At 63.3% G+C, this 224,665-nt stretch carries 222 protein-coding genes, 4 tRNA genes and 1 pseudogene (1 of these 227 cut by a window edge); 92 read left to right on the forward strand and 135 right to left on the reverse strand.

The window, feature by feature from the left end; all coding sequences use genetic code 11:
- The first annotated feature begins 365 nt into the window (after positions 1-365).
- A complete protein-coding gene (locus ABIB00_RS14210) occupies positions 366-1,694 on the forward strand; it encodes an MFS transporter (protein WP_354104780.1) in 1,329 nt (442 codons plus the stop codon).
- Positions 1,695-1,758: 64 nt separating this feature from the next.
- On the opposite strand, the gene ABIB00_RS14215 is transcribed toward ABIB00_RS14210, so the two are convergent.
- Positions 1,759-2,121, reverse strand: a complete 363-nt coding sequence (locus ABIB00_RS14215; RefSeq protein ID WP_354104781.1) for an SPW repeat protein — start codon at positions 2,119-2,121, stop codon at positions 1,759-1,761.
- Positions 2,122-2,364: 243 nt separating this feature from the next.
- On the opposite strand from ABIB00_RS14215, the gene ABIB00_RS14220 reads away from it, so the two are divergent.
- Positions 2,365-2,547 carry a hypothetical protein gene (locus tag ABIB00_RS14220; RefSeq protein ID WP_354104969.1) on the forward strand — a complete coding sequence of 61 codons (183 nt, stop codon included), beginning with the start codon at positions 2,365-2,367 and terminating at the stop codon, positions 2,545-2,547.
- 126 nt (positions 2,548-2,673) lie between these two features.
- Positions 2,674-4,104, forward strand: coding sequence for a type I glutamate--ammonia ligase (gene glnA / locus ABIB00_RS14225; protein WP_354104782.1), 1,431 nt, complete (start codon positions 2,674-2,676; stop codon positions 4,102-4,104).
- Between the two features lie 258 nt (positions 4,105-4,362).
- Here the strand turns inward: glnA (ABIB00_RS14225) and ABIB00_RS14230 are convergent, their stop codons facing one another.
- The gene (locus tag ABIB00_RS14230) at positions 4,363-4,755 is read right to left on the reverse strand and encodes a nuclear transport factor 2 family protein (protein ID WP_354104783.1); all 393 of its coding nucleotides are present in this window, start codon (positions 4,753-4,755) and stop codon (positions 4,363-4,365) included.
- 19 nt (positions 4,756-4,774) lie between these two features.
- Complete coding sequence (locus ABIB00_RS14235) at positions 4,775-6,451, reverse strand: glutamine--tRNA ligase/YqeY domain fusion protein (RefSeq protein WP_354104784.1); 1,677 nt, start codon at positions 6,449-6,451, stop codon at positions 4,775-4,777.
- A gap of 145 nt (positions 6,452-6,596) precedes the next feature.
- On the opposite strand from ABIB00_RS14235, the gene gltX reads away from it, so the two are divergent.
- The 9 genes from gltX to ABIB00_RS14280 all read left to right on the forward strand — a co-directional run bounded on the left by gltX (position 6,597) and on the right by ABIB00_RS14280 (position 18,760).
- Entirely contained in the window at positions 6,597-8,024 is a 1,428-nt protein-coding gene (gene gltX, locus ABIB00_RS14240; RefSeq protein ID WP_354104785.1) for a glutamate--tRNA ligase, read from the forward strand.
- A gap of 158 nt (positions 8,025-8,182) precedes the next feature.
- The gene (gene gltA / locus ABIB00_RS14245; protein WP_354104786.1) at positions 8,183-9,487 is read left to right on the forward strand and encodes a citrate synthase; all 1,305 of its coding nucleotides are present in this window, start codon (positions 8,183-8,185) and stop codon (positions 9,485-9,487) included.
- Positions 9,488-9,771: 284 nt separating this feature from the next.
- On the forward strand, positions 9,772-10,950 hold the full coding sequence (locus tag ABIB00_RS14250; RefSeq protein ID WP_354104787.1) for an ROK family transcriptional regulator: 1,179 nt from the start codon (positions 9,772-9,774) through the stop codon (positions 10,948-10,950).
- 57 nt (positions 10,951-11,007) lie between these two features.
- Positions 11,008-12,294, forward strand: coding sequence for an ABC transporter substrate-binding protein (locus tag ABIB00_RS14255; protein ID WP_247447383.1), 1,287 nt, complete (start codon positions 11,008-11,010; stop codon positions 12,292-12,294).
- Positions 12,295-12,371: 77 nt separating this feature from the next.
- Complete coding sequence (locus ABIB00_RS14260; protein WP_456652016.1) at positions 12,372-13,220, forward strand: carbohydrate ABC transporter permease; 849 nt, start codon at positions 12,372-12,374, stop codon at positions 13,218-13,220.
- Positions 13,213-14,070, forward strand: a complete 858-nt coding sequence (locus ABIB00_RS14265) for a carbohydrate ABC transporter permease (RefSeq protein ID WP_354049660.1) — start codon at positions 13,213-13,215, stop codon at positions 14,068-14,070. Before ABIB00_RS14260 ends, ABIB00_RS14265 begins: the two co-directional genes overlap by 8 nt.
- A 10-nt stretch (positions 14,071-14,080) precedes the next feature.
- Positions 14,081-15,190, forward strand: coding sequence for an ABC transporter ATP-binding protein (locus ABIB00_RS14270; RefSeq protein WP_354104788.1), 1,110 nt, complete (start codon positions 14,081-14,083; stop codon positions 15,188-15,190).
- A complete protein-coding gene (locus tag ABIB00_RS14275; protein WP_354104789.1) occupies positions 15,187-15,954 on the forward strand; it encodes an SDR family NAD(P)-dependent oxidoreductase in 768 nt (255 codons plus the stop codon). Before ABIB00_RS14270 ends, ABIB00_RS14275 begins: the two co-directional genes overlap by 4 nt.
- A 520-nt stretch (positions 15,955-16,474) precedes the next feature.
- Positions 16,475-18,760 (forward strand): tetratricopeptide repeat protein, encoded by a 2,286-nt coding sequence (locus ABIB00_RS14280; RefSeq protein WP_354104790.1) that lies wholly within the window; start codon positions 16,475-16,477, stop codon positions 18,758-18,760.
- Here ABIB00_RS14280 and lpxB read toward each other — a convergent pair.
- From lpxB to lpxA, 3 genes are read right to left on the reverse strand one after another with little or no spacing between them, the layout of a single operon-like run.
- The gene (lpxB, locus tag ABIB00_RS14285; protein WP_354104791.1) at positions 18,757-19,941 is read right to left on the reverse strand and encodes a lipid-A-disaccharide synthase; all 1,185 of its coding nucleotides are present in this window, start codon (positions 19,939-19,941) and stop codon (positions 18,757-18,759) included. The genes ABIB00_RS14280 and lpxB overlap by 4 nt on opposite strands.
- Entirely contained in the window at positions 19,938-20,795 is an 858-nt protein-coding gene (locus ABIB00_RS14290; protein ID WP_247349474.1) for an LpxI family protein, read from the reverse strand. Before ABIB00_RS14290 ends, lpxB begins: the two co-directional genes overlap by 4 nt.
- A 19-nt stretch (positions 20,796-20,814) precedes the next feature.
- Entirely contained in the window at positions 20,815-21,609 is a 795-nt protein-coding gene (lpxA, locus tag ABIB00_RS14295) for an acyl-ACP--UDP-N-acetylglucosamine O-acyltransferase (RefSeq protein WP_247349245.1), read from the reverse strand.
- A 175-nt stretch (positions 21,610-21,784) separates the two neighbouring features.
- Between lpxA and ABIB00_RS14300 the strand changes: the two genes are divergently transcribed.
- The gene (locus tag ABIB00_RS14300) at positions 21,785-22,108 is read left to right on the forward strand and encodes a KTSC domain-containing protein (RefSeq protein WP_354104792.1); all 324 of its coding nucleotides are present in this window, start codon (positions 21,785-21,787) and stop codon (positions 22,106-22,108) included.
- A gap of 10 nt (positions 22,109-22,118) precedes the next feature.
- On the opposite strand, the gene fabZ is transcribed toward ABIB00_RS14300, so the two are convergent.
- The 16 genes from fabZ to ABIB00_RS14380 form a co-directional block, all read right to left on the reverse strand.
- A complete protein-coding gene (gene fabZ, locus ABIB00_RS14305) occupies positions 22,119-22,535 on the reverse strand; it encodes a 3-hydroxyacyl-ACP dehydratase FabZ (protein WP_502917823.1) in 417 nt (138 codons plus the stop codon).
- 41 nt (positions 22,536-22,576) lie between these two features.
- Positions 22,577-23,644 (reverse strand): UDP-3-O-(3-hydroxymyristoyl)glucosamine N-acyltransferase, encoded by a 1,068-nt coding sequence (gene lpxD, locus ABIB00_RS14310; protein ID WP_247349248.1) that lies wholly within the window; start codon positions 23,642-23,644, stop codon positions 22,577-22,579.
- A gap of 125 nt (positions 23,645-23,769) precedes the next feature.
- Positions 23,770-26,322, reverse strand: coding sequence for an outer membrane protein assembly factor BamA (gene bamA / locus ABIB00_RS14315; protein WP_354104794.1), 2,553 nt, complete (start codon positions 26,320-26,322; stop codon positions 23,770-23,772).
- Between the two features lie 185 nt (positions 26,323-26,507).
- Positions 26,508-27,659 carry an RIP metalloprotease RseP gene (gene rseP / locus ABIB00_RS14320; protein WP_247349250.1) on the reverse strand — a complete coding sequence of 384 codons (1,152 nt, stop codon included), beginning with the start codon at positions 27,657-27,659 and terminating at the stop codon, positions 26,508-26,510.
- Between the two features lie 44 nt (positions 27,660-27,703).
- Complete coding sequence (gene dxr / locus ABIB00_RS14325) at positions 27,704-28,927, reverse strand: 1-deoxy-D-xylulose-5-phosphate reductoisomerase (RefSeq protein ID WP_354104795.1); 1,224 nt, start codon at positions 28,925-28,927, stop codon at positions 27,704-27,706.
- Positions 28,928-28,931: 4 nt separating this feature from the next.
- Positions 28,932-29,774 (reverse strand): phosphatidate cytidylyltransferase, encoded by an 843-nt coding sequence (locus tag ABIB00_RS14330; protein ID WP_354104796.1) that lies wholly within the window; start codon positions 29,772-29,774, stop codon positions 28,932-28,934.
- Positions 29,771-30,529 (reverse strand): isoprenyl transferase, encoded by a 759-nt coding sequence (locus tag ABIB00_RS14335; RefSeq protein ID WP_247349253.1) that lies wholly within the window; start codon positions 30,527-30,529, stop codon positions 29,771-29,773. The genes ABIB00_RS14330 and ABIB00_RS14335 overlap by 4 nt, the downstream gene beginning before the upstream one ends.
- A 93-nt stretch (positions 30,530-30,622) precedes the next feature.
- On the reverse strand, positions 30,623-31,186 hold the full coding sequence (gene frr, locus ABIB00_RS14340; protein ID WP_247349255.1) for a ribosome recycling factor: 564 nt from the start codon (positions 31,184-31,186) through the stop codon (positions 30,623-30,625).
- Between the two features lie 66 nt (positions 31,187-31,252).
- On the reverse strand, positions 31,253-31,969 hold the full coding sequence (pyrH, locus tag ABIB00_RS14345) for a UMP kinase (protein ID WP_247349256.1): 717 nt from the start codon (positions 31,967-31,969) through the stop codon (positions 31,253-31,255).
- 60 nt (positions 31,970-32,029) lie between these two features.
- Positions 32,030-32,953, reverse strand: coding sequence for a translation elongation factor Ts (tsf, locus tag ABIB00_RS14350; RefSeq protein WP_354104797.1), 924 nt, complete (start codon positions 32,951-32,953; stop codon positions 32,030-32,032).
- Between the two features lie 132 nt (positions 32,954-33,085).
- Complete coding sequence (locus ABIB00_RS14355; RefSeq protein WP_247349258.1) at positions 33,086-34,075, reverse strand: 30S ribosomal protein S2; 990 nt, start codon at positions 34,073-34,075, stop codon at positions 33,086-33,088.
- Positions 34,076-34,297: 222 nt separating this feature from the next.
- Complete coding sequence (locus ABIB00_RS14360) at positions 34,298-36,793, reverse strand: caspase family protein (protein WP_354104798.1); 2,496 nt, start codon at positions 36,791-36,793, stop codon at positions 34,298-34,300.
- 200 nt (positions 36,794-36,993) lie between these two features.
- Positions 36,994-37,734, reverse strand: a complete 741-nt coding sequence (locus tag ABIB00_RS14365; protein ID WP_354104799.1) for a carbonic anhydrase — start codon at positions 37,732-37,734, stop codon at positions 36,994-36,996.
- A 112-nt stretch (positions 37,735-37,846) separates the two neighbouring features.
- Complete coding sequence (locus ABIB00_RS14370) at positions 37,847-38,365, reverse strand: hypothetical protein (protein WP_354104970.1); 519 nt, start codon at positions 38,363-38,365, stop codon at positions 37,847-37,849.
- 114 nt (positions 38,366-38,479) lie between these two features.
- A complete protein-coding gene (dnaE, locus tag ABIB00_RS14375) occupies positions 38,480-41,983 on the reverse strand; it encodes a DNA polymerase III subunit alpha (RefSeq protein WP_354104800.1) in 3,504 nt (1,167 codons plus the stop codon).
- Positions 41,984-42,452: 469 nt separating this feature from the next.
- Positions 42,453-43,178 (reverse strand): outer membrane protein, encoded by a 726-nt coding sequence (locus tag ABIB00_RS14380; protein ID WP_247349262.1) that lies wholly within the window; start codon positions 43,176-43,178, stop codon positions 42,453-42,455.
- Positions 43,179-43,432: 254 nt separating this feature from the next.
- Here ABIB00_RS14380 and ABIB00_RS14385 point away from each other — a divergent pair, with 254 nt between their 5' ends.
- The 3 genes from ABIB00_RS14385 (at position 43,433) to ABIB00_RS14395 (ending at position 45,381) form a co-directional block, all read left to right on the forward strand.
- Positions 43,433-43,750, forward strand: coding sequence for a DUF3551 domain-containing protein (locus ABIB00_RS14385; protein WP_354104801.1), 318 nt, complete (start codon positions 43,433-43,435; stop codon positions 43,748-43,750).
- 1 nt (position 43,751) lies between these two features.
- Positions 43,752-43,901, forward strand: a complete 150-nt coding sequence (locus ABIB00_RS14390) for a DUF3551 domain-containing protein (RefSeq protein ID WP_354104802.1) — start codon at positions 43,752-43,754, stop codon at positions 43,899-43,901.
- Positions 43,902-44,046: 145 nt separating this feature from the next.
- Complete coding sequence (locus tag ABIB00_RS14395) at positions 44,047-45,381, forward strand: MFS transporter (RefSeq protein ID WP_354104803.1); 1,335 nt, start codon at positions 44,047-44,049, stop codon at positions 45,379-45,381.
- A 10-nt stretch (positions 45,382-45,391) separates the two neighbouring features.
- On the opposite strand, the gene map is transcribed toward ABIB00_RS14395, so the two are convergent.
- Positions 45,392-46,141, reverse strand: a complete 750-nt coding sequence (map, locus tag ABIB00_RS14400) for a type I methionyl aminopeptidase (RefSeq protein ID WP_247349267.1) — start codon at positions 46,139-46,141, stop codon at positions 45,392-45,394.
- Positions 46,142-46,368: 227 nt separating this feature from the next.
- On the opposite strand from map, the gene ABIB00_RS14405 reads away from it, so the two are divergent.
- Complete coding sequence (locus ABIB00_RS14405; RefSeq protein ID WP_354104804.1) at positions 46,369-47,688, forward strand: epoxide hydrolase family protein; 1,320 nt, start codon at positions 46,369-46,371, stop codon at positions 47,686-47,688.
- Between the two features lie 431 nt (positions 47,689-48,119).
- Here the strand turns inward: ABIB00_RS14405 and ABIB00_RS14410 are convergent, their stop codons facing one another.
- From ABIB00_RS14410 to ABIB00_RS14420, 3 genes are all read right to left on the reverse strand, one after another.
- Entirely contained in the window at positions 48,120-48,635 is a 516-nt protein-coding gene (locus ABIB00_RS14410) for a hypothetical protein (RefSeq protein ID WP_354104805.1), read from the reverse strand.
- Positions 48,636-48,701: 66 nt separating this feature from the next.
- On the reverse strand, positions 48,702-49,163 hold the full coding sequence (locus ABIB00_RS14415; protein ID WP_247447363.1) for a YybH family protein: 462 nt from the start codon (positions 49,161-49,163) through the stop codon (positions 48,702-48,704).
- Between the two features lie 85 nt (positions 49,164-49,248).
- A complete protein-coding gene (locus ABIB00_RS14420; protein WP_354104806.1) occupies positions 49,249-49,998 on the reverse strand; it encodes a hypothetical protein in 750 nt (249 codons plus the stop codon).
- 577 nt (positions 49,999-50,575) lie between these two features.
- Here ABIB00_RS14420 and ABIB00_RS14425 point away from each other — a divergent pair.
- Positions 50,576-50,875 carry a hypothetical protein gene (locus ABIB00_RS14425; protein ID WP_247447361.1) on the forward strand — a complete coding sequence of 100 codons (300 nt, stop codon included), beginning with the start codon at positions 50,576-50,578 and terminating at the stop codon, positions 50,873-50,875.
- Positions 50,876-51,217: 342 nt separating this feature from the next.
- Here the strand turns inward: ABIB00_RS14425 and ABIB00_RS14430 are convergent, their stop codons facing one another.
- On the reverse strand, positions 51,218-52,012 hold the full coding sequence (locus ABIB00_RS14430) for a helix-turn-helix transcriptional regulator (RefSeq protein WP_354104807.1): 795 nt from the start codon (positions 52,010-52,012) through the stop codon (positions 51,218-51,220).
- Between the two features lie 107 nt (positions 52,013-52,119).
- On the opposite strand from ABIB00_RS14430, the gene ABIB00_RS14435 reads away from it, so the two are divergent.
- A complete protein-coding gene (locus tag ABIB00_RS14435) occupies positions 52,120-53,199 on the forward strand; it encodes an alcohol dehydrogenase catalytic domain-containing protein (protein ID WP_354104808.1) in 1,080 nt (359 codons plus the stop codon).
- Positions 53,200-53,345: 146 nt separating this feature from the next.
- Here ABIB00_RS14435 and ABIB00_RS14440 read toward each other — a convergent pair whose 3' ends face one another.
- From ABIB00_RS14440 to ABIB00_RS14485, 10 genes are all read right to left on the reverse strand, one after another.
- Positions 53,346-54,047, reverse strand: coding sequence for an ABC transporter ATP-binding protein (locus tag ABIB00_RS14440; protein WP_211398118.1), 702 nt, complete (start codon positions 54,045-54,047; stop codon positions 53,346-53,348).
- Positions 54,048-54,054: 7 nt separating this feature from the next.
- Positions 54,055-55,323 carry a lipoprotein-releasing ABC transporter permease subunit gene (locus tag ABIB00_RS14445; protein ID WP_456649699.1) on the reverse strand — a complete coding sequence of 423 codons (1,269 nt, stop codon included), beginning with the start codon at positions 55,321-55,323 and terminating at the stop codon, positions 54,055-54,057.
- A gap of 84 nt (positions 55,324-55,407) precedes the next feature.
- Positions 55,408-56,727 carry a proline--tRNA ligase gene (gene proS / locus ABIB00_RS14450; protein WP_354104809.1) on the reverse strand — a complete coding sequence of 440 codons (1,320 nt, stop codon included), beginning with the start codon at positions 56,725-56,727 and terminating at the stop codon, positions 55,408-55,410.
- A 153-nt stretch (positions 56,728-56,880) separates the two neighbouring features.
- Entirely contained in the window at positions 56,881-58,434 is a 1,554-nt protein-coding gene (locus ABIB00_RS14455) for a copper resistance CopC/CopD family protein (protein WP_354104810.1), read from the reverse strand.
- Positions 58,434-58,952 carry a YcnI family copper-binding membrane protein gene (locus ABIB00_RS14460; protein ID WP_354104811.1) on the reverse strand — a complete coding sequence of 173 codons (519 nt, stop codon included), beginning with the start codon at positions 58,950-58,952 and terminating at the stop codon, positions 58,434-58,436. The genes ABIB00_RS14455 and ABIB00_RS14460 overlap by 1 nt, the downstream gene beginning before the upstream one ends.
- Before the next feature lie 32 nt (positions 58,953-58,984).
- Positions 58,985-59,506: a copper chaperone PCu(A)C gene (locus ABIB00_RS14465; protein WP_354104812.1), complete on the reverse strand. Its 522-nt coding sequence runs from the start codon at positions 59,504-59,506 to the stop codon at positions 58,985-58,987.
- Positions 59,507-59,534: 28 nt separating this feature from the next.
- The gene (locus tag ABIB00_RS14470) at positions 59,535-60,032 is read right to left on the reverse strand and encodes a TlpA family protein disulfide reductase (RefSeq protein ID WP_354104813.1); all 498 of its coding nucleotides are present in this window, start codon (positions 60,030-60,032) and stop codon (positions 59,535-59,537) included.
- Positions 60,029-61,240 (reverse strand): sialidase family protein, encoded by a 1,212-nt coding sequence (locus ABIB00_RS14475; protein ID WP_354104814.1) that lies wholly within the window; start codon positions 61,238-61,240, stop codon positions 60,029-60,031. The genes ABIB00_RS14470 and ABIB00_RS14475 overlap by 4 nt, the downstream gene beginning before the upstream one ends.
- A gap of 26 nt (positions 61,241-61,266) precedes the next feature.
- On the reverse strand, positions 61,267-63,696 hold the full coding sequence (locus ABIB00_RS14480; RefSeq protein ID WP_354104971.1) for a TonB-dependent receptor family protein: 2,430 nt from the start codon (positions 63,694-63,696) through the stop codon (positions 61,267-61,269).
- Between the two features lie 84 nt (positions 63,697-63,780).
- Entirely contained in the window at positions 63,781-64,155 is a 375-nt protein-coding gene (locus ABIB00_RS14485) for a DUF2946 family protein (RefSeq protein WP_354104815.1), read from the reverse strand.
- Between the two features lie 478 nt (positions 64,156-64,633).
- Between ABIB00_RS14485 and ABIB00_RS14490 the strand changes: the two genes are divergently transcribed.
- The 4 genes from ABIB00_RS14490 (at position 64,634) to ABIB00_RS14505 (ending at position 68,746) form a co-directional block, all read left to right on the forward strand.
- Positions 64,634-65,038 carry a globin gene (locus ABIB00_RS14490; protein ID WP_354104816.1) on the forward strand — a complete coding sequence of 135 codons (405 nt, stop codon included), beginning with the start codon at positions 64,634-64,636 and terminating at the stop codon, positions 65,036-65,038.
- 135 nt (positions 65,039-65,173) lie between these two features.
- Positions 65,174-66,196: a sugar ABC transporter substrate-binding protein gene (locus ABIB00_RS14495; RefSeq protein ID WP_247349284.1), complete on the forward strand. Its 1,023-nt coding sequence runs from the start codon at positions 65,174-65,176 to the stop codon at positions 66,194-66,196.
- Between the two features lie 6 nt (positions 66,197-66,202).
- Positions 66,203-67,705: a sugar ABC transporter ATP-binding protein gene (locus ABIB00_RS14500; protein ID WP_354104817.1), complete on the forward strand. Its 1,503-nt coding sequence runs from the start codon at positions 66,203-66,205 to the stop codon at positions 67,703-67,705.
- Positions 67,706-67,717: 12 nt separating this feature from the next.
- A complete protein-coding gene (locus ABIB00_RS14505) occupies positions 67,718-68,746 on the forward strand; it encodes an ABC transporter permease (protein ID WP_354104818.1) in 1,029 nt (342 codons plus the stop codon).
- Positions 68,747-69,068: 322 nt separating this feature from the next.
- Here ABIB00_RS14505 and ABIB00_RS14510 read toward each other — a convergent pair whose 3' ends face one another.
- Both ABIB00_RS14510 and ABIB00_RS14515 read right to left on the reverse strand, forming a co-directional pair.
- Positions 69,069-69,773, reverse strand: coding sequence for an L-2-amino-thiazoline-4-carboxylic acid hydrolase (locus ABIB00_RS14510; protein WP_354104819.1), 705 nt, complete (start codon positions 69,771-69,773; stop codon positions 69,069-69,071).
- A gap of 39 nt (positions 69,774-69,812) precedes the next feature.
- On the reverse strand, positions 69,813-70,205 hold the full coding sequence (locus ABIB00_RS14515; RefSeq protein WP_354104820.1) for a RidA family protein: 393 nt from the start codon (positions 70,203-70,205) through the stop codon (positions 69,813-69,815).
- Between the two features lie 128 nt (positions 70,206-70,333).
- Between ABIB00_RS14515 and ABIB00_RS14520 the strand changes: the two genes are divergently transcribed.
- The 3 genes from ABIB00_RS14520 to ABIB00_RS14530 all read left to right on the forward strand — a co-directional run bounded on the left by ABIB00_RS14520 (position 70,334) and on the right by ABIB00_RS14530 (position 73,651).
- A complete protein-coding gene (locus ABIB00_RS14520) occupies positions 70,334-70,957 on the forward strand; it encodes a LysR family transcriptional regulator (RefSeq protein WP_354104821.1) in 624 nt (207 codons plus the stop codon).
- Between the two features lie 581 nt (positions 70,958-71,538).
- Entirely contained in the window at positions 71,539-72,996 is a 1,458-nt protein-coding gene (locus tag ABIB00_RS14525) for an amidase family protein (protein WP_354104822.1), read from the forward strand.
- A 73-nt stretch (positions 72,997-73,069) separates the two neighbouring features.
- Entirely contained in the window at positions 73,070-73,651 is a 582-nt protein-coding gene (locus tag ABIB00_RS14530) for a TetR/AcrR family transcriptional regulator (protein ID WP_247447343.1), read from the forward strand.
- A 111-nt stretch (positions 73,652-73,762) separates the two neighbouring features.
- On the opposite strand, the gene ABIB00_RS14535 is transcribed toward ABIB00_RS14530, so the two are convergent.
- The 32 genes from ABIB00_RS14535 to ABIB00_RS14690 form a co-directional block, all read right to left on the reverse strand.
- Positions 73,763-73,981, reverse strand: a complete 219-nt coding sequence (locus ABIB00_RS14535) for a hypothetical protein (protein WP_247349293.1) — start codon at positions 73,979-73,981, stop codon at positions 73,763-73,765.
- 205 nt (positions 73,982-74,186) lie between these two features.
- Positions 74,187-75,224: an ABC transporter ATP-binding protein gene (locus ABIB00_RS14540; RefSeq protein ID WP_354049576.1), complete on the reverse strand. Its 1,038-nt coding sequence runs from the start codon at positions 75,222-75,224 to the stop codon at positions 74,187-74,189.
- Positions 75,217-76,197, reverse strand: a complete 981-nt coding sequence (locus ABIB00_RS14545) for an ABC transporter ATP-binding protein (protein WP_354104823.1) — start codon at positions 76,195-76,197, stop codon at positions 75,217-75,219. The genes ABIB00_RS14540 and ABIB00_RS14545 overlap by 8 nt, the downstream gene beginning before the upstream one ends.
- Positions 76,194-77,015 (reverse strand): ABC transporter permease, encoded by an 822-nt coding sequence (locus ABIB00_RS14550; RefSeq protein WP_151649942.1) that lies wholly within the window; start codon positions 77,013-77,015, stop codon positions 76,194-76,196. The genes ABIB00_RS14545 and ABIB00_RS14550 overlap by 4 nt, the downstream gene beginning before the upstream one ends.
- Positions 77,012-77,935, reverse strand: a complete 924-nt coding sequence (locus ABIB00_RS14555) for an ABC transporter permease (RefSeq protein WP_354104972.1) — start codon at positions 77,933-77,935, stop codon at positions 77,012-77,014. The genes ABIB00_RS14550 and ABIB00_RS14555 overlap by 4 nt, the downstream gene beginning before the upstream one ends.
- Positions 77,936-77,995: 60 nt before the next feature.
- Positions 77,996-79,585: an ABC transporter substrate-binding protein gene (locus tag ABIB00_RS14560; protein WP_354104824.1), complete on the reverse strand. Its 1,590-nt coding sequence runs from the start codon at positions 79,583-79,585 to the stop codon at positions 77,996-77,998.
- A 132-nt stretch (positions 79,586-79,717) separates the two neighbouring features.
- Positions 79,718-81,004 carry an S-methyl-5-thioribose kinase gene (mtnK, locus tag ABIB00_RS14565; RefSeq protein WP_354104825.1) on the reverse strand — a complete coding sequence of 429 codons (1,287 nt, stop codon included), beginning with the start codon at positions 81,002-81,004 and terminating at the stop codon, positions 79,718-79,720.
- A 35-nt stretch (positions 81,005-81,039) separates the two neighbouring features.
- A complete protein-coding gene (locus ABIB00_RS14570; protein WP_247349301.1) occupies positions 81,040-81,387 on the reverse strand; it encodes a hypothetical protein in 348 nt (115 codons plus the stop codon).
- A gap of 32 nt (positions 81,388-81,419) precedes the next feature.
- The gene (locus tag ABIB00_RS14575; protein WP_247349302.1) at positions 81,420-81,695 is read right to left on the reverse strand and encodes a DUF1467 family protein; all 276 of its coding nucleotides are present in this window, start codon (positions 81,693-81,695) and stop codon (positions 81,420-81,422) included.
- A 10-nt stretch (positions 81,696-81,705) separates the two neighbouring features.
- Positions 81,706-82,110 carry a methylmalonyl-CoA epimerase gene (mce, locus tag ABIB00_RS14580; protein WP_354104826.1) on the reverse strand — a complete coding sequence of 135 codons (405 nt, stop codon included), beginning with the start codon at positions 82,108-82,110 and terminating at the stop codon, positions 81,706-81,708.
- Between the two features lie 69 nt (positions 82,111-82,179).
- The gene (locus tag ABIB00_RS14585; protein ID WP_354104827.1) at positions 82,180-83,850 is read right to left on the reverse strand and encodes a ribonuclease J; all 1,671 of its coding nucleotides are present in this window, start codon (positions 83,848-83,850) and stop codon (positions 82,180-82,182) included.
- The gene (locus ABIB00_RS14590; protein ID WP_354104828.1) at positions 83,850-84,656 is read right to left on the reverse strand and encodes a biotin--[acetyl-CoA-carboxylase] ligase; all 807 of its coding nucleotides are present in this window, start codon (positions 84,654-84,656) and stop codon (positions 83,850-83,852) included. Before ABIB00_RS14590 ends, ABIB00_RS14585 begins: the two co-directional genes overlap by 1 nt.
- 1 nt (position 84,657) lies before the next feature.
- Entirely contained in the window at positions 84,658-86,094 is a 1,437-nt protein-coding gene (gene nuoN / locus ABIB00_RS14595; protein ID WP_354104829.1) for an NADH-quinone oxidoreductase subunit NuoN, read from the reverse strand.
- A 22-nt stretch (positions 86,095-86,116) separates the two neighbouring features.
- Entirely contained in the window at positions 86,117-87,625 is a 1,509-nt protein-coding gene (locus ABIB00_RS14600) for an NADH-quinone oxidoreductase subunit M (RefSeq protein ID WP_354104830.1), read from the reverse strand.
- Positions 87,626-89,725, reverse strand: a complete 2,100-nt coding sequence (nuoL, locus tag ABIB00_RS14605) for an NADH-quinone oxidoreductase subunit L (protein WP_354104831.1) — start codon at positions 89,723-89,725, stop codon at positions 87,626-87,628.
- 65 nt (positions 89,726-89,790) lie between these two features.
- Positions 89,791-90,099, reverse strand: coding sequence for an NADH-quinone oxidoreductase subunit NuoK (gene nuoK, locus ABIB00_RS14610; protein ID WP_015685769.1), 309 nt, complete (start codon positions 90,097-90,099; stop codon positions 89,791-89,793).
- Positions 90,096-90,734 (reverse strand): NADH-quinone oxidoreductase subunit J, encoded by a 639-nt coding sequence (locus ABIB00_RS14615; protein WP_007610978.1) that lies wholly within the window; start codon positions 90,732-90,734, stop codon positions 90,096-90,098. The genes nuoK and ABIB00_RS14615 overlap by 4 nt, the downstream gene beginning before the upstream one ends.
- Before the next feature lie 9 nt (positions 90,735-90,743).
- Positions 90,744-91,232, reverse strand: a complete 489-nt coding sequence (gene nuoI, locus ABIB00_RS14620) for an NADH-quinone oxidoreductase subunit NuoI (RefSeq protein ID WP_247349480.1) — start codon at positions 91,230-91,232, stop codon at positions 90,744-90,746.
- A gap of 14 nt (positions 91,233-91,246) precedes the next feature.
- Entirely contained in the window at positions 91,247-92,314 is a 1,068-nt protein-coding gene (gene nuoH, locus ABIB00_RS14625) for an NADH-quinone oxidoreductase subunit NuoH (RefSeq protein ID WP_007603555.1), read from the reverse strand.
- A gap of 4 nt (positions 92,315-92,318) precedes the next feature.
- The gene (gene nuoG / locus ABIB00_RS14630) at positions 92,319-94,394 is read right to left on the reverse strand and encodes an NADH-quinone oxidoreductase subunit NuoG (protein ID WP_354104832.1); all 2,076 of its coding nucleotides are present in this window, start codon (positions 94,392-94,394) and stop codon (positions 92,319-92,321) included.
- 5 nt (positions 94,395-94,399) lie between these two features.
- Entirely contained in the window at positions 94,400-95,725 is a 1,326-nt protein-coding gene (nuoF, locus tag ABIB00_RS14635) for an NADH-quinone oxidoreductase subunit NuoF (RefSeq protein WP_354104833.1), read from the reverse strand.
- 15 nt (positions 95,726-95,740) lie between these two features.
- On the reverse strand, positions 95,741-95,947 hold the full coding sequence (locus tag ABIB00_RS14640) for a hypothetical protein (RefSeq protein WP_247349314.1): 207 nt from the start codon (positions 95,945-95,947) through the stop codon (positions 95,741-95,743).
- Positions 95,947-96,558, reverse strand: a complete 612-nt coding sequence (nuoE, locus tag ABIB00_RS14645) for an NADH-quinone oxidoreductase subunit NuoE (RefSeq protein ID WP_247349315.1) — start codon at positions 96,556-96,558, stop codon at positions 95,947-95,949. The genes ABIB00_RS14640 and nuoE overlap by 1 nt, the downstream gene beginning before the upstream one ends.
- A gap of 12 nt (positions 96,559-96,570) precedes the next feature.
- Positions 96,571-97,533, reverse strand: a complete 963-nt coding sequence (locus tag ABIB00_RS14650) for an FkbM family methyltransferase (protein WP_354104834.1) — start codon at positions 97,531-97,533, stop codon at positions 96,571-96,573.
- Positions 97,533-98,729, reverse strand: a complete 1,197-nt coding sequence (locus ABIB00_RS14655; RefSeq protein WP_247349318.1) for an NADH-quinone oxidoreductase subunit D — start codon at positions 98,727-98,729, stop codon at positions 97,533-97,535. Before ABIB00_RS14655 ends, ABIB00_RS14650 begins: the two co-directional genes overlap by 1 nt.
- A gap of 2 nt (positions 98,730-98,731) precedes the next feature.
- Complete coding sequence (locus ABIB00_RS14660) at positions 98,732-99,346, reverse strand: NADH-quinone oxidoreductase subunit C (RefSeq protein WP_354104835.1); 615 nt, start codon at positions 99,344-99,346, stop codon at positions 98,732-98,734.
- Between the two features lie 11 nt (positions 99,347-99,357).
- Positions 99,358-99,939, reverse strand: a complete 582-nt coding sequence (locus ABIB00_RS14665) for a NuoB/complex I 20 kDa subunit family protein (protein WP_247349482.1) — start codon at positions 99,937-99,939, stop codon at positions 99,358-99,360.
- On the reverse strand, positions 99,936-100,301 hold the full coding sequence (locus ABIB00_RS14670; protein WP_007603535.1) for an NADH-quinone oxidoreductase subunit A: 366 nt from the start codon (positions 100,299-100,301) through the stop codon (positions 99,936-99,938). The genes ABIB00_RS14665 and ABIB00_RS14670 overlap by 4 nt, the downstream gene beginning before the upstream one ends.
- Positions 100,302-100,558: 257 nt before the next feature.
- Entirely contained in the window at positions 100,559-100,792 is a 234-nt protein-coding gene (locus tag ABIB00_RS14675) for a hypothetical protein (protein ID WP_354104836.1), read from the reverse strand.
- Entirely contained in the window at positions 100,789-101,925 is a 1,137-nt protein-coding gene (locus ABIB00_RS14680; RefSeq protein ID WP_354104837.1) for a PepSY-associated TM helix domain-containing protein, read from the reverse strand. Before ABIB00_RS14680 ends, ABIB00_RS14675 begins: the two co-directional genes overlap by 4 nt.
- Positions 101,926-101,947: 22 nt before the next feature.
- Positions 101,948-104,197 (reverse strand): TonB-dependent siderophore receptor, encoded by a 2,250-nt coding sequence (locus ABIB00_RS14685; RefSeq protein WP_354104973.1) that lies wholly within the window; start codon positions 104,195-104,197, stop codon positions 101,948-101,950.
- A gap of 196 nt (positions 104,198-104,393) precedes the next feature.
- Entirely contained in the window at positions 104,394-104,909 is a 516-nt protein-coding gene (locus ABIB00_RS14690) for a MarR family winged helix-turn-helix transcriptional regulator (protein ID WP_354104838.1), read from the reverse strand.
- Positions 104,910-105,089: 180 nt separating this feature from the next.
- Between ABIB00_RS14690 and ABIB00_RS14695 the strand changes: the two genes are divergently transcribed.
- The 3 genes from ABIB00_RS14695 to ABIB00_RS14705 all read left to right on the forward strand — a co-directional run bounded on the left by ABIB00_RS14695 (position 105,090) and on the right by ABIB00_RS14705 (position 107,984).
- On the forward strand, positions 105,090-106,280 hold the full coding sequence (locus tag ABIB00_RS14695) for a Rieske 2Fe-2S domain-containing protein (protein ID WP_354104839.1): 1,191 nt from the start codon (positions 105,090-105,092) through the stop codon (positions 106,278-106,280).
- Positions 106,281-106,341: 61 nt separating this feature from the next.
- A complete protein-coding gene (locus ABIB00_RS14700) occupies positions 106,342-107,637 on the forward strand; it encodes a spinster family MFS transporter (RefSeq protein WP_354104840.1) in 1,296 nt (431 codons plus the stop codon).
- A 143-nt stretch (positions 107,638-107,780) separates the two neighbouring features.
- Entirely contained in the window at positions 107,781-107,984 is a 204-nt protein-coding gene (locus ABIB00_RS14705; RefSeq protein ID WP_247447324.1) for a hypothetical protein, read from the forward strand.
- Positions 107,985-108,249: 265 nt separating this feature from the next.
- Here ABIB00_RS14705 and ABIB00_RS14710 read toward each other — a convergent pair.
- Positions 108,250-108,326 (reverse strand) — tRNA-Asp (locus tag ABIB00_RS14710).
- Positions 108,327-108,577: 251 nt separating this feature from the next.
- On the opposite strand from ABIB00_RS14710, the gene ABIB00_RS14715 reads away from it, so the two are divergent.
- Both ABIB00_RS14715 and pepT read left to right on the forward strand, forming a co-directional pair.
- Positions 108,578-108,892 (forward strand): HU family DNA-binding protein, encoded by a 315-nt coding sequence (locus tag ABIB00_RS14715; RefSeq protein WP_354104841.1) that lies wholly within the window; start codon positions 108,578-108,580, stop codon positions 108,890-108,892.
- Between the two features lie 102 nt (positions 108,893-108,994).
- Positions 108,995-110,245, forward strand: a complete 1,251-nt coding sequence (pepT, locus tag ABIB00_RS14720) for a peptidase T (protein WP_354104842.1) — start codon at positions 108,995-108,997, stop codon at positions 110,243-110,245.
- Positions 110,246-110,302: 57 nt separating this feature from the next.
- Here pepT and ABIB00_RS14725 read toward each other — a convergent pair whose 3' ends face one another.
- Positions 110,303-111,190: a hypothetical protein gene (locus ABIB00_RS14725; protein WP_354104843.1), complete on the reverse strand. Its 888-nt coding sequence runs from the start codon at positions 111,188-111,190 to the stop codon at positions 110,303-110,305.
- Between the two features lie 184 nt (positions 111,191-111,374).
- Between ABIB00_RS14725 and ABIB00_RS14730 the strand changes: the two genes are divergently transcribed.
- The 6 genes from ABIB00_RS14730 (at position 111,375) to ABIB00_RS14755 (ending at position 118,745) form a co-directional block, all read left to right on the forward strand.
- Positions 111,375-111,776, forward strand: coding sequence for a hypothetical protein (locus tag ABIB00_RS14730; RefSeq protein ID WP_354104844.1), 402 nt, complete (start codon positions 111,375-111,377; stop codon positions 111,774-111,776).
- Positions 111,777-111,896: 120 nt separating this feature from the next.
- Complete coding sequence (locus tag ABIB00_RS14735) at positions 111,897-112,259, forward strand: hypothetical protein (protein ID WP_354104845.1); 363 nt, start codon at positions 111,897-111,899, stop codon at positions 112,257-112,259.
- Positions 112,260-112,314: 55 nt separating this feature from the next.
- A complete protein-coding gene (ihpA, locus tag ABIB00_RS14740; protein WP_354104846.1) occupies positions 112,315-113,589 on the forward strand; it encodes a divalent metal ion exporter subunit IhpA in 1,275 nt (424 codons plus the stop codon).
- Positions 113,586-114,563, forward strand: coding sequence for a divalent metal ion exporter adaptor subunit IhpB (gene ihpB, locus ABIB00_RS14745; RefSeq protein WP_354104847.1), 978 nt, complete (start codon positions 113,586-113,588; stop codon positions 114,561-114,563). Before ihpA ends, ihpB begins: the two co-directional genes overlap by 4 nt.
- Positions 114,556-117,774 (forward strand): efflux RND transporter permease subunit, encoded by a 3,219-nt coding sequence (locus ABIB00_RS14750; protein ID WP_354104848.1) that lies wholly within the window; start codon positions 114,556-114,558, stop codon positions 117,772-117,774. The genes ihpB and ABIB00_RS14750 overlap by 8 nt, the downstream gene beginning before the upstream one ends.
- Before the next feature lie 2 nt (positions 117,775-117,776).
- Positions 117,777-118,745, forward strand: a complete 969-nt coding sequence (locus tag ABIB00_RS14755; protein ID WP_354104849.1) for a cation diffusion facilitator family transporter — start codon at positions 117,777-117,779, stop codon at positions 118,743-118,745.
- Between the two features lie 37 nt (positions 118,746-118,782).
- On the opposite strand, the gene ABIB00_RS14760 is transcribed toward ABIB00_RS14755, so the two are convergent.
- The 8 genes from ABIB00_RS14760 to ABIB00_RS14795 all read right to left on the reverse strand — a co-directional run bounded on the left by ABIB00_RS14760 (position 118,783) and on the right by ABIB00_RS14795 (position 127,349).
- A complete protein-coding gene (locus tag ABIB00_RS14760; protein WP_354049623.1) occupies positions 118,783-119,643 on the reverse strand; it encodes a class I SAM-dependent methyltransferase in 861 nt (286 codons plus the stop codon).
- Positions 119,644-119,710: 67 nt separating this feature from the next.
- Positions 119,711-119,786: transfer RNA gene (locus ABIB00_RS14765), tRNA-Val, on the reverse strand.
- 63 nt (positions 119,787-119,849) lie between these two features.
- Positions 119,850-120,254, reverse strand: coding sequence for a GFA family protein (locus tag ABIB00_RS14770; protein ID WP_354049666.1), 405 nt, complete (start codon positions 120,252-120,254; stop codon positions 119,850-119,852).
- Between the two features lie 72 nt (positions 120,255-120,326).
- A complete protein-coding gene (gene lon / locus ABIB00_RS14775; protein WP_247349356.1) occupies positions 120,327-122,750 on the reverse strand; it encodes an endopeptidase La in 2,424 nt (807 codons plus the stop codon).
- Positions 122,751-123,075: 325 nt separating this feature from the next.
- Entirely contained in the window at positions 123,076-124,347 is a 1,272-nt protein-coding gene (gene clpX / locus ABIB00_RS14780) for an ATP-dependent Clp protease ATP-binding subunit ClpX (protein WP_045003136.1), read from the reverse strand.
- 444 nt (positions 124,348-124,791) lie between these two features.
- Complete coding sequence (locus tag ABIB00_RS14785) at positions 124,792-125,424, reverse strand: ATP-dependent Clp protease proteolytic subunit (RefSeq protein WP_247349357.1); 633 nt, start codon at positions 125,422-125,424, stop codon at positions 124,792-124,794.
- A gap of 305 nt (positions 125,425-125,729) precedes the next feature.
- A complete protein-coding gene (gene tig / locus ABIB00_RS14790) occupies positions 125,730-127,091 on the reverse strand; it encodes a trigger factor (protein WP_354049625.1) in 1,362 nt (453 codons plus the stop codon).
- A gap of 173 nt (positions 127,092-127,264) precedes the next feature.
- Positions 127,265-127,349: transfer RNA gene (locus ABIB00_RS14795), tRNA-Leu, on the reverse strand.
- Between the two features lie 153 nt (positions 127,350-127,502).
- Here ABIB00_RS14795 and ABIB00_RS14800 point away from each other — a divergent pair.
- Positions 127,503-128,807 carry a multicopper oxidase family protein gene (locus ABIB00_RS14800; protein WP_354104974.1) on the forward strand — a complete coding sequence of 435 codons (1,305 nt, stop codon included), beginning with the start codon at positions 127,503-127,505 and terminating at the stop codon, positions 128,805-128,807.
- A gap of 4 nt (positions 128,808-128,811) precedes the next feature.
- Here ABIB00_RS14800 and ABIB00_RS14805 read toward each other — a convergent pair whose 3' ends face one another.
- Positions 128,812-130,311, reverse strand: a complete 1,500-nt coding sequence (locus tag ABIB00_RS14805) for an NAD(P)H-hydrate dehydratase (protein ID WP_354104850.1) — start codon at positions 130,309-130,311, stop codon at positions 128,812-128,814.
- Between the two features lie 382 nt (positions 130,312-130,693).
- Here ABIB00_RS14805 and ABIB00_RS14810 point away from each other — a divergent pair, with 382 nt between their 5' ends.
- Positions 130,694-131,032 carry a P-II family nitrogen regulator gene (locus ABIB00_RS14810; protein ID WP_007603495.1) on the forward strand — a complete coding sequence of 113 codons (339 nt, stop codon included), beginning with the start codon at positions 130,694-130,696 and terminating at the stop codon, positions 131,030-131,032.
- A gap of 150 nt (positions 131,033-131,182) precedes the next feature.
- A complete protein-coding gene (gene glnA, locus ABIB00_RS14815; protein ID WP_247349362.1) occupies positions 131,183-132,592 on the forward strand; it encodes a type I glutamate--ammonia ligase in 1,410 nt (469 codons plus the stop codon).
- 77 nt (positions 132,593-132,669) lie between these two features.
- On the opposite strand, the gene ABIB00_RS14820 is transcribed toward glnA (ABIB00_RS14815), so the two are convergent.
- The 4 genes from ABIB00_RS14820 to ABIB00_RS14835 form a co-directional block, all read right to left on the reverse strand.
- Positions 132,670-133,428 carry a slipin family protein gene (locus ABIB00_RS14820; protein WP_502917821.1) on the reverse strand — a complete coding sequence of 253 codons (759 nt, stop codon included), beginning with the start codon at positions 133,426-133,428 and terminating at the stop codon, positions 132,670-132,672.
- Positions 133,428-134,807: an NfeD family protein gene (locus ABIB00_RS14825; RefSeq protein ID WP_354104851.1), complete on the reverse strand. Its 1,380-nt coding sequence runs from the start codon at positions 134,805-134,807 to the stop codon at positions 133,428-133,430. Before ABIB00_RS14825 ends, ABIB00_RS14820 begins: the two co-directional genes overlap by 1 nt.
- A 243-nt stretch (positions 134,808-135,050) precedes the next feature.
- Entirely contained in the window at positions 135,051-135,824 is a 774-nt protein-coding gene (locus ABIB00_RS14830; RefSeq protein ID WP_354049629.1) for a gamma-glutamyl-gamma-aminobutyrate hydrolase family protein, read from the reverse strand.
- 90 nt (positions 135,825-135,914) lie between these two features.
- Positions 135,915-136,619: a hypothetical protein gene (locus ABIB00_RS14835; protein WP_354104852.1), complete on the reverse strand. Its 705-nt coding sequence runs from the start codon at positions 136,617-136,619 to the stop codon at positions 135,915-135,917.
- A gap of 137 nt (positions 136,620-136,756) precedes the next feature.
- Between ABIB00_RS14835 and ABIB00_RS14840 the strand changes: the two genes are divergently transcribed.
- Positions 136,757-137,890, forward strand: a complete 1,134-nt coding sequence (locus ABIB00_RS14840) for an AI-2E family transporter (RefSeq protein WP_354104853.1) — start codon at positions 136,757-136,759, stop codon at positions 137,888-137,890.
- A gap of 6 nt (positions 137,891-137,896) precedes the next feature.
- Here the strand turns inward: ABIB00_RS14840 and ABIB00_RS14845 are convergent, their stop codons facing one another.
- The 6 genes from ABIB00_RS14845 to ABIB00_RS14870 all read right to left on the reverse strand — a co-directional run bounded on the left by ABIB00_RS14845 (position 137,897) and on the right by ABIB00_RS14870 (position 141,584).
- Positions 137,897-138,193: an antibiotic biosynthesis monooxygenase family protein gene (locus ABIB00_RS14845; RefSeq protein ID WP_354104854.1), complete on the reverse strand. Its 297-nt coding sequence runs from the start codon at positions 138,191-138,193 to the stop codon at positions 137,897-137,899.
- Between the two features lie 102 nt (positions 138,194-138,295).
- On the reverse strand, positions 138,296-138,532 hold the full coding sequence (locus ABIB00_RS14850; RefSeq protein ID WP_354049633.1) for a hypothetical protein: 237 nt from the start codon (positions 138,530-138,532) through the stop codon (positions 138,296-138,298).
- A 57-nt stretch (positions 138,533-138,589) separates the two neighbouring features.
- The gene (locus ABIB00_RS14855) at positions 138,590-139,822 is read right to left on the reverse strand and encodes a GGDEF domain-containing protein (protein WP_354104855.1); all 1,233 of its coding nucleotides are present in this window, start codon (positions 139,820-139,822) and stop codon (positions 138,590-138,592) included.
- Between the two features lie 229 nt (positions 139,823-140,051).
- Positions 140,052-140,531, reverse strand: coding sequence for a 30S ribosomal protein S9 (rpsI, locus tag ABIB00_RS14860; RefSeq protein WP_247443245.1), 480 nt, complete (start codon positions 140,529-140,531; stop codon positions 140,052-140,054).
- Position 140,532: 1 nt separating this feature from the next.
- The gene (gene rplM, locus ABIB00_RS14865) at positions 140,533-140,997 is read right to left on the reverse strand and encodes a 50S ribosomal protein L13 (protein WP_092028874.1); all 465 of its coding nucleotides are present in this window, start codon (positions 140,995-140,997) and stop codon (positions 140,533-140,535) included.
- A 158-nt stretch (positions 140,998-141,155) separates the two neighbouring features.
- Positions 141,156-141,584: a PaaI family thioesterase gene (locus ABIB00_RS14870; protein WP_247349374.1), complete on the reverse strand. Its 429-nt coding sequence runs from the start codon at positions 141,582-141,584 to the stop codon at positions 141,156-141,158.
- An 86-nt stretch (positions 141,585-141,670) separates the two neighbouring features.
- On the opposite strand from ABIB00_RS14870, the gene ABIB00_RS14875 reads away from it, so the two are divergent.
- From ABIB00_RS14875 to ABIB00_RS14890, 4 genes are all read left to right on the forward strand, one after another.
- Positions 141,671-142,495, forward strand: coding sequence for an enoyl-CoA hydratase (locus ABIB00_RS14875; protein ID WP_247349376.1), 825 nt, complete (start codon positions 141,671-141,673; stop codon positions 142,493-142,495).
- Between the two features lie 105 nt (positions 142,496-142,600).
- Entirely contained in the window at positions 142,601-143,185 is a 585-nt protein-coding gene (locus ABIB00_RS14880; RefSeq protein ID WP_354104856.1) for a CoA-binding protein, read from the forward strand.
- A gap of 138 nt (positions 143,186-143,323) precedes the next feature.
- Positions 143,324-144,604 (forward strand): O-acetylhomoserine aminocarboxypropyltransferase, encoded by a 1,281-nt coding sequence (locus ABIB00_RS14885; RefSeq protein ID WP_247349379.1) that lies wholly within the window; start codon positions 143,324-143,326, stop codon positions 144,602-144,604.
- Positions 144,605-144,723: 119 nt separating this feature from the next.
- A complete protein-coding gene (locus ABIB00_RS14890) occupies positions 144,724-145,068 on the forward strand; it encodes a hypothetical protein (protein ID WP_354104857.1) in 345 nt (114 codons plus the stop codon).
- A gap of 19 nt (positions 145,069-145,087) precedes the next feature.
- Here ABIB00_RS14890 and ABIB00_RS14895 read toward each other — a convergent pair whose 3' ends face one another.
- Positions 145,088-146,170, reverse strand: coding sequence for a COX15/CtaA family protein (locus tag ABIB00_RS14895; protein WP_354104858.1), 1,083 nt, complete (start codon positions 146,168-146,170; stop codon positions 145,088-145,090).
- Positions 146,171-146,264: 94 nt separating this feature from the next.
- Between ABIB00_RS14895 and ABIB00_RS14900 the strand changes: the two genes are divergently transcribed.
- Complete coding sequence (locus tag ABIB00_RS14900; RefSeq protein ID WP_354104859.1) at positions 146,265-146,486, forward strand: DUF2842 domain-containing protein; 222 nt, start codon at positions 146,265-146,267, stop codon at positions 146,484-146,486.
- A 5-nt stretch (positions 146,487-146,491) separates the two neighbouring features.
- Here ABIB00_RS14900 and ABIB00_RS14905 read toward each other — a convergent pair whose 3' ends face one another.
- The gene (locus tag ABIB00_RS14905; protein WP_354104860.1) at positions 146,492-147,535 is read right to left on the reverse strand and encodes a polysaccharide deacetylase family protein; all 1,044 of its coding nucleotides are present in this window, start codon (positions 147,533-147,535) and stop codon (positions 146,492-146,494) included.
- A 129-nt stretch (positions 147,536-147,664) separates the two neighbouring features.
- On the opposite strand from ABIB00_RS14905, the gene ABIB00_RS14910 reads away from it, so the two are divergent.
- Positions 147,665-148,846, forward strand: coding sequence for a GNAT family N-acetyltransferase (locus ABIB00_RS14910; RefSeq protein WP_247349384.1), 1,182 nt, complete (start codon positions 147,665-147,667; stop codon positions 148,844-148,846).
- Positions 148,847-148,857: 11 nt separating this feature from the next.
- Here ABIB00_RS14910 and ABIB00_RS14915 read toward each other — a convergent pair whose 3' ends face one another.
- Positions 148,858-151,143, reverse strand: coding sequence for a GumC family protein (locus tag ABIB00_RS14915; RefSeq protein WP_354104861.1), 2,286 nt, complete (start codon positions 151,141-151,143; stop codon positions 148,858-148,860).
- Between the two features lie 205 nt (positions 151,144-151,348).
- On the opposite strand from ABIB00_RS14915, the gene ABIB00_RS14920 reads away from it, so the two are divergent.
- The 3 genes from ABIB00_RS14920 to ABIB00_RS14930 all read left to right on the forward strand — a co-directional run bounded on the left by ABIB00_RS14920 (position 151,349) and on the right by ABIB00_RS14930 (position 155,579).
- On the forward strand, positions 151,349-152,482 hold the full coding sequence (locus ABIB00_RS14920) for a glycosyltransferase family 4 protein (RefSeq protein ID WP_354104862.1): 1,134 nt from the start codon (positions 151,349-151,351) through the stop codon (positions 152,480-152,482).
- A gap of 120 nt (positions 152,483-152,602) precedes the next feature.
- Positions 152,603-154,153 (forward strand): undecaprenyl-phosphate glucose phosphotransferase, encoded by a 1,551-nt coding sequence (locus tag ABIB00_RS14925; RefSeq protein WP_354104863.1) that lies wholly within the window; start codon positions 152,603-152,605, stop codon positions 154,151-154,153.
- A gap of 169 nt (positions 154,154-154,322) precedes the next feature.
- Positions 154,323-155,579, forward strand: a complete 1,257-nt coding sequence (locus ABIB00_RS14930; protein ID WP_354104864.1) for an O-antigen ligase family protein — start codon at positions 154,323-154,325, stop codon at positions 155,577-155,579.
- Here the strand turns inward: ABIB00_RS14930 and ABIB00_RS14935 are convergent.
- The gene (locus tag ABIB00_RS14935) at positions 155,548-156,024 is read right to left on the reverse strand and encodes a MarR family transcriptional regulator (protein WP_354104976.1); all 477 of its coding nucleotides are present in this window, start codon (positions 156,022-156,024) and stop codon (positions 155,548-155,550) included. The genes ABIB00_RS14930 and ABIB00_RS14935 overlap by 32 nt on opposite strands.
- Before the next feature lie 146 nt (positions 156,025-156,170).
- Between ABIB00_RS14935 and ABIB00_RS14940 the strand changes: the two genes are divergently transcribed.
- Positions 156,171-157,367, forward strand: a complete 1,197-nt coding sequence (locus ABIB00_RS14940; protein ID WP_354104865.1) for an FAD-dependent monooxygenase — start codon at positions 156,171-156,173, stop codon at positions 157,365-157,367.
- Positions 157,368-157,504: 137 nt separating this feature from the next.
- Here ABIB00_RS14940 and ABIB00_RS14945 read toward each other — a convergent pair whose 3' ends face one another.
- Genes ABIB00_RS14945 through ABIB00_RS14955 form a run of 3 tightly spaced genes read right to left on the reverse strand, consistent with a single transcriptional unit; the run spans position 157,505 to position 160,300 of the window.
- A complete protein-coding gene (locus tag ABIB00_RS14945; RefSeq protein ID WP_354104866.1) occupies positions 157,505-158,683 on the reverse strand; it encodes a saccharopine dehydrogenase family protein in 1,179 nt (392 codons plus the stop codon).
- Positions 158,684-158,692: 9 nt separating this feature from the next.
- Entirely contained in the window at positions 158,693-159,475 is a 783-nt protein-coding gene (locus tag ABIB00_RS14950; RefSeq protein WP_247349396.1) for a DUF169 domain-containing protein, read from the reverse strand.
- Between the two features lie 57 nt (positions 159,476-159,532).
- Positions 159,533-160,300, reverse strand: coding sequence for a YdcF family protein (locus ABIB00_RS14955; RefSeq protein ID WP_354104977.1), 768 nt, complete (start codon positions 160,298-160,300; stop codon positions 159,533-159,535).
- 164 nt (positions 160,301-160,464) lie between these two features.
- Between ABIB00_RS14955 and ABIB00_RS14960 the strand changes: the two are divergent.
- The 3 genes and pseudogenes from ABIB00_RS14960 (at position 160,465) to ABIB00_RS14970 (ending at position 162,366) form a co-directional block, all read left to right on the forward strand.
- A pseudogene (locus ABIB00_RS14960) lies at positions 160,465-161,405 on the forward strand (acetamidase/formamidase family protein).
- A 199-nt stretch (positions 161,406-161,604) separates the two neighbouring features.
- On the forward strand, positions 161,605-161,802 hold the full coding sequence (locus tag ABIB00_RS14965; RefSeq protein ID WP_007603456.1) for a hypothetical protein: 198 nt from the start codon (positions 161,605-161,607) through the stop codon (positions 161,800-161,802).
- Between the two features lie 72 nt (positions 161,803-161,874).
- Complete coding sequence (locus ABIB00_RS14970; RefSeq protein WP_354104867.1) at positions 161,875-162,366, forward strand: GcrA family cell cycle regulator; 492 nt, start codon at positions 161,875-161,877, stop codon at positions 162,364-162,366.
- Positions 162,367-162,629: 263 nt separating this feature from the next.
- On the opposite strand, the gene ABIB00_RS14975 is transcribed toward ABIB00_RS14970, so the two are convergent.
- Positions 162,630-164,159, reverse strand: a complete 1,530-nt coding sequence (locus tag ABIB00_RS14975; RefSeq protein ID WP_247349399.1) for a porin — start codon at positions 164,157-164,159, stop codon at positions 162,630-162,632.
- Positions 164,160-164,564: 405 nt separating this feature from the next.
- On the opposite strand from ABIB00_RS14975, the gene ABIB00_RS14980 reads away from it, so the two are divergent.
- Positions 164,565-165,071, forward strand: coding sequence for a MarR family winged helix-turn-helix transcriptional regulator (locus ABIB00_RS14980; RefSeq protein WP_354104868.1), 507 nt, complete (start codon positions 164,565-164,567; stop codon positions 165,069-165,071).
- 10 nt (positions 165,072-165,081) lie between these two features.
- On the opposite strand, the gene ABIB00_RS14985 is transcribed toward ABIB00_RS14980, so the two are convergent.
- The 3 genes from ABIB00_RS14985 to ABIB00_RS14995 form a co-directional block, all read right to left on the reverse strand.
- Entirely contained in the window at positions 165,082-166,194 is a 1,113-nt protein-coding gene (locus ABIB00_RS14985; protein WP_354104869.1) for an alpha/beta hydrolase family protein, read from the reverse strand.
- A gap of 264 nt (positions 166,195-166,458) precedes the next feature.
- Entirely contained in the window at positions 166,459-167,430 is a 972-nt protein-coding gene (locus tag ABIB00_RS14990; RefSeq protein WP_354104870.1) for an SDR family NAD(P)-dependent oxidoreductase, read from the reverse strand.
- A 146-nt stretch (positions 167,431-167,576) separates the two neighbouring features.
- The gene (locus ABIB00_RS14995; RefSeq protein ID WP_354104871.1) at positions 167,577-168,485 is read right to left on the reverse strand and encodes a dihydrodipicolinate synthase family protein; all 909 of its coding nucleotides are present in this window, start codon (positions 168,483-168,485) and stop codon (positions 167,577-167,579) included.
- A gap of 377 nt (positions 168,486-168,862) precedes the next feature.
- On the opposite strand from ABIB00_RS14995, the gene ABIB00_RS15000 reads away from it, so the two are divergent.
- Together ABIB00_RS15000 and ABIB00_RS15005 are read left to right on the forward strand one after the other, a co-directional pair.
- Positions 168,863-169,030: a hypothetical protein gene (locus ABIB00_RS15000; RefSeq protein ID WP_354104872.1), complete on the forward strand. Its 168-nt coding sequence runs from the start codon at positions 168,863-168,865 to the stop codon at positions 169,028-169,030.
- A 368-nt stretch (positions 169,031-169,398) separates the two neighbouring features.
- Positions 169,399-171,102 (forward strand): P-loop NTPase fold protein, encoded by a 1,704-nt coding sequence (locus ABIB00_RS15005; RefSeq protein ID WP_354104873.1) that lies wholly within the window; start codon positions 169,399-169,401, stop codon positions 171,100-171,102.
- 291 nt (positions 171,103-171,393) lie between these two features.
- Here ABIB00_RS15005 and ABIB00_RS15010 read toward each other — a convergent pair whose 3' ends face one another.
- Positions 171,394-171,933 carry a hypothetical protein gene (locus tag ABIB00_RS15010; RefSeq protein ID WP_354104874.1) on the reverse strand — a complete coding sequence of 180 codons (540 nt, stop codon included), beginning with the start codon at positions 171,931-171,933 and terminating at the stop codon, positions 171,394-171,396.
- A 282-nt stretch (positions 171,934-172,215) separates the two neighbouring features.
- Here ABIB00_RS15010 and ABIB00_RS15015 point away from each other — a divergent pair, with 282 nt between their 5' ends.
- The 11 genes from ABIB00_RS15015 (at position 172,216) to ABIB00_RS15065 (ending at position 178,431) form a co-directional block, all read left to right on the forward strand.
- Positions 172,216-173,385 (forward strand): phage portal protein, encoded by a 1,170-nt coding sequence (locus ABIB00_RS15015; protein ID WP_354104875.1) that lies wholly within the window; start codon positions 172,216-172,218, stop codon positions 173,383-173,385.
- Positions 173,385-173,861, forward strand: coding sequence for a tail assembly protein (locus ABIB00_RS15020; RefSeq protein ID WP_354104876.1), 477 nt, complete (start codon positions 173,385-173,387; stop codon positions 173,859-173,861). Before ABIB00_RS15015 ends, ABIB00_RS15020 begins: the two co-directional genes overlap by 1 nt.
- A complete protein-coding gene (locus tag ABIB00_RS15025; protein WP_354104877.1) occupies positions 173,861-174,187 on the forward strand; it encodes a gene transfer agent family protein in 327 nt (108 codons plus the stop codon). The genes ABIB00_RS15020 and ABIB00_RS15025 overlap by 1 nt, the downstream gene beginning before the upstream one ends.
- A 123-nt stretch (positions 174,188-174,310) precedes the next feature.
- Positions 174,311-174,946: an HK97 family phage prohead protease gene (locus ABIB00_RS15030; RefSeq protein WP_354104878.1), complete on the forward strand. Its 636-nt coding sequence runs from the start codon at positions 174,311-174,313 to the stop codon at positions 174,944-174,946.
- Between the two features lie 32 nt (positions 174,947-174,978).
- Positions 174,979-176,103, forward strand: a complete 1,125-nt coding sequence (locus tag ABIB00_RS15035; protein WP_354104879.1) for a phage major capsid protein — start codon at positions 174,979-174,981, stop codon at positions 176,101-176,103.
- A 12-nt stretch (positions 176,104-176,115) separates the two neighbouring features.
- Positions 176,116-176,688, forward strand: a complete 573-nt coding sequence (locus ABIB00_RS15040; RefSeq protein ID WP_354104880.1) for a phage tail assembly chaperone — start codon at positions 176,116-176,118, stop codon at positions 176,686-176,688.
- On the forward strand, positions 176,688-177,029 hold the full coding sequence (locus ABIB00_RS15045) for an HNH endonuclease (RefSeq protein WP_354104881.1): 342 nt from the start codon (positions 176,688-176,690) through the stop codon (positions 177,027-177,029). The genes ABIB00_RS15040 and ABIB00_RS15045 overlap by 1 nt, the downstream gene beginning before the upstream one ends.
- A complete protein-coding gene (locus tag ABIB00_RS15050; protein WP_354104882.1) occupies positions 177,026-177,397 on the forward strand; it encodes a hypothetical protein in 372 nt (123 codons plus the stop codon). Before ABIB00_RS15045 ends, ABIB00_RS15050 begins: the two co-directional genes overlap by 4 nt.
- Before the next feature lie 2 nt (positions 177,398-177,399).
- On the forward strand, positions 177,400-177,687 hold the full coding sequence (locus tag ABIB00_RS15055; RefSeq protein WP_354104883.1) for a head-tail connector protein: 288 nt from the start codon (positions 177,400-177,402) through the stop codon (positions 177,685-177,687).
- Between the two features lies 1 nt (position 177,688).
- Positions 177,689-178,111: a DUF3168 domain-containing protein gene (locus ABIB00_RS15060; protein WP_354104884.1), complete on the forward strand. Its 423-nt coding sequence runs from the start codon at positions 177,689-177,691 to the stop codon at positions 178,109-178,111.
- Positions 178,108-178,431 carry a phage head closure protein gene (locus tag ABIB00_RS15065; protein ID WP_354104885.1) on the forward strand — a complete coding sequence of 108 codons (324 nt, stop codon included), beginning with the start codon at positions 178,108-178,110 and terminating at the stop codon, positions 178,429-178,431. The genes ABIB00_RS15060 and ABIB00_RS15065 overlap by 4 nt, the downstream gene beginning before the upstream one ends.
- 20 nt (positions 178,432-178,451) lie before the next feature.
- On the opposite strand, the gene ABIB00_RS15070 is transcribed toward ABIB00_RS15065, so the two are convergent.
- The gene (locus tag ABIB00_RS15070) at positions 178,452-179,183 is read right to left on the reverse strand and encodes a hypothetical protein (protein WP_354104886.1); all 732 of its coding nucleotides are present in this window, start codon (positions 179,181-179,183) and stop codon (positions 178,452-178,454) included.
- Positions 179,184-179,230: 47 nt separating this feature from the next.
- On the opposite strand from ABIB00_RS15070, the gene ABIB00_RS15075 reads away from it, so the two are divergent.
- Genes ABIB00_RS15075 through ABIB00_RS15100 form a run of 6 tightly spaced genes read left to right on the forward strand, consistent with a single transcriptional unit; the run spans position 179,231 to position 185,048 of the window.
- Positions 179,231-179,605, forward strand: coding sequence for a phage terminase small subunit P27 family (locus tag ABIB00_RS15075; RefSeq protein ID WP_354104887.1), 375 nt, complete (start codon positions 179,231-179,233; stop codon positions 179,603-179,605).
- Positions 179,583-181,208, forward strand: a complete 1,626-nt coding sequence (locus ABIB00_RS15080) for a terminase large subunit (protein WP_354104888.1) — start codon at positions 179,583-179,585, stop codon at positions 181,206-181,208. The genes ABIB00_RS15075 and ABIB00_RS15080 overlap by 23 nt, the downstream gene beginning before the upstream one ends.
- Positions 181,208-181,600: an HK97-gp10 family putative phage morphogenesis protein gene (locus ABIB00_RS15085; protein WP_354104889.1), complete on the forward strand. Its 393-nt coding sequence runs from the start codon at positions 181,208-181,210 to the stop codon at positions 181,598-181,600. The genes ABIB00_RS15080 and ABIB00_RS15085 overlap by 1 nt, the downstream gene beginning before the upstream one ends.
- The gene (locus ABIB00_RS15090) at positions 181,597-181,938 is read left to right on the forward strand and encodes a GTA-gp10 family protein (RefSeq protein ID WP_354104890.1); all 342 of its coding nucleotides are present in this window, start codon (positions 181,597-181,599) and stop codon (positions 181,936-181,938) included. Before ABIB00_RS15085 ends, ABIB00_RS15090 begins: the two co-directional genes overlap by 4 nt.
- Complete coding sequence (locus ABIB00_RS15095) at positions 181,922-184,144, forward strand: phage tail tape measure protein (protein ID WP_354104891.1); 2,223 nt, start codon at positions 181,922-181,924, stop codon at positions 184,142-184,144. Before ABIB00_RS15090 ends, ABIB00_RS15095 begins: the two co-directional genes overlap by 17 nt.
- Before the next feature lie 37 nt (positions 184,145-184,181).
- Complete coding sequence (locus ABIB00_RS15100; protein WP_354104892.1) at positions 184,182-185,048, forward strand: hypothetical protein; 867 nt, start codon at positions 184,182-184,184, stop codon at positions 185,046-185,048.
- Positions 185,049-185,072: 24 nt separating this feature from the next.
- Here the strand turns inward: ABIB00_RS15100 and ABIB00_RS15105 are convergent, their stop codons facing one another.
- Complete coding sequence (locus ABIB00_RS15105) at positions 185,073-185,429, reverse strand: hypothetical protein (protein ID WP_354104893.1); 357 nt, start codon at positions 185,427-185,429, stop codon at positions 185,073-185,075.
- 420 nt (positions 185,430-185,849) lie between these two features.
- Between ABIB00_RS15105 and ABIB00_RS15110 the strand changes: the two genes are divergently transcribed.
- The 5 genes from ABIB00_RS15110 to ABIB00_RS15130 all read left to right on the forward strand — a co-directional run bounded on the left by ABIB00_RS15110 (position 185,850) and on the right by ABIB00_RS15130 (position 188,053).
- Positions 185,850-186,083 (forward strand): hypothetical protein, encoded by a 234-nt coding sequence (locus ABIB00_RS15110; RefSeq protein WP_354104894.1) that lies wholly within the window; start codon positions 185,850-185,852, stop codon positions 186,081-186,083.
- Positions 186,084-186,255: 172 nt separating this feature from the next.
- On the forward strand, positions 186,256-186,465 hold the full coding sequence (locus ABIB00_RS15115) for a hypothetical protein (protein ID WP_354104895.1): 210 nt from the start codon (positions 186,256-186,258) through the stop codon (positions 186,463-186,465).
- Positions 186,455-186,628 (forward strand): hypothetical protein, encoded by a 174-nt coding sequence (locus ABIB00_RS15120; RefSeq protein ID WP_354104896.1) that lies wholly within the window; start codon positions 186,455-186,457, stop codon positions 186,626-186,628. The genes ABIB00_RS15115 and ABIB00_RS15120 overlap by 11 nt, the downstream gene beginning before the upstream one ends.
- Before the next feature lie 119 nt (positions 186,629-186,747).
- On the forward strand, positions 186,748-187,020 hold the full coding sequence (locus ABIB00_RS15125) for a hypothetical protein (protein WP_354104897.1): 273 nt from the start codon (positions 186,748-186,750) through the stop codon (positions 187,018-187,020).
- Positions 186,995-188,053: a tyrosine-type recombinase/integrase gene (locus ABIB00_RS15130; RefSeq protein WP_354104898.1), complete on the forward strand. Its 1,059-nt coding sequence runs from the start codon at positions 186,995-186,997 to the stop codon at positions 188,051-188,053. Before ABIB00_RS15125 ends, ABIB00_RS15130 begins: the two co-directional genes overlap by 26 nt.
- Here the strand turns inward: ABIB00_RS15130 and ABIB00_RS15135 are convergent.
- The 8 genes from ABIB00_RS15135 to ABIB00_RS15170 all read right to left on the reverse strand — a co-directional run bounded on the left by ABIB00_RS15135 (position 188,017) and on the right by ABIB00_RS15170 (position 193,908).
- Positions 188,017-188,988 carry a hypothetical protein gene (locus ABIB00_RS15135; protein ID WP_354104899.1) on the reverse strand — a complete coding sequence of 324 codons (972 nt, stop codon included), beginning with the start codon at positions 188,986-188,988 and terminating at the stop codon, positions 188,017-188,019. The two genes, ABIB00_RS15130 and ABIB00_RS15135, sit on opposite strands and share 37 nt — an antisense overlap.
- A 185-nt stretch (positions 188,989-189,173) precedes the next feature.
- Positions 189,174-189,251, reverse strand: a tRNA-Pro gene (locus tag ABIB00_RS15140).
- A 110-nt stretch (positions 189,252-189,361) separates the two neighbouring features.
- Positions 189,362-189,940, reverse strand: a complete 579-nt coding sequence (locus ABIB00_RS15145; protein WP_354104900.1) for a MerR family transcriptional regulator — start codon at positions 189,938-189,940, stop codon at positions 189,362-189,364.
- 27 nt (positions 189,941-189,967) lie between these two features.
- Entirely contained in the window at positions 189,968-190,309 is a 342-nt protein-coding gene (locus ABIB00_RS15150) for an integration host factor subunit alpha (RefSeq protein ID WP_026311906.1), read from the reverse strand.
- A gap of 131 nt (positions 190,310-190,440) precedes the next feature.
- Positions 190,441-191,421, reverse strand: a complete 981-nt coding sequence (locus tag ABIB00_RS15155) for a beta-ketoacyl-ACP synthase III (protein ID WP_354104901.1) — start codon at positions 191,419-191,421, stop codon at positions 190,441-190,443.
- Positions 191,418-192,479: a phosphate acyltransferase PlsX gene (gene plsX / locus ABIB00_RS15160; protein ID WP_354104902.1), complete on the reverse strand. Its 1,062-nt coding sequence runs from the start codon at positions 192,477-192,479 to the stop codon at positions 191,418-191,420. Before plsX ends, ABIB00_RS15155 begins: the two co-directional genes overlap by 4 nt.
- Positions 192,480-192,781: 302 nt before the next feature.
- Complete coding sequence (locus tag ABIB00_RS15165) at positions 192,782-193,345, reverse strand: YceD family protein (protein ID WP_354104903.1); 564 nt, start codon at positions 193,343-193,345, stop codon at positions 192,782-192,784.
- On the reverse strand, positions 193,342-193,908 hold the full coding sequence (locus ABIB00_RS15170; RefSeq protein WP_354104904.1) for a ubiquinol-cytochrome C chaperone family protein: 567 nt from the start codon (positions 193,906-193,908) through the stop codon (positions 193,342-193,344). The genes ABIB00_RS15165 and ABIB00_RS15170 overlap by 4 nt, the downstream gene beginning before the upstream one ends.
- 98 nt (positions 193,909-194,006) lie before the next feature.
- Between ABIB00_RS15170 and ABIB00_RS15175 the strand changes: the two genes are divergently transcribed.
- Together ABIB00_RS15175 and ABIB00_RS15180 are read left to right on the forward strand one after the other, a co-directional pair.
- Positions 194,007-194,492, forward strand: coding sequence for an outer membrane protein assembly factor BamE (locus tag ABIB00_RS15175; RefSeq protein WP_247445482.1), 486 nt, complete (start codon positions 194,007-194,009; stop codon positions 194,490-194,492).
- A gap of 96 nt (positions 194,493-194,588) precedes the next feature.
- Positions 194,589-195,590 carry a Bug family tripartite tricarboxylate transporter substrate binding protein gene (locus ABIB00_RS15180; protein WP_354104905.1) on the forward strand — a complete coding sequence of 334 codons (1,002 nt, stop codon included), beginning with the start codon at positions 194,589-194,591 and terminating at the stop codon, positions 195,588-195,590.
- A 175-nt stretch (positions 195,591-195,765) separates the two neighbouring features.
- On the opposite strand, the gene ABIB00_RS15185 is transcribed toward ABIB00_RS15180, so the two are convergent.
- From ABIB00_RS15185 to ABIB00_RS15250, 14 genes are all read right to left on the reverse strand, one after another.
- Positions 195,766-197,886, reverse strand: coding sequence for a sodium-translocating pyrophosphatase (locus ABIB00_RS15185; RefSeq protein WP_354104906.1), 2,121 nt, complete (start codon positions 197,884-197,886; stop codon positions 195,766-195,768).
- Positions 197,887-198,122: 236 nt separating this feature from the next.
- On the reverse strand, positions 198,123-199,124 hold the full coding sequence (gene thiL / locus ABIB00_RS15190) for a thiamine-phosphate kinase (RefSeq protein ID WP_354104907.1): 1,002 nt from the start codon (positions 199,122-199,124) through the stop codon (positions 198,123-198,125).
- A gap of 152 nt (positions 199,125-199,276) precedes the next feature.
- Positions 199,277-199,774 (reverse strand): transcription antitermination factor NusB, encoded by a 498-nt coding sequence (gene nusB, locus ABIB00_RS15195; RefSeq protein ID WP_354104908.1) that lies wholly within the window; start codon positions 199,772-199,774, stop codon positions 199,277-199,279.
- Positions 199,775-199,776: 2 nt separating this feature from the next.
- Positions 199,777-200,268, reverse strand: a complete 492-nt coding sequence (gene ribH / locus ABIB00_RS15200) for a 6,7-dimethyl-8-ribityllumazine synthase (RefSeq protein WP_247349421.1) — start codon at positions 200,266-200,268, stop codon at positions 199,777-199,779.
- A gap of 71 nt (positions 200,269-200,339) precedes the next feature.
- Positions 200,340-200,948: a riboflavin synthase gene (locus tag ABIB00_RS15205; RefSeq protein ID WP_354104909.1), complete on the reverse strand. Its 609-nt coding sequence runs from the start codon at positions 200,946-200,948 to the stop codon at positions 200,340-200,342.
- A 1-nt stretch (position 200,949) separates the two neighbouring features.
- The gene (gene ribD / locus ABIB00_RS15210; protein WP_354104910.1) at positions 200,950-202,098 is read right to left on the reverse strand and encodes a bifunctional diaminohydroxyphosphoribosylaminopyrimidine deaminase/5-amino-6-(5-phosphoribosylamino)uracil reductase RibD; all 1,149 of its coding nucleotides are present in this window, start codon (positions 202,096-202,098) and stop codon (positions 200,950-200,952) included.
- Positions 202,095-202,577 carry a transcriptional regulator NrdR gene (gene nrdR / locus ABIB00_RS15215; RefSeq protein WP_247349424.1) on the reverse strand — a complete coding sequence of 161 codons (483 nt, stop codon included), beginning with the start codon at positions 202,575-202,577 and terminating at the stop codon, positions 202,095-202,097. The genes ribD and nrdR overlap by 4 nt, the downstream gene beginning before the upstream one ends.
- A 15-nt stretch (positions 202,578-202,592) precedes the next feature.
- The gene (gene glyA / locus ABIB00_RS15220; RefSeq protein WP_247349425.1) at positions 202,593-203,891 is read right to left on the reverse strand and encodes a serine hydroxymethyltransferase; all 1,299 of its coding nucleotides are present in this window, start codon (positions 203,889-203,891) and stop codon (positions 202,593-202,595) included.
- Between the two features lie 201 nt (positions 203,892-204,092).
- Complete coding sequence (locus tag ABIB00_RS15225) at positions 204,093-205,565, reverse strand: AAA family ATPase (RefSeq protein WP_354104911.1); 1,473 nt, start codon at positions 205,563-205,565, stop codon at positions 204,093-204,095.
- Positions 205,562-205,903 (reverse strand): AAA family ATPase, encoded by a 342-nt coding sequence (locus ABIB00_RS15230; protein ID WP_354104912.1) that lies wholly within the window; start codon positions 205,901-205,903, stop codon positions 205,562-205,564. The genes ABIB00_RS15225 and ABIB00_RS15230 overlap by 4 nt, the downstream gene beginning before the upstream one ends.
- Positions 205,904-206,185: 282 nt before the next feature.
- A complete protein-coding gene (locus ABIB00_RS15235) occupies positions 206,186-206,407 on the reverse strand; it encodes a hypothetical protein (RefSeq protein ID WP_247349426.1) in 222 nt (73 codons plus the stop codon).
- Positions 206,408-206,444: 37 nt separating this feature from the next.
- The gene (locus ABIB00_RS15240) at positions 206,445-206,678 is read right to left on the reverse strand and encodes a hypothetical protein (RefSeq protein WP_354051695.1); all 234 of its coding nucleotides are present in this window, start codon (positions 206,676-206,678) and stop codon (positions 206,445-206,447) included.
- 204 nt (positions 206,679-206,882) lie between these two features.
- Positions 206,883-207,401, reverse strand: a complete 519-nt coding sequence (gene ldtR, locus ABIB00_RS15245; protein WP_007603420.1) for a transcriptional regulator LdtR — start codon at positions 207,399-207,401, stop codon at positions 206,883-206,885.
- Positions 207,402-207,909: 508 nt separating this feature from the next.
- Complete coding sequence (locus ABIB00_RS15250; protein WP_247349428.1) at positions 207,910-208,407, reverse strand: DUF6163 family protein; 498 nt, start codon at positions 208,405-208,407, stop codon at positions 207,910-207,912.
- A gap of 135 nt (positions 208,408-208,542) precedes the next feature.
- Here ABIB00_RS15250 and hemB point away from each other — a divergent pair, with 135 nt between their 5' ends.
- The 4 genes from hemB to ABIB00_RS15270 all read left to right on the forward strand — a co-directional run bounded on the left by hemB (position 208,543) and on the right by ABIB00_RS15270 (position 211,634).
- The gene (gene hemB / locus ABIB00_RS15255; RefSeq protein ID WP_247444352.1) at positions 208,543-209,604 is read left to right on the forward strand and encodes a porphobilinogen synthase; all 1,062 of its coding nucleotides are present in this window, start codon (positions 208,543-208,545) and stop codon (positions 209,602-209,604) included.
- 156 nt (positions 209,605-209,760) lie between these two features.
- Positions 209,761-210,315, forward strand: a complete 555-nt coding sequence (locus ABIB00_RS15260) for an RDD family protein (protein ID WP_354104913.1) — start codon at positions 209,761-209,763, stop codon at positions 210,313-210,315.
- Positions 210,316-210,449: 134 nt separating this feature from the next.
- Positions 210,450-211,226, forward strand: a complete 777-nt coding sequence (locus ABIB00_RS15265; RefSeq protein WP_247349430.1) for an arginyltransferase — start codon at positions 210,450-210,452, stop codon at positions 211,224-211,226.
- 69 nt (positions 211,227-211,295) lie between these two features.
- A complete protein-coding gene (locus ABIB00_RS15270; protein ID WP_247444270.1) occupies positions 211,296-211,634 on the forward strand; it encodes a hypothetical protein in 339 nt (112 codons plus the stop codon).
- Positions 211,635-211,711: 77 nt separating this feature from the next.
- On the opposite strand, the gene ABIB00_RS15275 is transcribed toward ABIB00_RS15270, so the two are convergent.
- The gene (locus ABIB00_RS15275) at positions 211,712-213,067 is read right to left on the reverse strand and encodes an Nramp family divalent metal transporter (protein WP_247349433.1); all 1,356 of its coding nucleotides are present in this window, start codon (positions 213,065-213,067) and stop codon (positions 211,712-211,714) included.
- Positions 213,068-213,235: 168 nt separating this feature from the next.
- On the opposite strand from ABIB00_RS15275, the gene ABIB00_RS15280 reads away from it, so the two are divergent.
- Positions 213,236-214,480, forward strand: a complete 1,245-nt coding sequence (locus ABIB00_RS15280; protein WP_354104914.1) for an MFS transporter — start codon at positions 213,236-213,238, stop codon at positions 214,478-214,480.
- A gap of 28 nt (positions 214,481-214,508) precedes the next feature.
- Here ABIB00_RS15280 and ABIB00_RS15285 read toward each other — a convergent pair whose 3' ends face one another.
- Positions 214,509-215,768 carry an adenylate/guanylate cyclase domain-containing protein gene (locus ABIB00_RS15285; protein WP_354104915.1) on the reverse strand — a complete coding sequence of 420 codons (1,260 nt, stop codon included), beginning with the start codon at positions 215,766-215,768 and terminating at the stop codon, positions 214,509-214,511.
- 163 nt (positions 215,769-215,931) lie between these two features.
- On the opposite strand from ABIB00_RS15285, the gene ABIB00_RS15290 reads away from it, so the two are divergent.
- Positions 215,932-217,089, forward strand: a complete 1,158-nt coding sequence (locus ABIB00_RS15290) for an MFS transporter (RefSeq protein WP_354104916.1) — start codon at positions 215,932-215,934, stop codon at positions 217,087-217,089.
- A 31-nt stretch (positions 217,090-217,120) separates the two neighbouring features.
- On the forward strand, positions 217,121-217,312 hold the full coding sequence (locus ABIB00_RS15295) for a hypothetical protein (protein WP_354104917.1): 192 nt from the start codon (positions 217,121-217,123) through the stop codon (positions 217,310-217,312).
- On the opposite strand, the gene ABIB00_RS15300 is transcribed toward ABIB00_RS15295, so the two are convergent.
- From ABIB00_RS15300 to dmeF, 3 genes are all read right to left on the reverse strand, one after another.
- Positions 217,309-218,187 carry a DMT family transporter gene (locus ABIB00_RS15300; protein ID WP_354104918.1) on the reverse strand — a complete coding sequence of 293 codons (879 nt, stop codon included), beginning with the start codon at positions 218,185-218,187 and terminating at the stop codon, positions 217,309-217,311. The two genes, ABIB00_RS15295 and ABIB00_RS15300, sit on opposite strands and share 4 nt — an antisense overlap.
- 82 nt (positions 218,188-218,269) lie before the next feature.
- Positions 218,270-219,100: an N-acyl homoserine lactonase family protein gene (locus ABIB00_RS15305; RefSeq protein WP_354104919.1), complete on the reverse strand. Its 831-nt coding sequence runs from the start codon at positions 219,098-219,100 to the stop codon at positions 218,270-218,272.
- A 79-nt stretch (positions 219,101-219,179) separates the two neighbouring features.
- Positions 219,180-220,148 (reverse strand): CDF family Co(II)/Ni(II) efflux transporter DmeF, encoded by a 969-nt coding sequence (dmeF, locus tag ABIB00_RS15310; protein ID WP_354104920.1) that lies wholly within the window; start codon positions 220,146-220,148, stop codon positions 219,180-219,182.
- A gap of 197 nt (positions 220,149-220,345) precedes the next feature.
- Here dmeF and ABIB00_RS15315 point away from each other — a divergent pair, with 197 nt between their 5' ends.
- From ABIB00_RS15315 to ABIB00_RS15325, 3 genes are all read left to right on the forward strand, one after another.
- Positions 220,346-221,164 (forward strand): chromate resistance protein ChrB domain-containing protein, encoded by an 819-nt coding sequence (locus ABIB00_RS15315; protein ID WP_247349442.1) that lies wholly within the window; start codon positions 220,346-220,348, stop codon positions 221,162-221,164.
- A complete protein-coding gene (gene chrA, locus ABIB00_RS15320; RefSeq protein ID WP_354104921.1) occupies positions 221,164-222,549 on the forward strand; it encodes a chromate efflux transporter in 1,386 nt (461 codons plus the stop codon). Before ABIB00_RS15315 ends, chrA begins: the two co-directional genes overlap by 1 nt.
- 374 nt (positions 222,550-222,923) lie before the next feature.
- Positions 222,924-223,367 (forward strand): DoxX family protein, encoded by a 444-nt coding sequence (locus ABIB00_RS15325; protein WP_354104922.1) that lies wholly within the window; start codon positions 222,924-222,926, stop codon positions 223,365-223,367.
- Between the two features lie 5 nt (positions 223,368-223,372).
- Here ABIB00_RS15325 and ABIB00_RS15330 read toward each other — a convergent pair whose 3' ends face one another.
- Both ABIB00_RS15330 and ABIB00_RS15335 read right to left on the reverse strand, forming a co-directional pair.
- A complete protein-coding gene (locus ABIB00_RS15330; RefSeq protein ID WP_247349445.1) occupies positions 223,373-223,522 on the reverse strand; it encodes a hypothetical protein in 150 nt (49 codons plus the stop codon).
- A 109-nt stretch (positions 223,523-223,631) separates the two neighbouring features.
- Positions 223,632-223,955, reverse strand: a complete 324-nt coding sequence (locus tag ABIB00_RS15335) for a GYD domain-containing protein (protein ID WP_354104923.1) — start codon at positions 223,953-223,955, stop codon at positions 223,632-223,634.
- Positions 223,956-224,584: 629 nt separating this feature from the next.
- On the opposite strand from ABIB00_RS15335, the gene ABIB00_RS15340 reads away from it, so the two are divergent.
- On the forward strand, positions 224,585-224,665 hold the start of the coding sequence (locus ABIB00_RS15340) for a hypothetical protein (protein ID WP_354104924.1). Its footprint extends 276 nt past the window's final position; 81 of the gene's 357 nt are visible here — the first part of the coding sequence; its start codon is at positions 224,585-224,587; its stop codon lies beyond the right edge, outside the window.

The raw sequence follows: 224,665 nt of genomic DNA on the forward strand, positions 1-224,665 counted from the left end.
CGCCCATTGGGCGTCAGTCAAAACGAATCGGTCCATCCCAAGCTTGAATCACAACCAAGCCCCGATGAGAATCCTGAATCCCAACAGACCCTAGGTCGATTGAGCCGAAAGTCTCATAAGACGCCAGCCCCGGCGGGATTACACTGCTTCTATGCCTCCCCGGCAGACGGGCAGGTCGTGATAGCTCGCGGTACCGAAGAGACCGCTGGAGCTCTTTCTCAGGTGGCTCAAGCGTCCCTGAGACCAGGCGGTGCGGACGCAACTCGCAATTCTCGCCTGTAGCGTCACGCACCAAGCGTACTCCGCGAGCAAATGGGTGCTGAAAGGCGCCAGGAGTAGCGTTTTGAATTTGATAGGAGCAGCACATGGCAGTTCAAGTACCGAGCGATTTTCGCCGCGTGATTGTTGCTGCGTCGGTGGGAAACGTTATCGAATGGTATGATTTCTATATCTTTGGCAGCCTGGCCGCAGTTCTGTCGGTCAAGTTCTTCGAGCAGTCCCACCCGGTTGCAGCCCTCCTCAGCACGATCGCGCTGTTCACTGCGGGCTTCCTGATCCGCCCGCTGGGAGCCTTCCTCTTTGGATGGATGGGCGACAGGGTCGGACGAAAGTATACGTTCCTCATCACGCTGAGTGGAATGGGACTGGGTACGGGGGCAATCGGGTTGATACCAACCTACCAGTCCATCGGTCTGACGGCGGCGTTCGTTCTGTTCGGCTTGCGCATGATCCAGGGTCTGTGCCTGGGCGGCGAATATGGGGGCGCCATCACCTATGTCGCGGAGCATGTGCCGGACGACAAGCGCGGCTACTACACCGGCTGGCTACAGACCTCACCGACTCTCGGCATCGTGGTGTCACTGGCCGTGATCGTCCTGACACGGACCTGGTTCGGCAATCAGGTCTTCGACGAATGGGCCTGGCGCGTTCCGTTCCTGGTGTCATTCCTGCTGGTGGCCATCGCGATCTACATTCGGCTCCAGCTCCAGGAGACGCCTATCTTCCAGGAGATCAGGGCGCGCGGGCAAATGACGACGAATCCGTGGAAGGAGGCCTTCCTCAGCTCCAACATCAAATACATCGGGATCGCGATCGTGGTCCTGATCGGACAGGGCGTGGTCTGGTACAGCGGCCAGTTCTGGGCGCTGTACTTCCTGCAGCAGGTCTCCAAGGTGGATGCGGTGACCTCGGCCTACATCGTGGGCGCCGCGCTGTTGATCGCAACACCGAGCCTGATCTTCTTCGGCTGGCTGTCGGATCAAATCGGCCGCAAGCCGGTGATCCTAGGCGGCATGCTGCTCGCCGCGATCACGTACTATCCGCTGTATCTGTGGCTGGGAACGGTCACGCAGCCCGGCAACATCAACTACCCGATCGCGATCTTCATCATCTTCATCCTCGTTTGCTACGTCGGGATGGTCTACGGGCCGGTTGGCGCATTCCTGGCGGAATACTTTCCGGCTAGGATCAGGTACACGTCGGTATCGGTGCCGTACCACATCGGCAACGGCTGGGGTGGCGGATTGGTGCCTTTCATCACGTCGGCAGCGTTCGCGGCGACCGGCAGCGTCGGCTACGCGCTGATCTACCCGATTGCGGTGCCAGCGGTGTGTTTCGTGCTCGCGCTCTTCCTGATGCCGGAGACGCGCAAGATCAGCATCTGGCAACCGATCGAGCCCAGAACCGCATCGTAACGTGATCACCTCTCCTCCGGCCGCCAGCCGATGGCGGTCGGAGAAGAGCCGGCAACCTCTCGTCTCAGCCGGCGCGGTGAGGCCAATGATCGTGCCACCAGGTACTGAAGTTGCGATCGGTCATCAATTCCCAGACAGCAAACAAGATCACCAATAGGCCCGACACTACGCTGCTGATCGTGGCCGATACGGGCTCATAGCCGACGGACCAAGGCGCCACCACCAGAGCCAGGCCCAGCAGCATTTCGCCCCATTCTTCCAGGTAGGACGGGATGACAAAGGCTTCCATGGCAAACAGCATGACGCCGAGCCCGAGTGCGATGGTGAACCAGACGGCTGCCCCGGATAAACCCAGGACAAAGGACGACAGGACCAGCCATACGCCCACCAACAGGCTGGCTGCGTCTTGCCAATGTTGGATGCGCATGATGCTCACCTCCCTTCTGGTACTTATGTGGGGACGCACCGATGAAAATCATCCGTCCGGCCTGCGTTGTGTTGCCGCGACTGCCGGTCAAGAACCGGCGTTCAATCCTGGCCGCCCGTGCCCTGGAAAGGGCCCTTGCGAGTGCGGCGCACCAGGATGCAGACTGTCGGAGCTTGACAGGTGTCAATGTCTACCGTTCTCGGCCCACCCAATTCGCGCCCGGAACAAGAGGGAGATGACGCCATGCGAGAAATGGAAATCCACGACTATGCGCGGCAGTTGCTGGAAGCCCATGGCCCCAAGGCCATCGCGGAGGCCGCTCAAAACGCCATCGACCTCGAGCAGAAGGGCGAGCTCGAATTGGCAAAAACCTGGCGGCACATCGAAGACGCGATGAAGCTGATGCGCGGGCCACTCCAAAGCTGACTGCCCGCGCGCGAAGCTTGCCTGACTGCGGCGACAAGGCCGAACGTGGACCACAGTCCGTCGCGAGCCGCTCGGTTGCGGCCGAACGGCAACGCGATCTCAGGACGCTGATCTGGGAGCGAAGCCATGGTTGCGAAATGTGCGACAGCCGAGGATCTCGTGAAGGCGATCAAGGACGACAACTTCCAGATGATCGATTTGCGGTTCACAGACCTGCCGGGGGCGTGGCAACATTTTTCCGTCCCGCCGAGCGCGGTGAGTGCCGATGCGCTCAATGAGGGCATTGGATTCGATGGCTCATCGATCCGCGGCTTCCAGGAGATCCAGGAAAGCGACATGCTGGTGGTCGCGGATCCGGCGACGGCCTTCGTCGACCCCTATAGTCAGGCAAAGACGCTGGTCCTCATCTGCAACATCAGAGACCCGGTGACCGGCCAATCCTATAGCCGGGATGCCCGCTACATCGCCCAGAAAGCCGAAACCTACCTCAAGGGCACCGGGCGCGCCGATACGAGCTATTTCGGCCCGGAAGCGGAGTTCTTCGTATTCGACGACGTGCGCTACGGACAGGGCATCAACTACGCGATGCACGAAATCAACTCCAGCGAAGGCAGCTGGAACACCGGCGCAGAGGAAGCGCCGAATCTAGGCCACAAACCGCGCCCGAAGGAGGGATACTTTCCCGTTCCTCCGACCGACAGCATGCAGGCGCTACGCACCGAAATGGTGCTGACGATGGAATCTCTGGGGATCCAGATCGAAGCCCATCACCATGAGGTCGCAACCGGCGGCCAAAACGAGATCGACATGCGCTTCACCACCCTCACCCGCATGGCCGACAACCTGATGATCTACAAATACGTGGTGAAGAACACCGCGCATCAGCACGGCAAGACCGCGACATTCATGCCGAAGCCGCTGTTCGAGGACAACGCTTCGGGCATGCACGTTCACCAATCGCTGTGGAACGGTGAGACCAATCTGTTCTACGACAAAGGTGACTACGCCGAGTTGAGCCAGCTCGGCCGCTACTACATCGGCGGGCTATTGGGCCACGCCTGGGCGTTGTGCGGGCTTTGCGCCCCCACCACGAACTCCTATCGGCGTCTGGTTCCGGGCTATGAAGCTCCGATCAACCTGGTCTATTCCCAGCGCAATCGCTCAGCCTGCTGCCGGATTCCGATGTATTCGCCAAATCCACGCGCAAAGCGCGTCGAGTTTCGTTCGCCAGATCCATCCTGCAATCCCTATCTGGCCTTTGCCGCGATGCTGATGGCTGGCCTTGACGGCATCGACAACCGGATCGACCCGGGCAGCCCGATCGACAAGAACCTGTACGACCTCCCGCCTGCGGAGGCGAAGGAGGTGAAGTCGACGCCGGGATCGCTGGATCAGGCACTTGACGCGCTCGAGCGCGATCACGCATTCCTGCTACGCGGCGATGTCTTCACCGCCGACGTGATCGAAACCTGGCTCGACTACAAGCGAAAGAAAGAGGTCGATCCTGTCCGGCTGCGCCCGCATCCCTACGAGTTCCATCTCTACTACGACATCTAGCCGACGGTGGCCGCGCAGTCGCAAAGCCCGCGGCGACCGCAGCGATCATCACGGCAAACGCGAACAGCTGGCTTCGCCGCAGCAGCAGGGCGCAAGCGAAGAAAGTAGATATTCATCGTCATTTCGGGGCGCGACGAAGTCGCGAGCTGTTATGCGCAATTGCGCATCTGAGAATCCATAGCCACCGATCGGGGTTATGGATTCCGGGCCTGGCCCTTCGGGCCATCCCGGAATGACGCAGCGAGCGGGCACAGCGGCCTATTGCTCGATCAGCGCGGTCTTTGAAGACACGTGATGGCTCGCGATCTTCCAGTCGCTGTCCTCGCGGACGATCACCCAGGTGATCTTGACCGAGAGCGGCGCGGCCTCCTCGCCGAAGTCAAACGAGGCGATACCTGCCATACTGATCACGTCAGGGACGACCGGCGCCGCCACCACCTCGGAGAAGCCGACGCGCGGTTTACGCCATCGCGGCAGGCCGTTGAAATAGTCCGCGACGCCGTCTCTGCCCCGGTAGAGTTTCGGGTTGGAGCCGAAGAAGAACGCGTTCTTCGCATAAAGCGATGACAGCGCCGCCGCATCGAGTGTGGCGAAGCCGGCGCGCCATTTCGCGATGATGGCGGATACGATGGCGTCGGCTTCGTTGCTCATTGTCGTCCCTCAACCCTCGTCATCCCTTGGCGACTTCCTTCGCGAACGTGTCGCGCAAACCGATGGTCCTGGAAAATACCGGCTTGCCGGGCGTCGAGTCCTTGTCGCGGATGAAATAGCCCTGGCGCTCGAACTGCATTGGCTCGGTGGAATTGCTCTCGGCAACCGATGCCTCGACTCGCGCATCAGCGAGAATCTCCAGCGACTGCGGATTGAGATCGGTAGCAAAATTCGAGGCGTCCGGGCTCGGGTTCGCAAAGAGCTGGTTGTAGATGCGGATTTCGGCCGGCTTCGACGCTGCCGCCGACAGCCAGTGCATGGTGGCCTTGACCTTGCGGCCGTCGGGCGCGTTGCCGCCCTTGGTCGCGGGATCGTAGGTGCAGCGCAGCTCCACCACCTCGCCGTTATCGTTCTTGATCACGCCGGTGCACTTGACGAAATAGGCGTAGCGCAGCCGCACCTCGTTGCCCGGCGACAGCCGAAAGAACTTTTTCGGCGGGTTCTCCATGAAATCGTCCTGCTCGATATAGAGCTCACGGCCGAACGTGATCTTGCGCGTGCCGGCGCTGGGATCATCGGGATGGTTGATCGCCTCGAGCTCCTCGACCTGCCCTTCCGGATAGTTCTCGATCACCACTTTCAGCGGCCGCAGCACCCCCATGCGCCGCTGCGACGTGCGGTTCAGCTCCTCGCGGATGCAAAACTCGAGCATGCCGACGTCGACGACGCTGTTGGCTTTGGCCACGCCGATGCGCTTGACGAATTCACGAAGGGCCGCCGGGGGCACGCCGCGGCGGCGCATCCCGGCCATGGTCGGCATGCGCGGATCGTCCCAGCCCGCGACATGGCCCTCGCGGACGAGCTGGGTCAGCACGCGCTTGGACAGCAGCGTGTAGGTCAGGTTCAGCCGCGCGAACTCGTACTGGTGCGGCTTCGACGGCACCGGCAGCTTCTCGATGAACCAGTCGTAGAGCGGCCGGTGATCTTCGAACTCCAGCGTGCAGATCGAGTGCGTGATGCCTTCGATGGCGTCCGACTGACCGTGGGCATAATCGTAGCTCGGATAGATGCTCCACTTGGTGCCGGTGCGCGGATGATGGGCATGCAGGATGCGGTACAGCACGGGGTCGCGCAGGTTGATGTTGCCCGCACCCATGTCGATCTTGGCCCGCAGCACGCGTGCGCCGTTCGGAAATTCGCCCGCCTTCATGCGGCGGAACAGGTCGAGGTTTTCATCCACGCTGCGATCGCGGAACGGCGAATTCTTGCCGGGCTCGGTCAGCGTGCCGCGCGCAAGGCGAATTTCCTCCTGGGTCTGGTCGTCGACATAGGCCAGCCCGTCGCGGATCAGCTGCTCCGCCCATTCATAAAGGCGCTCGAAATAGTCCGAGGCGAAGAACAGGTTCTTGCCCCAGTCGAAGCCGAGCCAGCGCACGTCGGCTTGGATGGAATCGATATATTCCTGCTCTTCCTTGACCGGATTGGTGTCGTCGAAGCGCAGATGGCAGCGGCCCGGAAACTCCTGGGCGATGCCAAAATTGAGCGCGATCGACTTGGCGTGGCCGATATGGAGATAACCGTTCGGCTCCGGCGGGAACCGGGTCACAATCTCCTTGTATTTGGCCTGATCGAGGTCGGCCTGGATGATGTCACGAATGAAATCGCGCCCAACCTCAGTCGCCACCGGTTCTGTCATTACGAAAATCCTGTAGGGAAATCAGCGGCCCTTCTGCCAAATTCGGGACGCTGAGCCAAGGCCTTAAGCGGTCCGCTGCCGGGCTTTAGTTATGCCCCGGTCCTGCTATATACCACCGCCTCCCAATGCATAGGCCCTGCCAAGAATGACCGATTCCGTCGTCACCCGCTTCGCTCCCTCGCCGACCGGCTTCCTCCATATCGGGGGCGCCCGCACGGCGTTGTTCAACTGGCTCTATGCGAAGAAGCACGGCGGCAAGATGTTGCTCCGGATCGAGGACACCGACCGGGAGCGCTCCACGGAGGCCGCGATCGGCGCCATCCTCGACGGCTTGAAATGGCTGGAGCTCGGCTGGGATGGCGACGTCATCTATCAGTTCAGCCGCGCCGCCCGCCACCGCGAGGTGGCCGAGCAGCTGCTCGCCGGCGGCAAGGCCTATCGCTGCTACGCCACCGCCGAGGAGCTCACCGCGATGCGCGAGAAGGCGCGCGCCGAAGGCCGCACCCGCCTCTATGACGGCCTGTGGCGCGACCGCGATCCGGCGACGGCTCCAAGCAACGTAAAGCCGACGATCCGGCTGCGCGCGCCGCAGACCGGCGAGACCGTGATCGAGGACCAGGTCCAGGGCCGCGTGGTTTGGCAGAACGAGAACCTCGACGACCTCGTGCTTTTGCGCGGCGACGGCAATCCGACCTACATGCTCGCGGTGGTGGTCGACGACCACGACATGGGCGTCACCCATGTCATCCGCGGCGACGACCATCTGATCAACGCGGCCCGCCAGAAGCAGATCTACGATGCGATGGGCTGGACGCTGCCGAGCATGTCCCACATCCCGCTGATCCACGGCCCGGACGGCTCAAAACTGTCGAAGCGCCATGGCGCGCTTGGCGTCGATGCCTACCGCGCCATGGGATATCTCCCGGCCGCACTCCGCAACTACCTCGTCCGGCTCGGCTGGAGCCATGGCGACCAGGAGATTTTCTCGACCGAGGAGATGGTCGCCGCGTTCGACCTCGCCAGCGTCGGCCGCGCCGCGGCGCGCTTCGATTTCGCCAAGCTGGAAAACCTCAACGGGCATTACATCCGCAATGCCGACGATCAATCACTCGTGAAGATGTTCGAGGACGTGCTCGACCACATCGTGCCCAACCGCGACGAGCTTAAGGCCAAGTTAAATGACACCACGCGCGCGCAGCTCTTGAAGGCCATGCCGGCCCTGAAGGAGCGCGCCAAGACGCTGATCGAGCTGATCGACAGCGCCTATTTCATCTTCGCCGACCGGCCGCTGGAGCTCGATCCGAAGGCGGCGGCGCTGCTGGCGCCGGAAAACCGCAAGCTGATCGGCCAGCTTCATTCCGCGCTGGAGAAAGTCGAGACGTGGAGCGGCGCCGCCACGGAAGCCGCGCTGCGTGCTTTTGCCGAGGAAAATAGTCTCAAGCTCGGCGCGGTCGCCCAGCCGCTGCGGGCGGCGCTGACCGGACGAACGACGTCGCCTGGTATATTCGAGGTTTTGGACGTCCTGGGACGCCAGGAGAGCCTGGGCCGGCTCAAGGACCAAGCGAAGGACTAGTCTACGACGTAAGTCGACCATGCGTGGCGCCATCTTGCAGCGCACACAGCAATAATATACCCATCTCACCCGTACCTTCTGGAACATCCGGCCTGCCCCAACATCTGCTTAGGGGCCTTCCGGGTCCGGCCCGTTTCACCATACATCGGGGACCTCTGATGGACGCAAAACCAAGCAATAAGACCGCCACACTGACGGTCGGAAACAAGAATTTCGATCTTCCGATCCACAGCGGCAGCGTCGGGCCTGATGTCATCGATATCGGCAAGCTCTATGGACAGTCCGGCCTGTTCACCTACGACCCGGGCTTCACCTCGACCGCGAGCTGCCAGTCCAAGATCACCTACATCGACGGCGACGCGGGCGTGCTGGAATACCGCGGCTATCCGATCGAGCAGCTCGCCGAGAACGGCGACTTCCTCGAGACCTGCTACCTCTTGCTCTTCGGGGAGCTGCCGACCGCCGCACAGAAGAAAGATTTCGACGACCGCGTGATCCATCACACGATGGTCCACGAGCAGATGGCCCGCTTCTTCCAGGGCTTCCGCCGCGACGCCCATCCGATGGCGATCATGGTGGCCGCGGTCGGCGCGCTCGCCGCGTTCTATCACGACTCAACCGACATCAACGATCCGAAGCAGCGCATGATCGCCTCCATGCGCATGATCGCCAAGATCCCGACGCTGGCTGCGATGGCCTACAAGTACACGGTCGGCCAGCCCTTCGTGTACCCGAAGAACTCGCTGAAGTTCGCCGAGAACTTCCTGCACATGTGTTTCGCCGTGCCTTGCGAGGACTACAAGATCAACCCGGTGCTGGCTGACGCGCTGGACAAGATCTTCATCCTGCACGCCGACCACGAGCAGAACGCTTCGACCTCGACGGTGCGTATCGCCGGCTCCTCCGGCGCCAACCCGTTCGCGTGCATCGCCGCCGGCATCGCCTGCCTGTGGGGCCCGGCGCATGGAGGCGCCAACGAAGCCGCGCTCGCGATGCTCGCCGAGATCGGCTCGGTCGACAACATTCCCGAGTTCATCGCCAAGGTGAAGGACAAGAACTCTGAAGTCCGCCTGATGGGCTTCGGTCACCGCGTCTACAAAAACTACGATCCGCGCGCCAAGATCATGCAGAAGATGTGTCACGCCGTGCTCAAGGAGACCGGCCATGGTGACGATCCGATGCTCAAGGTGGCGCTGGAACTGGAGCGGATCGCGCTCAGCGACCAGTACTTCATCGACCGCAAGCTCTACCCGAACGTCGATTTCTATTCGGGCATCACACTGAAGGCGATGGGCTTTCCGGTCTCGATGTTCACCGTGCTGTTCGCGGTCGCCCGCACCGTCGGCTGGATCAGCCAGTGGAGCGAGATGATCGAGGATCCGCAGCAGAAGATCGGCCGTCCGCGCCAGCTCTACACCGGCGTCACCAAGCGCGACTATGTCGCGATCAAGGATCGGAAGTAAGTCTTAGCCTCACGACGTTTGAAACGGCGCCATCGTCTGCGATGGCGCCGTTTTTGTTTGGCGCTCATCTTGGGGTGGGCAAAGCGGAGCGTGCCCACCATCTTTCCGCGACCGGCATAGAAAGCGTGGGCACCCTTCGCCTTGCCCACGCTACGAAACGGGTTGGACCGCTCCCCATCTTGCTGCCGCGCACAACAACAAGTCCATGCATCGAGCCGCAAGTGCCTTGACAGTTGAAGCGCTCCGCGCGCAAATCCTTACCCTAAGTAAGAATAACGACAGGGATGGAAATGCCGGAGCAGCCGAGAAGTCGGCGGCAGACGCGTGCTGCCATTTTGACTCATCTGCTTCAGTCGGGCGGCTCGTTTCGCCCGCCGCTGGCCAGGGCCGTGCGCCTGTCGGAAGCGAGCCTGTCGCGCATTCTGTTTGATCTCAAGGCCGAAGGCCTGATCGAGGAGGTGCGGCGCCCTGCCCCTTATGTCGGCGGCCCGACGGGCCTCGTGTCGCTCGACGGCTCGGTCGCGCTCGCGGCCTTCGAGCTGAGCACCCAGCGTCTCAGCGTCGGTGTTGGGGGCCTGTCGGGTGAGCTGCACTACACCGGACACGTGCCGCTACCGAAGACGCCGACCGTCGCGACCGTCGGCCGGGCGTTTGGCGAGGCGATGACATTGCTGCGCGACTGGACGCGGCGCCGGCGCATCCCCCTCGCGCAGATCGGCGTCTCCATTCCGGGCCTTGGCCGGTTGGGCGCATCGAGCAATCCGATCATTCCCTGCGACGTCGGGCGTATCAGCGAGATGCTCGGCGAGACGTTTGCCGGCGTGCCGGTCGAGTTCACCAATTCGGTGGTCGCGCACGCCATTTTTCACCGTTGCCGTACGGAGAATTATCCATTCAGCGGCGCGCATCTCTTCGTCTTCGTCGGCCAGGGCGTCGCGGGGACCTGGATGGACGATCCGGTCGAGGACGATGCGCTCCAGCCGGTCGAGCTCGGCCACATGGTGTTCGAGCCCGACGGACCGCGTTGCCGCTGTGGTCATCATGGCTGCGTCGAGGCCTATACGTCGCTTCCAGCCTTGGCCGAGCTTCTTGGCGTCGCGGAGGCCGAGTTGCTTCAACTCGGCAGCGAATGGGTGACCGCAATGCCGCTTTCGTCGCGCGTGCGGCAGGAGTTGCGCCGGCGGCTGTTCCGGCTTGGCCTCGCGATCGGCAACACGCTGAACGTGAAGCTATGCAACGGCGTCGCGATCAGCGGCTGGCCGTCGCTTCTCATCGAGGACGATCGCAACGCTCTCGTCGACGGGATCGACGCCTGCCTGTTGGGCGGTCGCAAGCATGCGCAAGTGTCGCTTGCTTTCGTGCCGCCGTCGAATGGCAATGATCCGCGGGCGGCGCTGGCATTCGCGGCGTTCTGCCTCGCTTGCCGCGGCGGCATGCCGGCCGCATCGACCGAGGCCGCCTGAGATACCTGATACCGCGCGGCTCTCGCGCGAAAGAGTTCACACCGGGAGGAACTTGCCATGCCGATCACGACAACAAGGCGCCGTCTGCTCGCTGGATCTGCTGCCGCGCTTGCGCTCCCGGCATTTGCCCGCGCGCAAGGCGCGGTCAAGCCGCGCCTGACTGCGATCTCACAATGGTCCGCAGGTAGCGACGGGGCGGCCATCACGGCGCTCGGCAAGAAATTCGAGGAGAAGGGCGGGATTTGGCAGCACTCGCCGGTCCCCGGATTCACCACCGAGATGATGAACAAGCTGCGCGCTCAGATCATGGCCGGCGATCCACCGGCCTGTTCGCAGCTCAAAGGTCCCGAGATTGCAGCCTGGTCGAAGATTGCCCCAACCGTCAATCTCGACGCCCTTGTTGCCGCCGCCGGCTACGAAAAGGTCGTCGCTCCAGACCTTGCACGATTGCATAAGCCGGGGGGCAAATGGATCGCACTGCCGCTGCAGATCTACAGCACCAACATGCTGTTTCTCTCCAAGCGCGCGATGGACAAAGCCAAGGCCGACAAGATCCCCGTCACATGGGCTGACTTCAACGACCTTGCCGAGAAGATGAAGGCGGGCGGTGTCGCCTATCCCATCGCCAACGGTGGTACGCGCCCGGACGATGGACAGAAATTCGAGGCCGCTCTGGCCGGCATCAGTCCCGCCTCATACCGCGCAGCCATCATGAATCTCGACAAGAAGGCCTTGGAGGGTCCCGAGATAAAGGCTGCCTTCGCACAGGTGCGCAAGATCGCCGACTGGATGGACCCGAACGTCGGCGCCCAGCACTTTTCGACCAACCTGAAGCGCTTTATCGACGGCGACATGGGCATGATGATCATGGGCGGCTGGGCGCAGGGCGTATTGCGCAATGCCGGTTTCAAGTTCGACGACTTCATCATCGCCCCGGGCCCGAGCGACAATTCCAAGCCGGTTTTCCTGTTGAATGCCGATGCCTTCATATTCTGGCAGCGCAAGGAGCCAGATCTGCAGGCGGGTCAGGCGCTGATGGCCCAACTCGTCATGGATCCAGCAATCCAGACGATGTATTCACAGATCACGGGATCGATACCCGTGCGCACAGATGTCGATCTTTCCGGTGAAGGCTGGTCGGACGGTCAACGGCGGACCGCAGCAGCCCTGAAAGACGCTATCGCCAGCAATCAAGCGGTCCTCAGTCTCGCGCACAACATGGCGCAGGAAAACGGCATGACCGCAGCGATGATCGACGTGATCACGGAGTATGTGAAGAACAAGACGGTTACACCGGAGCAGGCGGTCACCCGTCTTGCAGAGGCCGTCGAGGGCGCGCGTTGACCGACACCGTCTCTCCAGCGACGCGGCCGGGCCGGCCGGCGACCTCTGACCTGGTGCGCCGGCTGCCCGAATACCTGATGATCTGGGTGCCGCTGCTGCTGGCGGCGGGGCATCTCGTCTCGTTCTCGCTGTGGACGATCTGGGTATCGTTCACGCCCTCCACCCTTGTCCCAGTTTCGGGCTGGGTGGGTTTGCGCAACTACACGGCGGTCTTGTCGTCGCGGAACTGGCAGATCGCGTTCGACAACTTGCTGTTGTTTGGCTGCGCTTTCGTGGTGCTGAGCTTGATCACCGGCCTCATGCTCGCGATCCTTCTCGATCAGCGCATTCGCGGCGAGAACGTGCTGCGATCCATCTTCCTGTATCCCCTGGCGGTGTCGTTCGTCGTCACCGGCACGGTCTGGAGCTGGCTGCTCAATCCCGGCCTTGGTATCCAGAAGCTCGCTCACGACCTCGGCTGGACCTCGTTCCGGTTCGACTGGCTGCTAGACCGCGACATGGCGATCTGGACCATTGTCATCGCTGCGATCTGGCAATCTTCGGGCTTCGCCATGGCACTGTTTCTTGCCGGCCTTCGCTCCGTCGACGCGGACATCATCAAGGCCGCGCAGATCGATGGCGCCGGACCTATCCGAATCTATCGGCGGGTCATCTTGCCGACGCTATGGCCGATAACCATCACCGTCGCCGTGATCCAGCTGCAGTTCGCGATTTCGGCCTTCGACCTCGTCCGCGCTCTCACGAACGGCGGGCCCGGAATCGCGACCCAGCTGCCGGCACTCGTCGTCTACGATCTGATGTTCCAACGTGGCCAGCTCGGCCGGGGTGCGGCGGCGGCGGTGCTCATGTTGCTTATTCTTCTCGCGGTGCTGCTGCCGTATGCAGCGTGGCGTTATTTTGAGCGACGGCGGACGACCCATGCGTGATCGAGCCTTCGCACCAAGCCGAATGTTGATCTATCTGCTCGTTTTGGCGATCGCTGCAGCATGGCTCGCGCCATTGGCTGTTGTCGTGCTGAATTCGCTCCGTAGCAACGAGGAGATCGCACAGGCCTCGATGATCGGCTGGCCGAAACACTGGGCCTGGAGCAACTACGCCGTTGCCTGGGGAGGTTTCTGCGTCGCCGAGACCTGCGCCGGCCTCCGGCCGTACATGTTGAACTCCGCGCTCGTCACGATTCCCGCGACGATTTTCTCTACCCTGCTCGGTGCTATAGCCGGTTACGCCGTGTCGCTCTGGCGATTTCGCGGCGATAGCTGGATCTACGGCATCGTGACCCTTGGCCTCTTCCTTCCCCAGCAGATGCGCTTGCTTCCCTGGACCATCGTCTTGCGGGATATCGGTCTCATCAACACGCTGACGGGTCTCGTGCTGATTCACACGATCCAGGGGCTCTCCTTCACCACGCTGTTCTGCCGGAACTACTACGTCGCCATCCCACATGAACTGATCAGCGCCGCGCGCATCGATGGCGCCGGCTTCTTCCGCATTTTCTGGCGCATCATTCTGCCGCTCTCGTCTCCGATTCTGATCGTCACCGTGATCTGGCAGTTCACGCACATCTGGAACGAGTTCCTCTACGGCGTGACATTCACGACCGGCCAGCAACAGCCGGTCACGGCCGCTCTCATTGCGCTATCCGCCGCGATCGCGGACATCCCGCAGCATGGCGTACAGAGCGCGGCGGTGATCATCGCGGCGCTGCCCACTTTGTTGATCTATCTCCTCGGCGGCCGGTACTTCGTGCGCGGCCTGACCGCCGGGGCCGTGAAATGATGGGATTGTCATGGCAGCACTAAGCATTCGCTCCCTGTCGAAGCGCTACGCCAATCTGGAAGTGCTGAAGGGGATCGACCTCGACATCGAGAGCGGCGAGTTCACCGTGCTGGTCGGCCCGTCCGGTTGCGGCAAGTCGACGCTGCTCAACATCGTCGCCGGGCTCGACCGCCCGAGCGCAGGCACCGTGGAAATCGGCGGACGTGTCGTCAACGACATCCCGCCAAAAGACCGCGACATCGCCATGGTGTTCCAGTCCTATGCGCTCTATCCGTCGATGACGGTGCGCCAGAACATCACCTTCGGCATGGAATGCCGCCACGTACCGAAGGCTGAACAGGAGAAGGCACTGGCGAACGTAGCCCGCCTGCTCCAGATCGAGCCGCTGCTCGGCCGCAAGCCGTCGCAGCTCTCCGGCGGCCAACGCCAGCGCGTGGCGATGGGTCGGGCTCTGGTCCGCGATCCCCTGCTCTTCCTGTTCGACGAGCCGCTCTCCAATCTCGACGCCAAGCTGCGCGTCGAGATGCGGATGGAGATCAAGCGGCTGCATCAGCGCATCGGCGCCACCATCATCTATGTCACCCACGACCAGATCGAGGCGATGACGATGGCGACGCGCATCGCCGTGATGCACCGGGGCGTGGTGCAGCAGTTTGCCGACCCCGATACCGTGTATCGCTATCCCGCTAATCTGTTCGTGGCCCGTTTCATGGGCTCACCGCCGATGAACACGATGCCGGCTCGGCTCGAGGCCGATGCCGGCGGGCCTGTGGTCGTGATCGGCGCAGGAAGGCCGGACGAGGTCCGCCTCCGCCTTGGCCAATACGACGCGGCGGCACGCTTTGTCGGCCGTGACGTGGTGGTCGGAATCAGGCCGGAATGCATCGCCGAGGGCAATCGCGTGTTTTCCGGCGATGCGCCCGTCGTCGTCGACGCGCCGGTGGAAATGGTCGAGCCGACCGGAGCCGAAACGATAGTGCTGCTGCGGCTTGGCGGCGAGCCTGCGCTGGCGCGCATCACGCCGGATATCCGGCCCACGCCCGGGGCGACTGCCTCCTTCGCGCTCGACACGCGGCGCATTTGCCTGTTCGACCCCGAAACGGAGCGGCTGATCGCATGACCAGGACCACCTATTCCAGCCTTGCCGGCCGCGTGGTGTTGATCACCGGTGGCGCCAGCGGCATCGGTGCCGCCTTCGTGCGTGCCTTCGCAGCCCAGAAGGCACGCGTTGCCTTCTTCGACCTCGATGCGAGCGCCGGCGAAGCACTGGTCGCGGAAGTGGCGGCGGCGTCCGGCACCGCACCATTGTTCGTGCCGTGCGATCTCCTCGACATTGATGCCCTGCGCGGCGCCATGGCGCAGGTCCACGGATCGCTCGGCGATGCCGCGGTCCTCGTCAACAACGCCGCCAATGATAAGCGCCAGGTACTGGCCGAGGTGACGCCCGCCGAATTCGACTGGACGATCGGCGTCAACCTCAAGCACGTCTTCTTTGCGGCTCAAGCGGTGGTGCCGCAGATGCAGGCGCGCGGCGGCGGCTCGATCATCAACATGTCGTCGATTGCCTGGATGCGCGGCGCACCGGCGCTGCCGGTCTACGCTGCGGCAAAAGCCGCGATCGTCGGCTTCACCAACTCTCTGGCCCGGTCCGTCGGTCCCGACCGCATCCGCGTCAACGCAATAGCACCGGGAATGGTGATCACCGAGCGTCAGCGCCGACTGTGGTATCCGGACGACAAGGTGATCGCCGAGCTGCGCACGCGCCAGGCCATTCCCGACGCGGTGACGCCCGACGACATCGCCAATATGGCGCTATTCCTCGCCTCCGACGAGAGCCAGCGCATCACGCGCCAGTGTTTTCAGGTCGACGGCGGGATTGGCTAGCCGCTCCAGGCGAACTGTTCGTTGCAGCTCCTGCGACGCTTCATACCATCCTGCTAGGATCGAAACTGCTCATTGAAAATGCCATAAACCACATCTAAACTGTAGATAGAGTGCGACTAATCATTAGAACGACAGATTGAAACACAGCAGAATTTGCGCGGCATGAAAACCGTGGACTGACCAATACCATTGAAGCTGGATAAGCGCCGCCGGCGCGTGAGCCGGATGGGGAGCTGGATCGAGAACCAACCACGGGGATGCTCCATGGATACGCTTTGGCGGTTCTTTCTAGTCAAGAAGAATCGGGACGTCCTAGCTTGGCTCGGCGGGGGAGCCGTGGTCGCCATAGCGGGCCTATGGACAGCCTACGTCCAACTGCAACCCAAACAAGCCGCCCACGATGTTGCGCCTGTCTCCGCGAACTGCGGCAGCGTAGCGGCGGGCGGAAACATCAGCGGCGCCACCATCGTGATGAACGGACCGAAAGACTCAGATTGCAGCAGTAAGCAATGAGGCAGCAATGTTTCGTGGCACATTCGTCGTTGTAGCCATCACGCTTCTGATCGCGAACACCGTCCAAGCTCAGGTTCAGGCCAACTTTGGAAGTGTGGCGGCCGGCCGCGACATTGTAAATTCCGTGATCAACATCGGCGTCGATGATCTCGTCAAGAAATACAAGGAAGATGCCCAGGATCTGAAACAGAATAATGCAGACCTGAGGCAGAACAATGCAGACCTAAGGCAGTTCAACGCAGAACAAATCACCCGGCTCGCTGAACTTCAGAAGAAGCTCGATCTGAACGAACGACAAATTCGCTCGGCTCTCTTCATTTTGGGCGAAACAAACCTGTCACCGGACCAGCTCGCACCCACATTGGTGCAGATCGCCAGCCAATACAAACTGCTGAGAGACCAGGCCCTCACCAGGCCGACGGACTCTTCAGAGACCTCCACCCTGAAGAACGATGCCCGGAAGGCCATCGACGCCGGGGACCTAGCTGGGGCCGAGGCCCTGCTCGCCAAGGTCGAGGACCTCCAACGGGCAGCGTTGCTCAATGCGACCCGCAATCTCGCCGCCGATGTTGCTGAAACGGCTGCAAGCCGAGGCGAGGTCGCCATGACGCGGTTACGTTACGTCGAAGCCGCGACGCATTTTGCCTCCGCAGGCAACATGTATGCACCCGCATTCGACAGTCCCAAGGCGCTCGACTATCTCGAGCGCGAGGCCGATGCGCTCTATCTGCAGGGCGAAGAGTTCGGCGACGACAAGGCGCTGCACCAATCCATAGAGCGGCGCAGAGAGCTGCTGGAACGGCTGCCTCGCGACAAGATGGCTCGGGACTGGGCCCGCAACCAGCACAATCTTGGCCTGTCTCTTGACACGATTGCGCAACGCAGCAGTGGCGCCGAGCCCATCCTTCTCCAAAGCATTGAAGCTTACCGCGATGCCCTTCAGGTGATTACGCGAGACAAGTCTCCTCTCGACTGGGCCAACATACAAAGCAACCTGGGAAGCGCGCTCGCCCAACTCGGAGAGCGCTCTCCCGGGTCCGGGCGAATGGAGGAGGCGATCGCCGCCTACCAGGAAGCACTCAAGGAGTGCTCGCGAGAGAAGGCTCCGCTGCAGTGGGGCGGCATTCAGACAAATCTTGCGGCCGCCTATCTGAGGAATGCCGAAACCGAGAGCGGCACCGAGAGCTTCGAATTGGCCTTGAAGTCTTTCGATCTCGCTCTGCAGGAGGTTACCCGGGAGCGCGATCCGGCGGCCTGGGGGACGATCCAGAATGACCTAGGTTCGGCGCTGTCCAAATTGGCAACCCGGAATGGCGACCAGAAAATGCTCGCTTCCGCAATCGACGCGTATCGGGCTTCGCTAGCGGTCAAGACGAGGGAGCGATATCCTTACGACTGGGCGACGACGACCTATAATCTTGCTGGCACGCTGTCCGACCTTGCGAAGGACGACTCCGGGGTAAAGCTGCTCGACGAGGCGGCGATCTCCTATCGCGCAGCTCTCCAGGAGATCACGCAGGAACGATCCGGACTGGTCTGGGCAAGAGCCCAGACGAACCTGGGCAACGTACGGCTACGCCTGGGACGCTTGCGCCCAGGTACAGCCGACCTGGAAGCCGCGCTTGCGGCCTACACGGAGGCAACAAAGGAATGGACAATTGATAGTTCGCCTCTCGACTGGGCCATGGAACAGGACCACATCGGCGACGTCCTCTTCCTGCTTGCGATACGGACTTCGCAATCCCAGCGCTTCCAGGAAGCGGCCGATTCGTATCGACAGGCAATGGCAGTTAATCAGCGTGCCAACCGCATCTTCGACGCAGCCAGGAATCAAGCGGATTACTGTGTGGTGCTCTGGCTGGCGGGCGACCGAACCAGCGACGAGTCCAAGAAGTCGGAAGCACAGCAATCATGTCAGCGGGTGGTGCGTTTAGCGATGGCGGTTGCGAACGCGGGAGATCGGATGCCGGCAGCAACGAGATTTCAAGCGGCCAAGATTCTCGGTGACCTGACCTACAAATTCGTTTTCGTTCGTGACTACGACGAAGCTGTTCGCATAGCAGATTTTGTCATTCCTTCATTTCCCGAACTGAGCTGGGTGCAAATAAACAAGGCGCATGCCTTGATGCTGTCCGGGAAGACGCAGCAATCTCTTGAAATCTATCAGGGTCTCATCTCAGGTCCCGATGCAGCCGACTTCAAGCAATCGATCCGTACCGACTTTCAACAACTGCGCAGTCTTGGACTCAATGCTCCGCTCATGGAAACTGTCGAAAAGAACATCAAAGACTAGCCTGCCCGCCTGCCCTTGCGCATCGTCGCCAGCACGATGTCGGCGGCGAGCACGCTCGGCGGCTTGTTGCCGGTCGCCATGATCTGATCGAGCTGGACGAACGCTTCGACCTGCTGCTTGCGCAGCGGCGAATCCGTCAACAGCTCCGACAGCGCAGGCGCCAGCTTCTCCGGCGTGCACTCCTCCTGCAGAAACTCCGGGATGACATCCTTGCCGATCACGAGATTGGCGAGGATCACCGAGGAGACGCGGATCGCGCGGCGCAGGATGAAGGCTTCGATCACGCTGACGCGATAGGCCGTCACCATCGGAATGCCCGACAGCGCCAGCTCCAGCGTCACCGTGCCGGATTTCGCGAGCGCTGCATGCGCGATCCGGAAGGCGGCGCGCTTCTCGTTTTCACCAACCACGATCTGCGGCTTGACCGGCCAGTTCGCGATGCCTTCGCGGACGGTCGCTTCGAGATGCGGCGTGGTCGGCAGCATCAGTTCGAACGCGCGGCCTTCCGTCTGCAATCGGCCGAGCGTCGCGCCGAACACGTCAAGATGGTGCCGGATCTCGCTGCGGCGGCTGCCGGGCAGCACCAGCAAAACCGCCGGCTCGCCGTCGCGGCGCTTCTGCTCCTCCGCGTTCGGCCGCAGCGACGGCAGTTGCTCGATCAGGGGATGGCCGACATAGCTGCATGGCGGCCCGCCGAGCTTGCGATATTCCTCCGGCTCGAACGGCAACAGGCCGAGCACATGGTCGACATAGCCGAGCATGGTCCGCGCCCGTCCCGGCCGCCAGGCCCAGAGCTGCGGCGAGACGTAGTCGACGATCGGGATCGCCGGATTGCGCGCCCGCACGCGGCGGGCGACACGGTGGGTGAAATCGGGACTGTCGATGATGACGAGCGCGTCCGGCGCAGACTCGGTCACGGCCCCCACGGTCTCGCGGATCAGCCGCAGGATCTTTGGCAATTGCTGCACGACCGCGGCGAAACCGACGATCGAGAGCTGCTCGATCGGAAACAGCGTCTCGAGCCCCTCGCGGGCCATGGTGCGGCCGCCGACGCCTACGAACTGCACACCGTCGCCGAGCCGCTGGCGCAGCACCTTCATCAGGGCGCTGCCGAGCCGGTCGCCGGATTCCTCCGTGGCGATCAGGAAGATCTTGCGCGTGGGATCGCGGCCTTGCATCACGCCGGCAGGCCGATGACGAAGAGATATTTTGTGTCGGCGAACGCGATCATCGCCTGCGGCTCGGCGGCGATAGTATTGCCGGCGACGACGGCAATGCCGGCGAGCCCCGCGACGGCGACGCCCTCGAGGGTGCGCGGGCCGATCGTCGGCAGGTCGAAGCGCAAATCCTGCCCGCTCTTTGGGACCTTCACCAGCACGCCGCGCCCGGTGGCGGCGCGGATGCGGCCCTCTTCGCGCAGGCGCGCCACGCGCGCGAGCAGCGCATCGGTGCCCTCGATATCCTCGACCGCCACCACATGGCCGTCGATCACGACCGCGGCCTGGCCGATGTCGAACGGACCGAGCGCGGTCAGCACCGCGCGTCCGCGCTCGATGTCGGTCTTGCCGGTGTCGCTCGGCCAGGCGCGGCTGATGCAGCCCTCGGGCATCAGCAGGTCGGGCGCGACATCCCGAATCCCGACCATGCGAAAGCCGCCCTGCTCGAGAATGCGCCCGACGCCGGACAACAAATGATCGTCGCCGCCGCGGAAGGCGCGGATGACATTGCCGAGCAGCCGGAGCGTTGTGAAGTCGACCCGGACCTCCGAGAGCGAAGGCCGTACCAGCGTGCCGATGAAGATCAGGTCCCGGCAGCCTTCTTCGCGAAACAGCCGCATGGCGCGGCCAAGCTGGCCAACCGAAATCCAGCGGTGACGGAATTTCTCCACTCGCGCCGGATCGCAGGCCCCCCGAAGGGGAAACAGCACCGGTGTGATGCCGCGGGCGGCGAGCGAGTCGGCAACCGCGAACGGCATCGCGCCGCCGCCTGCGATCACGCCGACCGGCGATGAAATCTCCGAAGCCGCCGATGTCATGCCCGCGGCCATTCCATCATCACTTCGCGATGGCGGGAAGACAGAGCGGGCGATGCTTGCCCTTGCCGATGAAGTCGAGGATTTCGGCGATCGCCGGATCTTCACCGGCGAGCGGCCGCGCCGTCTCCAAGCGTTCGGCAAAGGTGCCGGGCCCATGGAAGAGTTTCTGGTAAAACGCGCGCACGGTCGCAAGCCGCTGCTTGGTAAACTTGCGCCGCTTCATGCCGATCAGGTTGAGGCCTTCCAGCGCCGCATACTGGCCGTTGACCAGCCCGAACGGAATGACGTCGTCGCGCACGCCGCACACGCCGCCGACCATCACCTGCGGGCCGATGCGCGTGAACTGATGCACCGCGGACAGACCGCCGATGAAGACGAAATCACCAATCTCGCAATGACCGCCGAGCGTCGCCGAGGTGGCGAAGATCACGTCGTTGCCGACATGGCAGTCGTGGCCGACATGGCTGCAATTCATGAAATAGTTGCGGTCGCCGACCTCTGTGATTCCGCCGCCTGTGACGGTGCCGGCGTTCATGGTCACGGATTCGCGGATGGTGCAGCCCGAGCCAATCTTGAGCTTCGTCAATTCGCCGCGATAGCTGAGCGATTGCGGCGGCGTGCCGAGCGAGGCGAAGGGATAGATGGTGCAATCGTCGCCGATCGTGGTTTGCGCGGTGATATGCACATGTCCGATCAGCTTGCAGTTCGCGCCGATCACGACATTGGCGCCGATGATGCAATAAGGTCCGATCTCGGTGCCCTCGCCGATCACGGCGCCGTCCTCGACCCGTGCGGTGGGATCAATCTTGCTCATCAAGCAATCAAACTCGTCAAGAAGGGCTGGTTATGCGTTGAAGTCATTCGATTTTCCGGTGGTTAGCGCGACTATGCCCGATCTGTCTAGTGACGTATCATCTCGCCGTGTTTCAAGTGCCGGATGAGGCAACCTTCCCGGCTCATCAACAAGTTCACACGGAGCTTCAGCTGTCGTGGTCAGGGCCCTGACACTTCTGCTCGCACAGCTCGCGGCCGCACCGATCGTCTCCGAGACCGTCGAGACCGGCGAACTTCGCCCCATCGACCTCGCGACGTTCGAATGCCGCGACATCAGCCGCAGCACCGTGCTTCAGCGCGTCTGCTACGACCGGGCGCAGCAGAACCTCGTAGTCGCGGTCGACGGCAGGTATGACCGCTATTGCGCCGTCGCGGCCGAGACGGTCGACAGCCTCCTGGGCGCTCCGTCCATGGGACAGTTCTTCAACCGGAATATCAAGCGCGAGGCAGCCGGCAGCCGCTACGACTGCCGCGCATGAACCGGACCGTTCAGTCGGTCAGCATGGCGCCGACGTCGGCTTCCGCGACCACCTGGCCGTTGACCTTGGCATCGCCGTGAAACCACCACATCGCCTTGCGGCGTCCGACCGAGCGCATGTGATACTCGATGGTGTCGCCGGGCAGCACGGGCTTGCGAAACTTGCACTTATCGATGGTGAGGAAATAAACCGCCCGCGGCTTCTCGGTGCCCTTGACCGACTTGATGCCGATCACGCCCGCGGTCTGCGCCATCGCCTCGATCATCATCACGCCGGGATAGACCGGACGATCCGGGAAATGGCCCTGGAACTGCGGCTCGTTGAAGGTGACGTTCTTGATGCCGATGCCGCTGTAATCGGTGCGGATGTTGATCACGCGGTCGATCAGCAGCATGGGAAAGCGATGCGGGAGCGTTTGCAGAATCATATTGATGTCCACAAGCTCGAACCTGACCGGTGCTTCGTCCGTCACTCCCGTTCCTCCTGCTTCGGCTCGGCCTTGCCGTCGCGCGCCAAGCGCTCCACCGCCAAGATTTCCTTGAACCACTGCCTGGTCGGCTTGGCAAAAAAACCACCCCAACGTCCGTTGGGAGGAACGTCGTCCTTGACGCCACTCATGGCAGTCACCTGAGCTCCATCCCCGATCTTGACGTGATTGTTGATACCCACCTTCGCGCCCAGCGCCACGTTGTCGCCGAGGGTCAGACTGCCGGCGAGGCCGATCTGGGCTGCCAGCAGGCAGTGCCGGCCGATGGTCACATTGTGGCCGATCTGGACCTGATTGTCGATTTTGGTGCCTTCCCCGATCACGGTGTCGCGCAAGGACCCGCGATCAATGGTGGTGCCGGCGCCGACCTCCACATTGTTCTGGATCAGCACGCGGCCGGTCTGGGGCACCTTCAGATGGCCCTCGGGACCGAAGAAGATGAAGCCGTAGCCGTCCTGGCCGATCGAGCAGCCGGGGTGGATCAGCACGTCGTTGCCGATCAGGGCGCACTGGATGGCGGTGCGCGCGCCGACATTGCAGTCCCGGCCGATCTTGACGCCGGGGCCAATGACGGCCCCTACACCGACCACCGTGCCACTGCCGATTTCCACGTCCGGGCCGATCACGGCCAGGGGATCGACGATCACGCCGTCCTCGAGCCGGGCCGTGGGGTCGATGATCGCCGACGGCGCGATGCCGTCGTTGCCGGTCCAGGACTGCGGCCGGAGCGCGTCACCATGCCACTCCCGCGCGATCCTGACGAAGGCGCGGAACGGCTGCGTCGCCCGCAGCACGGCCACATGCGCGGGCACCTTGGCCTCGAAACGCGGACTCACCAGGCAAGCTCCGGCCTTGGTCGCCTTGAGCTCGTCGGCATATTTGAGATTGTCGAAGAACGTCAGGTGCATCGGGCCGGCTTCGTCGAGCGAAGCCAGACCCGTGATGATTTGGCCGCCCTTGGCGGGATCGACCAGCTCCGCCTTGGTCAGCGTGGCAATGTCAGCCAACGCTGAGGCAGGCGGTTTTGTGAAGAAGGTCGGCTGCGCCATTCCACCCCATCGCGGTCCGGCTTCGGCATGAAGCGGCAAGACCGCATCATGCCTCATCTCTTAAATCGGCACGATCCCTTTCGGAAACCGGCTCCAGTGATCCGGATCGTGCCGTGCTGATCGAATTAGAACGAGGTGCCGCCGCCGAACCGGAACTCCTGCGTACGGTCGTACTTGCCCTTGCTGAGCGGCAAGGCGTAGTCGAAGCGCAGCGGACCGAACGGCGACTGCCAGATCAGGCCGACACCGACCGACGATCGGATCACCTTGCTGTCGTCGTAGATCAGGCCGGTACAGGTACCTGGCGTCGCCGGATTGGTGGTCGAAGCCGTGCAGCCGGAGTTAAACGGCGTGGTCGTTTCGCCAGTCACTCCCCACGTCGTCGGCCCCTTATAGTCATACAGGCCGCCGGCATCGGCATAGACCGCGCCCTTCAGACCAACTTCCTTCGGCAGGAACCAGAACGGCATCTGCAATTCGACCGAAGCGCCCCAATACTTGGTGCCGCCAAGGGCGTCCTGCGTGTCGTATGGGTTGATGTCGCGCGGGCCGATGCCGTTCGGGGCGAAACCGCGGACGAGGTTCGGGCCCATCTGGAAATGATCGAGCATGCGCAGGTCGTTGGAGCCGATCTTGTTCAGCATGCCGCTCTGCAAATGGACGAGGCCGACGACGTCAGACACCAGCGGAGCGTAGTACTTAGCGTCGATGACGGACTTCAGGTAGGAGACGTCGCCGCCGACGCCGGCGAAATCCTGCCGGAAATCGACGAGCAGACCGTCGGTGGGGTTCTTGTTGTTGTCCAGCGTGTTGTAGGTCAGCGTGTAACCGAGCGCCGAGGTCAGGGTCTTGCCGCCCGCAAGCTCCTTGCGCACCGGCAGCGAAGCTTCACCGTCGCTGTAGCAGCCGAGGCCGTTGGTCGAGGCAAGGCTCATGCCAATGGAGTTGGCAAAGGCCGGACTCGGATTGAAGGCAGGATTAGGAGTGCCATCAGGCAGCGTCTGCACGTTGTTACAGTTCGCGAGGTAGGACGGCAACGTGATTTCCTGCTGGTAGATCGAGTAGCGCAGCTGCAGCGACAGATCTTCACGCAAGGCGAAACCGAGGCGCGGCGAGAAGCCCAGCGTCTTGGTGCCGTAGGAGATGTAGCTGTTGGACAGCTGCTGGCGCTGATAGAAGTCGAGACCCAGCGCAACACGATAGTCGAGCAGATAGGGCTCGACGAACGACAGCGAGTAACCGCGGGCGTACTGGCCATAGGTCACCGACGCCTTGGCGAACAGGCCGCGGCCGAGCAAATTGCGTTCGGAAACCGAGACTTCGGCCAGCGCGCCGTCGGTGGTGGAATAACCGCCCGAGACCGAGAAGTCGCCGGTCGATTTCTCTTCCATGTCGACGAGCAGGATCACGCGGTCGCTCGACGAACCGGGCTCCGTCGTGATCTTCACGCTCTTGAAATAGTCGAGGTTCTTCAAGCGCCGCTCGGCACGGTCGACCAGCGCGCGGTTGTAGGCATCACCTTCAGAGACGTCGAACTCACGACGGATCACGTAGTCGCGCGTGCGGGTGTTGCCGCGAAGGTTGATGCGCTCGATATAGGTGCGCGGGCCCTCGTCGATGTTGAACACGACCGACACGGTGTGCGCCTCGAAGTTGCGGTCGCCGCCGGGACGGACCACGGCGAAGGCATAACCGCGGCGTGAGGCCTCGATCTGCATCTCCTCGACCGACTTCTCGACCGATTCGACGTTGTAGAGCGAGCCGACATTGATGCGCGAATAGTTGCGCATCGAGGTGGGATCGAAGTTCGGAATGCTGGAGCGGAAGTCGATCGCGCCGACGCGGTATTGCGAGCCTTCCTCGATCTTGAAGGTGACGTTGAAGCCCTTCTTCTCCGGATCGTATTCGGTGAGCGCGGCCACGACCTGGACGTCGGCGAAGCCGTTCTTGAGATAGAAGCGGCGGATCAGGTCGCGGTCGGCTTCGACGCGATCGGGATCGTAGATGTCGCTGCTGGCGAGGAAGCTCAACAGGTTCGATTCATGCGTCTTGATGACGTCGCGCAGGCGGTAGGACGAGAACGCGCTGTTGCCGACGAATTCGATCGACTTGACGCCGGTCTTGGAGCCCTCCTCGACCGTGAAGATGAGGTCGACGCGGTTGTTGGGCTGCTCGATGATCTCAGGGGTGACGCGAACGTCGTAGCGGCCGGAGCGGCGATAGATTTCAGCGATTCGCAGCGTGTCGGACTGCACCATGGCCCGGGAAAAGGTGCCGCGGGCCTTGGACTGGACTTCGGCAGTGAGCTGCTCGTCCTTGATCTTCTTGTTGCCCTCGAAGGCAATGCGGCCAATCACCGGGTTTTCCACCACGGAGACGACGATCTGGCCACCGGCACCGCGGTTGATCCTGACGTCCTGGAACAGACCGGTCTCGATCAACGCCTTGAGGCCGTCGTCGATGGCACCTTGATCCAGGCGACCGCCGGGACCCGCCTTGAAATAGGAGCGGATCGTCTCCACCTCGACACGGCGATTTCCTTCAACGGAAATCGACTGCACGGTCTGAGCGAGCGCAGACGAAGACACAAAAGCAGCCCCAACCGGGGTAAGCACCGGCGCGCCGAACATGATCAGGGTTGCGAGCAAGCCCCCCCGGAGTCGCAGTCCAAACTTCATTGCGCAGCGCGCCCTTATCATTCCGCACCAGACCCAACCCCAACGCCGGTCTGGAGATTCCCCAAGTTCAAGCCGCTTGTAGCCAATTTAAACGACGCCGCAAACGGCCGAGCGCGCCGTAATTTCATTTTCATTCCAAGACGTTGCCCAAGAGCAACGCCCAGCAACGCCACAAAAAAGCCCTATCAGGATGCGGCCATCCGCAGGATGTCGTTGTAGGTGGCAAACACCATCAGCATCAGCACCAAACCCAGCCCGATTCGGAATCCCATCTCCTGAGTCCGCTCGGACAGGGGCCGCCCACGGGCCACCTCCGCCGCATAGAACATGAGGTGACCGCCATCGAGCAGCGGGATCGGGAACAGATTCAACAGGCCGATCGACACCGACAGCACCGCGCACAGGTTGATCACGAACTGGAACCCGGCGCTGGCCGCCTGCCCCGACATCTTCGCAATGCCGAGCACACCGCTGACCTCGTTCGGATTGCCGTTTCCGACGAACAGCGCGCCCAGGAACTTGAAGGTGCTGGTGATGATGAACCAGACCTGCTCAACCCCGATCTTGAGCGCTTCGCCGACGCCGACCGGCGAGGTCGAGGCTTCGCCCGCCTGAGACTTGTGCTCGATGCCGAGCACGCCCAGGCGATGGCTGTTGCCGAAGGGATCCTTGCGCTCCAGCAGTGCCGGGGTCGCGGTCAGCGACACGATGCTGCCGTCCCGCTTGACCTCGAAGGCAAGCGCCGAACCGGCGTTCATCGCAACGATTCGCTGCATGTCGGCAAAGCTCTCGATCGGCTTGCCGTCGATCTGGACGACGACGTCGCCGATCTTGAAGCCGGCTGTCGCCGCAGCGCCGTCGGCGACGACACCGTCGACACGCGCGATCGTGCTCGGCTTGCCGTAATACAACGCCATGCCGGCGAAGATCAGCGCGCCCAGAATGAAATTGGCGATCGGTCCGGCGGCAACGATGGCGGAGCGCGGGCCGACCTTCTTGTGATGGAAGCTGCCGGCGCGCTCCTCGGCCGTCATGGCCGCTAGCTTCTCGGATGACGGCGTCGAAGCCTCGCTCTCGTCCCCGAAGAACTTGACATAGCCGCCGAGCGGGATCGCCGAGATCTTCCAGCGGGTGCCGTGACGGTCGTTGAAACCGACCAGCTCAGGTCCGAAGCCGAGCGAAAAAGTTAACACGCGAACGCCCGCCCAGCGCGCGACCAGAAAATGGCCGAGTTCATGGAAGAACACGACGATGGTCAGGACGAACAGGAAGGGAACCGCATAGCCAAGGAGTCCATGGCTCAACGTATTGAAACTATGGACGAAAAAGTCGATCATCGAATTCCCTCATCCAGCGCCGCAAGGCCCCGGCCGCGAACCATCTAGGATGCCTTTAAGGCAATTTGAGGCAATAGGGCGGCAGCTCTATTTCGCGCAACATGGTCAACAGAGATTGCATCGTCGGCTGACGTCAGCGGGGCCTGGTTCCCGCTCCGGATCCAGTCGTCCAGCGTCGCTTCCACCAGCCTGGCAATCGCGCCGAACCGGATCTTACCGGCGATGAAGGCGGCGACCGCGACCTCGTTGGCGGCGTTGTAGACGGTGGTGGCGCCCTTCCCGGTCCGAAGCGAATCGAAGGCCAGGCGCAGCCCGGGGAAGCGCTCGAAATCCGGCGCCTCGAAGGTCAGCTGGCCGATCTTGGCCAGATCGAGCTTGGCAGCTGGCCCCTTGATGCGGTCGGGCCAGCCGAGACAATGCGCGATCGGCGTGCGCATATCGGGTGCACCGAGCTGGGCCACGACCGAGCGATCGGAAAACTCGACCATGCCGTGGATGATCGACTGCGGATGCACGAGGACGTCGATCTCGTCCGGACTCAGCGCGAACAGATAGGAGGCCTCGATCACCTCGAGCCCCTTGTTCATCATCGAGGCGGAATCGATCGTGATCTTCTGGCCCATGCTCCAGTTCGGATGCTTCAGGGCTTGCTCGAGGGTTGCCTGCTCGATGTCGGCCGGCTTCCAGGTCCGGAACGGGCCGCCGGAGGCCGTGATGATGACACGGACGAGCTCGTCGCGATTACCTGAGCCGAGCGCCTGGAACAGCGCGTTATGCTCGGAATCGGCCGGCAGGATGCAGGCGCCCGCTTTCGCCGCGCGCTGCATGAAGAAATCGCCGGCGCAGACGAGACATTCCTTGTTGGCGAGCGCGACATGCGCGCCGCGATCGACCGCCGCCAGTGCCGGCTTCAATCCGGCGGCGCCGCTCACGGCGGCCATCACCCAATCGGCCGGACGCGCGCCGGCCTCGATCACAGCGCTTTCGCCGGCGCCGCATTCGGTGCCGGTGCCCGCGAGCGCATCCTTGAGCTCGGCAAACTTCGAGGTGTCGGCGATCGCGACGAAGCGCGCGGAAAACTCCTTCGCGAGTTTTGCCAGCGCTGCGACATTGCTGTTCGCCGTCAGCGCCTCGACCCGGTAGCGCTCGGGAGAGGCGCGCAGCAGATCCATCGTGCTGTCGCCGATCGAACCGGTGGCGCCGAGAACCGTGACGCTGCGGACGGTCGATGCCGCAGCCTTGTTGTTACGCAATGGAACCGCGCTCATGTCCTCACCAAACCATAAGACCGCTTCCGGCGCTATGCACACCATGGCGGAGGAAACCAATAATCCATGCCACCAGGATGGCAGCGACAAAACCGTCCAGACGGTCCAATAGCCCGCCATGGCCGGGAATTAAGTGACTGGAATCCTTGACATCGAAGCGCCGCTTCACCGCGGATTCGAAGAGGTCCCCAGAGGCCGACACGACCGACAGGATGGCGCTGACGAGCAGTAATGGAACCATCTTTCCGACCCCGCAAGCGGCAAAGCCGGCCGCAACCAGAAGGCTCGCGGCAAAGCCGCCGAGCGCCCCTGACCAGGTCTTCTTCGGGCTCACCCGCGGCCACAGCTTCGGTCCGCCGATGCTTCGGCCGGCGAAATAGCCGCCGATATCGGTCGCCCACACCACCAGCAGCACGAACATCAGCGCGGCGAAGCCGTTCACGAGATCCTGCCGCAGCAGGATCGAGGCCAGCAGCGCCGCCGATGCATAGGCGAATCCGGAGGCCGCCCAGACGAACTTGCCCCGCGCGATCGCCGTGACGATCGCACCGCCAATGAGGCCGGTGATGATTGCGGTCTTCAGCGCGCCGAAGGCGACGCAGGATCCCATCAAGGCGATGACGATGGTCCCTGCGGCGGTCAACGCGACCGATCCCGCGCCCACCACCATCAGCCATTCCGCGAACAGTCCGATCGATACCAGGGTGACGAGAAGCGCCCACAGCCAACCGCCGGCATAAGCGAGTGCAATGGCGAGCGGCGCCAGCACCAGTGCTGCGAGGACTCGCATCACGAGATTGCTCTGGGCAGGCTGAGAGCCGGCCGGGGCGGCGTCGGGTTCGCTCACGAGGCGGTTTTCGCGACCAGGCCGCCGAAACGGCGTTCGCGCCTGGCAAATTCGGCGATGGCGCCTTCCAGCGTCGCCTTGTCGAAATCGGGCCAGTGAATCGGCACGAAGACAAGCTCGCTATAGGCGGCCTGCCACATCAGGAAGTTGGACAGCCGCTGCTCGCCGCTGGTGCGGATGATGAGATCGGGATCGGGAATGTCGGGCGCGTCGAGATGCGCCCCCAGGGTCTCGGCATCGATCGTGTCGGGATCGCGCCGCCCCTCTGCGACTTCGCGCGCGAGCTTCTGTGCCGCCTTCGCGATCTCCTGCCGCGAGCCGTAGTTGAAGGCGACGACGAGCGTGAGGCGCGTGTTGTCGCGCGTCAGTTCCTCGGCCTCGTTGAGGAGTGCGCATATGTCGCCCTCCAGCCCGTCCCGCTCGCCGATGATGCGGACCTTGACGCCGTCGCGATGCAGGCTCGCCAGATCGTTGCGGATGAAGCGGCGCAACAAGCCGAAGAGATCGCCGATCTCGCTCGCCGGACGGGACCAGTTTTCCGAGCTGAAGGAGAAGATGGTGAGATAGCGGATGCCGAGCTCATGCGACGCGCGAACCACGCGGCGCAGGGCCTCCACGCCGCGGCGATGGCCTTCCGCCCTCGGCAAGCCGCGCGCGGCCGCCCAACGCCCGTTGCCATCCATGATGATGGCGACATGCGCAGGCGCCTCGGACCGATCGGGTCCTTCCGTTGCTGGCGCGGCGGCGTTGGACATGAGGATGCCTTAAAGCATGATCCGGAAAAGTGCGAAGCGGTTTTCCGAAAAGATCATGCGCGAACAATAACCTAAAGCGCGATCCATCGCGCTTTAGACGGTGAGGATTTCTTTTTCCTTGGCAGCCAGCAACTGGTCGATCTCGGAGATCGTGCCGTCGGTCGCCTTCTGCACCTCGTCGGAGTGACGCTTCTGATCGTCCTCGGACATCTCGTGATTCTTTTCGAGCTTCTTGAGAACGTCGAGCCCGTCGCGGCGGACATGGCGGGCGGCGACCTTGGCGGCTTCCGCGTATTTGTGCGCGACCTTGACGAGCTCCTTGCGGCGCTCCTCGTTAAGCTCGGGAATGCGCAGGCGCAGCACCTGGCCTTCGGTCGCGGGCGACAGGCCGAGATTGGAATCGACAATCGCCTTCTCTACCGCCTTGACCATCGACTTGTCCCAGACCTGCACCGAGATCAGGCGCGGCTCCGGCACGCTGACGGTGGCGAGCTGGTTCAGCGGCATGTGGGTGCCATAGGCGTCGACCTGCACCGGGTCGAGCATCGAGGCGGAGGCGCGGCCGGTGCGCAGGCCGCCAAGTTCGTGCTTGAGCGACTGGACGGCACCCTGCATGCGGCGCTTCACTTCGTTGAGGTCGAAATTATCCGTGGCCATCACGTTTCTCCTTCAAAATCCCGGCGACCTCTCCGCACCCTTCTCTCAGGGCGCAACGACGAGCCGTCAGCCGGCGACAATGGTTCCGTGGCCGCCGCCACGCAGTATAGCGCCGATCGAACCCGGCTCCGCGATCGAGAACACAATGATAGGCAGCGACGTCTCGCGGGCAAGCGCGAAGGCGGTCGCATCCATCACCTTGTAGCCGCCCTCGATCGCCTGCGAATGCGTCAGACGGTCGAATCGCGTCGCCGTCGGATCCTTCTTCGGGTCGGCCGAGTAGACGCCGTCGACATTGGTTGCCTTCAGCACCGCCTCGGCGCCGATTTCGGCGGCGCGCAGCACTGCGGTCGTGTCGGTGGTGAAGAACGGATTGCCGGTTCCGCCGCCGAGCAGCACGATCCGGCCCTCGGCGAGGTATTTGTGCGCCACGGTGCGGGTGAAAAGCTCGGAAATCTCGGGCATGACGAAGGCCGACAGCGTGCGCGCCGGCGTTCCCTTGCGCTCGATCGTCGCCTCCAGCGCGAGGCAGTTCATCATGGTGGCGAGCATGCCCATGGTGTCGCCTGTCGGGCGCGACACGCCGCGCGAGGACACCTCGACGCCGCGAAAGATGTTGCCGCCGCCGATCACGACCGCAACCTCGGTGCCCAGTTGGCGGGCGGCGATCAGATCGTCCGCGACCCGGTCGATGGTCGGCTGGTCGATGCCAAAACCCTGCTGTCCCGCGAGATACTCGCCGGACAGCTTGATCACGACGCGACGATAGACCGGATCAGTCATGAGCACTTTCCTTGTCCGGGCGCCGCTTCCGGCGGCACGCCGGAAGGAACGTTCCGGCGCTTACTTCTTGCCGCTGACCGCGGCGACCTCGGCCGCGAAGTCGCTTTCCTGCTTCTCGATTCCCTCACCGAGAGCATAGCGCACAAAGCCCGCGATCTTCACCGCGCCACCGACCTTGCCTTCGGCTTCCTTCAGCGCCTGCGCCACCGACTTGCCGGTGTCGTGGATGAAGGCCTGCTCGAGCAGGCAGACTTCCTTGTAGTAGGTCTTGAGACCGGACTCGACGATCTTCTCGATCACGTTCTCGGGCTTGCCCTGCTGGCGATATTTGTCGGCGAGTACGTCCTTCTCGCGCTTGACGACCGCCGGATCGAGACCGGACGGTTCGAGCGCCAGCGGATTGGCGGCCGCGACATGCATCGCGATCTGGCGACCGAGCGTTGCGAGCTCATCGGCCTTGCCCGGCGATTCCAGCGCCACGATCACGCCCATCTTGCCGGCGCCCTCGACGACCGCGCCGTGGACGTAGCTCGACACCACGCCCTGGCTCACTTCGAGCGAAGCTGCGCGGCGCAGCGTCATGTTCTCGCCGATGGTGGCAATCGCGTCATTGATCGCGGCTTCGATCGTGACGTCGCCGACCTTGGCGGCCTTGATCTTCTCGACATCGGCGCCGACGTCGAATGCGACCTGGGCGATCATCTTGACGAGGCCCTGGAACTGGCCGTTGCGCGCGACGAAGTCGGTCTCGGAGTTGACCTCGACCACGACGCCCTTGGTGCCCTTGGTGAGCGCGCCGATCAGCCCCTCGGCGGCGACGCGGCCCGACTTCTTGGCGGCCTTCGACAGACCCTTCTTGCGCAGCCAATCCTGCGCCGCTTCCATGTTGCCGTCGTTTTCGGTCAGCGCGGCCTTGCAGTCCATCATGCCCGCGCCGGTCGACTCGCGCAGCTCCTTGACCATCGCAGCTGTGATCGTTGCCATCGTTGAGAATCCTTTTTGCCTGCCGGTTCGCCGCGGCGTGGCATTCAATTGCCCCGCCGCGGTCCATCTCAGGAATTCGCGTCAACTGAAATGGTGGCCGGAGCTTATCCGGCCAACCCATCGCTCTTTTGACTATTCCGCTTCCGCGGTCAGCGCCTTGGCCTTGGCCACCCAGGCATCGGCCCGGCTCGGCAGACCGACTTCTTCGCCGATCTTGTGCGCGGTGTCGTGATCGAGCTCGGCGAGCTGCCAGAAATGGAAGATGCCGAGGTCGTTGAACTTCTTCTCGATCGCACCCGACACGCCCGGGAGCTTCTTGAGGTCGTCGGAGGTGCCGCGCGGACCGGCGAGGCCCTGGAAGCCGCTCGTGACCGGCAGCTCTTCGGCGGCCGGCCGAACCGAAGCGCCGACGTCGACGCCGGAATCGCCCTGGGCACGCGAGATGCCGTCAATCGCCGCACGCGCGATCAGATCGCAATAAAGCGCGATGGCGCGGCCGGCGTCGTCATTGCCCGGCACCACATAGGTGATGCCCTTCGGGTCCGAATTGGTATCGACAATCGCGGCGACCGGGATGTTGAGCCGCTGGGCTTCCTGGATCGCGATGTCTTCCTTGTTGGTGTCGATCACAAAGATCAGGTCGGGCAGACCGCCCATGTCCTTGATGCCGCCGAGCGAACGGTCGAGCTTGTCGCGCTCGCGCTGAAGCGTCAGGCGCTCCTTCTTGGTGTAGGAGGAGGCATCGCCACCGGCGAGCACGTCGTCGAGATGACGCAGGCGCTTGATCGAGCCCGAGATCGTCTTCCAGTTGGTCAGCGTGCCGCCGAGCCAGCGCGAATTGACGAAGTACTGCGCGCAGCGCTTGGCAGCGTCGGCGACGCCGTCCTGCGCCTGGCGCTTGGTGCCGACGAACAGGATGCGGCCGCCCTTGGCGACAGTGTCGCTGACCGCCTGCAAGGCGTTGTGCAGCAACGGCACGGTCTGCGCGAGGTCGACGATGTGGATGTTGTTGCGAGCGCCGAAAATGAAAGGGGCCATTTTCGGATTCCAGCGGTGAGACTGGTGACCAAAGTGCACGCCGGCTTCGAGGAGCTGACGCATAGTGAAATCGGGTAGTGCCATGGTTCTAATTCTCCGGTTGGTTCCTCCGGAAGCGTGTGAGCAAAACGGAGCGTTGTCGCCCCGGCTGCCACCGGACGGCCTTGTGAGCCATGCTTCCGTGTGAGATGGCGCGCTGTATAGCGCGATTCCGGCCAGAAGCAAGGAAATAAGGGCCATTCTGCGGCGGTTTTCGCCCGCGAGAGGCCCTCTTCCGGAAAGACCCTGCTGCGCCCTGGCCCGCGACTAGCATCTGGGCTGGTTCGGCGGGCATTTCTTTGCCGCCGGCGGCGGGGCCGCGGGACGCGGCGGAGGTGCTGCCGGGCGCGGCGGTGGCGCGACGGCCATCCGGGGCGGCGGCGGTGGCGCCGGCCGGGCTACCGGCGGCGGCGGCGCGGGTCGGGCCATTGGCGGCGGCGCTGGCCGAGCGGCCGCGACGGGGGGAGCCACCCGGGCCGGCGGCGGCGATGCAACACGCGGCGGAGGCGGCGGGGCCGGACGCGCCACGGCTGGCGGAGGCGTCGGCCTCGCCACGGCCTGAGGCCGCGGTGGTGATGCCGACGGCCGGGCGGCCTGCGCGGGAGTAGCCGACGGCTGATTCTGAGGCCTGATCGGCTCGCGCGCGGCAGAGGGCGGCGGGGTGACCGGTCGTCCAGCTGCGCCGGGAGGCGTGCGGGCAGCAGGCGGCGTGCCAGCCGGGTTGCGGGTCGCGGACTTGCCATGCTCCCCGGGCCCGGTCCCGGGCTGGGCCACCGGCGGCTTCGGCGATTGGCCGGCCGCAGCGGCCGGATTTGCAGTGATGGGCTTAGCCGTCGGCGGCGCCGCGGCGGTTGGCGCACCGGGATGAGCCGGCAGAGCGGTACCGGGACCAGCAGTCGTCGGCGCCCCCGGATGCGTCGGCAGCGGCGCGCCGGGTGCAGTCGCCGTCGGAGGTACAGGTCTGCCGCCCGGCAGAGGCCCTGCCCCCGCTGGTGGCGTCGGCGGCCCGCCATGGCTCCCTGGAACCGGCAGTGTATTGGCCTGGGGCAGCTTGGCCGATGGAGCAGCGGTTGGCGCTCCGATCGGTGCCGCGGTCGGCGCGACATTGGCCGGCGTCGCCGGAGCTAGCCCTCGCCTTGCTGTCGGCTGCATCGTCGCGCTCGGCGGCATCGGCGCCTTGCCCTGCTGAATCAGGGCGGCGCGCTGCGCGACCGCCTGCGGCACGGCGGGACCGGCCGGGCTGGCCCGGCCGGCAACGGCTGGTGCGAGATTGCCCGGTCCGGGCCCCGGCCCCGCACCCGCCGGCAATGCCTGCGGCCGGTTGATGACGGTGTTGATGACCGTGGTGTTGTGAATGTTCTGGTAGATGATGTTGTTCGGCGGCGGCGCGACATAGATCGGCGGTCTGACGAACACCGGGATCGGCACGAAAACCGGCTGCGGCAGCACGAACAGGCCGAGCACCGGCATTGGCGGCGACAGCACGACGAAATCCGGCGGCGGCGGCGGCAGATAGTAGATCGGCGGCGGCGGCGGCGGCGCGAAGCCAAAATCGGGATCGCTGAAATACAGCACCGGACGGTCGACATAGACGATCTCCTCCGGCGGCGGAGGCGGTACGTCATAGTCGATCATCGCAAAGCTCGGCGGCGGCTCGACCGGCGCGGTCAGGATCGCCAGGCGACGGCGCGCGTCGGCCGCATGCGGCCCTCGCGAATAGCGACGCAGATACGACCAATAGGCTTCCGGCGTATCGGTCCGATAGGTCCGCCGCCAGGTGATCGCCTCGCGGCGCGCCGCGACGATCGCCATCACGCGCTTGGACATCGGATCATTCGGATAGGCGCCGAGAAACTCCTCATAGGCCGGCAGTGTGTCGCGCGCGAGCGCGGCGGCGTAGGCATCCTGGACGCCGAGGTCGCGGATCGGCTTGTTACGCATCGCGGCGACCTGGTCGGGCGCGGCCTCCTGCGGCGGTGCGTCGGGGCCGCGCTCGAAGAACGAGAACTGCGCCGATATCTTCTGCTCGTTCCAGGGTACCTGCGCGCCCTTGCTGGCCTCGTTGACGCGCAGGCGAACGCGATCGAACACATCAGGCAGTGGCAGGCCGCCGGTGCGGATCATCTCCGCCAGCGATTGCGCGTAGATGCCGTATGGCCCCGGCTCCTCCGGCGCCACCGTGCCGGGCGCGGCATTGAAGGCGATCAGCATGTTCGGATCGGGCTCGACCAACGCAAGCCCGCTCGCGATCGGCTGGCCGCCCTCGACGAAGGGCTGCGCCCGCGCTGCATCGAGCACGACGATGTTGGCCTTGAGCGGAACGGAAGCGAGCTGCCGCGCATAGTCGCTGATGCGCAGGCCTTCGGTCGGAATGTCGGTGTCACGGGTGATGTTGGAATCGACCGGGATGAAATAGTTCTCACCCGCAAGCTGCACGCCGTAGCCGGCGAGATAGATCATCGCGACGGTGCCGGGGCCGGAGGCCTGCGCCTTCTGGATGAAGTCGCGAAAACTCTTGCGCAGCGTGTCGCCGTCGAGATCGCGGGCGCCGACAACGTCGAAGCCCGCCGCTTGCAGCGTCTGCGCGATCAGGCCGGCATCGTTCGCGGTCGTCGCCAGCGGCGACTTGGCATAGGCGCCGTTGCCGACCACGAGCGCGATGCGCTTTTCCTGCTGCTGAGCGCGCGCCGGATCCGGCGCGCCCGCGGCAAAAACCGCGATCGGCAGGAGAAGGCAGATGAAGGCTCTGAGCGTCCCATGCATCGCTTGCTTGCCCGCTTTTTGTTGTTGAGGTGCCGCCACGCATCAAACGCGTGGCCAGCTGAATGGCACTTGAACGAAAGGCCCAAATAACGAAGGGCTTGGATTGAGGCGGAGGCATGGCGCCCGTTGCCGGCGCCAAGCTCCTGCGTCAGACTCGCATCAGCCTCGCGACGGTGGACCGGCGCGAGGCGATCGGCGCGTCAGCCCTGCGCGATCAGTTCGACCGTTCCCGTCGTGAGCCGGTAGATGCCGCCCACGACCTTGAGCTTGCCCTGCTCCACGGCCGCATTGAGGATCGGCGCCGCCGATTTCAGCTTCGCAACGTTGTCGATCACGTTCTGCCGGATCGCATTGTCGAGGACGTTCCCGCCTTGCTGCATCGCAACCTTGGCGGCAGGCGCGATCGCATCGACCAGCGAGGGGATGTGGCCCGGCGGCGGCTTGTTGTCCTTGATCGCCTTCAGCGTCGCATCGACGGCGCCGCAAGCGTCATGGCCGAGAACGAGGATCAGCGGCGCGTTGAGCACGGCGACCGCATATTCCATGCTGGCGATGGTCTCGGTGCCGGCAAAATTTCCGGCGACGCGGCAGACGAACAGATCGCCGCGGCCGGTGTCGAAGGCATATTCCGGCGCGATGCGCGAATCGGCACAGCTCAGCACGGCCGCGAACGGGTTCTGCCCGCCGGCCAGCGCCTCGCGCTCGTGCTTGAAATCATGACGCCGCGCCACGCCGTCGACATAGCGCGCATTGCCTTCCATCAAGCGTTTCAATGATGCGTCGGGCGACAGCACGTTCTGCGGCTTGGGCGGCGTTTTCGTCTCCTTGGCGAAGGTCCTGCCGGTCAAGGCGAGGCCGAGGGCCGAGGCACCAAACAACATCGCGGACCGCCGCGATGGTACGATCTTCTCCTGTAGGGATTCATTGCATTTGTCGCACATGTTACGTTTCCTCCCGGCGCGATGGACCAACGGCATCGGTGCAATCATAGCCGCAACGATGTGACGAAACCACAAATGACGGTGCGGGCCGGCGCCCGAGTTTCGCGCGGGCCTATTCCGCCAAGCGAAGCTCTGCGATTGTCGTCATGGCGGCCGGTTCATCCAGGGGCAGGAAATCCAGCGGTCCCTGATTTTTATAGCCGGACGTCATCGCAAGTGTGAGACCCCAGCCCAGCAGCCCAGTGCTCGCGTTCGCGATCATGGCGCTCTTGCGCTGACTGAAGCGCGCAACGAAGAACACGGTCTGGCCGGACTGAGCCGAGAAGTCCACGCGCGTCACGCCGAGCGCCGCCTCCTCTGCTACGAACTGGTGTTGGCCCGCCGGGCGATCGACATAGACATATGTCCCGGTCTTCAGGCCCTTGATCGGCGTACCGTCGAGGGAAAATGCCCAGTCCGGATCGCCGATGCCGCCGAAGCCCTTCTCGCGAAACACGACGACGCGTGCCTGCCCGGCTTTCGGCGGACCCAGCTTTCGTACCGCCTCCGAATACCCGAGCCCACTTCTCGCCGTCTCACAGCCGCACAGCAATGCCGCAGCCACAAGCAACACCAGCCCACGCAATAGCATCACTCCCCCAGATTTTCCCCCGGGGCATGCTAACCGGAATCAGCGACAGGTTGCAACGGGACCACAGCATCACCCGCGCAAAACATGCAACCGGCTGCAACTTCGTGCGTGTTGCTAAAGCTGCTGCACGTCCACGACACCCGCCACCGCCTTGATGGCGCCGGCGATCTGCGGCGAGACCTTGAAACGGCCGGGCAGCTTCATCTCGACCTCGGTCTCGAGGTCGAGCATCATCACCAGCGAGACCTCGCCGTCGCCGTTGGAGCGCGGCGCGGTGCCGGGACTGCCGACTTTCGGTGCCGCGACGCTCGACGCCGCCATGTCGGGTCCGGCGAGACGCTTGGCGATCGAGTCCAGCGGCTTGGTGTCGCGCACGAAAATGCGCAGGCCCTTCTGGGTCTTGGCCGCGGCGTCGTCCAGCGGCTCGGCATGCAGCACGCGGGCGCGCACGTCCTCGCCCTGGAGCTCGGCACCGAGCTGGAGCAGCACGGCAGCGCCCGGCTCCAGCACGTCGCGATATTGCGCGAGGCCTTCCGAGAACAGCACCGCCTCGAAATGTCCGGTCGGATCGGACAGGCCCATAATGCCCATCTTGTTGCCGGTCTTGGTGCGCCGCTCCATGCGCGACACCACGGTGGCCGCGACCTTGCCGGCGGTGGCGCCGGTCTTCACCGCGCGCGAGAACTCGGCCCAGGACTGTACGCGCAGCCGCTTCAGCACGGTGGCGTAATCGTCGAGCGGATGTCCCGACAGGAAGAAGCCGATCGCGTCATATTCGCGGCGCAGCCGCTCGGCCGGCAACCATGGCTCGATCTGCGGCAGCATGACGGTCGGCGCATCGGCCGAGCTGCCGAACATGTCGTTCTGGCCGATCGTCTCGGCCTGATGCGCGCGCTGGCAGGCGGCGAGGATCGCGTCCGCACCGGCGAAGACGCGCGCCCGGCCCGGCTCCAGCATGTCGAAGGCGCCGGCCGCGGCAAGACTTTCGATGACGCGCTTGTTGATCGCGCGCGGATTGACCCGCGCGGCGAAATCGGCGAGCGAGGTGAACAGTCCCTTCTTCGTCCGCTCCTCGATGATCTGCTCGACAGCGGCAATGCCGACGCCCTTCAGCGCAGCGAGCGCGTAGTAGATCGTCTTGTCGCCGACCTCGAAGGTCGCGCCTGAGCGATTGATGTTCGGCGGCTCGACCTTGATGCCGAGGCGCTGCGCCTCCGAGCGGAATTCGGAAAGCTTGTCGGTGTTGTTGAGATCGAGCGTCATCGACGCCGCGATGAACTCCACCGGGTAATGCGCCTTCATGTAGGCGGTGTGGTAGGACACCAGCGCATAGGCCGCCGCGTGGCTCTTGTTGAAGCCGTAGTCGGCGAATTTCGCCAGGAGCTCGAAGATGGTGTCGGCCTGCGCCTTCGGCACGCCGTTCTTCACCGCACCGGCGACGAAGATCTCGCGCTGCTTCTCCATTTCGGCGCGGATCTTCTTGCCCATGGCGCGGCGCAGCAGGTCGGCGTCGCCGAGCGAATAGCCCGACATCACCTGCGCGATCTGCATCACCTGTTCCTGGTAGATGATGACGCCGAACGTCTCTTTGAGAATCGGCTCCAGCACGGGGTGCAGATATTCCGGCTCCTCGTCGCCGTGCTTGCGCAAACAATAGGTCGGGATGTTCGCCATCGGACCCGGGCGGTAGAGCGCGACCAGCGCGATGATGTCCTCGAACCGGTCGGGGCGCATGTCGACCAGCGCGCGCCGCATGCCCTGGCTTTCAACCTGGAACACGCCGACCACCTCGCCGCGCGCCAGCATCTGGTAGCTTTCGGCATCGTCGATCGGCAGCGTGGCGAGATCGACATGGATGTCGCGCGGCTTGAGCAGCTTGATCGCGACGTCGAGCACGGTCAGCGTCTTCAGGCCGAGGAAGTCGAACTTCACGAGGCCCGCGGGCTCGACCCATTTCATGTTGAACTGGGTGACCGGCATGTCCGACTTGGGGTCGCGGTACATCGGCACCAGCTCGCTCAACGGGCGATCGCCGATCACGATGCCGGCGGCATGCGTCGAGGCGTGGCGGGTCAGGCCTTCGAGACGCTGGGCGATGTCGAAGGCGCGCGCCACCACCGGGTCTTCGTCGCGGAACGCCTGGAGTTTTGGTTCGCTCTCGATGGCGGCAGCCAGCGTGACGGGCGCGGCCGGATTCTGCGGCACGAGTTTTGTGAGTTTGTCGACCTGACCGTAAGGCATCTGCAGAACGCGGCCGACGTCGCGCAGCACGCCGCGCGCCTGCAGCGTTCCGAAGGTGATGATCTGCGCGACCTGGTCGCGACCATAGCGCTCCTGGACGTACTTGATCACCTCGCCGCGGCGGTCCTGGCAGAAGTCGATGTCGAAATCCGGCATCGAGACGCGTTCGGGATTGAGGAAGCGCTCGAACAGCAGGCCGAACTTGATCGGGTCGAGGTCGGTGATGGTCAGCGCCCAGGCGACCAGCGAGCCTGCGCCGGAGCCGCGGCCCGGCCCGACCGGAATGCCCTGGCCCTTTGCCCATTTGATAAAGTCGGCCACGATCAGGAAGTAGCCCGCGTATTTCATGCGCATGATGACGTCGAGCTCGAACGCCAGGCGCTTTTTGTAGTCCTCGTCAGTGGTGCCCGGCGACAGGCCGTGCACTTGCAAACGGTTGCCGAGCCCCTCCTCGGCCTGCCGCTTCAATTCGGCCGCCTCGACCGCGGCGGCATCGGAGCTTGCGGCAGCGCCGACCGTGAAGAACGGCAGGATCGGCTTGCGCGTCATCGGGCGGAACGAGCAGCGCTCGGCGATCTCCACCGTCGAGGCCAGCGCCTCCGGAATATCGGCGAACAGCACCGCCATCTCGGCGCGGGTCTTGAAGCGGTGGTCGGGCGTGAGCTGCTCGCGCTCGGTCTCTGCGATCAGCCGCCCGCCGGCGATGCAGAGCAGCGCGTCATGCGCTTCGTAATCGTCGGTCGCGGCGAAATACGGCTCGTTGGTCGCAACCAGCGGCAGGCCCTTGGCGTAAGCGATGTCGATCAGGCTGCTTTCGACTCTCCGCTCCTTCTCGGTGTTGTGGCGCTGCAGCTCGACGTAGAGGCGGTCGCCAAACAGGCTGGCCAGACGCTCGCAGCGCGAGGCGGCAATTTCGGCCTGCCCCGCGGCAAGCGCCAGCGAGATCGGCCCGTCCGGACCGCCCGTCAGCACAATCAGGCCTTCGGTCTCGCCCTCCAGCCAGTCAAACTTGATGTGGGAGGCGTGGGTGTCGGGCGTCTCCAGGAACGCGCGCGAGTTCAGCCGCATCAGGCTGCGGTAGCCGCGCTCCTGCGCGGCCAGCAGTACCACGCGCGAGGGCAGAAGCGCGTTGCGCGCACTGGGATCCTGGTCGCCGAAATCGATCGCGATCTCGCAGCCGACGATCGGCTGGATGCCGGAGCCCGCCATCTTGTCGGAGAACTCCAGCGCACCGAACATGTTGTCGGTATCGGTCAGCGCCAAGGCCGGCTGATGGTCTTTCTTCGCAAGCTCGGCGAGCTTGGCGATCTTGATCGAGCCCTTGAGCAGCGAATAGGCCGAGTGAACGTGAAGGTGGACAAATCCGGCGCTCGGCATGGTCGCGTGACGGCCTCTTGCAGATGGATGGAGCGGTCGCCGGCACCGGAGGCATCATGCATTCGCCAAGCCGACTCGCCTCACAATGGTGGGGTCTCACCGCTTCAGAGTCCACGCCGGAGCGGCCGATCGGTCGCGTCGTCCCGCTTTTCCCCAAGGGGCACCCGTGAGCCGAGCACCGGTTTACAAAACCGCGGGTCTAGAGCTGCGGAATCACCTGCGCCCAGATTGCGATCATCCCGACGAACAGCGCGATCGAGGCGAGTGCGGCGGCTTCTTCGACGAAAATCCTGAACATGGCTTGCTCCATCACCAGAACGTATGAAGAACATTGTTCTCATTTTGTTCCTAGGAGTCAAGCCGTCTGCGCCATCTTGAAAAGCGATGGTTAACTCGCTGAATTCAAACAATAAAAAAGCCCCGGCACAAGGCCGGGGCTTTCATCAACCGCTCGATGGAGCGATCAAGCTCAGTAACGGCCGAGCATCTGGCCGGGGCCGAACTTGTAGTTCAGGCGGACGAGGCCCATGTCGACGTCCTGCTTGACGTGGACCGGCAGAACACCGATGCCGCCGGTCAGGTTCTGATCGTTGCCACCCAGGAAGATGTGGTTGTATTCGGCGCCAACCGACCAGTTCGGAGCGAACCCGAACTCGAGGCCCGCGCCGACCGTGCCGCCCCAACGAGTGTCGTTGGCCGATGCAAGCGACACGCCGCCGAAAGAGGCGTCGTACTTGGTGCCAACCACCGCCGCACCACCCTTTACGTAGAGCAGCACGTTGTTCCAAGCGTAGCCGACCTGACCGGTGATCAGACCGAACGAGTCGATCTTTGCGTTGTTGGTGAAGCCGGAGATCGCTCCAACGTGGCTGCCGGAGAAGTCAGCCCAGTTGCCCTGGCCTTCCACGCCGAACACCCACTGGCCCGACTGCATGCGGTAGCCGATCTGGCCACCAACCGTGCCCCCGGTCGCGTCATGCGAACCATCGCGGCCGAAGCCCACCAGATCCCACGTCGCGTGCGAGGAACCGCCGCCGCCGTTGACGCCGATGTAGAAGCCGCTCCAGTCGTAGATCGCGGCAACCATCGCGGGCGCCTTGGTGTAAGGCCGCGCAGCGAGGTCAGCAGCCACCGCCGGCGCAGCCGCGCCGAGCGCGATAAGGCTCACAGCAGCAAGCAACAGATTCTTGTTCATTTGATTCCCGTTCCAGTTTTGTCGTGAGGCCCCCGGGCCGTGTCGTCGTTCATACCAGCGCTCGACGGAATTGCTGTAACCTCGACGCCACAGTCCGCCCCAAAGGGCTGCGCTTCATTAATGAAGATTTATCAGGGCGCGCTGGAAACCCTTTGAAACAAGAGTTTTCACGAGTTCCAATGTCGGTTACACGACATATACGGCATGCACGCGTAACAATATCGCGCGCACATTCGCGTGATTGGAGAATTGAAATGCGCAGACGAATTGCTTTCCCCATTTCTGCCATATTTTCGCTCGCGCTCGCCACATTTGCGTTTGCGCCCGGCGGAAGCACGCCGGCGCATGCGTTCGGAACTCACCATGCCTTCTGTCTCACCGGCGATGAATGGCCGGGGCTCAGCAATTGCACGTTCGACAGTTACGCGCAGTGCCAGGCGAGTTCGTCGGGCCGCGCCCTCAGCTGTATCGCGAACCCGTATTTCGCAGGCCAGAGCGATGATCCCTACGCCTACCAGAACAGGCCGCGCGCGCAGACGCCAGGTTATCCGTCGGGCTATTTCCTGCGCTAAGATGCGTCGCGCTCGCTTCGCGCTCCTTGATTGCCGCTACGCCCCGCTCGAGCAGTGCAGGTATTTGGCCGTGGGTCGGTCGGCGACGCGCATTGCGAACCCGTATTTTGCGCAGAAGATGCCCCCTCGCCGCGCAAGGCGCCTCAATTAAATCGGGACGCTGATATGCGGCCTGCCCAGCATTGAGCTTCCAGTGTTGACGCCGACTGATCCGGGTTTAAGTACGACAGAGAAATCTTGCAGGGGTGGCGACGTTCGCTGGGCTGGTTCCCATTGACGCCACCATTGCAGGACACATGACGACATCGCACCGAGCGACCTCGCCCCGCGCGACCGCGGCCTCAGCACCCCCTCATCTCGCCATCGTCCTGTTCTCGCTCGCGATGGGCGGCTTTGCGATCGGAACCAACGAATTCGCATCGATGAGCCTGCTGCCGTTTTTCGCCGCCGACCTCGGGATCGACGAGCCGACCGCGGGACACGCAATCAGCGCCTACGCACTCGGCGTCGTGCTCGGCGCGCCACTGATCGCCGTGCTCGGCGCGCGATTGGCGCGGCGCGCGCAGCTATTGGTCCTGATGGCCGTGTTCGCGCTCGGCAATGCCCTCACCGCGCTGGCGCCAGGCTTTGGCTGGATGATCGCAGCGCGTTTCCTCTCGGGATTGCCCCACGGGGCCTATTTCGGCATCGGCTCGCTGGTCGCGGCCTCCCTCGTTCCGCAACATCGCCGCTCGCAGGCGATCGGCCAGGTGATGCTCGGCCTGACCACTGCCACCATCATCGGCGTGCCGCTGGCCAATCTGATTGGGCAGGCCGTCGGCTGGCGCGCGAGCTTCGGTCTCGTGTCGGTGCTGGCGTTGCTCACGGTCCTGCTGTGCGCCCTGTTCGCGCCACGCGACCAGGCAGGCCGGTCCGATCCGCTGCGAGAGCTGGGAGCGCTGCGAAGCGGCCGCGTCTGGATCACGCTGGCAATCGGCGCCATAGGCTTCGGCGGCATGTTCGCCGTCTACACTTACCTGGCGACCACGCTGATCGAGGTGACCAAGGTCAGCCCCGCGGTCATTCCGCTTTTTCTGGCCGTGTTCGGCATCGGCGCCACGCTCGGCAATCTGTTCGTGCCGCGCTTTGCCGACCGCGCGCTGATGCCGACCGCGGGCGTCATCCTGTTATTCTCGGCAGTTGCGCTGCTGGTGTTTCCGCTTGCCGCCGGCAATCCCTGGCTGCTGGCGGCAGACGTCTTCGCGATCGGCGCCAGCGTCTCGCTCGGCGCCATTCTCCAGACGCGGCTGATGGACGTCGCCGGAGACGCGCAGGCGCTTGCGGCCGCCCTCAACCATTCGGCATTCAACACCGCCAATGCGCTCGGCCCGTTCCTCGGCGGCATCGCCATTCGCGAGGGGCTGGGCTGGACCTCCACCGGCCCAGTCGGCGCCGCGCTGGCGGTTCTGGGTTTCCTGATCTGGATCGTCGCCTATCGCGACGCCAGATCTGCTGAAGCCGAATCTGCTCCGGTCGATGTCAGCTCGGGAAGCAACGCGGCCGCACCGGAGAATCCTCCGGCGAAACTGGCGCCACCGTTGGCGCCGGATGATCGAAGCCGTTCGGATGCCGCCAGTGATCCGGTGGCTTGAGGACGCCTCCTCAACCAGCCATCGTAACGATCAAAGGTCCGCTTCGGGTGGCGATCACGGTGTGCTCGTATTGAACAGTCGCCGCTTCGGGGCTGCTGTAGAGCGTCCACGGATCATCGCCATCCTGTGCCCACTCGGCGCCCAGGGACAGGAATGGCTCGACCGTGAACACCAGGCCGTCGCTCATGATACGGCGTTCGGAGCGGTCGGGCCATGTCGCGATCTCCGTCGGCTCCTCGTGGAGCGACAGGCCGACACCGTGGCTAGCAAGGTTCCTGACCAGGCTATAACCGTTCTTCCGCGCGAAGGTCCCGATGGCCTGACCGATGCCGGCAATCGGTTTGCCGGCCCCAACCTGCCGCAGGCCCGTCCACATCGCGCGCCTTCCATCCCTGCAAAGACGTTCGACCACGCGGGTTACGGGCGGAACGGCGAATGACGCTCCCGTATCCGCAAAGAAGCCGTTCTTCGCGGCAGACACGTCGATGTTCACAAGGTCGCCGCGCGCGATCCGTCGCTCACCCGGAATGCCGTGAGCGATCTCCTCGTTCACGCTGATGCAGGTCGCCCCGGGAAAGTCGTAGGCCAGCTCCGGAGCCGAACGTGCGCCGGCAGCCTCCAGCAGTGTTCGTCCGATCTGGTCGAGCTCGGAGGTGGTCATGCCCGGCTCGAGCGCCTTGCCCATCGCCTCGAGAGTGTTGGCGACGATGCGTCCGATCTCTTTCAGGCTGGTGAGGTCGTTGTCATCCGAGATTGTCATATCAGGCTCTTCCGAAAGCCGGGGCATAGCGCTTGTGAAGCCGGCTTGCAAACGGAAGGACCCATGCCAAATCGCGTCGGCGCAAATGCTTCTTGCCGGACGGCCCGGTCTTTCGAAAACGCACGACGTGACGCACCGGACCTCGCAATCGCCGTTCATATGACATTTCAGCGATGCTATCCCCCTGTCGCTCTCGACAACACAGACGAGAGAACTGGAGAATGTTCATGTCTGTCACGAACAACGGAATCGGCCGGCGAGACTTCGTTGCATCGTCGCTGGTCGGTACCATTGGCCTTACCTTTCCGCTCACTTCGATCGCGTCATCCGCTCAGGCCGCAGAAAGCACCGCAAGCCCCGCCGGCGACGCCAGCATCCGCAAATTCAATATCAACATCCCCGACTCGACGCTCGATGACCTGCGCCGGCGCATCGGAGCAACGCGCTGGCCCGACCGGGAGACGGTGCCCGACATCTCGCAAGGCGTGCAACTCGCGCGGCTGCAATCTCTTTGCGGCTACTGGGCCAAGTCCTATGACTGGCGCAAGATCGAAAAGCAGCTCAACGCGCTGCCGCAGTTCATCACCGAGATCGATGGCCTCGACATCCATTTCATCCATGTCCGGTCACGCAATCCCGACGCGCTGCCCATCATCATCACGCACGGCTGGCCGGGTTCGATCCTCGAAATGCTCAAGACCATCGGACCGCTGACCGATCCCGTAGCGCACGGTGGGCGCGCCGAGGACGCCTTCCACGTCGTCATCCCCTCGATTCCCGGTTACGGCTTCTCGGCGAAACCACGCGAACTCGGATGGGGCCCGGACCGCGTAGCGCGCGCCTGGGACGTGCTCATGAAGCGGCTGGGATATGTCAGATACGTCTCCCAAGGCGGCGACCATGGATCGGTGATCTCCGACGCGCTCGCCCGTCAGAAACCTGCTGGCCTTCTGGGTATCCACGTCAACATGCCGCCGACTGTGCCTGCCGAATACGTCAGGGGCATCAATGCCGGCGATCCGCCGCCTGCAGGCCTTCCTGAGCCGGAACGCGTGGCCTTCGAGACCCTGAGCAAGTTCTTCGCGCGAAGCGCGGCCTACGGCGCGATGATGGTGACGCGCCCGCAGACGATCGGTTACGGGCTTTGCGACTCGCCCGCGACACTCGCTGCCTTCATGTACGAGAAGATTGCCGAGTGGACGGACAGCGGCGGCGAGCCCGAGCGCGTGCTGACCAAGGACGAAATCCTGGATGCCATCTCGCTCTATTGGCTCACCGATACCGGCGCGTCGGCCAGCCGGTTCTACTGGGAAAACAACAACAACAACTTCAGCTCCGCCGCGCAGAAGACCACGGAGATCACGGTGCCGGTCGCGGTGACCGTATTCCCTGCCGAGATCTATCGCGCGCCGAAGACATGGACCCAGCGCGCCTATCCGACGCTCCATTATTTCAACGAGGTCGACAAGGGCGGCCACTTCGCGGCGTGGGAGCAGCCGCAGCTCTTCGCCGCCGAGATGCGGGCAGCGTTCAGATCGCTGCGCTAGGCAGTTCAATCCATGAACCGGGACATGAACCGGGGCGGCGGCACGTTGACAATGCTCTCGATGCGCCCGGTCGAGCGATGGCCAACGGTCTCGGATCGATCGCCAAAAGTTGCTCCAGGCGCTGCGCGACGGGCAAGGTGGCGCGGCTTTGACCGGAAAAGGCAGGTGGGTCCAACCGCACCTGCTCAATTGACAAGAGCATCGTACGCGCGACACACGCGAAATTGTAGGCATGTTAGCTGCGCGTAAGCAAAGCGGAGGAGACCGCAGGGTTTCCGCTGCAGGCCGGCAAGTACGGGGTCTGGCGCGGCCGCATCGCCCCTGACATGGTTATGGCGATGCTGGCGCCCCGCTCCGTGCATGTCCGCGAAATCACACCGATGCCGGACGGAAAGCCAGACACAACAAGGTTCGGCATCGACATGGCGGGCTTAGTTCGTCTTGACGAACTTGTACGTCCCCTTCTTGTGGCCAATGACCTGACTGATGCCATCGAAGTTGCTCTTGAGAGGGTCGATGGTGACGACGAGCGCGGCTTGAAGACCTTCGAATTTGCCGGTCCCCCCGGTTATGTTGCAATTGTTGGGCGATGCGGGCATCCAGTCGCATTGCTCGAACACTTGATCGCCGTCCTTGTCGACGTAAGTACAGAACCCATGAATTTCGGCGGTCTTCGCCGATGGATCCGTTAGGCGGCTGAGCTGACAACGTCCACCCATGTTGTTGAGTACAGGATTTCCCGCCTCGTTTGAGGCTGCCATGGCTTGGTTCATGAGAACAAACTCTCTGCCGCCGCCGATCGGCATCGGCTTGGGAGCAGGAATCGGCGTGGCGGTAAATATGACCGAGACGGCGCCTTCCGGCGGCATACTCTGAGCCTGGACACCCGTAGTTATCAGAACGACCGCGACTGAAAGCAATGCGACGTTTGCGTGTAAAATGACCATCGTTAGCTCCCTTTAAGTTAAGGTGGTGCAGAGAACTATTGCGAGCAAAGCAGGCTATGTCTTGAGTTACTTTGCTGCCTGCTGCGGCTGGGGCGGCGGCGGCTTGGGAATCGACGTGAGCATGCGAATCTTCCATTGCCCGTCCTCACGAACATCGAGAGCGGTCCAAATAACGGTGAAGTCTATGGGAGCACCTGTCTCGCTCTTGCCAGTAACGCGAGATTCGCCGGTTACCAGAGCCGTGCTTTCTGACAATGACTCAACCTCGGTCATCTTTACCTCGAGACGACTAACTCCCGCTCTGAACGCGTTCTCATAGTACTTGGTATTATCCACGACTCCGTCTTCAGTAACACGCATATAGCTCTTCGTATAAAGTGAAGTAATCCCGGCGGCGTCCTTGTTGTTGAAGTACTGCTCGTAGGCAGAACCTATCTTTCCAATTTCTTCTTTGAGATTTTGATCTGACGCAGTCGCAGGAATTGCTGATAGTAACAGCGAGATAAATACAGATCCAAATCTGCGCATGATGCTACTCCCTACTGTTGATGCCTCTCTAGACGCGAGGCAGTTGCGGACACCCGTTGTTTGCTCGAATTTTGTTGGTTCGTCCTCATGGTGGCAGGAGAGCGGCCGCTGTATCGAGCCCGCCGCTGAGTTCGGGCGACCGCATGAAAAGAAAACGAGAGGTCGCCGGTATTTCAGCGTCGTCCTTGCCGTCCTGGCCGATCAGGATCAATCCGGCTCCGCCATTTGCCACGTTAAGAACCACCGGCTCTCCACTCCACGTCTTGATTGGCTGCATTCCCACGATGAGAAATTCGCCCATTGGCTGATCAAAATATTGAAGGCGCAATTGCGGACCGATCTCCGCTGCCGCAAGTTCAAAGCCAAGTTGCCGGGCCCGCGCGTAAATGACGGCCAGCGGCACGCTATCGGTTTTGAAGCCAAGCTCGATCGCAGACACCACTACAAGCTCCACGCCTGTCTTGTTGGAACTGACGGTGAAGGCCGGCCGAGCGAGAACTTCCGCGGCCAACCCGCCAATACTGCAACCTACGGAATCCAATGCATTGCGCAACGCAATGGAATTGGCAAAGGTGCCGACCGCTATCGTCTTCCATGTCGGAACATCGCGGGCGGCCCCGATGAGTTTTTGCGGCAGATCAACTGCACGAACTTTGCCGAGCTTCAGTTGATTCTGTAAGACGTCGCGCGCCGAGCATTGTCCCCATGCCTGCAGCGTGGACTGAAACAAGGGAGCGGCACAGAGAAATGCAACAATCAGGCAATGCCTGCTCCGCCCCGCGTTCGGATGATGATCTAGTGCGGCGCGATCCGCGTGGCTTATCGGAATGCACATGTCGAAGATCGACTTTGTTACAAAGTTCGACTGAAAGAACCCGCCTCCGAGTCAATGGGAAGAACGGAGGCCAATGAAAAAACATTGTCCGACCGCACTCAAAAGGGGGGCCGGAGGCGGGGCGCTATTGGCTCAAGTATTCCAATTTCAAATGAACGGGCGGCAGTCCGTAAGCCCGATAGCCCGTCGCATCAAACCGAAAACGGAATGACGTGGCTGAAACGTAGCACCACGGGTCCGACGGTTCAATCTGCAACTCCGCCCACCAGCGTGCATAACGCGCTTCGCCGCGATCGCGACGTTCGAACAGCCCCTCTGGCACTCGAAGGCGTTACGTCGATTAAACTCGGCAATTCTCAGGTTCGCCGCGAACACCACTCCGCGCGAAAAATTGCCTGCCAGTGACGATCCGAGTCCATCCACCGAGAAAGGGCAGAGTTGCTTCCGCTTACGAGGCCTGAACCAGAATCAAGCCGCTGAAGACGAACCTTTATCGAGATTGAACTGGAGGTTCACTCCTCACACGTTGCTCGATACATGCCTCTTGGAAATTTTACACAACTATGGAGGTAGCCCCATGCCGATCGTTCAATTTACTCGCTTCAAGACCGACAAGGCCGAGGAAATGGTCCAGATTATCAGGCGGGCGAAGAAAATCTTTGAAAAACATGGTGCCGAATTTCTTCGGCTCTCCCGTTTCCACACTGGTGCCTGGACAGGAGAGTTGCTGGTTGCGACGCGCTACTCCAGTTGGGAGGTTTACGGCAAAGTGCAGGAGGCCGTGGCAAAGGACCCGGAGTTTGCGCAGGTGCAAGCTGACGGAATGAAGATTGCCGAACTACAGAGCCGTAACATTGCCGTTAGCATCGATCTCTAGTCGGGGCGCCGCCCCGCAAACTACATTAAGCGCGGAGGCCGCTGGACATATGCCGGCGGCCTCCCCAATCTGCTGCCCGGTGGCGCAGGCCGGCTGATTCAGGCTCTCGATCATCCGCCGAATGGACGGCGGTACGATCTCGGGTGTGAACGCGCGCCTGTCGCCGCCGCGCGCCAGTGCCTTCAGATGCCTATGCTGGGTCTTGCTGAGACGCAGCGCGCGAGCCTGCGCGTCGAAGGTCTTGGCCTTTGCGTTCTACGCCCTGGAGCATGATCCGGAAAAGTGTGCAGCGGTTTTCCGGAAAGATCATGTTCAAACAATAACCTAAAGCGCGATGACGATTCATCCCAATCTCATCGCGCTTTGGACTGGCGTGTAGATCACCAGCTTCAGCGCGGGATCATCGTTGGCCTGAAAGCTCGTGTGTTCGAACTGGAGCACGCCCCTGGTCGGGTGGTTCATGGTCTTGAGGCCCGCGGCGGTGCTGCGGATGTCGTGCGCTTCCCACCATTTGACGAATTCCGGACTGCCCTCGCGCAGCCGCGTGAGCAACTCCGTGAAGGCGGGATCGCCCGCCCAGACGTCGTGGGTGGCGCGAAACATCGCGACCATGCTCTTGGCGACGTCGTTCCAGCGGGCACCATAGAACTTTCGCGTCTGCTTGTTCGTCATCACCAGCAGCAGCGTGTTGCGGTCCTGCTCGGGCAATTGTCCGAACCCGAAGACCTCCTCGGCCGCCTCGTTCCAGGCCAGCACGTCCCAGCGCCGTCCCGTGACATAGGCGGGCTGCGTCAGGCTCTCGATCATCCGCCGAACGGGCGCCGGCACGATCTCGCGCGTGAACGCGCGCTTGTCACCGTCGCGCGCCAGCGCCTTGAGATGGGCATGCTCGGTCTTGCTGAGGCGCAGCGCGCGGGCAAGCGCGTCGACGGTGGTCACCGACGGACTGACGGTGCGGCCCTGCTCGAGGCGGATGTACCAGTCGACGCCGATGCCGGCGAGCTGCGCGACCTCTTCGCGACGGAGCCCTGCGGTGCGGCGCCGCCGGCCAGCGGGAAGCCCGACGGTCTTCGGCGACAGCTTTTCGCGGCGGGACCTGAGGAAGTCGCCGAATTCGACGCGGCGTGGATCGGCCATGATGACATGCCTCGATGGAGGGCCTGGACAATACTAGGATAATACCAGGCCTTCCTGCGCCTGGAAAGGCGGCGCATATCGGCTTCACCCTGCTTTGAGGTGAGATCATGAAAGCTGCCGTACTGAAATCCTTTGGATCCCCGCTTGCGATCGAGAAAGCCCCGGACCCTGTGCTCGGGACCGGCGAGGTGATCGTCGACGTCGTCGCCACGCGCGTGCTGTCCTACATGAACGAGGTCTTCAGCGGGATGCGCAACTATGCGCTCGACCTGCCGATCATCCCGGGTCCTGGCGGCATCGGACGGGTGCGTGCGATCGGCCCGGACGCGACGAAGCTCAGCGTTGGGGACTGGGTCTTCTGCGACCCGACGGTGCGCTCGCGCGACGAAATCGTTGCACCCGACATCGCCCTGCAGGGACTGACTGCCGCAGGTCCCGGCGGCATGCTCCTGCAAAAGCACTTTCGCCACGGCTCGTTTGCCGAGCAGATGCGCGTGCCGACGGAGAACGTGAAGCGCCTTGGCCAAATCACGTCCGACGAAGCCACGCAATGGTGCGCGCTGGGGACGCTGCTGGTGCCCTATGGCGGCTTCCTTGCCGCCAACCTTCAGCCCGGCGAGACCGTGCTGGTGAGCGGGGCCACAGGAAATTTCGGCAGCGCAGCGGTCTCGGTCGCGCTCGCGATGGGCGCGGACTGCGTGGTCGCCCCCGGCCGCAACGACAAGATTTTGGCCGATCTCGTCGGGCGCTTTGGCGACCGCGTGAGGCCGGTCAAACTCACCGGCAACGAGGACGACGACTGCGAGAACATGAAGCGTGCGGCTCCCGGGCCGATCGATTGCGTGTTCGACATCATGCCGCCCTCGGTGAGCACGACCGTCGTGCGCGCGGCGATCATGACGGTGCGCGCTTACGGCCGCGTCGTGCTGATGGGCGGCGTCGGCATGGCGGGCGGCGCGGGCCTCGAGCTGCCCTACCCCTGGATCATGCGCAACTGCATCAGCATCCACGGCGTCTGGATGTACCCGCCGGATGCAGCAAGCCGCCTGATCGCGCTGGTGCGCGCCGGACTGCTGCGGCTCGACGAATACGAGACCACGGCCTTCGATCTCGACCATGCCAACGAGGCGGTCGAACACGCCGCAGCCAATGGCGGTCCGTTCAAATTAACAGTGATCCGGCCGTAAATCGCCTTCCGCGGCGGCGATGCGCCGCCGCGGCTGATATGCCCGACATGTCAAATGGCTGGAGGAAGTCACCTCTGACGTAGCTGGCCACGCCCGGCTACTGTGCATGGGGTTGTTTTCGCCTTTTTCGTTCGAGCTCGATGACGTTACTCGAGCTCGATGACCTGGCCGTTCGACAGCGACACGCGCCGGTCCATGCGGCCGGCCAGCTCCATGTTGTGGGTCGCGATCAGCATGGAAACCTTGGTCGCCTTGACGAGCTGCATCAGGGCCTGGAAGACGTGGTCCGCGGTGTGCGGATCGAGATTGCCGGTCGGCTCGTCCGCGAACAGCACCCGCGGCGCGTTGGCCACCGCGCGCGCGATCGCAACGCGCTGCTGCTCGCCGCCCGACAGCTCGGAGGGACGGTGCGTGATGCGCTCGCCGAGGCCGAGATAGCCAAGAATCTCCTTGGCGCGCTTGACGCTCTCGGACTTCTTCAGGCCGCGGATCATCTGCGGCATCATGACGTTCTCTAGCGCGGAAAACTCCGGCAGCAGCCGGTGGGACTGGTAGACGAAGCCGATATCGGTGCGGCGGAGCTGGGTGCGCTCGATGTCGGGCAGTTGTGAGGTCGGCGCGCCATTGACATAGACCTCGCCGGAATCGGGAGCTTCCAACAGCCCCGCAATGTGCAGCAACGTCGACTTGCCCGAGCCCGACGGCGCCACCAGCGCGACGGATTGACCCGCCCACAGCGCGAGCTTGGCGCCGTCCAGGATCGTCAGCGGCACCTCGCCCTGCAAGTACTGCCGCTTTATCTCGTGGAGATAAATGACCGGTACATCTTCCGCCCCCTGCTGCTCCATCAGCCCCTCACTCGTACCGCAGCGCTTCGACGGGATCGAGGCGTGCGGCCCGCCAGGACGGATACAGCGTCGCCAGGAACGACAGCGTCAGCGCCATGATGACGACGGCCGAGGTCTCGCCGATGTCGATCTCGGCGGGCAGCTTCGACAGGAAATAGAGCTCTGGCGAAAACAGCTCGGTGCTGGTCAGCCAGGACAGGAATTGCCTGATCGACTCGATGTTGAGGCAGATCACCAGCCCGACGAAGAAGCCGACCATCGTACCGACCACGCCGATCGAGGCGCCCGTGATCAGGAAGATGCGCATGATCGAGCCTTGCGAGGCTCCCATCGTGCGCAGGATCGCGATGTCGCTGCCCTTGTCCTTCACCAGCATGATCAGGCCGGAGACGATGTTGAGCGCCGCGACCAGCACGATCATGGTAAGGATCAGGAACATCACGTTGCGCTCGACCTGGAGCGCGTTGAAGAAGGTCGAGTTGCGCTGGCGCCAGTCGACCAGGAACACCGGCCGGCCCGCCGCCTCCGTCACGGCCTGGCGAAACGCTACGATCTGATCTGGATTGGTGGTGAAGACCTCGATCGAGGTGACGTCGTTGCTGCGGTTGAAATAGGCCTGCGCCTCCGCGAGCGGCATGAACACGAAGCCGAGATCATACTCGGACATGCCGATCTCGAACACCGCGGCGATCTTGTACGGTTTTATGCGCGGTGTCGTGCCCATCGGGGTGACCGCGCCCTTCGGCGCCACCAGCGTGATGCTGTCGCCGGCGTGCAGCGACAACTGGTCAGCGAGGCGCCGGCCGATCGCGACCCCCTGCCCGTCGTCAAAACCCTCGAGCGAGCCCTGCTTGATGTTCTTGGCGATCGAGGTGAGGTTGTTGAGGTCGTCGGAGCGGATGCCGCGCACCAGGACGCCCGAGGCGTTCCACGGCGATGACGCCAGCGCCTGGCCGTCCACCACGGGCGCGGCGAGCCGGATGCCCTGGACCTGGCTGAGACGGTCGGCGACGTCCTTCCAGTCGGTCAGCGGCGATTCCAGCGGCTGGACCAGGATGTGGCCGTTGAGCCCCAGGATCTTGTCGAGCAGTTCCTTGCGGAAGCCGTTCATGACGGCCATGACGATGATCAGCGTCGCCACCCCCAGCATGATGCCGAGAAAGGAGAACCCGGCAATGACCGAGATGAATCCCTCCTTGCGGCGCGCCCGCAAATAGCGCGCCGACAGCATCCACTCGAATGGCGCAAAAGGCGCGGTCTGTACAGTCTTGGTCATGGGTTCATCCATCGGTTGATAATCCCATGATTCGGGGTCAATTGTGGCCGGATTGCCGGCCCATTACCGCGCGGTGAACACTATTCAGCCGGCCAGGCGCGCAACCACGTCCGCAGGCGACATATTCTCGCGCGAGCCGTCGGCACGCCGCTTCAACTCGATCTTGCCGTCGGCGAGCCCCTTCGGCCCGATCATGATCTGCCAGGGGATCCCGATCAGGTCGGCGGCGGCGAATTTGGCCCCGGCGCGCTGGTCGGTGTCGTCGTAGAGCACGTCGACGCCTTTGGCGGAAAGCTCCGCATAGAGCTTCTCGCAGGCTGCATCGACCGCGGCGTCGCCCTGCTTGAGGTTGAGAATCGACACCCGGAACGGGGCCACGGCCTCGGGCCATTTGATGCCGGCATCGTCATGGCAGGCCTCGATGATGGCGCCGAGCAGGCGCGAGACGCCGACGCCGTAGGAGCCGCCGTGGATCGGCACGTCGACACCATCGGGGCCCGCAACCAGCGCCTTCATCGCGTCGGAATACTTTGTACCGAAATAGAATATCTGCCCGACCTCGATACCGCGGGTGTTCACCCGCTTGTCCGCGGGCACTTCCTGCTCGAAGCGCGCGGCGTCGTGAACGTCTTCCGTGGCCGCATAGACCGAGGTCCATTGCTTGATGATCGGCGTCAAATCGCTCTCATAGTCGACGTCCTCGCCCGGCACCGGCAGGTCAAGCACGTCGCGATTGATGAAAACGCCGGATTCGCCGGTCTCGGCCAGCACGATGAACTCGTGGCTGAGATCGCCGCCGATCGGGCCGGTCTCGGCGCGCATCGGGATTGCCTTCAGCCCCATCCGCGCGAAGGTGCGCAGATACGCCACGAACATCTTGTTGTAGGAGACCCGCGCCGCGGCCTCGTTAAGGTCGAACGAATAAGCGTCCTTCATCAGGAACTCGCGGCCGCGCATCACGCCGAAGCGTGGGCGCTGCTCGTCGCGGAATTTCCATTGGATATGGTAGAGATTGAGCGGCAGGCTCTTATAGGACTTCACATAGGCACGGAAGATCTCGGTGATCATTTCCTCGTTGGTCGGCCCGTACAGCAGCTCACGCTTGTGGCGGTCGGCGATGCGCAGCATCTCCGGACCGTAAGCATCGTAGCGGCCGCTCTCGCGCCAGAGGTCGGCGAGCTGGAGCGTCGGCATCAACAGTTCCAGCGCACCGGAGCGGTCCTGCTCCTCGCGCACGATCTGCTCGATCTTCTTCAGCACACGAAAGCCGAGCGGCAGCCAGGCATAGATGCCGGCGGCCTCCTGTCGGATCATGCCGGCGCGCAGCATCAGCCGATGCGAGACAATTTCCGCCTCTTTCGGATTTTCCTTCAGGATCGGCAGAAAGAACCGCGACAACCGCATGGCAATACTCGAGGAATCAGTGACGGCTTGCAGTGAAACCGGATTGAGAGCCAAAACACAAGACCATGAATGAGGAAAAGCCGCTAAGGCAACGGAATTCCTGTCATTTTTCCGTCGACTTGAGGTTCAGCCTGAGCTGCCGAAGAGCCGGATTCAGGGCGCCCCCACCTCGAGTTCGTCCTCCAGCGTGATCATCTCGAAATCGGTCACCAGCGCGTCGATCCGCATATGCCAGCGGCCGGCAAAGGGAAGCTCGACTTTGCGCACGTGCCAGTAGCCATCGGGTCCTAGCGAAGCGTTCCGCTCCATCGGCTCGATGCCCCGTTCAGGCAGGCTCAGGGTCAGCGTCGCTTCCTTGGCGGTCAGCGGCGTCGCGTCGCCGGTCATGAGCTGGAGCACGAAATCGTCGAGCCCGGCCTTACCCGGCGAGACCAGGACTTGGAACATCGCCTTGTCGGTGTGAATGTGGATGGCGAGCGGCGTCTCCGGAACGATCGTCCGCGGCGGCGGCGTGAAGCGCCAGCCCGCGACGACGGCAAAGATGCCGAGCGTGATGGCGCATTCGAACAGGATCGAGCGCTTGAGGGCTGGCGCGGCCTTGTGATCCCCGGGGAGCGCCGGGGTCAGGCGAAAGCGGTTGAGCGCGGCAAGCGCCAGCAGCACCACGACCAGCGCCAGCTTGATCGAGAGGATCAGGCCGTAGCGGGTCTCGACCAATGCAGACAGCTTTTCAAGCTGGACGAAGGCGAGCGCGAGGCCGGTCAATGCGAGAACGCCAACGACCGGGACGGCGATGTGGGAAAAGCGGTTCACGACAGGCAATGCCGCGGCTGGCGACTTCGACACAAGTGCAGCGAGCGGGACCAGCGCGCCAATCCAAAAGGCAACGGCGAGGCCATGCAGGAAGATAGCAGGCCGCGTGAGCGCCTCGGGCGGTGCCGTAGCAGCGTGCCCGGTCATGGCGAGCGACAGACCGACGCCGACGAAGGCGATGAGAGCAAGAGCGCGTGCATACCCCGTACCGCGCAGCGCCATTAACGCGAACAGCATCGCAGCGATGGCAACAAGCAGCGCGGGGCCGGCGCTAGTCTCAAATGCGACTTTCCAGGGAGCAATCGTCGCGAGAGCCGCCAGCGGCAGCCCAAGAAGATCGAGACCCAGCGCACCAAGGGACGCAACCGCGCTCGGAAGGCCGATCGCGAGCGCTATGCGCGGCACGGCCATGCCGGTCATCGACCACGCAACGCAGCGCGCAAAGAACACGCCGCCGGCGCCGACGAACAGGCCAAGATAGAGACCGACCCGCGTCAGCCAGATCAGCACGTTCAATCCGCTATCCGCGTTTGCCGGAGGTTGCGTCCCCGTCGGCCGGCCGATCGAGAAGATCACCGATCCCGCGACGGGATGGCCATCCTGCGAGATCACGCGATAGCTGACGACCGCCGTGCCCTGCGGCAGGTCCGCCGGCATCGCAATCGAGATCGTCTCGCCCGATGCGCTGACGCGCACATCACCCCGCGCCCTGCCCGCGCCGTCGATCAGTTGGATCGCGCCCGGCGTCACCGCCTCGTTGAAGCGCAGCTCCACCGTCTTCGGCGCGCTCGCGAGCATGCTGCCGCTCGGCGGCTCGACCGCGACGAGGGCCGCGTGCGCCGAGGCGCCGGTCGCGAAGCCGACAAAGAGGAGCAGCGCGGCGAGCAGGCGCATCAGGGTTTTGGCAGGAGTTTTACGCCCGGCGCCGGTGACTTGCCCTCGCGCGAATGCCCCGCTCCCTCCGCTGGAATCTCGATCCAGCGGCTGACGCCGGTCTCGCATTCCTGGACGACGGGGAAGTACAGAATCGTGTTCGGCTTGAGCATGTCGGTCAGGGCCGTGTGCATGACGAACTCGTCATAGTTCTTGTCCGGCAGCTTGCCGCCGGACCAAGTCACCTCCTTGACGCCGGAGGAGAGCTTGGTGCCGTGATAGTCGTATTCGCCGGCATATTTGCCCTCGACGACATCGACGTTCCAGCCGGCCTTCGGCATCGGCTTCACCGCGATCACGCCCTCGGGGATCTGCACCCGGATCTTCACCGTCGGCGAGCCCGCGCAACCGTGCGGCACGGCGAAGACGGCTTTGTACGATCCCCCCACAGTCGCCTGCTTGGCTTCGAGGAAGACGTGCGCGGTCGCCGGCGTTGCCGCAAATGCACTCAGAAAAATCAGCCAGATTCGCGTCGACATGTTCGGTCTCCCGAAGGTTCGGATCATGCTCGTCACATCTTCATTCCCGAATGATCAGGCATTTTCTTCATCATCTGCCCGCTATCGCCGGGCGCCTGGGCGCCGACGCCCTGGACGTCGAGGGAGACGGCAACTTTGCCGGCCTTCTCGAACTGAAGCGTCACCGGCACCTTGTCGCCCTGCTTGAAGGGGCCCTTCAGCTCCTGAAGCATGAGGTGGTAGCCGCCGGGGGCGAACTTCACCGTCTTGCCGGGATCAATCACGAGGCCCTTGTCGAGCAGGCGCATCTTCATCACGCCGTTATCCATCGCCATTTCATGAACCTCAGCCTTCCCCGCGATATCGGCGGAAATGCTGACCAGCTTGTCGGCGGTCATGCCCTTGTTCTCGATGGTCAGATAACCGCCGGCGACCTTGGCGCCGCCCGGTGTCGCCCGGCTCCACGCCTGCGAGATGACGAGATCGCCCGCCTTGACGTCGTCGGCCAGCGCTGGCGCCGCGCAGAGCGCGAGAGCGAACGCCGAGAACAGCACATCTTTCAACATGGTCTTCATATCGGTCTTCCCGTTTGCAGATTGACTTTCAGTGTGTGGAGAGTTGTTGCGCCGACCATTTTTCGAGGTCGGCTATCTCGGCCGAGCCTTCGACCGTCGTAATGGCTCCATCGCGAGATATGAGCATTGTCCGGGGAATGTCGCCCTGCCAGCCGGGGTCGATCTCGAACCGCAAACGTTCGACAAAGCCGTCGTTGAAGATGAAATTTTCGGTCGAGGACAGCCCCGCTCTGTCGAGCATCGATTGCGTCGCCGCCGGCAAGTTCGGCACGAGATCCGCGCTGATCGTGACGACGTCGATCCCAGGATGATCCTTCGCAAACTGCCCGAGCAGCGGCAGCTCGACCTTGCAGGGCCCGCAGGTTACGCCCCAGAAATGCACGAGCGCAGGGCGGCCCGCATGCCCCTTAAGCACGCTTTGCCACGTGCCGCGCTCGAACGGTTTCAGAGCGGATGCCGCCTCTAGCGCAGACGCTGAGGCGATCAGGAGACCCAGGCCCAGCAGGCCGGCAAATCGACGTCTCATGGCTGGTCCTCGATTGCTGCAATCCGATAGCCATCCGCCTTCGTCATCCATGACAGGTAGGTCTGCCGGCCGTTGGAAACGAGCAAGGGGTGGTCGGAGGTGTCGGTGGTGCTCGATATCGTTTTCGGTGCCGACCACGTCTCGCCATCGTCGTGCGAGATCGTCATCTGCACCGAGGTCTTCTCGCCATCGAACTCTTTCCAGACCATCACCGTTCCCGCCGGGCCCGCAAGCACGAACGGGCGCGTCGGACTGCGATCCGGCCGTCCCAGCGCCATGGGCGCAGAGAAACTGCGGCCTTCGTCGCGCGAGTGGGCATAGAACAATCCCTTCCGCGCCTTCCCGTTCGTGTACCAGGCGACGTGATAGGTCCCGTTCGGCGCAACGGTGAGGCTCGGCCCGTGATGCGGACAGGCGTTGATCTGCCAATCGTCGTTGCTGACCCGATGGATTTCACCTGGCGTCGAGACGTCGGTGAAGGTCATGACCGCGTGGTCGCGCACGCCACCCTCGAAGATGTTCCTGAAGATCACGGCCGGCCGCCCCGGCGTTGCGAACGTCAACCCCAATCGGCAGCATTCGCAGGTGTTGTCACGGGCGAGACTGGCCTCGGCGTAGGTGACACCGCCATCGCGCGACGAGGCAAAGAACAGCCCTGCTCCCTCGTACTTCCGTCCCGTCTCCTTCGCCGGGACGCGATTGCGCTTGTCGAGCCAGGCCGCGAAGACAGTGCCATCCTGATCGAGCGCCAGCGCCTCAAAACGCTGGCTCTCGTTGTTTGCGGTGATCGGCTTCAGCTCCGCAAAGCTCTTCCCGCCATCGGCCGAACGCGTGTAGAGCACCTGGCCGTTGAATGCTTCATCCCTGAAGATCGAGAACGCCAGCGCGATGCCGCCCTTGCGATCGACCACGATCTTCGGCCGGGCATCCGGCCCCCAATCAAGGTTCAACCGCTTCGTCGTGACCTGGATAGGGGGCGAGAAACTGCGTCCCGCATCCTGCGAACTCGCAACAGAGACCTGCCCTCCCGCCATCCAGACGAGCCACAGCGTTCCATCCGGACCGAATGCAGGCGTCGCCTTGGTCGCACAACGCAGCGCGGGCTCCTCACAGGCCGCTTCGGATGCATGCTGAGCGTGCATTTGTCCGAGTGCCGTATTCTGCAAGAATGCAAGAGCGACTATCCCGAAGAAGCCACTTCGGATCATGCCCCTACTCCCTTCGAGGGCCCGGATCATTTAAACGCCACCTTCATACCCGCAACGAACGTGCGCGGCGAGCCCGCATAGATCGATCCCGTTGTGTTTGCGAGCACGCTCGCAGGATTTTGAAGGCCGGCCGTCGTCACCGTATTGGTGATGTTGTTTGCCGAGGCCACATAGGTACGGTCGAGTACGTTTCGGACTTCGAGAAACAGGTTGAGAGATCTGAAGGTGTCGGACACAAGATCGGTCTTGTAGTGAACGTTCACATTGACCAGTTCATAGCCCGGCGCCTTGAGCAGATTTGCATTGTCCATATAGAACGAATCCTTCCACTGGACTTCGACGAAGCCCCCGAGACCTGCCAGCGGCCCGGCGAACTCATCGTAGCCAACCCGTGCCGTCAGTTCGTTGGGCGAGATGCCGGGGATCTTGTTGCCGGCCCGGTTGAAGCTGAATATGGCGACATTGGTGATGTTCTCGACATACTCGGTGTAGACCTCGTCGAGATAGGTGTACGCCGCCACGAACCGCCAGCCCGGATAGAACTTCCAGTCGGCCGCAAGCTCGATGCCCCGATGCTCCGATCGCGGTGCGTTGAACATGTAGGTCGCGTTGCTCGCACTGGGATTGCTGACGGCCTGACTTACCAATTCATTTCGGAAAAATTCGTAAAATGCCGTCGCACTCAGCTTGACCGCATTGCCCGGCGTCCAGTCGAAGCCAAGATCGTAGCCGACATTGGTTTGCGTCTGGAGCTGCGTGTTGTTGCCAAAATCACCGTTCGGAAGAACGAACAGATTCGACACCTGCGGCGTCCCGTATCCGGTGGCCACTCGCCCGCGAAACTGCCATTCCTGATTGAGCCTGTATAGCAACGCCAACTCAGGAGCTGTGTTCTCGATCTTGCGATCAGCACGGGTTGCCGGAGGAATCGTCGCGACTGGAACATTGAACGTGTTGTATTTGTATACGGTATTGATGCCTTTCAGGACCGTGGTTTCCCAGCCAATTCCGGCTATCGCGGTCAAATCAGGAGTGAGCTTCAACTCCTCCCTCGCCCGTACCCCATAGTTGGACGTATCGCTGAAAGTATTCGCCTGGAGCAGCCCCAACGTGGCGTTTCCGCCCGGCATGACGTTGCGCGTGTCGCTTGAGGCTACGAGTGTATTGTACCACGCGCCGACAAGTGTGGTGGAATCCATGCCCAGGATTTCGCCGCGCTTTGTAATGTCGCTCATGTAGTTGTACGACGGGAAATCGCCGATGGCGGTGGTCGTGCCGGTCGGCTGGCTAATATTCCTGTCATCGAAGACGAACTGGTTTCGCCAAGTCGTCGAGTTATCGAAGTCGTGCTCCCATCGTCCACCGACAATGGTTCGCCGATCGTTTCGTCCGAGCCCCGCTTGCGTTGCCGTCTCGGTGTCCTTGTCGTCTACGACGCCGATTCTTGCGTTGAAGCCGTTTTTGAAAAGAGACACAGCGGGACATCCGGCGGCTGCCGCTGCGCCCGTCGTACAGCCCTGCTGGAAGGGATTGGTGTAGAACTGGTTCAGCGACTGTCGGATTGGCAGCCGCGCGCTGAGGTCGTTGTTGATGATCTTGACCGTGAAGCGATCATCCGGCGTCGCCTTCAGCGTTCCGAGGAAATTGACGGTCTGCGTGTTGAACCAGCTATTGCCGATGTAGCCGTCGCCCCGCGTGTCGCTTGCAAACAGCGAGCCCTCGAAATTCCCGACCTTCTTGCCGGCTGCCAGGTAGTTGTTGAGATAGCCGTAGCTGCCGCCGTCGACACCATACTCGACGCCGTCGATCGTGCCGCCCGGCCGGGTTCGGAAATTGAGCGCGCCGCCGGTCGCGTAATTGCCGTAGAGCGCCGACGAAGGGCCGCGGATCACGTCGATCGCAGCATAGGCATGGGGATCGATGAGGTCGCTCCGCGACAGGCCGTCCGGCTGCGTCACCGGAAAACCGTCGTCGAAGATCACGAGATTGCGGATGCCAAAGCCGTTCCGGGCGTTGGAGCCGCGAATCGAGATGCCGAAATCGCGGGGGCCATTCCCCTGCTTGATCGAGATGCCCGGACTATCCCGCAAGACGTCGCTGACCGAAAACGACGGGCGATTGTCGAACTGGCTGCGATCGATGGTCGTCGCGGTCTGTCCGGCAGGCGACTGATTGAGACCATCTCGGGCTGCACGGGCAGTCACTGTCCTGCCTTGGGTCGGTGCGCTGACGTTCGCGTTTGGCGTAACACGCCTCACGGCGCGGCCCGCCGAAGCGGAGCGTAGTCGCGATGGCCGGGTTACCGCTGGTTTGGGCCGGGCGGCCTGCGGCGCCTCAACGGTCACCGCGGGAAGCACGGTATTGCTGTTTTGAGCAAAGACTCCACTCGACGACGCAAGCAGCGCGGCCTGAACGGCAACGAGGCTCACGCCACGGCGGGCATGATAACGTAACATGGGGCATTCCTGACGCCGGCAGCTATCGCCGGCCAATGACAACATCAATCGCCAGCGGACGGGCCGCGGCGTTACCTTGGGTCGTCAGGAAAACTGAGGCGGCGCGCGTGCCTGGGCGTTTGAGTCCCTATAGACGGCGACGGCGGATACATCCGCCACGTGCCACACCACGCGCTCGGCGTGGCGGAAGGGAATGGAGAGCGCGGCGTGCGGCGGCGAATCGGATGACGCGCCCACCTGCGCCAGACAACACAGCGCGCAGGCGCCACCATGCGCGGCCGGTGCACCGTTCTGGTCGCTCAGGCCGCCCTGCTCGCTCGGGCTGTGGCAGATGACGGCTGCAGAAAGCGGATTGGCCATGGCCTGGCCGGCCGCCAAACAGGCGGCGATCGGCGCCAGCACCTGCATCGCCAAAGCGAGCAAGACCAGGGGTAAGAATTTTTGCAACCGTGCGCGCATCCGCCGAACCATTCGTTCGTCTACCAACTAAACACCGCGCGGAGAGCCGAGTCGAGGCCGGTTCCGCGGCCTTCCTGGTCCAGCGCAAATTTCTGGAGAACTGTGGTCGGGCCACCCCACGAGAGAGGATCTGCGGCATTCGAGGCAGTCCCGCAACCCTGTCCCTCCGCAGATTTCTTATATTTGTCATAAGCTTACAAGACCGGAAGCCCGATCATTTCGTCAATTGCTCGAATTTTGAACATTCGTTGCCGAAAATGATGACAAGTGAGAAAAGTTGATCTAGCATCCCTCTTGCTCAGGCTGGCCGTGAGGTCGAAGTCTGGTGGTCCAAGTCTCGGGAGGAGCCCCTGACGCGCAAAACGCAGCGTCGCCCCGCCAATCAAGATCAAATCTTAGAATCGGGGATAATAGGGTCGACACAATTTTCGAGCGGGGCTAGGGCCCCGCTCTTTTTTTGTCTGCATGGCCACAGGCGGTGAATAATTCTCCCAATCCGATCGAACGGGGCTTTGAACTCGCGGCCTTGCGCTGCGCGGATCTCACGCCGCTCGTCTATCAACGTCTGTTCGAAGAGCATCCCGAAACGCGGGCGATGTTCCGCACGCAAGGCAGCGAGCTCGTGATGGGATCGATGCTCGCGCTGACGATCGAGGCGATTCTCGACTTCGCCGGTGATCGTCGCGGGCATTTCCGGCTGATCGCGTGCGAGGTCGCCTCGCACGATGGCTACGGCACGCCGCGCGAGCTGTTCATCGCCTTCTTTGCCGTGATCAGGGATACGCTGCGCGGGTTGCTCGGCGATGAATGGTCGCCGGATATCGCGCAGGCCTGGGACCGACTGCTCATCGAGATCGACGCATTTGCCGCCGTTCAGGCCTGACGCTTGCGCTGCACCAACACCGGTTGCGGCGATCTCGCGTGATTGCAGATTGAGTGGCATCAACTCTTGTGAGACACTTTCCGTATCGGTCGCGCAATCAATGACGCGCCGACGATAAATATATGGGAGCGAGCGATGTCCGGGACGAAAGATTTCTCGACGACGAGGCGCGATCTTCTTCAAGCGGCGGCAACCGCCGGCGCCGGGGCCGCCATCCTCGGCGGCATGGGCATAAACCCCGCCCTTGCAGCCGAAGTCGGACGAAGCGAGAAGCCGCTGAAGGCGGCGTTCTCCAATGCGGGCCTCCAGGCGACCTGGTGCGCGCAGGGCAAGCAGGCCGCGGAGTTCTGGGGCAAGCTGTTCAATGTCGAGGTCACCTGGTTCGACGGCCAGCTCGATGCGGTGAAGCAGCGCGCGGCAATCGACAACATGGCCTCGCAGAAATGGGATTTCGTCGCCATCCAGGCTTTTGGCATCGGCACCCTCACCCAGCCCGTGCAGAAGATGATCGACGCCGGCACGCCCGTGATCGACATGGACACGCTGATTGCCCCTCTCGACCAGATCAACGTCCACTCTTTCCTCGCCCCCGACAACGAGTTCATGGGCGCGTCCGTGACGCAGGCGCTGTGCAACGCCATGGGCGGCAAGGGCAAGATCATCATGACCCAGGGCGCGCTCGGCCATACCGGCGCGCAGGGCCGTGCCAAAGGCTTCAACAATGTCGTGAAGCAATTCCCTGGCATCGAGGTGCTCGACACCCAGCCGGCCGACTGGGATGTGTCGAAGACCGCACGTCTCTGGGAAACCTATTTGACCAAGTACCCGCAGATCGACGCAGCGTTCTTCCACAATGACGACATGGCGCTCGCCGCCGCCAACATCATGAAAGCGCGGGGCCGCACCAACATCCTGATCGGCGGCGTGGATGCGATGCCGCCGGCGATCCAGGCGGTCAGCGAAGGCCGCATGTTCGCCACCGTGCGCAATCCGTCCTGCCGCATCCATGGCGGCGCGATCGTCGCGGGCGTCTCCGCCGTGGTCGGCGGGGAGAAGAGCGGACAGGGCATTCCCAAGAACGTCGTCACCGACGGTCCGGTCGTGACCAAGGCCAACGCACCCGGTATGCAGTGGATGGAGGATCACTTCCTGATCTGACCCTCCATGCCTGAGGGACGTCAGCCCATCCTGGAATTGCAGGGCATCACGAAGAGCTTCGGCGGCGTCGAAGCGCTTCGTGGTGTCGATTTTGCGCTCTCACCCGGCGAGATCCACGGTCTCGTCGGCGAGAACGGCGCGGGAAAAAGCACGCTGATGAAGATCATCGCCGGCGTGCACACTGAATTCTCCGGCCGCTTCCTGATCGACGGACGGGAGACGCATTTCCGCTCGGCCCGCGATGCGCACTCCGCCGGCATCGCCATGGTGCACCAGGAGCTATCTGTCGCCCCCGACCTCACGGTCGCCGAGAACGTGTTTTTGGGCAACCAGCCGACCAACCGGCTCGGCCTCGTACAATGGCGGCGCATGGCGCGCGAGGCCGGCGAGCAGCTCGCCCGCTTCGGCATCGACGTCGATCCGATGAGCAGGCTCGGCGACCTCCCGATCGGGCTTCAGCAATTGATCGAGATCGCGCGCGTGCTGTTTTCCGGCGCGCGCATCGTCATCCTGGACGAGCCGACCTCCGCTCTTTCCCCGCCCGAGGTCGAACGGCTGTTCGCAACGCTGCGGCGCCTGCGCGCGGAAGGCACGGCAATCGTCTTCATCTCGCATTTCATCGAGGACATCTTGCGCGTGTCAGACACGGTGACCGTGTTCCGCAACGGGCGAAAGGTCGCGGAGACGGCAAGCGCTGTGACCAGCAAGGGCGCGCTGATCGAGGCCATGATCGGCCGCGGCGGCGAAGCACTCGAGCACAGCTATAGCGACGATCTGATGCTGCCGCGGCCGAGCGACAGCTCGGTGGTCCTGAAGGTCGATCAGCTGTCGCTGGCCCGCAGCTTGAAGGACATCTCCTTCGAGGCGCGTGCCGGCGAAGTGCTCGGCATCTACGGCTTCATGGGCTGCGGCCAGCAGGAGCTGTCGCGCATATTGTTCGGCAAGCTGAAGCCGGATGCCGGCACGCTCGCCGTCGAGGGCAAGCCAAAAACCTTCGCCAGCACGGCAGCGGCGCGGCGCGCGGGCGTGGCGCTGGTGCCGGAGAGCCGGCGCGCGATGCTGTTCCATCAGGAGCCGGTCTACAAGAACATCTCGATCAGCATTCTCGATCGCATCTCGGCGCTGCTGCTCAAGCCGGCGCAGGAGCGCGATATCGCCCAGCGTCAGGTCGAGCAACTGCAGATCAGGCCGCCGGTGGTCGGCCTCGATCTCGGCATGCTCTCCGGCGGCAACCAGCAGAAGGTCGCGCTGGCGAAATGGCTGACCTATCCGCCAAAACTGCTGGTGCTGTGCGAGCCGACCCGCGGCATGGATGTCGGCGCCAAGAACGACGTCATCAACATCGTCCGCGACCTCCGCGCCAAAGGGCTCGCGATCATCGTGCTGTCGACCGAGCCGGAAACGGTGCTGTCGCTGGCCGACCGCATCCTCGTGCTCAAGCGCGGCGCACTGGTGCGGGAATTCAGGAACGAGCCGGTCAGCAAGGACCGCCTGCTGGAAGCGGCGTGACGGAGAAACACCATGGCGAGCAGTGAGACGGCACCGGCGGCGGGGCGAAGAACGCGCGGGTTAGCGCCCTTCCTGCGCTCGCAGATGCGCAACATCGCACCGTTCCTGACGCTGATTTTCCTGTCCGGGTTCTTCGCCCTCGCCAGCCCCTCCTTCGCGACGCTGGACAATCTCGGCAACATCCTGACGCAGGTGTCGGTCACGGGCGTCATCGCCGTCGGCCTCACCTTCGTGATCCTCTGCGCGGAGATCGACCTCTCGATCGCCAGCATCGCCAACGTCACTGGCATCGCGGTCGCCTACTTCACGCTCCAGGAATCCTACGTCAACATTCCCAACATTCCCCTCCCCGGCATCGCGGCGATCCTGCTGGCGATTCTGCTCTGCGCGGCTCTCGGCCTCGTCAATGCGCTGGGCCTGACCGTGATCGGCATCCCCTCCTTCATCATGACTTTGGCGATGATGCAGATCGCGGCCGGCATCTCCGCGCTGCTGGTGCGCGGCCAGATCGCCTACAAGGTGCCTGACGTGATCACCACGCTCGGCTCCGGATCGATCGGCGGCATTCCCTGGATCGTCATCGTCGCCGCGATCATGCTGCTCGGCGGCCATCTGGTGCTGACCTACACGCGCTTCGGCCGCTACGTCTACATGGTCGGCGGCAACCGCGAGGCGGCCGAATATTCCGGCCTCAACGTCAAGCTCATCCTCGGCGCCGTCATGGTGATCTCGGCGGTCTGCTCCGGCATCGGCGGCATGCTCGGTGTCGCCCATTTCGGCAGCGCGCAGCAGAACGAGTTCGACACTTACCTGCTCGACTCGATCGCCGCCGTCGTCGTCGGCGGCACGAGCCTGTTCGGCGGCCGCGGCGGCATCGGCAACACCATCGTCGGGCTGTTCGTGCTTGGCGTGCTCAACAACGGCCTCGACCACGTCAACATCGACAGCTTTTTGAAGATCCTGATCCGCGGCCTGATCCTGCTCTTGGCCCTGATCATCAACGTCTACGCGCAGCGGCTGAGGGAAAAGGTGGCGGAGTAGAAGCGCCCAAAACAAAAAACCGCGAAAACAACCCCATGCACAGTAGAAACTGTGAGGAAGTTCAGCCGCTTACAAAATTCGCAATTGCGTGATTGCGACCGCGCCGACGTTCGACTCGTCGGGCAAAACAGCCGCACGATGTCATTGTGGCGCTTGGCTTCGGTGGGCTCAGAGTCACGCCCAAGTTCCGTCATTGCGAGCGCAGCGAAGCAATCCAGACTGCCGCCACGGAAAGATTCTGGATTGCTTCGCTACGCTCGCAATGACGATGTGACAGCAGGGCAATCCAGCCTCCCCTCGATCGCAGAGCATGAGAGGCGGCTTAACTGTCCGACTTCTCTTCCAACGCGAGCCGCGAGAATCGGAAATTGCAGTGGCTCGCACCGCCCGCTAACGTCTGTGTCCTTTCCAGCCGGATGCCTCGCGCTGCGTAGGCGACGAAATCGAGGCCGCAGATGTTCGGCAGAATGTCCTTGTCGCCATGGCGCGCCGCGAATTTGCAGAAGCCGCAGGTCTTGTAGTTGATCCCGAACTCGAAATTGTCTTCCGGACCCGGCTCGACGAAATCGTAGGCGAAATCTTCCGGAAACTCGTTCTGATGGCTGTCAATCATGCTTGTGGCCGCCTGCTCGCGCAGCAAAGCCTGGTGCTCCGGCGACATGAATTGACGTCCCGAGGCGAGACGCTCCGCTTCAGGCGCGGTCAGCAATTGCGCCTGGTAGGTTTCCCGCTCGATCTCGCCGATCACAGGCAGCGGCACGCCGTGCCGCCGCAGTACCCGACTGATGGCCATGAAGCCCATAAGGCGCATGAAGAAATCGCTCATGCGACTGGCCGCGCCGCCGACATAGGGCATCTGTGTGAGCACGATCTCGAATTCGTCCATCACCTCCTGCCTGATCCCGTCGATCTCGGTGAGATGCGCGCGCTCGCGCAACATCGCATCGGCAAGGTCGAGCCGCTGGCGCATGGCCGCTTCCATAGCGCTCCGATACGCCTCGTAGTAGGGATGCATGTTTTCAGCCATTGGACACCCGACATGATTGGCTCGTTCGCGAAGTCGGTTTCATTCCGCGGCGATCGCCTCGATCTCCAGCAGCCATTTGCTGTCGACGGTATCGACGATCACGACCGTCAACGCGGGCTGGTGTTCCCCGAGCATCGCGCAACGAATGGTGCGGTTGGTCACGAGATGATTGCGGTCAGTCAGGAACGTGGTCACCTTCACCAGATGCTCAACGCCAAGGCCTGCGGCGGCGAGCACCTCCATCACGTTGCGCCAGGCCTGCTCGCATTGCGCCTCGAAACCATCGGGCACGGTGCCGTCGGTTCTCTCGGGCACCTGGCCGCTGACGAACAACAGGCGGCGATGCTGCGTCAATTCAAGTCCCAAGCTGTAACCACCGGCGGGAGCATGGACCGTTGCGGGATTGTGGCTGACGACGTGAATTGGCGGCATAGAGTTTCTCCGGATTGCGGGCCGACCCTATGCGGCGACATCGCCGCCGCGCAAAGCATTGTTGCTGCGGTTCAACGCAAGAAAATCTATTGCAAAGCCGCGGCCCATCAGTGTCAAAGTGGAGCACGATGACCTACATCCTACCACCCCTCAACGCGCTCCGCGCCTTCGAAGCCGCTGCCCGCCATCTCAGCTTCAAGCTGGCCGCGCACGAGCTGCACGTGACGCCCGCCGCCGTGGGGCAGCAGGTGAAAGCCCTGGAGGCGCGCCTCGGCGTGCAGCTATTCGAGCGGCTGCATAAGCAGCTCATCCTCACCGCGGCCGGTCAGGCCTATCTGCCCGGGGTCTCTGAAGGCTTTCGCCACATCGCGGAGGCGACCTCGCAATTGAAACCGGCGGGTGCGGTACTGCTGCAGTTGGGCGTTCATGGCAGCTTCGACCTGCGCCGCCTCGAATTGGCGGAGTTTCGCGGCGCGCATGCGGAGATCGGTTTGCGGGTGCTCCAGCCCGCCGGCCTGCACGAATTGGTCGAGGGCAAGGTCGACCTGCTGATCGCCCGGGGTCTCAGCCGCCATCCGGGCTATCGCTGCGACCGGGTCGATGCGGGATCCGGCTTGGGCGATTGGCTGATTGCGCCTGAAGGCACTGCGGATTGCCCCGAGATCGTCAGTTTTCGCGCGTGGCTGCGCGGCCTGCCGGCCGAGAATCCGCTCGCAAACCGCCGCCCTCGTCTGGTCGGCATCAGACGATAGGCTCGACTGGCAATCCATAGTCTCGCCGCGACGACGTTGGACAGGTCGGGCAAAACAGGATCAGAACATCATCACGCGGCGATCGCATGTCTGGCGAGCGCTAAGCTCAAGCCCAGCTCGGTCGTTCGAGCCGCACTCGCCTCCTCATCGGGAGCTTGAATGACGGCTCGGCGGTCAGGATCAACCCAGCCTGCTACCGAGCGGATTGGTGGCAATTTGCCCGAAAGCAGACCTATGGTGCTCAGTTCGAGCTTTGTCGTTCATGACCCAAAGCAGAAGTCATGTGCTTGACTAGACGCCGCCGATTGCGGCGGCACTAGGCGGGCAGTCGCGCGCGCCGGATTGCTCGAGATAGCGTGTCGGAGCCCTGCGCTCGCTAACGGTCCCTCGTCGAAACGGTGTTTGCTGGCTTCATCGGTCGCGCATTAACGCCTCACGCTTATGTGTTCGGTGACGCGGCATTGCCGCGAGAATGGCCATTGAAGTACGATCGTAATGTTATATTATGATCGTAATGGCATCCATCTGCGCCTCCCTCGGCGGGAGTGAGATGCTGCTTCTCAGCTCCTCGCGAGGATTTCATGGACGACACCGTTGCCACTTCACGCCACATCGCATCGCAAGCAACCCCAGATCTCACCTTTCTTGGGCTCGCAGCCGCCGCAGCAGCGGTTCGTAACGGCGAGATCACGTCGGAGGCCTATACCGCGGCGCTTCTGCAGCGCGCCCAGTTGCTTGCCGATCTCAACGCCTTCATCACCATCGACCAGGCCGCCGTGCTGGCGGCCGCGAGGGATGCGGACAAAGCGCGTGCGGCCGGATCGGCGGCCTCGCTGCTTGGCGTGCCGCTCGGGGTGAAGGATAGCTATTTGACGAAAGGGCTGCCTACTAGCCTAGGTCTCGATAGCCTCGCTCACTTCGTACCGCGCGAAGATGCGGACGCTGTACGAGCCATTAAGGGTGCGGGCGCCTTGATCTTCGGCAAGAATAACCTCGTCGAAATGTCTTACGGTTTGACCGGTCACAACGCACGTTACGGCCAGGTGAATAATCCGCACGCACGAGATCGCGTGTCCGGCGGCTCCTCGAGCGGCTCTGCCGCATCGGTGGCCGCCGGCCTCGTTCCCGCGTCCTTGGGCGGTGACACCGTTGGGTCAATTCGGGTGCCCGCATCGTTCTGTGGCGTCGTGGGATTCAAGCCAACCACCGGGCGTTGGCCGCGCTACGGCGTTGCGCCGATCTCCCATACGCTCGACACGACGGGGGTATTCACCCGAAGCGTTGAGGACTGCATTCTGGTGGATCAGGTCGTGACTGGTGACGAGTCCTCCGACGGCGGCTATGGCCTGAAGGGAGTCCGGCTGGCCTTCGCGCCGCGACAGTTCCTGGATCTGGTGGATTCGGAAGTCGAGACCCGCTTCCGCGAGGTGGTTCGGCAACTGCAGGACGCCGGCGCCGAGGTCATTGAAGTAGACCTTGGCGACGATTTCAACTCCCTCGTCCAAACCACGACATGGGGCATCTTCGCTCATGAGACGATGGGCGCAATTTCGCAGTTTCTTCGCCGCCATGACATTCCGACCACGTTCGAGGCCATTTACGACGGCCTTAAGCCCCAACTTCGGCAGGCGTGGGGGCACATCGTACTGCCGGGTGGTGCAGGTTCTACCTCGGCAGAGGCCTATCGGACGGCGCTCGACGTGAGCCGGCCGGAAATCCAGCGCCGCCTCAACACGGCGTTCGTCTCTCACGGGGCGCTGGTCATTTTGCAACCGACCACGCCCTGCACGGCGCCTTTGATCGAGGAGCAGTCGACCGTCCATATCGCGGGGCAGGAAGTCAGCTACCTCGCTTTGGCGAACCACACCGTGTCGGCGAGCAGCGTGGGGCTACCGGGTATCAGCCTTCCCGTCGGCTTGTCTCGCGCTGGGCTACCGATTGGTCTTGAACTGGACGCTCCCTTGGGGAGCGACCGGGCGCTTCTGAACCTTGCCCGCGGCATCGAAGGCGTCTTGGGCGCCAAGTCGACTGCGATCTGACGCCGTGGCCTTGGCCCCTCGCTTGGCGAAGCTGCTGCCTAACGGTTGCGGGATATAGTGGAGTGGAGAGAAGATGCGTTTCGAGAAAGGTCATAAGGCAGCGACGCGACGGCACATCGTCGATGTGGCGTCGAAGTGTGTGCGCCGAGACGGCATCTCCGCCGCCGGGATCGCCGGGATCATGGGCGAAGCCGCCCTGACCAAAGGGGCATTCTCTCCTCACTTCGAATCCAAAGACGCGCTCGTTCGCGAGGCGCTGGGGAGCGCGCTCGCCGACCAGCAACATCGCCTCGATGAGGATCAGCGGAATGGCCTGGACCTTGAGGGCGCGATCCGGAGGTACCTGAACCGCGCTCACCTCGATGACCCGGCGGGTGGGTGCCCCTCAGCGGCGTTGCTCCCCGAAATCTCCCGCCAGCCCCTGTCCACGCGGCGAGACTACGAGAAAGGACTGCGAAGCTACGTTTCGACTCTCGCGGCACTGCTTCCTGACGCCGGTTCTGCAGCGAGTGGCCGCCGCGCGACGGCCATCTTCGGCCTCATGGTCGGCACCCTCCAGTTCGCGCGGGCCGTGCCCGATGGTGCCCGGGCGGAGCAGATCCTGGAAGGCGGCGTTGAGGCCGCGTTGCACTTGGCACGAACTCCGTCTTCATAAATTAGAAGGCCGGAACGGCTTAGCTTTTCCATTGTTATCCCTCAAATCCCCGAGGTCCGCTCCTGACCCAACTGAGACATTGGCGCGAGGCTTCTGTCCCGCGTTTTGTGTTTAGGACCATGGCGGCTCTTCGCTCTTCCCGACCGCCTCGTGGTGGGTCGTGACACCCGCCGAGCGCAAGCCGGTCAGCAATACGGTTCTCACAGAGGCCGGATCGAATCCAATATCCTTGGCGTTTGGTGGATGTGCTTCGCTGCCCTTCAATCGGAACGCCAAGTGCAATTGCTCGCAAAGGTGCTGAACGACGAGATTGACCTGATCATCAGTCATGATCTGCCTTTCCTGCTACATTTTGCTATCCAATCTGGTAGCACACATGAAAATAGGGCGATATGCGATTGGACCGCCCCAAGAATCAACCCCACGCGATTGCCCATGGGCGGGCCCCAAATCGTCAGGCTGTCAGGACAGACCGGAAGTAACTAGCGGGCCACTAGAGCGACGCTTTTGAGCACGACGGACGCGCCTTTCATCCTTAGGGATGCCCGCCCTCGGTCGAAGCCAATTGCGTCTGACCAACAATCTCGTCAGCACGCCAGCACCGGACCTCATGCCCGTCGGCTCGCGTTTCCAGCACCGGACCGGGCTCGCTCCGACATACGTCCTCGGCGTAGCGACAACGCGGACTAAACGCGCATCCGTTCGGCGGATTGAGGGGATTGGGAAGGTCGCCGCCTGTCGTCGCGAGCGGTGCATGGTGCAGGGGATCGGGGATGGCGGCGATCAGGGCTTGCGTATAGGGGTGCGCGGGCCGTTCGAAGATTTCGCGCCAGTCGCCGTTCTCGACGATGCGGCCGAGATACATCACGGCGACCCTGTCGCTCATGTGTTCGACCACGCCGAGGTCGTGGCTGATCATGATGAACGACAAGCCGAGCGTTTCCTTCAGTTCCAGCAGCAGATTGATGATCTGCGCACGGATCGAGACATCCAGCGCCGACACGGGCTCGTCGCAGATGACGATTTTGGGATTGAGGATCAGGGCGCGCGCGATGCCGATGCGCTGGCGCTGGCCGCCGGAGAATTCATGCGGGTAGCGGTCGGCCTGTTCGGGCCGCAGGCCCACATGCCGCAGCATGATCGCAACGCGGTCCCCGATCTCGCTTGCGGCGGTCACGCCATGCACGCGCAGGGGATCTTCCAGCGTGCGACGAACGGTCTGGCGTGGATTGAGCGAGGCGTAGGGGTCCTGAAACACCATTTGCACGATGCGGGCCAGCGCCTTTCGATCGCCGGATGGCCGGCCCGTCACGATCTGCCCGTCCACCACGATGCGGCCGCGCGTCGGGGTCTGGAGACCAAGGATCGACAATGCGACCGTCGACTTGCCGGAGCCGGACTCGCCGACGAGGCCGAGGCATTCGCCCCGCTTCAGCCTGAGATCGACACCGTCGACGGCGCGGAGCAGCCGACGGCCGCGCCCCAGCAGGCCGCCTCCGAGCGGAAAATGGACCGCAAGATCCTCGACGCTGAGAATGACATCGTCGTCTGGCCTTCCCTGCGGCTCATGCATGGTGATGACACCTGACCAGACCGCCGGCCTCCAGCAAATCCGTTCCCGGCACGGTGGTCCGGCAAATATCGGTCGCATGCGCGCAGCGCGGATTGAACCGGCAGCCATCCGGGAAATTCGTGATGGCCGGCACGACGCCCGCGATCTCCTTCAGCCTGGTGCGGCCAAGCGCGGCGCGGCTGCCGAGCCGCGGCAGCGAGGCCACCAGGCCTCGCGTATAGGGATGCGAGGGCGCCCGGAAGATATCGGCCGAGCCGCGCTCCTCGACGATGCGGCCGGCATACATTACGGCCACGCGGCGACAGACATTGGCGACCAGGCCGAGATCGTGGCTGATCATCAGGATTGCCGTTCCTCTCTCGGCGCATAAATTCCGCATCAGCTCGATGATCTCGGCTTGCACGGTCACGTCGAGTGCCGTTGTCGGCTCGTCGGCGATCAGGAGATCCGGACCGCATGCGAGCGCAATGGCGATCATCACGCGCTGACGCATGCCGCCTGACAGCTGGTGCGGGTAATCCTTCACGCGTCGCTCCGGCGCGGGGACGCGGACGCTCGCCAGCGCCTCGACTGCCAGCTGGTTGGCTTCCCGCCAGCTCTTGCCCTTGTGCAGCACGAACATCTCGGCGATCTGCCGGCCCACGGGCGACACCGGGTTCAACGCCGTCATCGGCTCCTGGAAGATCATGGCGATGCGATTGCCGCGCAGCTCCCGTTGCCTGCCGGCTGAAAGTTGCTGGATCTCCCTGCCCTCGAACCGGATGGCGCCGCCGCCGATCGACAACGGCTGCCGCAACAGGCCGATCAAAGCGAGCGCCGTGATGCTCTTGCCGCAGCCGGATTCGCCGACAAGGCCGAATGTCTCGCCGCGATCGATGCGGAATGAAATGCCCTCGGCCGCCGCAACGCGCCTCGATCCATCGTTGAGATCGATACGCAAATCCTCGACCTCGATCAGCGGCGGCCCGGTCATGTGCGCCGGCTCCGCGATTGTGGATCGAGAATGTCGCGCAGGCCGTCGCCGAGCAGGTTGAGGCCGAGCACCGTCAGGAAGATGGCAAGACCGGGAAAGACCGAGAGCCACGGCGCCGTCGTGATCTGATCGCGGGCATCCGACAACATGCTGCCCCAGCTCGGAAACGGCGGGCGCACGCCGAGGCCGAGGAACGACAATGCGGCTTCGGACAGCACCGCGCTACCCATGCCGAGTGTGCCGATGACGACGATCGGCCCTAACATGTTCGGCAGCAGCTGCGTGATCATGATGCGCAGATCGCCGTAGCCGAGCACGGTCGCGGCCTGCACATAGCCCTGGCTCCTGAGCGACAGCGCCGAGGCCCGTGCGATCCGGCACGTGAAAGACCAGTTGGTCAAGCCGAGTGCGATCAGCAGGCTGGTCAGGCCGGGACCAAGCACCGCCATGATGGCCAGCGCGAAGATCAGCGATGGGATCGCGAGCATGACGTTGGTCAGGCCGTTGACGACATCGTCCCACCAGCCGCCCCAATAGCCGGCGCTCAGGCCCAGCGCGACGCCGATGACGCTGTTGATGAGCTGCGAGACGATGCCGACCGTCAGCGAGACGCGCGCGCCGTAGACGACGCGGGAATAAATGTCGCGGCCCTGGTCGTCGGTGCCGAACCACCAGGTCCAGCTCGGGGGCTCTTCCGCATTCAACAAATTGGCGTCCATGACGGGATCGGTATGGGCCAGCCAGGGCGCGAGCAGGCCGACCAGGATGGCGAGCGCGAACAGCGCGCCGCCGATGATGAGATTGGCGCGCAGCTTCATGCGTATCTGATCCTGGGATCGATCACGCCGTAGAGCAGGTCGATCAGCAGATTGATCGCGAGAAAGGCCAGCACCACCACGAGAATGGATCCTTGGACGGCCGGAATGTCGCGCTGCAGGACACTGTCGACCAGCAGGGAGCCGATGCCGGGCCAGGAGTACAATTTCTCGACGACCACCGCCTGCCCCATCAACGCGCCGAACTGCAGGCCGACGGTGGTGAGAATGATGACAAGCGCATTGCGCATCACGTGCCACTTCACGACCCGTGTCTCGCTCATGCCCTTCGAGCGCGCAGTGCGCACGAAATCTGCGGTCATGATCTCGAGGACCGCAGCGCGTGTCGTCCGTGCGAACAGCGCCATCGGCGAGACGCCGAGCGTCACGGCCGGAAGGATCAGATATTTCAGTCCGCCATCACCATAGCCGAAACTCGGCAGCCAGCCGAGCTTCAACGCAAAGAAGTACATCAGCACCAGTCCAAGCCAGAATTTGGCGATCGAAAGGCCCGAGACCGCCACGACCATTGCGAGCGTGTCGACGATGCCGCCAGGCTTCAGCGCTGCGACGAAGCCCAGCGGCACGCCGATCACGACGGCAAGTGCCATGGCGGCGAAGATGAGTTGCAGCGTCGGCCACATCCGTTTGGCGATCATGGTCGTGACAGGTTCGCGGGTCCGGAACGATGTTCCGAAATCACCTGTTACGAGCTTGGCGATGTAGGCGCCGAACCGCACATAGACGGGATCGTCGAGGCCGAGCTGCTTCTTCATGCGCAGCTCGACCTGCGGATCGCTGTCGTCGCTCATGGACGAGACGATGCTGCCGGGAACGACGCTGAACAGCACGAAGACCAGCAGCACGACGGCGAGCACGGTCGGAATGGTTTGCAGGAGACGACGGAACAGGAAGGGGAGCATCGGCACTTTTCCTCTCTCCCTCCATCGTTCGTTGCGATGGAGGGAGCCCGAGAGCGCGTGTCACTTCGCGGGCGAGGCCTCGTCGACCCAGAGGTCTTCGACGTTCTGATGGGTCAACTCCGTCGCGTTCAGCTGAATGCCCTTGAGCCACGGCTGCACCGCCATGACCGCCTTGTTGTAGTTGAAGAACCAGACCGGCGCCTCTTCGTAGAGCAGGGCGTTGGCCTTTTGCAGCAGCTGGGCGCGCTTGGCGGGATCGTCGGCCTGTCCGGCCTCATCGACCATCTTGTCGAAGTCGGCATTTTTGAAGTTCATGTAGTTGCAGGCTGGTTGCGGCGTCGCCGAGTGGAAGCATTTGAGGGCGGCCTGCGGATCCGGGCCGCTCGCCTGGGAATAGATGAAGGCCTGGTAATCGCCGCTGCGAACCACCTCCGCCAGTACCGCGGTCTCGACCTGCTTGACTTTCACCTTGATGCCGACCTTGTCCAGCATCGGGATGACGGCCGAGACGATCGGCAGACCCCAGCTTTCATTCTGGCTGGTGGTCCATTCGAATTCGAAGCCCGAGGGATAGCCGGCGTCAGCGAGCAGCTGCTTGGCCTTGGCGGGATCGAAGGCGTAGGGCTTCATGGCCTTGTCGTAGGCGGGCGAGGTCAGCGGCAGCCAGCTGGTGGCGCGATAGGCCTTGCCCTTGACCAGCTTGTTGATGATCAGGTCGGTGTCGATCGCATAGTTGATCGCCTGCCGGACCCGCTTGTCGGCGAACGGCTTGAACGCGGGGTTCATCCCCATGTAGCGGGTGAAGACCTCGGCGACCTCGACGACGGTGCCCTTGAGGTCGGCGTCGTTCTGATAGGCGACATATTGCGTCGGTCCCAGCACCGAGGTGTCGATCTCCTTGTTGCGGAAGGCGACATCGCGTGCCGCGGCCTCGCCCATGACAGACACGATGATCTTGTCAGCGTAAGGCTTGCCGGGCTTGTAGAAGCGGTCCCACCGCTCCAGAACGATGCGCGATCCCGGCACGTGCTCGACGAATTTGAAGGGCCCAAGACCGATCGGCTTCTGGAGAAAGCTCTCCTTGGCGGCTTCGTCGGCGGGATAGATCGAAGTTATTGCGTTCCAGAAGTAGAAGCCTGGATCGACTTTCTCGGTCAGCTTCATCTCAAGTGTGAAGTCGTCGATTTTCTTCAGGCCGGAGATCTCCTTGGCCTGGCCCTTCTCGACCGCGGCCGCGCCCTCGATCACGCGGACATAGCGCGCGCCGGGATAGGCCTTGGTGCCGTCCATGATGCGGTTGTAGGTCCAGATGATGTCGTCGGCCGTCATCTTGCGGCCATTGTGGAAATAGGCCTCGTCGCGCAGCTTGAAGGTGTGAACGAGACCTCCGCCCGAGACGACGTCCTCCTTGGCAAGCTCCAGAACCGGCTTGCCTTCCGTGGAATTCCAGATGTAGAGCGACCGATGCAGAGCCTTGGCGTAGATTTCGTCCTGGGCGCGCTGCGTCGTATGAATGTCCAGGCTTGTGAAGCTCGAACCATAAGGCGCGGTCATGCGGATGGTTCCGCCCTTGCGCGGAGTCTGGGCCTCCGCCGAGGCGACGAGCGCCAGTCCAAAACCAGCGACGATTGCCACTATCCTGAAGATCATGTGTCCCCCAACAACGCAGGCGTGCTCCGGTTCGAGAGTTGACCATCCGCGGCACGTCGAGCGCAAGCGCCTTGAAGGGGTTGACGTATGCGAGCGTAGCGCTCGGGCCCCGCCGATTTGTGAGTACGGGCCCTAGCCAGTCGCGAGCTCCGGCTGCCAGTCGCGCAATTTTCGCGCTGCAGCAGTGACGTCCGCAATGGTCGGAAATGCCCCCGCCTCCAGCATCATCGTCCTTGCCAGCCTCACGGCGCGTGCTTCGCTGATCGCGCGCCGGCGCGGATCCTCGATCAGCTCGAAATCGATATTGTGGGCGAGACCGAAGATGCGGCGGATGGTTTTTGCCGCGGCGAAGCCGACCGTGTCGGCGAACAGCCGCTGCATGTAGGCCTGCCGCTCGGCCTCAAGCCGCGCGGCGCCCTTCTCTCCTGCGAAGAGCGAGGCCGGGTAGGCATCTCCAGCCGCGCCAGCGCGCCAGAGGTCGAGGAATTTGCGGGCGAACTCGTTCCAGACCTCCTCGACGGTCTCGAGCACCCAGCCTTCAAAGGCGCGGCGGTCCCCCGGCGAGCGCTCGTGGCCTGATGACGCGAAATAGGCCATCAGCAGGTTTGCCAGCACAGCGCCGACATCAAACCCGATCGGACCATAGAACGCGAACTCGGGATCGATCACCCGCGTTTGGCCCTCCGTCACCATGACCGAGCCGGTGTGAAGGTCCCCATGGATCAGCGCCTCGGGGCTCGCCATGAATTTCAGCTTCAGCCGGGAGATCGCGACATGCAATTCCAAATCTGCACGCAGGCTCGCGGCTAGTGTGTTGAGGTAGGGCACGGTCCAGTGGTTCTGTACGGCCACGCGGTACGGGTCGGTGAAGATCAAATCCTCGGTGATCTTGCACAGCGCATGGTTGCCGGCGAAGTCCGCGATGGCCTCCTTTTTGTCGGCCGCCGACAGCGCGAGGTCGGAGGTGAAGAACAAGGTCCGGGCCATGAAGGTGGTGATGTCATTGGCGAAGCCCGGATATTGCGTTCCCGCGACCATCCCCTTGCGCATGATGATGTGGGGCTCGAGCAGCTCCATTACCGTCAGCGCCAGCGCCTCGTCGTGATGCAGCAATGCCGGCACGAGGCCGGGCGCGAGTTGGGCCTGCCGGGACAGAGCGAGATATTCGTAGTGGGCCCGGGACAGCGGCAGCGGCCAGCTCTCGCCGACGAGGCGGACATAGGGCAGCGCCTGCTTCACGGCGACACCGCTGCGGCCGCCCTTCACGATGAAGACGAGATTGAGGTTGCCGTCGCCGACTTCGGTGATCGACCAGGAGGCAGCCTCGCCGCCGAGAAGCGCCTTGAGGTCCGGAACGCCTGCGAGATAATCCCGCAAGTCAGCCTCATGCAGAATCCGGTACCCCTCCGCCTGCGCCATGACGATCCCATCCCATGCTTGTCATGGCCGGATCGCTACTCCCGCTCCAGGAAGCTTGAGCCGATCTCGGCCTTTCTTTTGACCGGATCGTAATCGCAATAGACGTTGTCCGCCACCAGCGTGTAGCTGGCGCTGACATTGTATTTGTCGAGCTTGACCGAGTTCAGGCCGATGACCGAGGTGCTCTTGCCCCCGTTCCATTTGAACGGCGTCGAGCTCTTTGCCTGCTCGCAGGCCATCACCGCGTCGTTGAAGACGTAGCCCTCGACAAACGCCTTCAGGGTGCGCACCTGCGCGGCCATCTTCCACTCGAAATAGCCGATCGCACCGAGACCGGCGACGATCAGCACCAACAGCGCGATGACGATTCTCTGAAAAATCATTCGTCCCCCCAAACCCACGCAACCGGAAAATTCTAAAACGGCATTCCCATCAATTTCGACAGACGTTCGATCGAGAGATACCCGGCGTGATAGGCCGCTATGCCGATCCCGTAGATGATGGCCGAGATGATCGTGGTCCAGATCAGCTTGCGCCGCATGCCGGTCAGGATCGGTGCGCCGGGATCGGTGCCTGGCGTGCCCACGCCGTCCTCGTGCTGGCTGCGTACGCCGAACGGCAGCGTCAGAAACAGTGCAATCCACCAGATGACGAAGTAGATCGCGAGCGCGGTTGAGAGCTGGATCGCCATGGCTTCGGCCTTACGCCTGCTCGATTTCGACCAGCGCGCCGGAAAAATCCTTCGGATGCAGGAACAGCACCGGCTTGCCGTGGGCGCCGATCTTCGGCACGCCGTCGCCAAGCACGCGTGCGCCCTCTTTCACCAGCGTGTCGCGCGAGGTGATGATGTCCACCACCTCGTAGCAGACATGGTGGATGCCGCCGTCGGCGTTGCGGTCCAGGAATTTTGCGATCGGCGAGGCCTCGCCGAGCGGCTCGATGAACTCGATCTTGGTGTTGGGCAGGGTCGCGAACACGGTGGTGACGCCATGCTCGGGCAGCGCGACGGCCTCCGAGATCTGGGCCCCGAATGCGGCGCCATAGATTTTGGCGGCCTTGACGGCGTCCTTGGTCGCGATCGCGACATGGTTGAGCCGGCCCAGCATGTTTCTTCTCCCTCAGAGCATGATCCGGAAAAGTGTGAAGCGGTTTTCCGATGAGATCATGCTCAAACTTTATACTGCCAGCACATGTACCAGACAGGGGGGCTTTTTGCCCCAATGTTCGTTGATCACGGAGCGGACAGCGCGTCGCACCGACTCCGCCAGCGCATCCGCGTCGCGACGGCGCGCCTTCGGCAGGCCTTCGATGGTGGAGACCACGGCATCGAAGACGATGTCGTCGAAGGGCTCGCCCGCCCTGTTCTTCTCGGGGATGCCGATCAGATCGACCTCGGGATCGTCGACGAGCTCGCCTTGCTGCGTCATGGCGATAGCCACAAAGGCGCAGCCGGAGAAGGCCAAGCGGCGCCGCTCGACCACCGCGCGGGACTTGGAGTCCTCCAGAATCGTGCCGTCCTTGTAGAGACGGCCCGCGGGCACTTGCCCGATAATGCCGGGATCGCCGGGGCCGAGCTTGACGAGATCGCCGTTGCGGCAGACCAGCACGCGCGGCACGCCGGCGGCACGCGCGAGCTTGGCGTGCTCGTTCAGGTGCAGGGCCTCGCCATGGACGGGGATCAGGAGCTGCGGCCGGGTCCAGGCGATCATGTCGCGCAATTCGTCGCGGCGGGGATGACCGGAGACATGGACCAGCTGGTCGCGGTCGGTGATGACCTCCACACCCTGCAAAACCAGGCCGTTGATGATGGCGCCGACCGCCTTCTCGTTGCCGGGAATGGTGCGCGAGGAGAAGATCACGCTATCGCCGCGGTTGAGCGTGATCTCGGGATGGTCGTCATTGGCGATGCGCGCCAGCGCGGCACGGGGCTCGCCCTGGCTGCCGGTGCAGAGCGCCAGCACCTTGTCTTGCGGCAGATGACCGTAGACCTCGGGGGAGCGGAAACTCTGCACGCCGTCGAGATAGCCGGTCTCGCGCGCGACCTGCACCACGCGCTCCATGGCGCGGCCGACCACGACGACCTCACGGTCGGCGGCCTTCGCAGCGATGGCAACCGCCTTGAGGCGCGCGACATTGGAAGCAAAGGTCGTGACTGCGACGCGGCCCTTGGCGGCCTTGACGAGCTCGGTGATGGATCTCGCAACCTCGGCTTCCGAGGGTGAGCGGCCGTCGCGCACGGCGTTGGTGGAATCGCCGATCAAGGCGAGCAGGCCCTGATCGCCCAGCTCGCGCAGCCGCTTTTCGTCGGTCGGGCGGCCGATGATCGGGGTCGGATCGATCTTCCAGTCGCCGGTGTGCAGCACCGTGCCAACTTCGGTGTGAATCGCCAGCGCATGCGACTCCGGAATCGAATGCGCGACGGGGATGAACTCGACGTTGAACGGACCGATATCGACGCGCCCGCCGGACGGCACCACCGTCACCGGGATCTTCGGCGCATTGCGCTCGGCGGCGCATTTGGCTTCGAACAGCGCGGCGCTGAACTGCGTCGCATAGATCGGGCATTTCAGCCTCGGCCACAGGTCGATGATGGCGCCGAAATGGTCCTCATGGGCGTGGGTCAGCACCAGGCCCATCAGGTTCTTGCGTTCCTTCTCCAGGAAGCTGATGTCGGGCATGATCAGGTCGATGCCCGGCAGATGCTCCTCGTCGCCGAAGGAGACGCCGAGATCGATCGCCAGCCAGGCGCGCTGCTGGCGGTTGCCGAGGCCGTAGATCGACAAATTCATGCCGATCTCGCCGACACCGCCGAGCGGTGCAAATACCAGTTCTTCAGGCTTCGCCATCACGCAGCTCCCACGGAGGCGGCCGAGCCAAAGAACACCTCGCCCGCGGCCACCGGCACGCGCCGGCCCTCCGCGGTGCAGACGATCAGGCAGCCGGCGTCGTCGATCGTGTCAAAAATGCCTTCCAGCGTCATCACTCCCGTGTGGATCGCAACCCGCTCGCCGAGGCCGGCGGCGCGCTCCAACCATAGTTTGCGGATCTCGGCAAAGCCGCGACCATTGTCCCAGATGCCGCGGAACTCCACCCAGGCGTCAGAGAGTGCCGAGAACAGCTCCTCCGCGCTGATCTGGACGCCGAGCGCGGCGAGCGACACCGCGGGCGTGGGCGTCCCCTCGGGCGCGGCGACGACGTTGGTGCCGATGCCGACGACGATGGCAAGGCGTTCGCCGACGGCTTCGGCCTCAAGGCCGATACCGACCAGCTTCTTGCCGCCGGCAAGCACGTCGTTAGGCCATTTCAGGGTGTAGCGGGGACGACCCTCGCCGAGGCGCAGTGCAGCCTCCAGGCTCACCTTTTCCAGGGCGGCCTCCTCGGCCAGCCCGGCCGCAAAGCCGATCGTCGCGGCGACAGACGGGGCAATGTCCAGGACTTCGAGGACGCTGGCGGCGAGGTTGCCCTTTGGCGCGATCCAGGCACGCTGACGTCGGCCACGGCCCGCGGTCTGCTCCGACGTGACGAACCACATCGGGCCGCGTTCGCCGCCCCTCGCGTGCTCGATCGCCTCGGTATTGGTCGAGCCGGTCCGTTCGAAAGCCGCGAGCTTGTAGCCCGCCGACAGAGCGCTGGGACCGAGCGCGAATGCCATCCTAGAACAGCGACTTTGCCGCGGCGGAGGCGACGCTCACCACCGGGCCCGCGAACAGGGCGAACAGGATATTGAACAGGCCCGCGACCGCCAGCACCGTCCGCACCTCGACCCTGACAGGATCGACCTGCCCCGCCGGCTCGTCGAAATACATCGTCTTGACGATGCTGAGATAATAATAGGCGCCCACCACGCTGGTCAGCACGCCGACGACAGCGAGCGTGAACAAATTCGCCTTGATGGCGGCGACGAAGACGTACCATTTGGCAAAGAAGCCGGCGAGCGGCGGGATGCCGGCGAGCGAGAACAGCAGCATCGCGAACATGAAGGCGAGCAGCGGATTGGTCCGCGACAAACCGGCGAAATCGCTGATTTGCTCGACGGGCTGGCCGTTGCGCTTCATGGCGAGGATGACCGAGAACGAACCGAGCGTCATCGCGACATAGATCACGATGTACATCAGCACGCCCTGCGCGCCCTCGACCGTGCCTGCGGCAAGACCGACCAGGGCAAAGCCCATGTGGCCGATCGAGGAATAGGCCATCAGGCGCTTGATGTTGCTCTGGCCGATCGCGGCGAACGAGCCCAGCGCCATCGAGGCGATTGCCACGAACACCAGGATCTGCTGCCACTGCGAGACGATGCCCGGGAATGCGGTCAGCGTGACGCGGGTGAAGACCGCGAGCGCGGCGACCTTCGGCGCCGAGGCGAAGAAGGCGGTGACCGGGGTCGGTGCGCCCTCGTAGACGTCAGGCGTCCACATGTGGAACGGGACCGCCGAGACCTTGAAGCAGAGGCCGGCGAGCAGGAACACCAGGCCGAACACCAGGCCGACATTCGAGACGGTCGCGGCCGCCGCGATGCCGGTGAAGGTCACAGTACCGGTGAAGCCATAGATCAGAGAGGAACCGTACAGCAGCATGCCCGAGGATAGCGCGCCGAGCACGAAGTACTTCAGACCGGCTTCGGTCGACTTGGCGTTGTCGCGGTTCGAGGTCGCCACGACGTAGAGCGCGAGCGACATCAATTCGAGGCCGAGATAGAGCGAGATCAGATCGCCGGCCGAGATCAGCACCATCATGCCGAGAGTCGAGAGCAGCACCAGGATCGCGTATTCGAAGATGCGGCGCGACGGGTCGGACAGGAACTCGGTCGACAGCACCAGCGTCACCGCCGAGCCGATCAGGGCCAGTATCTTCATGAAGCGGGCAAAATCATCGACGATGAAGCTGCCGCCGAAGGTCACCTGCTTGCCCGCGGGCAGCATGTATTCGAGCACGCCGACCACGATCAGGAGCAGCACCGAAAGCGAGGTGACCGTCCTGGTGGTCTCCTGCCCGCGATAGGCGCCGAGCATCAGCAGCGCCATGGCGCCGATTGCGAGCACGAGCTCGGGCAGCACCGGCGCCAGTTGATAACCTGCAGTCTCAAAGCTCATGGCGATATCCTGACCTGCCCGCTCACTGGAGCAGTGCGGCGGCCTTCACGGCCGTCACAGCGGTGTTGTAATTGTTGACGAGTTGCTGGACCGAGGCCGCCGACATGTCGAGCACCGGCTTCGGGTAGATGCCGAACAGGATCGTCAGCGCGATCAGCGGGAACAGCGTCAGGCACTCCCGGAAGGTGAGATCCTTCATGCTCATCAGCGACGGCTTGACCAGCGCTCCGAACACCACCTTGCGGTAAAGCCAGAGCGCGTAGCAGGCCGACAGGATCACGCCGAAGGTGGCGAAGAACGCGGTCGGGATCGAGACCTTGAAGGTGCCGAGCAGCGTCATGAACTCGCCGACGAAGCCGGAGGTGCCGGGCAGACCGACATTGGCCATGGTGAAGACCATGAAAGTCAGTGCGTAGAGCGGCATCCGGTTGACGAGGCCGCCATAGGCCGCGATGTCGCGGGTATGCATGCGGTCGTAGACGATGCCGACGCAGAGGAACAGCGCGCCGGAGACGATGCCGTGCGAGATCATCTGGAACACGCCACCGGCGACGCCCTGCATCGTGCCGGCAAAGATGCCCATGGTAACGAAGCCCATATGCGCCACTGAGGAGTACGCAATCAGCTTCTTCATGTCCTCCTGCATCAGCGCCACCAGCGAGGTGTAGATGATGGCGATGGCGGAGAGCGTGAACACAAACGGCGCGAAATCATGCGACGCCAAGGGGAACATCGGCAGCGAGAAGCGCAGGAAGCCGTAGCCGCCCATCTTCAGCAGGATCGCGGCGAGGACCACGGAGCCTGCGGTCGGCGCCTCGACGTGCGCGTCGGGGAGCCAGGTGTGTACCGGCCACATCGGCATCTTCACCGCGAAGGAGGCGAAGAAGGCCAGCCAGGCCCAAGTCTGCAACGAGCGCGGCACGGCCGTGTGCATCAGGGTCGGGATGTCGGTGGTGCCGCCGTTCCAGTACAGCGCCATGATGGCGAGCAGCATCAGGACCGAGCCGAGCAGCGTGTAGAGGAAGAACTTGAAGGACGCGTAGACCCGGCGCGGACCGCCCCAGACCCCGATGATCAGGAACATCGGGATCAGGCCGCCTTCGAAGAACAGGTAGAACAGCACGAGATCGAGCGCCGAGAAGGTGCCGATCATCAGCGTTTCCAGGATCAGGAACGCCATCATGTATTCGCGGACGCGGTTGGTGATCGCCTTCCAGCTCGCGATGATGCAGAACGGCATGATGGCGGTGGTCAGGATCACCAGCGGCAGCGAAATGCCGTCCACGCCCATGTGATAGGTGATGCCGGTGGCGAGCCAGTTCGCCTTCTCGACGAACTGGAAGTCGGCGTTCGACGCGTCGAACCGCATGACCAGGATCACCGATACCGCGAAGGTGATCAGCGTGGTCCAGAGCGCGATCCAGCGCGAGTTGCGCCGGGCCGCCTCGTCATCGCCGCGGCTGAGATAGACGATCAGCGCGCCGACCAGCGGCAGGAACGTCGTGACGGATAGAATTGGCCAGGTCGTCATTTACTGGCCTCCAAAGCCGAACATGAACCAGGTGATCAGGCCGGCGGCACCGATCAGCATGGCGAACGCGTAGTGGTAGAGATAGCCGGTCTGGATCTTCACGACGTTGCGGGTGACATCCAGCACGCGGGCCGAGATGCCGTCGGGGCCGAGGCCGTCGATGATGAAGCCGTCGCCCTTCTTCCAGAGCTGATAGCCGATCCACTTCGCCGGACGGACAAAGATGAGATCGTAGAGCTCGTCGAAGTACCATTTGTTGAGCAGGAACTTGTACAGCATCGGCTGCGTGTTCGCGAGCTCGACCGGCAGATAGGGCCGGCGGATGTAGAACAGGTACGACACCAGGAAGCCCAGCACCATCATCACCGTCGGCAGGAAGGCGATGGTCTCGGGGATGTGGTGCATCCCCTCGATGATGTGCGGATTCATCTTCACGGACTCGCGGAAGAACTCCTCGATGCCGTGACCGGCAAACAGCTCCTTGAACGGGAAGCCGGCTAAGATAGAGCCGACCGCGAGCACGCCGATCGGGATCAGCATCCAGATCGGCGCTTCATGCGCAGCCTCATAGTGATGCTCGTCGTGGGGCTCGCCGTGGAAGGTCTTGAAGATCAGGCGCCACGAATAGAACGAGGTCAGGCCGGCCGCGACGACCGTCATCAAGAAGCCGTACATCGCGAACGGATTGTGCGAGGCGTAGGCGGACTCGATGATCGCGTCCTTGGAGAAATAGCCGGCGGTCAGCGGGAAGCCGGTGAGCGCGAGCGTGCCGACCACCATCACCGCGTAGGTGTAGGGGATCTTGCGCCAGAGGCCGCCCATGTTGCGGATGTCCTGCTCGTGATGCATCGCGTAGATCACCGAGCCGGAGCCCAAGAACAAGAGCGCCTTGAAGAAGGCGTGCGTGAACAAATGGAACATGCCGACCGAATAGGCCCCTGCTCCCATCGCCACGAACATGTAGCCGAGCTGCGAACAGGTCGAGTAGGCGACGATGCGCTTGATGTCGTTCTGGACGAGGCCGATGGTCGCCGCGAAGAACGCCGTGGTGGCGCCGAAGAACATCACGACGGCCTGCGCGTTCGGCGCGAGCTCGAACAGCGGCGACAGGCGCGCCACCATGAACACACCGGCGGTGACCATGGTCGCCGCGTGGATCAGCGCCGACACCGGGGTCGGGCCCTCCATCGCGTCCGGCAACCAGGTGTGCAGAAGGAACTGCGCCGATTTGCCCATCGCGCCCATGAACAGCAGCAGGCAGGTCAGGGTCAGCGCATCGGCGTGCCAGCCGAGGAAGTCGATGGTCTTGCCGGTCAGGCTCGGAGCTGCATGGAAGATGGTCTCGAAATCGGTCGAGCCGACCAGCAGGAAGATCGCGAAAATGCCGAGCGCGAAGCCGAAATCGCCGACGCGGTTGACCACGAAGGCCTTGATGGCGGCCGCGTTCGCCGACGGCTTCTGGTACCAGAAGCCGATCAGGAGATAGCTCGCCAGACCCACGCCTTCCCAGCCGAAGAACAGCTGCACGAGGTTGTCCGCGGTCACCAGCATCAGCATGGCGAAGGTGAACAGGCTGAGATAGCCGAAGAAGCGCGGCCGGTTCGGGTCCTCGTCCATGTAGCCGATGGAATAGAGGTGCACGAGCGAGGACACGGTGGTGACCACCACCAGCATCACCGCGGTGAGCGTGTCGACCCGCAGCGTCCAGTAGACCTGGAGATCGCCGGAGAGAATCCACGGCAACAGCGGAATGCGCATGTCGTGGTGCATGAAGCCGACGTTGACCAGCGTCATCCAGGACAGCGCCGCCGACACGAACAGGAATGCCGTGGTGATCAGCTCGGCGCCGCGCGAGCCCGCCGCGGGCGGCTCGGAGACGTGATGGTCGTCGTGACCGTCGCCGGGCTCGTGATGGGACTCCTGGATGACCGACGCATCCTCGTTGATCGTATCGGACGCATGCGCCTGTGCGCCGTGTCCGTGATCATCGTGGTGCTCGACCGTGTCGCCCGAGGGGTTGCGGGCATGCGCGCCGAACAGCGCGATCAGGCCAGCCAGAATGGCCCCCAGCAGAGGCAGAAAGACGATAGCCTGGACCATGACTTATTTCTCTTTGCGCATGATCTGACCGGAAAACCGGTATCCACTTTTCCGGATCATGCGCGTTAGCCCTTCATCAGATTGACGTCCTCAACCGCGATCGAGCCGCGGTTGCGGAAATAGACCACCAGGATGGCGAGACCGATCGCGGCTTCGGCGGCCGCGACGGTGAGCACAAGAAGCGCGAAGACCTGCCCGACGATATCGCCGAGGAAGGTCGAGAACGCCACGAGGTTGATGTTGACCGCGAGCAGGATCAGCTCGATCGACATCAGGATGACGATGATGTTCTTGCGGTTCAGGAAGATGCCGAGGATCCCGAGCGTGAACAGGATCGCGCCGACCGCAAGATAGTGTCCGAGCCCGATCGTCATTTCACCCACTCCGCCGCGTCAGAGTCCTGGAGCCCCTGCCCCGGCGCCACCTTGCGTATCGCCATCGCAATTTCGGGCGTGCGGGCGTTCTGAACGTTGATGTCCTGCCGCTTGACGCTCGCCTTGTGCCGCAGCGTCAGCACGATGGCACCGATCATGGCAACCAGCAGCACCATGCCCGAGAGCTGGAAGTAGTGGATGTACTTCGTATAAAGCACCAGGCCGAGCGCCTCGGTGTTCGAGACATTGGTCGGGATCGCCGCCGTGATCGTCTTGGCAACGCCGGGGTTGATGACCCAGAAGCCGACCGTGAGCAGCAGCTCGAACAGGAAGATGCCGCCGATCACGAGGCCGACCGGCAGGTACTCGATGAAGCCCTCGCGCAGCTCGAGGAAATCGACGTCGAGCATCATGATCACGAACAGGAACAGCACGGCGACGGCGCCGACGTAGACGACGATCAAGATCATCGCCAGGAATTCGGCGCCCATCAGTACGAACAGGCCGGAGGCGTTGACGAAGGCCAGGATCAGGTACAGCACGGAGTGCACGGGATTGCGCGAGACAATCACCATCACCGCCGAGGCGACACAGACGCCGGCGAAGAGATAGAAGAACAGCGCGGGAAGGATCATGCTCTCATCTCACCGGTACGGCGCGTCGAGCTCGATCGCTTTTGCGATCTCGCGTTCCCAGCGGTCGCCGTTGGCGAGCAGCTTGGCCTTGTCATAGAATAGTTCCTCGCGGGTCTCGGTCGCGAACTCGAAATTCGGGCCTTCGACGATCGCATCGACCGGACAGGACTCCTGGCAGAGGCCGCAATAGATGCACTTCACCATGTCGATGTCGTAGCGCACGGTACGGCGGGTGCCGTCGTTGCGGCGCGGGCCGGCCTCGATGGTGATGGCCTGTGCCGGGCACACCGCTTCGCAGAGCTTGCAGGCGATGCAGCGCTCTTCACCATTCGGATAGCGGCGCAGCACGTGCTCGCCGCGGAAGCGCGGCGAGATCGGGCCCTTCTCGAACGGATAGTTCAGTGTCGGCTTCGGCTGGAAAAAATAGCGCATGGCGAGGAAGAACGCCGAGACGAATTCCGACAGCAGAAGCGACCGTGCAGTGGCGTTGATGTTGATACCCATGACGGCCCTCACTTCGGCGCGATGCCGGCGAAATGCAGCACTCCGGCCACCACGATCACCATCGCCAGCGACAGCGGCAGGAACACTTTCCAGCCGAGGCGCATCAGTTGATCGTAGCGGTAGCGCGGCACGATCGCCTTGGCCATCGCGAACAGGAAGAACATGAAAAACAGTTTTAGCGAGAACCAGATGATCCCCGGCACCCAGTTGAAGGGCGGGAGGTCCACCGGCGGCAGCCAGCCTCCGAGGAACAGGATCGTCGCCATCGCGCACATCGTGGCAATCGCGACATACTCGCCGAGCATGAACAGCAGATACGGCGTCGAGCCGTATTCGACCATGAAGCCGGCCACGAGCTCGGATTCCGCTTCGACCAGGTCGAACGGCGGGCGGTTGGTTTCCGCCAGCGCCGAGACGTAGAAGATCACGAACATCGGGAACAGCGGCCAGACATACCAGTTCAGGATGGTGAGCTGCGGCAACCCGATCAGGCTGGCGAGGCCGCGGACATGCTGGGCCTCGACCACGGCCGAGAGGTTCAGCGTGCCGGCGCAGAGCAGCACCGTGATGATGACGAAGCCGATCGAGACTTCATACGACACCATCTGCGCCGCCGAGCGCAGCGCCGCCAGGAACGGGTACTTCGAGTTCGACGACCAGCCCGCCATGATGATGCCGTAGATCGACAGCGACGAGATCGCGAAGATGAAGAGGACGCCGACATTGATGTCGGAAATCACCCAGCCGAGATTAGTCGGGATCACCGCCCACGCGGCGAGCGCGAGCACGCACGACACCAAGGGAGCAAGAAGGAACACGCCCTTGTTGGCGCCGGACGGAATGATCGGCTCCTTCAGCACGAACTTCAGGAGATCGGCGAAGGACTGCAGCAGCCCCCAGGGACCGACAACGTTCGGGCCGCGGCGTATCTGCACCGCCGCCCAGATCTTGCGGTCGGCGAGCAGGATGTAGGCGATCGCCACCAGCAGGACGACCAGCACCAGGACGCTCTCCGCGATCATGATGATCAGCGGCCAGAGGAACCCGGTCCAGAATGCGCTTTCGAAGAATTCCATCAGCTCACTCCGCTGCGGTCAGCATCTGCCCGGAGGCAAGCCGCGAACACTCCGCCATCACGGCGGACGCACGCGCGATTGGGTTGGTCAAATAGAAGTCCTCGACCAGCGGCTTGAACGGCGCCTTCTCCATCGTGCCGCCCTTGCCCGCGAGTTTCTTGATCTGGTCGGCGGAGCCGGCCTCGATCTGGTCGAGACGGATTAGATGCGGCACGACCTTGAAGATCGCCTGGCGCAGGGCCGAAAGCGAGTCGTAGCCGAGCTTCTTGCCGAGCGCCTCCGACAGCGCGCGGACAATCGCCCAGTCCTCGCGGGCCTCGCCCGGCGGGAACGCGGCGCGGCCGGTCATCTGCACGCGGCCTTCGGTGTTGACGTAGATCGCGGACTTCTCGGTATAGGCGGCTGCCGGAAGGATCACGTCGGCGCGATGCGCGCCGCGGTCGCCGTGGGTGCCGATATAGACGACGAAGGTGCCGTCCGACGGCTTGATCTCGTCGGCGCCGAGCAGGAACAGCAGGTCGAGCGTCCCGAACGTCGTCATCTGCGCGGCGTTCAGCCCGCCCTGACCGGCGACAAAGCCGATATCCAGCGCACCGACGCGCGAAGCGCTCTCATGCAGTACGCCAAAGCCGTTCCAGCCGTCCTTGAGCGCGCCGACGTCGAGCGCAAGCTTGGCGGCGGCGGCGAGAATAGCAGCGCCGTCGTGGCGCGAGGCCGCGCCCGCACCGACCAGGATGATCGGGTTCTTGGCGTTCTTCAGCACGTCCATGAAGGAGTGCTTGCCGGCCGCGAGCTCACCGAGCGTCTCGGTGCCCGCGCCGAGATGGTCATAATCGTAGGTCAGGTCGTCCTTGGCGCCGATCACGCCGACCTTGAAGCCGCCGGCGCGCCAGCGCTTGCGGATGCGGGCGTTGAACACGGCCGCCTCTTTCCGCGGATTGGCGCCGATGATCAGCAGCGCGTCGGCCTGCTCGACGCCCACCAGCGTCGGATTGAAGATGTAGGAGCCGCGGCCGAGCGCGGGGTCGAAGGCGTCGCCGCCCTGCACCGCCAGATTGCCCGAGCCGTATTTGGCCAGCAGGTCCTTCAGCGCGAACATCTCCTCGATGCCGGCGAGGTCGCCCGCGATCGCGCCGATGCGCTTGCCGTCGGTGCGCGCCGCCTTCGCGGCGATCGCGGCAAAGGCTTCGGGCCAGCTTGCCGCCCGCAGCTTGCCGGCTTCGCGGATATAGGGCCGGTCAAGGCGCTGGGTGCGCAGACCGTCGACGACGTGGCGGGTCTTGTCCGAGATCCATTCTTCGTTCACGGCCTCGTTGATGCGCGGCAGGATACGCATCACTTCGCGGCCGCGGGTGTCGACTCGAATCGCGGATCCGATGCCGTCCGTCACGTCGATCGACTGGGTCTTGCCGAGCTCCCACGGGCGTGCGGCGAAAGCATAAGGCTTCGAGGTCAGCGCACCGACCGGGCAGATGTCGACGAGATTGCCCTGAAGCTCCGACGTCAGCGCGTGCTCGAGATAGGTCGTGATCTCCATGTCCTCGCCGCGGCCGGTCGCGCCCATTTCAGGGGCGCCGGCCACTTCCGCCGAGAAGCGGACGCAGCGCGTGCACTGGATGCAGCGGTTCATCGAGGTCTTGACCAGCGCGCCGAGATATTTGTCCTCGACCGCGCGCTTGTTCTCGGCGAAGCGGCTGGTGTCGACACCGTAGCCCATCGCCTGGTCCTGCAGATCGCACTCGCCACCCTGGTCGCAGATCGGGCAGTCCAGCGGATGGTTGATGAGAAGGAATTCCATCACGCCTTCGCGCGCCTTCTTCACCATCGGCGAACGCGTGGAGATTTCCGGCGGTTCGCCCTTGGGACCCGGACGGCAATCGCGCACGCCCCAGGCGCAGCTTGCGACCGGCTTCGGGCCGCCCTTCACCTCGACGAGGCACATCCGGCAATTGCCGGCGATCGACAGCCGCTCGTGATAGCAGAAGCGCGGAATCTCGGCGCCCGCCGCCTCGCACGCCTGAAGCAGCGTGTATTCGGCGGGGACATCGATCTCTTTGCCGTCGATGATGAGCTTGGTCATTCTCTCTACTCCGCCGCGACCATGTTCACGGGATCGCGGACGCCGGCATCGTCGATGTCGGCCTTATGCGAATACTGGTCGATGCGCGCTTCGATCTCATGACGGAAATGCGCGATCAGGCCCTGGATCGGCCACGCCGCCGCGTCGCCGAGCGCGCAGATGGTGTGGCCTTCGACCTGCTTGGTGACCTCCAGCAGCATGTCGATTTCGCGCTTGTGGGCGCGGCCGTCGGCCATGCGGCTCAAGACGCGCCACATCCAGCCGGTGCCCTCACGGCACGGCGTGCACTGGCCGCAGCTCTCATGCTTGTAGAAATAGGAGATGCGGGCGATGGCGCGGATCAAATCGGTCGACTTGTCCATCACGATCACGGCCGCGGTGCCGAGGCCCGAGCGCAGCTTGCTCAAGCTGTCGAAATCCATCGGCGTGTCGATGATCTGCTCGGCCGGCACCATGCGCACCGAGGAGCCGCCGGGGATCACGGCCTTGAGGTTGTCCCAGCCGCCGCGCATGCCGCCGCAATGCTTCTCGATCAGCTCACGGAACGGAATGCCCATGGCCTCTTCGACGTTGCAGGGCCGCTCGACATGGCCGGAGATGCAGAAAAGCTTCGTGCCGACATTGTTCGGACGGCCGATGCCGGCGAACCACGCCGCGCCCCGGCGCAGAATGTCGGGCGCGACCGCGATCGACTCGACGTTGTTGACGGTGGTCGGGCAGCCGTACAGGCCGACATTCGCCGGGAACGGCGGCTTCAGACGCGGCTGGCCCTTCTTGCCTTCGAGGCTCTCGAGCAGCGCGGTTTCCTCGCCGCAGATATAAGCGCCGGCGCCGTGGGCGACGTAGATGTCGAACGGCCAGCCGTTGACGTTGTCCTTGCCGACCAGCTTGGCCTCGTAGGCCTGGTCGATCGCCGCCTGGAGATGCTCGCGCTCGCGGATGAACTCGCCGCGGACATAGATGTAGCAGGCATGCGCGTTCATCGCGCAACTCGCGATCAGGCAGCCCTCGATCAGGAGATGCGGATCGTGCCGCATGATCTCGCGGTCCTTGCAGGTACCGGGTTCGGATTCGTCCGCGTTGACGACGAGATAGCTCGGCCGACCGTCGGTCGATTCCTTCGGCATGAACGACCATTTCAGGCCGGTCGGGAAGCCGGCGCCACCGCGGCCGCGCAGCCCCGACGCCTTCATCTCGTTGATGATCCAGTCACGGCCCTTGTCGATGATGTTCTTCGTACCATCCCAGGCGCCGCGGCGCCGCGCGCCCTCGAGCCCCCAATCATGGAGGCCGTAGAGGTTCTTGAAGATGCGGTCCTTGTCCTCGAGCATGTCAGTGCTTTCCGATCAACGGTTGGCTTGCTTGTAGGCAAGCCCGGCGGCGCAGACGGCGAAGGTCAACGCCCAGAGCAGACTGGATTCCAGCGGCGCGTTCAGGGCGAAGCGCTGAAGCAGGAAAATGAATGTGGCCGCCGCGGCGGAATGCATTGCGATGAAGCCCCACTTCTTCACAACACTGCTCCCTTCAACGACTGACGACGAGAGATCACGCATCAGGTGACCTCCTTAAGTGTGGTCGGCCCGCCCGTCGGCGCCGAGAACTGGCGGCCGTTCTGCGGGCCGGGCTTGGGCGGATTGCCCGAAGCAAAGCCGTCGAGCACCTTGCCGAAGCTTTCCTTGGTCAAATCCTCATAGGTGTCCTTGCCGATCAGCACCATCGGCGCGTTCACGCAGGCACCGAGGCACTCCACCTCTTCCCAGCTGAAATTGCCGTCCTTGGAGAGATGGAAGGGCTCGTGATGGATGCGGTGCTCGCAGACGTGGATCAGATCCTCGGCGCCGCGCAGGCGGCACGGCGTGGTGCCGCAGACCTGGACGTGGGCCTTCTTGCCGACGGGGGCCAGCTGGAACATCGTGTAGAAGGTCGCGACCTCGAGCACGCGGATATAGGGCATGTCGAGCATGTCGGCGACGACGCGGATCGCGGCTTCCGAGACCCAGCCATCGTGCTGCTCCTGCGCCCGCCAGAGGATGGCGATGACCGCCGAAGCCTGGCGTCCGGCCGGATATTTCGCGATCTGCTGCTTGGCGAACGCGAGGTTCTCCTCCGTCAACGCAAAGCTCGCGGGCTGGACTTCCTTCGGTGCTAATCGGCGAACGGACATATCTTCAATCTCTCACTGCATGCGGCGCGCGGTTTTGGCATTCAGGGCTTCGATCCTGTCCTGCCAGAATGCGCTTGCGGTGCCGAAAACGTTGTAGCCGACGTGGGTCGAGACCTTGATGCGATCGAGGATCGACAGCTCGGTCACGGTCTCCATCCGGTTGCTGCGCGGATCGAACACGATCAGCTTCAGCGGGGTGTGTTCGAGGATGTAGCGCGACACCGCATGCGAGCGGTCGCTGCCGTGCTCTTCGCACATGATGACGCTGTCGGCCTGGAGCAGCCGGGCGCCGCCCTTGATCGCCTCGATCTCGACGCCCTCGACGTCAAGCTTGATCAGGTACTTGCCGCTGGCGGCAACCTTGCCGTCGTCGATGAGATTGTCGAGCGCGATCACAGGCACGTCCTCGCCGCCCGCCGACGCACCGCCGGCAATGCTGAAGGCCTCGTGCTTGGTGCCGGACAGACGCGCGGTGCCGCGGGCCGCGCCGATCGCGCATTTCATGGTCTCGAAGCGATTGCCGTTGACGCGGGCGTTGTTGGCGAGCTTCGGATAGTTCTGGCCGGACGGCTCGATCGCAATCGCCATGTGCGAGCCGAATGGCTTGCTCGACACCAGCACCGACCAATAGCCGTAATTGGCGCCGCAATCGAGCAGCGTGTAATCGACGTCGATGGAGTCCGCGAACAACAGCTCCAGCTCGTCCTCGTAATTGTAGGAGCGGTTGAGCAGCTTGCTCCAATAGCCGTCGCCGTAGGGGAATTCGAACACGGCGTCGGGGTTGAGCTTGATCGCGATGTTGCGCTCGGGCAGCGTCTTCCGCAGCAGGTTCGCGCAGGCGATGTAGCCCATATGCGAGAAGTGCGACGAGATCTTCGATCCCGTCACCAGCGCCAAGGCAGCCGTCCGCTCCCACAGGTTGGCCCCTTCAAGGGCCCCCGAGGCACGGTCAAACTGGATTGGCGCCTGCGCCATCACCGATCGACCTCTCCGAACACGATGTCGAGCGAGCCGAGGATCGCCGAGACGTCGGCGAGCAGATGGCCGCGGCAGATGTGGTCCATGGCCTGGAGATGCGCAAAGCCCGGCGCGCGGATCTTGCACTTGTAAGGCTTGTTGGAGCCATCGGAGACGAGATAGACACCGAACTCGCCCTTGGGCGCCTCGACCGCGGCATAGATCTCGCCGGCCGGCACGTGGACGCCTTCGGTGTAGAGCTTGAAGTGATGGATCAGCGCTTCCATCGAGCGCTTCATCTCGCCCCGGCGCGGCGGAGCAACCTTGTTGTCTTCGACGACGACCGGGCCTTTTCCTTCGGCTGCGTTCAGCTTCTGGATGCACTGCTTCATGATGCGCACGGACTGGCGCATCTCTTCCATGCGGATCAGATAGCGGTCGTAGCAGTCGCCGTTCTTGCCGATCGGAATGTCGAAATCCATCTCGGCGTAGCACTCATAGGGCTGCGACTTGCGCAGATCCCAGGCGGCGCCCGAGCCGCGCACCATCACGCCCGAGAAGCCCCACTCCCAGGCTTCCTTCAGCGACACCACGCCGATGTCGACGTTGCGCTGCTTGAAGATGCGATTGGCGGTGAGCAGCCGATCGAGATCTTCGACCACCTTCAGGAACGGATCGCACCAGGTGTCGATGTCGTCGACCAGCTTCTGCGGCAGGTCCTGATGCACGCCGCCGACGCGGAAGTAGGCTGCGTGCATGCGGCTGCCGGAGGCGCGCTCGTAGAACACCATCAGCTTTTCGCGCTCTTCAAAGCCCCACAGCGGCGGGGTCAGCGCGCCGACGTCCATCGCCTGCGTGGTGACGTTGAGCAAATGCGACAGAATGCGGCCGATCTCGCAATAGAGCACGCGGATCAACTGAGCGCGGCGCGGCACCTCGATGCCGAGCAGCTTTTCAGCCGCCATGCAGAAGGCGTGCTCCTGGTTCATCGGCGCGACGTAGTCGAGGCGGTCGAAATAGGGGATCGCCTGGAGATAGGTCTTCTGCTCGATCAGTTTTTCGGTGCCGCGGTGAAGCAGGCCGATATGCGGGTCGACGCGGGCGACGACCTCGCCGTCAAGCTCCAGCACCAGACGCAGCACGCCATGCGCCGCCGGATGCTGCGGACCGAAGTTGATCGTAAAGTTGCGAAGGTTTTCGGGTTGCTCGTTCATGTTCAGACCTTCGGCCCTGCTTTTTCATCGCCCGGAAGGACCGGATAGTCGGCGCCCTCCCACGGAGACAAAAAGTCGAACTTGCGGAATTCCTGGTTGAGCCTGACCGGCTCGTACACCACCCGCTTCTCCTGGTCGTCGTAGCGGACCTCGACGAAACCGGTGGTCGGGAAGTCCTTGCGCAGCGGATGGCCCTCGAAGCCATAGTCGGTCAGGAGGCGGCGCATGTCGGAGTGGCCGACGAAGAACACGCCATAGAGGTCGTAGGCTTCGCGCTCGAACCAGTCGGCGCCCGGGAACACCTCGATCAGCGACGGCACCTGCGTGGTCTCGTCGGCCTGGGCCTTGAGCCGGATCCGCGCGTTCAGGGCCGGTGACAGGAAGTGATAGATCACGTCGAAGCGTTTTTCGCGCGAAGGATAGTCCACCGCCGTGATGTCGGTGAAGTTGATGAACCGGCAGTTCGGGTCGTCGCGGAGGTACTTGACCACCTCGACGATCTTGCTGGCTTCGACATCGACCGTGAGCTGGTTGAAGGCCACCGAATGACCGATGGCAGCGCCCGGAAGCGCGCTAACGATCGTCTGCCCCAGGGCGTCGAGCTTGGCGTCGTCCATGACGTAAAACCTTAGCGTTCGATGGTACCGGTGCGGCGGATCTTCTTCTGCAGCAGCAGCACCCCGTAGAGCAGCGCTTCCGCCGTCGGTGGGCAGCCCGGCACGTAGATGTCGATCGGCACGATACGGTCGCAACCGCGCACGACCGAGTAGGAATAGTGATAATAGCCGCCACCGTTGGCGCAGGAGCCCATCGAGATGACGTAGCGCGGCTCGGGCATCTGGTCGTAGACCTTACGCAGCGCAGGCGCCATCTTGTTGGTCAGGGTGCCCGCGACGATCATCACGTCGGACTGGCGCGGCGAGGCACGCGGGGCGAAGCCGAAGCGCTCGATGTCGTAGCGCGGCATCGAAACCTGCATCATCTCGACCGCGCAGCAGGCGAGACCGAAGGTCATCCACATCAGCGAGCCGGTACGCGCCCAGGTGATGAGGTCGTCGGTCGCGGCCACGAAGAAGCCCTTGTCGGACAGCTCCGAATTGACCTCGAGGAAGAACGGATCACGGGCTCCGATCGGCTTGCCGGTCGACGGATCCAGAATGCCCTTGGGGGCCGGCGCTACAACCGGACCGGAGGACGGTGCAGGATTCAATCCCATTCGAGTGCCCCTTTCTTCCATTCATAGGCGAACCCGACCGTCAGCACGCCGAGGAACACCACCATGGACCAGAAGCCGGTCGCGCCAAGCTTGCCGAACGCGACCGCCCAGGGAAACAGGAACGCCACCTCGAGGTCGAAGATGATGAAGAGGATGGCGACCAGATAGAAGCGAACGTCGAACTTCATGCGGGCGTCGTCGAAGGCGTTGAAACCGCACTCATACGCCGACAGCTTTTCCGGATCCGGCTGCTGGAACGCGACGATGAAGGGCGCGATCAGCAGCACAAGGCCAATAAGGCCCGCTACCCCTATGAATACCACGAGTGGAAGATAGTTCTGAAGAATGCCGCTCATTGACGAGCCCTTTTTCCCGCAGCCTCGGGACAGCCACGGATTCGTCCAGTTTGGAATTGTTCTGAGCCTTAGCGCAGTGCACCAATGGGCGCAAGACACGCTCTTTTTAGGCCCTTTCCCGCTCCCGGAACGATGAAATTCCGGAATCACCCCGCGCTGGTATGGAGCAGATCAGAAAACCCGGCAAGGGTTGGGCAAGAGCGCCCACGGTTTTGCAGGGCAGCGGTTCTGAGATTGCGGCGCACGGGCTGAGGCGGCTACTTGCCGCGCAACATCCGGTCAAAATGCCGGGGTTTTTGGCCGCCGCGGCGCACCCAAACCCAGGCGATGACCAGCACAGGCGCTCCCACGGTCACCCAGGCGACGTACTGGCCGACGGTCCCCCAGAGCAGCGCAGCGAGCAGACCGGTGATGGTCGCAGCCGCAAGCAGGACAGGTGCGGCAAAGACACGTATCCACCGGCGCGTACGGTCAGGGGAGGCATGCATCACGACGGGACCGGGGCTCGTCTGGCGAATGCGTTGGATTTGGCAGGCGCGCGCTTGCGCCGCCGCGCCAGCCAGAGATGGAGACCGCTGCCGATCACAACGATCGTGAGCAGGTCGAGCGCGGCCCAGATCACCTTGAGCGGCATCCCGCCATAGTCGCCGAAATGCAGCGGCTGCGAGATCAGGAGCGCCTGGAGATAGACCGGCAGCGCGCGGCTGTCGGCGACCTCCCCCGTCTCTCCGTCGAGCAGCACCGGCTTGAGCAGCCGCGCCGTCAACGCCGTGTCGCCGCGCATGAAGGCGGCGAAGTGATGCGACGAGGTGAAGGGCGTCCCTGGAAAGGCGATGAAGGCGACCTCCATGCCGGGCGCGGTGTGTCTGGCGCGTGCGACGACGTCGTCGAGCGACGCCAGATGCGACGGTGGCGGCTTGCCGGTATATGGCGCGACCATGCTGGCGAGTTCGGTCACCTTCCACTGGTTGAGCATCAGCTCGGCCCAGGTGTTGACGACGCCGGTCAGGCCCACCACCAGCGCCCAGGCCACCGTCACCACGCCGATCAAATTGTGCCAGTCGAGCCAGCGCACGCGGGTTGAGGCGCGGTCGCGAATAGTGGCAAAGCGCAAACGGCGAGTGAACGGCCAGTACAGCACCACGCCGGAGATGATGGCGATTGCGAACAGCAGACCCATCCCGCCCAGAAACAGCTTTCCGGGCTGGCCCGCGAACATATCGGTGTGCAGCTTCAGAACGATCAGCATCGGCCCGACGCCGACCGGGCCGAGCAGCTTGGTCGAGACCGCATCGAAGGCGCGCACGGTGGTATTATCGGGCAGCCCGTCGACGGCACTGTTGGTGAAAGCCGTGACGATCCCGGGCTCGTCCTTGTCCCAGGAGATATATTGCAGCACGCGGCCGGGATCGGCGGCGAGCGCGGCGTCGGCGACCGCCTGGGTCGTCGCACGCGCCGCGCTCGCATGAGCTTCGGGCTGGGGGGCATAGCCCAGGAGCTCATCGATCTCGTGATGGAAGATCAGCGGCAGGCCGGTCAGGCAGAGCAGCACCAGAAAGACGGTCGAGATCAGGCTGGTCCAGGTGTGGACCACGGACCAGAGCCTGACCGTGCGCGCCTTCACGAAGCCCTCCCCTCGCCTGCGCCTACCATTTGTAGGAAACGCTGGCGGTGACGCGCCGGCGGTCGCCGTAGAAGCACGACGTCGCCGAGGCACAGCTCGCGACATAGATCTTGTCGGTCAGATTGATCACGTTGATAGCCGTGCGCCAGTTCTGCCATTCGTAATGGACTGCGAGATCGCCGAGCACAACCGCGGGAACCTCGAGGGTGTTGGCGGCGTCGGCCCAGGAAGACCCGACATAGCGCGCACCGCCACCGAAGCCGAAGCCCTCAAGCGGGCCGTCCTTGAAGGTGTAGTCCGCCCAGCCCGATACCAGCAACTCAGGCGTGTTGGTCGGCGTCTTGCCGACCAGCGACGGGTCGAGATCCCGGCTGTTGAACAGGTGATAGGCCGTGAACGCGCCGATCAGCTTCAGCTCCTTCGTGGCATTGGCCACGGCTTCGAGCTCGATGCCGCGCGAGGTCACCTCTCCGGTCTGGTTTTGCAGCAGCACATTCAACGGATCGGTGGTAGCCACGTTCTGGCGCTTCAGGTCGAATACCGAGGCGGTGAAGTAGCCGTCGAATCCCTTCGGCGCGACCTTGACGCCGATCTCGGCCTGCCTGGCGGTCTCCGGCAGGAACAGCTGGTTCTGTGCGTTGAGGCCGATGATCGGATTGTAGCTCGTCGAATAGGAGACATAGGGCGCGATGCCGTTGTCGAAATTGTAGATCAAGCCGGCGCGGCCGCTGAATCTGCTGTCGTCGCGTTGGGCGATGTTTGCGCCAGTGTCGCGGGCGGCCTGCGTCGTCTCGACCCAGTCATTGCGGCCGCTCAGCACCAGCGTGAAGTTGCCGAACTTCATCTGGTCCTGAACGTAGGTGCCGGCCTGCTTCTGCGTGAGCAGGAAGTTGCGGAACGGCGCGCCCGCGAGCGGGATCTCGATACCATAGGCTGGATTGAAGACGTTGATCGGAGGAACCGTGCCGAAGTTGAAGGCCTGATAGTCATCGATCTGATAGCCCTTCAGATCGACACCGAACAGCATCGTGTGCCTGACCGGGCCACTGTTGAAGCGATACTCGAGCTGGTTGTCGAGATTGGCCTGATTGGCGGTGTTCTTTGCATACCAATTGTAGCGGCCCATCGTAGCCGTATTGATATTGTCCCAGCCATTACCGATGTAGCCGCGATAGGTCAGGTCGATATGTGCAAATCGCGCGTTCTGCCGGAACGTCAAATCGTCGGTGAGATTGCGCTCGAACTGGTAGCCGAGCATCTCCTGCTCGCGCGTGAACTTGTCGACGCTGGGATCGCCCACGAAGAAGCTGGTCGGGATCTTGCCGAACGGCGCGTTGGTCACCGTGCCCTGGTAGGGCAGGAAGTTGATGCCGCGGGTGTCCTGCTTCGAGGCCGAGGCCAGCACCGTGAAGGTGGTGTCGGCATCCGGCTTCCAGGTGAACGACGGCGCGATGAAGTAGTTGTTGTCGGGCGTGAAATTGACCTGGGTATTTCCGTTCTGGACCTGGCCGACGACGCGGTAGAACAGCTTGCCGTCCTGGGACTGCGTCGCGACAGGACCGCCGACATCGAAGCCGACATAGGCATTGCCGAAATTGTTGACGCCGGTCTCGATGTAACGGACCGGCTCGGTCGGCGGCATCTTGCTGATGACGTTGACGATGCCGCTCGGGCTCGATCCGCCATAGAGCACGGCCGACGGACCACGCAGCACCTCGACGCGCTCCATGTTCGGCGGCTGCAGCTTCCAGCTCGCATAGGACGTGTAGAACAGCTGCATGCCATCGAGGAACAGGCCGACGTCATCGGACTTGAAGCCGCGGATCAGCCACCAATCGTTGCGGGTGTCGGCACCGAAAGTTCCGGCGCGCACGCCGGCGGTGTAGCGCAGCACTTCGTCGAGCTTGTTCGGCTTCTGGTCGCGGATCTGCTCGGCGCCGATCACCGAGACCGACTGCGGCGTCTCCATGATCGGCGTGTTGGTCTTGGTGCCCGACGAACTGCGACCGGCGACGTAGCCATGCACCGGGCCGAGCGGGGTCTCGACGAAACCGATATTGCGCTGCGGCCGCGGCTTGCTTCGGTCAGCAGTCTGCTGGATTGATCGCGGCGCGCGACGCTGGGCGGCGGCAGCACGGCGGCGCCCTTCCGGCGCGGCGACGGTCACCGACGGAATATTCTGCGCGCCGCTCTGCGCAGAAGATTGTGCAAGCGATGCCTGCGGCACCAAAACCCAAGCGGATGCGGTCGCCAATACGGCCGACCGCAGCATTCCAAGACTGTTCACGCGCCACCCCAAACGTATCTGCATGCGTCATGCCGTCAGTCCCGTGACGGCACTGCGGTGACGCTTAAGTGAGCGCGCGCGAAATCCCTAATTGAAAAGTTCTTAGAACGATTCTTAGAAAAGAAGGATTCTTAGAAAATTTCTTTGAAGCGATCCAATATTTCCGCAGATTGCCGCGCAATCAGCGCGGAACTTTCTCGGCTTCGAGCAGCTTCTCTGCCGTCGCCGTGAGACGGTCGATCTGCGCCAACAGCGTTTCGAACTCGTCCTTGCTCAACTGTTCCAGCAATTTTCGATTGCGGTCCTGCGCGCCTTCGACGATCGCATCATGCGCGGCGAGCCCTGCCGGTGTGAGCGAGACCAGCACCTCGCGGCTGTCCTTCGGGTTCGCCGACTTCGCGATCAGCTTGCGCGAGACGAGTTCCGCGAGTGCGCGACTGATCTGCCCCTTGTCCTGCCCGACGGCTTCGGCGAGCCGCGCCACGCTCATCGGCGGCCGGCGCCCGAGCGAGGCGACGAGGCCGAACTCGACGGAGGACAATCCGGCTAGGCGCTTGTAGCGCAGCATCGCACCGCGCTTGAGCAGATTGGCCAGCACCATCAGCCGTGACGACAGCATCGCGGTGATCGGCGCCGGCGAGTGACTTTCGTCCGCATCGGACGATGTGCGCCCGTCCCTGCCTGGTGTCTGGCTCATGATCCACCTCTGCCAAGAAAGCCGCGGCGTGCCAAGGGTTGGTAGCGCTAGCTCCCCAGCCTGATCCGAATGCGACTAAGAGGCATTTGGAAATTCGTTGACATTGTCATCGATCGGCCCTTCACTGGTGTTCAAGGCGTCAAAAGCCGGGCCAGCACGGCCGACAGCGGGAGGATCAGCATGACCATCACCCAGCGGGATCGCGATCTCGGCACCGCCTATGCGATGAAGCCGGCGCTCACACGTACCGAGCTCACCTCGGTCGTGCGCGGCACACCGATGGGCGAGCTGCTCCGCCGCTACTGGCATCCGGTCGGACTTGTCAGTGATGCCACCGACACGCCGAAGAAGGTGCGTGCCCTCGGCGAAGATCTGGTGCTGTTCCGCGACAAGCACGGCCGCGTCGGCCTCCTGCACGCGCGTTGCTGCCATCGCGGCACCACGCTCTACTACGGCAAGGTCGAGGAGGACGGCATCCGCTGCTGCTATCACGGCTGGAAGTTCGACACCGAAGGTCACTGCCTGGAGCAGCCCTGCGAGCCCGACGCCGGTCAGTACAAGGACAAGGTGCGCCAGCCCTGGTATCCGGTCGAGGAGCGCTACGGGCTGATCTTCGCCTATATGGGTCCGGCCGAGAAACGCCCGGTGCTGCCGGCTTACGAATGCCTGGAGACCATGGATGACGGCGAGTTCGTCGAAGCCGACGATTCCTCGATCGGCGGCGGTGGTCCGGCGATCATCCCCTGCAACTGGCTCCAGCATTTCGAGAACGTGGTCGATCCCTACCACGTGCCCGTGCTGCACGGCTCGTTCTCGGGTCCGCAATTCACCAACATGATGGCGTCGATGCCGGAGGTGAAATTCGACAAGACGCCGCGCGGCATCGCCGTGCGCTCGATCCGCAAGCAGGATGACGGCAAGGTTTTTTACCGCGTCACCGAGGCCGCGCTGCCCACCTTGCGCGTCGTGCCGAACCCGCGCGTCGCGCAATTCGCCCGCGTCGAGTCGATCGGCTGGACGCTGCCGATCGACGACACCTCGTTCCGCATCTATGTCGCCGGCCGCGTCAAGAACTCCGGCGACATCGGCCGCATGCGCTCGAAATTCAACGGAAAGTTCTGGTGGGACATGACCGAGACCGAGCACCAGCAATTCCCCGGCGACTACGAGGCCCAGGTCGGCCAGGGCCCGCAGACCATCCATTCCGAGGAGCATTTCGGCCAGAGCGACCGCGGCATCCTCATGATCCGGCGCATGCTGAGCGACCAGCTCGAAGCGATGGAAGCAGGCCGTGATCCGATCGGAATTTCCTTCGACGCAAGCGCGCATCCCGTCGAATTCGAAGCGGGGAATTACATCCGCGAAGGCTGACTATCCGGCTCCAAATAAGAGCTGGACCGACAACGATAACAAAGACTAATTGGGGGAAGCGATGGTCGATGTGACGTCACAAATGTCGGTGCGAACGGCCGCCGCGGCAAAGCCTTCGGCGCGGCGCTATTACGTGCTGAGCCTGCTCACCATCATCTATGCGCTGAATTTCCTCGACCGCACGATCTTCAACGTCCTGATCGAGCCGATCAAGAAGGAGTTTCAGCTCAGCGACACCATGATGGGCCTGCTCGCGGGCTTCGGCTTCGCGCTGTTCTACTCCCTGCTCGGCATTCCCATCGCGCGCGTCGCCGACCGGCTCAACCGGCGCAACATCGTCGCCGCCGCCTTCGCGTTCTGGAGCGCGATGACGGCACTGTGCGGCGCGGCTTCGACTGTCACCTCGCTGGCGCTGGCGAGGATCGGCGTCGGCATCGGCGAATCCGCGGGCTCGCCCGCCTCGCAATCCATCGTCGCTGATCTCTTCGCCAAGAACGAGCGTCCGCGCGCGCTCGGCATCTACGCCGTCGGCACCTATCTCGGCGTCTTCCTCGGCTATTTCGTCGGCGGCTACGTCAACCAGCACTATGGCTGGCGGATGGCGTTCTACGTCGCGGGCGTGCCCGGCATTCTGCTCGCATTGATCCTGTGGCTGACGATCTGCGAGCCGAAGCGCGGCGCCATGCAGGAGAGCTTCGTGCCCGAGCCGCTCGGCCCGACGCTGCGCTTCCTCGCATCCCAGCGAAGCTTCATCATCGTGCTGATCGGTTTCTGTCTCACCACTTACACGAACTACGCGACCGCGGCGTGGATCCCGCCGTTCCTGGCCCGCGTGTACCATCTGTCGAGCGCCGAGATCGGCACCTATGCCGGCACCTTCAAGGGGCTCGCCGGCATGGCCGGCACCCTGCTCGGCGGCTTCGTGGTGGCCAACATCAGCCGCCGCGACGATCGCTGGAAGCTGTGGGCGCCCGCGATCACCTCTGGCCTCGCCGGCCCCGTGTTCGCGGTATGCATGCTGACGCAGGACTTTGCGATGATGGTGGCCATGCTGGCGCTGACCTCGTTCCTGGTCGGCTTCCATCTCGGGCCGATCTTCGCGATCGCACAGACGGTGGCCAAGCCGAGCATGCGGGCGCTGGCCTCCTCCCTCATCGCACTCACCGCCACCTGCTTCGGCCAGGGCGTCGGCCCGCTCGCCGTGGGCATGGTCAACGATGCCCTCAAAGGCAGCTATGGCGCGAACGCCGTGCGCTATTCCCTGCTTTCGGCTGCGGTCACGACCACGCTGGGGGCGATCCTGTTCGTCTGGGCGGCCCACACCATCCGGGACGATATCGGCCGGGCCGCAGCCTGAGGCAGGCCCTGAACACCTCCGCCCGGTGAAACCCGCCGGGTGGCCAGATGAAACCATTTTGCGGAACCCGCGAAACCATCCGGAAACAGACGGTCCCTACAAGGAGAGCCATAGACGGCGGTAAAGCCCGTCGGGAGGCTCAGATGAACCACTCCATTCACTCTGCTGATCGTGCGACCCACATGAAGATCGTGGTGGTGGCGCTGGTGGCCGGCATCACTGTGGCCGGCTTCGGGATCGCAGCCCGCACCAATGCCGATCACAGCCAGACCGCCCAGTCCACCCACGTGATCAAAGCCGGTAAACCGGTCGTGGTGACGAGCGCCGGGACGTCAGATATCCGCTGACGCGAGGCTTACGGACAGACCAGTGGCCGCCTCCGGGCGGCCTTTTTGATTCAGGCGACGGGTGAGGACGCCGACATGGATCGGGTCAATAGCTGCCGCATCTGTGCTTGAATTTCTCGCCTGAACCGCAACAGGGCGCCGCGCGAGCGCGGGAGTTTTACGCCGGTCGAAGGCCAAAAAGCACGCAGGAGTCGTGCCGCGAGCGACCGGGGATCGAAGCAAGAAGAGGATTCGGAGGTAAGGGTATGAAAGGATTGCCAAAAAATGGCGCGAGAGACGGGGCTCGAACCCGCGACCTCCGGCGTGACAGGCCGGCGCTCTAACCAACTGAGCTACTCCCGCGTGACACGCAAATGTCTGCGGAACGAGGGGGGACTTAAAGGCCGGACCTGTTGAAGTCAAGGACGTTGCATCCGCAGCCTGAACGAGCGGATTTCCGTCGAGGGTGCGCACGAACGTGACCCTCGGCCGCGAGGGCCGGCGTAGTCAGTCCGGTCCCGAATCGTCTACGCCTCCGGGAACTTGCGGGTTCCGGGGCCGTCTTCCCGACCACCGGCAGGAATCGAGGAGGCCAGACATCGAGGAGGCCAGACATGGCTAAGAAGGACTCGGCGAAGAAGGCTGCCGCTCCCACCACCATCACGCTCAAGCGCCTCGCCGCCGACATCGCGGAGAGCCAGGACCTGTCGAAAAAGCGCGCCGAGGCGGTCCTGACCGACATGGTCGACCTGATCACCAAGCACCTCAAGAAGGGCGACCGCGTCCGCATCGTCGGGCTCGGCATCCTCCAGGTCCGCAAGCGCGCCGCCCGCACCGGCCGTAATCCCGCGACTGGCGAGCCGATCCATATCAAGGCCAGCAAGAAAGTCGCCTTCCGCCCGGTCAAGGAACTGAAAGAGGCGATCTAACCACTCACGTTTCGTTAAGCCTGAGCAGCGTCGTCCCGCCGCAACGCGGCCCACTTTTCTGGTATACCGCCTCTCTCCCCTGACCCGGCGGTTTGACCAGAAATGTCCTCCCTCATCTTTTCGCATACCGTGACCGAGCGCTTCCTGCGCTACGTCCTCATCGACACCCAGTCCGATCCGGAATCCCCGGCCTCGCCGTCGACCGAGAAGCAGAAAGACCTCGGCCGTGTTCTCGCCGCCGAGCTTAGAGACATGGGCGTTGCCGATGCCCATCTCGACGATTACGGCTACGTCTACGGAACGATCCCGGCGAACACCGGCAAGAAGGTGCCCGTGATCTGCTTCTGCTCGCACATGGACACCTCGCCCGACGTTACCGGCAAGGACGTCAAGCCGCAGGTGGTCAACAACTATCGCGGCGGCGATATCACTCTATCCGGCGACACCAGCCAGGTGATCCGCTTCGCCGAGCATCCAGCGCTGAAGAACCAGATCGGCAACGACATCATCACCACCGACGGCACCACGCTGCTCGGAGCCGACAACAAGGCCGGCGTCGCCGAGATCATGGATGCCGCCCATTTCTTCATCAACAATCCGCAAGTGAAGCACGGCACCATCAAGATCCTGTTCACGCCCGACGAGGAGATCGGCCGCGGCGTCGACAATGTCGACCTGACGAAGCTCGGCGCCGAGTTCGGCTACACCATGGACGGCGAGAGCGCGGGCTGCGTCGAGGACGAGACCTTTTCCGCCGACGGCGCCGTCATCACCATTAACGGCGTCAGTGCCCATCCCGGCTATGCCAAGGGCAAGATGGAGCACGCGATCAAGATCGCGGCGGCCATCGTCGAGCGGCTCCCGAAGGAAGGCTGCTCGCCCGAGACGACCTCAGGCAAGCAGGGCTTTCTGCATCCGATCGGCATCGAGGGCGCACTGGAGCAGGCAACGCTCTCCTTCATCGTGCGCGACTTCACCGAGGAAGGGCTCAAGGAGAAGGAAGTCCTGCTCGAGAACATCGTCAAGGACGTGATGAAGGACTATCCGCGCTCGACCTACAGGTTCGAGGTGCGAGAGCAGTACCGCAACATGAAGCAGGTGATCGATCGTCATCCGCACATCCTCGAATACGCCATCGAAGCGATCCGCCGCGCCGGCCTGCGCCCGATGCGCACCGCGATCCGCGGCGGCACCGACGGCTCCCGGCTCTCCTTCATGGGCCTTCCCTGCCCCAACATCTTTGCCGGCGAGCACGCGTTTCACTCGCGCCTCGAATGGGTCAGCCGGCAGGACATGGAGAAAGCCGTGCAGACCATCGTGCATCTCGCGATGATCTGGGAGGAGAAAGCGTAGATACGCGCAGACGCCGTGGCCGGGCTTGCTCCCGGCCACAAGCGCAGGCCGCAGCCTTTACGGCACCGGCTTCGCGCGAGGAGTGCGATGGAAGCGGTTGGAGCTCACGATCCAGTTCGGCAGTGGCTCTCCATCGCGATGCCGTCCGCCGGCAACAGCAGCAGCCCAGGCTACCACGGCCCCGATCAGAGTTGCGGCTGCAACCGAGAATGCGAGGATGATCGAGCTGTGTCGCGCACGGTTGATCGCCGTCCGGGAGTCCGCAATCGCGGCGTCGACCCGGCGCTCGGAGTCCGGCCCGGTCAGTCCCGTCAACGCTGTAACCTGCTGCACAAGATAGGTTCGATCGTCGCTGCTGACGCCGCTGTGGCTCGACGACGTCATCAGGATGCGTCCGGCTTCAGCGCGGGTTTCCCCGAGATCGGTGGGAGGCCGACGCGCACGGAATAGCTTGTCCAGTTCATAACCTAAAAGCGGCTCGGCTGCGGTCGCGTTGCCTGACGAAGAACGTGCCGGAGAGCGGTCAATTGTACCCGCACCGAGAAAGGCGAGGAAAACGCCGCCGATCAGTACGGCAAGCGCCCATGACATCAGGCCATGGAGCCCGTCCCACCGCTCGCCATCGTCATCGATGGCCGAAATTGCGGCCGCCTGACGCGTGGTGCGGCCCGCGATATAGCCGCCGAAGCCGAAACTGGCGATCGCCTGCAAAATCAAATACAACCCCGAAAGAAGCGCTAGAGCCGCTGATGCGTCGCGCCATGTCGGCGACGTCGAGCTGACGCCGAGCCCGATAGCGACGCCAAAGCTCACCAGGATGAAGGACAACGCGGCGGCGGCGAATGCGCCTGCGACGATAGAACTCCATTGGATGCTCCAGCGGTCTTCGGCGACTCGCGGACGACTTTCGGTGACTTCTTCCTGCACGAGAGCTTCGATGGTCATATTCAGCTCTCTCAACGCAGGCCGAATAACGACAAGACAGCCATGATCACCACGATCAAGCCGACGAGATAAATCAGTCCGTTCATGGTGCGTCCTCCTCGATTTTTCCCTGCTCGCTAATGAGGAGGAAGACGGAACGTTCCTAGTTTTTGCAGCCGACAGGAACGAACTCACCGGAGTCGGGTTGGATGTGAGCCCCAAGGATGAAGTTGCGAGCACGGGGCCCCAGCCGGTCAACACCGGAGCCGGGGGCCTTTGTTTTGAGCTGCGCTCCCTGTCCTATGTTAGCGACGCCGGCGCCGGGATCATCGAAGATGCGATCGGGGCGGGACCTCCGGATCGGGAGAGCCGCGTGGATCGCAGAACGGCGTGCCTTCATCAGGCAGATGCATTCCGGGAAAAGGCGATCGCCGATCCCGAGCACCACGACCAATGGATCGATGAAGCCATCAAATGGCTGGAACGGGCAATGGAAGCCAGCTGTCGCGCCGTCGTCACGGTCGAAGCCGGCGACACCGGCGACATTCCGGAGCTGGCACGCGGAGCGCCAGCCGATGCTCAACTGAGCCTGATCACGCGTCAATGAGAAGCGCTGGCGTCTCCGCCACTGCTGCGGCAATTGCGTCAGGGACGTAACAATGTTGCGGGTCGACACTATTCCCTCGCCCATGCTAGGCCGGACGCAGACCGCAATCAGAGTGACGTCGTGCTCGCGAACCGCCAGCCCTCAGGATCTTGCCGCCCGCGCAACTGGCGCGGGCTGATGTCTGTGCTGATCGCGGTTGTCTATCTGCTCGCGGGAACGCTGCACGGCCTGCACGACATCGACGTCACCACGCCCGGCGGCGGCACGGAGATCGCTGCGGTCATTGATGGCTCCTCAGATCACAGCGACCACAAGGCCATCGGCGGGCATCATTGCCATGGCTGCTTCTCGGTGATGGTCGTGCAGCCGGCGCCGCCGGCCGTATCGGTCGCGCTCGTGTCCACGTCGCGCCCGCAACGCGTATCCCGGCTCGCCGGCATTGTCCCCGATACCGACTCCCCGCCTCCCAAACATATTGCCTGAACGGATTGGTCGGGCGCCCCGCGCCCATTCGGTTCATCCTTCACAGGTCGATTTCATGTTTGGCAGGGGAATGGCCGTGCGCCTGGCGTGCGCGGCAGCGTGTCTGATTGGTGGATTGGCGCTTGCGCCGTCCCACGCCCAGACACTGACGATGCGGAGCGCGCTCTCGCGCGCGCTGGCCACGAGCCCGCGGCTGACCGCGGCGGAGCGCGACGTCGGCATCGCCACGGGCGAGCGCATCCAGGCAGGCGCGCTTCTCAATCCGGAGCTGTCCTACGAACAGGACAATTCGTTCGGGTCCGGCATCTATCGCGGCACGCGATCGGCCGAGACCACGCTGCAGATCAGCCAGGCCTTCGAGCTGTTCGGCAAGCGCGACGCGCGGATCGCAGCGGGCGTCGCCGGCATCGAGGTTGCCGCGATCCAGCGCAAGGCCGTCAGGCTGGAGGTGCTCTCGGAGACGGCGATCGCCTTCCTCAGTGTGCTCGGCGCACAGCGGCGCATCCAGATCCTCGACGAGCAGATCGCCGCCATCGACCGGCTGACGCCGCTGTTGCGCCGCCGCGTCGAGGCCGGCGCCTCCTCGCCGGCCGAGACCGGTCGTGCCGAGGTAGCTTCCGCCCTGGTGAAGGCCGACCGCGAACGCTTCAAGGCGACGCTGGCCAGCGCCCGGCGCGAGCTTGCGGTCTTGATGGGCGACGCGGCAGCGAAATTCGGCGAGGTCTCCGGCCGGCTCGACACCATGGGACGGCCACCGACGTTCCAGTCGGTCGTCGCCGCCATCGATGCCAATCCGCAGCTGGTGCGCTGGACCGCGATCTATGCCCAGCGTAACGCCGAGCTGTTGCTGGCCCGGCTCAGGCCCTATCCCGACGTGCGGATCGCCGCCGGCTGGCGCCATTTCAACGAGACCAATGACGACGCGGCGCGCCTCACCGTCTCGGTGCCGATTCCCGTGTTCGACCAGAACCAGGGCAATATCCTCTCGGCACAGGAAAGCCTCGCCAAGACCAAGGCCGAGCGCGAGGCCAACCGCAACACGCTGATCGTGGTCGCCGGCCGCGCTTACGACTCCCTTCAGGGCTCGCTGCGCGAGCTTGCGGTGCTGCGCGAGAGCGCCATTCCCAAGGCCACCGAAGCCTCGGACGCAATCGCGCAAGGCTACGGCCAGGGCCGCTTCACCCTGCTCGAAGTGCTCGACGCGCAGGCGAGCGTCACCCAGGCGCGGCTGCGCGAGCAGGAGGCGCTCCAGAATTTCCATGCCGGGGTGGCGACCATCGAAGGTCTCGTCGGCAATCCCTTCACGCTGGCGCGGGAGAGCGCACGATGAAGACGTCCTCCACCGTCCTTGTCGCCGTCGTTGCCGCCGCACTTGGCGCTTACGGCTATTCCCTGCTCGCCCCGGCCAGGGTCGAGCATGCCGAACACAGCGCGGACAAAAAGCCGGAGAAGCCGAACGACCATGTCGAGCAGGACGAGCACGGCGCCGACCGGATCCGGATCTCCGACGTCAAGCTTGCCGCCGCCGGCGTGACGCTGGCGGAGGCCGCGAGCGCGACATTGACTGACACGCTCGCCTTCAACGGCATCCTGCGCGCCAACCAGGAAGCGGTGGTGCAGGTGACGCCGCGCTTTCCCGGCGTTGCCAAATCGATCCAGAAGCGCATCGGCGACAAGGTCGGCAAGGACGATCTGCTCGCCGCGATCGAGAGCAACCAGAGCCTCACTGTCTACGAGCTCAAGGCGCCGATTGCCGGCACCATCATCGAGCGGCAGATCTCGCTCGGCGAATACGCCTCCGAACAGAAACCGGCCTTCGTCGTCGCCGACCTCTCCAGCATCTGGGTCGATCTGTCGATCTATCGGCAGGACTTGCGGCGCGTTCGCCTCAACGACGAGGTGCTGATCGATCCCGACGACGGCCGCGGCGAGATCAAGGGCACGATCTCCTACATGGCGCCGATCGGCAGCAGCGAGACCCAGACCGCGCTGGCGCGCGTGGTGCTGCCAAATCCGGACGGGCGCTTGCGTCCCGGCCTGTTCGTCACGGCACGGCTGATCCTCGCCGCGCGCAACGTCGCGGTCGCCGTGCGCCGAAGCGCGATCCAGACGCTGGAGAACCGGACCATCGTGTTCGTCCGCGAGGACGGCGACAAGATCGAGGCCCGCCCCGTGGAGCTCGGCGATTCCGATCCCCGTCATGTCGAGATCAAGGCCGGCCTTTCAGCCGGCGAGCATTACGTCGCGGAAAACAGCTTCGTCGTGAAGGCGGAGATGGGCAAGGGCGAGGCCGAGCATGATTGAGCGTCTCATCGCGCTCTCGCTGCAGCAGCGCTGGCTGGTCCTGCTGCTCGCGTTCGGCGCCGTCGCCTTCGGGGCCTGGAATTTCCAGCGCCTTCCGATCGACGCCGTACCCGACATCACCAACGTCCAGGTCCAGATCAACACCCGCGCGCCCGGCCATTCGCCGCTGGAAACCGAGCAACGCATCACCTTCCCCGTCGAGACCGCGATGGGCGGCCTGCCGAAACTCGACTACACCCGCTCGCTGTCGCGCTACGGCTTGAGCCAAGTGACGGTCGTCTTCAAGGACGGCACCGACATCTATTTTGCCCGCCAGCTTGTCGGCGAACGCATCCAGCAGGTGAAAGACCAGCTTCCGGCCGGCGTCGAGGTCGCGATGGGCCCGGTCTCGACCGGACTCGGCGAAATCTTCATGTACACCGTCGAGGCCAAGGCGGGCGCGAAGACGCAAGGCGGTCACGACTATTCGCTGACCGATTTGCGCACCGTGCAGGACTGGATCATCAAGCCGCAGCTTCGCAACGTGCCCGGCGTGATCGAGGTCAACACCATCGGCGGCTTCGAGCGGCAATTCCACGTGCTCCCCGACCCCGGCAAGCTGATGGCCTACCGACTCGGCTTTCGCGACGTCATGACGGCGCTCGCCGCCAACAATGCCAATGTCGGCGCCGGCTATATCGAGCGCAACGGCGAGCAATATCTGGTTCGCTCGCCGGGCCAGGTCGGCAATGTCAGCGAGATCCGGGACATCGTCATCGGCTCGCGCGGCGGCAATCCCGTCAGGGTCAGGGATATCGCGACCGTCACCGAAGGCCGCGATCTGCGCACGGGAGCCGCGACCCGCGATGGCGAGGAAACCGTGCTCGGCACCGCCATGCTGCTGATCGGCGAGAACAGCCGCACGGTGGCGCGCCGTGTCGCGGCCCGGCTGGAAGATATCGCCAAATCGCTGCCCGACGGCGTCGTGACGCGGACCGTCTACGACCGCACCCATCTGGTCGAGGCCACCATCCGCACGGTCGAGAACAACCTGCTGGAGGGCGCGGCCCTGGTCGTGGCCGTGCTGTTCCTGATCCTTGGCAATATCCGCGCCGCGCTCGTGGTGGCCTGCGTCATTCCGCTGTCCATGGCCATGACGATCACCGGCATGGTCGAGACCAAGGTCAGTGCAAATTTGATGAGCCTGGGCGCGATCGATTTCGGCATCATCGTCGACGGTGCCGTGATCATCGTCGAGAACTGCCTGCGCATGCTGGCCGAGGCCCAGCGCGAGAAAGGCGGCCTGCTCACGATCTCCGAACGGCTGCGCGCGATCCGGCGCGGATCGAGCGAGGTCATCAAGCCGAGCCTGTTCGGAACGCTGATCATCGCGGTGGTCTATCTGCCGGTGCTGACGCTGACGGGCGTCGAAGGCAAGATGTTCACGCCGATGGCGCTGACAGTGCTGATGGCGCTGGGCGCCGCGGTGCTGTTCTCCGTCACCTTCGTGCCGGCGGCGGTTGCCATCTTCGTCACCGGCAAGGTGTCCGAACAGGAAAACCTGTTCATGCGGCTGGCGAAGCGCGCCTACCTGCCCCTGCTCCGGCTTGCGATCGACAATCGCCTCAGCGTCGCAATCATGGCCGCCATCATCGTGGTCGCAAGCTGCGTGGCCGCCGCGCGCATGGGCGGCGAGTTCATTCCGAGCCTGGACGAAGGCGACATCGCGCTGGCTTCGATCCGGATTCCCGGCACGAGCCTGACCCAGTCGCTGGACCTGCAAATGGCGTTGGAAAAGCGCATCAAGCAGATTCCGGAGGTGAAGGAGTTCTTCACCCGCATCGGCACCGCGGAGATTGCGACCGACCCGATGTCGCCGGCGCAGACCGACGGCTACATCATGCTGAAGCCGCGCGCCGAATGGCCCGACCCGGACAAGCCCAAGTCGGACGTGATCGAGGCTATCCACCGTGCCGCCGACGACATCCCCGGCAGCGCCTATGAAATCTCCCAGCCGATCCAGTTCCGCGTCAACGAACTGATCTCCGGCGTGCGCAGCGACGTCGGCGTCAAGATCTTCGGCGATGACCTCGACATCCTGCAAGGCGCGGCAAAACAGGTGGAGGCCGCGATCCGGGGCATCCGCGGCGCCAGCGACGTCAAGATCGAACAGGTCTCGGGCCTGCCGATCCTCACCGTCCGCCTCGACCGCCAGGCGCTCGCCCGCTACGGGCTCAGCATCAGCGAGGTGCAGGGCATCGTCGAGATCGCGGTGGGCGGCAAATCGGCCGGCAAGCTGTTCGAGGGCGACCGCCGCTTCGACATCGTCGTGCGCCTGCCGGAGCATCTGCGCGGCAATCTCGAGGCGATCCGGGCGATCCCGATCCCGCTGCCGCCGGGTGAGGAAGCGACGTCCAGCGCGCCGATCCGGACGGCCTTGCCCGCCTCGCCCCTCACCCAGATGCGCTATGTGCCGCTGTCGTCGGTCGCTACCGTCGATGCGACACCCGGCCCCAACCAGATCAGCCGCGAGAACGGCAAGCGGCGCATCGTCGTCACCGCCAATGTCCGCGCGCGCGATCTCGGCTCCTTCGTCACTGACGCCGAGGCGGCCATCGCGGAAAAGGTCAAGCTGCCGCCGGGCTACTGGATCGGCTGGGGCGGACAATTCGAGCAGCTTGTCTCCGCCACCAAGCGGTTGACGCTCGTGGTGCCGGTGGCGCTGCTGCTGGTGTTCTTGCTGCTGTTCATGGGCATGGGATCGGCAGCGGACGCGGCTCTCGTGTTCTCCGGCGTGCCACTGGCGCTGACCGGCGGTGTCGTGGCGCTGCTGCTGCGCAGCATTCCCTTATCCATCAGCGCCGGCGTCGGCTTCATCGCGCTGTCGGGAGTGGCCGTGCTCAACGGCCTCGTCATCATCGCCTTCATCGAGCGGCTGCGCAGCGAAGGCCATCCCGTTGCCGACGCGGTGCGCGAGGGCGCGCTGACACGCCTGCGTCCGGTGCTGATGACGGCGCTGGTGGCGTCCCTCGGCTTCGTGCCGATGGCCCTTGCCACCGGGGCCGGGGCCGAGGTGCAGCGCCCGCTCGCGACCGTGGTGATCGGCGGCATCATCTCCTCGACCGTGCTGACGCTGCTGGTGCTGCCGGCGCTCTACGTGCTGTTCCGCCGTGACGCAGGCACCGAAACGCCTACAATAGCGCCTGATTTGGCAGCGTCCGGGGAGCGCTAGAATTGGGCAACCACGACCATCACGGTCATCATGACCATGCCGGCCACGGCCACGATCATGGTCACGATCACGGTCCTGGCCACGCGCATGTCCATGCGCCCACCAATTTCGGCAAGGCGTTCGCGATCGGCATTTCGCTCAACACCGCGCTGGTCGTGGCCGAGGCGATCTATGGCTATATTGGCAACTCCACCGCCCTCCTCGCCGATGCCGGCCATAACCTTTCCGACGTGCTCGGCCTGGTCGTGGCCTGGTGCGCGTCGATCGCGGCGAGGCGCGCGCCGAGCGGTCGCTTCACTTATGGACTGCGCGCCTCCACCATCCTGGCGGCACTGGCGAACGCCGTGTTCCTGCTGGTTGCAACCGGTGCGATCGGCTGGGAAGCGGTCCTGCGCCTGCGCGAACCGGAGCCCGTCGCGGGCGTCACCGTGATGGTGGTCGCCGGCATCGGCATCCTCGTCAACGGTTTTACGGCCATGCTGTTCGCGCGCGGCCGCAAGGACGACATCAACATCGAGGGCGCTTATCTGCACATGGCGGCCGACGCCGCAGTCTCGCTCGGCGTCGTCATCTCGGCGGCGCTGATCATCTGGACCGGCTGGCTCTGGCTCGATCCCGTCACCAGCCTCGTCATCTGCGTCACCATTCTCTGGAGCACGACCAGCCTGCTCCGCGGCTCCATCGACATGTCGATGGCGGCAGCCCCCAAAGGCACCGACCTCGCCGCGGTCAGGGCGTTCCTGCTGGCACGTTCCGGCGTGTCCGGGATCCACGATCTCCACGTCTGGCCGATCTCGACCACGGAGACGGCGCTGACCTGCCACCTCGTCATGCCCACCGGCGCCGGCGACGCATTTCTGATGGAGACCGCGCAGATGCTGAAGACCTCCTTCCGCATCGGCCATACCACCCTTCAAGTGGAAACCCATCCCGACAATGGCTGCGCCCTGGCGCCGGATGATGTGGTGTAGAACTCACAGACCCATCTGACGGCAGAGACAGCAGGGCCTACGCCGCCTTCGCCGTCACGATCCAGATTGCGCCCTGGAGCGCCACGCTCTGCCCCTTCAGGAACGGCGCCAGCATCTCGCGGATCGAGGCTTTTGCGGCGGCATACGTCTCGGGCGGGTGGCCCTGCAGTGCGCGGCTGGCCGGGCCGATCTGGAGCGAGCCCTCGACCGCGGCATCAAGCCCGCCACCGATTGCGACATCCATCGCGAGATCGTGCGGCTCCATCGCGACATCGACGAAGCCGGCGCCGCCAAGGATGCGTTTCACGCGCTCTTCCGCGGCGAAGGCGAAAGGCCCGGGCTCCTCGGGCCCGACCGGCGGCATCTTGGGGACGTGTTTGTAGACCGCCATCAGCGGCGCCATCATCCAGGGATTTTCCTTCGGCTCACGCCAGCAGGCAAACGCGAGCCGCCCGGACGGCTTCAGCGCACGACGAAGGTTGGTGAAAGATGCGATCGGGTCAGCGAAGAACATCACGCCGAACCGCGAGGCCAGCAGATCAAAGCTCGCCGGCTCGAATGGATGGACCGTCGCATCGGCCAGTGCGAACTCGAGCGGGAGGCCTTTCGGCGCCAGCGCGCGCGCCTGCGACAACATGGGATCGGAGACGTCGAGCCCGAGCGCAAATCCGTTCGGCGCGACAGCCTTCGCGAGCGCGAACGTCGTTGCGCCGGAGCCGCAGCCGACATCGAGGACGCGCTCACCCGGCTTCGGCCTGGCGCGGTCGATCAGCACGTCGGAAATGGGTCCGAGCAGGCTCTCCTGTGCCGCATGGCGATCGGCCCAGCGTTGCCCGCTCGGGCCGTTCCAATAGGCGATCTGGTCTGCGTTCTCTTCGTGTCCGCTTGGCTGCTGCATCGGGCCTCCCGTATGACGGCTCGCAGGGCTGGCCCGCAACGCCGGCGCTCGCTTCGCGAGCAACGGCTGGTGGGCAGTGACGGGCTCGAACCGCCGACATCCTGCGTGTAAAGCAGGCGCTCTACCAACTGAGCTAACCGCCCCTCGCCGCTTCTTTATCCCCACCGGCCCCGAACGGGCAAGCGCGGAACTCCACTTCCTGGGCCTCAATCGCCCGGCCGGCCAGGCAGCAGCGGTACCGCGTCGATCCACACTGCCGCCGACTGGCACCAGATCTGCCTGACGGGCCGCAATTTGTCGCGCTGGCGGATGCTGCCCCAGCGGATGCCCCAATCGTCGGCCTGGTCACCCTCGCCGCTGGTGAACAGCGGGGAACCGCAATCGGCGCAAAAGTGCTGGAAGCGCATCCGGCCATTGTCGCCGCGCTTGCCGTAGATTTTTGGCGAACCGCCGGTCAGACGGACATCGGCGCCGGAACATACGGCAGTCACCCGGAACGGCGAGCCCGTCAGCGTCTGGCAATCGGTGCAGTGGCAGACCGACACCGTCTCGGGGTCGATCTCGGCTTCAAAGGTGATCTGCCCGCAATGGCATTGCCCGTCGATGTGCATTGTCGTCATCCGCTGCCCCAATCAAAAACGGCGCCCGAAGGCGCCGTTTTATCATCTTTCCGAGCTGCGATCTCAGTGAGCGGTCAGGCCGCCGGCGGCTTCGTCGCCGTCCGGCTTCACCGTCACCTTGGTGTCCTCTTCCCAGACGATCGGCACCGGCTTCTTCACCAGGGCCTTGGCGACGACGTCGTCGAGGCGCGAGACCGGGATGATCTCCATGCCGCCCTTGATCGCATCGGAAATCTCCGTGAGATCCTTGGCGTTGTCCTCGGGGATCAGCACCGTCTTGATGCCACCGCGGGCAGCGGCCAGCAGCTTCTCCTTGAGGCCGCCGATTGGCAGCACGCGGCCGCGCAGCGTGATCTCACCGGTCATCGCGACATCATGGCGGACCGGAATGCCGGTCATGACCGAGATGATCGCGGTGGCCATCGCCACACCGGCCGACGGACCGTCCTTCGGCGTCGCACCTTCCGGCACGTGCACGTGGATGTCGCGCCGGTCGAATAGCGGCGGCTCGATGCCGTAGACGATCGCGCGCGAGCGCACGTAGGACGCCGCCGCCGAGATCGATTCCTTCATCACATCGCGCAGATTGCCGGTGACCGTCATCTTGCCCTTGCCGGGCATCATGACGCCTTCGATGGTCAGAAGCTCGCCGCCGACATCGGTCCAGGCAAGGCCGGTGACGATACCGACCTGCGGCTCGCTCTCGATCTCGCCGTAGCGGTACTTCGGCACGCCCAGAAGCTCTTCGAGAGTCTTCTCGGTGACCTTGACCGACTTCTTCTTGGAGATCATCAGCTCCTTCACCGCCTTGCGGGCGAGTGTGGAGAGCTCACGCTCCAGATTACGTACGCCCGCTTCGCGGGTGTAGCGGCGGATCAGCAGCAGCAGCGCGTCGTCGTCGATCGAGAACTCCTTGGAGTCCAGGCCATGCTTGGACACCGCTGTCGGGATCAGATGCTTGCGCGCGATCTCGACCTTCTCGTTCTCGGTGTAGCCCGCGATCCGGATGATCTCCATGCGGTCCATCAGCGGTCCCGGAATATTGAGCGTATTCGCGGTCGTGATGAACATCACGTTGGACAGATCGTAGTCGACCTCGAGGTAGTGGTCGTTGAAGGTCGCGTTCTGCTCGGGGTCGAGTACCTCGAGCAAAGCCGAGGACGGATCGCCGCGGAAATCGGCGCCCATCTTGTCGATCTCGTCCAGCAGGAACAGCGGATTGGACGACTTCGCCTTGCGCATGGACTGGATGATCTTGCCGGGCATTGAGCCTATGTAGGTCCGGCGGTGACCACGGATCTCGGCCTCGTCGCGCACGCCGCCGAGCGAGACGCGCACGAACTCGCGTCCGGTCGCCTTCGCGATCGACTTGCCGAGCGAAGTCTTGCCGACGCCGGGAGGTCCGACGAGGCACAGGATCGGTCCGGTCAGCTTGTTGGCGCGCGTCTGCACCGCGAGATACTCGACGATGCGATCCTTGACCTTCTCGAGCCCGTAGTGGTCGGCATCCAGAACCGCCTGCGCGGCTTCCAGATCCTTCTTCACCTTGGACTTCTTGTTCCACGGGATCGACAGCAGCCAATCCAGATAGTTGCGCACGACGGTCGCTTCCGCGGACATCGGCGACATCTGGCGCAGCTTCTTCAGCTCATGCTGTGCCTTCTCGCGCGCTTCCTTGGAGAGCTTGGTCTTGGAGATCTTCTCTTCGAGATCGGCGAGCTCGTCACGACCTTCGTCGTCGCCGAGTTCCTTCTGGATCGCCTTCATCTGCTCGTTGAGATAATACTCGCGCTGGGTCTTCTCCATCTGGCGCTTGACGCGCGAGCGGATGCGCTTCTCGACCTGCAGCACCGAGATCTCGCTCTCCATCAGGCCCAGCACCTTCTCCAGGCGCTGCGTGACCGAAAGCGTCTCCAGGATGCCCTGGCGATCCGCGATCTTGACGGCGAGATGCGAGGCGACGGTATCGGCGAGCTTGGCGAAGTCGGTGATCGCCTGCACGACGCCGACGACCTCGGCCGAGATCTTCTTGTTGAGCTTCACGTAGCTCTCGAAGTCGGACACGACCGAGCGCGCCATGGCCTCCGCCTCGACCGACTTCGCATCGGTGTCGGCGAGCGCAATCGCGGTCGCTTCGTAATAGTCGGCGCGATCGGTGTATTTCTGCACACGCGCACGCTCGAGCCCTTCGACCAGCACCTTCACGGTGCCGTCGGGAAGCTTCAAGAGCTGCAGCACGCTGGCAAGCGTACCGGTCTCGTAAATGGAATCGGGGGCCGGATCATCGTCGGACGCGTTCTTCTGGGTCGCGAGCATGATCAGCGCGTCGTTCTTCATCACCTCTTCGAGCGCGCGGATCGACTTCTCGCGGCCGACGAAGAGCGGAACGATCATGTGCGGGAAGACGACGATGTCGCGCAGGGGCAGCACGGGATAGGCGTGTGTTTCGCCATGAACGATGGTTGGCCTGGGTTTTGGATTAGTCATGGCCTTTTCCTTTTGCTTTGCCCCCTTGCACGCAGCCCGCCATGCTCATGCGCAACCGCCACAAGGTGCCGAGGTGATCCGCAAAACCGGTCGGTCCTTTTCTCAAGTTGGACCGGCCTGCCGAATCGGAACTGAGGCGAATCTTGAAGAGAATTCTCGCTCGCCGCCGACATTAGGTGGCTATCGACCCGGGGGGTGTCAAGTCATTGAAAGACGCGCGCCATCAGGCGCTTACGCACGCAAATAAGTGACACAACACCGGCTGCGGAGATACTTTCCGCAGCCCTCAATTGATGAGACGATTGGAGCGTTCCAGCGCCGCAAATCAGGCGCTGGCGTTCTCGACGGCGCGATCGGACCGATCGGCGTAGATGTAGAGCGGACGCGCCGTTCCTTCCACGACTTCGCGCGAAATCACGACTTCTTCCACACCTTCGAGGCCCGGCAGGTCGAACATGGTCTCGAGCAGGATCGCCTCGAGGATCGAACGCAGTCCGCGCGCACCGGTCTTGCGCTCGATCGCCCTGCGGGCCACCGCGCCAAGCGCCTCGTCGGCGAAGGTCAGCTCGATGTTCTCCATCTCGAACAGCCGCTGGTACTGTTTCACCAGCGCGTTCTTCGGCTCGACCAGAATCTTCTTGAGCGAAGCCTCGTCCAGATCCTCCAGCGTCGCCACGACAGGCAGACGGCCGACGAATTCCGGGATCAGCCCGTACTTCAGGAGATCCTCCGGCTCGACGTGACGGAAGATTTCGCCGGTACGGCGGTCTTCCGGCGCGAGCACCTGAGCGGCGAAGCCGATCGAGGTCGAACGTCCACGTGCCGAGATGATCTTTTCAAGGCCGGAGAACGCACCACCGCAGATGAACAGGATGTTGGTGGTGTCCACCTGCAGGAATTCCTGCTGCGGATGCTTGCGGCCGCCCTGCGGCGGGACCGAAGCCACCGTGCCTTCCATGATCTTGAGCAGCGCCTGCTGCACGCCCTCACCTGACACGTCGCGCGTGATCGAGGGATTGTCGGACTTGCGGCTGATCTTGTCGATTTCGTCAATGTAGACGATGCCGCGCTGGGCGCGCTCGACATTGTAGTCGGCGGACTGGAGCAGCTTCAGGATGATGTTCTCGACGTCCTCGCCGACATAGCCGGCTTCGGTCAGCGTCGTCGCGTCCGCCATCGTGAACGGCACGTCCAGGATGCGGGCGAGCGTCTGCGCGAGCAGCGTCTTGCCCGAGCCGGTCGGACCGATCAGCAGAATGTTCGACTTCGCAAGCTCGACGTCGTTGTGCTTGGTCTGGTGGTTGAGGCGCTTGTAGTGATTGTGCACCGCGACCGACAGGACCTTCTTCGCATGGCTCTGGCCGATCACGTAGTCGTCCAGGACCTTGCAGATTTCCTTCGGCGTCGGAATGCCGTCGCGCGACTTCACGAGCGAGGATTTGTTCTCCTCGCGGATGATGTCCATGCAGAGCTCAACGCACTCGTCGCAAATGAAGACCGTGGGACCCGCGATCAGTTTACGGACTTCGTGCTGGCTCTTGCCGCAGAACGAGCAATACAGCGTATTCTTGGAGTCGCTCGTGCCGACCTTACTCATTCATGTCTCCGTCCGCGGTTCGATCCCGTTCCGCTCGATCGCTCCATTCCGACACGATGATCGGCATGAAGCTTAAATAGAGCAAATTCCGTACCAAAAAAGACCCTACGCGTTACATCCCGTGCGAATCACGGTCTCAATTCTCCCGCGATCATAGCCGATCGTTCGTAGCCAACCATGCTGTCACCCGACTATCAAGAATTCGCTAATCGGGGGTCGCCGGCTACCCGTGACAATACCGTGATTTCCGGTCTTGGCACGGGCGAAGTGATCGAAATCACCCCGGCGTTGCTGGATTGCCACGAAAAACAAGCACGAAAGCGGAACTTTCTGCCTGTCGCAGGGCGCAAAACTGCGTTTTTGCGACGCGCACACGTGTCTTTAACGTGAACGCACCCTGATGGATGCACGGCATTCCCCGGAGGGATCGCCGTGACCGTAGTGCTACGGAGTCTTCGCCGACGCCTCTTCGGCGCGTTTGTCGATGACCCTGTCGACCAGACCGAACTCCTTGGCATCGCTCGCGGTCAGGAACTTGTCGCGTTCCAACGCGTCCTCGATCGCCTTGTAGGTCTGGCCGGTGTGCTTCACGTAGATCTCGTTGAGCCGCTTCTTCAGGTTCAGGATTTCCTGGGCGTGCAGCATGATGTCGGTAGCCTGGCCCTGGAAGCCGCCGGAGGGCTGATGCACCATGATGCGCGCGTTCGGCAGCGAGAAGCGCATGTCCTTTTCGCCGGCGGCAAGTAACAGCGAGCCCATCGAGGCGGCCTGGCCCGTGCACAGCGTCGAGACCGGCGGGCGGATGAACTGCATGGTGTCGTAGATCGCGAGACCCGACGTCACCACGCCGCCCGGCGAGTTGATGTACATCGAGATTTCCTTCTTCGGATTTTCCGCCTCAAGGAACAGCAACTGCGCGACGATCAGCGTCGACATGCCGTCCTCGACCGGTCCGGTCAGGAAGATGATGCGCTCTTTCAGAAGGCGCGAGAAAATGTCGTAGGCGCGCTCGCCACGGTTGGTCTGCTCGACCACCATCGGCACGAGGTTCATGTAGGTTTCAACCGGATCGCGCATGAGTCACCTAGGGTTTTGAAGAGGCGGACATCGCCAGTCTTGGCTGCCAGTTTGGCTGGATGGGCCGGAAGGCCGATGGACGTCCCGTGATGCAGGAACTTGGTAGAAGAACTTGGTAGAAGCAGAAGGCGTACCGACAGATATAGCCCAATTCGCGCCTGACAAGTGCGGAGCGAATTAAGGCTTAATCCGTGAGGCACTTGAAGCTGATTCGTACAAAGAGGCCCAGCCGGCCACCTGGCTAGCTCGACCTCTTCGCTGATCATCCTTAATGGAAGGCTCTATGGAGGGCCCTCCTGGAGCCTTCAGGCGGCGGTCTTTTCCGCCTCGTCGTCCTTGTAGAGGTCGTCACGCGAGACCTTCTTCTCGGTCACCTTGGCGAGCTCGAGGATGAAGTCGACGACCTTGTCCTCATAGATCGGTGCACGAAGCTGGGCCAACGCTTGGGCGTTGCTGCGGTAATAGTCCCAGACTTCCTTCTCGCGGCCGGGCATCGAGCGCGCCCGCTCGATCACGGCGCGGCCGACCTCGTCGTCGGTCACGCTGATCTTGTTCTTCTCGCCGATCTCGGAGAGCACGAGGCCGAGCCGCACGCGGCGATCGGCGATCTTGCGGTACTCTTCCTTGGCGGCGTCTTCAGTGGTGTCCTCGTCGGCAAAGGTCTTGCCGGCGGAGTCCATCTCGGCTTTCACCGAGTTCCACATCAGATTGAACTCCTCGTCGACCAGCGAGGGCGGCGCCTCGAATCGATGCGCCTCGTCGAGGCGGTCGAGCAGCGCGCGCTTGACACGCTGGCGCGTCGCGGTCGCGAACTCGGCGACCAGCCGCTCGCGCGCCGCTTCCTTCAGCTTGTCCAGCGATTCGAGGCCGAGCGTCTTGGCGAACTCGTCGTCGATTGCGAGATCCTGCGGCGCCTCGATCAACGTTGCGGTGGTCTCGAACTCGGCCGGCTGGCCGGCGAGCTTGTCGTTCATGTAGTTCTTGGGGAACGCCACCTTCAGCGTGCGGGTCTCGTTGGCGGCGATGCCGGTGAGCTGCTCCTCGAAGCCGGGGATGAAGGTGTTGGAGCCGATCACGACCTGGATGCCCTCGCCGGCGCCGCCCTCGAAGGCTTCGCCGTTGATGGTGCCCTTGAAAGCGATGGTGACGCGATCACCCGATTCGGCTTTGGCGCCCTCGGCCTTCGCGGCATAGCCGCGATTCGAATCGGCGATGCGCTTGATCGCCTCGTCGACGTCGGCGTCGGTGACTTCGGCGACGGGCTTCTCGACCTCGAAGGACTTGAAGTCGGCGAGCGCAATCGATGGCACCACCTCGATCGCAACCGTGTAGGTCAGATCGGTCTTGCCGTTGAGCAGCTCCTCGACCTCGGCCTGCTCGGTCGGCATGGTGATCTTCGGCTCGGTCGCAAGGCGGAAGCCGCGCTCGGAGAACAGCTGCGTGTTGGTGTCACGGATGGTCTGGTCGATGGTCTCGGCCATCACCGAGCGGCCATAGACCTTCTTGAGGTGCGTGACCGGCACCTTGCCGGGACGGAAGCCATTGATTTTGACCTTGTCCTTGAGGTCGACGAGCTTGGCACCAGCCTTGGCGTCGAGATCAGACGCGGGAACGCTGATCTTGAACTCGTGCTTCAAACCTTCCGAGAGGGTTTCTGTGACCTGCATGGCGTCCAATCTTCTTCTCGTTCGGTCTCGGCGCGCATGCGTCGGGACGCTATCATTAATCGATCCGGCGCGAGGCAAACGCCTCAACGCCGGTGGTTCATCGGACCGGCTTCAGGCGGACAAATATCCGCGCGGGAGCAGGTCGCGTAATCCGTGCAAACGCTGAAAGCGCTTGGTGCGGGCGGAGGGACTCGAACCCCCACAACTTTCGTCACTGGAACCTAAATCCAGCGCGTCTACCAGTTCCGCCACGCCCGCGTAAATTTGCATCAAGACCGGCCGCGATGCCGCGGGCGGCGGGCTTATAACATGGGCCCGCCTGTTCGCAGCAAAAAAATGGCCGCTTGGCGGCACGCTTTAAGTAGGCACGGCGGCTGGACTTATCCACCGCGGCGTGGTCCGGATCGGCCCATGAAAACGCGGATCTTTGCCCTGACGAGGCGCGAGGTTTTGGCCAGCTTTGGAGCCTCGGCGGCCGGGCTGATGGTGGGCGGCGCAGGCCCGCTCGTGACCACCCAGCTCGCCCTTCAGGCAAGGCCGACAACCCTGGCTCTGAGGCCGGGTCAGCCGCCTACACCGATCTGGGAGCTGGCCGCCGTAAGCCACCTTGGAGACGTCCGTCTCAAGCGCGGCGACCGCTGCGAGGTGGTCTTCCGCAACCAGCTGCCTGTGCCGCTTGCACCAGTCTGGTACGGCCTCAATCGCCCCGCGGCAGCCGACCCGCTCCGGGGCCGTGCGCCGACGGCGCCGGACGCGACTGAAACATCAATTATTTCAATACCAAGCGCCGGAACCCTGCTGGCCGACTTCCGCCTATTCGAGGAAGGTCTGCAGCAGCCTGCGCGCCCGCTTCCGATCATCGCCGCCGAGATCAACCCGGTCGCCATCGATCGTGACGTGGTTCTCTTGATCGAAGAATGGCGGCTGCGGCCGGATGGCACCGCGCTTCCCCCGGGCCGGGATCCCAAGGACACGACCCCGCTCTATACAATCAACGGGCGGACTTCATTCGAACTCTCAGCCGCGGCCAATGAACGGCTGCGGCTGCGCTTTATCAATGGCTCGCAACGTTCTGTTCTGGCGATCAAATTGGAAAGCCACGAGGTCCACGTGATCGCCCTCGACGGACAGCCGGCCGAGCCGTTTTCGGCACGCAACGGCGCTCTCGTGCTGGCCCCGGGCGCCCGTGCCGATGCTATTGTCGATGCGGCCGCCTCGGCCTCATTCCTGCTGCATGACGGCAAGGAGGGGCGCCAGGTTGGCAGCCTCGTGATCTCGGGCAAGCAGGAACGGCGCGTGCCACTAGCGCCGCCACAGCCGCTCCCGTCAAATGACCTGCCTGACCGACTCGATCTGAAAGGCGCCCTGCGGTTCGATGTCGCGCTCGGCGTACCCGACGCCGGGTGGATACGGCCTGCTAATTTCTCGACGTCCTCTGCTCCTGCCTTCCGCGCCAAGGCCGGCCGCACCATCGTGCTGGCGCTGAAGAACCCCGGGCCGGTCGCATCCGTGCTCCACCTGCACGGCCACCATTTCCGCCTGCTCGACAAGCTCGACGACGGCTGGAAGCCCTATTGGCTCGACACGCTCGCGATCGAACCCGGCCAGACCCAGCGCATCGCATTCGCTGCGGCCTCCCCCGGGCGATGGCTGATCGAATCCGTCGCAACCGACTGGGCCGCGCCGCGGCTGGCGCGCTGGTACGCGGTGGAGTGAGAGCTCAGTACTCTATGCCGAGCGCATTATAGATCCGCCGGTGCACGGCCGGCAGCGTTTCGGTCAGGTCCTCCGCAATCAGCCCCGGCCCCGCCTCACTCCCGGCCTCGCCATGCATCCACACCGCGATGCTGGCGGCTTCGAATGCCGGCACGCCTTGCGCAAGGAGACCGGCGACGATGCCGGCGAGCACGTCGCCGGCGCCAGCGGTGGCGAGCGAGGGCGGCGCGTTGGCGGCGATAGTGGCGCGGCCGTCGGGCGCGGCGATCGTGGTATCCGGGCCCTTCAGCAGTACGACCGCGCCGGAGCGCTCGGCGGCGGCACGCACACGCTCGATCTTCGAGCGGCCCGGATATTTGTTGCTGAGGTCGGAGAACAGGCGTGGAAACTCGCCCTCGTGCGGCGTCAGCACCACCGCCTTGTCCTGCGAGGACTTGATCGATTCAAACAGCCGCTCGGGATTCGCGGCAAAGCTGGTCAGCGCATCCGCGTCGAGCACGAGATGCCGCTGTGCGTTAAGCGCCGTGTGGACGAAATCGCAGGTGCGATCGCCGATGCCCGCGCCGGGGCCGATCATGCAGGTGTTGTAACGCTTGTCGCCGAGGAGCTCGCCGAACTCGATCGCGGTGTCGACGGGGCGAACCATCACCGCGGTGAGCGCAGCCGCATTGATCGCGAGCGCATCACGCGGCGTGGCCAAGGTCACCAGGCCCGCGCCGGCGCGCAGCGCCCCGCGCGCGGCGAGCCGCGCCGCGCCGGTCGCAGCCATATCGCCGGAGACCGCGAGCACGTGACCACGCGCGTATTTGTGGCCGTCGATGCGCGGCACCGGAAAGGCCGCGCCCCAGAAATCCGGATCGTTCTCGAAGATCTGCGGCGCGATCTCGTCCAGCACCTGCGCGTCGATGCCGATGTCGGCGACGCGCACGTGGCCGCAATGCATCCGCCCCGGCAGCAGCAGATGCGCCGGCTTCTTGCGAAAGAAGGTAACGGTCTCGGTGGCATTCACCGCCACACCCAGCACCGCGGCGCTGGTGCCGTTGATGCCGCTCGGCAAATCGACCGCGAGCACCGGCGCGCCATTGGCGTTGATCGCCTCGATCATCGCGCGCGCCTCGCCGTCGACCGGGCGGCTGAGGCCTGCGCCGAACAGCGCATCGATGATCAACGCGGGCCTGCCGATCGCCTGCGGATTGAACGGGAGCACCGGGTGCTTCCAGCCGCGCGCGGCGGAGGCCGCATCGCCCTGAAGCTGGTCGCGCTCGCACATCAGGATCACCGAGACCTCGCGGCCCTGGGCGGCGAGTTCGGCAGCTGCGACAAAACCGTCGCCGCCATTGTTGCCCGGGCCGGCGACGATCAGGATCGGCCCCTCCTCCACCAGCGCATTGGCGGCCTCCGTCACCGCCTGGCCCGCGCTAAGCATCAGCTTGAAACCAGGGGTGCCTGCCGCAATACTGAGCTGGTCGGCGCGCTGCATTTCGGCGTTGGTTAGAACTTCCATGCCACTTCCCCGTCCAAACGCCTTTTCAACAGGCACGGTTCGTACCGGTTCATCCGACGGAACAACGATCTGCACAGATATTGAACCGTTTGCCTATTTCGTAGTCTTCGGTATTTTGTGCCGGTCGGCGCCACCTATCAGGGCTGCACGTTAAAAGGCTGATAACGCTCCAATAATCAGGGCATTTGCAACTTGGCATAGACCCTGCTTTCGCGGAAGCCGCTTCGGTTCGTCGTGCTCACTGGCATTTATCATGGTGCGGCCGGCCGTTGTTGCCGGACTGGTCAGGTTATTCCGGCATAGCGAAGACAAGATCGTGCGTTAAGAAAAGCGCATCCTGACGAAGACGTTGCTATTTGATCGACAGGCCGGGAGGCGCGCAGTGAAGAAAATCGAAGCCATCATCAAGCCATTCAAGCTCGACGAGGTGAAGGAAGCGCTTCAGGAAGTTGGCCTTCAGGGCATCACCGTCACGGAGGCCAAGGGCTTTGGCCGCCAGAAGGGCCACGCCGAGCTTTACCGCGGCGCAGAATATATCGTCGACTTCCTGCCCAAGGTGAAAATCGAGATCGTCATCGGCGACGATCTGGTTGAACGCGCCATTGACGCGATCCGCCGCGCCGCGCAAACCGGGCGCATCGGCGACGGCAAGATCTTCGTCTCCAACATCGAAGAGGCGATCCGCATCCGAACCGGCGAATCCGGGCTGGACGCTATCTGAGCCGGGTGCTATCCCGCATTTTGGCGACACTCTGACAAGAAATAGGCTGCTTCGGCGGCCTCATTTTGTTTGTGCCTCGCGCGCCTCAAGAAGCGTGAACACGGTCGCTTGAAGTTTGGAAACCGACCCGCAGAGCCAAAAGGGGTATGCATGAAGACCGCCAAAGACGTCCTGAAATCGATCAAGGACAACGACGTCAAATACGTCGACCTGCGCTTCACCGATCCGCGCGGCAAGTGGCAGCACGTCACGTTCGACATCAGCATGATCGATGAAGAAATTTTCGCCGAAGGAACGATGTTCGACGGCTCCTCGATCGCCGGCTGGAAGGCGATCAACGAGTCCGACATGTGCCTGATGCCCGATCCGGTGACCGCGACGATCGATCCGTTCTTCGCCGAGACCACGATGGTCATTACCTGCGACGTGCTCGAGCCGACCACCGGCGAGCCCTACAACCGCGACCCCCGCGGCATCGCCAAGAAGGCGGAAGCCATGGTGAAGTCGATGGGCGTGGGCGACACCGTGTTCGTCGGCCCTGAAGCCGAGTTCTTCGTGTTCGACGACGTGCGCTTCTCCGCCAACCCCTACAACACCGGCTTCCGTCTCGACTCCTCGGAGCTGCCGACCAATTCCGACACTGAATATGAAGGCGGCAATCTCGGCCACCGCGTCCGCACCAAGGGCGGCTACTTTCCGGTGCCGCCGCAGGATTCGGTGCAGGACATGCGCTCGGAGATGCTGGGCGCCATGGCCAAGATGGGCGTGAAGGTCGAAAAGCATCACCACGAGGTCGCTTCCGCCCAGCACGAGCTCGGCATGAAGTTCGACACGCTGACGCTGATGGCCGACCACATGCAGATCTACAAATACTGCATCCACCAGGTCGCGCACATCTACGGCAAGACCGCCACCTTCATGCCGAAGCCGGTCTTCGGCGACAACGGCTCGGGCATGCACGTGCACCAGTCGATCTGGAAGGACGGCAAGCCGGTGTTCGCCGGCAACAAATACGCCGACCTCTCGGAGACCTGCCTCCACTACATCGGCGGCATCATCAAGCATGCCAAGGCGATCAACGCCTTCACCAACCCGTCGACCAACTCCTACAAGCGTCTGGTCCCGGGCTATGAGGCCCCCGTGCTGCTCGCCTATTCCGCGCGCAACCGCTCGGCCTCCTGCCGCATCCCCTACACGGCGAACCCGAAGGCCAAGCGCGTCGAGGTGCGTTTCCCCGATCCGCTCGCCAATCCCTATCTCGGCTTCGCCGCGATGCTGATGGCCGGCCTCGACGGCATCAAGAACAAGATCGATCCGGGTCCGGCGATGGACAAGGACCTCTACGATCTGCCGAAGGAAGAGCTCAAGCAGATCCCGACGGTGTGCGGCAGCTTGCGCGAGGCGCTCGAAAACCTCGACAAGGACCGCGCGTTCCTCAAGGCCGGCGGCGTGTTCGACGACGACTTCATCGACGCCTATATCGAGCTGAAGATGACCGAGGTCGTCCGCTTCGAAATGACCCCGCATCCGGTCGAGTTCGAGATGTACTATTCGGGCTAACGGGCTCGAACCTTATGCGACAAGCAAAAGGCGCCCCGCGAGGGCGCCTTTTCGTTTGAGAGCGTAGGACCTTCCAGCTACGGGTTCTCGCGCCGCGGCATCAAATGATCGAGCAGGCCGATTGGCAGTGGAAACACGACGGTCGACGACCGCTCGCCCGCGATGTCGTGCAGAGCCGCGAAGTAACGCAGCTGCATCGCCTGCGGCTCCTGCGCGAGAATCCGGCCGGCCTCGACGAGCTTTTCGGCGGCCTGCTGTTCGCCCATCGCGTTGATCACCTTCGCGCGCCGCAACCGTTCCGCCTCCGCCTGCTTGGCGATCGCGCGCACCATGGTTTCGTTGAGATCGACGTCCTTGATCTCGATTCCGGTGACCTTGATGCCCCAGACGTCGGTCTGCTTGTCCAGTATCTCCTGGATGTCGGCGTTCAACCTGTCGCGTTCGGCCAGCATCTCGTCGAGTTCGTGCTTGCCAAGCACCGAACGCAACGTGGTCTGGGCGAGCTGACTGGTCGCAGCCATGTAATCGCCGACCTTGATGATGGCACGCTCGGGATCGACGATGCGGAAGTAGAGAACGGCATTGACCTTGACCGAGACGTTGTCGCGCGAAATCACATCCTGGGGCGGCACGACCTGCACCATCACCCTGAGGTCGACCTTGACGAGCTGCTGCACGACCGGAATGAGGATAATGAGGCCCGGCCCCTTCACCCCGGTGAAGCGCCCGAGCGTGAAGATAACGCCGCGTTCGTATTCCCTGAGGATGCGAACGGCCTGGGTGAGAAACATGATGACGATCAGCGCAAGCACTGCGTAAATCGAATATTCAAACATCAGAGTTGACCTCCCTCGCTCACAGCGCCCGGACGCCGGACCACCAGCGTCAGGTCGACGATATTGGCGACCTCGACCCTCTCGCCGGGCTTGAAGGTGTCAGTGCCGCGCGCTTGCCAGCGTTCGCCGTGCGTAAAGACGTGCCCCTCTTTCTCGTTCCAGTCGAGGACCTCGGCGGCCAGGCCTCGCATCGCTTGCGCACCGACCCGTGGCGGACCTCGGCGAGCGCGCCGGAGCGCGCCGAGCACGATCAGAACGAAACCAGTGAACATCGCCGCGACGACGGCGATGACCGACCACGACAGCCGGTAGCCCGGCGCTTCGACCCTGACCAGCATGATGGCACCCAGCACGAAGGCGACGACGCCTCCAAGGCCGATCACGACGGTCGGATTGAACGCCTCGATGGCAAGGAGCGCGATCCCGACCAGCATCAAGCCGAGGCCGGCATAATTGATCGGCAGCAAATTGAGGGCGTAGAGACCGAGCAGCAGGCAGATCGACCCGACCACTCCCGGAGCGACTGCACCGGGGGACATGAACTCGAAGATCAGGCCGTAGATGCCGACCATCAGGAGAATGAACGAGACGTTGGGATCGGTGATGACCGCCAGGAATCGGGAGATCCACCCGGGATCGACGGCTTCGATGACGGCGTTCTGCGTTGCCAGGCGTTGCGTCTTGCCGCCCGCAACCTCGACGTCGCGACCATCGATTTGCCTGAGCAGGTCGGCCGGATCGCGCGCGACAAGGTCGATGGCGTGCGCCTGCAACGCGCCGTTGGCGGACAGGGTGGCGGCCTCACGGACCGCCTTCTCGGCCCAATCGGCATTGCGGCCGCGCAGTTCGGCGAGGCTGCGGATAAAGGCGACGGCATCGTTCGTCACCTTCGCCGTCATCGCGTCTTTCGGTTCGTCCTTCTTGTCCTTGCCGTCCTTGTCGGGCGTGCCACTCGGCAGGCCTGGAAGCGGTCCGCCAATCTGCACCGGCGTCGCGGCACCGATATTGGTGCCTGGCGCCATCGCTGCGATATGGGTCGCATACAGGATATATGTCCCGGCGCTCGCCGCATGGGCGCCTGCCGGCGCGACGTAGCCGATCACAGGAACGGACGAGGCGAGCACATCCGCGATGATCTCGCGCATGCTGGAGTTGAGACCGCCGGGGGTGTTCATTCGAAGAATCACGATCTCGGCGCGTCGTTCGCCTGCCTTGACCAACGCCTCTTTCAGATAGCTTGCCGATGCCGGGCCAATGGCTCCCCCGATCGTGACAGTGATTGCAAGAGGACGATTCTCCTCCGCTGAGCCGGGAAGGAGATAAAAAAGACAAGCGACGATGCCGATTGTCGCAACGAGGGCCGCCTTCATGGTCTGCACGGCAAGGGCTCCCTTGCCAAAGATATGGTGTTCCTCTCCCAAACCTCAATGTGGTGGCTTGTCGTCCGCGGTTGCGATTGTGCGATGCAATGGACGGGATCGAACTGCGGCAACCCGTGGCAGGCATGTGGAGCTCAGCGACGTGCCACGACCTGAGATGCAAATTGTCTGGATTTGCGTCGCTGCGCTCGCAACGACGGAGCGGAAATGCGCTCGCCTTGGAGCTTCCGACACCGCGTTCAATTACGCGGCCGCGCGCTGGCGCTCGACCATGGCTTCGCCAAACGCCTCGAACAGTTTTCGGTTGATCGGATTGCACTGCGGGTCGTATTCGGCGTGCCATTGCACCCCGAGCGCAAAGGTCGGGGCTTCCGCGATGCGAATGGCCTCGATGGTGCCGTCCTCGGCGATACCCTCGATCAGCACGCGTTTGCCGGGATCGAGGATGCCCTGGCCGTGCAGCGAATTGACCCTGATTTTCTCGCAGCCGAGCAGCGTTGCGAACGCGCCTCCGGGCGTCAGATCGACGTCGTGACGGTCGGCGAACACGACGGTCGGATCGGGATGGATCTCGCCGTTTTCGAGCCTCGGCATGCGGTGGTTCATGCGGCCCGGGATTTCGCGGATCTCGGGGTGCAGCGAGCCGCCGAAGGCGACGTTCATCTCCTGCAGGCCCCGGCAAATGCCGAACAGCGGGATGCCGCGGGACACACAGGCGATGGACAGCGCCAGCGCCACCTCATCACGGTGAATGTCGTAGGGCTCGTGCCGTTCACACGGATCGACATTGAAGCGGGTCGGATGGACGTTAGCCCGGGCGCCGGTGAGCACGATCCCGTCGACCACATCGAGCAGCGCGCCGAGATCGGTGATGTCGGGTGCTCCCGCAAACATCACCGGCAAGCCGCCGGAAACCTCGGCCACCGCACGCAAATTGCGTTCGCCGACCATCTGGACCTGAAATCGATTTTCGACGCGATGGGCGTTCCCGATCACGCCGACGACCGGCTTTCTCATCTCCCGTTCCGACCTCTCCAGTAAGAAGATTCTCCAAACATGCCCTCGGGGTGGAACAAATTCAACAGAAGGCTTCGCGGGACGGCAATGCTATTTTCGCGCAAATGCCTCCCGGGCCTCGATCTCGCCGCCGACGGGCAGGCCGGCGGCCTTCCCTGCGGTGGCCGCCGCCTCGCCCTGTGCAGCCAGCCAGGGCAGTTTTGCCTCGATTCCGCGCGTCACGGGCTCCCCGAGCACGCCCCCGAAATCCATCGGCCAGAATCCGTTGGGCACCACCTCGGCGGTGAGGCCGCGGATCGAGTAGCCGTCGCCCAGCACCGCCTCCGCACGGTCGGCGGCAACAAGGCGCGCGGTATTTGGCTCCATGGGATCGCCAAAGCTCACGAGCACGGGAATGAGGTCGCCCTGCACCGGAACGGTGCCGGTCTGCCGGTCGATATCGCTAAACGAGACGCGGTTGCCGCGCGCGGCGCCATAGGCGCGGAGCGCGACGTAGTTGATGTCATCGAGGTCGAGCTTGCCGCCCTGCTGATGCGCCAGCAATGCTACCAGGTTCTTGCCCCGACCGAGGTCGGCGAAGACTGCCTCCCCGCGCATCGTAGTGTGGCCGCCGCGGTTATAGTTGCGGTCGGGCACGACGGCCAGAATGCCGGATGCGGTCTTGATCCCGTCAGGCGTCGTCATCTCGACCGTGAGGCGAAATTTGTGCCCCGGCCGGTTGATCCGGATCTGATCGCCGATCACGAGCACGGCCAGAAGCCCAAGCAGACCGGCCCATTTGCTGATGAAACTCAAGCGTCCCCCCACCTGTTCATTCCTCATCGCTCTGCGCCGTTCGCGCGGCAGCGTCAAACCAGCGCGTTGCCCGGTCTTGATCGGAAGCGCGTTTGCCGAAAGAGTGCCCCGCCCGCCGCTCTCGAAAAGGACCCGAAGTGACCATTCCCAGAGATGAACGGCCCCGGACCCGCAACGATCTGGCCTGGTCGATCTCGGTCGGGGGCATCGGCATCGTGCTGTTCGCGGCAATGCTGGTGTTCAGCTGGTATTTTGCCACCACCCTGCTCCTGATCTTCACCGGCATGCTGCTCGGCGTTGGCCTCAACGCGCTGACCAACGCGCTTGGGCGGCGCGTTCACCTGCCCCATGCGGTCCGGCTCGCGATCGTCTGCACCGCGTTGGCCGTAATGCTCGCGGGCGTCGGCTATCTCGGCGGCGCTACCATCGCCGATCAGGCTTCGGTGCTGAGCAAGACCATCAAGTCGCAGATCACGAACGTAAAGTCCTTCCTCGACAACCACGGCATCGACACCAGCGTGTTCGATCTCGGCAATGCCGGACCCGCCGCCCCCACCGACGCCGGCCCGACGCCCGCCCCCAGTTCCGCCCCGCATGGATTGCCGAGCGGTGCCGGCGCGCTCGCCTCGAGCGGAGGGGCGATCGTCAGCCAGACCTTCAAGCTTCTGCTCGGCACGATCAGCGCCGTCGGCAACATCTTCATCGTGCTGTTTCTTGGGCTCGCCTTCGCCGCCCAGCCCAGCGTCTATCACGATGGCTTGTTATTTCTTGCACCGGCGAAGCATCGCACTCGCGTGGCCTTGATCATCGACCGCATCGGCGAGACGCTGGAGCGCTGGCTGATCGCGCAGATCGTCGTGATGCTTGCGGTCGGGGTCGTGACCTGGATCGGGCTTGCCGTCATCGGCATTCCCGGCTCGTTCATCCTGGGAATCCAGGCGGGCCTGCTCGCCTTCATCCCGACCGTCGGCGCCATCATTGCCGGCGTCGTCGTGGTGCTGGCGAGCCTCGCCTCGGGCTGGATCCCGGCGCTGTCGGCCTTCATCCTCTTCCTGGGCGTGCACGCCATGGAGAGCTATTTGCTGACGCCGATCCTTCAGCGCCAGGCACTGGACATCCCGCCGGCCACGCTATTCGCGTTCCAGATCCTGCTCGGCGTCGTGTTCGGAATCTGGGGCCTGGCGCTGGCGTTGCCACTGGTCGCCATCGCCAAGGTCATGATCGACCATTTCAAAGCCTATGAGGCGCCGCCTTTGGCGGAGGCGGCCTGACCGGCATCAGGTTGTGAGCACGATCGCGGTGTGCTCGACCTCCGGGGGCGACGCAAAATACTGGCCGACGAGGCCGCGCCATTCGGTGAAATTCTCCGAGCCGCGGAAGTCGACGGTGTGGCTTTCCAGCGTCTCCCATTTCACCATCAGCCGGTAACGCTGCGGCTTCTCGATCGACTTGTGCAGCTCGAAACCATGAAAACCCTTGGAGCGGCCGAAAGCGGCCTTGGCCTTGGCGACGGCGGCCTCAAAGTCCTTCTCGCTGCCCGGCTTGACGTCGATTTGCGCGATCTCGGTGATCATCTGTTTCCACCCATTTTTGTTCGATGGGCGTGTCTAGCGCAGCCGGCGACAAAGAAAAAGGCGCCGAAACGGCGCCCTGCCCGGTCCAAAAATGCAGATCACTCAGGCGAGCAGCAGAACAGTGCCCGCCACCATGAGCGCACAACCGACGAACAGCGCGAGCGGCCAGTAGTTGCGGCCTTGCGCATAGCGCCCCTGGGCGCGGCGCTCGCTGATCAGCGCGCTCTCGTATTCATCCGCGGTAGAGAAGAGGCAAGCGAAACCGCCGCGTGCCGAGGCCGCGGCGGCTTCCAGCGACATCAGGGCAGTCTGCGGGTTCTGTCGACGGATCGATTCCATGACCGCAATGTTAGGGATCGAATGGTAAACAGGAGCTTACCACAAGGCCTCCCTTGCCTAGGCTGTCGCCGGCTGCGCCTTAGACTGTGTCTTGGGTACGCCGATCCGCGCGGCGCTCTGGCGGCGCCAGTTTTCCAGCGACAGCGGCAACTCCTCCGCCGCCTCGACGCGGTTACGGCCGCCGCGCTTGGCCTGGTAGAGCGCGGTGTCGGCCGAGGCCAGCAGCACTTCGAGCTCGGTGCCGGCCGGACCGCCGGCGACGCCGATGCTGACTGTGGTGTCGACCGGGCCTTCATCGACCACGACGCCGGAGGTCTCGAACGCCTCGCGCACGCGCTCGGCGACCAGCACGCCCTCCTCCAGCGAACAGGGCAAGAGGGCAGCAAACTCCTCGCCGCCGATCCGGCCCGACATGTCGGTGATGCGAAGATTGCTGACGACGACGGTCGAGAACAGTTTCAGCATCTCGTCGCCGGCGGGATGGCCGAAGCGGTCGTTGATCGACTTGAAATGATCGATGTCGAAGATCATCACGGTGACGGGACGGCCGGCCTTGGCCTCGCGCTCGATCACGCGTCCGCAGGCTTCCGAGAAGCCGCGGCGGTTGAGCATGCCGGTCAGTGGGTCCGTGGACGCGGCAGTCCGGTGCGCGGTGACCGTGCGCTCGGACACCAGCATGAAGATCACGAATACGGTGCCGACGGCATAAAGCACGAGCTCGACCGCGAACACGGTGACCCAGATGCTGCCGGAGAAGCCGGCATCGTTCGGTCGCAGGAAACTGCCGAGCAGGATCGGCAGCATCAAGGCGCAGCCGTGCATCACCGGGACCACGAACGCCGGCCAGCGCCGTTGCAGGCTCTTGCGCCGCTCGACCCAGAGCTCGCTCGCGGTCAGCGCCGCATAGACCGAGACGATGCCGGCGCCCGCGATCATGCGCAGCATGGACGCCGTGGGATCGAGCAGCGTAGCGGCAGCGGCCCAGGCGAGCGCGCCGACCAGGAGACCCGGCCAGTTCGGCTTGCGGCCGTGGAAGACGCGCGCCGCATTCCACACCATGCCGCAGGCGACGAAGCCGACCGCGTTCAGCGCGAGGTAAAGATGCGGGCCGAGCTTTTCGCCGGCCGCAGTCCACAGCGCGACCGATGCGGCGCCGAGGAGATACGCCGTGCCCCACCATTTCAACGCAGGGCTGTTCTCCTGCCTGCCGAAAAACACCATCATGGCGCCGAGCAGTGCGGCAATCATGGTGGCGACCAAATAGAGCGTGATGCTATCGAGCGACGTCATGTCGGCCCCCTTCTAGACATAGCAGTTACGCGATCGGCTCAGCCGATTTGCGCGCCCTTCCAGATGCGACGCTATGTCTCGCGCCTTCCATTCAGGTTTTTATCCAGACCCAACTTTTCAGGAAACACGCCATCAATTTGCGTACAAACGAACAGCAAAAAGGGCGCTGAAATCAGCGCCCTTTTGCATCTCATTGAAGCCGCTTTCGCGGCGAATGTGACCGAAGCGATTAACGCTTCGAGAACTGGAAGGACCGGCGGGCCTTGGCCTTGCCGTACTTCTTGCGCTCGACCACGCGGGAGTCGCGGGTGAGGAAGCCGCCCTTCTTGAGCACGGTGCGCAGCTCCGGCTCGAAATAGGTCAGCGCCTTGGAGATACCATGACGCACCGCACCGGCCTGGCCGGACAGACCGCCGCCGGCGACCGTGCAGATCACGTCGTACTGGCCGGAACGCGCGGCCACGGAGAAGGGCTGCTCGATCATCATGCGCAGCACGGGACGGGCGAAATAGACCTCGACCTCGCGCGCGTTGACCGTGACCTTGCCGGCGCCCGGCTTGATCCAGACGCGGGCGACCGCGTCCTTGCGCTTGCCGGTGGCATAGGCGCGGTTGAACTTGTCGACCTTCTTCTCGTGCTTGGGCGCGTCGGGCGAGGCCGCCGTCTTGAGCTGCGAGAGCTGGTCGAGCGACTGGATGGATTCGGCCATGTTATGCGGCCCTCGTGTTCTTGCGGTTCAACTTGGCGATGTCGATCTTCTCGGGCGTCTGCGCCTCGTGCGGATGATCGGCGCCGCCATAGACGCGGAGGTTGCCCATCTGGACGCGACCGAGCGGACCACGGGGGATCATGCGCTCGACGGCTTTCTCGAGCACGCGCTCGGGATGCTTGCCCTCGAGGATCTGGCGCGCGGTGCGCTCCTTGATGTGGCCGACATAGCCGGTGTGCTTGTAGTAGGTCTTCTGCTCGCGCTTGCGACCGGTGAGGACCGCATGCTGCGCGTTGATGATGATGATGTTATCGCCGCAATCAACGTGCGGGGTGTAGGTCGGGAGGTGCTTGCCGCGCAGGCGCATGGCGACGATGGTGGCGAGACGGCCGACGACCAGACCCTTGGCGTCGATCAATACCCACTTCTTCGTCACCTCAGCCGGCTTTGCCGAAAAGGTTTTCATGTCAAAGTTTCCGTGAACGGGGAGCATCGGCGCGAACACCGCACCGGACTGAGCGGTTTTCTAGAGAACAGAGGCGGCATGGTCAATGCCCAAAGGCGCAATTTAAATGTTCAATATCAATGGGTTAAAAATATGGTATCGAGATACCCGCGAAAAGCTCAAGCATTTGGAATGGAATAGGTCGAGGTGACATGGGCAATCGGATCGGGCGAAGTGCCGGACAACAGGTTCACCTCGCCGACCGCCAGCCGCTTGCCGAGCTTGAGGAGCCGCGCCTCCGCCAGCACGTCCTGCCCGGGCTGGCCCTTGCGCAGGAAGTTGATGTTGAGATTGGTGGTCACGGCGAGCCCGATCGGCCCGATCGCGGACAGCAGCACCACGTACATCGCGAAATCGGCGAGTGCCATCAGCGTCGGGCCGGACACGGTTCCACCCGGCCGCAGCATCCTTTCGCTGTAGCGCTGACGCAAAAGGCAGGCCTGGCCGTCCGCGCTCTCGATCGTGATGTCGTCGCCGCTGAAGGCCTGAGGAAACTCGTTGCGGAGAAACTGCTCGAGCTCCGCCACGCTCATTTTCGCTAACGCCATGCTACCCCTCACCCTCGCTTCACGTCCCCTGTTACATTAAGTTATCTGCGTCATCCAATCGCAATAATCCAACCGGAAACGCTTCGATGTCCGTCCAGGCCGCCCGCGCCCCCTCCCCGCAACCGCCGATCCTGCTGCGCGAGACCATAGGTCCCATCGCGGTCCTGACCCTCAACCGCCCGGCCGCCCGCAACAGCCTCTCGGAGGCGATGATCGCAAGCCTGCATGCCGAGCTCAATGAGATCCGCGACGACAAGGCTGTCCGCGGCGTCGTGATCGCGGCCAATGGTCCCGCCTTCTCCGCCGGCCACGACATGAAAGAGCTGACCGCGCGCCGCGACGACCCCGATCGCGGCCGTGCCTTCTTCGCCGAGATGATGACCGCCTGTAGCGCGATGATGCAGGCGATCGTACACTTGCCCAAGCCCGTGGTCGCATCCGTCCAGGGCATCGCGACCGCCGCCGGCTGCCAGCTCGTGGCGAGTTGCGATCTCGCGATCGCCTCGGAAGCTGCGAGCTTCGCCACGCCCGGCGTCGACATCGGCCTGTTCTGCTCGACGCCGATGGTGGCGCTGTCGCGCAACGTGCCGCGCAAGCAAGCGATGGAGATGCTGCTGACGGGCGAGCCGATCCCGGCTGCACGCGCCCGCGAGATCGGGCTCGTCAATCGTGTCGTCGCCGTTGGCACCGAGCGCGAGGCCGCGATCGCGCTGGCCGAACAGGTCGCGCTGAAATCCGCCTACACCGTCAAGCTCGGCAAGGAGGCGTTCTACCGCCAGGCCGAGATGAGCCTTGCGGACGCCTATCGCTATGCGGCAGAGGTGATGACCGAGAACATGATGGCGCGCGACGCCGAGGAAGGCATCGGCGCTTTCATCGAGAAGCGCACGCCGACATGGCGGGACGAGTGAAATTCGTCATTGCGAGCAAAGCAAGCAATCCAGGATATCTCCGCGGTGACAGTCTGGATTGCTTCGTCGCTTCGTTCCTCGCAACGACAGCAAGAAGAAGAGCCAATGAACCACGACAGCTATCCCGACAACTACATCCGGGGCATCCTCAACGGCGTGAAGTCGATCGCGATGGTCGGCGCCTCGCCGGTCAACGTGCGACCGAGCTATTTCGCGTTCAAATATCTGGCCCAGCGCGGCTACGACATGATTCCGGTCAATCCCGGCCATGTCGGCAAGGAGCTGCTCGGAAAGCCCTTCGTCGCCTCGCTGTCAGACATCGGGCGTCCCATCGACATGATCGACATTTTCCGCAACTCCAGCCACATCATGCCGGTGGTCGAGGAAGCCCTCACACTCGATCCGCTGCCGACGGTGATCTGGATGCAGCTTGGCGCACGCGACGATGCGGCGGCACTGAAGGCGGAATCGGTCGGTATCAAGGTGGTGATGAACCGCTGCCCCAAGATCGAATATGGCCGTCTGTCCTCGGAGATCTCCTGGATGGGCGTCAATTCGCGCACGCTGAGTTCCAAGCGCCCCCCGGCGCCGACGCAGGGTATGCGCTTACCCCTCAATCGGATGAGTGTCGGCGGTGGCGAGACCGCGGCATCGGATCGCGCCGCCAAAAACAAGACCGAGCAAAGCTGACACAATTGCGACGGGTTCATTTCGCGAACGCGACAATGCGTAGCACGATCACTCTGATGTGAAGCGCCGCCTTGACGCCAGCCGCGGCGCCAATCAGCATGCCGCGCGATTTCAGACCACCAGAACAGGACGCCCTCAATGAGCGATCGCCTTCCGGGATTTTCGACCCTCGCCGTGCATGCCGGTGCACAGCCCGATCCCACCACCGGTGCGCGCGCGACTCCGATTTATCAAACCACATCCTTTGTCTTCAACGACGCCGACCACGCCGCCTCGCTGTTCGGCCTGCAGGCGTTCGGCAACATCTATACCCGTATCGGCAATCCCACCAATGCGGTGCTGGAAGAACGCGTCGCGGCGCTCGAAGGCGGCACGGCCGCGCTTGCCGTGGCCTCGGGCCATGCCGCGCAGGTCGTGGTGCTGCAGCAATTGCTCCAGCCCGGCGACGAGTTCATCGCCGCGCGAAAGCTCTATGGCGGCTCGATCAACCAGTTCACGCATGCGTTCAAGAGCTTTGGCTGGAACGTGGTGTGGGCTGATCCCGACGACATCGCGAGCTTCGAGCGCGCGGTCACGCCGCGCACGAAAGCGATCTTCATCGAGTCCATCGCCAATCCCGCCGGCAGCATCACCGACATCGAGGCGGTCTCGACGGTGGCGCGCAAGGCGGGCGTACCGCTGATCGTCGACAACACGCTGGCCTCGCCCTATCTGATCCGGCCGATCGATCACGGTGCCGACATCGTCGTGCACTCGCTGACGAAGTTTCTGGGCGGCCACGGCAATTCGATCGGTGGCATCATCGTCGATGCCGGCACCTTCGACTGGTCGACCGGCGGCAAATATCCGATGCTGTCGGAGCCGCGGCCCGAATATCACGGCATCCGGCTCCAGGAGACGTTCGGCAATTTCGCCTTCGCGATCGCCTGCCGCGTGCTCGGCCTGCGCGACCTCGGCCCCGCACTGTCGCCGTTCAATGCCTTCATGATCCTCACCGGCATCGAGACGCTGCCGCTGCGCATGCAGAAGCATTGCGACAATGCGAAGGCGGTCGCCGAATTCCTCGCCGGCCATCCGGCGGTGGCCTCGGTGAACTATGCGGGCCTTGCAAGCGACAAGTACTACCAACTTGCGCGCAAATACGCGCCGAAGGGCGCCGGCGCCGTGTTCACCTTCGGCCTGAAGGGCGGCTACGACGCAGGCGTCAGCCTGGTGTCGAAGTTGCAGCTGTTCTCGCATCTGGCCAATGTCGGCGACACCCGCTCGCTCGTCATCCATCCGGCCTCGACCACGCACAGCCAGCTCGACGACGCCGCCAAGGTCAAGTCCGGCGCCGGCCCCGACGTGGTGCGGCTCTCGATCGGCATCGAGGACAAGGAAGACTTGATCGCCGATCTGGAACAGGCGCTGGGCGCGTAGCTTTCTCGGTCATTCCGGGGCGCTTGGGTGCGTCCCGGAAGACGGCCTCCGTTAACAGTCATTAACCATATCTGCCGCATACATCGTCACTGGATCGCCCCTTTGATTCGGAGCCAACGATGCTGCGCTGGATGGTGCCTGCCCTTGCGGCGATGCTGACGGTCTCAGCTGCGATTGCCGCCGATTTGCCGGCCACGCCGAAACGGCGGCCCGCCGCTCCGCCGCAGGAGCCGCCGCAGGTCTATGTCGAGTCGGATCCGGATGCGCTGATCTCGCCGGCCTATGGCATCGGCAGCTACATCCGCAACCTGCCGGGTACGCCACTGCTGCCGGGCTCCCACACGCTGCCGGGCTATTACGGCCGCCCGTGGGATTACGATTATCAGGGCCCGTATTACGGCGGGAAGCAGGTCGATTATTTCTGGCGCCTGCCCTACTCGTGCGGCATCTACGGCTATTGCTGATCAGCCGGGCTGGTAGTGATCAGCCGGGCTGACTGACAGGAATCGCCCGCGGCTGCGCTTCGGTTGAGCCACGCGTCGCGAGCCGCTCTGTCTGCATCACCGCGAGCGTCAGCACCACGAGGGCAACCGCCTGATGCGCCAGCGCGAGATCAATCGGCACCTGGTTGAGGAGCGTGAGAATGCCGAGCACTGCCTGCAGGCCTACCGCGCCCAACAGCAAAAGCGCGCCGCTTGCCGCAGAACCTGCGCGTGAACGCACCGCATCGAACGCGTGCAACGCCGCCAACGCGAACAGCGCATAGGCCGTCATGCGATGCTCGAACTGCACCGTCAGCACATTGTCGAACATGTTGCGCCACCACGGCGTCTCGAACCACAGCCGCTCAGCCGAGGGAATGAACGCGCCGTCGATCTGCGGCCAGGTGTTGTAGGCGCGCCCGGCGCGCAGGCCGGCAACCAGCGCGCCGAAATAGATTTGGATAAAGGTCACGACGAGGAGCAAGGCGCCCGTGAAGCGCAGCCGCGATGTTGCTGCGATCTGCGGCCGCTCGGCGAGCCGCCGCACCGTCCAGACGATGCCGGCGAAGATCAGCAGCGCGAGCACCAGATGCGTCGCCAGCCGATATTGCGAAACTTCGACCCGTTCGGACAGTCCCGAGGCCACCATCCACCAGCCAACCCCGCCCTGGAGCCCGCCAAGCCCAAACAGCAGCCACAGCCGCCGCTTCAACTCACCCGACAGGCCGCCGCGCCACAGGAAGAACAGGAACGGCAGCAGATAGGCGACCCCAATGAAGCGGCCGAGCAGCCGGTGGCTCCATTCCCACCAGAAGATCTCCTTGAACTCGGACAGGCTCATGCCCGCGTTGAGCTCGCGATATTGCGGGATCTTCTGGTAGGCCTCGAAGGCCGCCGTCCACTGCCCTTCCGAGAGCGGCGGCACGCTGCCCGTGACCGGCTTCCATTCGACGATCGAGAGGCCGGATTCCGTCAGCCGGGTCGCGCCGCCGACCAGCACCATCAGGGCGATCAGCGCCGCCACGGAGATCAGCCACCAGCGCACGGCGCGATAGGGCTCGGACGGGGCGGAAATCGTCGTCATTCGAGGCAAAAACCAGAGCTTGAACCGGACTGCGTGCCCCTTATAGTCCCCCGCTCCCGCAGCGCAAGTTACGCGAAAGCCGCAATATTCCGTCATGACGATCCGCACCCGCAAGTTCCTCGGCACCATCCTCCTCCTGATGCTCGCCACCGTCTGGGCCTTGCTCGGCATGGCGCTGGCGCAGATGCCATGGATCGCCGAGTCCGGCTGGCGGCAGGCGATCTATTACGTGGTGGTCGGCATGGGCTGGGTGCTGCCGGCGATGCCGATCGTGAGCTGGATGCAGCGGCCCGACCGGGCCAAGTCTGGTTCGTAGCGCCTCTAGTTCGTAGCGGTACCGGTCGGCTTCACCGGCGCAAAGGCCGTGCCCGACACCAGCACGCGTAGCATGCGCAGCGAGCGCACCCGGCCATCCCAGGAAATGCGCGGCAGCGCGCGCAGATTGGTGCGTCCCTCCGCATCCACGATGCCCGGGATCGTCGACACCGCGCTGGCGAAGCCGGCCTCCTCCGCCATCACGACATGGCTGCGCCGGAACGAGGCGCGATCGCCGAACGGAAAGGCGAGATGCCGGATGTCGCGATGGAAGGCCGCTTCCGCCACCGCCTTGCCCATCGTCATCTCGCGCAGCGCGGCTGCATCCTTCATGTTGGCGAGAACGGGATAGTTCACGGTCGCGCTGCCGATCGTCACCAGCGGATCGGCCGCGAGCTTCGCCAGATCCTCCCAATTCATCGACGCCTCGCGAGAGAGCGCGGCAAGGTCGATCCGGTAGCGCGTGCAGAGATCGGCGATCGCAGCCGACACATCCGCCGGCGGCAGCGAGCGCAGCCAACACTCGACGAACGAAAACAGCGCCTGCTTCTCGGCTTTGCCTGTGACGGTGAAGCGCTGCTCCTTTTCGCCCATCAACAGGCTGACACGGCTCTCGCGCGCGATCACCTGCTCGAGTCCGAGCCACCAGGCTTCTCCGACGCCGTCGGGAAACGCCGTGGGCACATAAATCGTGAAGGGCACGCCGTGGCGCGCCAGCACCGGATAGGCAAAGTCGATCAGATCCTTGCCGGCGCCGTCGAAGGTGAGCGCCACGAAGCGCCGCTTTTCCGGCAGCGTCACCGCGCGCCGGCAGACCTCGTCCATGCCGAGAAAATCATAATTCCACCGCTTCAGCGCGCGAATGGCGCGATCGAGGAAGTGCGGCGTGATCTCGTTCTCGCGCAGCGGCTGAAACCCGCCGCGCCGCCGCGGCCGCACATGCGCAAGGCGCAGGATGGCGCCGGCACCACGACTACGCAGCGCCGCCTGGCCGGTGAACCAGGTCAGCTCGAGGCGCAGCCGTTCCAGCCATCTGTCGTCGGATGCCATATCCCACCTTCACGCCCGTCGGCGCCCGTTCCCCCTCCCCATAGTCATTACCCTTTGTTGACATTTCTTTGCAAAGGTCGGCCACAGGCCGAATTACGCACATTTTTGATTTCTCGACAGGTTTCGCGAATGACCATGGCTGCGGCGATGCAAAGCCGGACGGCAGAATCGCCAGCGCGGTCGAAAGCGAGCCGCATCGCGCATGTCGATATCGTCACCGATCTCGGCACGGCCGAGGCGGTCTGGCGCGCCTTCGAGGAGCCCGGTCACCTCTTCACGCCCTATCAGCGATTTGACCTGCTCAGTCCTTGGCAGGGCCTGGTCGGCGAACACGAACGCGCCCGCCCCTTCATCGTCATTGCCCGCGACGCCGAGCATCGGCCGCTCCTGCTGCTGCCGCTCTCGCTGCGCCAAAACCACGGCGTGCGCACGGCCTGCTTCATGGGCGGCAAGCATACCTCCTTCAACATGGGCTTGTGGAACGCCGAGTTTGCAGCGCAGGTTGCCATCGCCGATCTCGACGCGCTGCTTGCGTCCTTGCGCGAGCATGTCGACGTGCTCGCACTGACGCAGCAGCCGCTGCACTGGCACGACCAGCAGAATCCGTTTGTGCTCCTGCCGCGCCAGAGCGCGATTAACGGTTGCCCGCTGCTCACGATGGAGCCGGGCGGTCCGCCGGCGTCGCGGATCAGCAATTCCTTCCGCCGTCGTCTCAAGAGCAAGGAGAAGAAGCTCCAGGCTCTCGCCGGCTATCGCTATCACCTGGCGACCACGGACACGGACGTCACCCGCCTGCTCGACTGGTTCTTCCGCGTCAAGCCGGCGCGGATGGCCGAACAGAAGCTTCCCAACGTCTTCGCCGAGCCCGGCGTCGAGCAATTCGTCCGCAGCGCCTGCCTTGCGCTGCGCGGTGAAGGCCGCGTCATCGACATCCACGCGCTCGAATGCGACGACGAGGTGATCGCGATCTTCGCCGGCGTCGCCGATGGCCAGCGCTACTCGATGATGTTCAACACCTACACGATGTCCGAGCACGCCCGTTACAGCCCCGGGCTGATCCTGATGCGCTACATCATCGACCGCTATGCCGAGCGCGGCTACCGTTCGCTCGACCTTGGCATCGGCTCGGACGAGTACAAGCGGATGTTCTGCAAGGACGACCAGAACATTTTCGACAGTTTTGTTCCGCTGACGTCACGCGGAAAACTCGCGGCGATGGCAATGTCCTCGCTGAGCCACGGCAAGCGGCTGGTGAAACAAAACCAGATGCTGTTCGACCTCGCGCAGCGGCTGCGACGAGCGTTCGGGTAATCTGTCTTTGCCTACGCCGCCACGACGCGCGGCGCATCCACCGCATTCGACGGCTGCACCGGCTTGCTCAGCATCGTGACTTCGCTGAAGCCGACGGCGCTGAGCTGCTCGCACATTAGCGCGCGCGCATCCGACGCCATCGACGCGTCGGGCACCACGACGGCGCGGGCATTCGCCGTCAGCAGTTCGGCCGGCAGGTCGGAGGCGCTGCCGGCATCGAGCAGCACGTGGTCGTAGGCGCGCAGCAGCGCGTCGACCGCCAGGGTCACCCGCGGCGACTGCAACAGACTGCGATCGAAGGCGGGACGGCCGGCCAAGACCAGATGCAGCCGCGAGAGCTTGTCCCGGGTGATGATTTGCGCGAATGACGCCTCGCCCTGCATCAGCTCGGCAAGGCCGGGGGCGGAGGCGTCGACGGATATGGCGGCCATGGTCGGCGAGGACGCGGCAAGATCGACCACGACAACCCGCGCATCGCGCGCGAGATACCGGGCCAGTGTCAGCGTCGACAGCGTGACGGCTTCGCCGGCTGCGGTGCCGAGCACCGTGACTTTCTTCGCCCCAGCCCCGGCGGCGCGCAGGCTAGCGGCCAGGCGTTCGATCTCCGCGAATTCGCTGACATCGGCATCGGCCGTCATCTCCGGCTGAAGCGGCGCGGGCTCTGCCATGACCGGATCGACGAACGGCTCGATGACCATCGGTTGAACAACTTGTTCCTGGCGAGCCGACGCCCGCGTTTGCGCTGGCGTGAATACAGCGACTGCACGGGGCGCGGTCTGGCGCAACAACTCTCCGGTGACGACGACGCCGGACGAGAGCAGCAGGGTCGCGATCGTCGCGATCAGCACGATCGGCAGCTTCTTCGGATAGGCCGGCATGTTCGAGACGATGGCGCGCGAGATGATGCGGCCATCCGTGGGCGCGGTATCGATGGTCTCGCGGGTGTTGGCTTCACGGTACTTCGCGAGATAGGTTTCGAGCAGGTCACGCTGCGCTTTTGCCTCACGCTCGAGGGCGCGGAGCTGCACGTCCTGGCCGTTGGTGGACGTCGCCTGCTTCTTGAGCTGCTCGAGGCTTGCGGACAATTCCTGAACGCGCCCGCTGGCGGCACGCGCATCGTTTTCGAGCGTGCGGGCGAGCTTGGCGGCCTCGTCGCGGATCTGGGTGTCGAGGTCGGCGAGCTGCGCCTTCAATTCCTTGATGCGCGGGTGGTTGCCAAGCAATGTCGACGATTGCTCAGCCAGCTGCGCCCGCAACGCCACGCGCTGCTGGGAGGGCGTGCGCATCGATTCCGAGTTCAGCACTTCCGACGACTCGATCGGTTTGCCGCTCTGGATCATCTCGCGGATCAGGCGCGCCTTGGCCTCGGCATCGGCCTTGAGCGCGCGCGCATTGTTGAGCTGGGTGTTGACCTCGCCCATCTGCTGGTTCGACAGCGTCGTGTTGTTGGTGCCGATGAACAGGCTCGACTTGGAGCGGAAATCCTCGGCCTTCGCTTCGGCCTCGGAGACATTCCGTCGCAGCTCGTCGATCCTGCCGCCATACCACTGGCTCGCGTTCCGGGCCTGGTCCTGACGCGCATCCTGCTGGAGCACGAGATAGCCGTCGGCGATTGAATTGGCGACGCGCGCGGCGAGATCGGGATCGGCGGACTGGAATTCGATCACGATCACGCGCGACTTGTCGACGGCGTAGGCCTGGAGGCGCTCGTAATAGGCGTCGAGCACGCGCTCTTCCGGCGTCATCGAGAACGGATCGCGGCCGATGCCAACCAGCGCCGCAAGTGACTTCAGCGGCGAAATGCCTTGCAGCACCGGATCGAACTCGGGCCGCTCCGCAAGCTTGTTCTTCTTGATGATCTCGCGCGCGAGGTCGCGCGACAGCACGAGCTGCACCTGGCTGGTGACGGCCTCGGCGTCGAGCGCCTGCCGCTCCTCGGCGCGATCGCTGTTGGGGCGCAGAAACACGTTCTCGCGGCCGTCGATTAGGATGCGGGATTCAGACTTGTAGCGCGGCGTGACGAGATTGACGATCGCGACGGACGCGACGAGTGCCAGCACCGTCGGCACGATGATCCAGCCGCGCTTGCGCGCCAGCGCCGCACCGAGCGCGTGAAGGTCGATGTCGCCGGATTCGACTGGCTGCTGCGTCGGAGCAACGGGCGCAGGCTTTGCTTCGATCCTGGGCGCGAGTTCGGCCCGCTTGGCTTCGGCCTGCTTGGTTTCGGCTTTGGCCTTCGAGACGGCCCGCTCGACCACCGCCCTGTCCTTGCCGCCACGCCAGAACGCTAAACGCATCGAACACTCCCGCAGGCGCAACGCCACGAACTTACCTGAACCGGGGCGATTACACTCCATTAAGGTTGCCGCTGGGTTAATCGCGGCATCCGGCAGCTCGCGCAGGTGCGCTCGTCACCGTTTGTTAACCACGAGGGCTCTTAATCCGTCTCGATTATTTCGTGAGTTTTGTTCGAGCATTCGCCGTCGAGCGCTGGTTTTGATCATGCCCCCCTCTCAAGACCAGCCGCTTCGCATCCTGCACGCCGTGCGCGCTCCGGTCGGCGGCATCTTCCGCCACATCCTCGACGTCGCCAACGGCCAGGTCGACCGCGGCCATCATGTCGGCATCCTCGCCGACAGCCTCACCGGCGGCGAGCGCGCCGACAAGGCCCTTGCCGAGCTCGCACCGCGACTCAAGCTCGGCGTGCACCGGATGGCGATCCGCCGTGAACCGTCGCCGGACGATGTCTTGGTCTGGCTTCGCTTGCGGCGCCTGATCGCTACGCTCAAGCCGGACGTCATGCATGGCCACGGCGCCAAGGCTGGCGCTTTCATCCGCATGCGGCGGCGCTCCGACGACACCATCCGCATCTACACCCCGCATGGCGGCTCGCTGCATTATCCCCTCAACACGCTCAAGGGCGAGTTTTACGCGCGGCTCGAGCGCACGCTGATGGGCGCGACCGACCTGTTTCTGTTCGAAAGCGCGTTTGCCCGCGACACCTATCAGCGCATCGTCGGCACGCCGAAGGGCGTGGTGCATTGCGTCTTCAACGGTGTGACGCCGGAAGAATTCGAGCCTGTTATCATCGCCGGCGACGCCACCGATCTCGCTTATGTCGGTGAGTTCAGGCACATCAAGGGCGCCGATCTGCTGGTCGATGCGGTGGCGCGCCTGCACGAGGGTGGCAAGAGGGTCACCCTGACGCTCGGCGGCGATGGCGAGGAGACCGCGGCGTTGAAAGCGCAGGTCGAGAGGCTTGGCCTGACCAGTGCCATCCGCTTCATCGGCCATGTCAAGGCGCGCTACGGCTTTTCCAAGGGGCGGCTGCTGGTCGTTCCCTCGCGTGGCGATTCCATGCCCTATGTCGTAATCGAGGCCGGTGCTGCCGGCATTCCGATGATCGCGTCCAGAATCGGAGGCATCCCCGAGATTTTTGGGGCGGAGAGCCCGGCGCTGTTCGCGCCGAGCGACGCGGAGGCCATGGCGGAGGCGATTGCGGCCGCGCTCGACAATCCGCAAGCGACCGTGCAGCGCGCATCGTCTTTGCGCGAGCGCATCTCCGCGCATTTCTCTCAGCAGGCGATGGTTGATGGCGTGCTCGCGGGATATCGCGACGCATTTACCAAACACTAACCATCCTTAAGGCCCGCTTTAGAGAATCTTCCGATTTGTTCGATACTCGATGTGCCAGGGGATGCTCGCCCGGGGCGCAAGGACGCGTCCCGCGGGTTTTTGGAATGGACGTGGACGCCCGTGGAACCGCTCAACGCACGCTCGATGCTCGATGCCGCGACCAGCGCCGCGGCGGACCCGGCTGACCCGCCCTTTGTGGAGCGCCGCCGCCGACTCTCGCCCGCCGCGCTGGACATCGTCAACCAGAAGGTCGCCCGCGCCTATTCGCCGATCGTGATCACCGGCTTCGTCCGCCTAGCCGATTTCGCGCTGCTGAGCCTCGTCGGCATCGCGCTCTATCTCGGCTATGTCATGCCGCTCGCCGGCTCCTTCAGCTGGGTTTATCCCGCGCAAATCATCGCCGTCGCGATCTCCGCCGTGGTCTGCTTCCAGGCCGCCGACATCTATCAAGTGCAGCTGTTCCGCGGTCAGCTCCGGCAGATGACGCGGATGATCTCCTCCTGGTCGTTCGTCTTCCTGCTGTTCATCGGCATCTCCTTCTTCGCCAAATTCGGCAGCGAAATATCGCGGCTGTGGCTTGCCGCCTTCTACTTCCTCGGGCTCGCCGCGCTCGTCTGCCAGCGCCTGGTGCTGCGCTCGCTGGTGCGCGCCTGGGCGCGCGAGGGCCGGCTCGACCGCCGCACCATCATTGTCGGCTCCGACCGCAACGGCGAACAATTGGTCGAGGCGCTGAAAGTGCAGGAGGATTCCGACATCCACGTGCTCGGCGTGTTCGACGACCGCAACGACAGCCGCGCGCTCGATACTTGTGCCGGCGCGCGCAAGCTCGGCAAGGTCGACGACATCATCGAGTTCGCCCGCCGCACCCGCGTCGATCTCGTGCTGTTCGCGCTGCCGATCTCCGCCGAGACGCGCATCCTGGAGATGCTGAAGAAGCTCTGGGTGCTGCCGGTGGACATCCGCCTCTCCGCGCACACCAACAAGCTGCGCTTCCGTCCCCGCTCCTACTCCTATATCGGCGAGGTGCCGACACTGGACGTGTTCGAGGCGCCGATCACCGACTGGGACCTGGTGATGAAATGGTTGTTCGACCGCATCGTCGGCACCCTCGCGCTGCTCGCGGCCCTGCCGGTCATGGGATTGGTGGCGCTCGCGGTGAAGTTCGACAGCCCCGGCCCGGTGCTGTTCCGGCAAAAGCGCTTCGGCTTCAACAACGAGCGCATCGACGTCTACAAGTTCCGCTCGATGTACCATCATCAGGCGGATCCGACGGCCTCGAAGGTCGTGACCAAGAACGATTCGCGCGTCACCCGTGTCGGCCGCTTCATCCGCAAGACCAGCCTCGACGAGCTGCCGCAGCTCTTCAACGTGGTCTTCTCCGGCAATCTCTCTCTGGTCGGCCCGCGTCCGCATGCGGTGCAAGGCAAGCTCCAGAGCCGCCTGTTCGACGAAGCCGTCGACGGATATTTCGCCCGCCACCGGGTCAAGCCCGGCATCACCGGCTGGGCTCAGATCAACGGCTGGCGCGGCGAGATCGACAACGAAGAGAAGATCCAGAAGCGCGTCGAGTTCGACCTCTATTACATCGAGAGCTGGTCGGTGCTGTTCGATCTCGTCATTCTGCTGAAGACGCCGATGTCGCTGCTGACCAAGAACGAGAACGCGTATTGAGCTGAGTTTCTCCGTCATGCTCCGCCTTGTCCGCAATTGCGTACTGGGGCGAGGCATCCAGTACGCCGCGGCGCCGCTATAGAGCCTCGCTGTCTCGGAGTACTGGATCGCCCGGTCAAGGCGGACGATGAGAGCGTGTTTTGTGGCGTACCGATAGCGTGAGCGTGTGATGGCGTATGCGGCGACAGCGGGGGAGATGAATGCAGCGGTTCGCGCTGCGCCCGGCGTGCTGGCCCTTCAGCGTGCGCTGGTGTGGCTGGTCGGCGCCTCCGGCGCGATTGTCTTCATCGAGCCGAGCCCCTACGAGATCGTGACGCTGCTGGCCACTGTCACCTTCTTCGCCACCGGCCTGCGTCTGCGGCTCGCCCTGATGCCGCTGGTGCTGATGCTGGTCCTGCTCAATGTCGGCTACACGATCAGCGCGATCCCGCTGTTCGAACAGTCCGAGGTGGTGAGCTGGATTGCGACCTCCTGGTACATGGCGGTGACGGTCGTGTTCTTCGCCATGGTCACGTCGGAGGACACCACGGCCCGGCTCGACATGCTCCGCCGCGGCCTCGTGATCGGCGCGATGGTCGCCTCGCTGTCGGCGGTCGCCGGTTACTTCCACCTGGTCCCCGGCGGAGACGACCTCCTCACACTTTACGGACGCGCGCGCGGCACGTTCAAGGACCCGAACGTGCTCGGCGCCTTCCTGATCCTGCCAGCGCTTTTTTCCCTCCAGAGCGTGGTTTCCGACAAGCTCGGCAAGGCGTTCCGCAACGTCATTGCCTTCGGCATGATGTCGCTGGCGATCCTGCTCGCGTTCTCCCGTGCCGCCTGGGGCGGGCTGGTGCTGACATCCGCCTTCATGCTGGCGCTGATGGTGCTGACCAGCCGCACCAACGCGCAGCGCTCGCGCATCATTGTCATGGCGATCCTGGCCGCGGTGCTGGGCCTGGCGCTGATCGCGGTGTTGATGTCGTTCGATTCCATCGCCGAAATGTTCAAGCAGCGCGCGAGCTTCGACCAGAGCTATGACGAAGGCCGGTTCGGCCGGTTCGGCCGGCACATCCTCGGTGCGGAGATGGCGCTCGACCTGCCGTTCGGCATCGGCCCCCTGCAATTCCACCGCTTCTTCCCCGAGGACACCCACAACTCCTACCTCAACGCCTTCATGTCCGGCGGCTGGCTGTCCGGCATCTGCTATCCTGCGCTGGTCTTCACGACCGTCATCATGGGTATCAGGCACATCTTCGTCCGTGTGCCATGGCAGCGCGCCTATCTCGCCGTCTTCTCCGCCTTCGTCGGCACAGTCGGCGAAAGTTTCGTGATCGACACCGACCACTGGCGGCACTTCTGGATGATGCTGGGCGCGATGTGGGGCATGATCGCGGCCGCGCAGATCTACAAGACTAGGGCTGGCGACGAAGCTTCTTCAGCTTGAGATCGGGGCGCTTCTCCGGCGGCGTGTCGAGCAGGCCCTTCAGCGCCGCGGTCGCCGCGAGCACGCCCTTGTAGCCCTCATTGGCGAAGCGTAGCAGCAGGCGCAATTCCGCGTCGGAATAGCCGCCAAAAACCTTCTCCATCGCCTGCTGCATCGGCACGTAGAACTGGCCGATCCGTTCTATCGCCTCCGGCACGACAGCAATGAAGACCTTGCGGCGATCGGCATCGTCGCGTTCCCGGCGCACCAGGCCAGCCTTTTCGAGCCGGTCGACCACGCCGGTGATGGCGCCCGTCGTCAGGCCCGTGACTTCGGCGAGCCGGCCGGCGGTGACGCGGCCTTCGAGATACAGGATGTCCATGCATTCCAGGTCGGAATTGGCAATTCCGGCAACGTTCGCAACCGTCTGGCCATAGAGCACGCCCTGCGCGGACGATCGGCGCATCGCCTCCTCGAGCCCCTGCAACAGCGCAGCGCGCGCCTTCGTCCTTGACAAGGCCGACCTCATATCTTAGTCGATATATATCTTAGTCACTAAGAGATTTAGCGACCTTAATTCTCCTAGCACCACGGAAACGTCGGGAGCAAGCCATGTCCAACCGTCCCCGCAAGGCCCTGATCATCGGCGCCGGCATCGCCGGCCCCGTCGCCGCGGTCCTGTTGCGCCGCGCCGGCATCGAGTCCGCGATCTACGAGGCCTGGCCCTATTCGAAAGGCATCGGCGGCGGCCTTCAGATCGCACCGAACGGCATGCAAGTCATGGACGAGATCGGCCTTTCGAACGAGCTGATCAGCCGCGGCTCGATCGCGGAGTCGTTCGACTTCTATTCGCAAGGCGGAGAGAGACTCGGCTCGATCAATCGCGACATGGCGCGGCGCTTCGGCCAGCCGGCGGTCAATGTCTGCCGCGCCACGCTGAACGAGATGCTGATCGACAAGGCCTGGTGTGCCTGTGTGTCGCTGTATTTCGAGAAGGGCCTGATCAAGATCGAGGACCGCGGCGACCAGCCGATCATCGCCTATTTCGCCGACGGCACCACCGCCGAAGGCGACTTCCTGATCGGTGCTGATGGCGTGCACTCGGTTGCACGGCGCCAGGTCGTGCCGGACGGACCGCAACCGTTCGACACCGGACTGATCGGCTTCGGCGGCTTCGTTCCGCACACCGTCCTCGACGGCCGGCCGATTGGCCGGAACGTCGAGACCACGTTCGGGCAGAGTGGCTTCTTCGGCTACGGCTATTGCAGTCCCGATCCGAACGACGGCGTGATGTGGTGGAGCACGCAGCCCGCACACGGCATGGACGCGGCGATGTTCCGCGCGCTCGACCCCGCGACACTGAAGCAGCACCTGCGCGGCTTCCATCGCGGCTGGCATGATCCGATCCCCGCCATCATCGACGCGGCCGAGAACATTGTGGTCACCGACACGCTCGACGTCGCGACCCTGCCGACCTGGTCGCGCAAGCGCTCGCTGCTGATCGGCGACGCCGCGCATGCGACCAGCCCGCATGCCGGCCAGGGCGCCTCGCTCGCGCTGGAGGATGCGATGCGCCTCGCCCGGCTGATGCAGCAAGGCCAGGAGCTCGGCGCCACCTTCCAGGCCTTCGAGGCCGAGCGACGCCCGCGCGCGGAAAAGATCGTCGCTCTGGCGCGCCGGAACGGCAACAGCAAGCGCGAATTCAGCGCCACCGGCGCTTGGATCCGCAATCAGATGATGAAGTGGCTGCTGCCGCTGGGTTCGAAGAGCATGGAGTTCATGTACGCGTACGACGCGCGGGCGGTGTAGTTGCGAACGCTGTCATGCCCGCGAAGGCGGGCATCCAGTACGCCGCGACCTCTCGATTCGATCAGTGCCATCTCTGGGATACCGGATCGTCCGATCAAGCCGGACGATGACACCGCGATTGCGGCAAGTGACCGCCTCTATCTCTCCACGGCGAATGTCAGCCCGGCGTGCTCGACCAGCCGCTTGATCAGCTTGTGCTGCATCGCTGCGCCCGGCGTCCAGAAGCCCGCGGCGACGTCTGTCGCGTCACGCAGCATGCAGATGGCGCATTCGGAGATCATCTTCGAGGTCGAGCCGTAGCCGGGATCGCGGTCGCCGGTGACGCCGGCGCGAACCATGCGGCCATCGGGTGCGATCGCGATATAGAGCAGGTCGAAGAGACCGTTTTCGCGCTCTTCCTTCGACGGCCCCTCGCCCGGCTTCGGTGCGTCGGGGCCGGTCTTGCCCGCATTGGCCGCCATCACGAGCTTGGCGTTGGCCTCGCCGTTCTCGCCGGGGCCGGTCAGGACCATCTCGTCGTAGACGAAGTCCTGGCCGTAGGGGAAGCCCATCAGCATGTTGGAGCGATGGACGTTGCGCGTGTTGATCAGCGCCATCGTGAACGGCGCGGCCCAGGATTGCAGGTCCTCCTCGAGCAGCGACCTGTTGCCCTTCGGCTGCTTCGGGCCGGTGAAACCCGGTGTCAGCGCGAACGGATCGTTCAGGATCGTGATGAGGCTGATGTCTTTGGCAACCGCATCGAAGGTCGCCTTCGCGCTCGCCGCGGTGCCGCCCGAGAGCGTGCCGCGCATATCGCGCACGCGACCTTTCACGCGCGACGCCGGTGCGCCGAACATGCGCTTGGCCTCTTCCTGCACGAAGAACGCACCGAGCTCGAACGGCACGGAATCAAAGCCGCATGAAAATACGATGCGCGCGCCGCTCTCTTTTGCAGCCGCCTCGTACTTGTCGATCATCTGGCGCATCCAGATCGGTTCGCCGCAGAGATCGAAATAATCCGTGCCGGTGGCGACGCAGGCCGCGAGCAGTTCCTCGCCGTAGAGCTGATACGGACCGACCGTCGTGATCACCGACATCGTCCGTTCCGCCATCGCCTTCAGCGAAGCCGCGTCGGACGCATCCGCGACAATCAGCGGCGTGTTCCCGGGCGCGCCGACCGCATCGCGTACCGATTTCAGCTTGCCAAGGCTACGGCCTGCCATCGCCCATTTGAGCGTCTTGTCGCTCTTGTAATGCTGGGTCAGATATTCGGCGACGAGCTGACCGGTGAAACCGGTCGCACCGTAGACGATGATGTCGAATTTCGCAGAGCTCATGGTCGGCCTTTACTTCTTCGCGTAACTCACGCCCATGCCGGCACGGACGTCGCTTTGAATACCGTAGGGCGGGATCGGATAGCGCAGGCCGTTCTTGGCCAGCGCCTTCATGCCCAGAACCGCCTTGGCGAGATGTTCCGGCTTCAATGCCATCAGCATCTCCTCGTCGGGCACGCCGCCATAGCGCCGTTCGGCATAGCATGGCAAGGACAGGCTGGGCTCACCGCTTTTGAGCGCCCGTCCCCAGGAATCCGCGCACGCGGTCTCGCCGACGACACCCCATTCGAACTTCTTGTAGCCGGTATATTGCAGCCCGTTGATCAGGATGATCATCTGTCCCGGCGTGGCGTAGACGAGGCAGATGTCGGGCGGATCGAGCCGGCCGCTGGCGAGCGGGCTGACCGCGAGCGCCTGGTACCGACCGAACGGAACGACGTCCAGCGCCTCCTGGCGTTTGCGCGCGTCCTCTGCCGTGCCGTGCCAGACCCCGACATAGTTTTCGCCGGCGAGCCATTTCTCGTCCTGCGGTGCAAGGCCGATCACGGCGCGGCATTGCGCGCCGACGAGATCGTCGCCGGTAATTCCGACGGTCCAGCCGAGCCGCGAGGCCATGCTGACGATCTGGTCTGTGGTGTGGACCGCGTTCGGCCGCCGGATTTTCGGGATCGCCTCCATCTCCGCGGTACGCGCGAACAGCTTCATGCCGATCACCGTGGTCTTCAGCCGCAGCAGGCTGTTGAGATCGGCGACGAGGCCGGCAAGATCGATGCTGTCTGCACTCTGCTGTTGCATGGCGTCCTCCCGGCCGGCGGTCGCGCGCCGGCGCTATTTATTGTTTCTTGAACGGTTCTAGTCCTTCGCCGGTCCCGGGAGCAACTCGCTAGTCCGGCCCATCAGGCGGTAGGCAACGAGCCCGATCCATTCGCGCACGGCCACTTCGGTCCTGGCAAGACCGTCGCCGCCGACATTGGTGAAAGAGAGGAGATCGTCACGCCCGCCCATTCGCCAGTCCACGGGATAGGCTTCGACGTCAAATCCGGCCTCGCGGAAGATCCCCATCGCGCGCGGCATGTGAAAGGCCGACGTGACCAGGAGCCAGCGTTCGCCCGGCTTTGGCGATACCAATTTCCTGGTGAAGATCGCATTCTCCCAGGTGTTGCGGGAATCGCGATCGAGAATCAGGCGATCCTTCGCGATGCCGAGGCTTTCGAGGATCGGCGCGGAGTAGTCGGCCTCCCTGGAATCGGTTTCGACAAGATTCGCAGTGCCCCCGGTGAAGACGATGCGCGCATTGGGATAGCGGCGCGCGAGCCCGGCCGGCGCAAACAAGCGATCGGCCGCGTGCGAAACGACTGGCGTGCGATGCGCCGCCGACAGATCCGTGTCGATGGAGCCGCCAAGCACGATGATGCCGTCGGGCGCGCCGCGCGCCGGGTCCCATGCCGGAAACCGCGATTCCAATGGATAGAGCAGCAGATTACCGAGCGGCGAGAACGCAGCCAGTGCCAGCAGCACCAGCGTGGTCACGGCGAGCTTGCGGCCGAGCGCGGAAAAACGCGTCGCCATCAGCAGCAGCGACAGGATTCCCAGCTCGATCAGGAGATTGATCGGCAGCAGCGCGGTGCCGATGGTCTTGGAAAGAACGAAATACAGGGGAGCCTCGCTGGAATGATCGTGCCATGTGCGGGCTTGACCAGCCCGTCCATCTTCAGAAATCTTCTTGAAAGAGGATCGATCACCCGGTCAAGCCCTGGCTCGATGAAACCGGACGGACAAGCCACATGCCCCATCACCACCTGCATTCCAGCCCCGAAACCTGCCATTGGGGCTTCTTCGAAGCTGCGCTCAAGCCCGTCCTCACCATCGCGAGCGGTGACGAGGTGACGGTCGACACCATCAGCGGCGGCCCTGACATGCTGCCCGACCGCAGCAAGTTTCACATTCCGCCCGAGATGTTCGAGGTTCATGCCAAAAGCGAGCGCATGCTCCCCGGCCATATCCTCACCGGCCTGATCGCGATCGAAGGGGCCGAGCCCGGTGACGTGCTCGCGGTCGAGATCCTCAACGTCCAGCTCCGCCAGGATTGGGGCTGGAACATGATCAAGCCACTGTCCGGCACCTGCCCGACGATTTCCACGAGACGCGCATCCTGAACATCCCGCTCGACCGGTCGCGGATGGTCGGCCGCATGCCGTGGGGGCTCGACCTGCCGCTCAAGCCGTTCTTCGGCGTGATGGGCGTTTCGCCGCCGCCGGCCTGGGGCCGCATCTCCTCGCTCGTTCCGCGCGTCATGGGCGGCAATCTCGACAACAAGGAGCTTGGCGCCGGTGCGACACTCTATCTGCCGGTATTCGTTCCCGGCGCGCTCTTCTCCTGCGGCGACGGCCATGCCGTGCAGGGCGACGGCGAGGTCTGCGTCACCGCGATCGAGACCGCACTCCAAGGCCGCTTCCGCCTGACGCTGCGCAAGGACCTCAGGCTCGATTATCCCCGCGGCGAGACGGCGACGCACTACATGACCATGGCGATGGACCCCGATCTCGACCAGTGCGTGGTGCGGGCGCTGCGCGATATGATCGTGTTGCTCGGCGAGAAGCGAAACCTGTCGCGCGAGGACGCCTATACGCTGTGCAGCCTGGCGGCCGATCTGCGGGTGACCCAGACCGTCAACGGCTGCAAGGGCATCCATTGCATGATCGAAAAGGCGATCGTGCACGGCTGATCCGGCCCGCCCTTTCTGACCCATCGACGCCACACCGCCGCCCGGCCTCTCGGACGGCGCGTTGCGCCATGCCGAACTTCCCCAGCGATTCCAATGGGCTGACGCTTCGGCCGAAGCCGGATTTGACTTCCACCTCCAAACCTAAATAGACTCTTAATCGTTACTTTTATGTACCCGCGTATGAGGCTAGCGTTTAGGCATGGCCACCGAAAAAGCCGAGACTGACCGCATTCCCGTAACCTTGGCGCTCTCGACCATCACCTATCTGGAGAAGCTGGTGAGACAGGGCACCCACGGCACCAGCGTTCCCGGCGTCGCACGTACCTTGATCGAGGAAGGCATCCGTCTCGCCATCAAGGACGGGCTTTTGTCGATTCGCGACAATGGCAGGACGTGAGCGCGCACTGGGCGTGAGGCGGACGGATCTCGAGAGGCGGATGGCCGACATCTGCAACCTGGGACCGCTACAATGCCTGTTCTCTCACCGACTTCTTCACAGACCTGGACCGACGAACGAATCGAACTTCTGAAACAGCACTTCGAGGCCGGCCTCTCCTGCCGCGAGATCGCCGCCGACATCGGCGTCAGCCGCAACGCCGTGATCGGCAAGCTGTCCCGCCTGAATCTGACGCGCGGCCGGACCATCGACGACCGCAAGGTACAGAACAGGGGCACCGCGCCGGCGCGCGCGCCGCGGACCGTGCCGCGGCTGCAATACGAGATGCTCGCCACGATCTATGGCGACACCGGCGCGCCCGTAGTCACCGGCCCGATCGACGATGCCAATCGCTGCTCGCTGCTGGAGCTTGCCGAGAACCGCTGCCGCTGGCCGATCTCCACGCCTGGCGCAGACGATTTCTGCTTCTGCGGCAACTCCGCATCCGACGGCCAGTCCTATTGCGCCGGCCACAGCCGCCTCGCCTACCGGCCAAACTCCCGGGCGCGCGTGATGCGCAGCTGAGCCGTGCCCAAAAACGAAAAACCTCCGGCAGGGCATTGCCGGAGGTTTCTGGAGGCTTAGCATCACGCCAAGAGCCGCAACTTTCGTAAATCGGCTACAAGCCATATAGCTTAGTAACTCAGGTAAGTAAATAAGTTTGGGCCGGTCGAATCGCATGGCTCGTCTTCGTCGTCCGCACGGGCTACCGGATTTTCCGAAAGCCCATCTCGTAAAAAGCCCCGGCGGTTTCCCGCCGGGGCTAGTTCAGATCCGAAGACCTTAGCTTACCAGTTGCGCTGGGCGCGCAGCAGCAGGCTGTAGGTGTCCTGGTCCTTCAGCTCGTATGCAGCCGCCGGCTTGGCAACGCTTGCCAGCGTCGGCGCCGTGATCGTTCCCGAGTACTTCTGGTCGAGGTGGCTGTAGACGAAGTCAGCCGAGAAGGTCAGGTTCTTGACCGGCGTCCAGCGGGTGATGACGCCGATCTGGCCAATGTTGAAGTCCGGGTTGCAGGTACCGGTCAGCGAAGCAAACGCAGCGCTTCCGCAGATCAGGCCCTTGGCCGTGCCGCTGTAGTTGACCGCAGCCCACGCACCATAGAGCGCCGAGTTCCAGTACGGGTTCCAATTGTGGGTGTAAGCACCACGGAAGCCGTAGGTCTTGGTCAGCTCGAGGCCGCCGCCGGCACCGAACACCGCATCAGACACGCCGGCGAAGCCGATGCTCTGATACGCGGAGCTCGAGCTGCCGAACATCGAGTAGCTGGTCGCTGCCAGCTCCTGGAAGTTGTAGCGGCTCGCGCCATCGGTATAGACGCCCGAAATGTTGATCTGGTCGCCCGCGCCCGTTGGAATGTTCTTGATCGACAGTGCGAGTTGGACCGCCCAGCCCCATTTGTCCTCGGGATGACCGGTGGCTTCGGTTGCGCCGTAGTAGCCGACATGGTTGTCGTGTGCGGCAACCGATGCCTGGAACAGGCCCCAGGCCTGGTCGACGCGGACCATGCCAACGATGTCGGGCGCAGTGGTGCCACCGAGATCGTTCGCGCCATAAGCTCCGCCGAGAACGCCGGCCGTGGACATGGCGGCTGTGTTCCAGACGTTGGTCTGGAAGGCCAGCGACTGGTCCTGCGCCGAGATTGACGCCGTCACGCCCTGACCGAAATCGGCAGTGTAGGTGAACTGATTGACACCGTTGGTGGTGCCGCTGCCGCCGACGAGCTGGTCGAAGTTGTTGCCGGGATAGTTGATCCAGGGCGCGTCGAACTGCGACACGGACTTACCCATGGTGAAGCCGGCGAACTGGATGAAGGCGTAGTAGACGCCGAGCGAACCGCCCGAGATCGTGCCTGAACTTGCGTTGTTCGGCGCAGACACACCGGTACTTCCGAGTTGCGAGTAAACGGTCGCACCCGGCGTCGTGCCGCTTCCCGTATAAATGTCGGTCGTCCAGGTGAACACCGCGTCAAAATAGGTACGAACCACGCCGTACTCGGTCGCGGTACGCGTATCGATGTTGAGGTCCTCGCGAGCGCGAGTCGAGTAGTAGTTCGCCAGACGGTTGTTCGCAGCGGCAACACTGCTATACGCGCCGCTGTAGTTGCCGCCCGCATTGAGCGCAACTTCAGCACGCAGGTAGCCGCCGAGCTTGATGCAGGTATCGCTGCCCGGGATATAGTAGAATCCCGCGCCGTACAGCGTGCAGATCTTCACGTACTCGACCGCCTTGGCCTTGACCGGAAGATCAGCCGCCTGAGCTCCACCGACGGCGATCAGACCCGCCGCAGTGCCGAGCAAAAGGCTCTTCACCATTTTCATTTAAAACCTCCAAGTTGCTCATTTTACGGAGACTGGACCGTGAGGCCCCCCAGATCCCCGTCTCTAAATCCGCTCGGCCGCTTCGCGCTTTCGGACACACCCGCTTTCGACGCGAGGGACGTGAGCGGACCACCTGCAACGGGACGATCGAGTACCCCCCACCGTCACGGATCAATATGCATCCGCTGTTCCCTAATCAAAATAGTTTATTTAGTCAGCCTTATGGGTTTCACTAAACCTGTGCCCCGCGCGCAACACCGGGAGGAAGCGATTCAGCTGAGCAGATCATGTTTGTAGTTTTAGTGACAAAATTAGGTTGCTCTGCACTTGCGTCAGGGCAGGCTTGCGTGGACTATGGCTTGCACGACACCGGCCGCAAACAAGTCAGATCACGGGAGTGACGCTGTGTCAGCCACGAGGAAAGAAGGGGCGCGCCTCCGCTCCATCGGCAATCTGGATATCATCAGGCGCTTCACCTGGGAGATATCGTCGATCAACATGTATCTGGAGGAGCTGCGTCAGTTCTGGGCGAGAACGCTCGGCATCAGCGGCCCGCAATGGCTGATCCTGATGGCGATCTCCGACCTCGACAAGGACGACGGCATTCCGGTCAACGTCGTCTCCAAGCTCCTCCACGTCGATCCCTCCTTCGTCACCACCCAGTCCAAGCTGCTCGAGAAGAAGGGCCTGTTGCGCCGTCGCCCCTCGCCGACCGACGCAAGGGTGGTCCGGCTGTCCCTGACCGAGAAGACGCAGAAGCACCTGGCGAGCCTCGACGAGCAGTACAAGACGATCAAGGAATTCGTCTTCCAGGAGTTCAACGAGAAAGAACTGACGGAATTCACCACCAAGCTCGCGATGCTGAAAACCCGTCTCGAAAAGGCCTGCGTCCGCCTGACCCTCGACTTCTGACGCCGACGTTCTAGATGCGCCCGGCGGCCCCGAGCCGCGATTCGAGCCAGTCGAAAATGTATTCATTGGCAAGGCTAGGATTGTCCGCATGGGCCTGCGCCGCGCCGGTTTCGGCCGCGGTGAACACCTTCAGCATGACATCCGAGCTACCGAGCCGGGACGTCCGTACGATCTGACGCGCCCGATCGGCCTTGAGCCAGCCGTCCTCGCCCAGCGTGATCAGCACCGGACAGTCGGCGCTGGACGCCATCAGCGGAGCATGCGGCACCGGGACGATGCTGACGTCGCTCATGGCGAACCGGCTGGCAAAGAAGGCCCGCTCGTGCAGATCCCACAGTCCGCCGTCGCAGACGGCGGCGGCAAGCCGCGGCTCCTGCAGCACCGCACGCGCCACGAAGGAAGAGCCCCAGCCATCGGCGACGATCGCGACGCGATCGAAATCGACGTCGCTGCACGTCTCCAGATAGTCCATGACGCACGGAATCGAACTCTCAAGATCACGGCGCCGCAACAGCGCGTCGAGATAATCGTCGCGCTGGTCGCCAAAGAGATCCAGCGCCAGCAACGAGAATCCGCGCTCGCGCGCATGCGGCGCGAGCTTGAACAGGAACTCCTCCTTGCGGTGGCCGGGCTCGCCGATGCAGATCACGGTCGGGGCACGCACTCTTCCCGACGGCGCGGGCAGGAAATAGCCCTGCAACGAATGTCCGTCGAGCCAGGGGATCGTCACGACTTCCCCGGCCGGGTCCCGCGCCGCGAGGAAGCGGCGGGCGCAATCCTGCATCGCGAGCACCGCGACCCAGCGGCGCTCGTCGGCCTGATCGAGCGGCATTGCGGCTGCACTGTAGTAATTCATGGCGCGGAGCCAGTTGCGCTGTGCGGTCGCCCTATGACCTTCGGCGAACGCGGCCTCGGCGCGATGCCGATTGGCCTGCGCCAGCTTCTTCCACTCGCGATGCCAGGACTGGTCTTCGCCCCGCTTCAGCTGCCGCGCGATCATCAGGCATTCCGCGATCGTGGCGCCGCCCTCCTGGGCCGCGGTGAGGAGCCGCGTGAATTCAGCGGAGATGTCCTCTCGCTCCGGGCAAAGCATCCAGTCGTCGGAGAGACATGCGGGTATCATCGGGAGCTACGCTCTGGTCATCGCCTTACACATCACTGACTAAACTATTTCAGTTCCCTGACCAAGCTGCCGTGCACTGAATGAGAGCCGTTCGAGATCACCATCGCTTGAACGCATGGAATGTGTCGCATGCGTGACATTCCAATTCGTCATAAGTGGCCGAGCACTGGCAAGAGGTGGCACGTAAAATGACCTGCGCGCCTCTTGCCATGATGATCATCATACTTATATCCGCGCGCTCGCCGACGGCCTCAGCAAGCAGCTTCAACCAAGCCGCCAGCCGACTTCCTGCGTAAAGCTTTCGTAGAAGGATCTTTCATAGGCGTGCTCCGGCGCAGCACGAACGCGCTCGTCAAGGCGCTTTGCGTCCTCGCCCACAAGAATGCGCCACTGCTCTGCCTTGACGCCGTCGAGGATAATCTTCGCGGCCTGCGCGGCGGTCGTCGGTGCATCCTCAAGGAAGCTGCGCGCGCGCTCGGCGAACACCGCCTGGATGTCGTCGTCCGACATCTTGTCAGCATCCGGAACGCCGGCCGCGACCATGCGCTTGCGGGTCAGCGCGACCTCGTCCGCATTGAGCCGCTCCGAGCCGTCGGTGCTCTGCACCTTGCGCGAGTTGGACACGATCGAGGTGCCGATATGGCCGGGCATCACCACCGAGCATTTGACGTGCGGCGCGTGCAGGCGGAGGTCGTTGATCAGCGCTTCGGTAAATCCCTTCACGGCGAACTTCGCCGAGCTGTAGGCGGTGTGCGCCTGCCCCATGCCGATCGAGGCCCAGAAGCCGTTGACGCTCGCGGTGTTGACGATGTGGGCCTCGTCCGCCGCGACCAGCATCGGCAGGAAGGTGCGGACGCCGAGATAGACGCCGCCCCAGCAGATGTTGAAGGTGCGCTCCCACTGCTCGCGCGTGTTGGTGAACAGGCTGCCGCCGCCACCGATGCCGGCATTGTTGAACAGGAGATGGATCCGGTCGGTCTTCTGCTGCTCGGCGAGCTCGTCGCGAAATCGCTTCAGATGATCCTCGATCGAGACGTCGGCGACATGGGTCGTGACGCGCAGGCCCTGCGGCAGTTTCTCGACCTCGCACAGCCGCTTGGTCTCGGCCATCGCGGCTTCCGAGACGTCGCACATGGCGACGTTGCAGCCCTCGGCTACGAGCTGCCGCGCGAGTTCACGTCCCATTCCCGTGCCGCCGCCGGTGATGACGGCGATCTTTCCTGCAAAATCCTTCATGGGACTTTCGGCCCCTCCCCTTGTCGGTATGTTTCTTCACAGCTAGCGCCGCGCGCATCGGAGCGCTCACAAAATGTAGCAGCGCCGCATCCGCAGGTAAAAGCGGATCGGCGCTGCCATGGTCGACAGTTATTTCGGGGCGCGGACTATTCGGCCGCTTCGACGCGCGCTCCGTTCAACGCGCCGAGACCGTCCAGCGCCTTGCGGACCGCCGCCTGCTGCGCGGGCGAGGCCTCCGGCATCGGCGCGCGCGGATAAGTCCTGGGCAACCCCTGGAGCGTCTGCGCATAGCGCGTGCAGGCCGGCAAATTGTCGGCGATCACAGCGTTCCAAAGCGTCAGCAGCTTCTTGTGCAGGTCGAGCGCGCGCGGATGGTCGCCCGCCTTTACCGCATCCCACAGTGCGACCGAGGCATGCGGCGCCGCGGTCAGGATCGCGGCGATCGAACCATGCGCCCCCAATGTGTAGGACGGATACATCAGCGCATCGACCGCGCTGTAGATCAGCTTGTCCGGCGCCATCATCATCAGGTCCGCGAACAGTTTGAGATCGCCTGCGCTCTGCTTGACGCCGACCACCAGCGGCACCTCGGTCATGATCCGCGTCAAGAGCGCCGGCGAAAGGTAGGACCACGGCACCACGTTGTAGATGATGATGGGCATGCCGGTCTCGTCGGCCATGGCGCGGAAATGCGCCACCATCGCCTCGTCGTCCGGCTTGAACAGGTAATGCACCGGCGTGACCTGGAGCGCGGCGACATTCATGTCGCGCACGAGCTTGCCGCGGCGGATCGCATCGCGCGTGGAATCGACGATGATGCCGGCGATCACGGGAATGCGTCCCTTCACCGCCGCAACCGTCGCTTCCATCAGGTCGCGATATTCCTCGTGATCGAGCGTATGCCCCTCGCCGGTCGAGCCGCCGGCCGCGACGCCATGCGCCCCGGCGCCGATCATCCAGTCGACCTGGGGCGCCACGAGTGTGGTGTCGATCTCGCCATCCTTGCGGAACGGCGTCGTCATCGGCGGAATCACGCCGGTCGGTCGTGCCTTCATGGTCTGTCCTCGCGTTTCCATAACGGTCCCGCTCTTTTGGCGAGGATCCGCACGAGCCGAGCCTATCGGCTGTGCAGGCCCTGTGAAGGGCTGCCCGCGCGGCGCTGCCCCCAGCATTCAACATCCCTGCGGTCATCCCTTCCCGGTTCCCCCTATTTGCCCGGCTTCGGTTTGGAGCAATTTTTCATAATCCGAAACGTTAAATGGGCTCCGGACGCTGGGTCAAGTCGGCCAGGCCAGCGTGTTGTTTGCGTCACAGGCTCTGGCACTCCGCTTGCATCCTCTTCGTGGTCAGAAACAACCGATGAGGTGACTGGAATGTTCGTGACCGTCGTTGCCGTGCTCTGCCGGCTGAGTGCAGTTGCATCGAGGAAATCGTGACCGACAGCAACATGACGACCGAGATGTCGATGATGCAGTGCGCGATCGGCGCACAGGCGCCGTTGGCGAAATGGATGGGCGAGCATCCGATCTACCACGCCAACTGGCGCCTCGATCGCTACAAATGCGTGCCGGGTCACTACGAGATCAAGGGCCACGCCTAAGGTCCCGCAAAACTACTGATACCAAGACTACGGATGAGGAAACGCCCCGGGGGTCGCATGGTCTCTCCGCGGGCAGTGCTTAGCGCCAGCCATTGCGGCAGCGCGCGCCATGTGACGACGATCACACCTTCCCCTCAAGCCACTGCATCCAGAATGATCGCACGCGCGCGTCGCCCCTCTGGCGTTGGCATCAGCGCGTAATTGTGGGCTGGTCGCGGAGATATGGCGGTGGGTGTTTGAGGTAGGGTCAAACCTGGACGGTTGCGCTCATTTGTGGACCGTTGCCTCACGATTGTTCGGCGCGGTGCTGACAAAGAAGATATTGTTGAGCTCAGCGAAAGTCTCTCAATTTGGACCCCAATTAGGCAATGACATCCACTGAAGCAGTAAAACGCGAGATCGAACGCTTCTTACGCTCTCCTGCCCCCGAAGTGCTGTGCATTACCGGATCGTGGGGCGTTGGAAAGACCTATACGTGGCAAACGATTCTAGATCGCGTTCGGAGCAAACATGAAACGGGACTGTCGCGACACTCTTATGTCTCTCTCTTTGGAATTGCCTCTCTCGAGGCAATGAAGACGGCAATATTCGAGAACTTAGAATTTCTGCTACCGGAAGGCAGCACAAGTCTTGAACGATTTCTCTCAGGAGGTAATGCGGCTTTTAAAGGCGGAAAGAAGCTGGCGGGCGCTCTCTCTGCCCTCCCCGTTCCTTATCTGGGTGGCGCATTATCGAAGGCGCAGCCGCTTCTATTCTCAGCGATCCGCAATCAAATCGTTTGCGTCGATGATCTTGAGAGGCGCGGCTCGATTTCGGTGAAAGATGTCTTTGGTCTAATCTCTTACCTGCGCGAACAGCGAGCGTGTAAAGCTGTGTTTCTGCTCAATCGGGCGCAACTGGACGATGCCGGACAGAAGCAGTTCGATGATTACTTTGAGAAAGTCATTGATACGCAACTCGTGCTTGCCCCGACCAGTGAAGAGGCACTTGGTATCGCGATCACTGATAGTGACGATCTATCCAGCCTCATTCGAGAACACTGCGAGAGGCTGAACATCTCGAATATTCGCGTTATCAAGAAAATCGAGCGTCTAATACGGATGCTCGACGAACAAATTCTCAGCCAATGCTCGCCTGACATTGTGCGTCAGATTGTTCACTCGATGGTCATGTTTGGGTGGCGCAAGCTGGATGCCGGAGCCGCACCGCCGCCGAGTTCTTACCTCATGCGTGGACAGTTCGAGCGGTACACTATGGGGCGCGGTGAATTCCAAGACGAAGAGCACGCTAGTGACGACCCAGAACGTGAGCGTTGGGACGTAGTTCTCGACGGTTACGGTTGGGGAATGATGGACGATCTTGATAATGCGCTCCTGAATTTCGTTGAAACGAGCCTCTTGGAGGCTGACGAGATATTGTCGAGGGCGAAAGAAGTCGAAAATGGCTTAGGTCAGCGGAAACAGATGGAAGCGTTTGAACAGTGCTGGCGTCCATTCCACGATAGCTTCAAGGATAACGAAGACGAAGTATCCGCGAGCATCGTTCATGGGATCAAAGACAATTTCGCGGTAGTATCGCGTCCAAACCTCGATGCAGCTATTTCGATACTTGAGGAAATTGGGCGCGATAGCGACGCGGCCAACTTGATCGACTACGCGTCGGCAAACGGCAGCTCGGAGTTTTGGACATCCGACGACCCTTTCCATCGCGGGGTGAAGAACGAGCGCATCCTCAAAGTTATCCAAGAGCGACGACGGGTAGCGCAGCCGACCCTCGATTTCGAGAATGCCTTGCGCACGGTGGAAAGCTTGAAGCGCGAGAAGCTGGCCTTGTTGGCGGCGGTACCCGTGGAACGATTTGAACAATTATTCAAAGACAGCTCTGGCGAAGAGCTGAGAAGCTACATTTATGCGCCTCTGGAATTGGGCAAGGTCGGAGGCATAAGTGACGATGCAAAGCGGATCGCGGCGAAGGTCAAGGAGGCTCTGAGGCGAATAGCGAATATGTCCAAGCTAAATGCAATCCGAGCGAGCAAATATGGCGTGTCACTAGACTCCGATGAGCCAGACTAGATGCTGGGCGATCAATCGAGCCGATGATGCCTCTCCGCCTACGGCGCCGCGCCACTACCGAACTAGGACCATTTTCGCGATGGCGACTCAGTGGCGTTTCGAAAGATTTCGAGAAAAAACGCTTTCGGCTAAGTCTTTGATCTGATTGATCGGCGTGAGAGGATTTGAACCTCCGACCCCCTAGTCTCCCAGGCGAGCGTTGATGACTGTTTTGGCTCGCTAATTTTGCAAACCGAGGGATTTTCTCCCTACTGGATACATTGCGCTTTTGACTTCGGCTGCAAACCGCATTTAAGGCCGCCTAACCTGACCAAACCCGCGGTATGCCTCCTCCTCGATCTGATCAAGCTTGGGGTTTTTGGTAACCCGCGGGTCTCCACGGCGTGCATCTCGGACATCCTCGATTCCAACTTTCGCGCGATCGCGAAGCGCGACATACCGCACGCCGGCGTACACCGTTAGCACCTGCCGGTATTCTTGATCCGCGATATCAAGGCACCGTCGTTTAAGCGCGAGATCTGCAATCGCCAGCCGAAATTGCCCGAGGCCCGAGGCGTCAGCATTCCCGCCAGCGATCGCGAGCATCGCAAAATCATTCTCCCACCGCGTAATCTCACGCTTAAAAAGCAGGTAGCTCGAATTGATTTTCACCGCCGCGGGATAGAGCGGGTCGCATGACGCATCTGGCCGCAACAGTGCCATATTCAGATCCGTCACCACCTGCGAGAGCAATTCATCGCTGGGCTTTGGCGCCGCCGTCTTTGAGGCCGCATTTGCATATTGCGGCCCTAGCGTCACCGCGGCCAGAAACAAAACCACACGAAACAACATCTCCCCTCCGCGAGACCCATCGGACCACAACTTATGGAACCCTGACAGCAACTGCAAATATCAAAAATGGTACTATTGTAGGGTTGTTTACGCAATAAAATTGCGCAATAATATTACGTATTCGGGCAACGCTCCGAAACAAATGCACAGTACAGAGAAATTTTCTTCGCTCGCCTGACCAGCGAGCCAACCTCTTGTGCTCATTTGTCTATCGCGACCCGCTTCAAATCTCTTCTCGGTATCGAGACCAAGGCCAGCCTCGCTGAGCCCGACGACTTCCTGTTGTCGCTGTTCGGCGCTGGGCAGACTGTAGCCGGCGCGTCCGTAACTCCTTTCAGCGCAATGTCGTGCGCGCCCGTCGCGTGCGCCGTGCGGTCCATCTCCGAAGCAGTCGGCCAGCTCCCCTTGCGAATCTACCGGCGGCTTCCCGATGGCGGCAAAGAGCCGGCGACGGACCATCCCCTCTATCGGCTCCTGGGCGATGCCCCGAACGCCTGGACCCCGGCCTCGCTATTCCGGTCCCAGGTAACGGCCGACGCGCTGCTCCAGCCCTACGGGGGCTTTGCGCAAATCGTACGCGTTGACGGCAAGCCCTATGAGCTGATCCGGCTCGACCCGGCGCTTTCGTCGATCGTCGTGGACTACTCCAATTACGAACCGGCCTACGCCATCAAGGCAGACGGCAAGAACCCGGCCCGCGAAATTCCCGCCGCCGATCTCATCCACCTTCATACCCCGGCCTATCGCCCGTCGCGCGGCCTTGTCGGCGAGGCCCGCGAGGCCATCGCGCTGTGCATGGTCCTGGAGCAATATGCGGCACGTCTGTTCGGCACCGGCGCCCGTCCGTCTGGCGTGCTCTCGCTCAAAAGCAACATGACACCGGACGCCATCGCGAAGGTGCGGGCAGCTTGGCAAGCCGCGCACGGCGGCTCCAACAGTGGCGCTACCGCGATCCTGCCGGGTGACGTGAACTGGCAGGCGCTCGCCCTGACCTCGGTGGATGCCCAGTTTTTGGAGATGAGGCAATTTGCCATCCGAGAGGTGGCAAGAATCTTTCGCGTCCCGGCGCACATGCTGATGGACACCGACCGCGCCACACCGCGCAGCATCGAAAGCCTGGGCCAAGAATTCATTTCGATGACATTGCTGCCCTGGCTCAAGGCCTGGGAACAGTCGCTCGAATTGAAGCTCTTGGCGAAAGAAGAGCGCGACCAGTTTTGCATCGAATTCAATCTGGACGCCTTTGCCCGCGCTGATCTGCTCGCGCGAGCCCAGGCGCTTTCCGTCGCGGTCGCGGCGCGCATCCTCAATCCCAACGAAGCCCGGTCGATCGGGTTTGGACTGCCTGCTTACCAGGGCGGCGACAAATTCGAGAACCCGAATACTTCATCTGCACATGCAGGCGGCGCGTTGAACGCCGGCAACGACAACAGCAATCAAGAGGCCGCCTAATGCTTCGCACGGTCCATCTGCACGGAAAGCTCGGCAAAGAGTTCGGCCAGTCCCATCGCTTTGACGTAGCGACCGCCGGCGAGGCCTTGCGCGCGCTCAACTGCGCTTTTCCTGGTCGCTTCGTGAAGGCACTAGAGGACGGCTATTACAAAGTCGTCCGCGGCGACAAGCGGAACGGGATGCAGCTCGATCTTGAGCTGGTCAACGGCTTCAATCTCGGCATCGCCGACCTCCTCGCACTATCGGGCGCCTCTAAGCTGCTCACCAAGCCTGCCGGCCAGCAAACCCAGGCCTCCGATGGCCTCAACGTCAACGGCGGCAACATCGGCAATTCGGGCCAGCAAGGTAACGCAGTCCCGCTGATCTACGGCGAGTGCCTGGTCGGCACTACCCCGGTCGAAGTCTGGTCGGACGTGGAAGACATCAGCGTCTACGCCGACAGCAACGGCTCGATTGAGACGGCGTTCGAGCAGTGATGATGAGCCCATACACAACCTTCTTTGGCGACGGCGATCACGCGTTCAAGCTCACGCCTGAATTGGTGCGCGAGCTTGAGACCAAGTGCGGCCCCATCGGCGCGCTCTGCAATCGCGTGTTTGCGCGCAACTTCGCCCAGGCCGACATCAATGAAACCATCCGCCTCGCATTGATCGGCGCCGGCACCGCACCCAAGCGCGCGGCCGAATTGAACGCGGCCTATGTCGACGGCCGACCGCTGGTCGAAACGTATGAGCTTGCGGCCAAAATTTTGGAGCGGACGCTTCTCGGCAATCCTCATGGAGACAAAGCAATTGCAAGTTAATCTCACCGCAAACGGCGCCACCACCCCAGTGCGTTGGTCTGGCGGCGTCGGATCAGTCGCCGCCTGGGGCGCTTTCGGCGGAGGAACCGTCGCGCTCCAAATGTCCCCTGACAACGGCACCACATGGATGAACGTCGATCGGAGCGGCGAAGCCTACGTGACCTATACGGCCCCGGGCAACGGCGACTTCCAGATTGGCCTTTGCCTGCTCCGCTTCAATCTCACCGGCGCTACCTCGCCCGCCGTTTGGGTGTCGCTGTGAGCGTCGATCGCCTTGAGATCAAAGCAACGCTCAGCGTCACCGATGCCGGCGAGATCGTCGGCACCGCTTGGCCGTTCGGCGAGCCAGACACGACCGGCGACCTGATCGTCAAAGGTGCGTTCAACTTCGTCTCGAACGAGCTTCCCATCCTGTTCCAGCACAATCCGGCCGACCTGATCGGCACCTGGACCGATGCTGCGGAGACCAATGACGGCTTGGTAGTGAAGGGCAAGCTCCACATGGATCAGCCGCGCGCCCGCACCGTGCTCGGCATGGTCAAGAGCGGCTTGGTCTCCGGTTTGTCGATTGGCTTCAAAACCAAGTCCTCAACCCAACAGGGACGCAACAGGGTGATTGCCGCGCTCGATTTGTTTGAAATCAGCGTCGTTCGCAACCCCGCCCATCCCCGCGCGCGTATCACCGCCGCAAAATCATACGACACCGCGGAAGCGGTGGCCGCAGTCATTCGACGCTTCACGGCGGCGTCAACCAACTGACCTCAACCTCTGAAAGGCAAAGTCCCACTCCAATGAAGCATGTTTCCCCCATCGAACTGAAAGATACCGGCGCCGGTAACGACGACCCGGCCGCGATCGTGACCAAAGCTCTCGAAGGCTTCCAGGGCACGTTCGAAGATCGCATCAAGGCAATCGAGACCAAGTCGGCCGAACGTCTCGACCGGCTCGAAGCCAAGCTCAACCGCCAAGGCCACGGCGCTGGCGCGGAAGTCGAGACCAAGTCGTTCGAGACCTTCCTTCGCCACGGTCCCGACAGTCTCAGCGAGATCGAAAAGAAGTCGCTGGGCGCCGCCGGCAATACCGTACTCACGCCGCCGGAATTCGGCGCGGAAGTGCTTAAGCTCCTGCGCCAGTTCTCGCCCATTCGCCAGTATGCGCGCGTCGTGACGGTTGGCTCTGCACAGGTCCAGTATCCGCGTCGCACCGGCTCGACCGCCGCGACCTGGGTGGCCGACACCGCCGACCGCACCTCAAGCGATCCGACTTACGAAGGCGTGAACATCACACCTTTCGAAGCGGCGACCTATACCGATGTGTCCAATCAGCTCCTGGAGGACAACGCCTACAATCTCGAAGGCGAGCTGGCTTCCGATACGGCGGAATCGTTCGGCATCGCGGAAGGCACCGCATTCGTGAAGGGCAACGGCACCACTCAGCCAGCCGGCCTGATGACCGCCAGCGGCATCAACCAGATCATCACCGGCGCCGCTGCCAACTTCCCAAGCTCAACGCCGGCCGACGTACTCATTGGCATGTTCCACGCAATCCCGACTCTCTGGGCACAGCGCGGCGCGTGGCTGATGAACCGCAACACGATCGCGGCCATCCGTCTCTTCAAGGACGGCATGGGCCGTTACCTCCTGATCGACGACCTCGCCAATGGTGGCGCGCCGACGCTGCTCGGCCGTCCGATCGTTGAGGCGCCGGACATGGACGATATCGGTGCGAACAAGTTCCCCGTCCTGTTCGGTGACCTGTCCGGTTATCGCATCGTCGACCGCATCTCGTTCCAGGTGCTTCGCGATCCCTACAGCATGGCGACCAAGGGCCAGACCCGTTTCCACTCGCGCAAGCGCGTCGGCGGCTCGATCACGAACCCCGACCGGTTCGTGAAGCTCAAGGTTTCGGCGACCTAAGAGGACATGAACATGCGGCTCGCAGCGAATACATTCAGGCTCACGCTCGGCGACTTCAACGCCGAGCTAAGGCCGTCGCTGCGCGCCGCGTGGGTCCTCTACGAAAAATATGACGGCTTCCACAACCTTTCGCGTTATCTCGCGGAAGGTAGTCTGACCACCGCCCTCGACATCATCAGCGCGACCATCGTCAATGCTAAGGCCTGGGGCGAGTACGCGCTTCCGACCAATGGCGTCGTCGTGCGCGATCTCTTGGCCACAACTGGCGATCTGATCGAATTCGTCATGCTGCTCGCTGGCGCCGACGATAAGCCTAACGGCGAGGCAGATACCGGCACGCCTATGCCGTTCGACGAATACTTTACAAATCTCTTCCAGATCGGCACCGGCTGGCTTGGCTGGGCGCCCGAGGACGTTTGGGACGCCACACCTGCCGAGATCCTCAACGCTCAGAAGGGCCGCATGGAAATGCTTAAGGCCCTGTTCGGCAGCAAAGAGCAATCGGCCAGCACTGCCGACGTTACCAGCATCAAGGACGACCTCAACGCCATCGGCGACCTTACCAACCATGTGAGGCGAGGCTAATGTCCTTCAAACCCCGTCGTGTTTGCAGCTGCGGCAAGGTCGTCTGGGCTGGCGAGCTGTGCGCCTGCCAGATCAAGCGCAAGGCTGAAAGCGATCGGCGCCGGCCGAACGCCAACGATCGCGGCTACGACAGCAAGTGGCGCCGCGAAAGCAAGGCGTTCCTCGCACTGCCAGAGAACCGTTTCTGTGCATGTGGCTGTGGTCGGCTTGCCGATTGCGTCGATCACAAAACACCCCATCGCGGCGACAAGAAGCTGTTCTGGTCGCGATCCAATTGGCAGCCGCTCGCAAGTTCGCCCTGCCATGCCAGCCGCAAACAATCGGAGGAATGCCGGCAATGAGCGACAAGGCACTTTGGCGCGCCGTCATCCACCAAGCGATCACGGATGCAGCGCAACCACTCTCGACCAAGCGGCGATCAGCCCGCCTCGACCAGATGCGTACGCGCGAATGGCTCACTGAGCCGAACAGCGACTTTGAGGACGTTTGCAGTCTGGCAGAGCTAGATCCCAGCAAGGTGCGCAAGCATGCACTGCCCTTGATCGCAGAGGCAGCGAAGAACGATCAGCCGATGCCAGAGCGCACACGGCGGCGTCGTGTTCGCTTCTCGGCGAGACATACCCCGGGGGTGGGTGAAAACATCGCAAACGACCGCCGCGACCGGTCCATTCCCTCGACGCAAGAGACCACCCAATTGGAGATTTTTTGACCATGCCTGGTATCACCCTGGAGCAGGCCAAAGCCCATCTCAACGTCACGATCGACGCCGACGACGCCTTGTTGTCGGACAAGCTCGCCGCGGCGAAGGCCTGGATTGGCGCCTATACGGCGTCCGATCCCGACGCAAACGGCACACCGGCCCCGGTTAACGAGGCGGTGCTGCAATTGACCGCGCACCTTTACGAGAACCGAGAGGCAACCTTGATTGGCGTCACCGCGACCGCGCTGCCATTCGGTTTCCTCGATTTGCTCGCCTCTTACCGCGCATTTGCCTTCTGAAATGACCGCTTTTGACCCCTCGCTGGACCTGCAAAAGGCCATTCGGCAGCGCCTATTGGCGAGTGCTGAGCTTCTGGCTCTGGTCGATCCCGACGCGATCATTGACGCAAACGGCCGGCCAGAGCGCATGTCGTGCGTACAGCTTGGGGAGGGACAGACCCTGTTCCGGCGCTGGGACGCGACGACGCACGCCACGCTGCACGTCTGGTTCCAAGAGCCGGGCTTGGTCCAGTGTAAGCAGGCCGTGAGCGCCATCGTTGAGGCCTTGCGCGTTGACGCCCAGGTCAGCGGCGTCCTGGTCCTCGATCACTTCACCTGCCACGACCTCATGGTAACGCAGACGCGCTACCTCCGCGACCCGCATGCCTCATTCAGCCACGGCATTGTCACCGTCGCCGGCATCATGACAGCGAGGGCGGCATGAGGGCCGGCAACCTCGATCGCGTCATTGAGATTCAGCGCCGCACCACCGGCCTAGACCTCTATGGCACGCCAGTGGAGACCTGGACGCTGGTCGCTTCCATGCGCGCCAAGCTCCTGAAGAATGCCACCGACACACAGGAAGGGCAGCGCGGCGCCATCACCAATGCTGTCTTGACCTTCCGCACGCGCTACCTGGACGGCGTGACGCTGGAAAACCGCGTCACCTATCAGGGCCAGCAATTCCAGATTATCGCAGTTAGCGAGATCGGCCGGCGCGTTGGCCTGGACCTGACCTGTGAGCACACAGGTGCTTCCACGTGACCCCGAAGCGTGCAAGTGCCCTAATTGACGGTCAGATTTCTCTCCTGAGCCGCCAGATTTTTACGCTGACTTTCCAGCGAAGGCAGGAAGTTACTGATCTCCTTCGAAAGCCTCCGAATGGCTTCCACGGTCAGTCTAATTTCATCTTGCAGACCAGCAGAACGAAGCTGCCCCGGCGGGCGCGCGGCCAGCGTCTCGCCCAGCCTTTCCAATCGCCACATGAGGGTAGTTATAGTTCGTCCGAAGCCGTGCGGGGCGCTTGCCGCAGACTCGCTGAGATAAATGCGAGCCTTATGATACAGCTCCTTCAGTCGATGTTCGAAATCGAATTCAATGTAAGCTTCATCGGAACTCTCCGGCGGAAACTTAGCAGCCACATCCTCAAGATATGCCTTTGCAAGCTTGAGTGCCGCGATAGCAGAATCGGTTTCGTTCAGCTTCTCCTCATTGCGCAGGCGCGCCGATTCGCGGGCCTGGGAATGCATGGAGCGGAGTTGGTCCTGGGCGCCGGAATATGCGAGCCAAGCGGCAAATATAGCGCCGCCAAGACCGATCAACCCGCCGGCCAAATTTTCGTGCGCACCCATGGCGCAACCGATCCATTTTGGCCATTGCGCGGAGCGGAAGGTCGCAAAACATCGCGCATCTTCGGCGATATGCGCATAGGCGTGAGCGAAAGCGAGAATGCCTACAACGACAAGCATCAAGCCAAGAGCAATCGCTGTACCAAGAAGCCACTTGGGAGTCTTCATGGTTCATACTTGCCAAGCACATATGCGTTTGTCGAGAGGCTTGCGGCATGAGAGGCCGCAAACCAGAGCTTACCGCCGACGCCGCGTCCCTCGATGCAACGACCAAACCGCCTTCCTGGTTAGGAAAAGCGGCGAAGGCCGAATGGCGCCGCGTCATGCCCGAGCTCGCCAAGCGCCGCATCCTAACCATCGCGGACCTAGGCTCATTGGAGAGCTATTGCGTAGCCATGGGCAGGGTTCGCCAGTTGGAAGGGCTCCTGCGAACCGAGATCGACCTAAAGCTCCTCCGCGCTCAGGACAAGAGCATGGTGACCGCGCGCCAACTCGCCGCTGAGCTGGGTCTCACGCCCGTCTCCCGATCGCGTCCGGCTGTGCGCGACAACGACAACGAAGGCGACGATGAAAACCCGCTCGCCCTCTAAGGACACCTATCCGCATTGGATCTTCGACGACACGCCCATTCCCGACCCGTTCGGCTATGGCGAGCGCGCGGTCGAATTTCTCCGGCGGCTTAAGCATCCCAAATCGACCCTCGCCCGGAAGCAATTCCAGCTCGACCCGTGGCAGGAACGTATCGTCCGCGGCATCTATGGACCCCGCGACGACGCCGGCAACCGAATTGTCAGCATCGTTGTGATCCTGGTCCCCCGCGGCAACCGCAAGACCAGCCTATCCGCCGCGCTGGCGCTGCTTCACACGATCGGCCCCGAGCGCGTGCCCGGCGGCGAGGTGATCTTTGCCGCCAGCGACCGCAGCCAAGCCGGCATTGCGTTCAAGGAAGCGCGCGGCATCGTCCAGGCGGATACCAAGCACCTTGTCCCGGTAACGAAGGTCTACGACGCCTTCAACAGCGCCAAAAAGATCGCCTATCCCCACGATGGGACCGAGCTGGAAGTGATCTCGGCAGATGCACCGAGCAAAGAAGGCCGGACCCCTAGCTTCGTGCTCGCCGACGAACTTCATGTGTGGCGCGGTGACGGTCTCTGGACTGTCCTAACCAACGGCCTGGACAAGATCGATAACGGCTTGCTTGTGGTCGCGACGACGGCCGGCCGTGGGGACGATAGCAAGGCCTGGGAAGTGATCGAACGCGCCCGCAAGATCGCGCGGGGCGAGATCGTCGATCCGACCTGGTTGCCGGTCCTATTCGAGGCGCCGGCCGATTGCGACTATGCCGACGAAGAGCTTTGGAAGCGCGTCAATCCAGGCAGCGCCCACGGCTATCCTTCGATTGCCGGTTTCCGTAAGCATGTGGCGCGCGCAAAGGACAGCCCGTCCGAGCGTGCCCGATTGCTCCAATATAAGCTCAACGTCTGGCAGGCCCATTCGACCAGCCCGTTTGTGGACATGGCGACCTATGATCGCGGCGCGGCCCCGATCGGCTATGAGGCCTTGCGCGGTGCGCCGTGCTGGATTGGTGTCGATATGTCGAAAACAACCGACTTGTCCGCGGTGGCGGCCTGCTTCAAAGACGGCGACACGTATACTGTGCTTCCGCACTTCTTTTGCCCCGAGGCGGATATCCTCCGGCGCGGCGACGTTGACGGTGTGAACTATGAGCAGTGGAGCCGCGATGGCTTCCTGACTGCCACCCCAGGTAACACGATAGACAATGGTGCCGTCGCTGACCACATCAGGGCGCTTGCAGAACGGTATCAGATCCAGGAAGTCGGGTTTGACGTCACCTATGCGCAAGCCGTGATTGCACCGCTAGTTGAGGAAGGCTTTCCGGTCGTCACTATCCGGCAAGGGTGGGCAACGCAGTCGCCGGCCCTCAACATTCTTGAGGCCGCGATCATCGGCGGCAACTTTCGCCACGGCGGACACCCGATCTTGCGCTGGAATTTCTCAAACGTCGCTATCCACACCGACACGAATTCGAACCGGGTCATCCACAAGACCAAATCGACCGACCGGATCGACGGTGTCAGCGCGGCATGGATGGCTGTTTCGCGCGCCGCTGCCGGCGAAGGCGGTTCGTTCCTCGATAACCCCGAGATCACTGCCGACATGCTGGTGCTCTGATGGCGGACGACCTCGAAACCTATCTCGCATCGTTGCCAGACAAGCTGACCGAGCATCTATCGGACGTTCTGCGGGAGCAAGCATTCCGTCTATCGGATGCCCAGCGCGAAGCATTGCGTTCCCTTGAGGAGTCGCCGGAGTCCGGCGCCTTGGAGGCGTCCTGCACCGTCGCTCCCGGCGCCAATGATCTCGAATACATCGTGCAGGCCGGCGGCGACATGACGACCAAGGAAGTCCGCGAAGGAAGCGGCAAGCCATACGATTACAGCGAGGCTTTTGAGTACGGCACCTCGCACCAACCGGCGCGACCGTTTTTCTGGCCGACCTACCGGGCGATGAAAGACGACATCCAGGAAGCCATCAATGATGCAGTTAGTGAGGTACTGAAATGAGTGAAGTTGACCCGTGCGCCCGAACGATCACCTGGGGCGAGCGAACCTATAACCTGAATCTCAATCACCCGTGGGTCCGCCGCGTGCTGAGCTACCGCGGCATCAATGGGAAGCCGGCGGCGTCGCTCCTGCTTGGATTTGAGACCGGCGCCTATTCGATCGACGACATCGAACGCCTCCTGGAACTCGGTTTGATCGGCACCGGCGTGCCGGAACGTGACGCCGACAAGCTTCTAGATCAGCATGTTCGGGGCGGGCCCATCGCTGCCAACGCCGCCGCCGCCGCCGGCCTCCTCATGGCTCTTTACGTAGGAAAGCCCGATGGCGCCCGCTCTTAATATCCCGATCAAAGTCACCGGGCTCGACACCTTCAAGAGCCAGATGAATGAAACCTCCGTACTCGCGGCGAACGCAGCGCGTGCAGTCACGGCGACGACCATCAAAATGTCAGCCGGGTTTCTCGCGTCCCAGGGCGCGGCCGGCACGGCAACGCTCGCTTTCGGGCGACTGCTTACCGCCCTCCGACCGATCGCGCTTGGTATTGCCGCCGTCGTCGATACGTTCGAATTCCTAAAGAAGAGCGTTGAGCTGGCAGGCCAGCAGATCGAAGCCTTCAACGCGATTGCAGCTAAGGCCGGCTCGAGCGGAGTTGGAACCGACTTCTTTCAGCGCTTCACCAAGAGCGCGCCCAATGCTGTGCTGTCCATCGATCAGGTCACCGAGGCCCTACAGCACTTCAACAAAGCCTCGACTGAGCAACTTGGAGGTAGCGATCTTCAACAGCGGATCGACACTCTCTTGAAGGCCGAGAACTTCGCGGGCAACGCCGGGGTTGGCCAGTTTGCGCGGTCGACGAACACCGAGATCAAGCTTCGCGCAATCGTCTCTCTGATCGACCAGGCGATGCAGAAAGGCGAACGGCTGGCTGCACTCGATATCGCCGGCAAGGCGTTCGGCGAGCCGGTCGCGACGGCGTTGCGCGCGGACAACGGCTACCTGGACCAGATGCTTCAGAAAGCTGACGCCATGTCCAAGGCGGAGATCGTCAGCCAAGACGACATCGGCCGCGCTATCCAGCTTCGCGACCGGATGGACGAAGCCCAGAAGATCCTCGCCGACAAATGGAAGCCCGTTCAGCAGGACATGGCCCAGCTCGGTATCAACTTCAAAGACAACTGGGTCTCTGTGGTCGAAACGTTTGTCGAGCTTGTCGGGCTGGCAGACAAGCTCTATGGCGTGCTCAAGCAGATCCCGGACGCCTTCGCCGCCATGGGAAGCTCATCGATCTGGACCCGCATGACCGAGATGACCGGCGCGCTGGGCCTGAATTCCGACCCGGCCTCGCTCGGCATTGAGACTGGCTTGGACGCACAGCGCCTGGACGGCACCAATAGGCTGCGGGCGGCCATGATGAACCCGGCCAACGTACAGCGCGCCATGCAGGAGGTGAGCAATGTCCAGTCGGGTGTTCGCCGCGATACGTTGAAGGCGCCGGGAGCCCCGACGACCAACCAGGACGACAAGGTCGACGCCGCGATCAATTCGCTACGCCGGCACACCCAGCAAGTAGAGGCCGACACCAAGGCGGTAGGCCTGGGTGAAGCAGCACTGGCCCGCTTCCGGGCGGAGGCCCAGGAGACCGCCGCCGTGCAGGCGAACGGTGGCCGCGAGACCGCCAACCAGGCGGCCAAGTTTAAGGAGCTACAGAACCGCGCGAGCGAAGCGGCTGAGGCGCTGGCGAAGACCAAGGTTCAATCCCAGATCGATTTCAGCCGGCAAACCGCGCTCATGTCGCCGGAGGACGTCCAGATCGCGCAAGAGCTACGTGGCGTCTATGGAAACGACATTCCGCGTGCGCTCGCTTCCACTGAAGCAGCGGCGATCCGAGTAAACAACGCCTTGAAGGGGGTTGGAGATGCTTTCAGCAGTTCGCTGAATGGCCCGCTGACCGATTTCGAGATGGGCACCAAGAACGCGACCCAGTCGCTGCAATCATTCGCCAGTAGCTTTGCGCGCTCCCTGTTGCAGATGGCAAACCAAGCCTTGATCATCAAGCCGTTGCTTTCCGGCATCGGCAGCGTGTTCGGCCTGGGCTCTGGCTCATCGCCCGTCATGTCGTCTGGACTTGGCGCCGGCACTGGCGGCTTGAGCTTCCCGATGTTCGCCGACGGTGGCGCCGTCTCTGGTCCCGGCACCGGCCGCTCGGATTCGATCCTGGCGAGGCTGAGCCACGGCGAGTTTGTCGTGAACGCCGACGCCACGGCCAAAAATCGCGCCGTGCTAGAGCAGATCAACCGTGGCGTCCCCAGGTTTGCCGATGGCGGACTGGTCGGCGGCACCGGCAGCACTGCGGCGCCCATGATTGCTCCCGCGCATGTGATCGCGCCGTCGATCGCTGTCACCGTGCAGGGCTCTCCCGGCCAGTCGGCGCAGGACCATCAGCGGATGGGCGAGAACATCGCCCAGGCAGCCCAGCACCAAATCAAGACCCTGATAGCCCAGGAACTCCGCACACAGCGACGACCGGGCGGCGTGCTGCGATAAAGCGCGTAACCCTGAAGGTGAACGCTATAAAGCGAGATTGAACCCCAAATGCGAAAGCCACCCGGCGGCGAACCCGGATGGCTTTCTGGAGGACCCGAACGTGCCGTTGCTTAAGAGAACGTCCGAAGCTCACCATCTATATAGCGCGACCAGCGCCACTCCGCAGGACAACCGGCCTCAAAACCGGTCGAAAAAAGTCCCGCAGCGGGTCCGCCAGTCTACCTTCAAAGACAAGAAAATCCTCGAAAAAATAGCCGCTTTCCGCGTTCCGGCACACATGCTGGCGGAAGAGATTTCAGTTGCACACCCCACACCCTCTATTCCAACCCTTACTCCTCCCTCTCTTGCTCGCCCTACAGGCGCACCCAAGTCCTCTAACGACAACGTCCCCGTCTGGGCTCATACCGGCGACGTAGTCAAAGCCGTGGCCGCGACAGCGGCCCTCCAGATCGCAGAGAAGCCCGCCTATGCGTTCACCTTCAATTTGACGACAAAGGCGCGGGAGAAGGCCCTGACTCATCCCAAGGGCTTCCTGGAGTCCCTGAAGAGATCCTTTGACAAGCAGCTCGCCCGGGCTGGCATTCAGCTGCCGTATTGGTTCTGCATCGATCGCGATTGGGATGGCCGGCTGCATATCCATGGCGCCTTCGGTGGCGTCACCGAAAATGCGGTTCTGAAAGACATCATGCGCCGGGCCTGGGGTGAGGCACCGGAACGGGGTCGGCAATTCCAGATCAAGATCGTTCCTCTACGCGACGACGGTTGGGCGACCTACGCCACCCGCAATCTGGGCCGGGTATCAGGCAAGATCGGCCCTGCCGTCACTATGACCCGGCCGCTACAGCAGGACGCGCAATGGACCTACGAAGGGATTCGGCGGATCATGCGAGAGCAGGTTGAATAGATTGAGGTGCACTGCCAGCTAGTTCTAGAAGAGCCGGCACTCCGCCCCAACTGCGCCATCGACGAAATAAACCCGGACTTTCCACTTGGACGATTTCAGCTTTAGGTTCTGGTTGCAGTAGTAGTTCGCCAGCGCTGCGGCTTTAAGATCGAGCCGGTTGGGAAGGTAAAGGTCCAGACTGCTGTTCCATCCGCTAATGTCGAATTTGGTGGCATCGCCGGACGCCACAGCCATTGCTCCGGCCAAGCGAAGTGTATCGTAGTCCGCCGAGAAGCTTGCTTTCTGCAATGCCTCCTCCGCGTCTCTTTTTGCCTTCTCTTCCGGAGTAGGTCCTGGCGCGAGCGCGATACCTAAGCCGATAACTCCAACAATCACGATCACAACAAGACAGCCAACCGAAGACGCCGCGGATTTTACGGGTCTCTTCACCCCGCAATGAGGGCAAGTTTCTGCAGCAGTGCTCACCTGTGCGCCGCACTCGCGGCAAGGTTTTAACGCCCTAAATTCTCGCCCCCAATCCTGCCGTTCTGGGGCAAAAACGGTTCTATCGTCAAGGGCGGACTGCCCGGGTGATGGCCTTACAACGAAGAAAAAGCTGCTATCGAACCGGCGAGCAAACTCTGTAAGTAGCGACTGATCGAGATAAATAAGTCGGCTATTGACATGCTGGCTGAGCCTGAACGTGCGTCATCAGTAACGGCTTACATGCCGGTTTCGCGCTCTTGCCGCCGACTCGCAAATCGCGCATCTCGATTCCGTACATCACCAATCCGGCTGATGACCACATGCACGGGGTAATTGATGACGACAAAGTTTTCTTCTGAAATCACTTTTGATTTGAAGCGCCAACTCCTGGCAAGGCGCCTGCTTTCGACCGCGCGGGAGTTTGCCCGCGACCACGGCCTTCCGGACCTTGACCAGACCGCGCTGCGCCAAATGTCCGTCCAGCTCGACGACGTTGCCGGCGAGCTTCTGATGTTCGGTCACGACGTCTGGCCGGAGTCGGCCCGCAGTGAGGACAAGGCGGCGGCCTGAAAGTTTTTTGAGAATCCGCGCGTGATCCTGATCGCGAACGCTATAGCCAAGGTAGCGACTAGCTGCCCAGTCGGGGCTACTCGCTTCTCCTCTGTCAGTACAACCAGCCGGAGACCCATCGCCGGCTGGTTTCGTCAGGGAAGATCAATCCGACTGATGACAGGAGAAGTGAATGGCATTCCAGCCAACTAAAACCGACCACGTCGCGCTCGACCAGTTCCTCGAAACCGTTCTCGACGCCTACAAGAACGGCGACTCCGATCGGGATTCGTGTGTCGGCGTCATTGCCCACGCGATGACGGCGGCCGCGATCGACAACGAGACGGAGTTCAAGAACTACATCCGGTTGTCGGGAGAGAGGCTCTTCGAAGGTGTCCGATAAGCAGGACCCGACTGGCTTGCCGGCCGATGACGTCGCCGAGATCGACTCCCTTCTGGACTATCTCGGTCGCGCCCCGGATCACCTGCTGCGCGATCCAAGCGCACGCGCGACCCGCGTGCTCAAAGAGAGATATGGAATCGAGCGGGTTCTGGATCAGCGTTAGGCGTACACCAGGGTAACCAATAAAAAGGGCGCGGATCACACCGCGCCCTTTTTGCATCTCGGGCTCATTTTCCCTGCGTAGCCCTGAATCAGAACGCTATAGGCAAAGTCAGACACCGAATGTGGATGACGGAAGTGCAAGGTTTGACGAAGCGCGGGCTAACGAAGCAAGAGGCGGCCGAATACAGCGGCTGCAACAGCCTCGCCGCGTTCGATCGTTGGCAGCAAAAGGGCATCGTCCCGCCAGCGATCCCAGGGACCAACAGATGGGACAGGAAAGCCCTTGACGTGGCCCTAGACCGGGCATCGGGCCTTGTGACAGAATCAGCCCAGGAACTGACCCCCTACCAGCGCTGGAAAGCCGAGAATGCGCGTAAAGCCGAAGCCGCTTAAGCTCAAGGGCATCAACCGCGTCCCAAAGCGGCAGGCGGACGGCACGGTCAAAATCTACCTCTACCACCGAGCGACCGGCATCCGCCTGGACCCCGACCGGCTTGCGGAGACCTATGCGGACGCAGAGAAGCGGACCCGTCGGCGTAGCGAAAAGACGCTCGTCGATCTCATTCGCCTATTCGATTCCTCCAGCACGTTCGCCGCGCTGAGCGAAGAGTCTCGGAAGCAGTACCCGTGGAAGCTCAAGCGCATTGAGCAGCAATGGGGAACCGTCCCCGAGGACACCTTCAACAACGCAGATGACGCTGACTCTTTTGCGGCGGACGCCCTCGCCTGGCATCAAGAGCTAGGCAAGACTTCGCGCCGATCGGCCGACAATCTCATGTCGGCGCTCTGCCGCGTGCTCTCGTTCGCGAAAGAACAGCGGCGGATCAAGCACCACCCTATCCCGACCTTCCACCGGCTCTACAAGAGCGACCGGGCCGATAAGACGTGGTCGGAGGAGCTACAGCAGCAGTTCATCAAGACCGCGCGTGCAGCCATGGCAACGGCAATGATCCTGGTGCGAAATACCGCCATGCGCGCTAGCGACGTCCGCAAGTTTGCCTGGACGCGTTACGACGGGGCGCGGGTACAAATCCGATCAAGCAAGACCAGCAAAATGCTTTGGATCCCCGCCACGCGGGAGTTGAAAGCTCACCTCGACGCCCTGCCCCGCGCTGGCGCGCTGGTCATGTTGACGCCGACCGGCAAGGCCTACACCAAGCGCTACTTCAACGACCATTGGCGCGAGGATGCGGACGCGGTAGGCGCAGGCGATCTCAACTTTCACGATAACCGGGGCACCGCCGCCACCTTGCTCGCTGAGGCCGGCGCGACTGCACCGGAGATCGCGGAGGCGCTAACCTGGACCGTGGATAAGGCTCAGCGCATCATTGATGCTTATCTCGCCCGGCGCGGTGTTCTTGCAGCGAATGCCTACCTGAAACTTGAAAACTATCGGGACAAGCTCGCGGACGCTGGTAACCACTGATCTTCGAAACCTGTTTTCCCGGTGGAGCGCAAGTTCTTTGACATCTCGTCGATCCTCGTCCGCGCGGTGCCAATCCACTTATAGACGCCGGGATTGAAGAGGTTTGCCACAGCCTTAAAGTCACGTTCGACGAGCTTGTAGGTCTCTGGAGGAGCGTTAGGGGGGATCAATTTTACGGAGGCGATCGCGACGTCGAGAGCGCGGATAACCTCACCTTTTGCAGCTTCCTCGTCCAAGGCTAGCGCAAACCGCATCTGATCCTTGTAGCGATCGTGCGTCTTATAGACGAAGTCATTTATCTGAGGCCAAACTTCCGTCTGGATTTTTTCGCGTCTCGCGCTGAGTGCAATCGCGAAACCGTTAGGTCCCATATTGGGTATCGCGCCTTGCCAGTTGACCACCTGCGATTCCAGTTGAAAGAATGACGGCGAGACTACATCCTCAATCAGCCTGTGTGCGTCGGTCAACGCGTCAAGCATCTCTCTGACGTCACGCTCGGTGTAGGTTACCTTTATTGCAGTTTTTGCGGGCGCCACTTCGGGCGGGGCCGTCTGCGGCGGAGGGACCACCGGCATTTGGTTAGCATTCGAACCTGGGAGACTCGGCAACACGGCCACTTTCGTGGCTGAGCCGCCGAACGTGGCGAAGACGGCTCCGATCAACGCGACGCCGAGGCCAATAAAAATCAAAGTAAGTCCAATGACCATTTTTTTGGTCCTCGCGCGAAGAACTGGTCCGAGCACTCGGGCCGGCATCTTGTCCTCTAGAACGGCCCGTAAGTTTGCAATGAGGTCTTGTTGATGAGCGAGCCTCTGGCTGTAGATCAGCCCGACCACGATCCAGCCGACCGCGATCCCGGAGCACAGGGCGGCAAGAAACGGTAACGGAGCCATCATCACGACGGCCCAGTTTTCGGAGATGACTTTCCACTCCATGTAGCGAGCTTAAGCTGCGATTCTCGCAAAAAGCGAGCCCGGAACTGGGCGATCGGGAAGGCCGTGCGGCAGGAGTATTGCAGGTTGGATAGAACGACACGCGAACAGAATTGCAAACTATCTGCAAACGGGCGGTTGGCTGCAAACCGACCGCCCAAAGATAGGTTTGATTTTATTGAGAAAAATGGTCGGAGCGAGAGGATTTGAACCTCCGACCCCTAGTCTCCCAGACTAGTGCGCTAACCGGGCTGCGCCACGCTCCGAACGTCGTTCCATTAGCTAGGATCGCCGGTTTGCGCAAGGCGAGGTCACACCATTTTGGTGCCTCTGCCGAACGGCCCCGGAACTGGCCCCAAGCGGAGGGAATCCGGCGCTAGGCCTCCTTCAGCGCCTGATCCAGCATTTCGCGGCAGGCCACGAGGTCGGCGAGCACCCGTCCGAGGCGCTCCCGGTCGATGGCGCTGGGGCCGGCGGGCGCGGCGGGGGTGCCGCCCTTGCGGAAGGTGGTGAGGATTTCCTCGTCGTCGGTCTCCGAGAAGCGGAAGTCGATGCCCTCCTCCTCCTCGCCCTGGTAGTCGTCATCGTCGCTGTCGCGGGCGCCGCGGACGCCGGTCTCCTCCTCGGGCTCCATCAGGCTCGCGCCGACGGCGTCCTCGATGGCGCCGAACGAGACCGCGGCCGCGCCGTCGGCCAGGCCCTGCACCGATTTGACGCCGTGCTCCTTGAGGATCCGCTGTACCCCGCGGATGGTGTAGCCCTCCCCGTAGAGCAGACGGCGGATGCCCTTGAGCAGGTCGACGTCGTCGGGGCGGTAATAGCGGCGGCCGCCGCTGCGCTTCATCGGCTTGATCTGGGAGAATCGGGTCTCCCAGAACCGCAGCACGTGCTGCGGAATGTCGAGTTCCTGCGCTACTTCGCTGATGGTTCGGAACGCATCCGGCGCCTTGTCCAAATGCCAAATCCTTATCCGAAAGGCGGTTTAAGCCTCGGGTTGTACCTTGCTGCCGTCGCCATTGGTGCGGTGCTGGGCGTTGATCCGCTGCTTCAGGATCGCCGACGGCTTGAACACCATGACGCGACGCGGCGAGATCGGCACCTCGGTGCCGGTCTTCGGGTTGCGACCGATGCGCTGGCCCTTCTTCCTGACCATGAAGGAGCCGAACGAGGACAGCTTCACCGTCTCGCCTTTCTCAAGGCAATCGGTGATCTCCTTCAGCACGAGTTCCACGAAGGCGGACGATTCCGTGCGCGACAGTCCCACCTTCTGGTAGACGGCTTCGCACAGATCGACACGCGTTACGGTTTTACTTTGATCGGTCATCGCCCTGCCCCACATCACGGCGAACAATTGTTGTCTGAAATTATGAGGTTACGATACGCCGGTCAACAGCGCTCATCAATGCAGACGCATCGATAATCGTGCTGATTCGGGCAAAATTTTATCGACTGTGGCTACCAGCGCACCAGCGCGGAGCCCCAGGTGAAGCCGCCGCCCATGGCTTCCAGCAGAACCAGGTCGCCGCGCTTGATGCGGCCGTCCTTGCGCGCCACCGCCAGCGCCAGCGGGATCGAGGCCGCCGAAGTGTTGCCGTGACGGTCCACCGTCAGCACCACCTTCTCCGGCGCGATATGGAGCTTGTGCGCGGAGGCGTCGATGATTCGCTTGTTGGCCTGGTGGGGCACGAACCAGTCGATGCTGTCGGCATTGAGCCCGGTCGCCTCGAAGGCGTCGACGATCACGTCGGTGATCATGCCGACCGCATGCTTGAAGACCTCGCGGCCTTCCATGCGCAGATGACCGACGGTCTGGGTCGAGGACGGCCCGCCGTCGACGAACAGCTTCGCCTTGTGGCGGCCGTCGGAGCGCAGATGCGTGGTCACGATCCCGCGGTCGGTTGCGGTGTTGCCCGGCTGCTCCTGCGCCTCCAGCACCACTGCGCCAGCGCCGTCGCCGAACAGCACGCAGGTGCCGCGGTCGTTCCAGTCGAGGATGCGCGAGAAGGTTTCCGCGCCAATCACCAGCGCGCGCTTGAAGGCGCCGGTGCGCAGGAAATTGTCGGCGGTGGCGAGCGCGAACACGAAGCCCGAGCACACCGCCTGAAGGTCGAAGGCCGCGCCATGGTTGATGCCGAGCCCGTGCTGGACGGCGACCGCGCTCGCCGGGAACGTGTTGTCGGGCGTCGAGGTCGCGAGCACGATCAGCTCGATCGACTGCGCGTCCACGCCGGCGTCGGCGAGCGCAGCCTGCGCCGCCTTGAGCGCCAGATGCGAGGTGAACTCGCCCTCGGCAGCGATACGCCGCTCACGAATGCCCGTGCGCTGCACGATCCACTCGTCGGACGTGTCGATGCGCGCCGCCAATTCGGCGTTGGTCACCACCTGCTCCGGCAAATAAGAGCCGCAGCCCAGCACGACCGAACGAATTTGAGTCACGAAACATCCTCCGGCGCGGTCGGCACGAAATTGAGTGCACCACCCTCGCGGTTGAGCATCTGATTGATCTTGTTGAGAAGATCGAATTTCACCATCTCATAGCCAACATCGATCGCATAGGCAAAGCCTTCGGCGCTGATTCCGCCATGGCTCTTGACCACGATCCCGTTCAATCCCAGGAGCACGCCGCCGTTGGACTTGTTCGGATCCATCTTGTTGCGCAGCGCCTGGAAGGCGCCGCGTGCCAGGAGATAGCCGAACTTGGACATCCAGCCCCGCATCATCTCGTTGCGGAGCAATTCCGCCATCTGCCGCGCGGTTCCCTCGGCGGCCTTCAGCGCGATGTTGCCGCTATAGCCTTCTGTGACGATGACGTCGGCCACGCCCTGGCCGATGCCGCCGCCCTCGACGAAGCCGAGATAGTCGAGCTCCGGCAGGTTCCTGGCACGCAGGATTTCGCCGGCTTCGCGAATCTCCTCGTGCCCCTTGATCTCCTCGACCCCGATATTGAGCAGGCCGACCGTGGGACGGTTCTTGTTGAACAACACGCTCGCCATCGCCGCGCCCATGATGGCGAGCGACACCAGATGGTGCGCATCGCCGCCGATGCTGGCGCCGAGGTCGAGGACGACGGAATCGCCGCGCTTGGTCGGCCACATACCGGCGATCGCCGGACGGTCGATGCCGGGCAGCGTGCGCAGGTGGAAGCGCGACATCGCCATCAGCGCGCCGGTATTCCCGGCAGAGACCGTAACATCCGCCTCGCCCTTTTTCACCGCATCGATGGCAAGCCACATGGAGGAGGTCTTGCGGCCGCGCCGGAGCGCCTGGCTCGGCTTTTCCTCCCCACTGACCGCGACGTCGGTATGGATGATCTTCGAGGCGGCCTTCAGCGCGGGGTGACGGTCGAGCTCGGGCTCGATCTTGGCGCGGTCCCCGACCAGCAGGAATTCGATCTCGCGATGCCTCTGGAGCGAGATGGCGGCTCCTGGAATGACCACGGCGGCGCCGGCGTCGCCCCCCATGGCGTCAAGCGCGATACGAACCTTGCTTGGCATAAAAGTCCTGGAAACCTGGTCTGGTGCGGTCTTGAACGAGCGGGGCCGCAAAGTGGGTTCGCCATCCATGTACATGGCGGTCGGCCAAGCGCCACGCGCACCCGGACCGGGCCGCGACAATAGCGTTTTGTTATCCCGAAACAACCTCTTGCCCCCAGCCTTTTGCATCCGGGACGATCCGGCTGCGGACGGACGATTTCACAGGTAGTATATAGAAATCAGATAGATAACTTGACCTTTCAAAGCGCCGCCGCAAACACCTCACGCCCCCTGGCAAAGCGGTCTTCTGGGGAAGACGGCACCTATTTGTCTTTCTTCTTGTCCTGAAGCGCCTTCAGTACCGCAAAGGGATGGTCCTCCGGATCGGGGGCGGTGGCCTCCACCTCGAATACGACCCCCGGCTTCCGCGGATAGGGATCGACCGCCAGGAACAGCGCATCGGTGGCAAGCCTCCCGAGGTCAATGATGCCATTGACGATCGCCTCCGGCGGATCGGCGACATGCTCCTTATCGTTCTGCCCCTCCTCCATCAGATCGGCCAGCCGGCGCACCTCGGCCTCCGGGGCGAATATAAGGTCCACCTCTTCCTTGATCTCGTTCTCGATCGGGTCGAGGGTGACCACACAGGTCTGGCCGATCCGGGCGTGAACGTGCCCCGTGACCTGGATCCGGTTGCCGCTTTCCGGCACGACATCGAAGGCGGCCTGGACAGAGAGGACCTCCCGCAAGCCTGCCATCTCGGCCATGGCCTGCCGCTCGGCGGCCGAGGCCTCGAGCTTGCGATGCAGCCCGGTGTCGGGGATCTGTGCAATGACGACGGGCACCCGCCAGGGATCGGGCCCGGGTCCTGTAATCGGTCGGCTCATGGCGTGACATCCTCAGGAAGCGCTGGGGGAAACTTGAAGGACGCACCCAGCAGTGCGGCCTCGCCCGTCCGGCCCAGATCGGCCTCGGTAGCCCTGGCATAGTCCGCCAGTCGCTGCGCCTGATCCATGCCGGCTCCATTCAAGATATTCTTGCAGATCGCCGATGCCAGCGTCGCGTCGCCGCCTTCCATGGCCTGGTCGTAGGCCTGGACCCGGCCGTAAAAGGCCTCGCCGAAGGCCCGCATCCGCTTCGGCACGGTCTGGTCGCCTATCCCCATCTCGCGCAGATTGTCGTCCATGTCCTCGCAGAAGCGATCGAACAGCGCCTGCGACAGCTCGGTGGCGCCTTGTTGGGGTGCGCCATGGACCGTGCGCAGGCGGCGCAGCAGCAGCCAGAGATGCAGCAGCAACAGGTCGAAACGTCCGTTAACCGTATCCGGCACGCCCAAGTCTCGGTAAAATATGGGTTCTCGCGCCTGCGTCACGATCATGCCATAGATGGCTTCAATGGTGCCCGGCGAGGCTAGCCGGGGTTTCCTGAAGTGATTGAACGGCCAAAACATTGTGGTTTCCGCAAGCGGGCGCGCGCGTGTTGCATTCAGAGTCTCCGCCCGGTACTTCAGCGCCTCGCGCGACGCAAGGGGACGGAATCAGTTCCGCTATGACGATAACGAACCAGACCAGCCTGCGCGCGGACAAGCGGCGCGGCGTTCAAGCACGTTGGCGCGGCTTGCGCCTGTTCGCGGCCACGGCCCTGGTTGGCGTTGCGCTTGCCGGCTGCACCGGCGAGCAGTTCCAGAAGGGTTACATCCTGCCGCCCAACGCGCTGGAGCAAATTCCGATCGGCGCGAGCCAGGATCAGGTGCTGATCGTGATGGGCACCCCCTCCACGGTCGCAACCCTCGACGGCGAGGTGTTCTATTACATCTCGCAGCGCTCGGAGCGCATGGTCGCCTTCATGAACCAGAAGGTGGTCGACCAGCGCGTCATCGCCGTCTATTTCGACAAGTCGCGACGCGTGCGTCGGCTTGCGAATTACGGTCTCCAGGACGGCAAGATCTTCGACTTCGTCAGCCGCACCACGGCGACGTCGGGCCAGGAGATGAGCTACCTCACGCCGATCTTCAAGCTGCTGAGCTTTAACTGAGCCTTCATCCTGCGGCGTCGTGCCGCTGCGTGCGACTTGCCGTTGCGCGTCCTGTTCCATACGCTCCTTGCAAAACAAGAAGCAGGGAGTGGATTCGTGCCCAATAGATTGCTGTCCCGCCGTCGCGTGCTCACCGGTGCTGCCGGCCTCTCGGCCGCAGCGATCCTGCCGCGATCGAGCCTGGCAGACTGGAAACCCACCGAAAACGTCCGCGTCGTGGTGCCCGCCGCCGCCGGCGGTTCGACCGACGTGATGGGCCGGCTCCTGGCCGCGCATCTGCAGACCGCCTGGGGCCAGTCGGCCGTCGTTGAAAACCGCTCCGGTGGCGGCGGCACGATCGGCGCGGCCGAGGTGGTCCGTTCGAAGCCGGACGGCCACACCATCCTGATCGGCAATCCCGGTCCGAACGCAATCGCCTACAGCATTTTCAAGAACCTCACCTACAAGCCGAACCAGCTCCAGCCGGTCTCCAACATGATCCGGATCCCGAACATCGTCTCGGCGCATCCGAAGACCGGCATCAAGTCGATCGCCGAGCTGATCGCCTATCTCAAAACCAATCCCGACAAGCTCAGCTACGCCTCCTCCGGCGTCGGCCAGAGCCCTCACCTCACCGGCGCCTGGTTCCTCCAGCTCACCGGCCTGAAGATGACGCACATCCCGTTCCGGGGCGCCGGTCCCGCGCTCCAGGCGGCGCTCGCCGGCGACATCCAGATCCTGTTCGACAACCTCTATCCGAGCCTGCCGCAGGTGCAGAACGGCACGCTCACCGGCCTCTGCGTCACCACGACCGAGCGCAGCGACCTCGCGCCGAACCTGCCGACCATGCGCGAGAGTGCGCCGGAGCTGGCGAATTTCGACGTCTCGTCGTGGTTCTCGGTTTTCCTGCCGAAGGGCGTCTCTCCTGCCGTGCTCGAGGCGCTCAATCTCCAGGTGAAGGCGATGCTCGAGCGCGACGACATCAAGAAGAACATCGTCGCTATGGGCGCCCGAGCCGACTACGGCACGCCGCAGCAGTTTGCCGAATTCGTGGACGTCGAGACGAAGAAGTTCGCCGGCATCATCCAGAAGGAAGGGCTGCAGATGGACGTGCAGTAGGCGTCACTTCCATCATGCGAGCGCAGCGAAGCAATCCAGAATCCCTCCGCGGAAAGACCCCGGATTGCTTCGTCGCAAGAGCTCCTCGCAATGACGGGGTGAAAGCATCCAACCTATCGAACAGAAAACCCCGCGGCTCGCGCCGCGGGGTTTTGTCTTGTTTCGTTCGCGCCGCTCAGTGCGCCAGGATCGCAAGCAGCAGCAGAGCCACGATGTTCGTGATCTTGATCATCGGGTTCACCGCGGGACCTGCCGTGTCCTTGTAGGGATCGCCGACGGTGTCGCCGGTCACGGCCGCCTTGTGAGCACCACTGCCCTTGCCGCCGAAATGACCGTCCTCGATGTACTTCTTGGCGTTGTCCCAGGCGCCGCCGCCCGAGGTCATGGAGATCGCGACGAACAGGCCCGTCACGATCACGCCGAGCAGCATCGCACCCACGGCCGAGAATGCCGCCGACTTGCCGGCCACGCCGCCACCCGCGATGGCGTAGATCAGGAAGTAAACCACGATCGGCGATAGAACCGGCAGCAGCGAGGGGATGATCATCTCCTTGATCGCCGCACGGGTGAGCAGGTCGACCGCCTTGCCGTAGTCCGGCTTGTCGGTGCCCTGCATGATGCCCGGCTTCTCGCGGAACTGCCGGCGCACCTCCTCGACGATCGCGCTCGCCGCGCGGCCCACAGCCGTCATGCCCATCGCGCCGAACAGATACGGCAACAGACCACCGAACAGCAGGCCCACCACCACGTAGGGGTTGTTGAGCGAGAAGTCCGGATTGACGCCGGCGAAGTAGGGATGGTGCGCGGAGTCTGCAACGAAGAACTTGAGGTCCTGGTTGTAGGCCGCGAACAGCACCAACGCACCGAGACCGGCGGAGCCGATCGCGTAGCCCTTGGTCACCGCCTTGGTGGTGTTGCCGACCGCGTCGAGCGCGTCGGTCGACTTGCGCACCTCCTTCGGCAGGCCCGCCATCTCGGCAATGCCGCCGGCGTTGTCGGTCACGGGACCGAAGGCGTCGAGCGCAACGACCATGCCGGCCAGCGCCAGCATGGTGGCAGTCGCGATCGCGATGCCGAACAGGCCGGCGAGGCTGTGGGTGACAAGGATGCCGGCGATGATGACGATCGCGGGCAGCGCGGTCGATTCCATCGAGATGGCAAGGCCCTGGATCACGTTGGTGCCGTGGCCGGTCACCGAGGCCTGGGCGATCGACTTCACCGGACGATAGTCGGTGCCGGTGTAGTATTCAGTGATCCAGATGATCAGCGCGGTGACGATGAGGCCGACCACGCCGCACTCGAACAGCGCCATGCCGGTGTAGTCGACGCCGTCGAGCTTGCCGAATCCGATCAGGTAATGGATCACGCCGGCGATGCCGACCAGCGACAGGATGCCGGTTGCGATCAGGCCCTTGTAGAGCGCGCCCATGATCGACTGGCTCGGCCCGAGCTTCACGAAGAAGGTGCCGATGATCGAGGTGATGATGCAGATGCCGCCGATGGCGAGCGGCAGCGTCATCATATCCATCAGGATCGGCGTCTTGGCGAAGAAGATCGCCGCGAGCACCATAGTGGCGACCGCGGTCACCGCATAGGTCTCGAACAGGTCGGCAGCCATGCCGGCGCAGTCGCCGACGTTGTCGCCGACGTTATCGGCGATGGTCGCCGGGTTGCGCGGATCGTCCTCGGGAATGCCGGCCTCGACCTTGCCGACGAGGTCGCCGCCGACGTCCGCCCCCTTGGTGAAGATGCCGCCGCCGAGACGGGCGAAGATCGAGATCAGCGAGGCGCCGAAGCCGAGCGCCACCAGCGCGTCAACCACGGTCCGGCTATCGGGCGCGAGCTTCAGCGAATGGACCAGGAAGCCGAAATAGAGGGTCACGCCGAGCAGCGCGAGACCCGCCACCAGCATGCCGGTGATCGCACCCGCCTTGAAGGCGAGTTCGAGGCCGCCGGCAAGCGATGTCGTCGCCGCCTGCGCGGTGCGCACATTGGCGCGAACCGAGACGTTCATGCCGATGAAGCCGGCCCCTCCCGACAGGATGGCGCCGATCAAAAAGCCGACCGCGACATAGAGACCGAGCAGATAGGCAAGCAGCACGAAGATGACGATGCCGACGATACCGATCGTGGTGTACTGACGCCTCAGGTAGGCCTGTGCGCCTTCGCGTACTGCCTCCGCGATCTCCTGCATGCGCGGCGACCCCGCATCCGCACTCAAAACCGAAGATGTCGCCCAGATCGCGTAGACGACGGAAAGCACTCCGCAGAGCACAATCAACCATAATGCTGTCATGTGATTTTTTGCCTCAGATCCTTGATGAACGTACCCCCGGCGCCTTTTATTTTCCGTCGTGCGGTGCGGCGCCTTGATGTTGAACAAGGCCGCCCTTGCCCGAAGGCGCGGCCCTAGTCGGTCACAAGCTTGCCAAAATCAAATTGAGGGTGCAACGCCGGATAAGGCCGAAAAAGCCGATCTCGGCAGGTATTTAGGCTCAGTCGGAGAGACTGGACGCCGGTTTGGGGCAATTCCTAGAAGTGGCTGTAGGACAGCCGCTTCAAGACCAGTTCCTGGCCCTGCCCGTCCAGGAAGCGCGGCCGCTCATGGCCAGCCACGATCGTGCCGATGGCCGTGACGGCAAGGCCTGCCGCCCGTCCCAAGGCAATCAGCGCGTCGCCTTGCGCCGGCGGCACCGTGCACAGCACCTCGTAATCGTCACCCCCGGCCAGCAGCGTCTCAACGCAAACGACGTTGGCCGCGATCAGGCCGGCCGCAGCAGCCGAGAGCGGCATGCTCGCCACGTCGATCGTGGCCGAGACGCCTGATGCCGCACAGAGCTTTGTCAGATCTCCGGCAAGGCCGTCGGAGACATCCATCGCAGCCGTCGCATGGTCACGCACGGCCTGCGCGAGAGCATTGCGCGGCTGCGGCACGCGATAGCGCGAGATCAGCACCTCGCGCGCGTGCGGATCGGAGGCCAGCGCACCCGCCGCCGCGCCGCCGTTGAGCACGTTGAGGCCGAGCGCGGCGTCACCAATTGTCCCCGTCACTAGGATGCGGTCACCCGGCCTTGCGCCGGTGCGGCCGACCATCTGCCCCCGCGGCACGCGGCCGAAGGCGGTGATCGAGATCATCTGCGGCCCCGGCGTCGACACCGTGTCGCCACCGAGCAGCGGGCAGGCAAATATTTTCGCGTCCTCGCCCAGCGCATCCGCGAACGGCCTGAGCCAGGCGTCTTCCTTGCTGCGCAGCGCCAGCGTCAGCACGAAGCCGGCAGGGGTCGCGCCCTTGGCCGCGAGATCGGACAGATTCACCCGCAGCGCCTTGCGCGCGATGGTGTCGGGCGGATCGGTGGCAAGATAATGCACGCCCTCCACCACCGCATCGGTGGTGACGACGATATCCTCGCCTTGGGATTTCAGGATGGCGGCATCGTCCACGAGCCCTAGCGCGCCGGGATCGGTCGCCAGCGGCTTGAAATAGCGCGCGATGAGGGAGTCTTCGGCGGATACCGGTTCTTTGTCCTGCGTCACGGTACTAGACCCGTCATCCTGAGGTGCGAGCCCTTGCGAGCCTCGAAGGATGCGTGGCCGAGATGCACCCTCGGTGGCACGCCGCCGTCCTTCGAGGCGTCCGCTTCGCTCCGGCACCTCAGGATGACGGCTACGGCGGACGTCGTCTCAATCTACCCCCGCCCGAACTCGTCACCGCGAAACTGGCGGCCGATCTGGTCGAGCACCGCGTTGACCATGCCGGTCTCCTCGCGATCGACGAAGGCGTTGGCGACGTCGACATATTCCGAGACCACGACGCGGCCCGGAACGTCCTTGCGGTGCTCCAATTCGTAGGCCCCGGCCCGCAGCACCGCGCGCAGGATCGCTTCGATGCGCTTCAACGGCCAGCCCTTCGACAGCGCCTCGTCAATCAGGGGATCGAGCTTCTTCTGGTCGCGTACGACGCCGGAGACGACGTCGCGGAAGAACGCCGCTTCCGCCGGGAGATATGTATCGCCCTCGACCTCGTTGCCGAGCCAGTGGCTCTCGAACTCCGCAAAAATGTCGTTGATGCCGGCGCCGGCGATGTCCATCTGGTAGAGCGCCTGCACGGCGGCGAGCCGCGCCGCACCGCGTCGGTTCGCCTTCTTCTCCGCGCCAGCCGGCGGCCTTTTGTTGCTATCGGCCATGATCAAGCTCGCGCCAGCCGGCGTTTTATCCGCAGCATCGCAATCGCGGCGCGCGCGGCATCGCCGCCCTTGTTGAGCTCGCTGGCGCGCGCTCGCGCCCAGGCCTGCGCCTCGGTGTTGACTGTGAGGATGCCGTTGCCGAGCGGCAGCTTTCGCGCCACCGCTAGGTCCATCAGCGCGCGCGAGGATTCCTGCGAGACGATCTCGAAATGGATGGTGTCGCCACGGATCACGCAGCCGAGCGCGATCACGGCGTCATAGGGCTTGCCATTGGCAGCCGCGGCATCGATGGCAATCGCCACCGCCGCCGCGATCTCCAGCGCGCCGGGAACCGTGATGACATCATGGGTCAGGCCCGCCGCCTTCAACTCGGCCACTGCGCCGTCCAGAAGCGCGTCCTGGAGATCGTCATAGAACCGCGCCTCGACAATCAGCGCGCGCGCGCCGGAAATGTCGGTCTGGTCCTTCAGGGGTGCACGCCGTGCGTCAGCCATAATCGATCCGTTTCAAAGGGGTTGGCGCTATGTAGTCGCCGCCAGCGGGTAAGCCAAGTTCAAAGACGCCGTCACTTCATTTCCGTCAGCCGCGCCGCGTAGCGGGCCATCAAATCGACCTCAATATTGACCTCGGTGCTTGCCTTCCAGGTACCGATCGTCGTGACCGTCAGGGTGTGCGGGATGATCAGCACCGAAAAGATCACGTCCTTCACCGTATTAACCGTCAGCGACACGCCGTCGAGCGTGATCGAGCCCTTGGTCGCGATGAACCGCGCCAGCTCCCGCGTCGTGGAGAGCTCGAACCGAGCCATGTCGGGCAGGTCCTCGCGGCTGACGAGGGTCGCGATGCCATCGGCGTGGCCGGCGACGATATGCCCGCCAAGCTCGTCGCCGATCTTGAGCGCACGCTCGAGGTTGAGCCTCGTGCCGACCCTCCAGTGCTTTGCGGTCGTCAGCGCCAGCGTCTCGGCCGCAGCATCGACGTCGAACCAGGTGGAGCCACTTTCGACACCCGAGGCGACGACGGTCAGGCAGACGCCGTTGCAGGCGATCGAGGCGCCATCGGCAATGGTGGTCTGATCGTAGCGGCAGGCGATGCGCAGCCGGTGCAACTGGCCCTGCGCCGTCGGCTTGAAGCCGACGATCTCGCCGATATCGGTGACAATGCCGGTGAACATGTTATGCGCGCTCGTAGACGGTGAGAGTATCGTGCTCGAATGTCTCGCTAGCATGAACCTTGTAGGCCTGCGACTGCGTGATTTTCGACAGGGGCAATGCATCGAGCGCATCCACCCCGTCGGCGCCCACCGCTTCCGCGCCGCGGAACAGCCATATCTCGTCGGCGAGGCCGGCCGTGACGAAGGACGCCGCAACGCGGCTGCCGCCCTCGACCATCAACCGCGTGATGCCCTTCTCGGCCAGCGCCTGCAGCACGGCCGCAAGATCGAGCCCGGATGCGTTGCCCGGCGATATGCGGATCACCTGCGCACCGGCGGCGCCGAGCCGCGTGGCGGCCGCAGCCTCCGCGAGCTCAGAACCCACCACCCACAGCGGTGTCTCGCGCGCAGAGCCGACGAGCTTGCTCGCGCCGGGAATGCGCAGGCTCCGATCGAGCACCACGCGCACCGGCGAGCGCGCCGCCATGCCCGGCAGGCGGCAGTTAAGCTCGGGATCGTCCGCCAGCACCGTGCCGATGCCGATGAGGATGGCGTCGCTCTGCGCGCGCAACAGATGCACGCGGTTGCGCGCCGCCTCGCCGGTGATCGCAACCGGCTTGCCCCCGGCCGCGCCGATCTTGCCGTCGGGCGAGACCGCGAGCTTCAGGATCACATGTGGGCGGCGATCCCGGATACGGCGAAAATGCCCGGCGTGGTCGAAGGCGGCCTCCACCGCACAAGGACCCACATCCACCGTGATGCCGGCAGCACGCAGGCGGGCGTGGCCTTGGCCGGCGACTTCCGGATTGGGATCCTCGATCGCGGACACCACCCGCTTGATGCCGGCGGCGATCACCGCGTCAGCGCAGGGCGGCGACTTGCCGAAATGCGAGCACGGCTCCAGCGTGACGTAGATCGTGGCGCCGCGCGCGGCCTCGCCCGCACGCTGCAGCGCTTCAGGCTCGCCATGCGGCCGTCCGCCAGGCTGGGTCCAGCCGCGGCCGACGATGACGCCGTCCTTGACAATGACGGCGCCGACGGCCGGATTGGGCCAGGTACGCCCCTGCCCGCGCCGGCCGAGCGCCAGGGCCAGCGCCATGAAGCGCCGATCGGTATCCCTGGACTCGCGGGCCTTCTGTGCAAATTGATCCTCCAGGATTCGGAAGATCATTTGCGGATCGCGGCGAGCCGCGCTTGCTCCTCACCGGAGAGCTCGCCGAGCACGTCGGCGAAATCCTTGGCCTCGCGGAAATTGCGGTAGACCGAGGCGAAGCGCACATAGGCGACGTCGTCGAGCGTGCGCAGATGCTCCATCACGGTCTCGCCGATCACCTCGGAGGAGATTTCGGCCTCGCCCCCGGTCTCGAGCTCGCGCACGATGGTGGAGACCATCTTCTCGACCCGCTCCGGCTCGACCTGCCGCTTGCGCAAGGAGATCGACACCGATCGCATCAGCTTGTCGCGGTCGAACGGCACGCGGCGTCCGTTGCGCTTGATCACCGTGAGTTCGCGCAGCTGCACGCGCTCGAAAGTGGTGAAGCGAAAATTGCAGGCGACGCAAACGCGCCGCCTGCGGATCACGGACGAGTCCTCGGTCGGACGCGAGTCCTTTACCTGCGTATCGAGACTGTTGCAGTTCGGGCAGCGCATCCGTTTAACCCAACCTTACTGGTAGATCGGAAACCGGTCGGTGAGCGCCTTGACCCGTTCCTTGATCGCGGCTTCCACCAGCGGCGCCTTGCCGTCGTCGGACTGCGCGATCGCGTTCAGGACTTCGACGATCATGCTGCCGACCTGCTGGAATTCAGCGACGCCGAAGCCGCGCGTGGTTGCCGCCGGCGTGCCCAGCCGAATACCGGAGGTGACAAACGGCGACGCGGGGTCGAAGGGAATGCCGTTCTTGTTGCAAGTGATGGCGGCGCGGACCAGCGCCTTCTCCGAGACGTTGCCCTTCAGGCCCTTCGGCCGGAGGTCAACGAGCATCAGATGGTTATCGGTGCCGCCGGAGACAATGTCGAACCCGTGGCCCTTGAGGGTTTCGGCCAGCGCCTTGGCGTTCTCGACGACGTTCTTCGCATAGACCTTGAAGTCCGGACGCAGCGCCTCGCCGAAGGCCACCGCCTTCGCCGCGATCACGTGCATCAGCGGTCCGCCCTGAAGACCCGGGAAGATCGCCGAATTGAGCTTCTTGGTCAGCGCCTCGTCATTCCACAGCATCAGCCCGCCGCGCGGACCGCGCAGCGACTTGTGCGTCGTGGTGGTGGTGATGTGGGCATGCGGCACGGGTGAGGCATGCACGCCGCCGGCCACGAGGCCCGCGAAGTGCGCCATGTCGACCAACAGGTACGCGCCGACGCTGTCCGCGATCTCGCGGAAACGCTTGAAGTCCCAGGCGCGCGAATAGGCCGAGCCGCCGGCGACGATCAGCTTCGGCTTGACCTCTTCGGCCTGCTTGGCGACCGCGTCCATGTCGATGATCTGGTCCTCACGGCGCACGGTGTAGTGCGCCGCCTTGAACCACTTGCCGCTCATGTTGACGGGCGAGCCGTGGGTGAGATGACCGCCGGCCGCAAGATCGAGGCCCATGAAGGTGTCGCCGGGCTGGAGCAGCGCCAAAAACACCGCCTGGTTCATCTGGCTGCCGGAATTGGGTTGCACGTTGGCAAAGCCGGCGCCGAACAGCTTCTTGGCGCGATCAATCGCGAGATTCTCGGCGACGTCGACCCACTCACAACCGCCGTAATAGCGCGCGCCGGGATAACCTTCCGCGTATTTGTTGGTCATCACCGAACCCTGCGCTTCCAGCACGGCGCGGCTGACGATATTCTCGGAGGCGATCAGCTCGACCTCATGGCGCTGCCGGCCGAGCTCGCCCTTGATGGCGGCTGCGATTTCCGGGTCGGCCTGATCGAGCGAGGCGGTGAAAAACGAATCGGGGGCGGAGGCGGTCTTGGCGAAGGTCATCTTGCGAATATCTCCACCGCCGCAGCCTTTTGGCGGGCTACGGGCGGGTCTGGTGTGGCGATCGGAAGCGGCGAGCGCGATCTACCACATCGCCCGCCCCCGGCCAAGGGTTTGCGGGTCGGGGACCGGATTTATGCCAGATATGGTGGGAAATGGAAAATTGGAGGTACGACCCCACCATCAAGACATTCTTGAAAGTCTCTAGTCTCCATCGACAATGGTTTTTGCGGAAAACACCTCTAAATCTGCGATTAGCAGCCTGACTTCCTTAGGAATTTCGCCCGAAGTCATAGCGTCGACGATCGAAGTGGGCGTCACGTTGACGCTGAAATCGCTTTGAAGGCGGGAATTTAGAGCACTTAGCGCTTCTTTACCGGGGACGATCGCTAAACGGCTCTCAGGGGTTCGCCAGAGATCCTCAAATTCCTCCAAAATCGCCTGACTGAATGTAGCCTCATGCACTCCAGTCGTCTGTTGGCGCTCGAATGCCCGGCGGGTAGCCAGATATTGCGCCTGGACATAGCTCTTTTTTTGCTTTGCAAACTCTTCGAGAAGCTGTTCAGCGATCGGCTCGGGTCTAATCTTCTCAGTCTTTCCCGACCTTCGTGCCCGATCAACTCTCTTACGCAGCACGGCTCGATCGATGGCGGCTGGAACCAGCACAAAATTCTCGATCTCCTTGCTGTGATGAATGGTAACCAACGCACAAAACTTCTCACAGTCCTCCTTGATGGCCTTTCGCTCAGGGTCACTCCGGTAGTCCTTGTCGAGAATCGCCGCAGCAAGAATCGAGCCACCAAGTGTAGTTTCCATTCCGGCTTTTAAGCTTCTAATCCTTTCAGGATTGAAGCCTTCGACCGGAACAACAGCAAAGTGGCTTCGATTTCCCACGATAGAATAGTCGAGTTTCAGTGCAAACTTTGACAAGAGCTGAAAGTCCTGGCCTTCGACGAATACAACTCGGCGCGATTTTGCGAGCTGTGTGAGTATCGGATTCAAGTTTGAGCCAAGGATGGAGAAAACTTCTTCCAGCTGCGAAGGCTGCTTGATCCTGCGACCACTCGTTCTTTGTTTGTTGATCAGCACAATATCGTCAGTTTCAGCCTCAGTAATTATCTCCGTAGAATGCGTAGCGAGGAGTATGTCTGGCCCCATCTCGCGCAGAAGCCCGATTAGTTGGCGTTGCAACTCCGAATGAAGATAGATGTCCGGCTCATCTATGAGAAAAAGCGCGGTGTCGCGCGACTGGATTATGTGCGTGAGCATTTGGCACCACACTTGAAATCCGAAACCAGCCCAGAATATCTCACGAGGTATCCGCTCCTCTGGGCAGAACATGTGCAAGCGCGGCTTGCCATGAGACATGTCGATCGTCGGACGCTCGACGTCCATTCCTGGCCACGTACGAACTAGCGCGGCCTGAAATTCATCGAACTTTTCGGGAAAGTGATGCCAAATATTTCGGAAGTTGCGCGCAGCTCGATAGTTGAAAAGCGCTAGCCTTGCTGCTTCAGGCTCGTACAGATTTTCGTTGTGTTCAAGCGGCCCTAGTATCGGAACGAAGCCGATCCTGCAGTTGAAATGTGACCTAAAGGTTGAAGGCGTAAAATTCGAACGGCCGTCCGAGTTTGCGATCAGATAGCAAATACCTTGCTCTGGAAAATAGAGGATCAATTCATTTGAATTTGAGAGCGTGAATTTACCGTCGCCGATTCGGAATCGTCGTAGTTGTAAAATAAGTTCTCCTCTGCAACGGAAATGCTGCGTAAGTCTATTTGATAGCCGTGGGTCGGTCCCATTCCCATCGGACCGTTAATTACATACGACTTCCTGTTATAGGCCCGCCTCATGCCTGCTGCGAGAATGCGAAATGCAGCTAAGACGGTCGATTTTCCTGCATTGTTCGGGCCCACCAAAATATTAAAATGCCGAAGCGAAAGACTGAACCTCTTGAATGCCTTGAAGCGCGAAAATTCAACTTTGACAAAACGAGTCGCGTCATCACTCGACATAGTTTGCCGCCCCCCATTCGTGGGGCGCGCGAACGTAAGCGCGAGCCCTTGCGGTTCCGCCTCTTGCGCACGGCGAGATTATCTCGCCTGAAATTCATTTGAATTTGGCCCGTCGTGTCTGCCGGCCCGAGGCAATAGGTTTCAATTACAACTAATGGTGGTCCACTTCGATCAGCTAAAAGTCGAATGACCGGAGTTTTCCCCATCCGGCAATCCGTCTCGGGAGAAAACTGGAACCGCAAGGCCGGGGCGCCCTAGGGCTACCCCGACACGAGTACCCCGTCACAGTCCGGTATACCCCGCCTTCACCGGGTCCACACTGCCGTCGAGCTGGCGCAGGTAGGTCAGGCCGCACACCGTCAACCTGTGGGTGTCCTTCTCGCCGGCTTCCATCAACGTATTGAGATAGTTCGTGACCTTGGCCCTCGCCTCCGCGCTCGCCGCAGAGCTGCGGTTGGCGAGCAGGTCATAGGTCTGCATGATGCGGTCGATGGCAGCTTCCATGGCATCCTCTGGTTCTTCGACATGTTGGGAGTCGTGATCAGGCAACCGCTTTGGCCTCGGACTGCGCTTCAAACCTGGCGATGGCCTTGTTGGCCAGCCTGATCTTGTTGAATTCGCCGTGCTGGAGCAGTTTGATGACGATCTCGAGCAGGCGTTCGTCGGTGACGAGGGTGTCGCGGATCGCGCCGGAGCGGCGAAGATAGTTCGCGGCGATGGCATAGGCCTCGCTCACGAGTTCCACGTTCGCCCCCACGCCACGCTCGACCAGCATCATCAGCCTCCGATCCGAAGAGGATAAGCGCGGAACCGGGAACTCGTTCCCACCGGTTAGCGATTTTTTTCGCAACCGCGAAATGACAAAACGCACCGGTCCGGACAGAGAGCCGGGCCGATGCGCTTGGGGAAGTTCAGGCACGTTCGGGAGGCTTGCCGGTCTTGTTGTGGGGCCGGCTTGGCCAAGTCTCGTCGAACGAACTCAGAGACGATACAGGATCTGGTCGGTCCAGAACCGCTCGAGGCGGTGCAGCGACTTGTTGAGGGTCGAGAACTCCTCACCGGAGATGCCACCGACCTGCTCCACCGTCTTGACGTGCTTCTGGTAGAGAGAGTCGACGATGCGGCGAACTTCCTGGCCCTGCGGCGTCAGGCGGATGCGCACCGAGCGGCGATCAACGCGCGAGCGCTGGTGATCGAGGAAGCCGAGCTCGACGAGCTTCTTCAGATTGTAGGAGACGTTGGAGCCGAGGTAATAACCGCGCGTGCGCAGTTCGCCCGCGGTCAGCTCCTTGTCGCCGATGTTGTAGAGCAGGAGCGCCTGCACCGAATTGATGTCCGCGCGGCCGCGGCGATCGAACTCGTCCTTGATGACGTCGAGCAGCCGGCGATGCAGCCGCTCCACCAGAGTCAAAGCTTCCAGATAGAGCGTCTGCACCGAACCCTGCTGGCCGGAGACGCGCTCTGCGGTATCTGCCGCAGTTGCGACGGCTTTCATCATGACACTTCCCCTGTTGTCGTTTTTATCGACACTCATTCGACGAAACTTGTGCTCCGTCTGATAGGTGCAACTTAAGGGGCTCGTTTGAAGATCGGCTTAAATAAGAGAATAAAGAGATCATGAATTTAAGACAGTGAATTGCGGATTAAGCCTGTGCCACAAGCACTTTCCGCAACCGTCTGTTGACTCTCGCAAGGCCCTGTTCACCCTCCGTCCGCCCCGATTGTCGCATTCCAGAACAGCCTCGCCCCGTTTCGAAACGGGCTCGTAAGAGCTGTGGCGGAATGCACGGAGTCAACGAAAAGTTACCTCGAATTTTAGGCAACCAACGGTCAACCAAGCGCGACACTCTCGTGTCCCGGACAAGCGAAGCGCAGATCCGGGACCCAGATAGCCAAGGCATGGATCGTGGAGAGATGGGCCCCGGCTCAGCAGCGCACCACGCCGCAAGTGCGGCGCGCTGCGCTGCGTCCGGGGCACGAGAATATTGGTGTGTCGAAAGCTTCGCCTATGGCGGCCGTTCGCGTGCGGCCATCCAGGCGAGCGCGAGATAGGCGGCCAGCATGAAGGCTTCGACCCCGACCACGACCAGGCTGCCGCCGTAAATGCCGGGGAACATCAGCTCGATCACCGCCATCGACACCACGGTCGTCAGCCACACCACCGCGCCCCAGGGTGTGGCGAGCCAGAGACCAACCGCGGCAACGAGCTCGATCACGGCGAAATAAACGGTGGCGGCCTGCCAGGCCATCGACTGGTTCTCGAACGCCTCGTCCTCGCCGCCGACGAAGCCGGTGACCTGGGCCCAGTGATAGAGACCTTTCAGGATCGAGAGCAGCGCCATCACCCGCAGGAACAGCACGAGCCGGCGCGTCCAGACATTGTCGTCGGACTCGGCACGCTCCGACGAGATCGCCGCCACCGACATTGCGTTGTCTCTGGCGTTGTCTCGGAGGGCGTCCCTGGCGCTGTCGCGGGCCGCATCGCGGGTGGAGATCTCGGACATGGCCCCTTCTGGCTGCTTTGCCCCGCAAAATCAATCGGCTGCCCAAGTCTTCAATTCTGCCTTGCGGCAGGTCAAGCCGCGGTGACGGGAACCATGCGAACTGGTATAAGAATAATTCCAGCCGGAGGAAGAATGATGGCGATCAAATACGGACGTCCGATCGAATTGCGCGAGGTTTCGCGCCGGGATGGCGCTGGCGCCTCCCCTGCCCTCGATCTGACCGTCCGGCCGCGCCGCAACCGCAAGGCCGAATGGGCCCGGCGCATGGTGCGCGAGAACGTCCTCACCACCGACGATTTGATCTGGCCGCTGTTTTTGATTGACGGCAACAACAAGCGCGAGCAGATCGCCTCGATGCCGGGCGTCGAGCGTCTTAGCGTCGATCAGGCCGTGCGCGAGGCCGAGCGCGCGATGAAGCTCACCATCCCCTGCCTCGCGCTGTTTCCCTACACCGACCCAGCCTTGCGCGACGAGGAAGGCTCGGAGGCCACCAACCCGAACAATCTGGTCTGCCAGGCGGTGCGCGCGATCAAGAAGGAGTTTCCGGAGATCGGCATTCTCTGCGACGTTGCGCTCGATCCCTTCACCAGCCACGGCCATGACGGCCTGATCTCCGACGGCAAGATTTTGAACGACGAGACGGTCGCCGTGCTGGTGCGCCAGGCCCTGGTGCAGGCCGAAGCCGGCTGCGACATCATTGCGCCCTCCGACATGATGGACGGCCGCGTCGCCGCGATCCGCGAGGGCCTGGATCGCACCGGTCTGCTCGACGTGCAGATCATGGCCTATGCCGCAAAATACGCCTCCGCCTTCTACGGCCCGTTCCGCGACGCCATCGGTTCGGCCAAGACGCTCACCGGCGACAAGCGCACCTATCAGATGGACAGCGCCAACACGGATGAAGCGCTACGCGAGGTCGAGCTCGACATCGCCGAGGGCGCCGACATGGTGATGGTGAAGCCCGGCATGCCCTATCTCGACGTGGTCCGCCGCGTGAAGGACACGTTCGCCATGCCGACCTTCGCCTACCAGGTCTCCGGCGAATACGCGATGATCGCGGCCGCCGCGAACAACGGCTGGCTCGACGGCGACCGCGCCATGATGGAGAGCTTGTTGGCGTTCAAGCGCGCCGGCGCCGATGGCGTGCTGAGCTACTTTGCACCGAAGGTGGCGGAGAAGCTGCGGGCGCAGGGGTAAGGCACGCGGGTCGACCCGGGTTTGTAGCGTTCGCAACTCGCCCCACCGCCCCCGAATCGCCGGAATATTTCGGCTTGTTAACGCCAGCGCGCCCTTGGCACACGGACGGCCTGTTCCCATCTCCTGCCACGGGAGTTTTCCCTTGGGAGGACGGTCATGTCTTATTCGGATTCGGGCAACGCCTGGCGCAATGACGGCGGAGCGCAGCCGCACGCCTACGATCCCTATCTGCACCCGGAACTGTTCCGCGGCGTTGCGACGCGGCGGGTGTTCGCCTTCCTGATCGACATGGTCGTGATCTCGGTGCCGGTGATCCTCGGCTACCTCTTCATCGCGGTATTCGGCGTGGTCACACTCGGCATCGGCTGGGCGCTGTTCTGGCTGGCCTGGCCGGCTTCCGTGATCTGGGCCATCGTCTATTACGGCGCCTGTATCGGCGGTCCGTCGTCCGCGACGATCGGCATGCGCCTGATGGATCTGGAGCTGCGCACCTGGTACGGCGCGCCGGGCTATTTCGTGCTCGGCGCCACCCACGCCGTGCTGTTCTGGGTGACGGTCTCGTTCCTGTCGCCCTTCGTGGTGCTGGTTGGGCTGTTCAACGGCCGCAGGCGCTTGCTGCAGGATTTCGTGCTGGGAACGGTCGTGATCAACAATTCCGTTCGCGCGCCGGTGCCGCAGGGCGCGCGGACCTACCAAACAACGACCTTTTGATCAAGGACCTACTGATCAAGAACCTATCAACCTGGACCCGCTATGCTGACCCATCTGACCTGCCGAGTTGACCGATTGACCAGGGGCTTTGGTAGCGCGATGCTGATACGTATTTTGGAGGCCCACGACGTCCCTTGACCCAGCACTCGCGCGACACCCCCCAATTTTACCTCACGGCGCCCTCCCCCTGCCCCTATCTGCCGGGCCGGCACGAGCGCAAGGTGTTTACGCACCTCGTGGGTGAGCGCGCCGGCGACCTCAACGACCTCCTGACCCATGGCGGTTTCCGTCGCAGCCAGTCGATCGCCTACCGGCCGGCCTGCGACCAGTGCCGCGCCTGCGTCTCGGTCCGAGTGATCGCCAACGAGTTCCGCCCCTCCCGCAATTTCCGCAAGGTGATCGCGCGTAACGCCGACATCATCGGCGAGCAGCGCAGCGCGGTGCCGACCTCCGAGCAATATTCGGTGTTCCGCGCCTATCTCGATTCCCGTCACCGCCATGGCGGCATGGCCGACATGACCGTGCTCGACTACGCCATGATGGTCGAGGACAGCCACGTCGAAACCCGCATCATCGAGTACCGCAGGCGCGGTCCCGACAGCGGCATCACCGGCCGCGGCGAGGAGCTGATCGCGGTCGCGCTGACCGACGTGCTCAGCGACGGCCTGTCGATGGTTTATTCGTTCTTCGAGCCCGGCGAAGTCAGCCGCTCGATGGGCACATTCATGATCCTCGACCACATCGCCCGTGCCCGACGTCAGGGCCTTCCTTACGTCTATCTCGGCTACTGGATCGAAGGCTCGAAGAAGATGGACTACAAGGCCCGCTTCCTGCCGCAGCAGCGCCTCGCGCCGTCAGGCTGGCTGCGCATCGACGCGCAGGGCGATGCGGCGTCCGAGCCGCAGGATTGATCGGCGCGCCGATCTCATAAGCCGGGCAGCTTGTAACCTGCGAGAATGGGACCAGCTCCGGAGGTTTCCTTGTCGAGCACCTATGATCTGATCGCGCGGGGCATGGTCGAGCGCCAACAGGTGCTCTGTTTCTATCAAGGCCACCCGCGCGCAATTTGCCCCGCAATATTGGGCCATACCGATGGCCAGGAACGCACGCTCGCCTTTCAGTTTGCCGGCAGTTCCAGCAAAGGCTTGCCGCCCGGAGGGGAATGGAAGTGCTTTAGGCTGGCGGAGATGACGGGGGTCGAGCTTCAAAGCGGGGAATGGCACGCGGGCTCAAGCCATCGCGAGCGCCAACAATGTGTGAAGGTTGTAGATCTCGACGTAAATCCCCTCAGTCCTTATCAGCCGCGACGCCGGGTCTAGTCTGCGCACGGTCGGTTTGCCGAAAGACAAATGCGTGATTGCAGCTTCGGCATTTGATGCGCAGTGGCGCGCAACAGTCACGATCCGAACAGCGAATCCACGAGCAGCTTCAAGTTCAAAACCACGATGATGCCCGCGACGATCCACGCGATCGCCGCCACCCACACCGGTATGGCGAACTTGCCCATCTTGCGGCGGTCGGAGACGAAGCGGACCAGCGGGATGACGGCGAAGGGCAATTGCATCGACAGCACGACCTGGCTGAAGACCAGCAGATCAGCCGTGCCGCGCTCGCCATAGATCGCGGTGACCACGATCACCGGAATGATGGCGATGCCGCGCGTCAGCAGGCGCCGCGCCCAGCTTGGCAGGCGCAAATCGAGAAAGCCTTCCATCACGATCTGGCCGGCGAGCGTCGCTGTGACCGTTGAATTCAGGCCCGAGGCGAGCAGCGCCACCGCGAACAGCGTCGAGGCGATGCCGAGACCGAGCAGCGGCGACAGCAGCTCGAAGGCCTGGCCGATCTCGGCGACGTCAGAGTGGCCGCTCTTGTGGAAGGTTGCGGCAGCCACGACGAGGATCGCAGCATTGATGAACAGCGCCAGCATCAGGGCGATGGTCGAATCTGTCGTCGCCCATTTGATCGCCTCGCGCCGGCCCGTGTCGTTGCGCTCATAGGCGCGCGTCTGCACGATCGACGAGTGCAGATAGAGATTATGCGGCATCACCGTCGCGCCGATGATGCCGATCGCGATGTAGAGCATTTCAGGATTGGTGAAGATCTCGGTCTTCGGCACAAATCCCCTCAGCATCTCGGCAACCGGCGGTGCTGCCGCGGCAAGCTGGACCGTGAAGCAGACTGCGATCACAACGAGCATTGCGATGACGAAGGCCTCCAGGAAGCGGAAGCCGCGATTCATCAAGACCAGAAGCAGGAAGGCATCCAGCGCGGCAATCAGCGCGCCGCCGATCAGGGGAATGCCGAACAGGAGTTTGAGGGCGATCGCCGTGCCGATGACCTCCGCGAGATCGCAGGCGATGATCGCCGCCTCGCAGGCGAGCCACAGCATGAAGTTCACCGCCGGCGAATAGGTCGCGCGGCAGGCCTGCGCGAGGTCGCGGTCGGTGACGATGCCGAGCCGTGCCGCCAGCGCCTGGAGCAGGATCGCCATCAAATTCGAGAGCAGGATGACGGAGAGCAGCGTGTAGCCGAACTTGGACCCGCCGGCGAGGTCGGTCGCCCAATTGCCGGGGTCCATGTAGCCCACCGAGACCAGATAGCCCGGGCCGACGAAGGCGAGCAGGCGCCGCCACCACGCACCCGCGATGGGGATTGCGACCGTGGCATTCACCTCGGCCAGGCTCTTGGTAACAGGCGCGTCGGAGCGCCAGCCGGCGGCGTCTCGGGTCAGATCGGGAGAGCGAGCATCCATGGGTAGAGAATACCGAAGCCGAGCCTTATTGCAACTAATTTGCAACTGCATCTAGCCGCATGGGTTCCCCCGGCAGCCGCTCCTTGTCGCCCATGTCGGGAAGCGGGTGGGTTTGGCCGTCCTCGGACGCCAATACTGGCGCCAACTCGACTTTGCAGGAAATGAGCCATGTCAAATCCCCCGCGCCTCCCCGAGACATTCAACCACCTCGCCTGGTCCAACCTGGCGGCACAGTCGGCCGAACAGATCGCGCTGGCCGCGGCTCCTATCGTCGCGGTGCTGACGCTCGGCGTGGCCGAGGGCCAGACCGGCCTGTTGCAGACTGCACTGACCCTGCCTTTCGTCCTCTTCGCCATTCCAGCCGGCCTGCTCGCTGACCGCATCTCCCGCCGTTCGCTGATGGCTGGGGCCGAGGCGCTGCGGGCTGCTGCCCTTGCGACGATCGTGCTCCTGCTCGCGCTCGGCGCCCTCAATCTGTCGCTGCTGGCGCTGCTCGGCTTTGCCGCCGTGTGCGGCACCGTCGTTTACAGCGTCGCCGCGCCGGCATTGGTCCCCTCGCTGGTGAATTCTGACCTCTTGCCGGCCGCCAATGCCCGCATCGAGCTCGCACGCACCATCGCCTTCGCCTGCGGCCCCGCGCTCGGTGGCGTACTGGTGGGATGGTGGGGCGCTAGTCCGGCCTTCGGCTTCGCCGCGGCTCTCTCGGTCATCGCCGTCGTGCTGCTCTCCGGCATCTACGAGCCCGCACGCACGCCGGCTCCACGGCGGCATCCGCTCCAGGACATCCGCGAAGGCGCGGCCTTCGTGTTTCACCATCCGCTGCTGCGGCCGGTCTTCATCACCCAGTTCATCTTCAACACCGGATGGTTCCTGCAGATCGCGGTGTTCGTGCCCTACGCCGTGCGCCACCTCGGCCTGACGGCGGCCGGGGTCGGCGCCGTGCTGACGATGTACGGTGTCGGCATGGTGATCGGCGCGCTGTTCGCCACGCGTGTGATGAAGCGCATCGCGTTCGGCACGGTCGTCGGCCTCGGCCCCGTTACCGGCTTCGTCGCCGCGGTGGTGATGGCGCTGACGGTGCTGGTCCCCTCGCCCTGGCTCGCGGGTTTGAGCTTCTTCCTGCTCGGCGTCGGGCCGATCCTGTGGGTGATCTCGACCACGACGCTGCGGCAGTCCGTGACCCCGCCACGCCTCTTGGGCCGCGTTTCCGCCATCAACATCATGAGCTACGGCGCCCGCCCGGTCGGCTCGGCGCTGGGTGCGATCGTCGGCGGCCTCTGGAGCGCGGAAGCGTGCCTCTATCTCGCGGCGGCCGTGTTCGGCGTGCAGGCGCTGGTCATTTGGCTCTCGCCCGCGGTGACGCTGGATAGGCAGCCGGAAATGGTGGGCGATGAGGCGGCGGCGCGGTGTTAGCGCCGCCGCGTGTGCTGGAGCAGCCAGCCTAGTTCGTCAGATACCGCTCGTAGCTCCCCGTCACCGGCTCGCTCGCGTCCACCTCCGGATCGAGCGTGTAGAGATCCTGCGCGCGGCCGATGCCACGTAGCGCGTAACGCCCGGTGGAGACGAGGTAGCGGCGGCCGGCGGCGTCGAGGCCCTTGTAGAATTCCGCCGACGCCAGCAGTTCGCGATCGACCGAACGGCTCATCGAGGCGATGCGACTGACCTCGTTCACGGTGGGACCGACCACGGTGAAATCAAGCCGGTCCTCGCTGCCGATATTGCCGTAAAAGACCTCGCCGACATGCAGGCCGATATAGGCGGACGTGGTGGGACGGCCATCGGCCTCCCGCCGCACGTTCAACGCGGCGACGTTCTTGCGGAACAAATGCTCGGCGCGTAGCGCGGCGCGGCGGGCATCCGCCATGTCCTCGCCGGTGAACATCGCGAGCACGCCATCGCCGATCAGCTTCAAGACGTCGCCGCCGGCGTCGTGGATCGCGTCGATCACGGCCTGCGCATAGTCGTTGAGGAACGGGATGATCTCGTCGGGGCCGATGCTCTCGCTGATCCCGGTCGATCCACGCAGATCCGAATACCAGAGCACGGCGTTGATGCGCTCGGTGACGCCGCGCGAGATTCGCCCGCGCAGCACCTGCTCGGAGGCATCGCGGCCGAGATAGACGCGGCCGAGCGTGCGCGCGATGTCGACCTGCTGCGCCGATTTGATCGCGAGCCCCAGCACCGGCACGAGATCGCGCAGAGCCTCGAGCTCGCCTTCGGCGAAGCCGCTGTCGCGGCGCGTGGTCCAGCAGGAATAGAGGCAGTCCATCAGGCCAAGCGCGCCATTCTCGCCGAAGCGATGCACGAAAGCTAGGTAGTGCCGGTGGCCGTCCTCGGCGAGCTCGCCGATCTGGGAAAAATCCATCGACGGCGCGTCGGCGAGGTCGATCACCCTCTCGTCGTCGCCATGCTCGAGCATGTGGAAGAACACCGAGCGGCGCCAGCTCTTGGCCGCGTCGCCTTCGGCGGTCGATCCGTATTCGAACGCATCGCTCTCGTTGCTCGGACGGTCGCTCCAGCGGAAGCCGCGCCCCTCGTAGATCGGATGCAGCGTGTCGATCACGACGAGCCCGCGCGAAAGTTCCAGCCCTTCGGCGCGGCAGCGCTCGCAGAAGCCGCGCAACAGATCGGTTTCGGGCAGGCCGGTAAGTCCCTGGCCGGCCAGCCAGTTCATCAGGTCGAGGCGCGAGGTCAATTGCATACGCCATTATGGCGTGCATTCGTGACGAGCGAAAGGCCGCGCGAACGCGTGCAATGAAGGCTCCCGTCCACAGCAGATCGAATATGTCACGGACGCTGTTGACGCGCTCTCGTCGCCGGCTGCAAATGGAATCGATGACACTGCTGACAAGACATACAGGGACATGAGCCAGCGCCAGCTTCCGATCATCCTGGCGCTCGGCACCACACAGACCCTGGCCTGGGCTTCCAGCTACTATCTGCCGGCGCTGCTCGCCGATCCCATGGCGCGCGACCTCGGCGTCTCCTCCAACTGGATCTTTGGCGCGTTCTCGGCCTCGCTGGTGATCTCGGCGATGCTCGGCCCGCGCATCGGGCGACAGATCGATCTCGTCGGCGGCCGGCAAGTGCTCTCGGTTTCGAACCTGACGATCGCCGCCGGCCTCGTCCTGCTGGGCCTCTCGCACTCGGTGGCGGTGATGGCGATTGCCTGGCTCGTGCTCGGCATCGGCATGGCGATGGGACTTTATGACGCCGCCTTCGCCGCGCTCGGCCGCATCTACGGCACCGAGGCGCGCAGGTCCATCACCGGCATCACGCTGATGGCGGGCTTTGCATCGACCGTCGGCTGGCCGCTTACCGCGTGGGGGCTGTTGCATTTCGGGTGGCGAGAGACCTGCTTTGCCTGGGCGGCCGCCAATATCCTGATCGGATTGCCGCTCAACTTCTTCATGCTGCCGGCGATCAAGGGCGCCAGGCAGGCCGCGGCGACGGCCGAGAAGCCGCATCTGCCGCTCAACCGCACCATGGTGCTGCTCGCCTTCGTCTTCGCGGCGGTCTGGACCGTCACCGGCGCGATGGCCGTCCATTTCCCGCGCCTGCTGGAGGCAACGGGCGCGACGCATGTCGAGGCGATCGCGGCCGGCGCGCTGATCGGCCCCGCACAGGTGGCCGCGCGCATTCTCGAAGCGGGTTTTCTCAGTCGCTTCCATCCGCTGTGGTCGACTCGGCTCGCCTGCCTCACCCATCCGCTCGGCGCGGCCGTTCTCGCCATCTTCGGCGCTCCCGCAGCGAGCGCGTTTGCACTGCTCCACGGCTCGGGCAACGGCATTTTGACGATCGCGCGCGGCACGCTACCGCTGTCGATCTTCGGCCCGAAGGATTTTGGCTATCGCCTCGGCATCATCGGCGCGCCGGCACGGATGGCGCAGGCCGTGGCGCCGCTGGCCTTCGGCCTGCTCATCGACGTCATGGGCACCAAGGTGCTGATCGTCTCGTCGGCCCTCAGCCTCTCGGCGCTGGCCGCGCTGTTCATGATCCGCGCGCAACCGCGGCCGGATTGACCGGGCCGGAGCTTTCGCGCACAAGCGAAGCATGACCGAAGACACAAGCCCGCCCCGCACATTCAAAGGCCTCTTGCGTTGGGCGACCACGCCGCCGCAGGCTTGGGGTGTCTATCTCCTCGCCATCATTCTTGTGTGGCTGATCTCGTTCTATGCCGGCTCCCTGAAGCCGAAGAAGGCGCCCGAAGCAGGTCCGCCCGCCGTGACCGCACCGCGGAGCTAAGCCGCCTTGGCATCGCTGGTCGCGATCCAGATGCCGGCGAACACCGCAACCAGCCCGATCAGTAGATTGGGTGTGATCGGCTCGCCGATCAGCAGCGCGGCGAGCAAGGTGGCGGCGATCGGATTGACCGTCATCGTATTGGCGACGCGGGTCGGCGTCGCGCGCGCCAGCGCCATGACCCAGAGGATGAAGGCGAGCGCGCCGCCGCCGATGCCGAGATAGATGCCGGCGATCCACTGCCCCATCGTGAAGTGATCAAGCGCGGCAAAGCTGCCCTTTACGAAACCCACCAGCACCAGCACGGCGGCGCCCGCGCCCATGCCGACGGTGAGAAAGCCGAGTGGGCTCGAGCGCTGCATCAGCGGCCGCGACAGCACGTTGTAGAACGCCATGCAGAACACGGCGCCGGTCATGATCAGCTCGCCACGCCACGCGCCCGGCGGGCTCTGCGCCAGGCCCGCGGCCAGCGCCGCCGCCACACCGAGCACGGCGATGCCGACGCCCGTGATCTTGCGCGCCGTCAGCCGCTCGACGCCGAGGATCGCGCCGACCACCATGGTGTGGAGCGGCAGCGTCGCGAGAGCGAGGCTGGCCCGCGCCGCGGTCGTGTAGGACACCGCGATGTTGTAGAGGATGAAGAACAGCCCGAAGAAGCAGCTGCCGAGCAGCGTCACGGCCGGCCAGTCGGACCGCTGCGGCCAGCGCACGCCGAGCATCAGCGCACATGGAAGAAGGCAAAGAAAGCCGATCCCCCAGCGCAGGATTGCGAGCAAGATCGGATCGGCGCCACCAACGAGATAGCGGGTGATCGCCGCGGCCGTGCCGCCGAGGCTGCTCGACACCAGCGCGATCGCGACCCCGGCCCATTCTCCCACAAACGTCTCCCGTTGCGGAGCTTGTTGAGGGCGCTAGCACGTCCCTGCTGCCACCGTAGTGGCAACAAGGCATTGCGGGAAGCTAGTCGTAAAACTCCGGCGCCATCTTCTGGCTGTCGCGCTGAGCCTTGTCGTGGTTGATCCAGAGCTGCGCCTTCTCCTTGCCGAGCGTGTCGGCGATCTTCTGCATCGAGGCCGCGCTCTGGTCCTTGTTGGCGTTCATGCTGGGCACGCGGCGGTTGTCCCAATTATCCTTGAAGTGCACCGCATCGCCGGACAGCACCACCGCGCCGGTCTTCGGCAACTTCACCAGCAGCGACTGGTGTCCCGGCGTATGGCCAGGCGTCGACAGGATGGTCACGCTGCCGTCGCCGAACACGTCCTTGTCGCCCGCAAGCAGCTCGACCGGATGCGACGGCTTGAAGCGCGGCTCGTTGTTGGCGCCGGGCCAATCATATTCGGTCCTCTGCACGTAGAGCGTCGCCTGCGGAAACAGCTCGACATTGCCGGTGTGGTCGGGATGGGTGTGCGAGACGGCCATCACCTTGACGTCAGCGGGCTTGACGCCGAGCTGGTCGAGCTGGGCGGCAAGCGTCTTCGGCCGCCGCCAGGTCACGGCCTTGGGATCGGCGGGCGGCAAGCCATTTGGCATCGCCGCGACTGCGTCGGCGATGCCGGTGTCCCACAGGAACCAGCCCTTGGTGTGCTTGATGAGATAGCAGCTATCGACGAAGTCCATCGTCTTGCCCTCGTTCAGGCCGGGCGTCCAGCGCGAGATGTCGCCGGCGGTGCCTTCCCCGCAATTGAGGACGTAGAGCTTTTCGACACCGGTCTTTTCCGACTGCGCCAGCGCCGCATGACCGGACAGAGCCAGTGCGGCGATGGCGAGAGCGAGCTTGATCCTTGGCATCATTCGTTCCTCCCTAGCAGCCATGTCGGCTGTGACCGAGGATCAACCCCGGCCCGTACGCAGAATTCCCGCCAAGCCATCGTCAATGCGAGCAGGTCTCAACCTCGATCGTGACGTGGCTCAGCCCCTTCAGGCCGGCGAGCCGGCGCTTGTAGACGGCCGGCTGCTGTGGCGCGTCCGACACCACCGAGAGCAGCACCGCGCAATGGCCGGGACCGACCTGCCACAGATGCAAATCGGTGACGCGGTCGTCGGCGACTTCCATTCGCGCGCGGATGGTGCGCTCGAGCTTCTCGTCGGCGCGCACGTCGAGCAGCACCGCGCCGGATGTCTTGATCAGGCCGAACGCCCAGCTTGCGATCACGGCACTGCCGATCAGGCCGACGGCCGGATCGGCCCAGACCCATCCCGAATACATGGCGACCACGAGCGCGGCGATCGCCAGCACCGAGGTCGCCGCATCCGCCATGACGTGGACGTAGGCGGCGCGGAGATTGTTGTCGCGGTGGTGGTGGCGGTCATGATGATCATGATCGTGGCCGTGATCATGATGCTCATGGTCATCATGCGCATGGCCGTGATGGTGGTGATCGTGGCTGTCGCGCAAGAGCCACGCACTGGCGAGGTTGACGCAAAGGCCGAGGGCGGCGACCGCAATCGCCTCGCCATAGACGATCGGCACCGGCGTGAACAGTCGCAGCACGCTCTCATAGGCGATCTCGACCGCGATCAAACCCAAAATGATCGCGCTGGCGAAGGCGGCGAGATCGCCGAACTTGCCGGTACCGAAGGTGAAATGCGAATTCCCGAGGTGCCGCCGCGCGAAGCGATACGCGAACGCGGCAATCCCCAGCGCGGCCGCGTGCGTCCCCATGTGCCAACCGTCGGCGAGCAGCGCCATCGAGCCGAACAGCGAGCCGGCGACGATCTCGCCGACCATCATGACCAGCGTCAGGACGACAACCAGCCAGGTGCGCCGCTCGTTCTCGTCGTGCTTGTCGCCCAGAAAGGCGTGGTCATGGGTCCATTGTTCGATGGAATGGGAATGCATCGAGAGTTCTCCGATAAGGTCCGGTCCGTTGACCCGCAATATAGACCTGCGGGTCTTCCCGGCAAAATTGGCGAAAACGGGCCGATTGACAGGTCGGCGCGGTTTCGGTGTAATGAAGTCCATGGGGATTTGAGCGATCTCCCCACGAGGCGACATGCCCAAGTATCGCGTCCCGTTGTTTTTTACGAGGGCGCATCATGTCTTCCTACACGACGATATCATCTGAAAAACTGGCACGGCTGATCGGCACGGCAAATGCCCCGGTCCTGATCGACGTGCGCACCGACGAGGATTTTGCCGCCGACCGGCGGCTGATCCCGGGTTCGATCAAGCTCAGCCACGACAATGTTGCGGAATGGGGCGGCGAATTCGCTGGCCGCACCGCGATCGTCTCCTGCCTGCGCGGCGGAAAGCTCGCGCAGGGCACGGCGGCCTGGCTCAGGCAGCTTGGGGTCCAGGCCGAGACGCTGGAAGGCGGCTTCGAGGGCTGGAAGGAGGCAAAGCTGCCGCTGCTCGACACAAGCAAGCTGCCGCCGCGCGACGCCAAGGGACGCACCGTCTGGGTGACTCGTGCGCGGCCCAAGGTCGACCGCATCGCCTGCCCTTGGCTGATCCGCCGCTTCGTCGATCCCAACGCGGTATTCTTGTTCGTGGCACCCCCCGAAGTGGTCGCCGTCGGCGAGCGATTCAAGGCAGCCCCCTTCGACATCGAGAACGTGTTCTGGAGCCACCGCGGCGAGCTCTGCACCTTCGACGTGATGATCGAGGAATTCGGGATCGCGGCACCGGCTCTGCTTCGCCTGGCAACGCTGGTGCGCGGCGCCGACACGGCGCGGCCCGACCTCGCACCGGAGGCCCCCGGCCTGCTCGCGGCATCGCTCGGGCTGTCGCGGATGTACGACGACGATCTCGAACAGCTCGAGGCCGGCATGCTGCTCTACGACGCGTTCTACCGCTGGTGCCGCGATGCCACGGCTGAGACCCACAACTGGCCGACCAACAAGGTGAAGGCGTAATGGATAGCCGTACTATCGAAACAGGAGCTGATGCCGGTCACGGCATCAGCTTCGGCGAAGCCTTTCGCGTCTGGCTCCGCGTCGCCTGCCTGAGCTTTGGCGGGCCCGCGGGCCAGATCGCGGTGATGCACCGCATCCTGGTCGAGGAAAAGAACTGGATCTCCGAAGGCCGCTTCCTGCACGCGCTGAACTACTGCATGCTGCTGCCGGGCCCCGAAGCGCAGCAGCTCGCAACCTATATCGGCTGGCTGATGCATCGCACCGCCGGCGGGCTGATGGCGGGCGGGCTGTTCATCCTGCCCGGCATCATCGCCATCATAGGCCTGAGCTACGTCTACGCCGCCTACGGCAATGTCAGCTTCGTCGAGGCGCTGTTCTTCGGGCTGAAAGCCGCCGTGCTCGCCATCGTCGTCGAGGCCGTGGTGCGCGTCGGCAAGCGCGCCTTGAAGAACCGCATCATGATTGCGCTCGCCGCGATTGCCTTCGTCGCAATCTTCTTTTTCGCGGTCCCCTTCCCCATCATCATCATTGCCGCCGGCATCATTGGCTATGTCGGCGCCAGGCAGGGCCGTCCGGAATTCGCTGCGGCCGGTCACGGCCCTGGCGGCAGCAGCGCCTTGGTCGACAGCATGCTCGGCGGAGCCGTGCCCGATCACGTCCGACCCGACACCGCCCGCACGATTCGCGTCGGTGCGCTGTGGCTGGCGCTCTGGCTGGTGCCGGTAATCGCGCTGCTGCTCGCTGTTGGACCAGACAACGTCTTCAGCCACATCGCGCTGTTCTTCTCAAAAATGGCGCTTGTCACCTTCGGCGGCGCGTATGCGGTGCTGGCTTATGTCGCCCAGCAGGCGGTCGAGCATTATCACTGGCTGAAACCGCACGAGATGCTGGACGGTCTCGGCATGGCCGAGACCACGCCGGGCCCGCTGATCATGGTGCTCCAGTTCGTCGGCTTCATGGCGGCCTACCGCGATCCGAGCGGCCTGTCGCCGATGCTCGCGGCTACGTTGGGCGGATTGCTCGCGACCTGGGTCACTTTTACGCCGTGCTTCCTCTGGATCTTCGTCGGCGCCCCCTACATCGAGCGGCTGCGCGGTAACACCGGGCTTGCCGGCGCGCTCAGCGCGATCACGGCCGCCGTCGTCGGCGTGATCCTCAACCTCTCGATCTGGTTCGCGCTGCACACACTGTTCCGCGAGACCGTGCCGGTGCACACCTTCCCGTTTGCCTTCGACATGCCGGTGCTGACGAGCGTCGACATCCCCGCGCTCGTGCTGTCGGTCGCGGCCGCGACCGCGCTCTTCCGGTTCAAGCTGGGCATGCTCACGGTGCTCGCCGGCAGCTGCGCTGCGGGCGTGGCGCTGCGGCTGGCAGGGGTGATCTAGGGAGCGGGCTCATAGGTTCGTCGCATCCGGTTTGCCATTGAAAGGCGTCGTTAAGCCGTCAGGGTTGCATGGCGGCCTTGGGCCATTCATGTCGCTCAATCCCTGCCTTCGAGACGTCCGGTCTAGCCCCTGAGTCCGGACCTGTCGCTGCACTGCGCCAACCGACGCGAAGGGCCATTAGGCGACATGTCCGAAAACAAGAGGCGGCCAACCGCCCGGACGTTCGCTGACGGCCATTGGCAGACGAACGACGAAGCGGTTGCAGTGCTCCGAAGAGCTGGTAGAGCCGCTTCATGCCGTTCCGCTATTCGTGATAGGTTACTCTCAGCCGTAAACGTTTTCAGCCGTGTTGGACAACAACGGAGGCTTTGCCAATGAAATCCAATTTTTACTCACGGCCGGTAGATGAGTTCGCCACAAGTAAAGCCGATGCACTGATCTTGGTCGGTCGCATCCTATTTGCGTGGGTGTTCGTCGGAAGCGCCTACGGAGCAATATTCAACTTCAGCGGCTCCGTCGGCTACTCCAGGTCGCTGAACCTTCCAGCACCCGAGCTGTTCACGGCGACCAACATCGCACTGGAAATATTGATATCCGTTAGTTTGGTATTGGGCATCGGAACGCGCTTCTGCGCAGTGCTGACATTTATGTTCGTGCTGGTGGCAACTGCTATTGCACACCGCTACTGGGAGTATCCGGCCGGTGCGCAGCAGATTGGTCAATACAATCATTTTCTGAAGAACATCTCGATCATGGGAGGCGCGATGTTGATCTTCGTCACTGGGGCGGGCCGCTTCAGTTTCGACCGAAGAATGTAGCCCGATCACTTCACTTTGACCTTGAAAGCCTCCTCGATCAGTCGGCGGATGCTCTTTGATAGCGGCTTGAGTGCCTCGCTCACGATCGCGAAGAGAAGCATCAGCCACGTCGCAAGCGCGGCACACCACAGCAATAGTTCAAATGTCTCCGGCATGATGACCTCATCAAAAATATCTGTTCTGAATCGGCAAATGCTACTTCAAATGCTACTTAACGGGACCGAGGCGGCAATCGGCGCGCTCCTGCGGCGTCGTGTATCTCCCTCAACTGCCAGGCTGGGAGTACTTGCCCCGAAGCTGACTTACAGTTTGGCGGACCTTGGCAATTTCGTCCTGCGTCCAAAGCCTGATGAGGTTTACATTGTGGATGGCGACGGATGCCACCACGGTACCGGAAATGGCCGGTGCCGCACTGGGATCGGGCACATCAAAAATCACCAGGACGCCCGGACCTTCGGAAGCGGTGCTATCCATTGAGAGCAGTTTCCCGCCGGCGGCTTCGATGAGGTTGTTGGCCGCTTCCACGCGATTGGTCCCAGGCTTGTCCATAATGCTGTTGAGGGATTTTGGTGTGTATTGCCCCGTCATACAGAATGCATGGTGACTTCCTCCTGTCGGGGAATGTTCAGGTCACTAAAGCGCAAGATTTATTTCGGGCTCAACAAAGACCATATACCCCGCCGTGGGCAACATGCCGCTGAAAATAAACGGGCCTTCGGCACTGCCCGCTCGCGGCTGAATAAACAACCTACATCAAAGATCTGTCGCGCGCCAAAAGAATCTGATTCGCTAGCCCTACCGCCAAGTGTCAGCGGGATTTACCTGCATCAGCCATCCCTCGAGCCAAACTATTGTCGGATCTGGGTCAAAGGTGGCGGTCGGACCCGAGTGGGACGACTTCCGCTGTACCTCTCGCTCCGGACATGTCGCTGCGCTGTGCCAGCCAACGTGATGGGCCAGAAGCGGTCGACGCAGCCTGGCGCGATGTTCGCCAGCTTCCGCCCTCAATAGCCGACATGAGTGGTTGTTACGTTCTTCTGCTTAGGCCGCAGCGGAAGTCGCTCGCCTATCCGCCAAACTTTTCTGCCCGCACGTCATTGTGGGCCGGGGAACTGTTACTGCCGCATTGGTTTCACCGAACGGCCACGAGAGAATCCAACGCTAACCAAAGTTCGTGGATAGTGCGTTTGGTTCCCAAACTGAGGAAAGGAATAACCATGCGCATCGTTACTGCATCCGTCATTATTGCAGCACTCTCGCTTGGGATGACCGCTTTCGTGCAGGCTCAAGGAGCGTCC

Origin of the sequence: Bradyrhizobium sp. LB14.3, assembly GCF_040547985.1 — a bacterium.
Lineage (GTDB): Bacteria > Pseudomonadota > Alphaproteobacteria > Rhizobiales > Xanthobacteraceae > Bradyrhizobium.

Coding starts and splice junctions, on each gene's coding strand:
- ABIB00_RS14210 (WP_354104780.1), top strand. CDS start 366: ATGGCAGTTCAAGTACCGAGCGATTTTCGCCGCGTGATTGTTGCTGCG.
- ABIB00_RS14215 (WP_354104781.1), bottom strand. CDS start 2,121: ATGCGCATCCAACATTGGCAAGACGCAGCCAGCCTGTTGGTGGGCGTA.
- ABIB00_RS14220 (WP_354104969.1), top strand. CDS start 2,365: ATGCGAGAAATGGAAATCCACGACTATGCGCGGCAGTTGCTGGAAGCC.
- glnA (WP_354104782.1), top strand. CDS start 2,674: ATGGTTGCGAAATGTGCGACAGCCGAGGATCTCGTGAAGGCGATCAAG.
- ABIB00_RS14230 (WP_354104783.1), bottom strand. CDS start 4,755: ATGAGCAACGAAGCCGACGCCATCGTATCCGCCATCATCGCGAAATGG.
- ABIB00_RS14235 (WP_354104784.1), bottom strand. CDS start 6,451: ATGACAGAACCGGTGGCGACTGAGGTTGGGCGCGATTTCATTCGTGAC.
- gltX (WP_354104785.1), top strand. CDS start 6,597: ATGACCGATTCCGTCGTCACCCGCTTCGCTCCCTCGCCGACCGGCTTC.
- gltA (WP_354104786.1), top strand. CDS start 8,183: ATGGACGCAAAACCAAGCAATAAGACCGCCACACTGACGGTCGGAAAC.
- ABIB00_RS14250 (WP_354104787.1), top strand. CDS start 9,772: ATGGAAATGCCGGAGCAGCCGAGAAGTCGGCGGCAGACGCGTGCTGCC.
- ABIB00_RS14255 (WP_247447383.1), top strand. CDS start 11,008: ATGCCGATCACGACAACAAGGCGCCGTCTGCTCGCTGGATCTGCTGCC.
- ABIB00_RS14260 (WP_456652016.1), top strand. CDS start 12,372: ATGATCTGGGTGCCGCTGCTGCTGGCGGCGGGGCATCTCGTCTCGTTC.
- ABIB00_RS14265 (WP_354049660.1), top strand. CDS start 13,213: ATGCGTGATCGAGCCTTCGCACCAAGCCGAATGTTGATCTATCTGCTC.
- ABIB00_RS14270 (WP_354104788.1), top strand. CDS start 14,081: ATGGCAGCACTAAGCATTCGCTCCCTGTCGAAGCGCTACGCCAATCTG.
- ABIB00_RS14275 (WP_354104789.1), top strand. CDS start 15,187: ATGACCAGGACCACCTATTCCAGCCTTGCCGGCCGCGTGGTGTTGATC.
- ABIB00_RS14280 (WP_354104790.1), top strand. CDS start 16,475: ATGTTTCGTGGCACATTCGTCGTTGTAGCCATCACGCTTCTGATCGCG.
- ABIB00_RS14290 (WP_247349474.1), bottom strand. CDS start 20,795: ATGACATCGGCGGCTTCGGAGATTTCATCGCCGGTCGGCGTGATCGCA.
- lpxA (WP_247349245.1), bottom strand. CDS start 21,609: ATGAGCAAGATTGATCCCACCGCACGGGTCGAGGACGGCGCCGTGATC.
- fabZ (WP_502917823.1), bottom strand. CDS start 22,535: ATGATTCTGCAAACGCTCCCGCATCGCTTTCCCATGCTGCTGATCGAC.
- lpxD (WP_247349248.1), bottom strand. CDS start 23,644: ATGGCGCAGCCGACCTTCTTCACAAAACCGCCTGCCTCAGCGTTGGCT.
- bamA (WP_354104794.1), bottom strand. CDS start 26,322: ATGAAGTTTGGACTGCGACTCCGGGGGGGCTTGCTCGCAACCCTGATC.
- rseP (WP_247349250.1), bottom strand. CDS start 27,659: ATGATCGACTTTTTCGTCCATAGTTTCAATACGTTGAGCCATGGACTC.
- dxr (WP_354104795.1), bottom strand. CDS start 28,927: ATGAGCGCGGTTCCATTGCGTAACAACAAGGCTGCGGCATCGACCGTC.
- ABIB00_RS14335 (WP_247349253.1), bottom strand. CDS start 30,529: ATGTCCAACGCCGCCGCGCCAGCAACGGAAGGACCCGATCGGTCCGAG.
- frr (WP_247349255.1), bottom strand. CDS start 31,186: ATGGCCACGGATAATTTCGACCTCAACGAAGTGAAGCGCCGCATGCAG.
- pyrH (WP_247349256.1), bottom strand. CDS start 31,969: ATGACTGATCCGGTCTATCGTCGCGTCGTGATCAAGCTGTCCGGCGAG.
- tsf (WP_354104797.1), bottom strand. CDS start 32,953: ATGGCAACGATCACAGCTGCGATGGTCAAGGAGCTGCGCGAGTCGACC.
- ABIB00_RS14355 (WP_247349258.1), bottom strand. CDS start 34,075: ATGGCACTACCCGATTTCACTATGCGTCAGCTCCTCGAAGCCGGCGTG.
- ABIB00_RS14360 (WP_354104798.1), bottom strand. CDS start 36,793: ATGCATGGGACGCTCAGAGCCTTCATCTGCCTTCTCCTGCCGATCGCG.
- ABIB00_RS14365 (WP_354104799.1), bottom strand. CDS start 37,734: ATGTGCGACAAATGCAATGAATCCCTACAGGAGAAGATCGTACCATCG.
- ABIB00_RS14370 (WP_354104970.1), bottom strand. CDS start 38,365: ATGCTATTGCGTGGGCTGGTGTTGCTTGTGGCTGCGGCATTGCTGTGC.
- dnaE (WP_354104800.1), bottom strand. CDS start 41,983: ATGCCGAGCGCCGGATTTGTCCACCTTCACGTTCACTCGGCCTATTCG.
- ABIB00_RS14380 (WP_247349262.1), bottom strand. CDS start 43,178: ATGAACAAGAATCTGTTGCTTGCTGCTGTGAGCCTTATCGCGCTCGGC.
- ABIB00_RS14385 (WP_354104801.1), top strand. CDS start 43,433: ATGCGCAGACGAATTGCTTTCCCCATTTCTGCCATATTTTCGCTCGCG.
- ABIB00_RS14390 (WP_354104802.1), top strand. CDS start 43,752: ATGCGTCGCGCTCGCTTCGCGCTCCTTGATTGCCGCTACGCCCCGCTC.
- ABIB00_RS14395 (WP_354104803.1), top strand. CDS start 44,047: ATGACGACATCGCACCGAGCGACCTCGCCCCGCGCGACCGCGGCCTCA.
- map (WP_247349267.1), bottom strand. CDS start 46,141: ATGACAATCTCGGATGACAACGACCTCACCAGCCTGAAAGAGATCGGA.
- ABIB00_RS14405 (WP_354104804.1), top strand. CDS start 46,369: ATGTCTGTCACGAACAACGGAATCGGCCGGCGAGACTTCGTTGCATCG.
- ABIB00_RS14410 (WP_354104805.1), bottom strand. CDS start 48,635: ATGGTCATTTTACACGCAAACGTCGCATTGCTTTCAGTCGCGGTCGTT.
- ABIB00_RS14415 (WP_247447363.1), bottom strand. CDS start 49,163: ATGCGCAGATTTGGATCTGTATTTATCTCGCTGTTACTATCAGCAATT.
- ABIB00_RS14420 (WP_354104806.1), bottom strand. CDS start 49,998: ATGTGCATTCCGATAAGCCACGCGGATCGCGCCGCACTAGATCATCAT.
- ABIB00_RS14425 (WP_247447361.1), top strand. CDS start 50,576: ATGCCGATCGTTCAATTTACTCGCTTCAAGACCGACAAGGCCGAGGAA.
- ABIB00_RS14430 (WP_354104807.1), bottom strand. CDS start 52,012: ATGGCCGATCCACGCCGCGTCGAATTCGGCGACTTCCTCAGGTCCCGC.
- ABIB00_RS14435 (WP_354104808.1), top strand. CDS start 52,120: ATGAAAGCTGCCGTACTGAAATCCTTTGGATCCCCGCTTGCGATCGAG.
- ABIB00_RS14440 (WP_211398118.1), bottom strand. CDS start 54,047: ATGGAGCAGCAGGGGGCGGAAGATGTACCGGTCATTTATCTCCACGAG.
- ABIB00_RS14445 (WP_456649699.1), bottom strand. CDS start 55,323: ATGACCAAGACTGTACAGACCGCGCCTTTTGCGCCATTCGAGTGGATG.
- proS (WP_354104809.1), bottom strand. CDS start 56,727: ATGCGGTTGTCGCGGTTCTTTCTGCCGATCCTGAAGGAAAATCCGAAA.
- ABIB00_RS14455 (WP_354104810.1), bottom strand. CDS start 58,434: ATGCGCCTGCTCGCCGCGCTGCTCCTCTTTGTCGGCTTCGCGACCGGC.
- ABIB00_RS14460 (WP_354104811.1), bottom strand. CDS start 58,952: ATGTCGACGCGAATCTGGCTGATTTTTCTGAGTGCATTTGCGGCAACG.
- ABIB00_RS14465 (WP_354104812.1), bottom strand. CDS start 59,506: ATGAAGACCATGTTGAAAGATGTGCTGTTCTCGGCGTTCGCTCTCGCG.
- ABIB00_RS14470 (WP_354104813.1), bottom strand. CDS start 60,032: ATGAGACGTCGATTTGCCGGCCTGCTGGGCCTGGGTCTCCTGATCGCC.
- ABIB00_RS14475 (WP_354104814.1), bottom strand. CDS start 61,240: ATGATCCGAAGTGGCTTCTTCGGGATAGTCGCTCTTGCATTCTTGCAG.
- ABIB00_RS14480 (WP_354104971.1), bottom strand. CDS start 63,696: ATGTTACGTTATCATGCCCGCCGTGGCGTGAGCCTCGTTGCCGTTCAG.
- ABIB00_RS14485 (WP_354104815.1), bottom strand. CDS start 64,155: ATGCGCGCACGGTTGCAAAAATTCTTACCCCTGGTCTTGCTCGCTTTG.
- ABIB00_RS14495 (WP_247349284.1), top strand. CDS start 65,174: ATGTCCGGGACGAAAGATTTCTCGACGACGAGGCGCGATCTTCTTCAA.
- ABIB00_RS14500 (WP_354104817.1), top strand. CDS start 66,203: ATGCCTGAGGGACGTCAGCCCATCCTGGAATTGCAGGGCATCACGAAG.
- ABIB00_RS14505 (WP_354104818.1), top strand. CDS start 67,718: ATGGCGAGCAGTGAGACGGCACCGGCGGCGGGGCGAAGAACGCGCGGG.
- ABIB00_RS14510 (WP_354104819.1), bottom strand. CDS start 69,773: ATGGCTGAAAACATGCATCCCTACTACGAGGCGTATCGGAGCGCTATG.
- ABIB00_RS14515 (WP_354104820.1), bottom strand. CDS start 70,205: ATGCCGCCAATTCACGTCGTCAGCCACAATCCCGCAACGGTCCATGCT.
- ABIB00_RS14520 (WP_354104821.1), top strand. CDS start 70,334: ATGACCTACATCCTACCACCCCTCAACGCGCTCCGCGCCTTCGAAGCC.
- ABIB00_RS14525 (WP_354104822.1), top strand. CDS start 71,539: ATGGACGACACCGTTGCCACTTCACGCCACATCGCATCGCAAGCAACC.
- ABIB00_RS14530 (WP_247447343.1), top strand. CDS start 73,070: ATGCGTTTCGAGAAAGGTCATAAGGCAGCGACGCGACGGCACATCGTC.
- ABIB00_RS14535 (WP_247349293.1), bottom strand. CDS start 73,981: ATGACTGATGATCAGGTCAATCTCGTCGTTCAGCACCTTTGCGAGCAA.
- ABIB00_RS14540 (WP_354049576.1), bottom strand. CDS start 75,224: ATGCATGAGCCGCAGGGAAGGCCAGACGACGATGTCATTCTCAGCGTC.
- ABIB00_RS14545 (WP_354104823.1), bottom strand. CDS start 76,197: ATGACCGGGCCGCCGCTGATCGAGGTCGAGGATTTGCGTATCGATCTC.
- ABIB00_RS14550 (WP_151649942.1), bottom strand. CDS start 77,015: ATGAAGCTGCGCGCCAATCTCATCATCGGCGGCGCGCTGTTCGCGCTC.
- ABIB00_RS14555 (WP_354104972.1), bottom strand. CDS start 77,935: ATGCTCCCCTTCCTGTTCCGTCGTCTCCTGCAAACCATTCCGACCGTG.
- ABIB00_RS14560 (WP_354104824.1), bottom strand. CDS start 79,585: ATGATCTTCAGGATAGTGGCAATCGTCGCTGGTTTTGGACTGGCGCTC.
- mtnK (WP_354104825.1), bottom strand. CDS start 81,004: ATGGCGCAGGCGGAGGGGTACCGGATTCTGCATGAGGCTGACTTGCGG.
- ABIB00_RS14570 (WP_247349301.1), bottom strand. CDS start 81,387: ATGATTTTTCAGAGAATCGTCATCGCGCTGTTGGTGCTGATCGTCGCC.
- ABIB00_RS14575 (WP_247349302.1), bottom strand. CDS start 81,695: ATGGCGATCCAGCTCTCAACCGCGCTCGCGATCTACTTCGTCATCTGG.
- mce (WP_354104826.1), bottom strand. CDS start 82,110: ATGCTGGGCCGGCTCAACCATGTCGCGATCGCGACCAAGGACGCCGTC.
- ABIB00_RS14585 (WP_354104827.1), bottom strand. CDS start 83,850: ATGGCGAAGCCTGAAGAACTGGTATTTGCACCGCTCGGCGGTGTCGGC.
- ABIB00_RS14590 (WP_354104828.1), bottom strand. CDS start 84,656: ATGGCATTCGCGCTCGGTCCCAGCGCTCTGTCGGCGGGCTACAAGCTC.
- nuoN (WP_354104829.1), bottom strand. CDS start 86,094: ATGAGCTTTGAGACTGCAGGTTATCAACTGGCGCCGGTGCTGCCCGAG.
- ABIB00_RS14600 (WP_354104830.1), bottom strand. CDS start 87,625: ATGACGACCTGGCCAATTCTATCCGTCACGACGTTCCTGCCGCTGGTC.
- nuoL (WP_354104831.1), bottom strand. CDS start 89,725: ATGGTCCAGGCTATCGTCTTTCTGCCTCTGCTGGGGGCCATTCTGGCT.
- nuoK (WP_015685769.1), bottom strand. CDS start 90,099: ATGACGATCGGGCTCGGACACTATCTTGCGGTCGGCGCGATCCTGTTC.
- ABIB00_RS14615 (WP_007610978.1), bottom strand. CDS start 90,734: ATGATCCTTCCCGCGCTGTTCTTCTATCTCTTCGCCGGCGTCTGTGTC.
- nuoH (WP_007603555.1), bottom strand. CDS start 92,314: ATGGAATTCTTCGAAAGCGCATTCTGGACCGGGTTCCTCTGGCCGCTG.
- nuoG (WP_354104832.1), bottom strand. CDS start 94,394: ATGACCAAGCTCATCATCGACGGCAAAGAGATCGATGTCCCCGCCGAA.
- nuoF (WP_354104833.1), bottom strand. CDS start 95,725: ATGCTCGAGGACAAGGACCGCATCTTCAAGAACCTCTACGGCCTCCAT.
- ABIB00_RS14640 (WP_247349314.1), bottom strand. CDS start 95,947: ATGCGTGATCTCTCGTCGTCAGTCGTTGAAGGGAGCAGTGTTGTGAAG.
- nuoE (WP_247349315.1), bottom strand. CDS start 96,558: ATGTCCGTTCGCCGATTAGCACCGAAGGAAGTCCAGCCCGCGAGCTTT.
- ABIB00_RS14650 (WP_354104834.1), bottom strand. CDS start 97,533: ATGGCGCAGGCGCCAATCCAGTTTGACCGTGCCTCGGGGGCCCTTGAA.
- ABIB00_RS14655 (WP_247349318.1), bottom strand. CDS start 98,729: ATGAACGAGCAACCCGAAAACCTTCGCAACTTTACGATCAACTTCGGT.
- ABIB00_RS14660 (WP_354104835.1), bottom strand. CDS start 99,346: ATGGACGACGCCAAGCTCGACGCCCTGGGGCAGACGATCGTTAGCGCG.
- ABIB00_RS14670 (WP_007603535.1), bottom strand. CDS start 100,301: ATGAGCGGCATTCTTCAGAACTATCTTCCACTCGTGGTATTCATAGGG.
- ABIB00_RS14685 (WP_354104973.1), bottom strand. CDS start 104,197: ATGCTGCGGTCGGCCGTATTGGCGACCGCATCCGCTTGGGTTTTGGTG.
- ABIB00_RS14690 (WP_354104838.1), bottom strand. CDS start 104,909: ATGAGCCAGACACCAGGCAGGGACGGGCGCACATCGTCCGATGCGGAC.
- ABIB00_RS14695 (WP_354104839.1), top strand. CDS start 105,090: ATGACCATCACCCAGCGGGATCGCGATCTCGGCACCGCCTATGCGATG.
- ABIB00_RS14700 (WP_354104840.1), top strand. CDS start 106,342: ATGGTCGATGTGACGTCACAAATGTCGGTGCGAACGGCCGCCGCGGCA.
- ABIB00_RS14705 (WP_247447324.1), top strand. CDS start 107,781: ATGAACCACTCCATTCACTCTGCTGATCGTGCGACCCACATGAAGATC.
- ABIB00_RS14715 (WP_354104841.1), top strand. CDS start 108,578: ATGGCTAAGAAGGACTCGGCGAAGAAGGCTGCCGCTCCCACCACCATC.
- pepT (WP_354104842.1), top strand. CDS start 108,995: ATGTCCTCCCTCATCTTTTCGCATACCGTGACCGAGCGCTTCCTGCGC.
- ABIB00_RS14725 (WP_354104843.1), bottom strand. CDS start 111,190: ATGACCATCGAAGCTCTCGTGCAGGAAGAAGTCACCGAAAGTCGTCCG.
- ihpA (WP_354104846.1), top strand. CDS start 112,315: ATGTTTGGCAGGGGAATGGCCGTGCGCCTGGCGTGCGCGGCAGCGTGT.
- ihpB (WP_354104847.1), top strand. CDS start 113,586: ATGAAGACGTCCTCCACCGTCCTTGTCGCCGTCGTTGCCGCCGCACTT.
- ABIB00_RS14750 (WP_354104848.1), top strand. CDS start 114,556: ATGATTGAGCGTCTCATCGCGCTCTCGCTGCAGCAGCGCTGGCTGGTC.
- ABIB00_RS14760 (WP_354049623.1), bottom strand. CDS start 119,643: ATGCAGCAGCCAAGCGGACACGAAGAGAACGCAGACCAGATCGCCTAT.
- ABIB00_RS14770 (WP_354049666.1), bottom strand. CDS start 120,254: ATGCACATCGACGGGCAATGCCATTGCGGGCAGATCACCTTTGAAGCC.
- lon (WP_247349356.1), bottom strand. CDS start 122,750: ATGACTAATCCAAAACCCAGGCCAACCATCGTTCATGGCGAAACACAC.
- clpX (WP_045003136.1), bottom strand. CDS start 124,347: ATGAGTAAGGTCGGCACGAGCGACTCCAAGAATACGCTGTATTGCTCG.
- ABIB00_RS14785 (WP_247349357.1), bottom strand. CDS start 125,424: ATGCGCGATCCGGTTGAAACCTACATGAACCTCGTGCCGATGGTGGTC.
- tig (WP_354049625.1), bottom strand. CDS start 127,091: ATGCAGGTCACAGAAACCCTCTCGGAAGGTTTGAAGCACGAGTTCAAG.
- ABIB00_RS14800 (WP_354104974.1), top strand. CDS start 127,503: ATGAAAACGCGGATCTTTGCCCTGACGAGGCGCGAGGTTTTGGCCAGC.
- ABIB00_RS14805 (WP_354104850.1), bottom strand. CDS start 130,311: ATGGAAGTTCTAACCAACGCCGAAATGCAGCGCGCCGACCAGCTCAGT.
- glnA (WP_247349362.1), top strand. CDS start 131,183: ATGAAGACCGCCAAAGACGTCCTGAAATCGATCAAGGACAACGACGTC.
- ABIB00_RS14820 (WP_502917821.1), bottom strand. CDS start 133,428: ATGTTTGAATATTCGATTTACGCAGTGCTTGCGCTGATCGTCATCATG.
- ABIB00_RS14830 (WP_354049629.1), bottom strand. CDS start 135,824: ATGAGAAAGCCGGTCGTCGGCGTGATCGGGAACGCCCATCGCGTCGAA.
- ABIB00_RS14845 (WP_354104854.1), bottom strand. CDS start 138,193: ATGATCACCGAGATCGCGCAAATCGACGTCAAGCCGGGCAGCGAGAAG.
- ABIB00_RS14850 (WP_354049633.1), bottom strand. CDS start 138,532: ATGGAATCGATCCGTCGACAGAACCCGCAGACTGCCCTGATGTCGCTG.
- ABIB00_RS14855 (WP_354104855.1), bottom strand. CDS start 139,822: ATGACGTCGCTCGATAGCATCACGCTCTATTTGGTCGCCACCATGATT.
- rpsI (WP_247443245.1), bottom strand. CDS start 140,531: ATGGCCGAATCCATCCAGTCGCTCGACCAGCTCTCGCAGCTCAAGACG.
- rplM (WP_092028874.1), bottom strand. CDS start 140,997: ATGAAAACCTTTTCGGCAAAGCCGGCTGAGGTGACGAAGAAGTGGGTA.
- ABIB00_RS14870 (WP_247349374.1), bottom strand. CDS start 141,584: ATGGCGTTAGCGAAAATGAGCGTGGCGGAGCTCGAGCAGTTTCTCCGC.
- ABIB00_RS14875 (WP_247349376.1), top strand. CDS start 141,671: ATGTCCGTCCAGGCCGCCCGCGCCCCCTCCCCGCAACCGCCGATCCTG.
- ABIB00_RS14880 (WP_354104856.1), top strand. CDS start 142,601: ATGAACCACGACAGCTATCCCGACAACTACATCCGGGGCATCCTCAAC.
- ABIB00_RS14885 (WP_247349379.1), top strand. CDS start 143,324: ATGAGCGATCGCCTTCCGGGATTTTCGACCCTCGCCGTGCATGCCGGT.
- ABIB00_RS14890 (WP_354104857.1), top strand. CDS start 144,724: ATGCTGCGCTGGATGGTGCCTGCCCTTGCGGCGATGCTGACGGTCTCA.
- ABIB00_RS14895 (WP_354104858.1), bottom strand. CDS start 146,170: ATGACGACGATTTCCGCCCCGTCCGAGCCCTATCGCGCCGTGCGCTGG.
- ABIB00_RS14900 (WP_354104859.1), top strand. CDS start 146,265: ATGACGATCCGCACCCGCAAGTTCCTCGGCACCATCCTCCTCCTGATG.
- ABIB00_RS14905 (WP_354104860.1), bottom strand. CDS start 147,535: ATGGCATCCGACGACAGATGGCTGGAACGGCTGCGCCTCGAGCTGACC.
- ABIB00_RS14910 (WP_247349384.1), top strand. CDS start 147,665: ATGACCATGGCTGCGGCGATGCAAAGCCGGACGGCAGAATCGCCAGCG.
- ABIB00_RS14915 (WP_354104861.1), bottom strand. CDS start 151,143: ATGCGTTTAGCGTTCTGGCGTGGCGGCAAGGACAGGGCGGTGGTCGAG.
- ABIB00_RS14920 (WP_354104862.1), top strand. CDS start 151,349: ATGCCCCCCTCTCAAGACCAGCCGCTTCGCATCCTGCACGCCGTGCGC.
- ABIB00_RS14930 (WP_354104864.1), top strand. CDS start 154,323: ATGGCGTATGCGGCGACAGCGGGGGAGATGAATGCAGCGGTTCGCGCT.
- ABIB00_RS14935 (WP_354104976.1), bottom strand. CDS start 156,024: ATGCGCCGATCGTCCGCGCAGGGCGTGCTCTATGGCCAGACGGTTGCG.
- ABIB00_RS14940 (WP_354104865.1), top strand. CDS start 156,171: ATGTCCAACCGTCCCCGCAAGGCCCTGATCATCGGCGCCGGCATCGCC.
- ABIB00_RS14945 (WP_354104866.1), bottom strand. CDS start 158,683: ATGAGCTCTGCGAAATTCGACATCATCGTCTACGGTGCGACCGGTTTC.
- ABIB00_RS14950 (WP_247349396.1), bottom strand. CDS start 159,475: ATGCAACAGCAGAGTGCAGACAGCATCGATCTTGCCGGCCTCGTCGCC.
- ABIB00_RS14965 (WP_007603456.1), top strand. CDS start 161,605: ATGGCCACCGAAAAAGCCGAGACTGACCGCATTCCCGTAACCTTGGCG.
- ABIB00_RS14970 (WP_354104867.1), top strand. CDS start 161,875: ATGCCTGTTCTCTCACCGACTTCTTCACAGACCTGGACCGACGAACGA.
- ABIB00_RS14975 (WP_247349399.1), bottom strand. CDS start 164,159: ATGAAAATGGTGAAGAGCCTTTTGCTCGGCACTGCGGCGGGTCTGATC.
- ABIB00_RS14985 (WP_354104869.1), bottom strand. CDS start 166,194: ATGATACCCGCATGTCTCTCCGACGACTGGATGCTTTGCCCGGAGCGA.
- ABIB00_RS14990 (WP_354104870.1), bottom strand. CDS start 167,430: ATGAAGGATTTTGCAGGAAAGATCGCCGTCATCACCGGCGGCGGCACG.
- ABIB00_RS14995 (WP_354104871.1), bottom strand. CDS start 168,485: ATGAAGGCACGACCGACCGGCGTGATTCCGCCGATGACGACGCCGTTC.
- ABIB00_RS15005 (WP_354104873.1), top strand. CDS start 169,399: ATGACATCCACTGAAGCAGTAAAACGCGAGATCGAACGCTTCTTACGC.
- ABIB00_RS15010 (WP_354104874.1), bottom strand. CDS start 171,933: ATGTTGTTTCGTGTGGTTTTGTTTCTGGCCGCGGTGACGCTAGGGCCG.
- ABIB00_RS15020 (WP_354104876.1), top strand. CDS start 173,385: ATGCTTCGCACGGTCCATCTGCACGGAAAGCTCGGCAAAGAGTTCGGC.
- ABIB00_RS15025 (WP_354104877.1), top strand. CDS start 173,861: ATGATGAGCCCATACACAACCTTCTTTGGCGACGGCGATCACGCGTTC.
- ABIB00_RS15030 (WP_354104878.1), top strand. CDS start 174,311: ATGGATGAACGTCGATCGGAGCGGCGAAGCCTACGTGACCTATACGGC.
- ABIB00_RS15035 (WP_354104879.1), top strand. CDS start 174,979: ATGAAGCATGTTTCCCCCATCGAACTGAAAGATACCGGCGCCGGTAAC.
- ABIB00_RS15040 (WP_354104880.1), top strand. CDS start 176,116: ATGCGGCTCGCAGCGAATACATTCAGGCTCACGCTCGGCGACTTCAAC.
- ABIB00_RS15045 (WP_354104881.1), top strand. CDS start 176,688: ATGTCCTTCAAACCCCGTCGTGTTTGCAGCTGCGGCAAGGTCGTCTGG.
- ABIB00_RS15050 (WP_354104882.1), top strand. CDS start 177,026: ATGAGCGACAAGGCACTTTGGCGCGCCGTCATCCACCAAGCGATCACG.
- ABIB00_RS15055 (WP_354104883.1), top strand. CDS start 177,400: ATGCCTGGTATCACCCTGGAGCAGGCCAAAGCCCATCTCAACGTCACG.
- ABIB00_RS15060 (WP_354104884.1), top strand. CDS start 177,689: ATGACCGCTTTTGACCCCTCGCTGGACCTGCAAAAGGCCATTCGGCAG.
- ABIB00_RS15065 (WP_354104885.1), top strand. CDS start 178,108: ATGAGGGCCGGCAACCTCGATCGCGTCATTGAGATTCAGCGCCGCACC.
- ABIB00_RS15070 (WP_354104886.1), bottom strand. CDS start 179,183: ATGAAGACTCCCAAGTGGCTTCTTGGTACAGCGATTGCTCTTGGCTTG.
- ABIB00_RS15075 (WP_354104887.1), top strand. CDS start 179,231: ATGAGAGGCCGCAAACCAGAGCTTACCGCCGACGCCGCGTCCCTCGAT.
- ABIB00_RS15080 (WP_354104888.1), top strand. CDS start 179,583: ATGAAAACCCGCTCGCCCTCTAAGGACACCTATCCGCATTGGATCTTC.
- ABIB00_RS15085 (WP_354104889.1), top strand. CDS start 181,208: ATGGCGGACGACCTCGAAACCTATCTCGCATCGTTGCCAGACAAGCTG.
- ABIB00_RS15090 (WP_354104890.1), top strand. CDS start 181,597: ATGAGTGAAGTTGACCCGTGCGCCCGAACGATCACCTGGGGCGAGCGA.
- ABIB00_RS15095 (WP_354104891.1), top strand. CDS start 181,922: ATGGCGCCCGCTCTTAATATCCCGATCAAAGTCACCGGGCTCGACACC.
- ABIB00_RS15110 (WP_354104894.1), top strand. CDS start 185,850: ATGACGACAAAGTTTTCTTCTGAAATCACTTTTGATTTGAAGCGCCAA.
- ABIB00_RS15115 (WP_354104895.1), top strand. CDS start 186,256: ATGGCATTCCAGCCAACTAAAACCGACCACGTCGCGCTCGACCAGTTC.
- ABIB00_RS15125 (WP_354104897.1), top strand. CDS start 186,748: ATGTGGATGACGGAAGTGCAAGGTTTGACGAAGCGCGGGCTAACGAAG.
- ABIB00_RS15130 (WP_354104898.1), top strand. CDS start 186,995: ATGCGCGTAAAGCCGAAGCCGCTTAAGCTCAAGGGCATCAACCGCGTC.
- ABIB00_RS15135 (WP_354104899.1), bottom strand. CDS start 188,988: ATGGAGTGGAAAGTCATCTCCGAAAACTGGGCCGTCGTGATGATGGCT.
- ABIB00_RS15150 (WP_026311906.1), bottom strand. CDS start 190,309: ATGACCGATCAAAGTAAAACCGTAACGCGTGTCGATCTGTGCGAAGCC.
- plsX (WP_354104902.1), bottom strand. CDS start 192,479: ATGCCAAGCAAGGTTCGTATCGCGCTTGACGCCATGGGGGGCGACGCC.
- ABIB00_RS15165 (WP_354104903.1), bottom strand. CDS start 193,345: ATGAGCCGACCGATTACAGGACCCGGGCCCGATCCCTGGCGGGTGCCC.
- ABIB00_RS15170 (WP_354104904.1), bottom strand. CDS start 193,908: ATGTTTTGGCCGTTCAATCACTTCAGGAAACCCCGGCTAGCCTCGCCG.
- ABIB00_RS15175 (WP_247445482.1), top strand. CDS start 194,007: ATGACGATAACGAACCAGACCAGCCTGCGCGCGGACAAGCGGCGCGGC.
- ABIB00_RS15185 (WP_354104906.1), bottom strand. CDS start 197,886: ATGACAGCATTATGGTTGATTGTGCTCTGCGGAGTGCTTTCCGTCGTC.
- nusB (WP_354104908.1), bottom strand. CDS start 199,774: ATGGCCGATAGCAACAAAAGGCCGCCGGCTGGCGCGGAGAAGAAGGCG.
- ribH (WP_247349421.1), bottom strand. CDS start 200,268: ATGGCTGACGCACGGCGTGCACCCCTGAAGGACCAGACCGACATTTCC.
- ABIB00_RS15205 (WP_354104909.1), bottom strand. CDS start 200,948: ATGTTCACCGGCATTGTCACCGATATCGGCGAGATCGTCGGCTTCAAG.
- ribD (WP_354104910.1), bottom strand. CDS start 202,098: ATGATCTTCCGAATCCTGGAGGATCAATTTGCACAGAAGGCCCGCGAG.
- nrdR (WP_247349424.1), bottom strand. CDS start 202,577: ATGCGCTGCCCGAACTGCAACAGTCTCGATACGCAGGTAAAGGACTCG.
- glyA (WP_247349425.1), bottom strand. CDS start 203,891: ATGACCTTCGCCAAGACCGCCTCCGCCCCCGATTCGTTTTTCACCGCC.
- ABIB00_RS15230 (WP_354104912.1), bottom strand. CDS start 205,903: ATGTCGAGTGATGACGCGACTCGTTTTGTCAAAGTTGAATTTTCGCGC.
- ABIB00_RS15235 (WP_247349426.1), bottom strand. CDS start 206,407: ATGGAAGCTGCCATCGACCGCATCATGCAGACCTATGACCTGCTCGCC.
- ABIB00_RS15240 (WP_354051695.1), bottom strand. CDS start 206,678: ATGCTGGTCGAGCGTGGCGTGGGGGCGAACGTGGAACTCGTGAGCGAG.
- ldtR (WP_007603420.1), bottom strand. CDS start 207,401: ATGATGAAAGCCGTCGCAACTGCGGCAGATACCGCAGAGCGCGTCTCC.
- ABIB00_RS15250 (WP_247349428.1), bottom strand. CDS start 208,407: ATGTCCGAGATCTCCACCCGCGATGCGGCCCGCGACAGCGCCAGGGAC.
- hemB (WP_247444352.1), top strand. CDS start 208,543: ATGGCGATCAAATACGGACGTCCGATCGAATTGCGCGAGGTTTCGCGC.
- ABIB00_RS15260 (WP_354104913.1), top strand. CDS start 209,761: ATGTCTTATTCGGATTCGGGCAACGCCTGGCGCAATGACGGCGGAGCG.
- ABIB00_RS15275 (WP_247349433.1), bottom strand. CDS start 213,067: ATGGATGCTCGCTCTCCCGATCTGACCCGAGACGCCGCCGGCTGGCGC.
- ABIB00_RS15280 (WP_354104914.1), top strand. CDS start 213,236: ATGTCAAATCCCCCGCGCCTCCCCGAGACATTCAACCACCTCGCCTGG.
- ABIB00_RS15285 (WP_354104915.1), bottom strand. CDS start 215,768: ATGCAATTGACCTCGCGCCTCGACCTGATGAACTGGCTGGCCGGCCAG.
- ABIB00_RS15290 (WP_354104916.1), top strand. CDS start 215,932: ATGAGCCAGCGCCAGCTTCCGATCATCCTGGCGCTCGGCACCACACAG.
- ABIB00_RS15295 (WP_354104917.1), top strand. CDS start 217,121: ATGACCGAAGACACAAGCCCGCCCCGCACATTCAAAGGCCTCTTGCGT.
- ABIB00_RS15305 (WP_354104919.1), bottom strand. CDS start 219,100: ATGATGCCAAGGATCAAGCTCGCTCTCGCCATCGCCGCACTGGCTCTG.
- dmeF (WP_354104920.1), bottom strand. CDS start 220,148: ATGCATTCCCATTCCATCGAACAATGGACCCATGACCACGCCTTTCTG.
- ABIB00_RS15315 (WP_247349442.1), top strand. CDS start 220,346: ATGTCTTCCTACACGACGATATCATCTGAAAAACTGGCACGGCTGATC.
- chrA (WP_354104921.1), top strand. CDS start 221,164: ATGGATAGCCGTACTATCGAAACAGGAGCTGATGCCGGTCACGGCATC.
- ABIB00_RS15325 (WP_354104922.1), top strand. CDS start 222,924: ATGAAATCCAATTTTTACTCACGGCCGGTAGATGAGTTCGCCACAAGT.
- ABIB00_RS15330 (WP_247349445.1), bottom strand. CDS start 223,522: ATGCCGGAGACATTTGAACTATTGCTGTGGTGTGCCGCGCTTGCGACG.
- ABIB00_RS15335 (WP_354104923.1), bottom strand. CDS start 223,955: ATGACGGGGCAATACACACCAAAATCCCTCAACAGCATTATGGACAAG.